The organism is Actinomadura mexicana (assembly GCF_900188105.1).
GTDB lineage: Bacteria > Actinomycetota > Actinomycetes > Streptosporangiales > Streptosporangiaceae > Spirillospora > Spirillospora mexicana.
In genome coordinates this window covers 1-225,062 of sequence record NZ_FZNP01000010.1, presented here as the reverse complement: position 1 = coordinate 225,062, position 225,062 = coordinate 1, and the positions used below count along the sequence as shown (strand labels likewise).

Here is a 225,062-nt window from a genome sequence, read left to right as displayed (position 1 = left end):
GATGTGTTCGGCTATGGCCAGGGAGGACGTCGCCGCCGGGGAGGGGGCGTTGCGGATGGTGGTGATCGGGCCCAGGCGTCCTATGCGGAAGTCGTCCACCAGCGAGCCGTCGGGGTCCACCGCCTGGGCGCGGACGCCGGCGGGGGCCGGGACGACGTCGGCGGTCGTCAGCTCGGGGACGAATCGGCGCGCCTCGGCGACGAACGCCCGCTTGACCGCCGAGCCGTACAGCTCCCGCGCGCCCGTCCGCCAGTGCCGCCGCGCCAGGCGGCGGAAGCCGGGCCAGCGGGCCGCCTCCCACAGGTCCGCCGGACGGACGTCGCGCCGCCGGTAGCCCTCCCTGGCGAGGGCCAGGACGGCGTTCGGGCCGATGTCCACGCCGCCGTCCACGCGCCGGGTGAAGTGCACGCCGAGGAACGGGTAGCGGGGGTCCGGCACGGGATAGATGAGGCCGCGCACGAGTTCCGTCCGGGACGGGACGAGGCGGTGGTACTCGCCGCGGAACGGAACGATCGCCGGGGCGGGGGAGTCGCCCGCCAGTCGCGCCACCCGGTCGGACTGGAGGCCCGCGCAGACCACGAGCCGGTCGAAGGTCAGCTCCTCGTGCGGGGAGGCGACCGTGACGCGGTCGCCCGCCCGGCCGATCCGCACGACCTCGAAGCCGAGCCTGACCTCGCCGCCGCCGGCCGCCACGTCCGCCGCGAACGCGCGGGCCACCGCCGGGAAGTCGACGATCGCCGTCGTCGGGGAGTGCAGGGCCGCCACGCCCGCGGCGTGCGGCTCGATCCCGGTCAGCTCGCCGCCGGTCAGCCGCCGCAGCCCCGGGACGCCGTTGGCGGCCGCGCGGCGCTCGATCTCCTCCAGCGCGGCCGTTTCCGACGCATCGCGGGCGACGACGAGCTTGCCGCATTCCTCGTACGGCAGGTTCCGGTCCGTGCAGAACTCTTTGAGCATGCCGATGCCGCGCCTGCACAAGGTCGCCTTCAGCGACCCCGGCGCGTAGTAGAGGCCCGCGTGGGCGACGCCGCTGTTGTGGCCCGTCTGGTGGGCCGCGACACGGTCCTCCTTGTCCAGGACCGTCACCTCCAGCCCCGGACGCTCCAGCGTCAGCCTGCGCGCGATCGCAAGACCGACGATGCCCGCGCCGACGACGCCGACCCGTGTCTCCGCCACACCCGCACCCTAGCGGGGGCGGGGCTCACCGCCTCGGGGGACTCAGCTCCCGAGGCGCTTGCGCCCCTGCGCCCGCACCCGCTTGCGCTGGGACGTGTCGAGCATCATGTACCCCACGAGCGGCGCGCCGAGGACGCCGAGGATGATCAGCGCGCTCAGCCACCACGGGAAGACGAACAGGGTCAGGAAGCCGACGACGACTCCGCCGATCACTAGCTTGGTCTGGGTCGACATCTCGCACCTCCGTTGACGGACCGCCCACTTGTAGAACGGCCGGCGGGCGACCGCTGTTCCACGATATGTCGCGAGTCTGTCGAGCGCCATGGCGGATGCGCCCCGGTCGGATGCGCCCCGGTCAGATGTGCCCCGGTCAGATGCGCAGGGAGAGCTGGCCGCCGCCGAGGGTGCGGAGGACCTCCGCGTGCAGCCTGCCGTTCGTGCACACGACGCTGCCGCCGTCCGGGCCGGGCACGCCCGACAGGTCGGTGAACATGCCGCCGGCCTCCTCCACGATGACCTGGAGGGCGGCGAGGTCCCACAGGGACACCTCGGGCTCGGTGGAGATGTCGATCGCGCCCTCGGCGACCATCATGTGCGACCAGAAGTCGCCGAACGCCCGCGTCCGCCACACCGAGCGGGTCAGTTCGAGGAACCGGGGCAGCCGGTCCTGCTCCTCCCAGCCGCTCAGGCTGGAGAACGACAGCGACGCGTCCGACAGCCCGCTCACCGACGAGACGCTCATGCGGGTCGCGCGGGTGAGGCCGCGGCCCGTCCAGGCGCCGCCGCCGCGCGCCGCCCACCAGCGGCGGTTCAGCGCGGGCGCCGACACCACCCCGACGACGATCTCGTCGTTCTCCATCAGCGCGATCAGCGTGGCCCACACCGGGACGCCGCGCACGAAGTTCTTGGTCGCGTCGATCGGGTCGATGATCCAGCAGCGGTTGCCGTACCCGGTCCTGCCGTACTCCTCGCCGAGCACCGCGTCGCGCGGGCGGGCCCGCTTCAGCGTGCCGCGGATCTGCTCCTCCACGCTGCGGTCGGCGTCGCTGACCGGCGTCAGGTCCGGCTTGGTCTCGACGTCGAGGTCGAGGGCGCGGAAACGCTTGGTCGTGATGTCGTCGGCCCCGTCCGCCAGCACATGCGCGAGACGCAGGTCATCGGAATAGCCCGCCACGGCGAGCCACGCTACCCTGACCACCGCCCATCCAGACACACCGAACCCGGGCCTTTCCGGCGTTTCGGGCAGCCGGGTCCGGCGCGCCGGGTGCGATGTCCCGCTTCCGGGCGCGGGTGGTGGCAGCATGGGGCCATGGCGCACGATCTCCCCGAGTGGGTGGCCGAGCTGACCGATCCACGCCGGGCCGAAACGCTCGACGAGCTCGCCGACCGCCTCGTCCCCCTGGCCGAGCACGCCATCGACGTCTCCCGTCGGTTGCAGGCGCAGCTCAACGAGCTCAACGACCCGTTCAAGCGCGAGGCGCTGTACGGGCGGGTGGAACGCCTCAAGGCCCGCGTCGGCGAGGCCATGGAGGAGATCACCACGGAGATCGCCGCGTCCGGGGAGGAGCGCATCGAGCGGGTCTGGGCCGACTGGACGGACCGCGCGGGTCCCGCCGGGGGCGGCGCCCAGGGGCGGGAGATGCGGCGCCGGCTCGACCGCGACGTCGTCCCGGCGCTGTCCCGGCAGCAGCAGGACGCCGCCGAACGCGTCGCCGAGCGCTCCTCCAAGGCCCTGGAGGAGGCGACGCAGCTGCTGCTCACCCGGGTGGAGCAGCTGGCCAAGGCGGTCACCGACCTGATTCACGACGTGCTCCCGCTGGCCCGCGAGGGCCTGACGCTCGCCAGCCGGATCTCGGCCCTGTCCGGCCACGCCCGCAAGGCGGGCCGGGGCCTGGTCCCGGACGAGCTGAAGGACGCCGGAGCCGAGACGTCCCGGGCGTTCGACGAGGCCGTCGCGCGGCTGGAGCTGGAGTGGTCGGCGCTCGGCGCCCGTGCCGCGACCGTCCGGGCCGCGCTGCGGGGCGCGGAGGAGGCCGCGTTCAGCCAGGTCACCGAGGAGATGACCCGGTGCGTGGAGGAGCTCGCTCCCCGGCACGTGCAGGCGCTGAACGAGGCCGAGGCCAAGGCGCGCAGCCTGTTCGAGGAGTCGCGCGGCTAGACGGCCTGGGGGAAGCGGAACAGCCGTCCGGGGTCGTGGGCCGCCTTCACCCTCCTGAGCCGGTCCAGGTTGGGGCCGTAGTAGGCGTGCGCCCAGTCCTTCAGGTCGGCGTCGGTGTAGTTCACGTAGGCGGCGCCGCCCAGATGGGGCTCCATCGCGGTGTGCGTCGCCGACAGCCAGGCGTCGTCGGGCGCGAGGTACTGGACGCAGAACAGCCCCTCGCGGTGCGGGAAGGCGGTGTCGCCCGGCCCTGCCCGCGCGATCGCGGCGCCCATCGCGTCCATGAGCACCGACCGGTTCTGGACGTCGTTGCCCTTGTCGAACCGGTCGAGCAGAGCACTGATCGCGTCGTCGGGCAGCGGCCTGTAGGCGATGTGCGATTTGCCCGAGTACTCCGTGCGGGGGAAGGCGCCGCCGGGACGCTGCCCGGGCAGGGCGCCCTGCCCGTGGCACTGCTCGACCGACTGCCCGGCGCAGCCGCCCATGAACGTCATCGCGTCCAGGTAGGGCCGGCTCTGGGCGGTGGTCGAGACGGGGTCCGTACCGATCGCGGCCGTCAGGCGCCCCATGTGGCCGTCGGCGCCGGCGAGCGCGAGGCCCGTCACCTCGATGCCGGGAGTGCCCTGGTCGGGGTCGGTGTCGAGGTGCAGGCTCGTCCAGACCTCGCCGGGCGCCTCCGGGGCCCAGCGCTGCCAGCCGCGCACCACGCCGGCCGCCTTCCGCCAGGGCCAGCGCATGCTGAACGGGGTCACGTCCCCGGTCTCGTGGGTCCGGAACGTGAACGACACCGCCACGCCGAAGTTGCCGCCGCCTCCGCCCCGGCACGCCCAGAACAGATCCGGGTTCCGCTGAGCGTCGCAGGTCAGGACCCGTCCGTCCGCCGTGACGACCTGGACCGCCTCCAGGGCGTCGCACGACAGGCCGTAGGCGCGGGACGTCACGCCCAGCCCGCCGCCCAGCGTCAGCCCCGCCACGCCGACCGTGGGGCAGCTCCCGGACGGGACGCTCACACCGTCGCCGGCGAGCTTGTCGTACAGGTCGATCAACCGGGTCCCGGCCCCGACGGCCGCGCGGTCGCCGTCGCGTTCCACGGCGTCCATGGGGGAGACGTCGATCACGAGGCCCGGGCCCGTCGACCAGCCCGCGTAGCTGTGCCCGCCGCATCGCACCGCCACCGGCACCCGCTTCACCGCGGCGAACGCCACGCATTCCGCGACGTCCTGCGGGGTCTCGCAGTAGGCGACCCCTGCGGGGCGGACCCGGTCGTAGCGCGGGATGTAGAGGCGCCTCGCCTCCTTGTAGGACGCGTCGGACGGGCGCACCAGCTTCCCGTCCAGGCCGCGTTCCAGCGCGTTCCAGTCGGCGGGTCCGGTCGGCTTCGGCGGCGAGGGCCGGCGCGTCCGCGGGGGCGGTCGCTCCTCGGAGCACCCGGCGACGCCGAGCCCGCCGAGCCCCCCGAGTCCGCCGAGGGCCGCCGCCTTGAGCATCGCTCGCCGCTCCATGCGGCCATTGTCGCGCTTGATCACCTTATGGCGGGCGGAATCCGCGGTGTCGCGGACTATTCGGGCTCGCCCTCGCGGGCGGCGAGGAGGCGGCGCAGGGAGTCCAGCCGCGCCCGGCTGGCGCGGCCCTCCTCGACCCAGGCGTCCAGGCCGCAGTCGTCCTGGAGGTGGTCGCAGCGGGGCGGGCAGCGTTCGGCGGCGCCCTCGGCGAGGTCGTCGAACGCGCCGAGCACGTTCTCCGGGTCGACGTGCGCGAGCCCGAAGCTGCGCACGCCCGGGGTGTCGATGATCCAGCCGTCGCCGCCGGGCAGTTCCAGCGCGAGCGCCGAGGAGGAGGTGTGCCGGCCCCGGCCGGTGACGGCGTTGACGTGGCTCACCGCGCGTTCGGCGTCGGGGACCAGGGCGTTCACCAGCGTCGACTTGCCGACGCCGGAGTGGCCGACGAGCACGCTCGTGCGGCCGGTGAGACGGCCGCGCAGCTCGCCGAGGTCGCCGCCGCGCTCGGTCACGACATAGGGGACGCCGAGCGGCGCGTACTCGGCGACCAGGGTGTCGGGGGAGGCGAGGTCGGCCTTGGTGAGGCAGAGCAGGGGGGCCATGCCGGCGTCGTAGGCGGCGACGAGCTGCCGGTCGATCATGCGGGGCCGCGGCTCGGGATCGGCCAGCGCCGTCACGATCACGAGGTTGTCGGCGTTCGCGACGATGATCCGCTCGAACGGGTCGGTGTCGTCGGCGGTGCGGCGCAGCGCGGAGGTGCGCGGCTCGACCCGCACGATCCGGGCCAGGGTGTCCTGGCCGCCGGTCACGTCCCCGACGAGCGCGACGCGGTCGCCCACGACGACGCCCTTGCGGCCGAGCTCGCGGGCCCGCATCGCGGTGACGGCGCGCTCGTCGGCGGTGCCGGGGTCGGCCAGGCACCGGTACCTGCCGCGGTCCACCGCGGTCACGATCCCGGGCGAGGCGTCCTCGTGCGCGGGACGGCGGCGGGTGCGCGGCCGCGATCCGCGCCCGGGCCGCACCCGGACGTCGTCCTCGTCGTAGTCGTGTTTCCGTGCCAGTGGTCCGGTCCCTGCTGTCAGGCGGGCGCCAGCATCGACGCCCACTGCCGGGTGAAGTTCGGAAGAGTCTTGCCGACGGTGCCCGGATTCTCCACTTCGATGCCGGGAACGGCCAATCCGAGCAGCGCCGCCGCCATCACCATCCGGTGGTCGTCGTAGGTGCGGAAGACGCCGCCGCGCAGCGGGCGCGGGCGGATCTCCAGCCCGTCGGGCAGTTCCCGGGCGTCGCCGCCCAGGCCGTTGATCTCGGCGACCAGCGCGGCGAGCCGGTCGGTCTCGTGGCCGCGCAGGTGCGCGATGCCCGTCAGCCGGGACGGCGAGCCGGCCAGCGCCGCGAGGGCCGCGAGCACCGGCGTCAGCTCCCCGACCTCGTGCAGGTCGGCGTCCAGTCCGCCGAACCCGTCCCCGCCGCGCACGGTCAGGCCGTCCGGCCCGCGGGTCACCTCGGCGCCCATCGCGGCGAGCAGCCCGCGCAGCGCGTCGCCGGGCTGGGCCGTCTCGGCCGGCCAGTCCGGGACGGTGACGCGGCCCCCGGTGACCAGCGCCGCGCCGAGGAACTGCGCCGCGTTCGACAGGTCCGGCTCGATCACCACCTCGCCGCCGCGCAGCGGGCCGGGCGCCACGCGCCAGACGTCGTGCCGCGTCTCGACCTCGGCGCCCGCCGCGCGCAGCATCTGGACGGTCATCGCCAGGTGCGGCGCCGACGGCACCGGCGGCCCCTCGTGCCGGACCTCCACGCCCTTGTCGAACCGCGGCGCGGACAGCAGCAGCCCCGACACCAGCTGGGACGACGCCGACGCGTCGATCGTCACCCCGCCCCCGGCCACCGAGCCCGAGCCCCGGACGGTGAAGGGGAGCGCGTCGCGGCCTCCGTCGTCGATCTCGGCGCCGAGGGCCCGCAGCGCCGCGATGATGGGGCCCATCGGCCGCTCGCGGGCGCGCGGGTCGCCGTCGACGGACACCTCACCGGACGCCAGGGCGGCGACCGGCGGCAGGAACCGCATCACCGTCCCGGCCAGCCCCACGTCGACCCGCGCCGGGCCCGCCAGGCGCTGCGGCAGCACCTGCCAGTCGGCGGCGTCCTCCCCGATGCCCGATCCGAGCGCGCGGAGGGCGTCGGCCATCAGCTCGGTGTCGCGGCTGTGGAGGGGCCGGGTGATGCAGGTGGGCGCCTCCGCGAGCGCGGCCAGGATGAGCGCCCGGTTGGTCATCGACTTCGAGCCGGGCAGCGGCACGGTGGCGTCCACCGGGGCATGGGCGACCGGGGCGGACCAGCGCGGAGAGGACATGCCCCAAGGTTATCGGGCCGCCGGCGGCGGGCGCGGGACGAATGAGGCGCCCTCCGGTGTCAGAGCGGGATCTTCAAAAGCGTGCCGCCGTCGTCCAGGCGGACCTCGAAGTGGCCGATCTGCTGGCGGCCGAGCCCCGTTCCGCCCTGCATGACGAGGGGCTTGGGCTGGCCTGGGACGCCGTAGCCCTTGTCGGGCACGCTCCACCCCGCGACGACGCTGCGCTCGCCGGTCCGCGACACCGCCTCCAGGTGGCACTTCAGCGGCCCCCGGATGCCGCGCAGCTCCAGCCCGACCTGCGTGCCCCAGCCCTTGTCGACCAGCGCGACGGTGCCGGACGCGCCCGTGCCCGCGTTCGCCGCGTGGAACCTCTCGCCGGTGAGGGGCTGCGCCACGGGCGGCTTCGGAGCCGGGGCCTCGTCGTTCACGGCCGCGCCGATGCCGATGCCCGCGGCCAGCGCCGCGGCCGCGGCGGCCGTGCCGGCGAGGTACGCGCCGCGCCGGAACCGCTGATCGGCCCGCCGCCTGCGCCGCATCATGTCGATCACCGGCGCCGGGGGCGCGGACGGCACGCCGCCGCCCTCCCGGCCGGCTCCGTCCGGCACCGGCCCGGCCGCGCGCGACAGCCCGGACAGGGCGCCGGCCGCCCCGGACAGCTCCCCCAGCTCGGTCTGGCACGACCCGCATCCCCGCAGATGCGCCTCGAACGCCAGCCGGTCGCCCTCCTCGAGAAGGCCCAGCGCGTACGCGCCGACATCGGTGTGCTCGACCTGGGAACTCATGACGTCACCCCCCTCTCCTCCAAGGCGACCCGCAAGGCGCGCAACGCGTAGTACACGCGGGACTTGACCGTGCCCACCGGGATGCCGAGGTGCTCGGCCGCCTGGTTCACCGTCCGGTCGCGCAGCACCGTCTCCGTCAGCGCCTGCCGGTGCGCGGGGGAGAGCGACTCCAGCGCCTCGGTCACCACGACCTTGCGCAGCAGCGCGTCCATCTCGTCCGCCATCGGGAGGTTCTCCAGGGGGCCGTCGCCGACCTCCGGCGGCCGGACCTCGCGCTGCCGCCGGTTGTCGATCACGATACGCCGGGAGACCGTGGCCAGCCACGGCATCAGCGAGGAGGTCCGGTCGTCGAGCCGGTCCGCGCTGCGCCATGCCCGGATCATGGTCTCCTGCACCACGTCCTCGGCCCACGGGCGGTCGCCGCCCGTCAGCCGCAGGACGAACGCGAGGAGGGGCCGATGGTACTCGCGGTACAGCTCGGCCGCCATCTCCTCGTCGGCCGCGTCCTGCGCGGCCCGCGCCGCGCCGGGGCGGCGGAGCAGGCTCCGCAGGCCGCCGCCGGGGCGGCCGGTCGATCCGGGAACTGCCATGGCCGGGGCGTCTCCGTCATGATGGAAGGGCGGTCATCTGGCAGTACGGGACCGCCCCGGCCCCCGGTTCAAGGTTCTTGAGACTCTTTTAAGGTTCTCTTCGGGAAGTCAGCGTTTGACCGCGTGCAGGGCCTTGCCGGCCTGCGCGGCGGTCCCCGCCTTGACCGTCCGGCCCGCCTTGGCGGCCTTCGCCGCCTGAGTCGCGGTCCCGGCCTTGACGGCCTGGCCCGCCCGCGCGGCCCTGCTCGGCTTGGCGGCGCGGCCGAACCTGAACGCGCTCCCCGCCGCTATGGCGCCCTTGAGCGTGCCGCCGGCCCTGCCACCCGCCTTGCCTCGGGCCCTGCCGGCCTTTTCGGCGGCCTTCCCGGCCATGAGGGCGCCGCCCGCGCCGGCGCTCTTGAGCGCGCCGCCGGCCTTGCGGGCCGCCTTGCCGCCGGCCTTGCCGCCCGCCTTTCCTGCCTTGAGCGCGCCGCCCGCGGCCCCGGCGGTCGTGAGGGCACCGCCGGTCCTGCCGCCCGCCTTGCCCAGCCGGAACATGCCGCCGGACTTGGCGGTCTTGGCGCGCCGGCTCGCCTTGGCGGCCTGCTTGGCGGCCTTGCGCCCGCCCTCTGCGCGGGCGACGCGCACCTGGCGGGACGCCTCCCGGCGCGCCTCCCGCAGCGTCGCGGCGGCCTCGCGGCGCATCGCCTTGGCCTCCGCGCCGCTCCTGATCTGCGTCTCCCGCACCGCGCGGCGCAGCTCGGCCGTGCGCGGCGCGCGGCGGGGCTCGGCCGCCACCATCAGCAGCGCGCCGAACATGCCGGCGTTCTTCAGCAGGTGGGAGCGCTCGTTGGCGCGGCGCTCGGGGTCGTCCTCGGTCCAGTAGCGGTGCTCGGTCGCCAGCGCGGGGACGAGCTGGGCGGCGAGCACCAGCGTCGTGAGCCGCCGGAACCTCCCGGTCAGCAGCAGCGCGCCGGTGCCGAGGCTGAGCGCGCCCTGCATGCGGACGAGGGTCTCGGGGTCCTTCGGCAGCCAGTCGATCCGGTCGGCGACCGGTTTGACGGCCGGGCCCACCCGCTCGGCGCGTTCGCGGGGATCGCGGAGGGCCTCCAGGCCGGTCATGATGTACGGCGCCGCCACGAACGGGCGGGCCAGGGTCGTGAAGGGTCGCATGACCCGCTACATGCCCAGCGCGCGGCGCCTCAAGCACGGCAGGATGGGACCCATGTGCGGACGCTACGCCACCACCCGCGCGCGGCAGGAGCTGCTGGACGAGTTCCAGGTGCAGCTTGACGCGGTCGACGGGGACATCCAGGCCGACTACAACGTCGCCCCCACCAAGCAGGTCCCGGTCGTGCTCGACCGGCGGCCGAAGGACGAGCCCGGCGATGCGCCCGCGGTGCGCCAGTTGCGGACGGTGCGGTGGGGCCTCGTGCCGTCCTGGGCCAAGGACCTGTCCATCGGCTCGCGCATGATCAACGCGCGGGTCGAGACGGCGCACGAGAAGCCGTCCTACCGCCGGGCGTTCGCCAGGCGGCGCTGCCTGCTGCCCGCCGACGGCTACTTCGAGTGGTACACGCTCCAGGACCAGGGCGATGGGCCCGACCCGGCCGAGGGCGAGAAGAAGGCGAAGAGGAAGCCGCAGAAGCAGCCGTACTTCATCCGTCCCAAGGACGGCGCCGTCATGGCGATGGCGGGCCTCTACGAATTGTGGAGGTCGCCCGAGGACGAGTGGGTGTGGACCTGCACCGTCATCACTACGGAGGCGCCGGACGACCTCGGCCGCATCCACGACCGGATGCCGATGGTCGTCGAACCGGACCGGTGGGACGCCTGGCTCGACCCCTCGCTCACCGATACCGAGCAGGTGCGCGGTCTTCTCGTTCCCGCCATGGCCGGGACAATGGACGCCTACCCGGTGTCGAAGGCCGTCAACAGCGTGCGGAACAACGGCCCGGAACTGATAGAGCCGGCGAGTTCGGGGGATGGTTCCGGCGACCATTCCGAAGGGCTGTTCTGAGCCGGGGGCTCCACCGGATGGGCCGTCGCCATTCTGTCCGGGGAGAGCCCGGTCACGACATTTCCGCCGCGGGCGGCGGGCGGCGGGCGGCGTCAGCGCCGCCGGGCGCTGGCCAGCAGGTGGATGCCGAGCGACTCGTCGGTCTGGCGGGCGCCCATCTCCGTGCGGACGAGGCGCTGCAGCGCCCGCGGGGACTCGCCGAGGACGTGCTCGACCGTCGAGGGGGACAGCACCGTGCGGGGCCGGATCCACTCGACCTCCAGGCCGGCGTCGGAGAGCAGTTCGCGGAGCTGGTGGGAGGAGAACGAGCGGGTGATCGTGCCGTCCGGCCAGGGCACGAGGACGACCTCGGCGCTCGGGACGTCCGACAGGTGCGCCCAGTAGTTGCGCTCGGCCAGCAGCGCCATGCCGAGGGTGAGGGAGTCGACGCACAGCAGGACCCGGCCGCCGGGGCGCAGCACGCGGGCGATCTCGGTGACGGTGGCCTCGGTGGCCAGGTGCCGCGACAGCACGCGGTTCTCGGCGATCACGGCGTCCACGCAGGCGTCGGCGAGGTAGGACAGGGTGCCCGAGTCGGCGACCAGCGGGACCGTGCGGGCGGAACGCCCCGCGCCGCCGGGGCGCCCCGGCGCCGGACGTCCCGGGCGTTCGGGGTCGCGCACCTCCAGCACCGTGTGCCCCGCCGCGGCGGCGCGGGCGGCGCTGTGTCCGTGGCCTCCCGAGATGTCGAGCACGCGGGACGGCCTGCGCGGCAGCCACCGGGTGAGCTGGGCGTCCGCCACCGCCTCGTAGAAGGTCCAGTAGCGCGCCAGGGATTCCCCTGACCCGTCACCGGAGGTGCCCCGCAGGCTGGCGATGGTGGGCTCGGAAGGTCGCGCCGAAGGCACCGAGTGCACCAATTGCTCCTGTTCTAGCCGTGTATGTCACATCTTTCCCCGTCCGGGCCCGGTCATCACCCTGAGTGAGGGACGGGACCCGGCGGCCCGGTTGCGGCGCGCCCGCCCCCGCCCGGGAATCGGCGGGGGCGTTCCGGTGTTGCACCCTCTCACAGCCCAGCGAAAGCGGAGGTGCGAGCCGGATGACCACAGCCGTCGCCGATCAGGAGCAGAGAACCGGCACGGCGGCGTCCCGCGGAGACGCGCGGGCCCCCGCCCGCGTCGGCAGGCCGCGCGGACCGATATCGTTCGTGGGGTCGATATCGTCTGAGGGGTACGGCGCCGCCCGGCCGGTCCAGGCCACGGGCGCCAGAGCCGAGGGGGTGGGTCAGGTACCGGGCACCGCGGAGACCGTGGAGCAGCGCCAGGAGCGCTTCCAGCGCGACGTGCTCCCGTTCTTGGACCAGCTGTATTCGGCCGCGCTGCGCATGACGCGCAACCCGGCCGACGCCGAGGACCTCGTCCAGGAGACGTTCGCCAAGGCGTTCGCCTCCTTCCACCAGTTCAGGGAGGGGACGAACCTCAAGGCCTGGCTCTACCGCATCCTGACCAACACGTTCATCAACTCCTACCGCAAGCGGCAGCGCCAGCCGCAGCAGGCGGCCACCGACGACATCGAGGACTGGCAGATCGCGCGTGCCGAGTCGCACACGTCGAGCGGCCTGAAGTCGGCCGAGGCCGAGGCGCTGGAGCACCTGCCCGACTCCGACGTCAAGCGGGCGCTGCAGGAGCTTCCGGAGGAGTTCCGCATCGCCGTCTACCTCGCCGACGTCGAGGGGTTCGCCTACAAGGAGATCGCCGAGATCATGGGCACGCCCATCGGCACGGTGATGTCCCGGTTGCACCGCGGCCGGCGCCAGTTGCGCGGCATGCTTGAGGACTACGCCGACGAGCGCGGGCTCACCCGCGCGAGCAGGGGGTCGACATGAGCTGCGGCAACCACCACGAGACGCCCTGCGACGAGGTGCTCGCCCGCGTGTACACCTACCTCGACGGCGAACTCGACCAGGGCGGCTGCGGAGAGGTGCGCGAGCACCTCGACGAGTGCGGTCCGTGCCTGCGCGAGTACGGCCTCGAAGAGGCCGTCAAGAAGCTCGTGAGCAAGTCGTGCGGGTGCGAGCAGGCCCCGACCGACCTGCGCGCCAAGGTGCTCGGCCGCATCGAGGAGATCTGCGGCGAGATCCAGGCGTCCGGAGGCGCCGGGAAGCCGGAGAGCGCCTGACCACCGGTATGTTTCCGGTGTGCTGACACTCGTCACCGGCGCGGCCGGGTTCATCGGGTCCCATCTCGTCGACAGGCTCCTCGCGGACGGCCACGAGGTCGTCGGCGTGGACGACATGTCGTCGGGCGCGAACGTCCGGTCCGGAGTCGAGTTCTGGGAGATGGACGTCGCCGACCCGGCGCTCGGCGAGCGTGCGGCGGTCCGCCGCCCCGAGGTGGTCTTCCACCTCGCCGCGCAGGTGAGCGTGCGGGTCAGCGTGGGCGACCCGCTGGGCGACGCCCGCACCAACGTGGCCGGGACGGCCAACGTCCTGGAGGCCGCGCGGGCGGGGGGCGCGCGCAAGGTCGTGTTCACCTCCAGCTGCGCGGTGTACGGGGTCCCGGACGCGCTGCCCGTCCCGCCGGACGCCGAGCTGCGCCCCGCGTCGCCGTACGCGGCCTCGAAGGTCGCCGGCGAGGTGTACGCCGGGATGTACCGGCGGCTGCACGGGATCGACTTCACGACGCTGACGCTGGCGAACGTCTACGGGCCGCGGCAGACGCCGGAGGGCGAGGCGGGGGTCGTCTCGATCTTCACGGACGCGCTGCTGTCGGGCCGCCCCACCCGGGTCTTCGGCGACGGCGCCCAGACGCGCGACTACGTCTACGTGGGGGACGTGGTCGACGCGTTCGCCCGCGCCGCGGGGGAGGCGGGCGGCGGGCTGCGCCTCAACGTGGGCACCGGCCTGCAGACGACCGACCGCGAGCTGCACGCGCTCGTCGCCGAGGCGGCGGGCGCCCCGGACGCCCCGGAGTTCGCGCCGCCCCGGCTGGGCGACCTTCCGGCGATGGCGATCGAGCCGCGGCGGACGCGGGAGGCACTCGGCTGGGAGCCGGCGGTCAGCCTGCCCGAAGGGCTTGCGGAGACGGTCGCCTGGGCGCGGGAACGGAACGCCGCGCGACGCTGATTGGTCCAATTTTTTAAAAGCTCCGGGGCCGCGTTGGCCGACCTTTACCGAATGACGCGGATGCATTTGCGGATGCACGTGCATTCAGATTGTGCAGCGAGATTGTGCAGCCGGTTTGTGCGGGCCGGATTGTGCTTCGATGATTGGCTTTTCAACCAGGACAATTGATCACCTAAGGTGACGATTGGTTCACGCTTTGCTCACGTTTTCCTGCACGCCTGTGTGACCTGGGCAGTCCGCGTTAGGCTTATGCCGAAATCAGTGACGGAGCGCGTGCACTCCGAGGAATTCGGGGCACGTGCTCGCCCGGGAGACTTGGACCGCACCGGTCCCGGTGGCCGGCCGCGAGGCCGGTCGGCCCGGCTCGGCTGGGGGGAGGCAAGGAGCCATGCTCAAGCGCGTGACACCGGATGGACACGGGCGGCGCCCGAGCGTCCCGTCGTCGTCGTCGTTGATGATGACCAAGGGCGTGTCCTGGGTCTAGGTGCCGGCAGGCACATGTGAGCCCGGTGGCGGCCTGCCAACTCGTCACTCCCCGAGGGGCGGCAATGCGTGGACTACCTCTCGCTGCCTGGGCGTACGTCTGCGGTGTGGTCGCGCTCGCGGCGGGCCTCATCGCGACGTCGTCCTTCACGGATCTCGACTGGTCGAAGCTCGCCGTCCTGGCGCTGCTGTTCCTCATCTGCGACTCCGCGCCCGCGCGGCTGAACATCACGCGGGCCAGGGTGTCGCTCAGCTTCGCCGCCAGCCTGGCGTCGGTGGTGCTGCTCGGCCCGGTCGGCGCCGCGCTGCTCGGCCTCTGCGCCCTGGTCACCGGGCAGCGGATCTTCGCGCCGGTCAAGCGGCTCTTCAACGGCGCGCAGTTCGCGCTCAGCGGCTTCATGGCCGGGACGGTGTTCGACCTCCTGGACGGTGACCGGTTCCATCCCGAGAAGGCCCGCTGGGTCGAGAACGTCATCGGGCCGTTCCTCGGCGCGCTGGTCGCGTTCGTCCTGGTGAACCTGGCGCTGATGGCCGGGGTGCTGCTGCTCAGCCGGCAGGCCACGCCGCGCGAGCTGCTGCACGAGAGCGGCCAGATCGCCGTCGGATGCCTCGGCTACGGCATGGTCGGCCTGCTGATCGCCGGGCTGTGGCCGCGGGTCGGGTTCTTCGCGGCCGTGCTCGTCCTGCTCCCCCTGTTCATCGCCCGCTGGGCCATGGACCAGGCGTACGCGCAGCAGCAGGCGCACGCCGCGACGCTCGCCGCGCTCTGCCAGGCGGTCGAGACCAAGGACTTCTACACCCGCGGTCATTCCGAGCGCGTCTCCCGCGGCTCGGTGATGATCGCCCAGGAGATCGGGATGCGCGCGGACCGGGTCGAGGCCATCCGGTACGCGGGGATGCTGCACGACGTCGGCAAGCTCGGCGTCCCGACCAAGGTGCTGCAGAAGTCCGGCTCGCTCACCGAGGAGGAGCTCGCCGCGATCCAGCTGCACCCGATGCGCGGGCTGGAGATCGTCCGCGAGATCGGCTTCCTGGACGAGGCGCTCGCCGGCATCATGCACCACCACGAGAAGATGGACGGCCGCGGCTACCCGATGGGCCTCGCGGGCGACGAGATCCCCGAGTTCGCCCGGGTCATCTCCGTCGCGGACGCGTTCGACTCGATGACCTCGACCCGCTCCTACCGCGCCGCCCGCACCAGGGAGGAGGCGGTCGAGGAGCTGCGCCGCGGGATGGGCGACCACTTCGACCCCGCGATGGTGGAGGCGTTCCTGCGGGCGCTGGAGCGGGAGGGCTGGGAGCCGCCGCGGCCGGTCGTGCTGCCCGACGACGACGTCGTCGAGACCACCCAGCAGGACCACGACGACCCGAGCGCGCCGCTGCGCGTCGCCGGCGGCGACGGGGTCCGCCAGTGACGGAGCGTCCATGAGCGGGGAGGCGCGCGCCCGCGACCGGGCCGCGTGGCAGACCATCGACTCCGGCCAGCTCCTGCTGATCGCCACCGCCGGGCTGTTCGTGATCGTCGCGATCGCCGAGGTCGCGGCGGTCGGGCTGCGCCAGCCCGACGTGGCGATCATCTTCGGCGTGCTGATCGCGCTCGGCGAGCTATTCCGCATGGTGATGCCGGGCAACCGGGAGGTCGCGCCGATCGCCGGCGCCGGCGCGATGGGGTACGCGATGCTGGTCGGCCTCGGCCCGGAGGGCGCCCCGCCGGGCGCGCCGCTCGGCGTCGTGGCCGCCGGGCACTCCGCGCTCCAGGTCGTCGCCGTCACCGCGGCCGGGATGCTGGTCGGCTCGCTGCCGCACGTCGCGGTCGGCCGGTCGCCGCGGCCCGACGCGATGGCGCGGCGGTTGTTCACCGTCGCGGTCGTCGCGCTGTGCTTCCGGCCGCTGCTGTCCCTGCGGCTGCCCTGGCAGCTGCTGCTGGCCGTCATGTGCTTCGTGATGGTGCTGTCCTGCTTCACCGACATGCTGATCGCCGCGATGATCCGCGCGGAGGCCGTCCGGGCGCGGTTCGGCATCGCGCTGCGCGACGAGTTCGACGCGAAGATGGCGCTGTGCGCGGCGACCAGCGCCACCGCCATGCTCATCGCGGTCGCCACGACGGCGATGGGCGAGGCCGCGCTGCTGATCTTCACGGTGCCGATCCTGGTGACTCAGTTCGCGTTCCGCCGCTATGCCGGGATCCGCGCCACCTACCTGCAGACCGTCCGGGCGCTGTCGCGCGTCACCGAGGTCGGCGGCTACGTGGAGGCGGGGCACTCGCACCGGGTGTCCAAGCTCGCGGTGGCGATGGGGCGCGAGCTCGGGATGTCGGAGGAGGAGCTGCTCGAACTGGAGTACGCCGCCCTCATGCACGACATCGGGCAGCTGTCGCTCGGCGACCCGATCCCGGGCGGTGCGACGGTGCTGGCGTCCCCAGCCGAGCAGCGCCGCATCGCCGAGCTCGGCGCCGAGGTGATCAAGCAGACCGGGGTCCTCGACCGGGTCGCGCACATCGTCCACCTGTCGTCGCACCCCTACCGGACGGGACGCGAGCCGTCCGGTGACGCCGGGGAGCGGCCGATCCCGCCGCCGCTCGCCGGCCGCATCATCAAGGTCGCCAACGCCTACGACGACCTGGTCGGCGACTCCGCCGACCGCGACCGGGGCGCCGCGGTGCTGGAGCGGCTGCGGCTGGACTCGGCCTCCGAGTACGACCCGACGGTGGTGGAGGCGCTCAGCCGGGTGGTGGACCGGGGGCTCCGCCGGTAGCGCCCGCGGGCGGCCGCGGCGGCGAGCGTGACGGCGGCGGCCGCCGTCCAGAGCAGCAGGGCGCCGAGGTGCTGGTCGTCCAGCGGTGACGCGCCCCAGCGGCGGCCGAGGTGCTCGTACCAGCCGCCGAGGACGGTCCCGTCCCGCATCAGGGCGGTCCCGGCGATGGCGTGGAGCGGCAGGAGTGCGAACGGCATCAGCGTCCCGGCCGTCCCGTGGAAGTAGGCGAGCCCGACGGCCAGGAAGGCGACCAGCGCCAGCGAGTGCAGGGCGTGGTTGGCGAGGGACGCCTCGAACAGCGGCGACCTGGAGAACGCGTAGAGGCTGAGCAGGAGCAGCGCGGACGCGGCGGCCGGGTCCGTGAGCACCCGGACTCCCCGGCTCCCGGCAGCGGCGGCGAGCAACGTCCTGCCCTCACCGCGCATCGCCTCCAGCGCCAGCCGCAGAGGCGCCCCGTACAGCAGCAGGACCGGCGCCACCAGGCCGACCAGGACGTGCTGGACGGCATGGACGCTGAACAGGACCATGCTGTACCGGGAGATCCCGCCGCAGGTGGCGAGCAGCACGACGAACAGCCCGGCGGTCCAGGACAGGCTCCGCCGCCGGGGCCAGTCGCGGACCCGCGCGACGCCCGTCCCGTAGAGGACGGCGCCGGCGACGGCGAGCACGAGGAACAGCGGGTCGATCCACCAGTCGAGCAGGAGCGGCCCGGCCCCGGCGGGACCGGGCAGCGGGAACCCGAGCCGCAGCGCGACGACGTCCAGCGTGCCCGGCGCGACCTCCGGCGGCGGCGTGCGGGACAGTCCGGTCGCCAGCGCCATCGTCGCGGCCATCACGAGGATCTCGACGGCGCCGAGCCGCAGGAAGGGCCGCGCGCCCCTCCCGCCGCGCAGGGCGGGGAGGGTGGCGCGGCGGTGCCACCAGCCGATCGCGCCGAGGACGGCGAGCGCGGCGGCCTTCGCGACGACCAGCGCCCCGTACCGCGACCCGAGGTGGAGGCCGCCGAGCCGCACCCACGCGTTCACGGCGCCGCTGGCGGCGACGACGGCGAACGACACCAGCGCCAGTCCGCTGTAGCGGTCGGCGACGCGGGGGAGCCGGTCGCCGACGGCCGGGGCGAGCGTGACCAGGGCGACCAGGCCGCCGGTCCACAGCGCGACGCCCGCGATGTGGGCGAGGAGGCTGTAGACGGCGAGGGAATGGTTCGCGCCGCTCGCGGCGTGCCCGGTGAACAGCGGCGGCAGCATCCCGGCCAGCGCGCCCGCCAGCAGGTACCCGGCCCCGGCCGCGGCGCGCGGGAGGCTCGCCGCGACCGCCACGGCGACCGTGGCGGCGAGGACGAGGAACAGGGCCCGCCCCTGCGGCAGCTCGACGAGGAACGTCCGCATCATGTCGCCGGTGACCTTGGTGGCGCCCACCCCGAACAGGTCCAGGACGGTGAACACGATCAGCGCCAGCGTGCACGCCGCCCAGGCCGTCGCGGTGAGCGACGCGGCGCGCAGGCACTTGCGCGCCGTATGCGTGCCGGGCACGAACACGGCCGCGACCAGCAGCCACCCGACCGTCAGGACGGCGGCGACGTTGCCGCCCAGCCGCGCCGTCACCAGGCCGGCCTTGGTCAGTGCCCCCGCCTGGGAGAGCCCCGGCGCCGCGGTCTCGCTGAACGCGCCCCCGAGCCGCACGACGAGCGCGAGGACGACGAGCGCGACCGCCGCCGCCCCGATCGCGAGCATCGGTGTGTCCGTCCGGGCCGCTTCCCGCCGTTCCCCTTCGCGCGTCGCCGTCGCCTCGTGTGTCGCCACAGCCGCAAATACGCACGCATCCAAGCAAAAGGTTCATTAATGTATCGGCCACACCGAATTCGGGAGCGAGATGAGCGCCTCAGACCAGGGCAACAGTTATCTGGACAAGGTCGTCGCACAGCAGGCGGTGCTGGAGGACGATCTGAAGGCCAGGCGCTCCCCGCCACCGCCTCCCGGCGCGCCCGGCGCGGCCCCGGCGCCGGGGCCGCTGGCCAAGCGCGACCGCGCGCTCGGCGCCGCGGCGCCCGCCGACCGTCCGGGCCCGGGGCCCGTGGACGTGCGGATCAGCGGGTTCTGGCGGTGGAAGAACGTGCTCGTCCCGCCGAACGCGTTCGTCGTGCACACCCGGCGGGGGCGCGACGAGCCGCTGCACATCGGCCTCGGGGTGTCGTTCCGGTTCAACCCGTCCACCGACTCCTTCCTCGTGGTGCCGGGCGCGACGCAGACCATCCTGATCAACGCGTACTGCATCTGCCGGGAGCTGCAGGGCGTGCTCGTCCAGGGCTACGTGCAGTGGATCGTCCAGGACTTCGGCACCGCCTACCGCAAGCTCGACTTCGGCGGCGACGACCCGATGCGGCTGGTGAACCTCCAGCTCCGCGAGCAGGCCGAGGCGGCGATCAAGGACAAGGTCGCCACGATGGGGGTGCGCGACGTCCTCAGCGACAAGCAGCCGATCATCGAGGAGCTGACCGCCCGGCTGCGCGCGGTCGCCGAGGGCGAGGACAACAGCGACCAGGGGCTCGGCCTGCGGATCGTCACGGTGCAGATCAAGGAGGCCGTGGTCAGCTCGTCGCGGCTCTGGGAGAACCTGCAGAAGCCCTACCGGGCCGAGCAGGGGCAGATCGCGCGGCTGGCGGAGCTGGAGGCCGAGGAGGCCGTCGCGCAGCGGGAGATGACCGCCGCGCGGATCAAGGAGACGCAGCGGCTGGAGCACGAGCGCGAGCTCGCCGAACTGCGCGCCCGCAACGAGTCGCAGCTGTTCGACACCGAGGCGGCCGAGAAGCTGCGCCGCACCCGGCGCGAGCACGACGACTCCCGCGAGTTCGCCGAGCTCCAGACCGAGACCACGCGGCACGCGCTGCGGATGGAGCGCGAGCGGCACGAGGAGGAGGCCGAGACGGGGCGGCTGCGCATCGAGCGCGACCACGAGCTGGCCCGGCTGCGCACCGAGGGCGAGCTGTCCCTCGCCGACCTGCGGGCCCGGTCGCGGCACGAGCAGGCGCTGCTCGACCTGGAGCGGGAGGCCGCCCGCGCCGCGCTGGAGAACGAGCGGACGCCCGCGGCCGTCCAGGCGCGGCTGATCGCGGCGCTGCCGGAGATCATGGCCAAGCTGCCCAAGCCGGACGAGCTGCGCACCGTCACCGTCAACGGCGGCGACCAGACCGGCGTGGCCGGCCTGGTCGCGCAGCTCGCCGCCGTCGCCGGCGCGCTGCGCGCGGCTACCGAAGGGCCTGGTCCGGCGGGAAGGTGACCGGGAGGACGGTGAGGGCCCGGTGGAACGGGCCCGGCCGCCATTCCAGGTGCTCCGCGGGGACGGCCAGCTCCACGTCGGGGATCCGGTCGAGGAGCTTCTCGATCGCGACGGACGCGATGAGCCGGGAGTGGCCCCTCGCCGGGCAGGTGTGCGGGCCGCCCGCGTAGGACAGGTGGGCGCGGTTGCCCCGGCGGTCGGCGGTCCCCCGCGACGGGTCGGTGTTCGCGGCGGCGTAGCTGACCAGGACGGGCTGGTGGGCGGGCAGGCGGTAGCCGTGGAAGTCGATGTCCTGGCGGGGGAACGTCGTCCCGTAGTTGGCCATCGGCGGGTCGGTCCAGAGGATCTCGTCGAGCGCGTCCTCGACGGGCAGGGCGCCGCCGGACAGATCGCCGCCGAACCGGTCGTCGGAGAGCAGCAGCAGGATGCCGTTGGCGATGAGGTTCTGCTCCGGCTCGGTGCCGGCCCCCCACAGCAGCGTGATCTGGTGGGCCATCTCCAGGTCGTCGAGCCCGGCGGGGTGGCTCATCATCCAGGACGTCACGTCCGGACCCGGCCTGGCGCGCTTGCTCGCCACCAGCTCGCCGGTCGCCTCCGCGAGCAGCGCGTTGCCCTCCTCGGCCGAGACGGTGTCGAAGATGGCGCTCATACCGCGCACGAGCTTGTCGCCGGTCTCGGGAGGGCAGCCGAACATCTCGTTGAACACCAGCAGCGGCAGCGTGCGGGCGTACTGGGTCATGAGGTCGGCCTTGCCGTCCCCGGTGAACCGGTCGATGAGGACGTCGGCGCTGCGCTCGACGTTGTCGCGCAGCGACACCGGGTCGACCCGGTCCAGGCTGTCGACGATCACCGACCGCAGGCGGGCGTGCACCGTTCCGTTGGTGAACAGCGCGTTGGGCCGCGACATCATCATCGGCAGCACCGGGCACTCGGGGCCGACGGCCTCCTCCCACACCTCGCTGCAGCGCGGGAACGTGGCCGGATCGCGCAGGATCTCCAGGGCGGCGTCGTAGCCGAGGACGAGCGTCGCCGGCACGCCCGGCGCCAGCTCGACGGGCGCGAGGTCGCCGTGCTCGCGCATCCGCGCGTAGGCGCCCTGCGGGTCCTTGGCGAACTCCGGGCCGTACAGCGCGACGCGCTGGGGCGCGTTGCGGTCGATGGTCATGGCTGCTCCCCGTCCAGGGTGAGGAGGTGGTCGACGAGCGAGATGAGCGCCTCGGTGGACGAGGTGCGGTCGCGGGCGTCGCAGTTGACGAGCGGCGTCGACGGCGAGAGGTCGAGGGCCTCGCGCACCTCGGCTTCGGGGAACCGCGGCGAGCCCTCGAAGTGGTTGACGGCGACCGCGTACGGGAGGCCCTGCTTCTCCACGATGTCCATGACGGCGAACGACTCCTGGAGGCGGGCGGTGTCCACCAGGATCAGCGCGCCGAGGGCGCCGCGCGCGAGGTCGTCCCACAGCCGGGTGAAGCGCTGCTGCCCCGGTGCCCCGAACAGGTACAAGACGAGGTCGTCGCTGAGGGTGAGGCGGCCGAAGTCCATCGCGACGGTCGTGGTCGTCTTGTCCTTGATGCCGGCGAGGTCGTCCACGGCCGCCCCGGCCTGCGTCATCCGCTCCTCGGTGCGCAGCGGGCGGATCTCCGAGAGCGTCCCGACGTAGGTGGTCTTGCCGACGGCGAAGTGCCCCACGATGAGGACCTTGACGGCGGTCCGGACGCTCTCGCGCAGGTAGGGGGTGTCAGAGGCGAGCGCGGAGTCCATCGAGCACCTCCTGAAGGAGCCGGGCCTTGGACTGCTGGGCGGCGGGCGCGGCGGCCCGGGTGGTGAGGTGCCCGCTGTCGACGAGGTCGGACAGCAGCACCTTGGTGAGCCCGACGGGCAGGCTCAGGTGGCCGGAGATCTCGACGACCGACAGCGCGCCGCCGCGGCACAGCTCGACGATGCGCGCCTTCTCCGGGGACAGGCCGGTGCGCGGCAGGTCGCCGGTCGCGGTCACGAGGGTGACGAGGTCGAACACGTTGCGGGTGGGGTGGGCCCGCCCGCCGGTGACGACGTGCGGGCGGACCAGGGCCCGCCTGCTGCGGCGCGGGGTCATGCGGGACGGCCCGCGCCCGGCCGCGGCGGGGTGGTCAACTCCTTGCCCAGCCGCTGCACGAGTTCCTGGAGCCGGAACGACACGGTCTCCATGTCGACGTGCTGCGTCGCCGACACCGCGAGGTAGGCGCCGGGCCCGGCGGCGACGAGGAAGACGTACCCGTCGTCGAACTCGTTCACCGTCTGCCGCCAGGTCGTGCCGGAGTCCCCGCAGAACTCGGCGGTGCTGCGGGCGAGCGACTGCAGGCCCGCCATGCCCGCGGCCTGCCGCTCCGCCTCGTCCCGGTTGATCCGCTCGGAGTGCGCCATGAGCAGCCCGTCGGCCGACAGCAGGATCGCGTAGCGCGTCTCCGGCATCCGCAGCGCGTCGTCCAGCATCCAGCCGAGCCGGTTCGTACCGTCGTCCATCGCGCCGTTCCATCCCTCGTTCATGGCCGCAGGTCCTTGCTCTCGATACCGGGGCCCTCGCCGTCGGACGGCGTCGCGGCGCGGCCGGACCGCGTCCCGCGCTGCCAGGCGCCGAGGCCCGCGGCGGTCTCCCGGGCCGGCCTGAGCGGCGGCGGCTGCGCCCCCGCGCCCTGCACGGGGGGCGGCTCCGCGTCCTCGGCGGGACGTTCGGCGACCGCGACGCGGGTGCGCTTCGGCAGCCCGCCGGGGGTGGCGGGGACGCCGGTCCAGGCGGCGGGCGCGGGGCTCTCCGCGGCCGGACGGGACGCGGCTGACGGGTCGGGCGCCCGCTCACCCGGGACGTCGGTGAGCAGCGCGGACGGCACGAACACGACGGCCCGCACGCCGCCGTAGGGGGAGCGCGTGTCGACCGACACCCGGAAGCCGTACCGTGCGGCGAGGACGCCCGCCACCGCGAACCCGACGCGGGGCGGGTCGCCGAGCCGGTGGATGTCGACCGAGGCGTCGCCGGACAGCAGGTCGGCGGCGCGCTGCAGCTCCTCGGCGTCCATCGCGACCCCGGCGTCGTCGATCATGATCGCGACGCCGTTGTGCGTGGACTGGAAGTTGACCTCGACGGTGGTGTCGGGGCGCGAGTGCCGTGCCGCGTTGTCCAGCAGCTCGGCCAGGGTCAGCACGATCGGCTCCACGGCCCGGCTGGTCACCGCGGTGTTCACCGGCCCCTGCATGTTGACCCGCAGGTAGTCGCGGATGCGGGAGGTCGCGCCGCGCACCACGTCGCTCAACGACGACGCCGAGCGCTGCTGGCCCGGCCACGACCCGCACAGCACGGCGGTGGCCTGGGCGCGCCGGCCGAGCTGGGCGTTCATGTGGTCGACGCGGAGCAGTCCCTCCAGCACGTCCGGGTCGTCGTGGCGCTCCTGCATGTCGGAGATGGCGAGCTGCTGCTCGTTGGCGAGGCTCTGCACGGCGCGCATCATCGCCCGCAGCGTCGACTTGGCCGACAGGTCGGCCCGCTCCCGGACGCGCGCGGCGGACCCGGCGAACAGCTCGGTGACGGTCCGCAGCGCCTGCCCGTAGGCGGGCGCCTCGCGGTCCAGGTCGTGCAGCGGGCCGGTGACGCGCACACCGGGGTTGTGCAGGGACTCCATGAGCTCGGGAAGCCGGACGTCCGCGAGGTGCCGAAGCTCCTTCTCGCGCAGGTCGAGCCCGCGGGCCAGGACGGCGTTCTGCGCGCGCAGGTCGCCGGTCTCCCGCCGCTGGCGTACCAGCAGGGCGGCGGCCGCGATGCCGGCGCCCGCCACGACGACGAGCGCCGCCGCCAAGAGGAATTGCTCCATCAGATCCTCGGTGCAGGGTCTTCGGCGAGGTGGTCCGGGCCGGTGTGCTCGGGCACCCGGCGGACCGCCTCATGGCTGGTGGGGGACGGCGCGGATACGCCGCGGTTTCGGCACCGTAGGACGGGCGAGCGGGGGCGCGCTTGTGCTCGCGCGCAGAGAACTTGCCGCCGGGCGCATTGCAAGATCACCCACCGTCTGAATCACGTTACTTTCCGATGGAATCGCCTGATTCGCTGGTGTCGGCCGTACTACGCTCGCCCGCAAGTGATCTAGGGCGGTGGGGGCGGAGGAGCCTGCGGTGGACGACGTGCTCGGCGGGCCGCGCGGCGCCGAGTACCGGCTCGTGCTGTACCTGTCGGACCGGGCGGACTACGTCCGCACCCCGGGGCAGGCGCGCCGCGACCGCGGCTACCGGTTCCTGCTCCCGCTGCACGGCGAGATGCTCATGGTGCAGGACGGCCGCGAGGCGCGGCTGCGTCCGGGCACCGGCGGCCTCATCGCGCCCGCGGCGCCGTTCCGGGTCCTCCAGCCGCGCCCGGCCCGCGCGCTCGTCATGGCCATCCCGGCCCGCGAGATGGAAGGCCGGCTGTGCGGCCCGGCCCTCCCGGTGACCGGCCTCGACCTGTCCGCCGGCCTCGGCCGCGTCGTCGCCGACATGGTGCGGGCCGTCGGCGAGGAGCGGCGCAGCCTCAGCGGGCCGCAGTTCGACGCCGCCTGCGACCGGATCACCGAGCTGCTGTGCCTGCTGCTCGCCGGGGACGAACGCCCGCCCGCGCCCGGCCACCTCGCCGAGGTGGAGGCGGTCGTGCGCCGCTACGTCCGCGAGCACGCCACCGATCCCGGGCTCACCGGCGCCGCGATGGCGCAGGACCTCGGCTGGTCGCTGCGGCAGGTGCAGCTCGCGCTGCAGCGCGCCGGGACCACGCCTCGCGAGCTGATCCGGGAGGAGCGGCTCCGCCTCGTCCGCGACCGGCTGCGCAACCCCCTGGACCGGCACGTCACCATCACCGACCTCGCGCACGCCACCGGGTTCTCCTCCGCCAGCGCCCTCAGCCACGCGTTCCGGGAGCGCTTCGGCGTCAGCCCGCGCGAGCTGCGCAGGCACGGCGCGTCCCGCTGACCGCGCGCCCGAGTGGCGGGGTGCAGGCGATCCGGCACGGAATCCCTCTCGGCCCGGACCGATCGCCCACGTCTAGGCCCGGGCGGCGAGCGGGCCGGGGTGGCGCTCCGGCTCCGGCTCCGTTTCCGCGGACGGGAGGGCGACGGTGACGGTGAGGCCGCCTTCCCGGCGGGGCCGGGCGGTCACGGTGCCGTTGTGGGCGCGGACGATGGACTGGACGATGGAGAGGCCGAGACCGGCGCCCTTGGCGGTGACGACGCGGTCGCTGTCGAGCCGGCGGAAGGGCTCGAAGAGGGCCGGGATCTCGTAGGGCGGGACGGCGGGGCCGGAGTTGGCGACCTCCAGGACGGCCCGGCCGCCCTCGGTGCGGCAGGAGACGGTGACCCACCCGGAGTCGGTGTTGTGGCGCAGGCCGTTCTCCAGCAGGTTCTGCACGACGCGTTCCAGCAGGAGCGCGTCGCCCGCCGTCATGGCCTCGGCGGTGTCGGTCTCGACGGTGACGCCGGAGCCCTCGGCTTCGAGCGCCGTCTGGTCGGCGACGTGCGCGACGACGTCCGCCAGGTCCACCGGCGCCCGGGTGGTGATCTCGTTCTCTGAGCGGGCGAGCAGCAGCAGGCCGGTGATGAGGCGCTCGTGCCGCGCGTTGATCTGCAGGAGGGTCTCGCCGAGCTGCCGGACGTCCGGGGACGCCGACTCGCGGTGCATCGCCACCTCGACCAGGGCGCGGCCGACGGTGAGCGGGGTGCGCAGCTCGTGGGAGGCGCTCGCGACGAAGCGGCGCTGGCCGTCGAAGGAGCGGTCGAGGCGCTCGACCATCGCGTCGAAGGTGTCGGCGAGCTCCTTGACCTCGTCGCGCGGGCCCCGCAGGGCGATGCGCTCGTGCAGGCCGCGGTCGGCGGCGGGGGAGCCGGCGATGCGGCGGGCCGTCTCGGTGACGCGGTGCAGCGGGGACAGGACCTGGCCCGCGATGAGCCAGCCGAAGCCCGCCGCGGCGCCCCCGACGACCAGCAGCGCGATCGACCCCTGGGTGACCAGCGAGGTGACGGCGGCGTCGTGCAGCTCCTCGCGCTGCTCGCGCATCCAGCGGTCGGCGTCGGCCATCACCCTGGCCTCCTGCGTGGTCTCCCGCGCGGCCCCGGCCGGCGGCGCGGTGCCGGGTGCCGGGGCCAGCCGGGTCGCCAGCACCTTCGTGCCGGACCGCGAGAGCTGCTGGTCGAACAGGGCGTAGGTCGCGCCGAGCAGCACCACCCCGGCGACCAGGAACAGGCCGCCGTAGGTGAGGGTGAGCCGGGCGCGCAGCGACAGCCTCATGGGATCCGGTACCCCGCTCCCTTGACGGTCTCGACGACGGGCGGGTCGGCGAGCTTGCGGCGCAGCTTGAGGACGGTCAGGCGGACGGCGCCGGTGAACGGGTCGGCGTGCTCGTCCCACGCCTTCTCCAGGAGCTGCTCGGCGGACACCACGGCGCCATCGGCGCGCAGCAGCTCGGCGAGGACGGCGAACTCCTTGCGCGCGAGCGGCACGTAGCGGCCGTCCCGGAACACCTCGCGGCGCGCCGGGTCCAGGGTGATGCCGGCGCGGTGCAGCGTCGGCGGCGCGGCCGGGCGGCAGCGGCGGCCGAGCGCGTGGACGCGGGCGGCGAGCTCGGGGAACGCGAACGGCTTGGTCAGGTAGTCGTCGGCGCCGAGGCCGAGCCCGTCGACGCGGTCGGTGACCTCCGCGGCGGCGGTGAGCATCAGGACCCTGGCCGTGCTCCCGCCCCGGACGATCTCGCGGCACACGTCGTCGCCGTGGACGAGGGGCAGGTCGCGGTCCAGCACGACCACGTCGTAGTCGTTGACGGTGACCCGCTCCAGAGCGGCCGCGCCGTCGTGGGCCAGGTCGACGGCGTGCGCGCCGTCCCGCAGCCATTCGGCGATCGCGTCGGCCAGGAGCCGCTCGTCCTCTGCCACCAGCACTCTCATGAAGCCTCCTCCGAACGCCGATGGTGCCGCAGGCCCTGTTTCGTTTCCGTTAGTGATCATTTCCGGCGCGAGACGCCCGGGGGCGGAAACACGGGGGAAACGTCCCGCCGGGTTGCATCGCTCCTCGCCGGCCGGAACCGCTCCGGCCGCGGACTGAGGAGAAGACATGCGACTGCGGATCCTGGCCGTGCTGCCGCTCGCGCTGGCGCTGACCCTGACCGGGTGCGGCTCGGACGACAAGGGCGACGGCGTGGCCTCGGCGAACGGGGGCGCGAAGCAGGGCGGGGCCGAGCAGGGCGGCAAGCAGCTCGGCCCGGAGGAGCGCGGCGTCAAGTTCGCCCAGTGCATGCGCGAGCACGGCGTCGACATGGAGGACCCGAAGCCCGGCGGGGGCATCCGGATCCAGGCCAACGGCGACAAGGGCGCCATGGACAAGGCCATGGAGGCGTGCCGGCAGTACAACCCCATGGCCGACCGCACGGGCGCGCCCGACCCGAAGATGCAGGAGCGGGCGCGCGAGTTCGCCGCGTGCATGCGCAAGAACGGCGTGGAGAAGTTCCCGGACCCCGACCCGAACCAGCCCGGCATCCGGATCGACAAGAACACGGTCGGCGACGACCCGGACCTGGAGACCGCGCAGCGGGCGTGCGACAAGATCCTGCAGGGCGGCGGGAAGTGATGGGGGAGACCATCGCGGAACGCGCGCCGGCCGAGCGGGAGGGCCGCCGCGCCCGCCGCCGCCGGCCGCGCCTGAGGATCGCGCTGGCCGTCGCCGCCGTCGTCGCGGCGGGCGGCGGCGCGACCGTGGCGGCGCTGGCCGCCGGCGGGGACGGCGGCGGCGGGCGGGCCGCGAACCTGCCGCCCGGCACGGCGAAGGTGGCGCGGGAGACGCTGAGCGACACCCAGTCCGAGGACGGGCGGCTCGGCTACGGCCCGACCCTGACCGCGACCAACCAGGCCAGGGGCACGATCACCTGGCTGCCCGAGAGCGGTGACGAGATCGACCGCGGGCGTCGGCTGTACGAGCTCGACGGCGACCCCGTCGTGCTGATGTACGGGTCCGAGCCGTCCTACCGGCCGCTGCGGACCGGGACCGAGGGGTCCGATGTGAAGCGGTTCGAGACGAACCTCGCCGCACTCGGCTACGACGGCTTCACCGTGGACGACGAGTACACCTCGGGCACCGCCGAGGCCGTCCGGGAGTGGCAGGACGACATCGGCGCGCCGGAAACCGGGACCGTCGAGGTCGGGCGGGTCGCGTACGCCGGCGGGCCCGTCCGGGTCGAGACCGTCGAGGCCGACCCGGGCGAGCCCGCCGCGCCCGGCAAGAAGATCCTCGGCTACACCGGGACGACGCAGGCCGTCACGGTCGAGCTGGACACCGCCGACCAGCGGCTGGCGAGGAAGGGCGCCGAGGTCGAGGTGACCCTGCCGGAGGGCCGGCCGGTCACGGCCGAGATCGACGAGGTCACCACCGTGATCGAGCCGGGCGAGCAGGGCGAGGACCCGGCGACGAAGGTGGAGGTCACCATCTGGCTCGACTCCGCCGCCGCCAGGAAGGCCGCGGCCCGCTACGCGCTCGCCTCCGCCGACGTCCGGTTCACCGCGGGCAGGCGCGAGAACGTCCTGACGGTGCCGGTGTCCGCGCTGGTCGCGCTGCGGGAGGGCGGCTTCGGCGTGGAGGTCGTCAAGGGCGGGGCGTCGTCCTACGTCCCGGTCGAGACCGGGCTGTTCGCCGACGGGAAGGTGGAGGTCTCCGGGCAGGGGATCGCCGAGGGCGCGCTCGTGGGGGTACCGAAATGATCACCTTGCGGGACGTCAGGAAATCCTATCCGGGCGGCGTGCACGCGCTCGCCGGGGTGTCGCTGCACGTCGGCGCGGGCGAGCTGGTCGCGATCGTCGGCCCCTCCGGGTCCGGCAAGACGACCATGCTCAACATGCTCGGCACCCTGGACCGCCCCACCTCGGGCGAGATCCGCATCGACGGGCACGACGTGGGGCGGCTCGCGGACGCGCGGCTGTCGGCGCTGCGCGCGAGCCGCATCGGGTTCGTCTTCCAGCACTTCCACCTGGCGGCCGGGACCCGGGCGATCGACAACGTCGCGGACGGCCTGCTGTACTCCGGGCTGCGCCCGGCGGCGCGGCGGCGGCGGGCCGCGGCGGCGCTGCAACGGGTCGGGCTCGGCCACCGGCTGGACCACGAGCCGCACGAGCTGTCCGGCGGCGAGCGGCAGCGGGTCGCGATCGCGCGGGCGGTCGCCGGGGAGCCCGCACTGCTGCTCGCGGACGAGCCGACCGGCGCGCTGGACTCGGTGTCCGGCGACGGGGTGATGGCGCTGCTGCGCGAGCTGCACGCCGCCGGCACCACCGTCGTGATCATCACGCACGACCGGGAGATCGCGGCGGCCCTGCCCCGCCGCATCCGGATGCGCGACGGCCTCGTGGTGGACGACTCCGTGGTGGACGACTCCGTGGTGGACGACTCCGTGGTGGACGACTCCGCGGGCGAAGGCCCGCACCTGGCGGAGGCGGCGCGATGACGGCCGGGACGCTGCAGCCGGCCCGGCTGTGGCCGGGCGACGTGCTCAGGGTCGGCGCGGTCGGCCTGCGCACCCGGCCGATGCGGGCGTTCCTGTCCGCGCTCGGCATCGCGATCGGGATCGCCGCGATGGTCGCGGTCGTCGGGGTGTCCTCCTCCACCCGCGCCGACCTCGACCGTGCCCTCGCGGCGCTCGGCACCAACCTGCTGACCGTCTCGTCCGGCAGCACCCTGACCGGAGAGAAGGCACAGCTTCCCCTGGAGTCGGAGGCCATGGTGGCCCGGATCGCCCCGGTCCGGGAGGTCTCGGCGACCGGCCTGCTGGACGGTGCGAAGGTCTACCGCACCGGCAAGATCCCCGAGACGGAGACCAACGGGATCTCGGCGTACGCGGTCCGCACCGACCTGCGCGCCGCGACGGGGGCGAGGCTGCGCGGCGGCGTGTGGCTGAACGCCGCGACCGGCGGCTTCCCGGCGACGGTCCTCGGCTCGACCGCCGCGCGGCGGCTCGGAATCGGGCACGCGGCCCCGGACGCCCAGGTGCTGATCGGCGGCCGCTGGTTCACCGTGATCGGCATCCTGGAGCCCGCGGCGCTGGCCCCCGAACTGGACAGCGCCGCGCTGGTCGGCTGGGCCGCGGCGCAGTCCCGGCTCGGCTTCGACGGCCATCCGACGACGATCTACACCCGGTCGGCGGAGGCGAGCGTCGAGGACGTCCGGGACGTGCTGGCCGCGACCGCCGCCCCGGAGGCGCCGAACGAGGTCGAGGTGTCGCGGCCCTCGGACGCCCTGGCGGCCAAGAAGGCGGCGGGCGAGGCGTTCACCGGACTCCTGCTTGGCCTCGGCGCGGTCGCGCTGCTGGTCGGCGGCGTGGGGGTCGCCAACACCATGGTCATCTCGGTCCTGGAGCGGCGGTCGGAGATCGGGCTGCGCCGCTCCCTCGGCGCGACCCGCGGGCAGATCCGCACGCAGTTCCTCGCCGAGTCGCTGCTGCTGTCGGCGCTCGGCGGGGTCGGCGGGGCGGCCGTCGGCGCGCTGGTCACCGCCGTCTACGCCGTCTCCCGGGGATGGCCGGTGGTCATCCCCGCGTGGGCGGTGCTCGGCGGCGTCGCCGCGACCCTGCTCATCGGAGCGGCCGCCGGCCTGTACCCGGCGATCCGGGCGTCCCGCCTCAGCCCCACCGAGGCGCTCGCCGCGACCTGAGCGGGACGGATGCGCATGGACCGGAGGGGACCGATGCGCATGGACCGGAGGGGACCGATGCGCATGGACCGGAGGGGACGGATGCGCATGGACCGGAGGGGACCGATGCGCATGGACCGGGCGGGACGGGTGAGATCTCAGCCATGGCTTCCACGGAGACCGAGCCCGTCACGATCGTGTTCACCTGGGACGTCAAGCCGGGCCGGGAACGCGACTTCGAGGAGTGGGCGGAGGGGCTGCACGAGGTCGCGACCCGGTACTCCGGCCACCAGGGCGCCACCTGGCTGCGCGCGGAGGGGTCGCGGCACCGCTACTACACGGTCGTGAACTTCGCCGACCAGGAGCGGCTCGACCGGTGGCTGAACTCCGGCGAGCGCGCGGACTGGATCGAGCGGGTGAGCGGGATCGCCGACGAGCGCCGGCAGGACACCACCGGGCTGGAGACGTGGTTCAACCTGCCCGGCGAGTCCGTGCCGCCGCCCTCCAAGCTCAAGATGATCGTCATCACCTTCTGCGCGGTGTACCCGCTCAGCCTGCTGCTGCAGACGTTCGTCACGCCGCTGACGCAGGCGTGGCCGCTGCCGGTGCGGGCGCTGACGTTCCCCGTCATCGTGATCCCGCTGCTCACCCTGTTCGTGATGCCCGGGCTCAGCCGCGCGTTCCGGCGCTGGCTCTACCCGATCGGGCGGACGCACCGGCCGGCCAGACCCGGGAGGTGATCACGCCAGCAGGTCCCGCAGCTCGCGGACCGCCTCCCGGAGCCGCTCGGCGAACTCCAGCATCGCGTCCGCGACCGGCCGCGGGGTGCTCAGGTAGACGTTGAAGCGGTCCGGCAGCAGGACGTAGGCGACGCCGATGCACTGCTCGCTCGTCGAGCCGAACCCGAAGTACCGGATGTTGACCGACGGAGCGGAGCTGGTGCTCAGGTAGTCGTCCCGCATCACGAGCCACCCGGGGGACTCGAACAGGGGGAGCGGCTCGGTGACGCCCAGCTCGGCGCCGCGCCGCCTCTGGATGAGCTGGAGCTCCCAGAGGTGCTGCTCGGGCGCCTGCCCCGCCTGGCATGCGCGGGCCCGCCGGACGTGGGCGTCGGCGGCGGCGCGGAAGGCGTCCCGGCGCGGCGCGGTCCCGGCCGCCGGGTCGTCCATGGCCTCGACGAAGCGGAGCACCTCGGGGGTGACGACGCGCATCGCTTCGGTGCGCCCGTTCCGGTACTGGCGGGTGGCGATCGACTCGTAGGTGGCGCCGACGCGGCCCTTCGCGCGCTGGTGGGCGAGCTGGTAGGCCATCTGGACGAACGCGTCCGGCGACATCTTCAGCCGCTTGACGTGGTCGGTGCCGAAGTCGTCGAACGCCACGGTCGCGGTGGCCGTGGCCGCCCCGTAGGCGGCGAACGCCGCCGCGGCGGCGTCGATGTCGCGCCGCAGGGCGTCGTCCAGGGTGAACTCGATCGCCTCGACGACCGGGAGCCCCTGCGACCGGGCGCCCGACCGCTGCGACGACGTCTCGGGGGGTTCGCTCAGCAGGGCGTCGACGAAGCTGAGGACCGTGGTGCCGTCCAGGCCGCAGTGCTCCACGTTGATGCCCGCGGTGCCGTCCCCGAACACGACGAAGGAGACGGCCTTGTCGAACCAGCGGTTGGCGCTGTCGCCGTGGAGCAGGTGGTCGCAGGCGTCGAGGGTGTTCGCGGGGACGAAGTCCTCCAGGCAGACGCAGAACAGCGCGGTCTCGACGTCGTCGAGCGCCTTGGTGTTGCCGAGGGCCAGCAGCGCCTCCCGGCTCGCCGCCCACTCGGCGCGGGCCTTGGTGGTGAGGTGCCCGGCGGACGGCTCCGGCGCGGCCTCCGCCTTCATGACGGCGGCCAGGCCCGCCCGCAGCTCCTCCAGCGTGTGGGGGTGGCCGTCGGGACCCAGCACGTCCATCCGGATGATGTTGCCGCGGAAGAGCACCACGATGTGGCGGGCGTCCGACGGCCCCGGCCACTCGGCGGTGTAGGGGGCGCGGACGGTGTCCTGCTCGGCGCCCGGGATGCGGGTCGTGGAGAACAGGTACCGGTTCTGCGCCATCGACAGCGGCCGGCCGCGCTGCACGACGGGCGGGACCTCCTCCCGGTCGAGCCGCAGCTTGTAGTCCAGCGCCCCGGCGATGATCCCGGCCGCGCGCTCGACCTGCCCCTCCGGCGACTCCTTGAACAGGAAGAAGAAGTTGGCGTTCAGCGCGATCCGGTCGCGGCGGCCGAGGTAGCGGTAGGGCCAGAACGTGTCCAGCCAGCTTTCCACGCCCTCGCTCGCGTCGTAGCGCTCCAGCGCCGCGTGCAGCGTGCGGCCCGGCCCGTCCGGGCGGGCGAACGAGGCCAGCGCCGACTCCGTCCGGGCCCGCTCGTCCGCGGTCAGCAGCGGCCCGCACCACTCGAGGAACCGCTCGCAGGTCGCGTCGAGCGTGGGCAGCGGCACCCGCGGCAGGCGCTCCTCGTTGCCGAAGGTGCGGGACGACAGTTCTTCGCCGGCGTTCACATCGATCCTCTTGTTCTGTTCGTTCCCTGGGCGTCAGGTGTCCGTGCCCAGTCGGAAGGGTCAGTCGCGTGGACGGGAGACGTAGAGCTGCGCGTAGAACCAGCCCTCGGCCTCCAGCCCGCCCGGGTCGGCGCCGACCTCGGCGAGCCGGTCCAGGACGAGCGCCTGCTCCTGCGGCGTCGCGAACCGCCGCTGCCGGAACAGGCCGTCGTGGCGGACGGTGGTGTACCCGGCGTCCGCGAGCACCTCGGCGATCGGGTCGAACGGGAACATGCGCAGCACGAAGTGCGCCATCCACGGTCTGCGCTCCCCGTGCGCCTCCACGACGCGGGAGAGGGTGCGCTCGGTGACGTATCCGAGGCACCCCGTCGAGACGACCAGGTCCGTTCCGGCGAGCTGGGCGCGCTGCTCGGCGGTCGGCTCGCCGCTCTCCAGATCCGCGTGCACGGCGCCGTCGAGGAAGCCGGCTTCGAGCGCGTAGGAAAGGGCGTTCTCCGAGGCGTCCAGGCCGAGGAAACGAAGGCGGCTCGTCGCTTCACGGGAACGGACCAACTCCCGGTCTCGGGCCAGCAGCCTGGCGCGTGTGTGTCCGAGGGCGTCGGGACCGCCGTAGCGATCGTACAGCTCCGCCATCGTCACGCCGTATTTCAGCAGAGCCGCGTTGATGCCGTAGGAACAGCCGATATCGAGAACGGTGGGGACCGGGACGCCGCGCGCCTCCTGGTATTCGGCGATGAGGCGTTGGAAGTGTGGTTTGGCCAGTTCCGGGATGTCGTAGTGCAGTTCGCGCAGCGTGCCGAAGTAGGCGCGGGGATCGGGGCTGGTGTAGATGTGGTCGAGCGAGATCTTCCCTGTCGCGTCCGTGCGCACGGGCGGGTGCCTCCTAGTCCAGCAGCCGGTCGACCCGGACGGCGCGTCCCTCCGCCGCCAGGTGCTCGGGCAGGACGCGGCCGAAGAGCTGCTTCGTGCGCGCGACGCTGCCGATGACCCCCGGGCGCTCGCTGTAGGCGAGGATCGCCGTGTGCCGCGCCGTCTCCCCGCGGACCACGGCGACCCGGTGAAGCGAGTACCTTCCTTTGAACAGTTGCAGGTCACCAGGGCGAAGCGTGAGCCGGCGGACGAGGTCGCCGCCGCGCCCGGACAGCACGCGGCGCACGTCGCCGAAGTTCTCCGCCTCCGCCGACCTGATGTTCGGGCAGTACTCGAAGACGCCCCCGTCCTCGGGCTCCCGCGTCAGCAGGCTGACCGTGAACTCGTTGGTGTCGAAGTGCCAGGGGTGCTCCATTCCCGGGTTGACGACGTTGAGGACGAGTCCCGACAGCGGGTCGGCCAGCTCGTGCACCCGGGGCAGCCCGAAGCAGGCCGCCACGAACCGCTGGAAGAGCCCGCTCGCGTAGAGCCGGTGGACCACGGAGTCCGCGGGGATGTGGTCGCGGGCGACGAACGCGTTGCCCCGCTCGACCGTGATGCGCCCCGGATGGCCCTCCGGCAAAGGCGTGCTCACGTCGATGTTGTAGGCGTTCACCGTTTCGACGTCGTAATGCGCGTGCGGTGCGATCGCCTCGCATTCCGCGCGCAGCGCCTCCCGCAATGCCGGGCGAATGAAGTCGGGCAGCACGCAGCAGCCCGTTTCCGCGAGTTCGTCCCTGGTCCGGGAAACGAGCACGTCCCATCCCGCGCCGCCCGGCGCGGCCAGCGGATAGCGCTCCGTGTCGACGACCCGCGCGAGAGCCTCCGCTGCGCCCATGAAGATCCTTTCGCGGTCGGCGAACCCCAACGGGTTGTAGCACATTCCTTCCGCGAATTCCCGGCCGCGCTTTTCCTCTGCGCTTTGTCATGGAATGATAAGCGCGGCCCGTGACCTGTGGCTACGAACGCTCCCGGGCCCGGGTGCGCGCGGCGGGCGGTGTGTCCCATCTCACCGGGCCGCCCCCGGGGCTCACCCGGCTCCCGGATGTGGCGCTCGTGCGGACTTTCCGCGAACCTTTCCTCACGCGGTGGCGTCACCGTCCTGGGAAGCATGATCCGAAGAACGGCGGGAGCGCGGGATGGACTGGCGGCTGACGGGGTTCACCGAGGAGCGCGAACTGGGACGCGGTGCGCAGGGACGAGTCGTCCTGGCCCGCCACCCGGGGTCCGGGACCCCGGTCGCGATCAAGTACCTGGCCGGCGGGGACCCCGGCGCGGTCGACGCGCTGCGGTCCGAGGCGCAGATGCTGGGGCGCCTGACGAGCCCGTACGTGGCCCGCCTCTACCAGTTCGTGGAGGGCGAGCACGGCGCGGCGATCGTGATGGAGGCGGTGAACGGCGCGTCCCTGAAGGAGGTGCTGCGCGAGCACGGGGCCCTCGCTCCGGAGGCCGCGCTGCTCGTGCTGAAGGGCTCGCTGCTCGGGCTCGCGGCCGCCCACGCCGTCGGGGTCGTGCACCGCGACTACAAGCCGGCGAACGTCGTGGTGCAGGGCGACGGCCTCAGCAAGCTCGTGGACTTCGGCATCGCCGTCCTGGCGGGCGGCGGCTCGTTCGCGGGGACGCCGGTCTACATGGCGCCGGAGCAGTGGCGCGGTGATCCCGCCAGCCCCGCCACCGACGTCTACTCCGCGACGTGCGTGTTCGTGGAGTGCGTCACCGGGCGGCGCCCCTTCGCGACCGCCGAGCGGGCGGCCCTGATGAACCAGCACCTCACCGCGCAGGTCGACGTGCGGGACGTGCCCGGGCCGCTGCGCCAGCTCGTCCTGCAGGGGATGGCGAAGGACCCGGGGCAGCGGCCGCCGGGCGCGGCGGAGTTCGTCACGCGGCTGGACACCGCCGCCGTCGCCGCGTACGGGGGTGACTGGGAGCAGCGGGGCGTGCGCGCCCTGGCCGCCGCCGCGGTCGCGCTGGCCGCGCTGTTCCCGCTCGGCGCCCTCGCGGTCGCGCCGGGCGCGACCGCCGCGGCCGGGGCGACCGCGGGCGCGGCCGGCGCGGCCGGCGGCGGCGCGGGCGGCGCGGGCGGCGCGGGCGGCGTGGGCACCACGGGGGCGGCCGTGAGCAAGGGCTTCCTCGCCACCGCGGCCGGCAAGGGCGCGATGGCCGCCGCGGGCGCCGCCGTGGTCGCGGGGACGGCGGGCGGCGTCGTCTACGCGGTGCAGGACCACAAGCCCCGGCCGCCCGCGGCCGCGTCCGCCGCCGTCGTCACCCTGGTCGCCGACAACCGCCGGCTCACCGGCCCGGCGATCGAGGTCCAGAACGCGCGGTACCCCAAGGTCACCGGGCTGAAGGACCCCGCACTGGAGCGCCGCGTCAACACCGAGCTCCGCGGGCCGGTGGACCGGCTCGTCGCGTCGGCGAGGAGGATGGCCTCCTCGATCGACTGCAAGGGAAAGCCCGTGAAGCTGGGCACCGAGACGAGGCTCGGGCTGCGCGGCCCCCGCCTGGTGTCGGTCCGCTACTACATGCTGTCGGACAACTGCCAGCAGGCGGACGGCTCCCCGGGCGGGGAGGTCGTCACGGTCGACCTGCGCACCGGCCGCCGGCTCACCGCCGCCGACGTCTTCCAGCCCGCGACGCTCACCCCGGACGGCGTGCGCCGACTGGGGTCGCTCGTACCGCAGAAGCCGGCCCTGCACGAGCGCCGGTGGCAGGACTGCAGCTCCGACGGGCCGTTCGAGCTCGCCGACCTGTCCCCCCACCAGGATTCGGGCGCGCCGGAAAGGACCTTGCCGCCGGTCCTGAGCCCGTTCTTCACCCCTGCGGGATTCGAGCTCTCCTTCCTGGCGGGCGGCAGCGACGGCTGCGGCAACCTGAACTTCGGCACGTCCTACGCGAACGTCCGCGGCCTGCTGAAGCCCGGGATCGCCGCGCTGCTGCCCTCCGGTCCCGCACCGTCCCGGACCTGACCCGCGGGCGCCCCGGGGTCAGGTCCCGCACCGTCCCGGAGCTGACCCCGGGGCGCCCGCGGCGCTTGCCCGCCGATCCCTGGGTAGGTATGCCGGGGCGGGCGTACCCGAGGGGGCCATGTGCAGACCTTTCTGCCGTGCGCGGACTTCACGGCCACGGCCGGGGTCCTCGACCGGCGGCGGCTCGGCAAGCAGCGCGTCGAGACCATCCAGGTCCTGCGGGCGCTCACCGTGCCCGGCTACGGCTGGCGGCGCCACCCGGCGGCGCTCATGTGGACGGGCTACGAGGAGGCGCTCGTCCGGTACGGCCTGGAGATCTGCGGACGCTGGTGCGGTCTCGGCCACGGCGACACCTGCGCGGCGACGCTGACGGCCGAGCTCGCCGAGGTGCGGGGCGTCCGGCGCCCGCGCGGGCAGGAGCGGCTCGCCGCGGCGGGGGAGCTGCCGCCCTGGCTCGGCGACCCGGCCTTCCACCTCAGCCACCGCTCGGCGCTCGTCCGCAAGGACCCCGGCTTCTACCGGCCCCTGTTCCCCGGCGTGCCGGACGATCTCCCGTACGTCTGGCCCGCCTCGGACCGGATGCCGCACGGACCCGACATGGGCAGGTAGAGTCCGGTAAAGGGGGAAGTGGTCCTGGAACACGGTGGTCCGCCTGCGGGACGGTGAAGTGCAGGAGTCCCGTGATACCGAGCATGCAGGGCGGCGAATCGATGCTGAGAGAGCTGCTGGCGGCCAGCCATCTGATGTCGATGGAGCAGATGCCGGGCGCGGTGGCGCGGCACGCCGCCGACCACGGCCTGCATGACGTGCTCATCTACGTCGTGGACCTCCAGCAGACGGTGCTGCGCCTGCTGACCGGGAAGGGGCCGGACGCCGGCCGGGGCTACGGAGCCGAGTCCCCCGAACTGAGGATCGAGGGGACGGTCGCGGGCCGGGCCTTCCAGACGATGGAGACGGCCGCCGGGCAGGCCCAGGACGGCGGGAACTGCCAGTACTGGGTGCCGATCCTCGACGGGGCGGAGCGGCTCGGCGTGATGCGCGTGACCGCCGGCCGCGACGACACCCGGTTCCTGAGGGAGGCCGAGGCCCTGGCGGGCCTGGTCGCGTTGATCATCGTGAGCAAGGGCCCGTACAGCGACTCCTTCTCCCGGCTGGTGCGGACCAGGGACATGACGGTGTCGGCGGAGATGCAGTGGCGGCTGCTGCCCCCGATGACCTTCGCCAACGACCAGGTCGTCATCGGCGCCGCGCTGGAACCGGCCTACATGCTGGGCGGCGACACCTTCGACTACGCGCTCGCGGGCGAGACCGTCCATCTCACGATCTTCGACGCCATGGGCCACGACACCGCCGCCGGGCTCACCTCCAACCTCGCCGTCGCGGCCTGCCGCAACGCCCGCATCCAAGGGGTCGGGCTCGTCGAGACGGCGCAGGCGATCGAGGCGGCGCTGCTCGAACAGGACCCGAGCGGGCGCTTCGTCACGGGTGTGCTGGCCGAGCTCGACCTGCCGTCGGGACGGCTGTCGTGGATCTCGCACGGGCACCCTCCCCCCGTCGTCATTCGCGGGTCGCGGTGGGTCACCACGCTGGAATGCCCGCCCGGCACGCCGCTCGGCACCGGCCTCGGCGTGCGGCCGGGACTGTGCAGCGAGCAGTTGGAGCCGGGCGACCGGATCCTGTTCTACAGCGACGGGATCGTGGAGGCCCGCGACCCGGACAAGCAGGAATTCGGACTCGACCGGTTCGTCGACTTCATCATCCGGCGCGAGGCCGACGGGCTCTCGGTCCCCGAGACGCTGCGGCGCCTCGTCCACAGCATCCTGGAGCACCACTCGGGGCGCCTGGACGACGACGCCACCGTCCTTCTCCTCGAATGGCACGGGCCGCTCGGCGCGAGGGACGCCTCGGAGCGGCTCAAGAACGACTGAGTCCGGAGCAGGGGCCGAGCCCGAGGGCGTCCAAGAGCATCGGGTACGCCTCGTGCAGGTCGCGCTGCCAGTAGGGCCAGTCGTGCTGCCCGTCGAAGAAGCGGGCGGTCACCGGGACGCCGAGCGCTCGCAACCGGTCGACGAACGCGTGCGCGTGGTCGTTCGCGCCGGCCTCCACCGGGTCGGTGAACGGCAGCCCGCCGAGCGGCCCGGCCCTGCCGTTCCCGCTCGCCACCCAGAGCCGGACGCCGCGCAGCCGCGCCGCGAGGTCGGCCGGGTTGTGGGCGTGCCAGATCGCGGCCTGGTCGTCGGGGTCGCCCCACACCCGCCGCCAGTCGGTGCCGGGGCAGGCCAGGGACGGCCCCCAGCCGGTCGATTCGTCGCCCGGCTCGTGGCCGTGCAGGGTGTCCAGGTAGCCGCTGAACGCCGCCGCCGCCGCGAACGCGCCGGGGAACCGGGCCGCGTACAGCATCGCGCCGAGGCCGCCCATGGAATTGCCGGCGATCACGCGCCGCGTCCCCGCGCGGTAGTCCCGTTCGAGAATGCCGCGCAGTTCGGTCATGTGGAACGCCTCCCAGCGCGGCGGGCCGCCGTTCCCGTAGTTCCACCAGTCGGAGTAATTGCCGCAGCGGCCGCCGTTCGGCATGACGACGATGACGCCGGTTCCGGCGGTGAGCTCCGCGACGTCGGTGTCGCGCGTCCAGGCGGTCTGGTCGTCGACGCCGCCGTGCAGCAGCCACAGTGCGGGCCAGGTGCGCTCCGCGTCCCGCGACCAGCCCGGCGGGAGCAGGAGCCGTACCTTCTGGCGGCCGTCCATCGCGGGAGAGGCGATGGTCAGGTCCAGGGTGCGGGGCGCGACGGCCGTCTCGGCGACGACCTCCGCGCGGGCCGGGGCGGCCGCCAGGGACGGGTCCGCGAGCACGAGGGGCAGGAGGAGCGCGAAGGCCCCCAGCCATGCGGCGGGGGTGGGGCGACGGAGCAACGCGGGGCCTTCCGGAAACACCGGCCGTGAGGATGTGCCGGCCTTGGGAAAGGGATGAGATCCTTTGTGCGGAGTTTCTCTCCCGTGCCCCGGGGATTCCCGGGCCGCCGCGCTGCGAAGCGCGAACCGAAAAGCTTATAAAATGCATTTCCTGGGAACGCAAAAAAACGCGCCGGGTGCCCCCCTGGCGGCACCCGGCGCGTTGGCGAGAGGGGCTCAGGTGCTGGAGGCCGCCTTGGCCACGGGAGCGTTCACGTAGCGGACGGCCCACCGCACCAGCCCGCGGACCATGCTGTACAGGATGAACCCGACGCCGATCAGCGGCAGGACCAGCAAAACGATCTGGAGCCCGGAGGTGAGCAGCGTGAGGGGGCCCGCCCCGTCGGCGGCGGCGGACGCGAGCCTGCGCACCATCGCCCAGTCCTTGGCCACCAGCCCGGGGACCTGGGTGACGATCAGCGCGATCTGGAACGCCAGCATGGGGATCACCGTCAGCACCCACACCGTGACGAAGATCTGGGGCCAGCGCTTGAGGTCGTCGAGGCGGGCGTCGGCGGGGCGCCGCAGGAGCGTCCGGCGCAGGATCGGCCCGATGTACCGGAACAGGTCGGGGATGCCGATGAGGTCGGACATGATGTAGTACCCGTCGAACCGGAGCGTCGGCAGCAGCTGCTGCACGATCTCCAGGTTGACGTACATGATGGCGACGATCAGCGGCGCGAACCCCGTCTGCGCGTACAGCAGGGTCAGCCCGATGATGAAGATGGCGTTGAAGTAGACGCCGGCGAGGTCGGCGCGGAGCCGGCCGGCGCGGCCGAGCCGGTACGACTCGGTGATGTCGGTGTAGAAGGCGGGCCACACCAGGTAGATGCCGCAGCCCATGACGCCGGGGCGGACGCCGCCGTACCGGCAGGCCGAGGCGTGCCCGATCTCGTGGAACGCGCAGGAGGCGATCCCGAGCGCGATCACCAGCAGGATGCTGACCGGCTTGAGGATCGCCATCGACAGCGCGTCGGCGATCGACTTGGACGTGAGCACCCAGACCTCGCCGGCCAGGAAGGCGGCCAGCACGGGCGCCATCACCCAGGGGCGGAACAGCCAGGCGAACAGGCCGCCGATGAACCAGGTGACCGACTCCGGGAACACCGCGATCTTGAACTTGAGCGCCAGGAACGGGTCGGACCGCGCGAACTGCGGCACGGTGCCGTCGCTGAAGGTGGTGACGCCGAGCGGGGCGAGCTTGCGGTCCACCAGGTAGACGATCTGCTCGGCGGACAGCCGCGCGCCCGCCTCCCGGCTGACCGAGTCGGCCACCGTGGCGAGCGAGGCGACCACGTCGCCCTCGCCCGCCAGGTGGCGGTGCTCGTGCAGTGCCCTGGCGACCAGGAACAGCAGCGGGGGCAGCCGGACGAGCTGCCGGTTCGGCAGGCGGACCAGCTGCGGCGCCTCCCGGTACCCGGAGTTCTTGAACTCGCCGACGAGTTCGGCGCCGTCCACCAGCGCGGGCAGGGTGAGGGCGGCGGGCGTGCTCATGGCTTGTCGTGCACCACGACGGCGGGTACGCAGGTCACCGTGGAGGTCGGGGCCTCGGCGAGCAGGCCGGTGCCGAGCAGGCCGGACGTGCCGGCGGACTGGGTGGCCTGGCAGGCGTAGAACACCTCGGTGTCGCCCTCGCCGCCGCCGGTCCTGGTGGACAGCGCGAGCCGCCGCGGCAGGACCTCCCCGGACAACCGGTCCAGTTCCGCGTAGGTGAGCTGCTGAGGGTTGGAAGGGCTCATGGGATCGCTTTCGCTTCGCTGTGGGAAGGGGGAAGGGCTGGCGGAAGCCGCCAGCCCTTCCGAGTGCGAGCCGAAGCCCGCGTTACGCACGCTCGGCTCAGTGGCCGGAGATCGCGGTGCCCGGCAGGCAGGTCATCGAGCTCGCGTCGTTCTGCGCGTGCAGGCCGACCAGCTGCAGCAGGCCGCTGTCGGGGCGGGTCTGCTGGCTCTGGCAGGCGTTCACGACCGCGGTCGTGCCGCCGTCGCCACCGCCGTGGTTGAGGTTGACGTTCTCGTTCTCGCCGCCCCCGACGAGAAGGGTGGACAGCACGGCGCGCTCCGGCAGGACCTCACCGGCGAGCTTGTCGAGCTCGGTGTAGCTGAAGGACTTCATGTGGTTCCTTTTCTCCCTTGTCACGCCCGGATCTCAAGGTGGATACCGGATGTCCCTTCCCTCGCCCCAGGTCGGAACGAGGTAGCTCTACGTATAGCAGATGTGACGTACGGTGGCCAAGTAACCCTCCGGGCGGCAGGTTCCTCGCGTCGGTGCCCAGGCATGAGCAGCCCCTGCCGGGTAGGGGAGTCCACATCCGTGCTGATCAGGAGGAGTGCATGGCCGAGAGCAGCTTCAGCATCGACGTCGCGGCGATCCGGGAACGCGCCCGCGAGAAGATGACGGACGGCCCGGTGACCGCGGGTTACGGCCGCAGCGCCGAGGAGGTCATCGGCGTCCTCAACGACGTCCTCGCCACCGAGATCGTGTGCTGGATGCGCTACGCGCAGCACGCGATCAGCGCGACGGGGATCGACCGGGCGCAGGTGTCGGCGGAGTTCAGCGAGCACGCCGGCGAGGAGCGCGACCACGCGATGCGCGCCGCGGAGCGGATCAGCCAGCTCGGCGGGCAGCCGGACTTCGATCCGCGGACGCTCGCCGAGCGCTCCCACACCACCTACAAGACCTTCGACGAGAACGACCTGAAGAGCATGCTGGAGGAGAACCTCGTCGCCGAGCGGATCGTCATCGAGTCCTACCAGGAGATCATCCGCTGGCTCGGCGACGGCGACGTGACCACCCGGCGGCTGATGGAGCACATCCTCGCCGCGGAGGAAGAGCACGCCGACGACCTGACGGACCTGCTGGGGATCTGAGATGGAATTCGGATACACACTGCTCTGCGAGCAGACGCCGCCCAAGCAGCTCGTCACCGACCTCGTGGAGGCCGAGGAGGCGGGATTCGCCTACTCGGTGATCTCCGACCACTACTTCCCGTGGCTGGAGAGCCAGGGCCACTCCGCCTACGCCTGGTCGGTGCTCGGCGCGCTCGCCCAGGCCACCCACCACATCCCGCTGATGACGTTCGTGACCTGCCCGATCATGCGCTACCACCCGGCCGTGGTGGCGCAGAAGGCCGCGACGATGGGCGTGCTGTCCGACGGCCGGTTCACGCTCGGCCTCGGGGCGGGGGAGAACCTCAACGAGCACGTCGTCGGGCGCGGCTGGCCGTCGGTGGACGTCCGGCACGAGATGTTCGCGGAGGCCGTGGAGATCATCCGGGCGCTGTTCGGCGGCGACTACGTCAACTACCGGGGCCGTCACTTCACCGTCGACTCCGCGAAGCTGTACGACCTGCCCGACGAGCCCGTCCGGATCGGCATGGCGGCCTTCGGCCCGCGGGCCGGCCGGCTCGCCGCCGAGCACGCGGACCTGCTCATCTCCGACCAGCCCGTGCCGGAGGTCGTCGAGCTCTTCCACAACGAGAGCGGTGGCGGCAGGCCCGTCTACGGGCAGATCCCGGTGGCCTTCGGTCACGACCATGAGGAGTGCAGGCAGCGCGCCCACAGGACGTGGAAGTTCTCCGCCCCGGCGTGGAAGGTGATGGCCGAGCTGCCGGGCCCGGTGAACTTCGAGGCCGCCACGAAGACCGTCCGTCCGGAGGACGTCGCGGAGTCCGTCCCCTGCGGCGACGATGTGGACGACTACGTCGAGGCCGTCCGGAAGTGGGCCGACGCGGGCTTCACCCACATCTCGTTCTGCCAGTCCGGGCCCGACCACCAGAAGGACTTCCGGACCTGGGCGGAGGCCGACCTCCTGCCGGCTCTGCGCGAACGCTTCGGCTGACCTGCGCGAACGCCTCGGCTGACACGCCGGCCCGGTCCGTTGCGGGCCGCACCGGACCGGCGTGCGGGCCGTACTAGGCGCAGTACTGGCCCTGCTTGCCGATGGCCCGGTAGGGGCAGTCGGCATAGTCGGTCAGCCGCAGCAGGGCCTCGCGGCTGCGCTGGACCTCACCGGCGATCGCGGACGGCGGCGGGTAGAAGCTGCCTCCGGCCAGTTCGAAGGTGAACGAGAAGATGCGCTGCTGTCCCCACGTGTAGTCGTCCGTGGTCCCGTCGGTGATGTAGAGGTCGCTGGACTGCTCGGGCGCGAAGCCGTTCGTCGAGGCCAGTTCCCGGCCGATGGTGCGGTGGGCGGCCTCCTCGTCCGCGGACATCGAGCCCGGGACGGTGTTGTTGTAGGTGTAGCCGAACGGCCACAGCACCAGTTCCGCGTCCGAGTGGATGTCGAGGAACATCCCGAGCTGCTGCGCGCCGCCCACGACCCGGCTCCGCACGAAGCCGGCGAGGACCTTCGTCTCGACGGCGGACTCGGGGCCGGTGCCCCGGTAGGTCTCGCTGGAGCCGTTGCCGGACGAGCCGCCGCAGCAGCCCCACTTGTAGGCGAAGTTGCGGTTCAGGTCCGTGCCCGTGGACGTGGAGTTGGGCTGGCGGTTCTTGCGCCACATCCGGCCCGGCTGGGTGTCGCTGGTCATGTCGTAGACCTGGCCGTCCGGGTTGACCATCGGCATGACGTAGATCTCGCGCGCGTTCACCAGGTTCGTGATCCGGCTGTTGGACCCGTAGCCGGTGGTGAGCTGCCCGATGTAGTCGAGCGCCTGCTCGGCGGTGAGCCGCTCGCGCGCGTGGATGTTGGCGATGATCAGTACTTCGGGCTCGGCCTCGTCGGTCGCCACGTTGTCGCTGATCTTCACGCCGACGATGTCGCGGCCCTGGTAGGACTTGCCGACGACGAACTGGCGGGCGATCTGCGGGTGGGCGGCGACGACGGAGTCGACCTCCTGCCGCATCTCGGCGAACGTGTGGTAGGAGGTCGCCGCGGTGCTCGGGGCCGCGCTCGGGTCCGCGGTCCGGACGGGAGCCGGCCGGACGGTGAAGCCGAGCCTCCGGATCGCCCTGACCTCCGACGGGACGGCGCTGACCTCCAGCCCGCCCGCCCGGACGGCGTTGATCGCCGCTCCGGTCCGGGCGACCTGGCCGCGCTGCTGGCCGGTCCGCGGACCGGTCACGACGTACTGCCCGGCGGTCTCGGGGCCGGGCGCCGACGCCGCGGACGGCGCCGCGAGCCCGGCCAGGGCCAGGGCCAGCGCCCACGGGACGGCGAGCAGGGAACGCAATCGGCGGGAGCTTCTCATGACGGGGTACCTGCCGTTCGGCTCTACGCGCCCGCTCGTCGCGCGGCGGGGTCTCCTGCGGACGCTCACGGACGCTCGCGGTCCCGTCACGATGGACCGGAACCGCCCGCCTGACAATGGTCGGTGGCGGATCGACCCGATGGCACGGAAATCCGGACCCGCGGAGAATCGCCAGATCAGAGATAGCGGCCCGCCCGAGTGCGAAGCGGGTTTTCGACGCCGATCAGAGTGGATGTGAAATTTCACAGCCGATCGGCCACCCGTCGTAACCCCCGGCGTACTGCGCGCTCTGTGTAACCGGTTCTCACGTGTTTTGCCCCAACGTTCGACGCCGTTGCCGAAGAGGGCGGGGCTGAGGGGGCCGCACGAGCTTGCTGGCTGTGAATATTTCTGTACCCTGCATAGATGGCTACTTACGGACGCTCGAAACGAACCTTTATGATCGGTGTCATCCCGAGATAACGGGAGAGTCGCGTTCGGGTATTGACCGCTCTATAACCTTTGTCTATGGTCTAAGTTAGAACGCGTTCTACTCCGGTCGGAACCCATGTCGAAGGGGACAGGGCGGTTCCCCGGCTCCGGTCCCTGAATCACGGCGACTTCCCCCACCGGCCATGGGCGGAGCCGCGCATGGATCAGCGGACCTCCCACCCCACCCCTCGGGTGCAGGCGCGACGCCCACCGTTCGAAATGAGGCCCCCTTGTCTCGCACCACGAAGATCGCCGCGATCGCCGCGGCCGCGGTCGCGGCCACCGGCACCGTCGCCCTGACGGCCTCCCCCGCCCTCGCCGTCAACACCGGCTCGTTCACCGCCACCCTCAACGGCACCATGGTGATCGACGCGGGCATCCAGGCCAGCTGCACCAGCTCCGTGCTGAAGGGCACCGTCCTTGCGGGCGGCGTCAACGCGTCCTACACGTCCGCCAACGCCGGCGGCTGCGGTGTCACCGTCACCCCCGGGAACCTGCCCTGGAGCGGCACCTTCAGCGGCACCACCGTCAAGATCAACAACTTCTCGATGAGCGCGATCGGCTGCACCTACGGCGGGAACCTGACCGGCTCCATGTCGGCCTCGAACTTCCCGTTCACCGCGACCTTCACCAACCAGGTCGTCCCCAAGACGAGCGGCAGCTTCATCTGCCCGCCCTCGGCCAAGATCACGGCCAAGTACGACTACAAGCAGCCCTGATCCCCGGCGGGGCGGAGTCCGGTCCTGACGTCAACCGAACCCCGCCCCCCGCACCGTGACCCCCGCACCGTGACCCCCGCACCGTGACCCCGCACCGTGACCCCGGCACCGTGACCGCGGCGCTACCGCCGGGGTCACGGCGCTCGGTCGCACCGGTCGTCAGCGCAGTTCGTAGGCGCGGACGGTCTCCTGGGTGATCGCGCTGCCCCGGGCGTCCTCGGCCGTGACGCGGAGGGACACCGTCCCCTTCCCGTGAAGGCGGGCGACCCCGTTCCGCAGCGGGACGTCCGTCCAGGTCGCGCCGTCGTCGAACGAAGTCTGGAGGGACAGGCGGCGCAGCGGCGTGGACGAGCCGTCCTGGTGGCCAACGGTCAGCCGCAGCGTCTTCGAGCGGGTCCGGTCGCGCAGGTCGAGCGCCGCGTCGTAGCCGACCTGGAGCAGCGGGAGGACGGTCACGTCGGTCGTGTGCGCGGAGCGGAACGCCCAGGACGTCCTGGTCCGCGTGGACAGCCGCGTCCCCGGGGCGTTGTTGGCGAAGTCGTACTCCACCCGGTATTCGGCATCGTCCGGTGTCGTCGTCAGCACCCCGCTCGCCTTGTAGGCGGTCTGTGCGACGAGTTCACCGTCCCGGTAGACGCGGAAGTCGGTGGCGAAACCCTTCGGGAAGGAGCTGGAATAGGCGTCGGAGAAATTGCGCGCGGCGTCCGCCATGCCGACGCGCAGACGGATCTGGTCTCCGGCGCGGACGATCGGTGACTGCGCGCTGATGCCACCGGTGAGCGGTGCCTCACCCCAGCTGTGCGCGCCACGCTGCCCTGCTCCGTACGCCTTCCATTTCGTTTCCCCGAGCACGAGGTGGGGTGTTTCCGGGCCGGGGAAAGCGTTGTTGTACGGCTGCTCCGGAGTGATGGCCATCGCGGACCACTGCGTTTCCGGATCGGCCGAGACGTATTCCGAACGCGTTCGCGGAGTCCCGGTGATCGGGTGGCTGTAGGCGAGGGCGAAGTCCTCCCAGGGGCGCTTGCCGTAGCGCGCGGCGGTCATGGAGCCGCTGCCGTGGTAGGCGTTGTCGATTCTCGCCAGATCCCGCGTGCGCGCGACATAATCCAAGTTCTTTGAGATCTGCCCCTTTTCAGGAAACAGCAGGTCGTACAGGTACGGGCTGTCAACGTTTCCCTTGGCCACCACAGTTGCCTGTCCCCGCAGTGCAGCCAGTCCTTCCTCATGGGACAGGCGGACGGTCGGGACCGCCAACCGGCTCCCGTAGCCCCCCGGATCGTCGTTCACCCCCGGCCGGTCGTTGTAGACGGCGACCATGCGCGCCCCCGCCTCGGCGGCCGTCTCGACCTGCTCGGCGACGGGCACGCCGTCCTTCCGCCGGACCAGGGCGAGCCGTCCGCGCAGGTCGGCGCCGGGCCTGTCCCCGTCCGCGACCCGCAGGCGCGCGCTGCCGTCCAGACGCGGGAACTGGTCCGAGGTGTCGCTGAAGTAGGCCGCCGGATAGTACTCGGGATGCAGCGACCGGTTCCCCGCCCGCATCGTGATCGCGGGCGCCTCCAGCCGCCACCGCGTGTAGGCCTCGAACGTCCCGGTGCGCACCCGCCCGGTCGGCTGGAGGAACACCCGCTGCTCCAGCGTCGCGCCGTCGCCCATGTAGACGCCCTCGTCCACGGCCGGCCCGTTCGCGGGCCCGCGCGTCCACATGAGGTGACTGATCGCCCCCGGCCCGGGCGCGGTGGCGTGCTCGGGCGTGCGGACCGTCACCTCCTGCGCCCTGCGCGCGTCCAGAACGATCTCGGTGTCCCCGGTGATCTCGATCTCGGGGTAGCCGACGAGGCTGTAGTTGAGCGGCTTGCCGGGACCGGTGCTCGGCGCCCACGACGGCATCGTCTTCACGACGCCCATGACGGAGTACGTCCCCGGCACCAGCCGCACGCAGTTCGAGTCGTTCCAGCGCTCGTCGGTGCAGGGCGCCTCCGGGTCGCCGGGCAGCGGACGGTGCGCGTTGCCGATCGAGGCGTCCTTCACGTTCAGGAAGCCGGCCGTGCCGAGGCCGGGCCGCCCGTCCCGCGCGATGCCCTTCACCCGCACGGTGACCAGCCCGCCTGACGCCTTCGGCTCCGGCGCGGCAGGCCGCCGCCGCTCGTGCAGCGCCGTCACGTTGTACCGCTCCGGGTCGTCGGCGAGCCGGTCGTCCGGGACGACGTACAGGTCACCGCCGCTGTGCCGGACGGAGAACGCGGAGGTGCGTCCCGCCGCGGGCGCCACGGTCGTGCCCTCCTTGCCGACGTGCACCGTGTCGCCGGTGGGCAGCGTGACGTCGTAGGCTCCGGCCTCCGCCCGCAGAGCGGACGCGGGCCCGGGGTCCGCCGCCGCGGGCGCCGCGAACGCCAGCGCGCCGAACGACCCCAGGGCCGCCGCGGTCCTCAACCACATGGCCATCCCTCCCTAAATTGGATCTTGATTGTCGGGCCGGCCGGCGCGGCCGATCCAGGGGAGGCGCTGGCGGCTTCCGCCATGGCGGGAACCCGACAAACGGACCGGGAAGCCGTAGGTTTAGGACGTGTCCGATTCGCCGCTCCTGGAGGGACTCGGGGTGACCGCCGCCGAGGAGGCGGCGTACCGCGCCCTGCTGCGGGAAGGCCCGTCCACCCTCGCCGACCTCGCGGCGCGCCACGGCGCGTCCGTCGCGGCCCTGCGCCGCCTCCTGCCGCGCCTGGAGGACCTCGGGCTCGTGACGCGCCTGGCCGGACGCCCGCTGCGCCTCCTCGCCACCCCTCCGCACGTCGCGGTGGAGGCCCTCGTCGCCAGCCGCCAGGAGGAGATCGCCCGCAGCCGTGCCGCCATCGGCCCGCTCCTGGCCGAGGCCGCCCCGCACCCGGAGGAGCTCGTCGAGGTCGTCAGCGGCCGGACGGCCGTGTCCCGCCGCTACCTGCAACTCCTGAACGGCGCCCGCGACGAGCTGCTCGTCCTCGTCCAGCCGCCGTTCGCGACCGACGCCGCCGTATCGAGCGACGAGCAGGAACGCACCATGCGCCGCGGCATCACGGTGCGCGGCATCTACGGCCCGGAGGCGCTCGACGAGCCGCACGCCCTGGAGTACGTCCGCCGCGCCGCCGCGTCCGGTGAGCAGGCCCGCCTCGGCGCCGTCCCCATCAAGCTCGCCGTCGCCGACCGCCGCACGGCGATGCTGCCGCTCACCTCGCAGCACGCCAGCTCGGTCGACAGCTCCCTGATCGTTCACCCGTCCGCCCTGCTGGACGCGCTGGTCTCCCTCTTCGAGGCCCTGTGGCGCTCCGCCGTCCCGCTCCCCGGCGAGGACGCCCCGGACGACGCCGTCCTCGCCCTCCTCGCCGCGGGCCTGACCGACGACGCCATCGCGCGCCGCCTCTCCATCAGCACCCGCACCGTCCAGCGCCGCGTGCGCGACCTCTGCGACCGCCTCGGCGCCCGCACCCGCTTCCAGGCCGGCGCCCTCTACACCCGCCACCTGGACCGCTGAGGCGACTCGGCCCAGGTCGAGCGCCGGAGCAGATGGCGGGTCCGGCTGACGGCCCGGTGCCGCGGCCGCATCCTGGAGCGTGACGCGGGTCGCCCACTGTGAGGCCATGGCCCGGTTCGCCGCGCTATTTCCTAGTTTATCGACCGGTCTAGTTGATAAATCGGGACGTTCCCGCACGGTCCCTCTTGCCGGTTCGCGGAACCGGTGGCCGAACGCATCCGATGCACAGGCCACCGGTTCGTGGAACCGGTGGCCTGTCGCTCGCGGAGCGCTCGGCCTCTCACAACCTAGAGGGGCACGCCATGTCCTTTTCGCTCGATCTCCGCCGGCGGCTCGCCGGCAGAGCTTTCCTCGTGGCCAGCCTGCTGTCGGCAGGCATCGGCTACGCCTTCACCACGGGCTTCTCCGCGCTGGAGGTGGCGGCACCGATGCAAGCGGCCGGTGCCATCGGCCTCTGCGCGCTGATGCTCTTCACAGGACGGTCTCCGTTCAGGCGGTATCAGCGACCCATGTGGAGGTTGATCGGCCGCCTCGCCGGAGGCAACGCCGTCGTCGCGGTCCTCTACCCCTTCGCGGTGCGGCGCCTGACCCTGGGCACCGTCGCCGCCGTCGTGGTACTGGGCTACCTCTCGGTGGGCTTCAAGAAGGTCTGGCACATGAGGACCACCGCATGGGGACTCCAGCACATGTGCGGGCGCCTGCTCGTGCTGGGTGGGATCATCATGCTCAACTGGCCCCTGCAGGGCGAGATCGTGGGACTGCTGTGCGCGCTGGTCAGCGCAGCGTGCGTCTGGAACACGATCACCGTGCTGGGGAAGATGAAACACCACGGACTGGAGGACCAGGGCGCCGCGATCGCCAACCTGCTGTCGGCGCCGCTGCTCTTCGCGGCGGTGTTCCTGCTGCGGGGCGGTGTTCACTGGATGTCCAGCGACCTGGTCTCCTGGGGCGCGCTGGCAGGTCTGCTCACGCTGATGCTGCCGGTCCTGCTGACCAACGCCGCGCTCCGCCGTATCTCGGAGCTCGACGTGGGGGTGATGCAGTCGCTCTCGACGCCGGTCCACGCCATGGTGGCGCTGGTCGGCGCCGCACTGGGGTGGCTCGCCTCCGACCAGCGGCTCGCCTTCTTCCCGGGGTGGGCCGCGATCCTCCTGATCGCCGGTGCCGCCGTCGGAGTCTCCTCTCTCAAGGAGCCTTCCGCCGACGTGCTCCGTGTCGGGACGCAACCCAGCGGCGGCTGACGGCGCCGCTGACCCGCAACGGCGGAAAGGGCACCCTTTCCGCCGTTGCACCTGTTCTGCCGCGCGCCACCTGCCCGGAAGGCAGACCGGCCAGGCCAGGCCGTGCCCTGGAGATGGCGGGGCGTTGAAACTCTCCATTCCGACTCGTGGTTGCGTAGGCTCGATCCGTCGCCGTGAGGTCGTGCCCGGGAGGGGGATGCGGGGGATGGGGCTGCCACGGGTTCCGGAGGGGATGTTCTCGTTCACCACCACTGAGCGCGCCGACCTGCACACGGCGGTCATGTACGCGTTCGGAGAGGCCAACGAGCGGCTGGAGACGTCGCTGACGTTCGGCGAGGTGCGGGAATGGCTGCGCACGGTCAAGTTCTATGCGCCCGTGGACGACGCATCGCTCACGCGCACGCTGGAGCAGCTCGTGAAATGGAAGCTGCTGGACGTCGTGCAGAACCATGCGGGCAGTTATGCGACGGCCGAAGAATACGAACGCAAGAACCTCCAGTACTCGCTGACGCAGCGGGGGGAGGCGGCGTTCGCCGGGGTGCAGCACGCGCTGGCCGTGCTCAGCTCCTCGGGGGCCTTGCAGACGGCCGTGCTGGACGCGATCGCCGACCGGCTCGGGGAGCTCGGCGAACTGCTCAAGGACGGCGACCCGGCCGTCGACCGGCGCATCTTCACCACCCTCCAGGAACTGGAGGGCCATCTCGACGCGCTCAGGAACAACACCAGGTCCTTCAACGGCGAGCTGCAACGGCTGATGAGGGCCGAAGGTGCCGACCTCGCGACGTTCAACGACGTCAAGAGCGCGACGGTCGCCTACCTCCAGGAGTTCGTCACCAACCTGGAGACGCGGGCCGACGCCGTCCACACCGCCCTCGGGGAAGTGGAGGAGCGGGGCGTCAGCGTCCTGCACGGCCGGGCGTTGAGGGGAGCGGAGCTGCCGCCGGCACCCGGCGCCGACCCGGCGATCGCCTGGCTGGCCGCGCGCAGGGCGAAATGGGAGGGGCTGCTGGCGTGGTTCCGGCCCGGGGAGGGGACCCCGCGCGTCCGGCAACTGCACGACGTGGCGCGCAGGGCGATCGTGTCGCTGCTGCAGGTGCTCGACCGGATCACCGAGTCGCGGCGGCGCTCCTCCAGCGCCGCCGCCGACTTCCGGACGCTCGCGCGATGGTTCGCCAACGCCCCCACCGAGGAGGACGCGCACCGGCTGTGGGGGACCGCGTTCGGGTTGACGCCCGCCCGGCACGCGCACCTGGCCCACGCGGACGCGGAGCCGATCCCCACGGCGGCCGGCTGGGCGGAGACGCCGCCGGTGGAGGTGTCGGTACTGCTGCGCACCAGCGGACGCACCGAACGCATCGGGCGGACCGCCAAGGTGCGCGACGTCGGAGCCCTGCGCGAGGAGCGCCGGGAACGCGCGCGGCGGGAGCGGATGGAACTGGAGGCGGCCTGGCAGTGGCTCGCCACCGACGGCCCGGTGCGGCTCTCGTCCTTCGGGCGCGTCGAGCACGGCACCTTGCGGCGGCTGCTGGACCTGATCGGCCGGGCCCTCGCCGTACGCCCCGGCAGCGACGGGCTGCGGCGGGCCCGCACCACCGACGGCCGGATCGAGGTCCGGCTGTGGCCGCCCCCGGACGGGCGCGTCGCGGAACTGCGGACTCCGCGCGGCCGGTTCCGCGGCCCGGACTACACGGTGGACGTCCGGTTCATCGCCGCCGGCCCGGCCCGGAAGGCGTCCGGCGCGTGAGCACGCTGGCGAACCAGCTCGTCCGGGCGGAGAAAGAGGAGCTGGCACGGGGGGTCCGGCTGCTGCTGGGGCGGCCCCTGATCTCGCTGCACACCGAGCCCGACGGTTTCGACCTGGTCCGGCGGCGCCACCACGCGCTCGCACGGTGGTTCGACTACTACTGCGGCTGGCGGCTGTTCATGGAACCGCGCCTCGGCTACGCCCGGCTGGTCAAGATCCGGGGCACCGCCGATCCGTCGCGTCCGGCAAGGCGGAGGCGCTCGACGAAGGCGCCGCTGGACCGGCGGAGGTACACGCTGCTGTGCCTGGTCGCGGCCGAGGCGCTCGCGGCGCCGGTGACGACGATCGGGATGCTCGCGCAGAGAGTCGTCCAGGCCGCGGGCGCCGACGACCGGGTCCCCGCCTTCGATCCCGTGCGCGGGGATGAGCGCGCCGCCTTCGCGGACGCGCTGAGACTGCTGGAGCACTACGGCGCGGTGACGGCCGTCGACGGGGCGACCGACGCCTACCTGGACAGCGCCGACGCCAAGGTGCTGTACCGGGTGGACACGACCCGGGTGATGCGGCTGCTGTCCGCGCCCGTCGCCCCCTCGCGGCTTCCGGAGACGGACTGGCCCGACCTGGGGGAGCTGACCGTCGAACGCAGGTACGGGTCCGACGAAGCGACGGAGACGCAGAAGAACCTGTGGGCCCGGCACTCCCTGCTGCGGAGGCTGCTGGACGACCCGGTCGTCCACCGGGCGGAGCTGTCCCCGGCCGAGGCCGCCTACGCGGCCTCGCCCACCGGACGGCAGATCCTCCGCCGCGCGGCGGAGGAGGCCGGGCTCGAACTCGAAGAGCGCGCCGAGGGCTACCTGCTGGTCGACACCGACGCCCTCGCCACCGACTCCAAGTTCCCCGACGACGGAAGCCACGCCAAGGTCGCGGCCCTGCTCCTCCTCGACCGGCTCCTGAAGGGCGGTCCGGCGCCTCACGGGGGCCTCGTGGAGGAGTCCGGGCGGCTTCTGGCGCGCCGTCCGCGCTGGGCGATGGCCTACCGGACCGAGGAAGGCGCCGCGCGTCTCGCCGATGACGCCCTCGCCGTCCTGTCCGGTTTCGGGCTCGTGAAAGAGCGGGACGGGCTCGTGCACGCGACGCCCGCGGCACACCGGTACGGCGTCCGTGAGGAGGCGAGCCCGTGACCGTCGCAGAACTCGTGCCGGTGGAGGCGACCGAGACGACTCCGCGCTGGAGGCCCACCCGAGCGGGCATCCTCAACATCTGGCGCTACTACGACGAAATCTTCGAGTTCCACAAGGGGAGGCTCCTGCTGCGCGGCCCCAACGGCAGCGGCAAGAGCAAGGTCCTGGAACTGCTGCTGCCCTACCTGCTGGACGCCAGCCTCAAGCCGAGCCGGCTGTCGACGTTCGGCGGCAGCGAACGCACCATGCACTGGAACCTGATGGGCGACGGCCATACGGGCAAGACCCGGGTCGGTTACGCCTGGCTCGAATTCGCCGACGGCCCGCGCTGGTTCACGTGCGGAGCCCGGTTGCAGGCCACCTCCAACACCAGGAACGTCACCGCCGCCTACTTCACCACCGCGCAGCGCGTCGGCGTACCCGGGGGGCTGGGCCTGACCGGCGACGGCGGGCAACCGCTCACCCGTGCGCACCTCGCCGAGGCGATCGGCCCCCACGGCCACGTCCATGAATCGGCGGACGCGTACCGCACCACCGTCCGGCGGACCCTCTACCCCGGGCTGACCGAGCAGCGGTACGACTCGCTCCTTACCGCGTTGCGGCAGCTCCGCACGCCCAAGCTGTCCGAACGGCTCGACCCCGGCCTGCTCTCGGACCTGCTGTCCAGCGCGCTCCCGCCGCTCGGCGAAGGGGAGATCCACGAGATCGCCGAGGGGTTCGAGCGGCTCGACCGGCAGCGTGAGGAACTGCGGAGGCTGGACGAGCACGTCCAGGAGGCCGACCGCCTCGCCGTACGGCAGCGCACCTACGCCCAGCGCGTCCTGCGCGCCGCGGCCGCGCGCGTCGTCTCGGCCACCAGCACGATGGACGGGCTCACGACCAAGGCCAGGACCGGCAGGGAAAGGCATGGGAAGGCGTCCGCGGAGCGCGACGAGACCGCGCGGCGGCTCGACGGGGAAGAAGCCCGGGGGCGCACCCTCGACGCGCGGATCGACGGGCTCAAGGACAGCGAGGCCTACCGTGCGGGGCACCGGCTGGCCGAACTCCAGGAACGGGTCCGCCGGCTCAGGAAGGCGGCGGAGCAGGCACGGCAGGCTTCGGAGAAGGACGCGGAGAAGGCGCGGCGGCGCCGGGACGACGCCGAACGGCTGCGGGCGGACGCGGTGACGCAACGCTCCCTCACCGGCCGGGCCCTCGCCGATGTGCGGCGTGCGGCCGACCGCGCGGGCCTCGCCGCCGTCCACCAGGAGGCCGCCGCGGCCACGGGCGAGGAGACCGCGGAGGGACTCCAGCGTGCGCACGGCCTGCTGCGGGCCGCGGTGCGGAACCGCGAGGAGCAGATCGGTGCGCTGCACAACGCGATCCGGCACCACCGCCACACCGTGGAACGCCGCGACGAGGCGGTGACCGAACGCGACGAGACCCGCGCTCGGCTGGGCGAGGCGACCGCGCTGCGCGACGAGGTCCGCGAACGGCGCCGGCGCGAACGGGACGCCCTGTCCGATGCGCTCGAATCGTGGACGCGCGGTTGCGTCCAGCTGTCATCGCTGGACGGCGAGGCGCTCGCCGGAGCGGTGGACGACGAACGCGAATGCGACGAACTCGTCTTCGCCGCACGCAAGGACGCCGTCGACCGGTACGCCTCCGAGGAGGCGGGTTTGCGGGCGCGGAGCGACGCGGTCGCCAAGGCGCTGACCGCCGTGCGGGAACAGCGCAACCGGCTCGCGGGCGAGGAGGACGTGCCACCGGACGGCCAGGTCACGCGTCCCGCCGACCGCGGGGGGAGGCCGGGCGGGCCGCTCTGGCGGCTGGTCGCGTTCGCCGGGCACGTCGCGCCGGACGCGCAGGCCGGGCTGGAGGCCGCACTCCAGGCGGCCGGTCTCCTGGACGCCTGGATCCTGCCCGACGGGGGCCTCCTGCGCGACGAGCACGACGCCTTCGCCACGAGCCTGTTCGCCCGGCCCGCCCCCGGCGCGAGCCTCGCCGGGGTGCTCGTCGCCGAGCCCGACGCCCCGGTCTCGCCGGAGGTGCTGCACGCCGTGCTGTCCGGCGTGGCCTTCGCACCGAGCGCGCTGGAGATCGATCACCCCGCGGTGGCCGGGGCGGACGGCTCCTGGCGGCTCGGCACCATGACGGGCCGCTGGACCAAACCGGAACCCGTCTTCATCGGCGCCACCGCCAGGGAACGCGCCCGGCGCCGCCGCATCGCCCGGCTCGATGAGGAGATCGGGGTCCTGGAACAGGAGCGGGCCGAGTGCGACGAAGGGCTCGGGCGGCTCCGGGCCGCTCGCGACACCCTCGAGAGCGAGCTGGGAGACCGCCCGTCCCACCGGCCTCTCGCCGCCGCGTCGGAGGCGCTGGACGCCGCGGAGCAGACGGTGGCGCAGCGGGCCGACGAACTGGAGCGCGACGGCAGGCGGCTGCGGGATCGCGAGACGGCCGCGTCCGCCGCGCTGCGGGCGCTGACCGTCCTGGGCGCCGAGCATGGACTGCCCGTCAGCGAACCCGCACTGGAGTCCCTGGCCGGCGCCGTGCGGGACTTCCGGGAGAACGGGGCCGTGTGGCTCCGGCACACCGAGGCGCTCCGGTCCGCCGAATCCCGCGCCGCCTCCGCGGAGCAGACGGCCGAGGAGTACGGCACGACCGCGGCGGAATCCGCCGGACGTGCCCGGGATGCGGCCGAGGAGGCCGCCGAGGCCGACGAGAGGCGTGCGGCCATCGACGCCTCGATCGGCGTGGAGCATCAGCAGGTACTGGAGAATCTGCGAGCGGCCAGAGCCGAGGCCGAGCAGTCCCGGAACCGGTGCGGATCGCTCCGCGGGGCGCTGCTCGAACTGGCGAGTCGGATCGGGAGCCTGGAGGAGGCCGTCCGGAGCGCGGAGAAGGCGCGGGACGACGCGGTCGCCGCGCGGGACCAGGCGGCGGCCCGGTTCCGGCACCTGGTCACCGGGCACCTCACGGCCGACGCCGGGCTCGACGCGCCGCTCGGCCCGGACGGCGGCGTCAAGGCCACGCTGGAATGCGCGCGCTCCGTCAGCGCGTCCCTGGAGCGGACGCCGCACGAGCCGAGGAACGTCCGGGACGCCGAGCACCGGCTCTCCGAGGCGATGCACCACGCGCGCGACCGCCTCGCCGACCAGGCCGACCTCGAACTCGTCCAGGACGAGGACGTCCAGATCCTCACGGCGACCATGAACGGGATGCGCGTCGGGGCGGCGGAGCTGAGCGGCGCGCTGCGCGCCGAGCGCGACCAGCGGCGCCAGGACATCACCGACAAGGAGCGCGACCTGTTCGACCGGACGCTCGCGGGCGACACCCGCAGGCATCTCGCCGACCGCATCCGGCAGGCCACGGAGTTGGTGGACGGCATGAACCGCCGTCTCGAACGGGTGCGGACGGCGTCGCGGGTGGCGGTACGGCTGGTCTGGCAGGTCGATCCGCAGCAGAGCCACGGTATCCGCGCCGCCCGCGAACTGCTCCTGCGCGATCCGGCGCGGCTGGGCGGCGCCGACCGTGAGGCGCTCTACCGGTTCTTCCGCGACCGCGTGGAGGAGGCGCGGGCCGCGAACACCGCGGCGAGCTGGGAGGAGCAGCTCATGGAGGTGCTCGACTACACCGCCTGGCACCGCTTCACCGTCCGCCTCGAACGCGGCGACGGGAAGGGCTGGCAGGACCTCACCCGCAAGCTGCACGGCGCCCTGTCCGGCGGCGAGAAGGCGATCGCGCTGCACCTGCCGCTGTTCGCCGCGGTCGCCGCGCACTACCAGACGGACCCGCGCTGCCCGCGCTTCATCCTGCTGGACGAGGTGTTCGTCGGCGTGGACACCGCCAACCGCGGCCAGGTCTTCGACCTCCTGGTGAGGCTCGGACTCGACATGGTCCTCACGTCCGACCACGAGTGGTGCGACTACCAGGAACTCGACGGCATCGCCATCCACCAGCTCATCACCGGCGCCGACGGCGACGGCGACGACGCCGTGACGACGGCGCGGTTCGTCTGGGACGGCCACCGGACCGAGGCGGGAGAAGCGGGGGTGCCCGGATGACGGTCCCGGCTCGCCTGCGCGCCGCCGATCTGAAGCCGTTGTGGACGGTGCTGCACAAGCGTTTCTCCACGGGCGCCGCGGTCAGCCGGATCACGGTCCGTGGGCTGGACGGCGACCAGCGCGCGGCGATCGCCGATCTGCTCGGGATGGACCGCTACCCGCCATCGACGGTGACGCTCGCCCTGGCCCGCCTGGACACGGTCCTCCGTGAGCTGACGGGCCTCGATACGCGGACGGTCACGGAGGCGATATGCGGGCCGATCGGCGACGAAGCGCGTGACAGAAGGCGGCAGGAAGGCGAACGGGCCGCCCTGTGGGAATGGCTCGGAGGGCACCAGGTCGTCGTCGCGGAGCCCGCCCTGGCCGGATGGGTCTCGGATGTGCGGCGCCATGGCCTTGTCAATGGATCCGTGACGTCCACGCGCGGTCTGCTGGAGCGTGCGATCGAAGTGCTCAGGGCACTGCCGTCCGACGGGCGGCCCTTGCAGGCGTTCGCGACCGACCATTTCGGCGACTCGCATGCGCTGGACGACGGCAAGCGCCTCTCCGCCCTCGTCCTGCGCGCCTTGGCCTATCTGTACGGCGCCGCGCCGCCGAAGGACGCACAGGAGCGCAGGGCGCTTTGGGAACGTGCGGGCGTGGAGTGCGACGCCCTGTCCACGGCCGTTCTCGTCGCGGGCCTGCGGCCGGCGGGCGGCGGCGTCCTCGCGCGGACGCTTCGGATGTGGGCCGAGGCGGGCCACGCGGCCGTGGTGACGCTCCAGCAGTTGCGGGACTCGCCGGATCCCAGGGTGGACGCCGCCCACGTGTGGGTCACCGAGAACCCGACCGTCCTCGCCCTGGCCCTGCGGCGGTTCGGCGACCGCTGCCCGCCCATGGTGTGCTCGTCGGGCTGGCCGAACAGCGCGGCCATCCGTCTCCTCCACGCGCTCGCCGAGGAGGCGGCCCTGCACTACCACGGCGACCTGGACGGCGAGGGCGTCCGGATCGCCGCGCATGTCATGGCGAAGACGGGGGCGCTGCCGTGGCGCATGTCGTCAGGCGACTATCTCGCGGCCCTGCGGAGGGCGGAGGGCGACCTTCCAGGCCCCGGTCGGGTCAGTGAGGCGCCCTGGGACCCGGAGCTGGCATCGCACCTCCGGGCCCGGGGTGTCGCCGTCCTTGAGGAGATGGTCGCGGAGACGCTGCTCGGAGACCTGGCGAATATGCTGACGGTTCGTTACTGACCGACTACTTCGCGACATGGCGGGGAAGGGGTGCTCGCATCCCTTTCGCTGCTACGAGGACTTCGTCTGCGGCTCCGACGTGCGGGTTCGGGCTGCTGTCGCGGCAGCACGGCCTCACCGTCGGACTTCACCAAGGACGAGTTCGCCGCGCTGCTGGGGACGTTCGGGGAGTACTTCCGCGACCACCAGGACCCGTCCACGGCGGCCGGGAAGCTCTTCGCGATGCTGAAGCTCAACCACGTCGGCAACGGCCAGATCGGGCTGCTGGCCCAGGTGGACGTCGACGACCCCGACGGGCCGCGGGCGATGACCGACTTCATCGTGGCCCTCGACGGGCGGATCGGCCCGGCAACAGATCGACGCGATGTGGGCCTATCTCGGCAAGGAGAAGTACACCGACTACGTGAACAAGCAGGCGCTCATCCAGGTCGACTCGTACGGCAGCGCCATCAACAGGCCGCTGCACAAGACGGCGGCGCGGCAGCGCGATTCCATTATGAAACTGCAGTACCAGGTGTACTGGACACAAAACGACGCCTATGAGGACACGCACATCGCGTGGATCCGCGACATCTGCAAGGCGACGTTCGCCGCGACCGGCGGCGTCCCCGTCGCGGACGGCGAGACCACGGACGGCTGCTACATCGGCTATCCCGACGCGGATCTGAACGACGGGCCCTGGAACGAGTCGTCCCAGACGTGGGAGACGCTCTACTACAAGGACGCCTACGCGAAACTCCAGGAGGTCAAACGGCACTGGGATCCGGGAAACGTGTTCCGGCACGCCCAGTCCATCCGCCCAGGGGAGCCGGAGTAGCGGCACGGGCCCGGTAGCGCAGCGTCACGGATCATCTCGCCTTTATTGCATCCGCTGCCAATACTTGCGGCTGTGACGGCGGGGACAGTAGTTTCGTCGGGCGAGCGGAGCGTCGGGCCGGGCGTGGTCCGAGCGGCTGGGGAGTCATGAAGAAGCGTACCGACAGGAAAATCGCCGTCGCGGGCACCGCGGCGGCGGCCGTGCTGCTGCCCACCGTCATGGTCGGCCTCGCGCAGGCGGGCGTGGGGATTCCGAAGGGCAGGTCGGAGGCCAGCGGGAACTCCAAGCCGATTCCCTCGTTCGGCCCCGCGACGCAGCCGTCGGTCCCCGGCGGCGCGGCCGCTTCGCCGACGAAGTCCCCGGGCGCGGCGAAGCTGCCCAGCGTTCCGCTGAACAGCAACCCGTTCCGCACCGGCGGAGGGTCGCCGAGCCCCACCGACCCCGACAGCAACACCGGCAACCGCGGCAAGAAGCCGCAGATGCCGTCCGGCGCCACGTCGGGCAAGTACGCCAAGGCCCCTGACGGGGCCGCCATCACGGGCGTCAAGAAGATCAGCTCGCGGATCTTCGACGTCACGATCGCCTCGCCGGCGCTGGGCGCCGCCGTGAAGACCCGCGTGATGGTCCCCAAGGGCTGGAAGGCCGGCACCACCAGGTCGTGGCCGGTCGTGTACGCCTACCACGGCGGCAACAACAACTACCAGTCCTGGACCAAGGACTCCGACATCGAGCACGTCATCGGCGCCTACGACGCGATGGTCGTGATGCCCGAGGGCGGCTGGAACGGGTCCTACACCAACTGGTACAACGGCGGGAAGGGCGGCATCCCCGAGTGGGAGACCTTCCACATCGGCGAGGTCATCCCGCTGATGGAGCGCAACTTCCACGCCGGGTCGCTGCGCGCCGCGATCGGCCTGTCGTCGGGCGGCCAGGGCGCCATCACCTACGCCGAGCGGCACCGCATGTTCAAGTACGCCGCCTCCTACAGCGGCGCCCTCAACATCACCGCGCCCGGCATGCCGGTCATCCTGACGTCCATGAACCGGGACGCGGGCACCGCCATCTGGGGCGACCCGATCACCGCGCGGGCGAACTGGCGGGCGCACGACGCGACCGTCATGGTGTCCAGGCTGAAGGGCGTCGGCGTCTACGTCTCGTCCGGCAACGGGCAGCCCGGCCCCCACGACAAGGCCGACACCCCGCCCCACGACGCGGGACGGATCGGCGAGCAGTTGGCCGGCACGATGAACGACAACTTCGTCGCCGCCGCGAGGAAGGCGGGCGTGCCGGTCACCTCCCACCTGTACGGGCCCGGCATGCACAACTGGAAGTACTGGCGCATCGAGCTGTCCCGCAGCTGGCCGGCGATCGCCAGGTCGATCGGCGCCCGCAAGTCCTGACCGCCCGCCCGGCGGCCCGGGGACCGGCGCGGTGAAGGGGTTCGCCCGGCGCGAGTTCCAGCTCGTCCTGCTGCGGCGCATGGCCGACTACCAGCCGGGCCTCGTCGAGGACGCGATCCGGTCGCTCGGCGCGTCTCGCACGGAGATGCGCGAGGTCAACGCCCGGTGGCAGCGCATCCTGCGGTCCCGGACGTTCCCGCGCGGCCGCCGCCGCTACGAGACGGTCCTCGGCCCGCCCGCCGCGGTCGGGGAGCGCCCGATCGGCGACGTCGCCTGCGAGGTGGCGTGGTGGCCGCCCTTCACCCTGTGGCCCGGCCTGCGCTTCGAGATCATGACGGGCCCGGACGGCACGGTCGTGCAGGAGTGGCTCGTCCGGGAGGACGGTGTGCCCGTCCCGCCGCTGGCGACCGTGGACGACCTCGTCCCCTGGTGCTGCGTCGTCGGCGACATGGACGCGCGCTTCGGCGCGGTCGCGCACCAGGACGGCGAGGTTCCGAGCCGCTGGCACGCCACGCTCGCGGGCCCGGACGGCACCGCCTTCGTCGCGCACTTCGTCTGGGGGCTCCTCCAGAGCGTCGAGAGCATCTGAAACGATCCAAAATCCGACAAATCGCCATCATTAGGGTGATCTTGGCGTTCCGTCTCCCGGGAGATTGCGTACCCGTCCTTAGGTTGAGGAGATCCGAGCTTGAAGGGACGGCGATGCCCGAGGTAACCGCTTACGCCCCTGGATATCCCGTCTGGGCCGAACTTGTCAGTCCGGACGTCGGCGCATCCAAGCGGTTCTACTGCGAGCTGTTCGGCTGGTACGCCTACACGCTGGCGGGCGACCTCGACGACTACTCCATCTTCACCCTGGGCGGCGTCCAGGGGCCGGAGGTCGCCGGCATGCAGCCGCTGGCGGACGACTCGATGGAGCCGACGTGGACGTGCTACTTCCGGACCGACGACATCCCGGCCACGCTCGACACCGTGCGCGCCATGGGCGGGCAGGAGCTGAGCGAGCCCACCGACCTCGCCAACCTCGGGCGGATGGCCCACTGCGCCGACCCCGAGGGCGCCGACTTCGCGCTGTGGACCCCCTACGACTTCGAGGGCGCGGGCGTCATGGACGAGCCGTCCGCGATGTGCTGGATGGAGCTGGCCTCCCGTGACACCGAGGGCGCCCGCCGCTTCTACGGGGAGGTCTTCGGCTGGACGGCCGTCGACCGCTCCTACTTCACGCCCGGCTACACCAACTGGAAGGTCGGCGAGTGGTCCGTGGCGGGCCTGGTGCCGCTGGGGGAGTGGTGGCCGGCCCACTTCGAGCCCCACTGGATCCCCTACTTCTGGGTCTCCGACTGCGACGCCACCGCGGCGCGTGCGGCCGAGCTCGGGGCCGTCGTCCACCTGCCGCCGGCCGACATCAAGCCGGGCCGCCTCGCCGTCATGACCGACCCGTGCGGGGCGCGCCTGGCCCTCCTCACCCCGGCCGCCGGTTCGCGCCTCACCTATCGTCCGCACGGATGACCGTGGCCCGCCCGACGTCCGGAGACGCGAAGATTGGGGTGATCTTGGGGATTCGCGTCAGCACGGATTGCGCGGGCGCTCCTAGGCTGGAGTCATGCGCGCCGCACTGGGCGCGGCGATGCCGGAGGTGACCTGATGCCCGAGGCGACCGCGTTCGCCCCCGGTCACTGGTCGTGGGCCGAGCTCGCGAGCCCGGACCCGGAGTTGTCCAAGCGGTTCTACCGCACCCTGTTCGGCTGGGGCTCCTACACGCTGACCGTGGGCGACCTGGGCGATTACGAGATCTTCACCCTGGACGGCGTCCAGGGCCCCGAGGTCGCCGGGATGCAGGCGCTCGCCGACGACTCCGAGACGGCCTCCTGGACGTGCTACTTCCGGACCGACGACATCCCGGCCACGCTCGCCGCCGTGCGCGCTGCGGGGGGCATGGAGACGGTGGAGCCCACCGACATCGCCAATCTGGGCCGGATGGCCCTGTGCACCGACCCCGAGGGCGCCGACTTCGCGCTCTGGTACCCCTACCACCTCAAGGGCGCGGGCGTCATCGACGAGCCGTCCGCGATGGTCTGGGTGGAGCTGGCCGCCCGCGACACCGAGCGCGCCCGCCGCTTCTACGGTGAGGTCTTCGGCTGGAAGGCCGTCGCCCGTCACTACCACGGATCCGTCTACACCCACTGGAAGGCCGGCGACCTGGCGGTGGCCGGCCTGATCTTCATGGACGAGACCTGGCCGTCCGGCGACCCGTCGCACTGGACCCCGTTCGTCTGGGTCGCCGACTGCGATGCGTCCGCGGACCTGGCCGTCGAGCTCGGCGCCCAGGTCCGCACCCCGCCGACCCAACGCGAGCCCGGCCGGTACTCCGTCGTCATCGATCCGACCGGCGCCCGCCTGGGCCTGTTCACGCCCTCGGTGGACCTCCATGCCGAGCGCACACGCCCCTGACCCCGCCCGACCGGTCAGCGGCCGAGGGGCCCGGGGCCGAGGGCGGCGGGTCCGGGCGCGGGGAGGGCGTCCTGCGAGTGCAGGCGGCCGAGGAGCATCAGCACGAGCTCGTCGATGACCTCGTCGAGGGTCGCGTCGACCCAGCCCGCGGTCCAGTCGTGCAGGAGGCCGTTGATGCTGCCGATGAAGGCGGTCGCGGCGATCCGGTAGTCGCGGTCGGTGATCTCACCGCGGTCGGCCGCGGCGGCGGCCTCGGCGCAGAGGAACTCGACCCAGCGGGCGCGGCGGGTGAGGCGCTGGCGGTCCAGCCGGGGGCTGACGCCGATGATCTCGACGAACGCGATCCGGATGCGGGCCCGGTCGGCGGTGATGCTGGCGGCGTAGGCGCGGAACAGGTGGGCCGTGCGCTCGGCGAGCCCGAGGCCCGCGACGGACGGCAGCGCGGCCACGACGTCCCGCTCGGCCGCGTCGTTGACCTCCAGGTGCAGTTCGGCGAGGAGGTCCTCCAGCGTGCTGAACTCCTCGTAGAACTGCCGGGTGGACAGCCCGGCCGCCTCGCTGAGCGCCGCGACCGTGGTGCCGCGGTAGCCGGGGCCGCGGCCGAACATCTCCAGCCCGGCGTCGAGGAACCGGCGGCGCCGCTCGGCACGCCGCTCGGCCGCGGACCGGCCGCCGTACCTGCCGGTCGGTGTCGCGCGCCTGCCCGCCACGTGGCTCCCTCCGTCCGCCCGGACGGCATTTTCTCGCAAACCGGTCTTGTGTCGCACCCCCACTGTGGTCTTGCTAACCGGGACCGCCCGCGTCCAGGAGCAGGCGCGGTACGCGCCCCGGCCTGCCGGGGGCCGTCAGCCGGACAGGCGCTGCAGCAGGTCGCGGCTTGCGGCGGCCATCGCCGGGGGGACGTCCAGCTCCTCCAGCATGGCCGCCGCGGCCTCCATCTCGGCGGCGCGGCGGGCGGCGTGCCGGTACGTCCCGGCGACGAGGCGGTCCACGGTGTGCTCTCCGGCCGCCGCCAGCTCGGCGTCGATGTTCCCGCGCAGCCAGTCCTCGCAGCCGGCCGCCCGCGCCGCCTCCAGCGCCTCGACCACCGATCCGGCCAGCCCCTTGAAGAACACGCTGCGCAGCAGCTTGCGGCCGGCCGCCGCGCCCGCCTCCGCGTCCATCACCTCGATCTCCGCGCCGAGCGGGACGAGGAGCGCGGCGACGTCCCCGGCGCCCTGCGCGCAGGCCAGCATCGGCGTGCGGAGCCCGCGGCCGGGCACCGGCGCCATGATCGCCACATCGGCGAACCGGACGCCGGCCCGCCGCGCGAGCGATTCCAGCTCCCGCTTCAACCCGGGCGACCCGGTGTTGAGGTCGGCCCACACGGCGTCCCGCGCGGCGCCGGCCCCCGCCCTGAGCGCCGCGACCGCGTCGTGCGCGCTGTTGACGCTCAGCACGAGCTCGGCGCCGGCGGCGGCGTCGGCCTCGCTCCCGGCCTGGACGATCCCGCCGGACGCCGCGACGGCCGGGTCGTAGCCGCGCACCACCGCCCCCGCGGTCACCAGGTCGCGCGCGATCGCGCCGCCCGCCTCACCGAGTCCGAGTACGGCGATCACCGTCATGCGTCCTCCTCCGCGGCGGGACGGTCCCGCGAACCGCTACTCTAGGTCACAACAAAATTGGCGACAATTCCGGAGACCCCGTGAGCGACGTGACGGCATCGATCCGCGAGGCGATCCTCGGCGGCGAGTTCGTGCCGAACCAGCGGCTGGTCGAGGCCGACCTGTCGGAGCAGTTCGCGGCGAGCCGCGCCGGCGTCCGCGCGGCCCTCGCCGTACTCGCCGGCGAGGGCCTGGTCGAGCGCGTCCAGAACCGGGGCGCCCGCGTGCGCGCGGTCTCCCTGGCGGAGGCCGTCGAGATCACCGAGGTCCGGATGGTGATCGAGGGGCTGTGCGCGGCCAAGGCCGCCGAGCGCGCCGCCCCCGCCGAGGTCTCCGATCTGCGGGCGATCGGCGAGGAGATGCGCGCCGCCGTCGCGTCCGGCGACGTGCTCGGCTACTCCCGGCTGAACGAGCGCCTCCACCGCCGCGTCCGCGAGATCAGCGGGCAGCGGACCGCCTCGGGCGTCCTGGAACGCCTGCGCGCCCAGGGCGTCCGGCACCAGTTCAAGCTGGCCATGCACCCGGGCCGCCCCCAGGCGTCCCTCCCGCAGCACCTCGCCATCATCGACGCGATCGCCGCCCACGACCCGGCCGCGGCCGAGCAGGCCGCCCGCGCGCACCTGCGCAGCGTCATCGAGACCCTCGGCGAGATCGCCTCCTAGCCGGAAAACCCTTCGCGCCGGCCCTCCCGCGGCCGTTACGGTCGGCCTGCCGCACGGCACGATCTTGTCCGGCGGCGGTCGTCATCAGAGAGAACCGGGAGGATTCCCGATGACAACAACCACAGCCCTTGCTCTGACCAAGGTTCGCAACATCGGGATCATGGCGCACATCGACGCCGGCAAGACGACGACCGCCGAGCGGATCCTCTTCTACACCGGTGTGTCGCACCGGATCGGCGAGGTGCACGACGGCAACACCGCGCTGGACTACACCAAGCAGGAACGCGACCGGGGCATCACCATCACCTCGGCGGCGACGACCTGCCGCTGGAGCGTCGAGGACGCCCGCGGCGCGGCCGGCGCCGAGCACACGATCAACCTGATCGACACGCCGGGCCACGTCGACTTCACGATCGAGGTCGAACGGTGCCTGCGCGTCCTCGACGGCGCCGTGGCCGTGTTCGACGGCGTGGCGGGCGTCGAGCCGCAGTCGGAGACGGTGTGGCGCCAGGCCGACCGCTACGGCGTGCCGCGGATCTGCTTCGTCAACAAGCTCGACCGCGCCGGCGCCGACTTCCGGCGCTGCGTCGACATGATCCGCGAGCGGCTCGGCGCCGTCCCGCTGGTCGTGCAGTTGCCGATCGGCGCGGAGTCCGGGTTCGCGGGCGTCGTCGACCTCGTCTCCGGACGGGCGCACGTCTGGCCGGACGACGGGCACGCCGTCGTGGACGTCCCCTCCGGCATGGCCGAGGACGTCCGCCGATGGCGCGGCAGGCTCGTCGAGACGGTCGCCGAGCGCGACGAGGAGGTCATGGAGCTGTACGTGGGCGGTGCGGAGCCGTCGCCGGAGCAGCTGCACGCGGCGATCCGCCGGCTCACGGTCGCCTCCGAGGCCACCCCGGTGCTGTGCGGCAGCGCGTTCCGCAACAAGGGCGTCGAGCCCCTGCTGGACGCGGTGGTGCGGTACCTGCCGTCGCCGCCCGACGTCGCGCCGCCGGAGATCGGGGACGCCCTGGAGCAGACCCCGCTCTCCGCGCTCGCGTTCAAGATCGTTAGTGACCGGCACCTGGGCCGGCTCACCTTCGTCCGGATTTACACCGGGCGGCTGGTGGCGGGCGCGAGCGTGCTCAACAGCGTCAAGGGGCGCAAGGAGCGGATCGGCAAGATCTACCGCATGCACGCCGACACGCGCGAGGAGATCGCGTCGGCGGGCGCGGGCGACATCGTCGCGGTGATGGGGCTCAAGCAGACCACCACCGGCGAGACGCTCTGCGACGACGCGCGCCCGGTGGTCCTGGAGTCCATGGACTTCCCGGCGCCGGTCATCGAGGTCGCGATCGAGCCGCGGTCCAAGGCCGACCGGGAGAAGCTGGGCGCCGCGATCCAGCGGCTCTCGGAGGAGGACCCGTCCTTCCAGGTCCACGACGAGGAGGGGCAGACCGTCATCGGCGGCATGGGCGAACTCCACCTGGAGATCCTCATCGACCGCATGCGGGAGGAGTTCGACGTCGAGGCGGGCGTCGGCCGGCCGCGCGTGGCCTACCGCGAGACGATCCGCAGGGCCGTGGACCGGGTCGACCTCACGCACCGCAAGCAGACGGGAGGCAAGGGCCAGTACGCGAAGGTGCAGATCGCCGTCGAACCCGTCGAGGACGGGTACGAGTTCGTCAACCGGGTCACCGGCGGACGGATCCCGAAGGAGTTCATCCCCTCGGTGGACGCGGGCTGCCAGGAGGCGATGCGCTTCGGCGTCCTCGCCGGGCACGAGATGACGGGCGTGCGGGTCACGCTGCTGGACGGCGACTTCCATCCCGTCGACTCGTCCGAGCTCGCCTTCAAGATCGCCGGTTCGCTGGCGTTCGGGGAGGCGGTGCGGCGCGCGTCGCCCGTGCTGCTCGAACCGGTGATGACCGTCGAGGTCACCGCCCCCGAGGAGCACCTGGGCGCGGTGATCGGCGACCTCAACGCCCGCCGCGGCAGGATCGAGGGGACCGACGAGCGCGCGGGCGCCCGGGTCGTGCACGCCCTGGTCCCGCTGTCGGAGATGTTCGGCTACGTCGGGCACCTGCGCGGCATGACGTCGGGCCGCGGGGTGTTCACCATGCGGTTCGCGTCCTACGCGGAGGTCCCGGCCGCGGTCGCCCGGACCCTCGTCCCGGGCTGACGTGAAGGGGGCCCGGCTCTGGCCGGGCCCCCTTTTCGCGCGCCGGGCCAGGAACTGGACGGCGCCGCCTGAAGGAAGGGACTCCGCTGCGCCGACGCCCTCCCCGAGACATGCGCCACACGGGGTGTACCGGGCGGTGACCCGGGAATCGTCGGTCGCGGAGCCACCGGCCCACTAGTCTCTGCCGGGGCGGGACGCCGGGTCCCGCCGGTCCGCGAGGAGGAGCCCCCAGGTGTTCGAGTCGGTGCTCGTGGCCAACCGCGGCGAGATCGCCGGGCGGATCGTGCACACCGCCCGCGCGATGGGGCTCAAGACGATCGCGGTGTACTCCGCGGCCGACGAGGGCCTGCCCTTCGTCGCCGAGGCGGACGAGGCCGTCCTGATCGGGCCCGCCGAGGCGGCCGGCAGCTACCTCAACGCCGCCGCGATCCTGGAGGCCGCGCACCGGACCAACGCGCAGGCCGTCCACCCCGGCCACGGGTTCCTCGCCGAGAGCGCCGCGTTCGCCCGGCAGGTCGCCGGCCGCGGCCTGGTCTGGGTCGGTCCGCCGCCGCTCGCCATCGCCCGGATGGGCGACAAGATCAACGCCCGGAACCTGATGAAGGAGGCGGGCGTCCCCGTCGCCCCCGGGGTCTGGGAGCCCGTGCCCGACGCGGCGACGGCGGCCGAGGAGGCCGAGCGCATCGGCTACCCCGTCATGGTGAAGCCCGCCGCGGGCGGCGGGGGCATCGGCCTTGCCGCCGTCCACGACGAGGCGTCGCTGCGCAGGGCGTTCGAGGAGGCCCGCGCCGCCGGCGAGCAGATCTTCGGCAGGGGCGACGTCCTGCTGGAGCGCTACGTCGAGGGCGCCCGGCACGTCGAGGTCCAGATCCTCGGCCTGGCCGACGGCACCGTGGTCGCGCTGGGCGAGCGCGACTGCTCCGTCCAGCGCCGGTACCAGAAGGTCGTGGAGGAGTCCCCGTCCCCCGGCATCACTCCGGCGCTGCGCGTGCGGATGCTGGCCGCCGCCGTCCGCGCGGGCGAGGCCGTCGGCTACCGGGGCGCCGGCACCGTCGAGTGCCTGGTCGACCCCGCCGCGCAGGAGTTCTCCTTCCTGGAGATGGACACCCGCCTCCAGATCGAGCACCCGGTGACCGAACTGGTCACCGGCATCGACCTCGTCGAGCAGCAGTTCCGCATCGCCGCCGGCGAACCGGTCTCGTTCACCGGCACCGCCCCGCGCGGGCACGCCATCGAGTTCCGCGTCCTGGCCGAGGACCCGCAGCGCTTCCTGCCCGGCACGGGCGAGATCACGGTGTGGGAGGAGCCCGTCGGCGACGGCATCCGCATCGACGCGGGCTACGCCGAGGGCACCACCGTCACCCGCCACTACGACCCGCTGCTGGCCAAGCTGTGCGTCCACGGCGACGACCGCGCCCACGCCCTGGCCCGCGCCCGCGCCGCCCTGGAGGCGTTCCACATCGAGGGCCCGCCGACGAACCTGCCCTTCCTGCGCGAGCTGCTCGACCGCCCGGAGTTCGCCGCCGGAACCTACGACACCGGGCTGGTCGGGCGCATGCGCCGCCCCCAGGCCACCTGAGCGCGGCCCCCGCGCCCGTCGTAGAGTGACGCCGTGTACTGCGACCGCTGCGGCGAGCCCGCCGAGGGCGACCACACCCCCTGCCGGACCGCCCGCCGGATGGAACCGCCCCGCTACTGCCCCCACTGCCGCCGCCGCCTGATAGTCCAGGTCACTCCGACGGCCTGGACGGCCGAATGCTCCCAGCACGGCCCCCTCGAACCCGAGGGTCAAGCCCCGTAGTGGTAACGGCAAGCGGCGATGCGAATCTCGTTTTCGCCTAGTTTGTAGACCAAGCGATGCTCGTCGGTGATCCGACGCGACCAGTAACCGTGGAATCCATGCTTCAAGGGTTCTGGCTTGCCGATCCCGTCATTACCGTTGCGCTGAACATTCTTGAGCAGGTTGTTGATCCGCTTGAGGACCTTGCGGTCCTCGGTCTGCCACCAAACGTAGTCGTCCCAGGCGCTCTCGTCCCAGACCAGTTTCATTCGGCGAGAGGCCGCTCGACTCCGGCTCCGTGCTCCAGGCGGTCAATGGAAGCCAGCAGTCGCCGGGCGTTCTCCGGGCTCTTGAGCAGGTAGGCGGTCTCCTTCAGTGACTCGTAATCGTCGAGTGCCACTATGACCACAGGCTCGTGCCCGGCACGGGTGATGATCACTTCCTCGCGATCATCGACGACCGCATTGAGAGTCTCGGCGTAATGCGCACGGGACTCCGAGTAGGTCATCGTCTTCATGTCACCACCTCCGCAAGTACAAGAAATTGTACGTCAGGGCAGGATGGTTCGGCAACTGGTCACTTGACGTCCTGGCAGGAGGACTCGGCGGGGAGCAGGGGACGCAGGCGGACCGAGTAGGTCTGGCCGCCGCTGCGCCATGCGGTGTCCGGGTTCGTGGCGGGAACCTTCTCGGCCGGAGCCACCGTGCAGACCGCCCCGGCCACCGGGACGCCCTTGCCGAGCGGTGCCAGCGGCCACGTCTTGACGGTGGCGCTCCCGGTGGCAGGCCCGGCGAGGACGGCGGTCTTCTCCGGCTTGTACGGTCCGGGACTCCCGGCGAGGTCGGACGCGGGCCAGGCGGCCGGATCGAGGCGCTTGAGGAAGCGTCCCTCCGGGCCCGCCTGCGCCTCGGGCTGGACGATCCGGGTCGTCGCCCCGTCCATCGTGACCACGATCGTGATCGCGTCCGCGACGCCGCCGGGCCCGACCGTGTGGGAGCGGGCGAGGCCGGCCGCGCGGGCCTCGTCCAGGAGGCGCCGCAGGGCTTCGGGCTTCAGGCGGTACCCGGTCGGCCCGCCCTGGACCGTGGCCACCGCGCGGCCCGTGGAGTAGAGCGAGAAGTCGGGAAGGCTTCCGGGCCCGCCGAGACCGGCGATGCCGCCGGTCCTGCGCCACCGCAGGACGAGCTTCTCGCCCGCGGGGGTGTCGTCGACGGGGGACGAGCTCGTGGCGGGTGCGGGGGAGGAGGGCCCGGCGGTGCCGGAGCCGTCGCCGCAGCCGGCCAGCGCCGCGCAGGCGGCCAGGGCGGCGCAGGCGACTGCCGGCACCCGGCGGGAGCGTGTGTACGGACCGGCCATGACGGTTGGACGCTCGGCGCCCCCGCCCCGGTTCCGTCGATTCGGGGAGAACCCGGCGACGGGCCGATTCCGGGCCCGCGCTAGTGTGCCGATCTGTGAGTGTGCTCGTTGTGACCGGGACCTGCACGGGTGTGGGGAAGACCGTCGTCACCGCGGCGCTGGCCGCGGTCGCCGCCGCGCGCGGCGCGTCGGTCGCCGTCGTCAAACCCGGTCAGACCGGTGTCGGCGGCGGGGAGCCGGGCGACCTCGACGAGGTCCGCCGGCTCGCCGGGATCGACGACGTGCACGAGTTCGCTCGGTTCCCCGACCCCCTGTCCCCGGCCGCGGCGGCCCGCCGCGCGGGGATGCCGCCCGTCCGGCTGCCGGACGTCGCCGAGCGCGTCCGGGACCTGGCGTCCGGTCGGCGGCTGGTGCTGGTCGAGGGGGCGGGCGGGCTCCTCGTCCGCTACGACGAGGAGGGCGGCACGATCGCCGACCTCGCGCGCCGGCTCGGCGCCGCCGTCGTGGTGGTGGCCCGGCCGGACCTCGGCACGCTCAACCACACCGCGCTCACCCTGGAGGCGATGGCGCACCGCGGGGTGCAGCTCGCCGGGGTGGTGATCGGCGCGTGGCCGGACGACCCCGACCTCGCCATGCGCAGCAACATCCGCGACCTGGAGACCATCGCGGCCCGCCCGCTGTCGGGCGCGCTGCCCGCCGGCGCCGGGGCCCTGGACCCGGCGGAGTTCCTCGTGGCCGCGCACCGCGGCCTGGCCCCCTCGTTCGGCGGCGGATTCGACGCCGCCGCCTTCCGCGCCGCCTTCGGCCCCGACAAGGAGAACATGTGACGGACATTCTCGACATCGCGCTCCGCCAGGTCCTGGACGAGGGCGAGGGCCTGTCGCAGGGGCAGGTGCTGGAGGTCCTGAACCTGCCGGACGACCGGCTCCAGGACCTGCTCGCGCTTGCCCACGACGTCCGGATGCGGTGGTGCGGGCCGGAGGTCGAGGTCGAGGGGATCGTGTCGCTGAAGACCGGCGGCTGCCCGGAGGACTGCCACTTCTGCTCGCAGTCCGGCAAGTTCGAGTCGCCCGTCCGGTCGGTGTGGCTGAACATCCCCGAGCTGGTCGAGGCGGCGAAGGAGACCGCCGCGACCGGCGCCACCGAGTTCTGCATCGTCGCCGCCGTGCGGGGACCGGACGAGCGGCTGATGTCGCAGGTCCGCGACGGCGTCAAGGTTATCAACGACGCCGTCGAGATCAACATCGCGTGCTCGCTCGGCATGCTCACCCAGGCGCAGGTGGACGAGCTGGCCGCGATGGGCGTCCACCGCTACAACCACAACCTGGAGACGGCCCGCTCCCACTTCCCGAACGTGGTCACCACGCACTCGTGGGAGGAGCGCTGGGACACCCTCCGCATGGTCAAGGACGCCGGCATGGAGGTCTGCTGCGGCGGCATCGTCGGGATGGGCGAGAGCGTCGAGCAGCGCGCCGAGTTCGCCGGGCAGCTCGCGGAGCTGGAGCCCGACGAGGTCCCGCTGAACTTCCTCGCGCCGCGTCCCGGCACCCCGTTCGCCGACTACCCGCTGGTCGAGGGCACCGAGGCACTGAAGACGATCGCCGCGTTCCGGCTCGCGCTGCCCCGCACGATCCTGCGCTACGCCGGCGGCCGCGAGCTCACCCTCGGCGACCTCGGCACCCGCGAGGGCATGCTCGGCGGCATCAACGCCGTGATCGTCGGCAACTACCTCACCACCCTCGGCCGCCCCGCGCGGCAGGACCTGGAACTGCTCACCGAGCTGCAGATGCCGATCAAGGCCCTCGGCCGGACGCTCTGAACGCCGCGCGGCGGGTCAGCGGCTGAGCCGGGTGATGAACTTGTAGCGGTCGCCCCGGTACAGGGACTGGGCCCACTCGACCGGCTGGCCCGTCGTGTCGAAGGCGTGGCGGGACAGCAGCAGCATCGGCAGGCCGACGTCCACGCCCAGGAGCTGGGCGTCGTGCGGGGTGGCGAGGACGGTCTCGATCGTCTCCTCGGCCTCGGTGAGGTGGACGTCGTAGGCGGTCGCGAGCGTCTCGTACAGGGAGTGGTGGCGCGGCAGCTCGCGGCGCAGGCCGGGGAAGCGGCGGGCCGGGAGGTGGGAGGTGTCGATCGACATCGGTTCGCCGTCGGCCAGCCGGAGCCGGTGGATCCGCAGCACCCGGCCCCCGGGGCGGATGCACAGGAGGGTGGCGAGGCGCTCGTCGGCGCTGACGTAGCCGGCCTCCAGGATGCGGGTCTCGGGGCGCAGCCCGTGGTGCCGCATGTCCTCGGTGTAGCTGACGAGCTGGAGCTCCTGGGCGACCTTCGGCTTGGCGACGAAGGTTCCCTTGCCCTGGATGCGCTGGAGCCGCCCCTCCACGACCAGCTCGGCGAGGGCCTGCCGGACGGTGGTGCGGGACGTCTCGTACTTCTCGGCGAGGGTCCGCTCGGGCGGCAGCGGGCTGCCCGCGGGAAGCGACTGGATCAGCTCGACCAGCAGTTCCTTGAGCTTGTAGTACTTGGGGATCCGGGGCGCCTGGTTCGGGTGGCGCTTACCGATGTCGCCGAGCGGGACCCGGTCGAACCCGTGCTCGATCCCGCCCCCGTGCCGGGGCCCGCCCCTGACCTCCGTCACGGCGTCTCCTCACGTTCATCACCGGTTTCCCCGATGTTATGGGTGAAGACTACGGCTGGTAGAGGACGCGATTTCCGCCAGGGCCGCCCGCAATCGTGTGAGGTCGGACTCGTCCAGCGTGGCACGTGCGGTGAGGCGCAGGCACGCCCGGCCCTTGGGAACCGACGGCGGACGGAAGCAGCCGACGCGCAGACCGTGCTCAGCGCTGATCTCGGCGGCCCGCACCGCGGCCTGCGGCTCGCCCAGGAACACGGGGACCACCGCCGCCGCGGGCCTGGCCGTTTCCAGGCCGGAACCGGCCGCCAGGTTTGAGATCGCCAGCGCCCGCTCGCGGGCCCGGCCGGGCAGCCCGGGGTCGGATCCGAGCACGTCCAGCGCGGCGAGGGCGGCGCCGGCGGCCGGCGGGTTCAGACCGGTGTCGAAGATGAACGAGCGCCCCGTGTCGACCAGCGCGTCGATCACCTCGGGGGCCCCGAGGACCGCCCCGCCCTGCGACGCCAGCGACTTCGACAGCGTGAGAGTGAGGACCACGTCGGGTTCGCCCGCGAGGCCGGCGGCGTGCGCGGCGCCCCGGCCCCCGTCGCCGACGACGCCGAGCGCGTGCGCCTCGTCGACGACCAGCAGCGCCCCGTGCGCCCGGACGGCGGCGTGCAGCGCGCCCAGCGGCGCGAGGTCGCCGTCCACGGAGAACACCGCGTCGGTGACGACGATGGCGTGGTCCTCCTCGCGCTCGGCGAGGGCCCGCTCCGCGGCGGCGGCGTCCCGGTGCGCGACGATCACGACGCGGGACCGCGACAGCCGGCACGCGTCCACGATGGAGGCGTGGTTGACCCGGTCGGACACCACGAGGGTGTCGGGCCCGGCGAGCGCCGTGACGGCGCCGAGGTTGGCGAGGAAGCCGGAGGAGAACACCAGGCCGGCGGCGCTGCCGGTGAACGCGGCGAGCCGCCGGTCCAGCTCGGTGTGCAGCTCCGTCGTCCCGGTGACGAGGCGCGAGCCGGTGGAGCCGGTGCCCCACTCGCGCGCGGCGGCGACGGCGCCCTCGACGAGCCGCGGGTCGCCGGACAGCCCGAGGTAGTCGTTGGACGCCAGATCGGTGAGCCCGTCGGGCCGGGGGCGCAGCGACCGGCGCAGCCCGGCGGCGGCGCGCCGCCCGGCCGCGTCCCGGAGCCTGGCCAGGGGGTCTCGTCCTGCGGTCATGCCGGGCATCCTGCCAGGTGGCCCCGGAGGCGGAGCCACCTGCCCCGGGACGGAAGACCATCGGCGATGATGGTCGCGTGCCTACCTTGACCGATCTGGTCCGAGCCCACACCGACCTCACCGACACCGATCTGGAGTGGCTCCACGCGCTGGTCTCGGACTGGCAGCTCCTGGCCGACCTGTCGTTCGCGGACCTGCTGCTGTGGGTGCCGCTGCAGTCGGCGGTCGCGCTGCCCGCCGACGGGCCGGCCCGCGCGGACCGGGGCAGGCCGGGCGCGCTCGACACCGGCGCGACCGTCCCCGGCTGGGTCGCGATCGCGCAGATGCGGCCGACGACCGGGCCGACCGCCTACCCGGAGGACCTCGTCGGCAAGGTCGTCCGGACGGGGCGGCGCGGGCTGATCGACGTGGCGTGGCGGGAGCGCCGGATCGTCCGCGAGGGCGACCCGGAGTGGGGCAGCGGCATCCCCGTCCGCGAGGAGTCCATCCCGGTGCGCCGCGGCGCCAAGATCCTCGGAGTGATCCAGCGCAGCACGAACCTCAGCTCCGCGCGCACCCCGTCCCGGCTGGAGCTGACCTACCTGCAGAGCGCCAGCGACCTCGCCACGATGATCTCCGAGGGCCGGTTTCCGGTGCCCGGCGAGGAGCCGAACATGGTCCGCTCGCCGCGGGTCGGCGACGGCCTGATGCGGCTGGACCGCGCCGGCAAGGTCACCTACGCCAGCCCCAACGCCCAGTCGGCCTACCGGCGGCTCGGCTACCCGACGGACCTGGTCGGCGAGGCGCTCGGGCAGGTCACCGCGAACCTGTGCGACACCGGCGAGCCGAGGGAGGAGGCGCTGAGCGTCGTGCTGTCGGGCCGCGCGCCCCGCGAGGTCGAGGTCGAGTCACGCGGGTCGATCATGCAGCTGCGCACGATCCCCCTCGTCGTCGGCGGGACGCGGATCGGCGCCGTCGTGCTGTGCCGGGACGTGACCGAGCTGCGCTGGCGCGACCGGGAGCTGATGACCAAGGACGCCACCATCCGGGAGATCCACCACCGGGTGAAGAACAACCTGCAGACGGTCGCGGCGCTGCTGCGGCTCCAGGCGCGGCGGCTGCGGATCCCGGAGGGCCGGGCCGCGCTGGACGAGGCCGTCCGGCGCGTCGGGTCGATCGCGATCGTGCACGAGACGCTGTCGCACACCCCGGACGAGCTGATCGACTTCGACGACATCGCCGACCGGGTGATCACGATGGCGGGGGAGGTGTCCACCCCGGAGACCAAGGTCACCCCCAAGCGGACCGGGAGCTTCGGCGTCCTGCCCGCCGAGATCGCGACGCCGCTGGCGATGGCGCTCACCGAGCTGCTGCAGAACGCCCTGGAGCACGGCCTGGCGAACCGTTTCGGGACTCTGGAGGTCGTGGCGCACCGCTACGGGGAGGGGGAGGTCGCGGATCCGGGGGGCGCCTCGTTCTGGGGCGAGTGGAAGGCGCCCGGCGCGGACGAGCCCCGCGCCCCGGGCGCCGAGGCCGACCACCCGTCCGGCCGCCGCCTCGTCACGGTCGTCGCGGACGACGGCGTCGGCCTGCCCGCCGGCTTCGACATGGAGAGCACCGAGAGCCTGGGCCTGCAGATCGTCCGCACCCTCATCGTGGGCGAGCTGGGCGGCCACCTGGACTTCCGCCCCCGCGAAGGCGGAGGCACCGAGGTAGTGGTGGACATCCCCCTGGACCACCACCACGGCCCCAGCCACACCTGAACACCGCCGCTCGACATGTCACGGGGTTCGACGAACGCCCCGTGGCGGTGGGAGGGGCGGCCGTCAGCCGGCGGCGTTCAGGACCTCGCGCAGCTTGCGTGCGAAGGCCTCGGGCTGCCCGGCATAGCCGAACTCACCGCCGAGGAAGCCTCCGTGATGGCTCGGGAACACCGTCGCCGACTGACAGAGCAGCTCGGCCATCGCCACCGAGGTGCGTCCGGTGAAGGTTCCCAGAGACTCCTCACCCACCGCGATCACGATCCGCGTCGGTGCCGCGGTGAGCGCCTCCAGATCGGGCCGGTAGCCGCTGACCGCCGACGACCGGTCGGACAGCAGCGGATCGTCACGGGACCCGTCATCGCCGCCCGGCATCCCGAACGCGGCAGGGTCCGGCGCGGGCCGGGCGAAGTAGTCGCCGGTGAAGTCGCCCTGCCAGGACGTCATAGCGATGAACGCCGCCATACCGGCCCCGGCTCCCCCGCCGTCGTAGGCGTCCCGGACGCGGGCCCAGGCGCGCTCGGCGGCCGGGGCGTCGGGGAGCACCCGAATGAGCGGCGGCTCGTGCGCCACCAGGATCGTCACGTCGTCGGGGTGCGCCGTCACGAGGGCGAGCGCGGTCACCGCACCGCCGCTGCTGGCGAACATCTCGACCGGGCCCGCGCCGAGCGCCTCGATGACCGCGTGCACGTCGGCGGCCTGGGTCTCGGGCGCATGGTCGACCCGGCCGTCCCTGCGGGTGCTGCGGCCGATGCCGCGCGGATCGTAGGTGATCACGGTGCGCTCGGGGAAGTGCGACGCCAACGTGCCGAAGCCGCCGGCGTCCATGGGCTGGCCGACCATGAACAGCGGCGGGCGTCCGCCTTTGGCCGGCGGCGGGCCGTGGACGTCGTAGACGAGGTCGACCTCGGGCGTCTGGAGCATCTGTTCGGTCATAACCGTATTGACCGCTTCAGCGTCGGAAGTTCATCGGTCCGAGCGCCTCCGATGGCGCCACCGGCCGCCACGCGCTCGCACCGCCGTCGGCCCGACCCGCACAAGCCGGAGCGATGCCCGGCGATCGCAGCCGTGCCCGCAAGGAAGGCGCTCTAGCGCCTGACGCTGAGGGCGCGGCGATGAGACCTGCGCAGGGCGCGGCGTTCGTCCTCGCCCATGCCGCCCCAGACGCCGGATTCCTGGCCGGATTCCAGTGCCCAGCGCAGGCAGGCGTCACTGACGTCGCAGCGGCGGCAGACCTGCTTGGCCTCTTCGATCTGCAGGATGGCGGGGCCGGTGTTGCCGATGGGGAAGAAGAGCTCGGGGTCCACGTCACGGCAGGCTGCGCGGTGGCGCCAGTCCATGCGGTCCACTCCTTCGTCAGGTGGTGGAGTTGCTCCACTCTTGTGAACGGGTTCACATGTCGCGAACGCCCGGGGTGGCTGTGGCCAGGTCCAGGGGTTGTTGTTCGGCGGCGCCGCGAGCAGGTGACCGGCGGCGTTGGGGTCCCTGTCGGCTGGCGCACTTTGAGCGTTTCAGGAGGGTGCGGGCAGACGCAAGACCTTTGAGAAAGGATTCTCAAAGTATGGGTGTCGCATGTGTCACACCCATCGGTCGGGCGTGTTACTTGGCTCTCACATGCGGGCTCGCGCGGCTCAAATGACGATGCGGATCGCCTTCGGCACGGAGCGGAACGTGACCGTCCGGTGCTCGCCCAGGTAGTCGCCGTCCAGCTGGAACGCCACGGGCCGGTCCGCGCTCACCGTGACCTCGGCCTCGTCGTGCAGATTCAGGACGTGCCGCCCCTGAACGGGGTACGCCCGCGGGGCCAGCATCCGGGCCAGCGCCCCCAGCGTCGCGCCGAGTCCGAGGGAACGTATCGCGAACACGTCCAGACCGCGCGTGAAGTTCGCCTTCGGGCTCGGATTCATCGGCACCCGGCCCATGAAAGTCCACGGAGACGTATTGGAGATGAACGCCAGGAACAGCCCCGCTTTCGGCGGCCGTCCGGGCTGTTCCAAAGTGAGGGCCGGATGGCGCCGATCAGTGCCGGAGAAGAAATGCCGTATCGCGGTCCGCACATACAGCGACGGGTCCGCCCGCAGACCCGCCTCGCGGCGCCGCTCCACCTCGCGCACGACCTCCGCGTCCAGCCCCACGCCCGCACAGAACGTGAAGTACCGCTCGGGGGCGCCCGGACGGGAGGCCGTGCCGAGCCCGACCGTCCGGTACCGGCCCGCCCGCAGCGCCTCCAGGACCGACCGCGTCGCGCCGATCGGGTCGTCCGGAAGGCCGAGCGCGCGGGCGAACACGTTCGCGCTCCCGCACGGCAGCACCGCCAGCGCGGGCAGATCGGGGGACGGGCCTTCCGCCAGCAGCCCGTTGACGGCCTCGTTCACCGTCCCGTCCCCGCCGAGGGCGATCACGACGTCGTAGCCCTCGACGGCGGCCTGCCGGGCCAGCTCGGTCGCGTGGCCGCGGTGGCCGGTCTCGGCGAGGACCAGGTCGAGATCACCGGTGAAGGCCCGCACGAGGATGTCGCGGGCTCGCCGGGAGGTGGAGGTCGCCTTGGGGTTGGCGATGAGCATGGCGCGCACGGCGTCAGGGTATCGATCGTTCCGGATGCGTTCGCCCGCCGTTTCCCCTGGAGGCGGGCCGCCGCACGGGGCGAGTAGGGTTTCGGGGTGTGACCAAGCGTCCCTTCACCGTGCAGGCCGCCGCCGCCCTCCAGGCCGCGGAGGGCGCCGCCGCCGTCGGGTTCGGCGTCTTCACCGGCGTCGAGACGGCCGCCGGCGCCGCCGTCGACCCGGCCAGCGCGATCGGGGTCACCGTCCTGGCCCTCGCCGGCGGCCTCGGCATGCTCGGCTGCGCGCGCGGGCTCCTGCGCGCCGCCCAGTGGAGCCGCGCCCCCACGGTCCTGACCCAGCTGTTCGCCCTGCCGATCGCCTGGTCGCTGTGGCAGAGCGACCGGCTCGCGATCGCCGTCCCGCTGGGCGTGGTCGCGGTCCTCGCGCTGATCGCCGTCCTCAGCCCCCCGAGCACCGCCTGGCTCATCGAGGACCACGACGAGGACGACGAGGACTCGCCGAACGACCCCGAACCCGCCGAGCCGGCCGGCGCCCCGCCGGCCGGGGAACCCCGCTCCCTCGGCCGGCGCCTCAAAGACCGCCTGAACGAACAGCCCACCAAGAACGCCAAAGGCTGACCGGACGCCGAAAGGGCCCTGAGGACTCGTCCTCGGGGCCCTTTCGGCTCTGCGTCACTACTCGTCGGCGGTCAGGCCGTCGCGGAGCTGCGCGAGCGTCCGCGCCAGCAGCCGGGACACGTGCATCTGGGAGATGCCGAGCTCCGCCGCGATCTGCGACTGCGTCATGTTGCCGAAGAAGCGCAGCAGAAGGATCTTCTTCTCGCGCGCCGGGAGCTTCTCCAGCAGCGGCTTGAGGGACTCGCGGTACTCCACGCCCTCCAGCGACTCGTCCACCATGCCGAGCGAGTCCGCCACCGCAGGGGCGTCCTCGTCGCCGGAGTCGGGCGCGTCGAGGGACACCGTGGAATAGGCGTTCGCCGACTCCAGCCCCTCCAGCACCTCCTCCTCGCTCATCTGCAGGTGCGCCGCGAGCTCGCTCACGGTCGGGGCGCGCCCCTCCCGCTGGGCGAGCTCACTGATCGCCTTCGTCAGCGACAGCTTCAGCTCCTGCAGACGGCGCGGCACGCGCACCGCCCAGCCCTTGTCGCGGAAGTGCCGCTTGATCTCACCGACGATCGTCGGCGTGGCGTAGGTGGAGAACTCCACCCCGCGCTCCAGGTCGAACCGGTCGATCGACTTGATCAGACCGATCGTGGCGACCTGGATCAGGTCGTCCAGCCACTCCCCGCGGTTGCGGAAGCGCCGGGCGAGATACTCCACCAGCGGCAGATGCAGCTCCACGAGCTGGTCGCGGATGCGCTGACGCTCCGGGTCGCCCTCCGGCAGCTGGGTCAGACGCTCGAACAGCGCGCGCGCCCGAGCCCGGTCCGGGACGGCGCTGTCCGAACGCTCGGTGCTCGTGCCGGCGACCGTCGTCTGCTCCGTCGTCGTCTTCTCCGTCACGGGGCCCCCGCCGCACCGCGCCGCTTCTGCAGCGTCACGGTGACCCGGTCGTCGGAGCCCACCCGAGCGTCCACCTCACCCGCCAAGGACGACAGCACCGTCCAGGCGAACGTGTCGCGGCTCGGCTCCTCACCGTCCACCGTAAGGACCGACACGGAGATGCGCATCGCCTCCCCGGTCAACTCGAACTCGCACGTCAGGTCGGTACCGGGCACCGCCTGAGCGAGCAGCATCGCGCACGCCTCGTCCACGGCTATGCGCAGGTCTTCTATCTCGTCCAGCGTGAAGTCCAACCTGGCCGCCAGCCCCGCGGTCGCGGTCCGCAGCACGGACAGGTAGGCGCTCGCGGCAGGCAGCTTCACCGTGACCACGTCACGGACGGACAACTTCGTACTGGCCGGCATTGCAGCGGTTTCCTTGGTCACGTCACTCCCTCGCAGGATGGTCCCGCTGCCTTCGAAACTACCGCCTACGAGCCGTGCATCGAGACTTCGGCGCGCTGTGTTTATTTGCGTTGCGTTGGGTTGGGGCGCCTGGGGGCGCCCCAACCCAACGCAACGCGTGCGATCGCTGCATCGCTTCGACTCGCCTTGCGGCTCGCTGCGCGATCAGTTTCTTGCTTCGCTCGAAACTGCCTTCGGACGCGATCGCGACAGTGACCCTTGGTCCGGGGTGCTGTGGTGGCGGGTGATATGTGCGGAGCGGGGGGTTTCGGTGGGGCGTGGACGCGGGGGTCTAGTGCGGGTTGTGGGGGGTTGCTGTGGCGCTGCGTCTCGCCTTGCGGCTCGCTTCGCGGGTGGTTCTCGCTTCGCTCGCACCGTTCGGGGGGTGCGTGCGGGTTGTGGGGGGGTTGGGGGCGCTTCGACTCGCCTTGCGGCTCGCTTCGCGGGTGGTTCTCGCTTCGCTCGCACCGTGCGGGGGGTGCGTGCGGGTTGTGGGGGGTTGCTGGGCGGCCAGGGTGGTGGCGGTTTCGGCTGCTCGCTCGGGGGGTGCGCTGGTCAGGCGGGTGGACAGGTAGGCGCCGATGAAGGCTGGCCGCCGGGGACGATGCGGGTGTGGTCGGAGGCCACGCCGTGAGCGGTCCAGGATTCGCGCATCCGGGTGCTGTAGGGGTCGTCGCCGATGAGGGTGACGAACTGGACGTCGGCCGTGCCGGGGGCGGCGGTGCGGGCCAGGTAGGCGGCGACGTTGAAGGTGTCGCCGGCGTAGCCGACGGCCGGCGGTCGGGGGCGAGATGGCTCAGTTCGATCATGCGTTCGCCGATCAGGGCGATCCGGTTCCGCATGGCGGGCACGATACATCTAGACAACAAGTGATCTGATGACTAAGACTTCGGGTGTCGCGCTTCATCGAGAAGGGACGCCCATGAACGACGATCCGCTGCGAGGTTACGACGAGGACGGGTACGCGATCTTCCGGAACGTGCTGGATCCGGGGCTCGTGGCCGAGGCGGACGCGCATGTCCGCTGGCTGGAGGCCCGCTATCCCGACCGGACCGGCGAGGAGCTCTCCACCGAGCTGGTCGCCAAGGATCCCTTCTGGGTGCGGTTGGTCTCCGACGAGCGGCTCCTCGATGTCGCCGAGCGGTTCATCGGGCCTGACATCGCCCTGTTCGCGTCCGCCTACATCTCCAAGCCGCCCTTCACCGGCAAGGCGGTGCTGTGGCACCAGGACGGGGCGTTCTGGCCGCTCGAACCGATGCGTGTGGTGACGCTGTGGCTCGCCATCGACCGGTCGACGCCCGAGAACGGGTGTCTCCGGGTGATCCCCGGGAGTCACAAGGAGGTCCTGCACGAGGTGCGGGAGCGGGAGGACGCGGAGGCCGTCTTCGGGGTGGAGAGCGCCGTGGGCGTGGACGAGTCGCGCGCCGTGGACCTCGTCCTGGAACCCGGCGACGTCGAGGTCCACCACCCGAACATCATGCACGGCAGCAACGCGAACGAGTCGCCCCACCGGCGGTGCGGGCTGACCATCCGGTACATCCCGACCTCGACGCGGATCACCGAGGAGCCGCTGCCGTTCCCGTCCGCGCTGCTGCTGCGCGGCGACCCGGGCGTGAACGAGTACCAGCCGCGGCCCCGGTACGCGGCGGGGGAGCACTTCGCGTTCAGCGGTGCGGAGAACTGGGGCTGATGCGGCGGCATCGGCCGTCCCGCAACTGGGGCGCCCGGATCCACGAGATCACCTGGGCAGGGGTCGAGGCCGTGGTCCTGGAGAACGAGCTGCTTCGGGTCACCGTCCTCGTGGGCAAGGGCGGTGACGTCGCCGAATTCTGCTACAAGCCGCGCGACACGGACTTCGTGTGGCTTTCGCCCGGCGGGCTGCGTGATCCGCGTGACGTGGCAGGGGGAGCGGGAGACGATGTCGCCCTGTTCCTCGACGGCTATGAGGGCGGTTGGCAGGAGGTTCTGCCCAATGGGGGTGCTCCCAGCACCTACCGGGGGGCGGCGTTCGCGCAGCACGGGGAGGTGGCCGGGCTGCCGTGGGACTCCGAGATCGTGGTCGATGGCGCCGGCGAGGTCGCCGTCCGGCTCACCGTGCGGGGGCGGCGGATGCCGCTGCGGGTCGCCAAGACGCTTCGGCTGAGGGCGGGGGAGGCCGAGCTCGTCATCGAGGAGGAGCTGGTCAACGAGTCAGGGGTGGCGCTGGAGGCGATGTGGGGGCACCACATCGTGTTCGGGGCTCCCTTCCTGCGGCCCGGGCACCGGATCAGGGTGGGCGAGGGTGCCCGGGTGGTTCCGCACGGGACGGCGATCGCTCCCGGCGGGCGGCGGGTGCGGGCCGGCGGGGCGCATGCCTGGCCGCGGGTGCCGGGGGAGGGGGGCGGGTTCGTCGATCTCGATGTGGTGCCCGATGCCGGTGCGCCCAGTGAGATCGTCTACCTCACCGGGCTGGAGGAGGGGCGGTACGAGGTCGTCGACCCGGGCGGTTTCGGGATGCGGGTGCGCTGGGACGTGGACGTCCTGCCGCATCTGTGGCTGTGGCAGGAGTTGGGGGCGACCACCGGGCATCCGTGGTGGGGGCGCGCGTACGTGATGGGCCTGGAGCCGTTCGCCGGGTACCCGACGGACGGGCTGGCCGCCGCCGTCGCGAACGGCACCGCGCTGAGGCTGGAACCGCACGCGCGGCGCAGCCTGTGGCTGCGCGCGGCGGTCATCGAGGAGGGCACGTGAGGGAGTTCGAGGGCAAGGTCGCCGTCGTGACCGGCGGGTCGCTGGGGATCGGCCGGGCCGTGGTGGAGCGGCTCGCGCGCGACGGCGCCGCCGTGGTGTTCTGCGGGATCGGCGAGGACGAGGTCCGGCGGGCGGAGGACGAGCTGCGGGGCGAGGGGCTGGAGGTCGCCGGCGCCGTCGCCGACGTGACCGACGCCGCGCGGATGGACGGGCTGGTAGCGCAGGCCGTGTCCCGGCACGGCGGCCTGGACGTCCTGGTGACGTGCGCGGGCGTGCAGCGGTACGGGACGGTCGAGGAGACGTCCGAGGAGCTGTGGGACGAGGTGCTCGGCGTCAACGTCAAGGGCGTCTTCCTCGCCTGCCGCGCCGCCGTGCCCGAGCTGCGGCGCAGGGGCGGCGGGACGATCGTCACGGTGTCGTCGGTGCAGGCGTTCGTCTCGCAGGACCGGGTCGCCGCCTACAGCGCGAGCAAGGCCGCGATCAACGCGCTGACCCGGGCGGTGGCGCTGGATCACGCGGCGGACGGCATCCGCGCGAACGTGGTGTGCCCGGGGTCGGTCGACACGCCCATGCTGCGCTGGGCGGCCGACCTGTTCCGCGGGGAGCGGGGGCAGGACGCGCAGGTCGCCGAGTGGGGGCGCGCGCACCCGCTCGGCAGGGTCGCGGCGCCCGCGGAGGTCGCCGAGGTCGTGGCGTTCCTCGCCGGGCCCCGCTCGTCGTTCGTGACCGGAGCCGAGCACCGGGTCGACGGCGGGCTGCTGGCCCGCAATCCGGCGGCTCTCCCGGAAATCTCCTGAAAGATCTAGACACCAAGTCATTTGATGACTCAAAATGTGGGGCGCACGAGCAGCGTGTGGATCGTGACCTCGCGGAGGTTTCCATGCAGTCGTCCGTCCCCCCCTCCCCCCTCTCTCCCGATCGGCCCTCATCCGTTCACCGGGGGTGGCGCCGGCGCGCCGGTGTTCTCGCGTCCGCCCTGCTGCTCGTGGCCGCGCCCGCCGTGCCGGCGGGCGCCGACACCCATGGCCACGGACCAGGGAAGGGGCACGGGAAGGCCCACGGCCACGCGGCCGCCGGGCCCACGTGTTCCGGGCACACCGCGCCGGCCTTCGGCACCGCCACGCAGAACGCCGCTCTCAACGGCAGATTCACGTCCTACGGCAACAGCAACACGCTGCTGGACGACTGGACAGGCGCGGACACGACGTACTCGCTGAAGCTCTCGGACGGGCGCATCGTCTACGCCTACTCCGACACCTTCCTCGGCAAGGTCAACGCGGACGGGTCGCGGCCGGTCGTCGTCGAGGAGGGCGGGACGACGCCGTTCATCAACAACTCGTTCGTCGTCCAGGGCACGGGCGGCGGGCTCACCACCGTGCACGGCGGGACGGCCGCGGCCCCGAAGGCGGTCATGCCGCCCGCGCAGCCGGCCCACTGGTACTGGGCGGGCGACCTCACCCAGAGCGGGTCGGAGGTCCAGCAGCTCTACCGCGAGTACTACGATCCCGACCCGGACAACGGCACCGGGTGGGACATGAAGTTCAAGGACAACGTCCTCGCCCGGTTCTCCGGCGGGAACCTCGCCGCGCCGGCCGTCCAGGCGATGCCGTCGGCGTCGGGCGTCCAGTGGGGGTCGGCGCTGCTCAGGGACGGCGGCTACACCTACGTCTACGGCACCGAGGACTACACCGACCCCCAGACGCAGGTGAACACCAAGTACCTGCACATCGCGCGGGTCGGCGGCACGGACCTGCGCGGCGCCTGGGAGTACCGCACGGCGGGCGGCTGGTCGGACACGGAGACGGACTCGGCGCGGCTGATGAGCGGGGTGTCGAACGAGTTCAGCGTCACCAGGCGCGGGTCGCACTACATCATGGTCAACCAGGACGCGAACATCGCGTTCGGCGGTGAGATCGACGTCCTGCTGTCGTGCTCGGCGGCCGGGCCGTTCAGCGGCGAGCAGACCGTCTACAAGACGCCCGAGACCGGGCCCCTCGGCTCCTACGGCGACCCGGACATCTTCACCTACAACGCCCACCAGCACGCGGCGCTCTCGTCCAGCGGCACCCTGGTGATCTCCTACAACGTCAACAGCCTGGACACCACCGATGGCCCGGCCAATGACAACTACCGGGACGTCAGTATCTACCGGGCCCGCTACATCAACCTGCCGGTCACCGGCTAGCCCCCAGCCCGCGGCACCGTCGTCCCGTCCACGGCGGTACCGCTCCCCGCGCCCCCGGGTGACCTCCCGCCCGGGGGCGCGTCCCGTCCGTCCCGCCCGAAGGTGCCGACATGCCTCTTGACGCCGAACTCGCCGCCGCGCTCGACGGGATGCCCTACGTCGGGCTCGCGGACCCCGTCCGGGCCCGCGCCGCCATGGACGACCTGGTCCGCGCCCTCGCCCGGCCCGCGGGCGACGAGGGGGTGGTCGTCGAGGACCGGACCATCCCCGGTGGGGTGCCGGTACGGGTCTACCGGCCGCGCGAGACGCCCGCGCCGGTGCTCGTGTACTTCCACGGCGGCGGGTTCGTGACCGGCGGGCTGGACAACGAGCACGAGCGCTGTCTGGAGTTCGCCGGTGAGGACGGGATCGCGGTCGTCTCGGTCGACTACCGGCTCGCGCCCGAGCATCCCTTTCCGGCCGGGTTCGAGGACTGCTATGCCGCGACCGTGTGGGCCAGTGAGCACGCGGGTGAGTTCGGTGGAGACCCGGAGCGGGTCGCGGTCGGCGGCGGGAGCGCCGGCGGGGCGCTGGCCGCCGCCGTGGCGCTGCGGGCGCGGGACGAGGGCGGGCCGCCGCTGGTGTTCCAGATGCTCCTCTACCCCGTGCTGGACGACCGGATGGCCACGCCGTCGATGAGGACGTTCGCCGAGCCGCCGCTGTTCAACAGCGGCGACGTGCGGCACATGTGGCGCCACTACCTCGGCGGGCGGGCGGACGTCCCCGCCTACGCCGCCCCCGCGCGGGCCGAGGACCTGCGCGGCCTGCCGCGCGCCTACATGCTCGTCCCCGAGCTCGACCCGCTGCGGGACGAGGGGCTCGCCTACGCGCACCGGCTGATCGTCTCCGGGGTTCCCACGGAGCTGCACCATGTGCCGGGCGCCTGCCACGGTTTCGACGGCATCATGTCGGCGCGGCTGGGGCGGCTCGCGTTCGAGGAGGAGCGCGCCATCCTGCGGCGATGTCTCTTCGGGAGGCTGGACACCCCAATCGCTAAGTGATTAGATGACTTTACTTCTTGGGAACGAGGTGGCGATGTCACAGGATGTGGCCCGGCCGAGCCTGGCGGACGCCCTCACGGAGCGCATGCTGGACCTGATCAGGGCCGGCGGCCTGCGCGCCGGCGACCGGCTGCCGTCCGCGCGAGAGCTGTCCCAGCGCTTCGCGGTCACGACGCCGACGCTGCGTGAGGCGCTGCGCCGCCTGGAGGCGACCGGCGCGATCCAGCTCCGGCACGGCTCGGGCATCTACGTGGGCGCCGACCTCGAACGCGTGGTCATCCCCAATCCCAACGTCCGGGAGCTGGAGGCCGACCGGCTGCTCCAGCTGCTGGACGCGCGGCTGCTCATCGAGCCGCCGCTGGCCGGACGGGCGGCGCGGCGGTCGCGGCCCGCCGACATCGAGCTGCTCCGGGCCCTCCTCGACCAGGCGGGCGCGGACCTCGGCTCGGACGCGCAGGAGGCGGAGACCCGGCTGCACAAGGCGAACATGGCCTTCCACCGGGAGGTCGCCGGCGTCGCGGGCAACTCCGTGCTCTGCGAGGTCATCGACTCCCTGCTGTCGGTGCACGCCTCCGAGCAGCGCGCGATACAGCGGATCTTCGACGACCGCGTCCGCGACTTCGACGAGCACACCGCCATCCTCGCCGCCATCGAGGCGGGCGCGGAGCGGGACGCCGAGTCCCTCATGCGGTCCCACCTCGCCGACGTCAAGCACGTGATCGAGCAGCGGCTCGCCTGAGCGGGCCGCCCCTGCGCCGCCGGCGCGAGCGCCGCGCGGCCGGTTCACCCATCTCCGATTCCATCCTTCGACCACCCCGATCGGGCATCGCCGCCCGATGAAGGAGGCTCACCATGGTGCCGTCCAAGCGACTCCAGGTGACCGCGCTCACCGTGGGCGCGCTGCTGCTCGCCGCCGGCTGCGGGTCCGGCGACTCGGGCGGGAGCAAGTCCGAGCTCAAGCTCTACAACGACAAGGGCGCGTGGAAGCCCTTCTTCGAGCAGATGGGCGCCCTCGGCAAGCAGCAGACCGGCCTGGACATGACGCCGGTCGGCTACACCGACGAGCCGACCTACACGGCTTTCATCAAGACCTCGTTCCGCACGAACGTCAAGCCCGACCTGTTCACCTGGACGACCGGCGGGCGCCTGGAAGAGATCGTCAAGCAGAACCAGGTCGCCGAGACCACGAAGATCTGGCAGGACGCCATAGGCGGCGGCGACCTCACCGAGGACCTGAAGAAGTACTACACGGTCGACGGCAAGCAGTACTGCGTCCCGCTGAACACCGCCTACTGGGGCATGTTCTACAACAAGAAGGTCTTCGACAAGTACGACCTGAAGCCGCCCACGACGTGGGCGGAACTGGAGAAGACGGCGCAGACGCTGAAGTCGAAGGGCCAGGTGCCCTTCAACCAGACCACCCCGACGTCGCTGTTCTCCTTCGCCTGGTTCGAGCAGATCCTCGCCGGCACCGACCCCGACCTGTACGAGCGGCTGTCGAAGGGCCAGGCGTCCTACACCGACCCCGGCGTCGTCAAGGCGATGGAGCGCTGGAAGTCGATGATCGACGCCGGGTGGTTCAGCAAGCCCGGCGACAAGGCCGATCCCGCCGACCACTTCAAGTCCGGCGACGCGGCCATGGTCGTCAACGGCACCTGGTTCAACACGAGCATGACCCAGCGCGGCCTCAAGCAGGGGAAGGACTACGGGTTCTTCTTCATCCCGAACGTCGACCCGGCGCTGCCCAAGCGGTCGCTGGTGTTCGAGAGCGGCCCGCTGTGCTCGCTGCGCAAGGCCCCCGACGCGGCGGCCAGCAACAAGTACCTCAAGTGGTGGGTCACCCCCGCCGCGCAGGAGAAGTGGGCGAACGCGCGCGGCGACGTGTCCGGCAACCCGAAGGTCAAGGTCGCCGACCCCGAGCTGGACAAGGTCACCAAGGAGGCCGCCTCGGGCGGCAACCGCCTCGTCCTGCGCTACTTCGAGGCGGCGCCCGCGCCCGTGCTCACCGAGGCGCTGAGCGGCTTCGACAAGTTCCTCAACAAGCCGGAGACCTACATGGACGTGCTCAAGAGCATCCAGAAGGTCAACGAGGCCTACTGGAAGTCGCACTGATCCATGGGCACGCACAAGGCCACCGCCGACCGTCCCGAGCTGACGGTGGTGCCCCCCGCGGGCGGCGGGCGCCGCAAGGCGCCCGGCGCCCGCCCCGGCAAGGGGTTCGCGCTGCACGGCCGGTTCCGGCACGTCTACATATCGCCGGCCGTGCTGTTCGTCGCCGTCCTGCTCTACCTGCCGTTCCTGTGGACGGCGTACCTGAGCTTCACCAGCTACGACGGGCTCGCCTCACCCGAGTTCACCGGCCTGGACAACTACAGGCGGCTGTTCGAGGACGACGCGCTCGTCACCTCGATCCGCAACACGCTGCTGTGGGTCGTCGGCACCGTCGTCCTGCCGGTGGGGCTCGGCCTGCTCGTCGCCGTCCTGTCCTACGACCTCAGGCGCGGCGCGTGGTTCCGGTTGCCGTTCCTGCTCCCGTACGCGATGTCGGGCGCCGGCCTCGGTGTGATCTGGGGGTTCATCCTCCAGCCGGACGGGATGGCGAACCAGATCCTGTCCCTGTTCGGGATGCCGGGCGGCGACACCGCGTTCCTGCAGGACGGCCCCCGCAACACCGTCGCCATGATCGTGGTTTGGACGTGGCAGCAGCTCGGCGTCAACATGCTGCTGTTCGTGGTCGGCCTCCAGTCGATCCCGAAGGGGCCGATCGAGGCCGCCCGCATCGACGGCGCGTCCGGTTGGGCGATGTTCCGGCACGTCATCTGGCCGCTGATGCGCCCGATCACCACCGTGGTGTTCGGTCTCGCGCTCGTCGCCGGCCTGAAGAACTTCGACATCGTGTGGGTGATGACGCAGGGCGGGCCCGGGCGCTCGTCCGAGACCCTCGCCGTGACCATGTACCGGGACGTGTTCGTCGCCAACGAGTACGGCTACGGGTCGGCGGTCGCGGTGCTGCTCACCACCATCACGGGCCTGGCCTCGTACGTCTACCTGCGCCGCCAGGTGAGCAGGGAGGAGATGCCGCGATGAGCGGAGCGGGACTGATCCACGTGCGCCGCGCCGTACTGGCGCTGCTGGGCCTGGTGTGGCTGTTCCCCACCTACCTGATCGTCGCGAACGCGCTGCGGCCCGCCGGGGACTACGACCCGTCGGACGCGGTGCGGCCGCCGTCCTCCATCGGCCTGTTCGACAACATCGCGCAGGCCTGGGACCGGACCGCCGTCGGCGACACGCTGCTCAGCACCCTGCTGTACAGCGTCGTCTCGCCCGCGCTGGCCGTCCTGATGGGCGCGCTCGCCGGGTACGCGATCGTGGTGCTGCGGCTCAGGCACGGCTTCGCCTGGTTCGTGGTCATCTTCGCCGGGACGATCGTGCCGTTCCAGATGCTGCTGGTGCCGCTGTTCGTCGGCTACAGCAAGGTGACGCTCTACGACGACCACCTCGGGCTGATCATCATCTACTCGGCGATCAACGTGCCGCTGGCCGCGCTGGTGATGCGCAACTTCTTCGGCAACGTGGCCGTGTCGATCTTCGAGGCGGCCCGGCTGGACGGCGCGTCCACCTTCCGGATCTTCTGGCGGATCTACCTGCCGCTGTCGGTCGCGGCCCTCGCCGCGGTGTTCATCCTGGAGTTCACCTTCGTCTGGAACGACCTGCTGTTCGGCCTGACGCTCTCCCAGTCGCCGACCGTCCGGCCCGTGTGGGCCGAGCTGTCCGCGCTGACCACCGACGTCTACGCCGGAACGCCCGTACCGATCGCGCTGGCCGCCGGCCTGGTGGTCTCGCTGCCGACCATCGCGATCTTCCTCGCGACCCAGCGCCTGTTCACCCGCGGCCTCACCCTCGCCCAGTTCTAGAAGCTCCCGAAGAGAGATTGACGCATAACGATGACGAGTCGCCTGCTGCAGGCGAGCCTCGGCTCGCCCGACTATGACGGGATCCGCGACGCGCTGCGCCAGGACACCTCGACCGAGGTGCTCGCCGTGCGCGGGCTGTCGGTCCGCGCCGCCGTGCTGCCGCTGTTCAAGCGGGACGAGACCGGCGCGCTCCTCCAGGCCGTCCGGCTGGCACTGTCCGGCGAGCGCCCCGTGAGGGCGGTCCTCAAGGACGGCGACGCCGAGGTCGCGTCCGCGGCGGCGGAGGGCGGGAGCGTCACGCTGCTCGTCCCCGAGGTGGACGCCCCCCGCCGCTTCACCCTGGAGGTGCGCGACTCCGGCGGGCTCGTCGGGGCCGCGCCGCTCGACGTCGCCCCGCAGCGCAAGTGGAACGTCTTCGTCGTCCACCACTCGCACCTCGACATCGGCTACACCGACACGCAGGGCACCGTCCTGCGGCACCACCTCGACTATCTCGACGCGGCCCTGCGGCTGGCGCGGGAGACCGACGGGCGGCCGGACGACGCGCGGTTCCGCTGGTCGGTCGAGTCGTCCATGCCCGCGCTGCGGTGGCTCGCGACCCGCCCCGACGACCAGGTCGCCGAGTTCGCCGAGCGGGCCCGCGCCGGCGACATCGAGGTCACCGCGTTCCCGATGCAGCTGCACACCGAGGCGTGCTCGACCGAGGAGCTGTACCGGCAGCTCCGCTTCGTCGAGCAGCTGCGCCGCGAGCACGGCATCGAGGTCCGGTCGGCGATGCACACCGACATCCCGGGCGCGGTCGTCGGGACGGTGGACGCCCTCAACGCGGCCGGCGTCCGGTACCTCGCCGCCGCGCACAACTGGGCCGGGCGCTCCGTCCCGTACATCACGGGCGGCGACAGGCTCGCCCGCCCGTTCCGGTGGCGCTCGCCGGGCGGCGGCGAGCTGATCGTCTGGTTCACCGACACCCCGCACGGCATGGCCTACATGGAGGGCAACACCGTCGGGCTCGTCGACGGCTACGACCTCGCCGAGGACCTGCTGCCCCGCTACCTCGGCTCCCTCGCCGACCGGCCCTACCCCTACGGGCCCGGGACGTTCGGCTGGTACGCCGCGCCCGGCCAGGTCGGCGCCGCCAAGGACCCCGACTTCCTGGACGCCGTCCACCTGCGCGTCCAGGGCGCGCACGCCGACAACGCCGGGCCGTCGATCGTCCCCGCCGACATCGCCCACCGCTGGAACGAGACCTGGGCGTACCCGCGGCTGCGGATGGCGACCAACGCCGACTTCTTCGAGTACGTCGAGGAGCACCACGGCGACCGGCTCCAGACCCACGAGGGCGACTGGACGGACTGGTGGGCCGACGGCCTCGGCTCCGGCGCCCGGCCGCTCGGTTACGTCCGGCGGGCGCAGAACGTCCTGCGGGCCGCCGAGACGCTGCACGCCCTCGCCGACGAGCGCGGCGGCGAGCGCACCGGCGCGTCCCTGTCGGCCAGCAGGGCGATCGACGAGGCCTACGACCGGGCCGCGCTGTTCGACGAGCACACCTGGGGCGCCGCCAACCCGTGGGAGGACGCCGAGGAGGGCGGCGACTCCGGCGGCCTGCAGTGGACCCGCAAGTCCCAGGTCGGCTACCAGGCCCACGACGACGCCCTCGACCTGCTCCAGGCCGGCGCGCGGCGGATCGGCGCGACGTTCGGGGCCGCGCCGGACGCGCTCGCCTCGTTCCTCGTCGTCAACCCCGGCACGGCCGCACGCACCGACGCGGCCCGCGCGTTCCTGCCCCGCGACGTCGTCGCCGTCGACGTCCCCATCGCACTGGTGGACGCCCGGACCGGCGAACCCGTCCCGCACCGCGAGGAGGAGGTCGACCCGGACGAGTGGCCCACCCGGCCCATCGGCCGCCACCTGGAGGCGGTCGTCCCGGACGTCCCCGGCCACGGGCACGTCCGCGTGGACGTCGTCCGGGCCGACACGGGCGCGCCGGAGCCGGTCGACCTCGGCTTCGAGGGCACGATCGAGAACGAGTTCTACCGGGTCGTCTACGACCTCAGGGAAGGGCACATCGGCTCGGTCTTCGACAAGACCGCCGGCCGGGAGCTGGTGAACGCCGACGCGGTCGCGGGCTTCGGGCAGTACGTCTACGACCGGTACGCGACCGCGCCGCACTTCAACCACATGTCCGGGCACATGCTCGTGCACGACAAGACGATGCTCGGCGACCGGGCCGTCGCCACCCACGCGACCGTCACCGAGTGCAGCCGCACCCCCGCGGGGGAGCGCCTCGTCGTCGAGCTGCACGGCAAGGGCGTCGACTGGCTGCGCACGACGATCGACCTGTACGCGGGCGTGCCGCGGGTGGACGTCCGCTACCAGCTCGGCAAGCAGCCCACCGCGGCCAAGGAGGCGGTCTTCTTCGCGTTCCCGTTCGCCGTGGACGGCCCGCCCGACGCCTGGGAGCTCACCGGCGGCGTCGGCGGCACCGGCGTCCCGAGCGTCCCGGGATCGGCGGAGCACATGCGCCCGATCCGCCACTGGGTCGCCTTCGAGGACCCCGACCTGACCGTCGCGTGGGCGACGCTGGAGGCGCCGCTCGTCCAGTTCGGCTCCATCCACATGCCCTACGCGCCGTTCCCGCCGACGCTCGACAACGAGGACGGCACCGTCTACTCGTGGGCGCTGAACAACATCTGGGACACCAACTTCCCGTCCCAGCAGCAGGGCGAGACCACCTTCCGGTACGCGTTCGCGTCCGGCGCGGCGGGCTCGGGCCGCCGGCTCGGCGCCCGCACGGCCGCCGGGATCACCGACCCGTTCGTCGCCACCCTCGCCACCGGCGACATGCCCGCCGCGGAATCGGGGACCTTCCTGCGCGTGGACGACCCGGACGTGCTCGTCACCTCCGTGGGGCGCGCCCGCGACGGCGACGGGCTGGCCGTCCGGCTCCAGTCGCTCGCCGCGGGCCCGGTGGAGACGGGCCTGCACGTGCCGGGCGCCACCGGCGCCCTGCTGAGCGGCGGTCTGGAGCGTGACCCGGCGGAACTGCCCGTCCGGGACGGCACCATGACGGTGCGGCTGCCCGCCTGCGGCGTCGCCACCGTCACGGTTCGGCGTTGAGTACGGATCGGGGACACATGAAGATCACAGGTATCCGCGCCACCACGGTCACCGTGCCGCTGGAGGCGCCCCTGCTGCACAGCAACGGCGCGCACTGGGGCCGCTTCGTCCGGACGATCGTCGAGGTCGAGGCCGACAACGGGCTGGTCGGGCTCGGCGAGATGGGCGGCGGCGGGCAGAGCGCCGAGGCGGCCTTCCAGGCCCTCGCCCCGCACCTGGAGGGCCACGACCCGTTCGAGCTGGAGGCGCTCCGCTTCAAGATCGCCAACCCGACGGCGAGCCTGTACAACAACCGCACGCAGATGCTCGCCGCCATCGAGTTCGCCTGCCTCGACCTCGTCGGCCAGCACCTCGGCGTCCCGGTGTACGACCTGCTCGGCGGCCGCATCCGCGACTCCGTCCCGTTCGCCTCCTACCTGTTCTACCGCTACCCGGGCGCCGGAGGCTCGCCGGAGGTCCGCACCCCCGAGCAGCTCGTCGAGCACGCCCGCGCGCTCAAGGACGCGCACGGGTTCACCGTCCACAAGCTGAAGGGCGGCGTGTTCCCGCCGGGCCACGAGCTGGAGTGCTACAAGGCGCTCGCCGAGGCGTTCCCCGGCGACCGCTTCCGCTACGACCCGAACTCCGTGCTGAGCCTGGAGGAGGGCCTGCGGTTCGGGAAGGCCATCGAGGACCTGCCCAACGACTACCTGGAGGACCCGGTCCTCGGGCTGGAGGGGCTGCGCCTCGTCCGCGAGCGCGTCAACATCCCGCTCGCCACCAACACCGTCGTCGTGAACTTCGAGCAGCTCGCCGCGAACGTGCTGCGGCGCGGCGCGGACGTCGTCCTGCTCGACACCACGTTCTGGGGCGGCATCCGGGCGTGCGTGAAGGCCGCCGGCGTGTGCGAGACGTTCCAGATCGGCGTCGCCGTCCACTCCTCCGGCGAGCTCGGCATCCAGCTCGCCACCATGCTGCACCTCGGCGCCGTCCTGCCCAACCTCACCTACGCCGCCGACGCGCACTACCACCACCTCGCCGACGACGTCATCGAGGGCGGACCGATGCGGTACTCCGGCGGCAGGATCCCGGTGCCGTCGGGCCCCGGCCTCGGCGTCCGCCTGGACCGTGACAAGGTGGCCGAGTACGCGGAGCTGTACAAGGAGCTCGGCGGCTACCACTACGACCGCGACCCCGGCCGTCCGGGCTGGTACCCGCTCGTCCCCAACGACCGGTGGGCCGATCCCGACGCCGCACTGCCGCCGCTCGATTAGCCTGCCTCGTGTGATTCGTTACGCGACGACCGGCGACGTCCCGGAGATCCTGCGGCTGGTCCGCGAGCTGGCCGAGTACGAGCGCGCCCTCCACGAGGTGAAGGCGACCGAGGACCAGCTGCGGGCCCGGCTGTTCGGCGACGACCCCAAGGTCTTCGCCCACGTCGCCGAGCACGACGGGCGGGTCGTCGGGTTCGCCGTGTGGTTCCTCTCGTTCTCCACCTGGAACGGCACGCACGGCATCTACCTGGAGGACCTGTTCGTCGAGCCGGAGTACCGCGGCCACGGCTACGGCAAGGGGCTGCTCACCGAGCTGGCCCGCGTCGCCGACGACCGCGGCTACGGGCGCGTCGAGTGGTCCGTCCTGGACTGGAACGAGCCGGCGATCGGGTTCTACAAGGCCCTCGGCGCCCGCCCGCAGGACGAGTGGACGGTCCACCGCCTCACCGGCGACGCCCTCACCCGGGCCGCCCGCTCGTCTGGCGGCTGACTTGCGTCCGGTACCGGGGTACGGGCCTACCGTCGGGCCATGGAGATTCAGCGAATGCCGGCCCGGCCGGACGACGACGGATGGGCGCCGCGGGCGTGCACGCTGCCGACGGCCGAGCGGCCGTTGCGGGCGGCCGAGTTCGACGCGCTGTTCGCCGAGGCGGTGACCGCCGTCCGGCCCGCCGGGCCGGGCCGGGTGCGGATGGAACTGCGCCCCGACCCGCGGACGGCCGGGCGGGCCGCCGAGCTCGCCGCCCGGGAGACGGGCTGCTGCTCGTTCTTCACCTTCACCCTCACCGCGACCGGCGGCGCGCTGGCCATGGAGATCAGCACCGGCGACCGGCACACCGACGTCCTGGACGCCCTGACGGCCCGCGCCGCCCGGATGACCGCCCCCTGACGCGCCGCGAGGGCCGTCCGGGAGCGGACGGCCCTCGCGATGAGCTGAACGCGCTCAGCCCTGCTTGGTCTCCCAGAAGATCTTGTCGATCTCGGCGATCTTCGCGAGCAGGTCCTCGGCGGCCTTGCCGTCCATGCTGCCCTTGGTGCCGGAGGCGCCCGCGAGCTTGGTGGCCTCGTTGAACAGCTGGTGCAGCTGCGGGTACTTCTCGAAGTGCGGCGGCTTGAAGTAGTCGGTCCACAGCACCCACAGGTGCTCCTTGACCAGCTGCGAGCGCTGCTCCTTGATCAGGATCGCCCGGGCGCGGAACTCCGGGTCCTCGTTGGCGGCGTACTTCTCAATGATCGCCTTCACGGACTCGGCCTCGATCCGGGCCTGCGCCGGGTCGTAGACCCCGCACGGCAGGTCGCAGTGCGCGGACACCGTGGTCTTCGGGCGCAGAAGCTTGAGCAACACCTGCGAATCCCTTCCCTCGTTACGGATCATGCTCAGGTCACCGACATTACCCTTGTGCACCGGGGCCCGTCCGGGCAGGGCACTCGGTAATTCGGCCTAAGACCCGGGCCTTCCGGCCCGGAACCTCTCCAGCAGTGTTTGTGACCGCCGCCCGCCGAAGTATGCGGGCCGACGAGGAGGACCATGCGGATCCGCACCCCCGGGCCTCCGGTGCTGTGGGGCCTCGCCGGCGCGGCGGCGCTCGCGCTCGCGGCGGCCCGCAGGCCGACGGCCGTGGAGGTCACCGGTGACTCGATGCTCCCGGGCCTGCGCCCGGGGGACTGGCTCGTCGTCCTCCCCGGAGCCCGCCCCGCCCCGGGCGACGTGGTCGTGGCCGAGCACCCGGAGCGCCGCGGGCTGCTCATCGTCAAACGCGTCGCGCACCGCTCCGCGGACGGCTGGTGGCTGGAGAGCGACAACCAGCGCGCCCCGGGCCGCCAGGACAGCTGGACCTTCGGTCCCGTCCCCGACACGCTCCTGAGGGGCCGCGTCATCGCCCGCTACTGGCCGCCGCCGCCCAAACCGCTGCGGCCCGTGCTCCGGACGGGAGCACGGGCCGGCGCTGGTCGGGGCGCGTCGGTCAGATGCGGGCGACGCCCTCTTCACGGGCCTTGGCGGCGACGGCGGCCGTGACGGCCGGGGCGACGCGGTCGTCGAACGGGCCGGGGATGACGTAGTCGGCGGTCAGGTCGTCGCCGACGATGCCGGCGAGGGCGTTCGCCGCCGCCAGCTTCATCCCCTCGGTGATCGTGTGGGCCCGGACGTCCAGCGCGCCGCGGAAGATGCCGGGGAACGCCAGCACGTTGTTGATCTGGTTCGGGTAGTCGCTGCGGCCGGTCGCGACGACCTTGGCGTGCCGGCGGGCAACGTCCGGGTGGACCTCGGGGGTCGGGTTGGAGAGGGCGAAGACGATCGCGCTGTCCGACATCGTGGCGACGCACGACTCGTGGACCGTGCTGCCGGACAGGCCGATGAACACGTCGGCGCCGCGCAGCGCCTCCTCCGTGGAGCCCTTCAGGTGCGAGCGGTTGGTGATCGCGGCGATGCGCTCCTTGACGGGGTTCAGGCCGTCGCGCCCCTCGTGGATGATGCCCTTGCTGTCGGACAGGGCGATGTCGCCGATGCCCGCCTCGATCAGGATCTGCGAGACCGCGATGCCGGACGCGCCCGCGCCCGCCACGACCGCGCGCAGTTCCGACAGCGGCTTGCCGACGAAGCGCGCCGCGTTGGTGAGCGCGGCGAGCGCGACGATCGCGGTGCCGTGCTGGTCGTCGTGGAAGACGGGGATGTCGAGGGCCGCGCGCAGCCGGTCCTCGATCTCGAAGCAGCGGGGCGCGCTGATGTCCTCCAGGTTGATGCCGCCGAAGCTCGGCGCCATCCGGATCACGGTGTCGACGATCTCGTCGACGCCCGTGCAGCTCAGCGCGATCGGCACGGAGTCGACGTCCGCGAACTCCTTGAACAGCAGTGACTTGCCCTCCATGACCGGCATGGACGCCGCCGGGCCGATGTCGCCGAGCCCGAGCACGGCGGTGCCGTCGGTCACGACGGCGACGACCCTGGAGGTCCAGGTGTACTCGTAGGCCAGCTCGGGGTTGTCGGCGATCGCGGTGCACACGCGGGCGACGCCCGGCGTGTAGGCCAGCGAGAGGTCGTCCTTGTTGCGGACGGGAATGGTCGAGCGCATCTCGAGCTTCCCGCCGCGGTGCAGCGGAAAGGCCGGATCGTCGTCCAGTGAGGGCGGTTCGGTGGGAATGGGCTCGGCAGCCACAGCGACCCCTGTCTGTGAAAGTTGGCTTTCTTGAGATGCCGCCGCGGTGGTGGTCTGGTGTGGCCGGTCACCCGGTGGATCTCGCGACGCACGGGGGTCACCCGTTGTCTGATTGTGCCACAGGGGGCCGGACCCGCCCGGAGGCCGGGGTGGGTGGTGAGCGTCACCCGACGCGTCCGCGCGGTGGTGGGTCGGTCGCGTTCCGTAGGGCATACACCCTGAGCGCTGGCTGATCCGGGTTCGCCTCGTTGCGTGATTGTTTCGCACCCTTTATCCAGATCAGGGACGTTGTACGCCAAACTGTGCACCTGACCTTCGGATCTACGCGGATCCGACGAAACCACCTGGAGGGGGACCAGTGATCACCGGTTCTCTGCGCCGCCGCGCCGTCGCGGCGAGCGCGCTCGTACTGACGGGCGCGCTCGCGCTGTCCGCATGCGGCGACAGCAACGACTCGGGCGACTCGGGCTCCGCGGCCTCGAACACGAGCGTGGACAGCAAACTCGCGGCGATGGTCCCGGCCGCGATCAAGAGCGATGGGAAGATCGCGATCGGCACGGACGCCTCGTACCCGCCCAACGAGTCCGTCGACCCCGCCTCACAGAAGATCGTCGGGTGGGACGTCGACCTGTTCAGCGCCGTCGCGGCCAAGCTCGGCCTGAAGACGCAGTACAGCAATGCGGGCTTCGACACGATCATCCCGGGCGTCCAGTCCGGCAAGTACGAGGCGGGCGTCTCCTCCTTCACCGACACCAAGGAGCGCGAGCAGGCCGTCGACTTCATCACCTACTACTCGGCCGGGACGTCCTGGGCCGTGCTCAAGGGCAACCCGAAGGGCGTCAACCCCGACGACGCCTGCGGCAAGTCCATCGGCGTCCAGCAGGGCACCGTGCAGGTCGACGACCTCACCGCGCGCAGCAAGAAGTGCACCGACGCGGGCAAGCCGGCCATCAAGAGCGTCGTCCGCAAGCAGCAGACCGAGGTCAACAACGACCTGGTCGCGGGCAAGGTCGACGGCATGGCCGCCGACTCGCCCATCGTCGGCGACGCGGTGAAGAAGACCGGCGGCAAGCTGGAGATCATCGGCCAGGTCTACGACACCGCGCCCTACGGCTTCGCGGTCGGCAAGAACTCCGGCCAGCTCAAGGACGCCATCCAGGGCGCGCTGAAGGCCCTGATCGCCGACGGCACCTACAAGAAGATCCTCACCGACGCCGGCGTGGAGAGCGGCGCGCTCACCGATCCGAAGATCAACGGGGCGCAGAGCTGATCGCATGACGGTCGACAACGACGCCGGCAAGGGGCGGCCCGAGGCGATCAAGGCCGTTCCCGTCCGGCATCCGGGGCGCTGGCTCGGGGCGGCCGTCGTCCTCGTGCTGGTCGCCATGTTCATCCACTTCCTGCTGACCAGCAAGGCGCTCGACTGGTCGGAGCAGTGGAAGTACCTGTACTCGGATCCGGTGCTCAAGGGCGTCCGGAACACCGTCTGGCTCACCCTGGCCGCCATGGTCGGCGGCGTCGTGCTCGGCATCGCGCTCGCGCTGATGCGGCTGTCGGCCAACCCGCTGCTGAGCGGCGCCGCCTGGGTGTACCTGTGGTTCTTCCGCGGCACGCCGCTCTACACGCAGCTGCTCATCTGGGGCGCGATCGGCACGCTGTTCCCGACGGTCGGGATCGGCATCCCGTTCGGCCCCGAGTTCGAGACGTGGAAGACGCAGGAGCTGGTCAACGCCGCGCTCGCGGCCTCGCTGGGGCTGATCCTCAACGAGGCCGCCTACATGGCCGAGATCGTCCGGGCCGGCATCCTGTCGGTGGACGAGGGCCAGCAGGAGGCCGCGAGCGCGCTCGGCATGTCCCGGATGCAGACGATGCGGCGGATCGTGCTGCCCCAGTCGATGCGCGTCATCGTCCCGCCGACGGGCAACGAGGCGATCTCGATGCTGAAGAACACCTCGCTCGTCGCGGCCATCCCGTACTCGGAGCTGACCTTCACCGCGCAGACCATCTACGCCACCACGTACAAGATCATTCCGATGCTGGTGATGGCCTGCCTGTGGTACCTGCTCATCTCCTCGGTCATGATGATCGGGCAGTACTACCTGGAGCGGCACTACAGCCGCGGCACCAGCAAGGGGGCGGAGGCCAGGCAGCGGCTCCGCTTCCGCGGCGGAGGAGGCGGCCAGTGAGCGGAGGCGAGGACATCGTGGGCGACGCCCCGGAGCCCGCGGCCGCGAGCGGCGGGCTGATGGTCAAGGCCGAGGCCGTGCACAAGTCGTTCGGGCGGCTGGAGGTGCTGAAGGGCATCGACCTGGAGGTCAGGCCCGGCGAGGTGATGTGCGTCGTCGGCCCGTCCGGGTCGGGCAAGTCGACGTTCCTGCGCTGCATCAACCACCTGGAGAAGATCAACGCGGGGCGGCTGTGGGTGAACGGCCACCTCGTCGGCTACCGGGAGTCGGGCGGCAAGCTCTACGAGCTGCGCGACCGGGAGGTCGCCGCCCAGCGCCGCGAGATCGGCATGGTGTTCCAGCGGTTCAACCTCTTCCCGCACATGACGGCGCTGGAGAACGTCATGGAGGCGCCCTGCCGGGTGAAGAGGCAGCCGAAGGCGCAGGTCAGGGAGCGGGCCGTCGCCCTGCTCACGCGGGTCGGGCTCGGGGACAAGGTGAACAGCTACCCGGCGCAGCTGTCCGGCGGGCAGCAGCAGCGGGTCGCGATCGCGCGGGCCCTCGCCATGGAGCCCGCGCTGATGCTGTTCGACGAGCCGACCTCCGCACTCGACCCCGAGCTCGTCGGCGAGGTCCTGGAGGTCATGAAGCAGCTCGCCCTCGACGGCATGACCATGGTCGTGGTCACCCACGAGATGGGCTTCGCCCGCGAGGTCGGCGACTCGCTGGTCTTCATGGACGGCGGCGTCGTGGTCGAGGAGGGCACCCCCAGGGAGGTCCTGGCCAACCCGAAGCACCCCCGGACGCAGGACTTCCTGTCCAAGGTGCTCTGACGCCCGGGCGCGCGGCCCGTCCCCGACACGCCGGGGGCGGGCCGCTCCGCTCGGCGGCCGGCGGTTAGTGTGCGTTCATGTTCGCTGTCACGGCCACACAGATCGACGCAGACCATCCGCTGACCGGCCTCACGCTGGGGGAGCGGCCCGATCCCGAGGTACCGGACGGCTGGACGACCGTCACGGTGAAGGCCGCCGCGCTCAACCACCACGACCTGTGGTCGCTGAAGGGCGTCGCCCTGCCCGCCGACCGGCTCCCCATGATCCTCGGCGGCGACGCGGCCGGGGTGGACGAGGACGGCAACGAGGTCATCGTCCACTCGGTGATCGGCGACCCGGACCGGGGCGGCGGCGACGAGACCCTCGACCCCGAGCGCTCGCTGCTTTCGGAGGTCCACCCCGGGACGCTCGCGGAGAAGGTCGCGGTGCCGCGCCGCAACCTCGTCCCCAAGCCCGCCGAGCTGTCCTTCGAGGAGGCGGCCTGCCTGCCGACGGCGTGGCTCACCGCGTACCGGATGCTGTTCGGCAAGTCCGGGCTCCAGCCCGGCGGGTCCGTGCTGGTGCAGGGCGCGGGCGGGGGCGTCGCGACCGCGGCGATCGCGCTGGCGGCCGCCGCCGGCTACCGCGTCTACGCGACGAGCCGCAGCGAGGCCAAGCGCAGGCGCGCCGAGGAGATCGGGGCGGACGCCGCCTTCGAGACGGGCGCGCGGCTGCCCGAGCGGGTCGACGCCGTGATCGAGACCGTCGGGCAGGCGACCTGGTCGCACTCGCTGAAGTCGCTGCGCCCCGGCGGGCGCGTCGTGGTGTCGGGCGCGACCAGCGGCCAGGTGCCGCCCGCCGAGCTGAACCGCGTGTTCTTCCTCCAGCTCCAGATCGTCGGCTCCACCATGGGGACCCGCGACCAGCTGGAGCGCCTCGCGAGGTTCCTGGTCAAGACCGGCGTGCGGCCGCGGATCGACCGGACGCTGCCGCTCGGCCGGGCGGAGGAGGGCTTCGCCGCGATGGCGGAGGGCGACCTCTTCGGCAAGATCGTCTTCACCCCGTGACGCCCTGATGCCGTGACACCGTGAGGGGACCGCGGCCGGGACGCCCGGTCACGGCCTCCGGCGGAAGACCTCGTCCCGCAGCCGCTCGCGGGTCTCGTCGAGGAGGGCCTGCGCGGCGGCGAGGTCGTCGTCGTCCAGGCGGGCCGTCTTCGCGGCCTTGCGGACGTCCTCGACGAACCCGCGCAGCAGGCGCTCCAGCTTGAGGCGGGCGACGTCCTCGCGGGTCCCGGTCGCCGTCTTCCAGGCGTCGTCCCAGTTCTGCCGCCACTCCTCCTTCCACGCCTGCTTCTGCTCCCGCCAGTGCTCCTTCTGCCGGCGCCACTCGTCCTTCTGGCGCTCGGTGGTCTCCTTCCACGCGTCCTTGGACGTGGCCTTGCCCTGGTCGCGCATCGTCCGGGCGGCCTGCGTCAGCTCCTCGCGCAGCGTCCGGACGGTCTGGCGGACGTCCTCCTGCACCCCGCGCGCGAACTCCTGCGCCGAGGCGGCGATCTCCTCCTCCAGCTCGGCCAGCTCGTCCATCCGGCGCTCCAGCTCCTCGCGTCCCTTGTCGGTCAGCGAGTACACCTTCTTTCCCTTGATCACCTCATGGGTGACCAGGCCCTCGGCCTCCAGCCGGGCCAGCCGCGGGTAGATCGTGCCGGGGGAGGGCGAGTACACCCCGAGGAACCGGTCCTGCAGGAGCCGGATCACCTCGTAGCCGTGCCGCGGGCTCTCCTCCAGCAGCTTGAGCAGGTACAGCCGCAGGCGACCGTGGCCGAAGACGGGGCTCACGTCGTCACTTCTCCATTCGGGGTGTGGTGATCTCCGGGGCGTCGTCGTCGCGGCCGAGGAGGGCGATCGTGCCGGACACCGTGTTGACCGCGACCCGCCCCGAGCCGTCGCCCATCCTGCCGGTGACGGAGCGGGAGACGGCGCGTTCCTGCCGGTCGAACGGGAAGGACGTCTCGATGCGCCCGGCGGCCGAGTTCAGCGTCACCCGCGCGCCCGTGGACGCCGGGACGCGCAGCGCCACCTCGCCCGAGACCGTGTTCACCTCGACGCCGCCGCTGCCGGACAGGTCGACGTCGGCGGCGATGCGGCCGCTGACCGTCCGGGCCGCCAGCCGCTCGACCGACGCGCCGGCCAGGGTCAGGTCGCCGGACACGGACGTGAACGACACCGTCCCGTCCAGGCCCTGCGCCTCGACCGCGCCGGAGACCGTGTTGGCGTCGATCGCGCCCGACACGCCGTCGAGCGTCACCTCGCCCGAGGCGCTCTTGATGGACGTGCGGGCCGTCGTGCCGGTCACCACCGCGTCCGCCGACACCAGGTTGAGGCTGACCGGGCAGTCGTGCGGGACGGTCACGGTGACCGCCGCGCGGACCCTCTGGTTGCGCAGCCAGCCGAGCACGCCCTCCCAGAGCTTCTCGTGGGTGACGGTGAGCATTCCCGCCTCGTGCGTGACCACGAGCGGCGGCCCCTCGACGTCACCGACCATGATGGAGGGACGCTCGTCGGAGGCGAGCACCGACACGCTGCCCGCGATCAGTGTGACCCGCAGCGCGACCACGCCGTCGAAGTCGAGGGTGGTCGGTTCGTCGATCGTCCAGCGCGACATCACGATGTGCCCTTCGTCCGAGAGGCCTGCCGTCAGTAAACACGATATGTCGCGTCTCCTGGAAGTCAAGACATATCGCGTTCACCTTCGGGAGAGGCACCCCTGGTCCTCCGAGGGGCTGACCGGCGCCCTGCACTCCGCCGGCGCTCCGCTCCGGTCACCGGTCAGTCCTCGTCTTCCTCGTCAAGGCGCGCGAGCCAGGTGGCGAGGCGGTCGACGGGGGTCTCGAACTCGGGGTTCAGGTCGACGAACTCGCGCAGCCGGCCCGCCAGCCACTCCAGGCTGACCTCCTCGGCGCCGCGCCGCTCCGCCAGCTCCTCGATGCCGCGGTCGGTGAAGTACATCGCGTCCCTCCCCATGGACGCCGAGGGCCCCGGCGCGGTGCACCGGAGCCCTCGGGTCGATCAGTACCGCTCTAATTCTGCTCGCCGAACAGGCGCGCGAGCAGCGCCTCCTGCTCCGCCTGGTGCAGCTTCGCCGAGCCCACCGCCGGGGACGAGGACGCCGGGCGCGACACCCGCGACATCTTCAGCCCCTCGATGTGGCGCGGCAGCTTCAGCGCCATGAACGGCCAGGCGCCCATGTTGGCGGGCTCGTCCTGCACCCAGACGATCTCGACGTCGGCCGGGTACCTGGCCAGCTCCGCCTTGATCTCGTCGACCGGCGGCGGGTAGAGCCGCTCGACCCGCACGACCGCGGTGTCGTTCGCGCCCGCCGCCTGCCGGGCCTTCACCACGTCGTAGTAGATCTTGCCGGTGGTGAGCAGCACCCGCCGCACGCCCGCCGGGTCGACCGCCGGGTCGCTCTCCGGGATGACCGGCTGGAACGCGCCGCCGGTGATCTCCTCGACCGGGGACGTGGCCGCCTTCAGGCGCAGCAGCGACTTCGGCGTGAACACGACCAGCGGCTTGTGCCGCGCCGACAGCACCTGCCAGCGCAGCAGGTGGAAGTAGTTCGCCGGAGTGGTCGGGTAGACGACGGTCATGTTGTCCTGCGCGCACAGCTGCAGGTACCGCTCGATCCGCGCGGACGAGTGGTCGGGCCCCTGGCCCTCGTAGCCGTGCGGCAGCAGCAGCACGACGCCGGAGTGCTGGCCCCACTTCTGCTCGCCGGAGGAGATGTACTCGTCCACGATCGACTGGGCGCCGTTGGCGAAGTCGCCGAACTGGGCCTCCCAGCACACGAGCGCGTCGGGACGGGTCATCGAGTAGCCGTACTCGAAGCCCATCGCCGCGTACTCGCTGAGCAGCGAGTCGTGGGCGTAGAACTTCGACACGCCCTGCCCGAACTGCTTGAGCGGCGTGTACTCCTCGCCCGTCCTGCGGTCGACGAGCACCGCGTGCCGCTGGCCGAAGGTGCCGCGCCGGGTGTCCTGCCCGACGAGCCGCACCGGGTGGCCGTCGATCAGCAGCGAGCCCATCGCCAGCAGTTCGCCGGTCGCCCAGTCGATCGCGTCGTCCTCGATCATCTGGGCGCGGCGCTGCAGGATCGGCTGGAGCCGCGGGTGCGGGGTGAAGCCCTCCGGCAGGCTGACCTGGGACTCGATGAGCCGCTTCACGGTCTCCCGCGGGATCGCCGAGCCGGCCTTGCCGTGGTCGATCGGAATGCGCTCCTCGACGTCGGGCTTCACGACCGAGCCCGGTTCGAGGGGCTTCTTCACGGCCTCCCGGGTCTCGGTGAAGGCGCGCTCCAGCTGCTCCTGGTAGTCGCGGAGGGCCTGCTCGGCCTCCTCCACCGTGATGTCGCCGCGGCCGATCAGCGCCTCGGTGTAGAGCTTGCGCACGGACCGCTTGGCGTCGATCAGGTCGTACATGAGCGGCTGCGTGAACGAGGGGTTCTCGCCCTCGTTGTGGCCGCGCCGCCGGTAGCAGACCATGTCGATGACGACGTCCTTCTTGAACGTCTGCCGGTACTCGAACGCCAGCCGCGCCACCCGCGCGCACATCTCGGGGTCGTCGCCGTTCACGTGGAAGATCGGCGCCTGGATCATCCGCGCGACGTCGGTGGCGTAGACGCTGGAGCGCGAGTACTCCGGCGCGGTGGTGAAGCCCACCTGGTTGTTGATGATCACGTGCACGCTGCCGCCGGTGCGGTAGCCGCGCAGCTGCGACAGGTTCAGCGTCTCGGCCACCACGCCCTGCCCGGCGAACGCGGCGTCGCCGTGGATCAGGATCGGCAGCACGGTGAAGCCGGCCTCGCCGACGTCCAGCAGGTCCTGCTTGGCGCGGACGACGCCCTCCAGCACCGGGTCGACCGTCTCCAGATGGGAGGGGTTCGCGACCAGCTCGGTGTGGATCTTGGAGCCGTCGCTGCCGACGAAGTCGCCGGACGCCCCGAGGTGGTACTTCACGTCGCCCGAGCCCTGGGCGCTGCGCGGGTCGAGGTTGCCCTCGAACTCGCCGAAGATCTGCCCGTAGGACTTGCCGACGATGTTGGCGAGGACGTTCAGCCGGCCGCGGTGCGCCATGCCGATCACGACCTCGTCCAGGCTGGCCTTGGCCGCCGCCGAGATCACCGAGTCGAGCAGCGGGATGACCGACTCGCCGCCCTCCAGGGAGAACCGCTTCTGCCCGACGAACTTCGTCTGCAGGAACGTCTCGAACGCCTCGGCGCTGTTCAGCCGCCGCAGCACGTGCAGCTGCTCCTCGCGCGAGGGCTTCTCGTGCGGGACCTCGACGCGCTCCTGGATCCAGGCGCGCTCCTCCGGGTCCTGGATGTGCATGTACTCGATGCCGACCGTCCGGCAGTACGCCATCCGCAGCACGCCGAGGATGTCGCGCAGCTTCATCGTCGGCTTGCCGCCGAACCCGCCGGTCGCGAACTCGCGCTCCAGGTCCCACAGGGTGAGGCCGTGCTTGAGGATGTCGAGATCGGGGTGGCGGCGCTGCTTGTACTCCAGCGGGTCGGTGTCGGCCATCAGATGGCCCCGGACCCGGTAGGCGTGGATCAGCTCGTGCACGCGGGCGACCTTGGCGACGTCGTCCTCGTGGGTGGCGGAGATGTCCTTGACCCAGCGCACCGGCTCGTACGGGATGCGCAGCGCCTCGAAGATCTCGTCGTAGAAGCCGTCCTCGCCGAGCAGCAGCTGGTTGATGCGGCGCAGGAAGTCGCCGGACTGCGCGCCCTGGATGATCCGGTGGTCGTAGGTGGAGGTCAGCGTCATCACCTTGCTGATCCCCATGCGGGCCAGGGTGTCGCTGGACGCGCCCGCGAACTCGGCCGGGTACTCCATGGCGCCGACGCCGATGATCGTGCCCTGGCCGGGCATCAGCCGCGGCACCGAGTGGACCGTGCCGATCGTGCCCGGGTTGGTCAGGCTGATCGTGGTGCCCTGGAAGTCCTCCAGGGTGAGCTTGCCGCCGCGGGCCTTGCGGACGATCTCCTCGTAGGAGGCCCAGAACTGGCGGAAGTCCAGCGTCTCGGCGGCCTTGATGCTCGGCACCACCAGCTGGCGCGAGCCGTCGCCCTTCTGCAGGTCGATGGCCAGCCCGAAGTTGACGTGCTCCGGCCTGATCAGCACCGGCTTGCCGTCCACCTCGGTGAACGCGGCGTTCATCTCGGGCATCGCGGCCAGCGCCCGGACGATCGCGTACCCGATCAGGTGCGTGAAGGAGACCTTCCCGCCGCGCCCGCGCTTGAGGTGGTTGTTGATGACGATGCGGTTGTCGATCAGCAGCTTGGCCGGGACGGCGCGCACGCTCGTCGCCGTCGGCACGGCGAGGCTGGCCTCCATGTTGGTGGCCGTCCGGGCGGCGACGCCGCGCAGCCGGACCTCCTCGGCCCCCGCCGGCACCGGCGGGGGCGCCGGCCTGTCCGCCTTCGGGGCCGCGGGCTTGGCCGCCGGCGCGGCCGGGGCCTTCGGCGGCGCGGGCGGTGGCTGCGGTGTCGGCGGAGCGGCCGCCGTGCCGTTGGCGGCCTTCGGGGCCGCGCCGTCGGCCGGGGCCTGGGGGGTGGCGGACACGGGCCGGCTGTCGGGCCGGTAGTCCGCGAAGAAGTTCCACCAGGCTTCGTCAACGGAGTTGGGGTCGTCGAGGTACTTCTGGTACAGCTCGTCGACCAGCCACTCGTTGGCGCCGAAATCGGTCAGCATCGGGTCGGCACTCGTTTGCGACGACTCTGTCGACACGGCGGAGATCGCCCTCTTCCGCAGCTCGCAGGTAAGTTCTGAGACGCAACAAGGCTACTCGCACTTGCCCCCGCACCACGCCAGCGTGTCGTAACCCCGCCCACACCGCCCCGCCATTGGCTGAACCGGCCGAAGGCAGGGCCGCGCCTTCGGCAGGATCTGCCAGGGGTCGTCCGGCTGGGGCTCAGTGCGTGTGCGGTGCGACCGTCGGGCCCTCGCTGGCCTGGATGAGGACGAAGCCTTGGCCCTGGTAGGCGAGCTGCATCGCTTCGCCGCTGCCGCGGCCGATGAGGGCGCTCGCCTTGAAGGTGCGGTTGACGCCGACCTGGAGGCTGGTGCTCCACGCGACGGCGGACTGGCCGTCGGCGAACGTGGGGGCGCGGCCGCAGTCGAGCATCACGGGGGTGCCGTGTGTGGTGAGCGCCACCCAGCCGGTGCCCTGGAGGGTGGTGTTGAACAGGCCGCCCGCGGCGATTCCGGCGCCCTGGACGCGCTGGATGTCGGCCTGCAGGTGCGAGTCGTAGGCGAGGATGTTCTTGCCGTTGACGGTGATGCCCTCGTTCTCCAGGTAGAACAGGTGGATGTCGTCGGCGTCGTTGGCGACGAAGAGCAGGCCCTGGCCCTTGACGCGCATGAGGGGGACGCCCTCGCCGGTCAGGGCCTTCTTCATGAACTTGCCGATGCCGCCCGCGCCTTCGTAGTCGAACTCCATCTGCCCCTGGAAGGCGACCATGGAGCCCTGCCGGGCGAGGACGTCGCCGTTCAGGTGGACCCGGAGCATCTTGGAGTTCTGGAGGGCGAAGTGGCCGGGGAGCTGCTGTCCCTGTTCGAGGTTGCCGAAGAACTGGCTGCGCATGGGGGTCGTGCCTCTCGTGCGGATTACTGGAGGTGCGCCAGCATAACGAGGGAGACGCGGTCAACGTCCCCGGTCGTGCGGCAGGGTCCAGTCCACGAGCGGGCCCTTGGCGACGACGCCGGACGGGTTGATGTTCCGCTGGGTCACGTAGTAGTGCCGCTTGATGTGGTCGAAGTCCGTGGTCTCGCCGAACGCCGGGATCGAGTACAGGTCGCGGGCGTAGCCCCACAGGTTCTCGAAGTCGGCGAGGCGCCGCAGGTTGCACTTGAAGTGGCCGTGGTAGACGGCGTCGAAGCGGGCGAGCGTCGGGTACAGCCGGACGTCCGCCTCGGTGATCTCGTCGCCGAACAGGTAGCGCCGGGTGGACAGCCGCTCCTCCAGCCGGCCGAGGGTGTCGAAGAGGGCGTCGAAGGCCTCCTCGTAGGCGCCCTGCGAGGTGGCGAAGCCGGCCTTGTACACGCCGTTGTTGACGGTCTGGTAGACGAGCTCGTTCAGCTCGTCGATCTCGGGCCGCAGCGCCTCGGGGTACAGGTCGGGCGCGCCGGGGCGGTGGTGGGCGGTGAACTCCGTCTCGAACATCGTGGTGATGGTCGGGAAGTCGTTGGTGACCAGGCGCTCGGTCTCGGTGTCCCAGACGCAGGGCACGGTGTAGCGGCCCTGGAACGCCGGGTCGGTGGACAGGTACAGCTCGGAGAGGAAGACGGCGCCGGTCACCGGGTCGCGGTCGGGGAACCGCCAGCCCCGCTCGTCCCGGATGGGGTCGACGACCCCGACGCCGATCGCGTCCTCCAAGCCGAGGAGCCGGCGCACGATCAGGGTGCGGTGCGCCCACGGGCACGCGTAGGAGACGAAGAGCCGGTACCGCCCGGGCTCGGCGGCGAGGCCGCTCGACCCGTCCGCCGTGATCCGCTCGGTGAACCGGTTCGCCTGCCGGACGAACCGGCCTCCCTCGACCTCCTGCACGCTCATGCCCGTCTCCCTCTGAAGTAGGTGAGGCCGACCGGAGGTTGGCCCTTGCGACCGATCCGGGTACGGGAACCTCGCGGCTACCATAACCGTCGGTATCCAGTGTGAAACGGCCGTGACGGCCGACCGGCGGATCGACGAGGCGGCGGGGGTCCATGCTCGAGCAATTCAACGCCCTGGTGGACGGCCTGCCACCGGCGATGATCTATCTGATCATCGCGGCGCTGGTGTTCGCGGAGGCCGCGCTGTTCGTCGGCTTCGTGTTCCCGGGCGAGACCGCGATCGTGGTCGGCGGCGTCCTCGCCAGCCAGCACGTGCTGTCGCTGCCGCTGCTGCTGGTCGTCGCGGTGGTCGCCGCCGTCGCCGGCGACTCGGTCGGTTATGAGATCGGCCGCAGGTACGGACCGCGGCTGCTGGACGTCAACATGATGCGAAGACACCGGGGGAAGGTCGCGGCCGCGCAGGACCTGATCCGCCGCCGGGGCGCGTTCGCGGTGTTCATCGGACGGTTCACGGCGCTGCTGCGGGCGCTCATGCCGGCGCTCGCGGGCAGTTCGCGGCTGCCGTATCCGAAGTTCCTGCTCTTCAACGTCATCGGCGGCGTCACCTGGGTGGTGACGTTCACGCTCGGCGGCTTCTTCGCGGGCACGGCGTTCGAGCACGCGGCCAAGCTCGCGGGCCGGGGCCTGGCGATCGGCCTCGCGGTCGCGGCCGTCGTCGCGCTGGTGGTGTGGAGCGTCCGCAAGCACCGCCGCGAGGGCCGCGAGGAGGCCGAGGCCCAGGCCGCCGACCACGTCTCCGCGCAGGAGGGCGAGTCGGCGCCGACGCTGCCGTCCTGACGGCGGCGGTCCCTAGAGGTGCATCCGGCCGCTGATCATCGGCAGGTCCAGGTAGGTGCGGATGCCGGGGTCGGCGCCGCACACGGCCGGGACGGAGTTCAGCGCGTGCGCGGACGCGGCGGAGATCGCGTCGGAGACCCACTCCTCGCCGGCCGACAGCGTGAGCGCCGGCCGGCCGTCCACGCGCAGCGAGTACCCGGGCCGCCCCCACTCGTCGGGCATCCGCGCGGCGTCGGCCTTGTGCACGATCTCGATGGTGATCACGGGCCGGCCCGCGGCGAGGCCGCTGAACGTCCAGCGGGCCGCGGCGACCGTGCCGCGCGGGACCGGCCCGGCGGCGGTGGCGAGGTCGGCGCGGGCCAGCCGGTGGTCGACGTCCACGTCGATCTCGTCGAGGTCGACGCCGAGCCCGGCGGCGACCAGGTGCAGGCTCTCGGAGAACAGCGTCCGCATCGCGGCGCGGCTGGGGCGCAGCGCGCGCAGGTACGCCTCCTCGTCCTTGCCGAAGCCGAGCATGTCGTGGACCATCCGCCAGGACGGGTGCCGGGCGAAGTCGGAGCACTCACGGGCGTAGACGTGGGTGATCCGGCGCGAGAGCCGCGACAGCACCAGCGGCATCACGTCGGCCATGAAGCCGTGGCTGACGCCGCTGCCGTGCACCGACACACCGCCCCGCTTGCACGCCTGCTCCAGCTCGTTCACGAAGAGCGGGCCGTGCGCCTGCGGGTAGACCATCCCGGTGAGGGAGACCAGGTTCTTGCCGGACGCCAGCAGCGCGCAGATCGTGTCCAGCTCGGCGAACCGGTCGTGCCTGGGGCTCGGGGCGTAGAGGACGCAGTCGGCCTCCAGATCGAGGATCTCGCCGAGGTCGCCGGTCGCGAGGACGCCGACCGGGTCGCGTCCCGCGAGCGTGCCGGCGTCGGCGCCGACCTTGGCCGGGGTGTGCACCCACGCGCCGGCGAGTTCCATGTCGTCGCGGTCCAGGACGCCGCGGATCGCGCTGCGCCCGAGCGCGCCCGTCGCCCACTGCACCACGCGGTAGCGGCGGCCGGACGCGGGCCCGGTGTCGAGGCTCATCGCACGGGACCTCCGTTGCTCGTCGGGACGTCGACGGGTGAGGAGACTACGCGGCGGGGGCGGGGTGAATTGCGGTGATCGGCGCAACTTCCCCCCGCGTCCCATCGTACGCAGGACTGCCCCGGCGTCCAGCCGGGAAGGAACCCCGGGGGTCGCGGCCGAGCGGGATTCGGTTTAGTGGTACCACTGGGTAACCCCTAGATGGTTACCTGGGGGCGTAGTCGGTGCGATGTGAGGAGACACGAGATGTCGGAACTGCGCTACGACGGCCGCGTGGCGGTCGTGACCGGGGCTGGCCACGGCCTCGGCCGGCAGCACGCGCTGGAGCTCGCCGCGCGCGGCGCCAAGGTCGTCGTCAACGACCTCGGCGGTGACCGGTCCGGTGCCGGCGCCTCCGCCGGCCCCGCCCAGGAGGTCGTGGACGAGATCAAGAAGAACGGCGGCGAGGCCGTCGCGAACCCCGACAACGTCGCCACCCCCGAGGGCGCGCAGGCGATCGTGAAGACCGCGCTGGACGCGTTCGGCAAGGTCGACATCGTCGTCAACAACGCGGGCATCCTGCGCGACAGGTCGTTCAAGAACATGTCGGTCGAGGAGTTCGACTCGGTCATCGCCGTCCACCTGCGCGGCTCGTTCCTGGTCTCCAGCGCCGCCTGGCCGCACCTGCGCGAGCAGGGCTACGGCCGGATCGTGAACACGTCCTCGCCCGCGGGCCTGTTCGGCAACTTCGGCCAGGCCAACTACTCCACGGCCAAGATGGGCCTCGTCGGGTTCACCAAGACCCTCGCCCAGGAGGGCGCCAAGTACAACATCAAGGCCAACGCGATCGCCCCGGTCGCCTGGACCCGGATGACCGAGGACCTGCTGCCCGCCGACTTCGCCGACAAGCTCGGCGTCGAGCAGGTCACCCCGCTCGTGGCCTACCTCGTGCACGACTCCAACGAGGACTCCGGCCAGGTCTACACGGTCGGCGGCGGCCGGATCGCGAAGATCTTCGTGGCGGAGGGCCCCGGCTACGGGCAGAAGGAGACGCTGTCGGTCGAGGACGTCCGGGACAACTGGGCGGCGATCGGGGCGGCCGAGCCGCTGACCGTGTTCGGCAACGTGGGCGAGCAGATGGGCCCGTTGATCCAGCAGCTCACGTCCTGAGCCGTTGACCGGGATCGAGCTCGACCGGCGGGACGGGGTGCTCACGATCACCCTGTCCCGCCCGGAGCGCCTGAACGCGGTCGACGGCGCGCTGACCGAGGAGATGCTGGACGTCCTCAACGGGCTGATGCGCGACCCGTCCATCCGGGTGGTCGTGCTGACCGGCGCGGGCCGCGGCTTCTGCTCGGGCATGGACCTGCAGGGCGGCGACCCGGGCGGCGCGGACGGCGAGGGCCGCGTCCAGCGGCTCTACCGGGGCATCGCGCGGGGCGGCGAGGTCACCGCGCGGCTGCGGGAGATCCCGCAGCCGGTGATCGCGGCGCTGCACGGCCCGGTCGCGGGCATGGGCGTGTCCTGGGCGCTGGCCTGCGACCTGCGGGTCGCCGACCCGACGACCCGCTTCGTCGTGCCGTTCGTCGACCTCGGGCTGTCGGCCGGCGACTGCGGCCTGTCCTGGCTGCTGCCGCGCCTGGTCGGGCCGGCGAAGGCCGCGGAGATCTGCTACCGGGCGCAGCGCCTGGACGCGGCGCGCGCCGACGCTCTCGGCCTGGTCACCGAGACCGCCCCCGAGGGCGGGGACCTGGCCGCCGCGCAGGCCCTCGCCGACGAGCTGCTCGGCAGGTCCCCCTACGGCCTGAGCCGCACGAAGGAACTGCTCAACGCCTCCCTGGACGTCCCCGGCCTGCGCCGGCAGCTCATGGCGGAGACGGCCGTGCAGACCCTGGCCTTCTTCAGCGAGGACCTCGCCGAGGGAATGGCGGCCACGCTGGAGAAGCGCCGCCCCGAATTCAAGAATCGCTGACCGGCGTCCGGAGCGAAGCGGAGGACGACGGTCTGCGGCTCTTGCCGGGGGGTTTGGGGGGTCGCCCCCCCAAAGGGGTGCTGACCGGCGTCCGGAGCGAAGCGGAGGACGACGGTCGGCCGCCCTTGCCGGAGGGGCGCCCCCAAGCGAACGAGACGCCGGGACCGGCCCAAGGGGGTGTCCCCCTTGGGCTAGTCGGCGAGTGCGGTGGAGAGGGCCTCGACGTAGCGGAGGGCGGTCAGGCGGGCCAGGGCCGGGTGGGCGCCCAGGGGCGCGGAGTGGGCGGAGCCCACGGTGGCGGCGGCCGCGGAGATCAGCGCCGCCTCCGGCTCGGGCCCGATCACGTGCGGGGCGACGGCGATGGACGCCGCGCCGGCGGCGCGCAGTTGCTCGTAGGCGGCCTTCACCGACGCCTCGTCGTTCAGCGAGGCGGTGAAGACGGGGGCCGCGAGCCGCGAGGCCAGGAGCACGCCGGTGACCTCGGCCTGCCGGACGGCCGCCGCGTCGCCCGGAGTGGCGACGATCACACCGGACGCGGCCGTCACCATCGTCATCAGCCTGATCCGGTCGGCGCGGGCGAGCCCCGCGTCGGCGAGCCGGTCGTGCAGCGCCTCGGCGATGAGCGGGTGCGGGCCGAGCGGCTCGGCGGCGACGGTGCGCACGGGCGAGGCCGCCACGGCGGCGCGCACGGCGGCGTCAAGCGCCGGGTCGGGCCCGGTGGACAGCGGCACCACCACGGCCGCGAGCTCGTCGCCCTGCTGCCGGATCCCGGCGAGCACGGCGTGCAGGCTCGCCTCGTCGCCCTCCAGGTGCCCGACGTGGGCGGGCTGCCCGGTGTGCTCGAGCTCGACGAGCCGGGCGAGCTCGGTGGCGAGGTCGGTGCCGGCCCGCCGGGCGGGTCCGGGGACGGCGAGGACGAGCGTGGGGGATCCGGGGGGCAGCAGGAAGGACTCGTCGCCACGGTGGCGGCCGCCGCGGGGTGTGCGGCGCCGTCGCGACGGCAATGCCTCGGATGCCTGGCTTTCGGGACTCACGGCGGGCATCGTAACGCCCTCCGGCCCGGGAGCCGTCCTCCCGGCCCGGCCGTCGTCGTTGCCTGTAGGAATCGTGGATCTCCTTCCCGGACCGGTCGCGGCGCGAGCGGTGGTGAAGAAGCAGAGTATGGCGCATTGTCGCGGAGCGACAGGGGGAAATGAAGCAAATTGTCCGGATTTGCCGCTATCCGCTTGCGTCGGGTTCAACAAGATCGTCTTGCCTTCGCACATCGCCGCAGGTGGCAAGGAATTGCGGCAATGCGGCCGAATGCCGTCAAAGGGGTTGCGGGAGCGTCGCGGGCGGCCTTTATGATCCAGGGGCCCTCCGTGCCGGAACGTTCGAGGTCACATGAAATCCCCCCGTAGGCGGTCGATCCGCTCGAAGGTCACCGCGCTGCTGCTCGTGCCGCTGCTCTCGCTCGGCGCGCTCTGGGGATACGCCGCGATCTTCACCGGCCGCGACGCGCTCGCCCAGCGCCGGTACCACACGCTCGACCGCGAGTTCGCGCCGAGCGGCCAGGGCGTCCTGGTGGAGCTGGGCAAGGAGCGGCTGGCCTCGGCGGTGTTCCTCAGCACCCCGCGCAAGAGCGCGGGCGGAACCTCCGCCGCCCTGCTGTCGCAGCGCTCGCGCGCCGACGCGGCCGTCGAGAACTTCCGCCGCAAGGCCACCTCCGCCGCCGCACGCAGCGCGACCAACGCCGAGATGGAGTCCCGCGTCGCCGAGGTCCTGCGGGCGCTCGGCGGGCTGGGCGGGCTGCGCGCGGCGGTCGACGCCCGGTCCGTCGACCGGTTGGCCGCGGTCAACGGATACGGCACGATGGTCGACAACATGCACCGGCTCTACGACAGCCTCGTGGCCATCGACGACTCCGCGCTCTACGACTGGACGCAGTCCACCCGGCACGCCGGCCGCGGCATGGAGCTGCTCCAGCGCGAGAACGCGCTGGTCGCAGGCGCGTTCATCACCAAGGGCCGGATGACGGCGGCCGAGCACCGGCTGTTCGTGGAAATGGTCGGCGAGCAGCGCTGGCAATGGACCAAGCAGCGCTCGCTGCTCGACCCGGTGGTCTACCGGACCGGCACCGCGCAGGTCTTCGCGTCCCCGCAGTACCAGGCGTTCAAGGCGATGGAGGACCGGATCGCCGACGCCGACCCGCGCCGGCCGATCCCCGTCCAGCCCGTGGAGTGGCAGCGGACGGCGCAGCCGCTCGTGCTGTCGGTCAACACGATGGTGCTCGGCAACTCCAGGCGCGCCGGGGAGCACGCCGACGACCTCGGCCGCGAGGCCTACCTCAGGCTCGCCGCCGTCGGCGGCCTCGGCCTGCTGTCCATCCTGCTGTCGGTGCTGCTGTCGCTGCGGTTCGCGCGCGGGTTCGTCCGCGAGCTGGTCGGGCTGCGCGGGTCGGCCGAGGAACTGGCCGAGCAGCGGCTGCCCGGCATCGTCGAGCGGCTCGGCCGCAACGAGAGCGTGGACGTCGCCGCGGAGGCCCCGCCCCTGGACGCCGGCCGCACCGCCGAGGTCGCCCGGCTCGCCGAGGCGTTCGCCAAGGTGCAGCGGACCGCCGTCGACGCCGCCGTCGGCCAGGCCGAGCTGCGCGCGGGCGTCAGCCGCATCTTCCTCAACATCGCCCGCCGCAACCAGTCGCTCCTGCACCGCCAGCTGACGCTGCTGGACGGCCTGGAGAGCCGCGCCGAGGCCGACGACCTGGAAGACCTGTTCCGCATCGACCACCTCACCACCCGCATGCGGCGGCACGCCGAGAGCCTGATCATCCTGTCCGGCGCGACGCCGGGGCGCGGCTGGCGGCGGCCGGTGCGCTTCGCCGACGTGCTGCGCGCCGCCGTCTCGGAGATCGAGGACTACACCCGCGCGACCGTGCTGACCGACTCCGAGGACGGCCTGGTCGGCGCGGCCGTCGCCGACGTGGTGCACCTGCTGGCCGAGCTGATCGAGAACGCGGCGGCGTTCTCCCCGCCCAACACCGAGGTGCGGGTGATGGCCGAGCGGGTCGGCACCGGGTTCGCGGTCGAGGTCGAGGACCGCGGCCTCGGCGTGCGGCCGGAGCAGCTCGCCGAGGCCAACCGGCGGCTCGCCGAGCCGCCCGAGTACGACCTGGTCGACACCGACCAGCTCGGGCTGTTCGTCGTCGCGCGGCTGGCCGCCCGCCACGACGTCACCGTGACGCTCCAGCGGTCCCCGTACGGCGGTGTCACCGCGATCGTCCTCTTCCCGCACGAGCTGGTGGTGCCGGCCGAGGAGATGGCCGCCGGAGTGTCGCCGCCCGCGGACGGGCCGCACGACGAGGCCGCCGCCCTGGCGGGGACCCCCGTCGAGGGCGCCCCGGAGCGGGAGCCGGCGTTCTTGGCCGCGCCGGTTTCCGACGGGGTCGTTCCGCTCCGCGACTCCGCCGCACCCGGAGAGCTCGCCGCCCCTCCCGTGGACGACCCGCACGAGTGGCGGCGGAACGCTCCAGGGCACCTGGAGGGCGCCGGCGGGCGCCTGGAGGCGCCGCCCGCGCTGCCCGCGCTCACCGGACCCGCGGCGCCTCCCGCGAATCCGGTGCCCGCCGCGCCCGCGGGGCCGTGGGGCGTCCCGGACCAGCCGGCGCCCGCCGCGCCGCAGAGTCCCGCCCCGAACCCCTGGTCGGACGACGCCCACGCGCCGGCGGCCGAGGGTCCCGGCGCCGCCCACGAGGACACCCACGAGGACACCCACGAGGACACCCCCGAGGACGCCGGTGAGGACTGGCAGCCCGCGGGGACCCACGCCGGTTTGCCTCGCCGCGTCAGGCAGAGGAACCTGGCCCCGCAACTGCGCAAGAGGCCCCCGTCGCCTCCGCCGGCCGGCGGAACCGCGACCGGGGCCGTTGCACGCTCGCCCGAGGAGGCACGCTCGCTGATGGCGTCGATACAGCAGGGATGGCGGCGCGGACGCGCGTCCGACGCCCGGGATGAGGGGACCCGATGATGCACAACACCGTGACCGGTGAGCTGAACTGGCTGCTCAACGACTTCGCCCAGCGGGTCACGACGGTGCGGCAGGCGGTGATCCTGTCGCGCGACGGGCTGGCCGTGGCCGCCTCCAACGAGCTCGCCCGCGAGGACGCCGAGCACCTGTCGGCGCTGGCGTCCGGCGTGCAGAGCCTCGCCCGCGGCGCCGGGCGGCACTTCGCGGGCGGCAACGTCCGGCAGACCATCATCGAGATGGACGCGCTGCTGCTGTTCGTGACGGCGGCGGGCGACGGCACCTGCCTGGCGGTGCTGGCCGAGGCCGAGGCCGACGCCGGACTGGTCGCCTACGAGATGGCGGTGCTGGTCAAGCGGGTCGGCCAGCACCTGCAGGCGAGCCCGAGGTTCGGGGCGGAGGCCGGCGGCCAGGGCTTCGGAGGCGCCGGGGGGTCCGCGCCGCGGGGCTTCTGAGCGATGACTCCGCCGGGAGAGCGCTGGCTGGACCGCGACGCCGGGCCGCTCGTGCGCCCCTACGCGATGACCCGGGGACGGACCCGTCCCGAGGGCGCGGGCTTCGAGCTGATCACGGTGGTCGCGGCCACCGGCGTCCCCCCGGGCGACCGGCTGCGCTACAGCCCCGACCACGCGCGGGTGCTGCGCGGCTGCGCGCGGCCGGTGACGGTGGTCGACCTCGCGGCCGACCTCGGCCTGCCCCTCGGCGTCGTGCGGGTGCTGCTCGGCGACCTGCGGGACGAGGGCCTGATCGCGGTGGTGGACGAGGCGCGCCCGGCCGAGGGGCGGCGGCCCCCGTCCGGGGTGCTGAGAGAGGTGCTCAATGGACTCCGCGCGCTATGACCGGGCGCCGGGCGGGCAGGGCTCCGCGGCCCGGCCGCTCGTCACCACCAAGATCCTGATCGCGGGCGGGTTCGGCGCGGGCAAGACCACCCTGGTCGGCTCGGTCAGCGAGATCCGGCCGCTGCACACCGAGGAGCCCCTGACCGACCGCGGCTCCGGGGTCGACGACGTGGCCGGCGTCGGCGCGAAGGCGACCACGACCGTCGCCATGGACTTCGGCCGGATCACCCTGTCGGACCAGCTGCTGCTCTACCTGTTCGGCACCCCCGGCCAGGAGCGGTTCTGGTTCATGTGGGACGAGCTGGCGGCGGGCGCGATCGGCGCCGTCGTGCTCGCCGACACGCGCCGGCTGACCGGCAGCTTCCCCGCGATCGACTACTTCGAGCGCCGCGGTGTCCCGTTCGTGGTGGCAGTGAACTGCTTCGACGGCGAGCGGACGCACCGGCCGCGCGACATCGCCATCGCGCTCGACCTGGACCCCGGCGTCCCGGTGGTGCTGTGCGACGCGCGCCGCCGCGAGTCGTCCAAGGAGGTGCTCGTGGCTCTGATGGAGCACGTGCTGAGCTGGCCGGACGAAGAGGAGGAGGCGTCCGGCGGCCGCAAGTCCGATCATCGTGAACCCGCGACGTAGTAGGCTCCCGCACACCCCCGTACTCCATGCATCGGGAGGTTCCCCCGCATGTTCCGCCCCCCAAAGCCGACCGCGACACACGTGAGCAGGGTCCGCCAGCCGTGATGGGCCCCCGTTTCTCCTCCATCCGGGCGAGGATCAGTCTGCTGGTCCTCGTGCCGCTGCTGGCGCTCGCCTCGCTGTGGGTGTTCCTCACGGGCTTCACCTACGGCGACGCGCACCAGTTGCTGCAGAGCCGCGACTTCCAGGAGAAGACCGTGCTGCCCGCGCAGCACCTCATCGACGCGCTGCAGAAGGAGCGGCGGCTGACGATGGCCGAGCTCGGCGGCGCCCGCCCCGACGCCGGCGTGATGCGGACGCAGCGGCAGGCCACCGACGAGGCGGGCGAGAAGGTCCGCGAGGGCGCCCGCGACGGGGGGCTGCGGGGCGCGATCCAGCCCGCGGTGGTCGACCGGCTGGACGCCTTCGTGGAGCGGATCGGGACGCTGCGCGCCGTCCGCCAGAGCGTGGACCAGCGCGTCGCCGAGCGCGAGCGCGTGCTGCGCGAGTACAGCGACGTCATCGACGCGGGCTTCGCCGTCTACAACGCGACCGTGGCGGGGGACGGGTCCATCACCGCGCACGCCCGCACGCTCGCCTCGTTCGGCCGCGCCCGCGAGTTCATGTCGCGCGAGGACGCCCTGCTGACCGGCGCCCTGGCCGCAGGGCACATCACGACCGCCGAGCGCGGCCAGTTCGCGCAGCTCGTCGGCGCCCAGCGGATGCTGTACGCCGACAACGCGCCCAACCTGCCGCACGGAGACCACGAACGCTACGAGCGCCTCGCCGAGTCCCCGCCGTTCGTCCAGCTACGGGCGCTGGAGGACCAGGTCATCCGCGGCGCCGAACCGCCCCGCGCCACCGTGCGCAAGACCCGCGAGTCCGGCGCACAGCCCGCCTCGGGCTCCCGCACCGGGCAGGCCGCCGCGCGCGCACCCCGCACACCGGTCATCGAGCCCGCCATCTGGCGGTCCCTCGCCGACACCACCAACGGCCGGCTGTTCGAGCTGGAGAACAAGGTCCTCGACGACCTCGCCGCCCACGGGCAGCACATCGCGATCGGCGCCTTCACCCGCCTCGGCCTCGCCGGCGGCGTCGGCCTGCTCGCGATCGTGCTGTCGGCGCTGCTCGCGGTCCGGGTGTCGCGGCGGCTGCTGGAGGAGTGCCGCACGCTCGCCTCCGGCGTCGTGGACTTCACCCGCACGCGGCTGCCGCTGCTGGCCGAGCAGGTCCGCGCCGGCGCCCCCGTCGAACCCGAGGCCGCGCCAGAGCGCGACTACCGCATCACCGAGATCCGGCAGATCGCCGACTCGTTCGACCGCGCCCGCGAGGCCGTGCTCCTCGCCGCCGAGGGCGAGGTCGCGGCCCGCCGCGGCATCAGCGAGGTGTTCGTCAACCTCGCGCGCCGCAACCAGGCGCTGCTGCACCGGCAGCTCAGCCTGCTCGACACCATGGAGCGCCGCACCGAGGACCCCTCGGAGCTGTCGGACCTGTTCCGCCTCGACCACCTCGCGACCCGCATGCGCCGGCACGCCGAGGGCCTGGTCATCCTGGCCGGCAAGACCGCCGGGCGCAGCTGGCGCCGTCCCGTCCCGCTGGTGGACGTGGTGCGCGGCGCCGTCGCCGAGGTCGAGGACTACCCGCGCGTGCGGGTGCAGCCGCTGCCGCGCGTCTCGCTGCTCGGCTCCGCCGTCGCCGACGTCATCCACCTGCTCGCCGAGGTGGTGGAGAACGCCACCACGTTCTCGCCGCCGCAGTCGCCGGTGCGGGTCAGCGGCCACGCGGTCGCCAGCGGGTTCGCGATCGAGGTCGAGGACCGCGGCCTCGGGATGACCGAGGAGGCGCTGCGCCGGGCCAACGAGCGGCTCGCCCATCCGCCCGAGTTCGACCCGTCCGACAGTGCCCAGCTCGGGCTGTTCGTCGTCGCCCGGCTGGCCGAGCGGCAGGACATCACCGTCACGCTCCGCCCGTCCCCGTACGGGGGGACGACGGCGATCGCGCTGATCCCGAGCTCGCTCATCGTGGAGAGCGCCGAACCGGAACCCGCCGGCGTGCGCCGCGCCACCGGGCCCATGCAGAAACTGCCGAGCCCGGCCGCGGCGCTCCCCGCGGCCGCCCGCCCGGCGGCCCACTCCGGACGCGGCGATTCCGGCGGGGTCGTCCGGCTCGTCGCCGAGGCCGAGCCCTTCCGGCCCGAGGCGGTACGCCCGGCCCAAGTGCCGGCGCCCGCGGCGCCCGTGCGGGCGGCGTCGCCGCCCGCGCCCGCTCCGGCCGAGGCGCCGCCGCCCGCGCCCGCTCCGGCCGAGGCGCCGCCGGAGCCCGCCCCGCCCCTGCGGGACGGTGAGCTGCCCAAGCGCAGGCGGCAGCAGCACCTGGCGCCCCAGCTCAAGGAACGGGTGGACGCGCACCTCGCCGCGCAGGGCCAGGCTCCGCCGCCCGCCCCGGAACCGGCCGCGCCTCCGGCGCCGCCCGCCCCGGAACCGGCCGGGACGCCGCTCTCCGCGCCCGTCCCCATGGACGCTCCCGCGGGCGGGACCGGCCGCGACGCGGCCGGGACCGTTCCCGCGGGCGAGGACCCGGACGACGGCGGCGCACGCTCGCCCGAGTCGATGCGATCGATGATGTCGGCCATGCAGCGCGGCTGGCAGCGTGGCAGACAGGACGCGGCCGACGCGGAGGCCGCGGGCAACGAAGGTGACCAGGAGGACGACAGCCCATGACACAGCCCCAGCACTCCGGCGCGGAGGTCCCGGGCGGAGCCGGAGGTGAGCTCAACTGGCTCCTGGACAGCCTCGTCCAGCGGGTCGCCCCGGTGCAGAATGCCGTGGTGCTGTCCAGCGACGGGCTGCGGATCGCCGCGTCCAGCGGGCTGGCCCGCGAGGAGTCCGACCACCTGGCCGCCGTCGCCGCCAGCTTCCAGAGCCTCGCGCGCGGGGCCGGGGAGTCCTTCGGCGGCGGGCCCGTCCGGCAGACCATCGTGGAGATGGAGTCGTCGTTCCTGTTCGTCACCGCCGCCGGCCGGGGGGCCTGCCTCGCCGTCCTCGCCGACGCCGAGGCCGACCTCGGGATCATCGCCTACGAGATGGCGATGCTGGTCACCCGGGTCGGCCAGCACCTTTCGGCCAACCCGCGCGTCGCCGCGGCCGAGTCCGGCGGAGTGTGAGGTGGGCGGCACGGCCTGGTACGACGACGAGGCGGGCCCCGTCGTGCGCCCGTACGCGCTCACCCGGGGCCGGACGCACTACGACGGCGTCGAGTTCGACCTGGTCGCGCTGATCGTCGCGGCCGACCCGCCCGAACCCGCGGAGGACGCCCACGCACTCCCGGCGACCCCATGGGCGCCGGAGCCGGAACATGACATGATCCTGGAGCTTTGCCGCACCCCGTTGTCGGTCGCCGAGATAGCGTCGGATCTGGAACTTCCCCTCGGGGTGGTCCGTGTCCTGCTCGGCGACCTGCTCGACCACTCGCTGATACAGGTCCGGCGCCCCGCGCCGGTGGCGCAGTTCCCCAGCGAGCGCGTACTCAAGGAAGTGATCGATGGAATCCGTGCGCTCTGACGCGGGCGCCCAGCAGGGCGACTCGGCGCTGACGGTAAAGATCCTCGTCGCCGGCGGTTTCGGCGTCGGCAAGACCACCCTGGTCAGCGCGGTCAGTGAGATCCGCCCGCTGCGGACCGAGGAGGCGCTGACCGAGAAGAGCATCGGGGTCGACGACACCACCGCCGTCGCGTCCAAGACCACCACGACCGTGGCGATGGACTTCGGGCGCATCACGCTGCCCAACGGCCTGGTGCTGTTCGTGTTCGGCACCCCCGGCCAGGACCGGTTCTGGTTCATGTGGGACGAACTGGCCAAGGGCGCGCTCGGGGCGGTCGTCCTCGTCGACACCCGCCGCCTCGCCGACTGCTTCGCCTCGGTCGACTACTTCGAACGCCGCGGCGTCCCCTTCATCATCGGGGTCAACCGCTTCGACGGCGCCGGGCAGCACTCGGCCGACCAGGTCCGCGACGCCCTCGACCTGTCCCCGGACATTCCCGTGATCTCCTGCGACGTCCGCGACCGCGAGGACGCCAAGCGCGTCCTCATCAGCCTCGTCGAACACATCATGCGAACCATGAGCACCGGCCGACAGACTGTTTCCTATTAGCTTTTCTCTCCTCCTTCGGGCCTGGCGGCCCTCCATCGTCGATAAAAGCGGGCGATCGCCGTCATCGCTCCGGCTCGCCTGGCGGCTCGCTGCGCGATCAGGTTCTCGCAAGCTCGAACCTGCCTCGGACGCGATCGCGGGGGTTGGGGTTGCGGTGGGGGCTGGGGTCGGCGTGTCGGTGGTGTGCGGCCTGGCTTCGGCGGTGGTTCTCGCTTCGCTTGAACCTGCCCTCGGGCGCGATCGCGGTGGGCGGGGGTTGAGGTAGGCGTGTAGGCGGGGTGCGGCCCCGCTCGGTGCGTGTGTGCGCGCTGGGCGGGGCCGTTGTGCGTCTGAGGCGATCGCGGGGGTTGGGGTTGCCGCGAGGGTGCGGTGGGGGTTGAGGTGGGCGTGTAGGTGGGGGGCGGGCTCGCTCGGGGTGCTGTGTGCGCTGGGCGGGGGCGTTGCGTTTCTGTGACTTTGTCCTGTGAGTGGAGAAAGTTGGGGTTATTTAGGGGAAAGGTCTTCTCAAGGCGGCGAAAGCGGGTTACGGTCTCGGCCATGAGACCGGCGTCACACGGCGCCGGGCGCGATCCCGAGAGGACGGCGTGATGCGCATGTCGGCTCGCCCGCAGAACGTGCACCAGGCACGCCTGCTGCGGCTGCTGCGTGACGAGGGGCCGCGCTCGCGCGCCGAGCTGGGCGACGTCGTCCGGCTGTCGCGGTCCAAACTGGCCGTCGAGCTGGACCGGCTCGTCGAGCTCGGCCTGGTGGAGGGGGCGGGGCTGGCGGCCTCGCGGGGCGGGCGGCGGTCGGGGATCGTCCGGCTGTCGCCGCGGCTGCGGTTCGTCGCCTTCGACATCGGGGCGACCTCGATCGACGTGGCGGTGACCGACGGCGCGCTGGAGGTCCTCGGGCACGTCAGCGAGCGGTGCGACGTCCGGCAGGGCGCGACCGTGGTGCTGGAGCGGGCGCTGGACCTGCTCGGCAAGCTGCGCGACGAGGGCCTGATCCCGCAGGTGCACGGGACGGGCATCGGGGTGCCCGGGCCGGTCAGCTTCCGCGACGGCATGCCGGTCGTCCCGCCGATCATGCCGGGCTGGGACCGGTTCCCGGTGCGGGACGCGATCGGCCAGGAGCTCGGCTGCCCGGTGCTCGTCGACAACGACGTGAACCTGATGGCCCTCGGCGAGCTGCACGCCGGGCTCGCCCGGTCGGTGGACGACTTCCTGCTCGTGAAGATCGGCACCGGGATCGGCTGCGGCATCGTGGTGGACGGCGCCATCTACCGCGGCGTGTCCGGCAGCGCCGGGGACATCGGCCACATCCGGGTCGACGACGACGGCCCGACCTGCGCCTGCGGCAACGCCGGGTGCCTGGAGGCGTTCTTCGGCGGCGCGGCGCTCGCGCGGGACGCCGAGGCGGCGGCGCGGTCCGGCCGCTCGCCCGCGCTCGCGGCCCTGCTGGAGACCCACGGGGAGCTGGCGGCCGAGCACGTCGGCGAGGCCGCCGCGGCCGGCGACCCGTCCGCGGTACAGATCATCCGAGAGGGCGGCCGGCACGTCGGCCAGGTCCTCGCCGGGCTGGTCAGCTTCTTCAACCCCGGCCTCGTCATCATCGCGGGGGGCGTCGCGGGCCTCGGCCACGCGCTGCTCGCCGAGATCCGCAGCGTCGTGTACCGGCGGTCAGCGCCGCTCGCGACCGGCAACCTCCCGATCGTGCTGTCCGAGCTCGCCGGCGCCGCCGGCGTGGTCGGCGGCGCCCGGCTCATCAGCGACCACGTCTTCTCCGCGTCCTGACCCCCTCTCCGGCCCCCGAGGAGGCCCGATGGGCTCGCCCGAACCCGAACCGATGCTGCGGATGCGCGGCATCGTCAAGCAGTTCCCCGGCGTCCGCGCCCTGGACGGCGTCGACCTCGACGTCCGCCCCGGGGAGGTGCACTGCCTGCTCGGCCAGAACGGCGCCGGCAAGTCCACGCTCATCAAGGTGCTCGCCGGCGCGCACCAGCCCGACCAGGGTGAGATCCTGTTCGGCGGGGCGCCGGTGCGGCTCGCCGGTCCCACCGCCGCCATGCGAGCCGGGATCGCCACCATCTACCAGGAACTGGACCTGGTGGACGGCCTGTCGGTCGCCGAGAACATCTTCCTCGGCCACGAGAAGGCGCGGCTGGGCTTCACCCGCCGCGGCGAGGCCGAGCGGGCGGCGCGCACGCTGCTCGGACGGCTCGGCCACGGAGAGATCCCGCCGCGCCGCGAGGTCGGGCGGCTGCCGGCGGCGGGCAAGCAGGTCGTCAGCATGGCCCGCGCCCTGTCGCACGACGCGCGCCTCATCGTGATGGACGAGCCGTCCGCCGCGCTCGCCCACGACGAGGTCGCCAACCTGTTCCGCATCATCCGGGAGCTGACCGCGGACGGCGTGGCGGTGGTCTACATCTCCCACCGGCTGGAGGAGATCCGCGAGATCGGCGACCGGGTGACCGTCCTCAAGGACGGCCGGTCGGTCGCGGGCGGCCTGCCCGCGCGGAGCACCTCCACCGACGAGATCGTGTCGCTGATGACCGGCCGCGACGTGGAGTACGTGTTCCCGCCGCGGCCCGAGCCCGAGGACGGCCGCCCCGAGGTGCTGAAGGTCGAGGGGCTCACGCTGCCCGGCGCCTTCGAGGACGTGTCGCTCACCGTCCGCGCGGGCGAGATCGTCGGGCTCGCCGGCCTGGTCGGGTCCGGGCGCTCGGAGATCCTGGAGACCGTCTACGGGGCCCGGCGCGCCGCGCGCGGACGGGTGCTCGTGGACGGCCGCCCCGTCCGCCCCGGCGACACGGGCGCGGCGGTGCGGCGCGGCATGGGCATGGCGCCCGAGGAGCGCAAGAGCCAGGCGCTGCTGCTGAACGAGACCGTCGCCGCGAACGTCAGCGTCGCCTCGCTGGCCCGCTACGCCTCGTTCGGCTGGCTCAGCCGCCGCCGCGAGCTCACCGACGTGCGGCGCCAGATCGCGTCGCTCGACATCCGGCCCCCCGACCCGCGGCGCCCGGTCGTGACGCTGTCGGGCGGCAACCAGCAGAAGGTCGTGCTGGCCCGCTGGCTGCTCGGCACGGCCGGGCTGCGGCTGCTGATCCTCGACGAGCCCACCCGCGGCGTGGACGTCGGCGCCCGCGCCGAGCTGTACGCGGTGATCCGCGAGCTGGCGGGGCGCGGGATCGGGGTGCTGCTGGTGTCCAGCGAGGTACCCGAGGTGCTCGGGCTCGCCGACCGCGTCCTCGTCGTCCGGGAGGGGCGCGTCGTGCACACCGGCGACGCCCGCGACCTCGACGAGGCCGCCGTGCTCAACATGATCATGGAGGGGAGTGCCCTGTGACCGGCACCTTTCACTCCGGAGGGTCGGCCCCCCGGACCGAGGAGAACGCGGGCGAGCGCGGCGGGGTGCCCGCCCGCCCGACCGGCAAGAGCGGGGGCGGGGGGCCGTGGCGGCCGTTCGCGCGGGGCGGCGCCGCGGGGAGCCGCGAGATCCACCACCTCGGGCTCGTCGCCGCGCTGGTGCTGCTGGCGGTCGTCGGCCTGGTGACCGAGCCCGGCAACTTCGCGACGTCGGGCAACGTCGTCGGCATCCTCGCGCTCGCCGCCACCATCGGCGTGATCACCGTCGGCCAGACATTCGTGATCATCGGTGGCGGGATCGACCTGTCCGTCGGGTCGGTGATGGCGCTGGCGTCGGTGTGGGCGACGACCGTGGCGACGCAGTCCTACGGCCCGGTGGTGATGGCGCTGTGCGCGGTCATCGTCGGCACCGGCGCGGGCGTCGTCACCGGGCTGCTGATCTCCTACGGGCGGCTGGTCCCGTTCATCGCCACCCTCGCGATGCTCGTCGCGGCGCGGGGGCTGGCGCAGCGGATGTCGGACCGCAGGACCCAGCTCGTCCGGCCGGAGAACGACGCGATCGAGGCGCTGTCCACCACCAAGGTGCTCGGGCTGCCGCTCGTCGTGTACATCTTCGCCGCGGTCGCCGCCGCCGGGTGGCTGCTGCTCAACCGCACCACGTTCGGCCGCCGGACGTTCGCGGTCGGCGGCAACCCCGAGGCGGCGCGCCTGGCCGGCATCGACGTCCGCCGGCACACCCTGATGCTGTACGCGCTGTCCGGGTTCTGCTGCGGCATCGCCGCGCTCATCATCATGGCCCGCACCACCACCGGCTCCAGCACCCACGGCGACCTGTACGAGCTGGACGCGATCGCCGCCGTCATCATCGGCGGGACGCTGCTCACCGGCGGGCGCGGCACCGTCGCCGGGTCGATCCTCGGCGTGCTGGTGTTCACCCTCATCACCAACCTGTTCATCCTGAACGGCCTGCAGACCAGCGACCAGCTGATCGCCAAGGGCGCGATCATCGTGATCGCCGTGCTGCTGCAGCGCCGCGGGCTCCGCTCGCCCACCTGACCTCCCTCTCGTCACCGCCCGACACCCACCCCAGTCCGGCGCCGCGCGTCCCGGGGAACGCGCGGCGGGGGACGCCCCATCCCTTGATCAGGAGCACGTCATGCGTGATCAGAGCCCCCGTCCCACCCGCAGAGGCGTCCTGTTCGGCGGCGCCGTCGTCGCGGCGGGCAGCCTCGCCGCGGCCTGCACGAGCAACAGCGAGAAGGGCGACCCGAGCCCGGCGGCGCAGGCCGGGTCGCTCGCCGGCGACAACGACAAGCCGGGCAAGCAGGTCACCATCGGGTTCTCCGCGCCCGCCGCGGACCACGGCTGGATCGCGGCGATCGCCAAGAACGCCGAGGGCCAGGCCAAGAAGTACAAGGACGTGACGTTCAAGCCGGTCGAGCCGACCAACGACATCAACCAGCAGATCTCCGCCGTCGAGTCGCTGATCCGCGCGAAGGTCGACGTGCTGGTGATCCTGCCCAACGACGGGGAGCAACTGAACCAGGTCGCCCGCAAGGCGATGGACGCCGGCATCCCGGTCGTCAACCTCGACCGCGTCTTCCCCGACAAGCTGTCGTACCGGACGTGGGTCGGCGGCGACAACTACGGCATGGGCGTCTCCGCCGGCCACTACATCGGCAAGAAGCTGAAGGGCAAGGGCGTCTCGAAACCCGTGATCGTGGAGATCCAGGGCATCGCGACGCTGCCGCTGACGCAGGACCGCAGCAAGGGCTTCGCGGACGCGCTGAAGTCCTACGGCTACACCGTCACCGCGAAGCAGGACGCCAAGTTCACCGTGGAGTCCGGCAACCAGGTCGCCTCCAACCTGCTGCAGGCGCACAAGAAGATCGACGCGTTGTGGAACCACGACGACGACCAGGGCGTCGGCGTGCTCGCCGCGATCAAGCAGTCCGGCCGCAAGGAGTTCTTCATGGTCGGCGGCGCGGGCTCGGCCAACGCGATGCGCGAGATCAAGTCCGGCGGCGGCGTGCTGGAGGCCACCGTCACCTACCCGCCGACGATGGCCGCGTCCGCGATCAAGCTGGGCCGGCTCATCGCGCAGGGCAAGGGCATGGCCGACCTGGTCGAGCTCCAGGTGCCCCAGTCGATCACGCTGGCCTCCGAGACGGTCGCCAAGGACAACGTCGACACGTACATGCCGCTCGGCTTCGAGTCCTGAGCGGCGGGGGCGCCGGCGCACCCGCCCCCCGGCGGGCGGGTGCGCCGGCCCGGGGGCCGGGGCCCGCCCCGGAACACGACACAGAGAGGTGAGCTGAAATGACGACCGTCGGAGTCGGGATGGTCGGGCACGCGTTCATGGGACGCGCCCACTCCCAGGCGTGGCGCAGCGTGGGGCCGTTCTTCGGTCCGCCGCTGACGCCCGTCATGACCGCCCTGGCAGGACGTTCCGCCGAGCGCGCCCGCGCCGCCGCCGACGCGCTCGGCTGGGCGTCGGTGGAGACCGACTGGAAGGAGCTGCTCCGCCGCGACGACGTCCAGCTCGTCGACATCTGCACGCCGGGCGACAGCCACGCCGAGATCGCGGTCGCCGCGCTCGACGCGGGCAAGCACGTGCTGTGCGAGAAGCCCCTCGCCAACTCCGTCGCGGAGGCCGAGGCGATGGCCGCCGCCGCGGAGCGGGCACGCGAGCGCGGCGTCCGTTCGATGGTCGGGTTCAACTACCGGCGCGTCCCCGCCGTCACCCTGGCCCGCAGGCTGGTGGACGAGGGGCGCATCGGCGCCGTCCGGCACGTCCGGGCCCAGTACCTGCAGGACTGGCTGGCCGACCCGCGGGCGCCGTTCACCTGGCGGATGGACCGCGACCGGGCCGGGACGGGCGCGCTCGGCGACATCGGCGCGCACATCATCGACACCGCGCAGTTCATCACCGGGCAGAACCTCGTCGGGGTGTCGGCGCTGCTGGACACCTTCGTCCCGGAACGCCCGGTCCCGGGCGGCGGGACGGCGCGGGTCACGGTGGACGACGCGGCCCTGTTCGTCGGGCGCACCGACGGCGGCGCGCTCGCCTCGTTCGAGGCCACCCGGTTCGCCACCGGCCGCAAGAACGCGCTGCGGATCGAGGTCAGCGGCTCCTCCGGCGCCCTGGCGTTCGACCTGGAGTCGCTGAACGAGCTGTGGTTCTACGACCGCGACGAGGACGACGCGACCGCCGGTTTCCGCAGGATCGTCGTCACCGAGCCCGTCCACCCGTACACCGACCGGTGGTGGCCGCCCGGTCACATGCTGGGCTACGAGCACACGTTCACCCACCAGGCCGCCGACCTGCTCACCGCGATCGCGGACGGCGCCGACCCGCGCCCGTCGTTCGCCGACGGCCTGCAGGTGCAGCGCGTCCTCGCCGCGGTCGCCGGGAGCGCGGAGTCCCGATGCTGGGTCGACGTCGAAGGGAGCGAATCATGACACGACCGGTCACGCTGTTCACCGGCCAGTGGGCGGACCTGCCGTTCGAGGAGGTCTGCCGGCTGGCGTCCGGCTGGGGCTACGAGGGCCTGGAGATCGCCTGCTGGGGCGACCACTTCGAGGTCGACAAGGCCCTCGCGGACGACGGCTACGTCCCGCGCAAGCTGGAGACGCTCGCCGAGCACGGCCTCAAGGTGTGGGCGATCTCCAACCACCTCGTCGGGCAGGCCGTCTGCGACCACCCCGACGAGCGGCACCAGGCGATCCTGCCCGAGCGGATCTGGGGCGACGGGGAGCCCGAGGGCGTCCGCCGGCGCGCCGCCGCCGAGATCATGGACACCGCCCGCGCCGCCGCGCGGCTCGGCGTCGACACGGTGGTCGGGTTCACCGGCTCCTCGATCTGGCACACGGTCGCGATGTTCCCGCCCACCCCCGAGGCGATGGTGGAGCGCGGCTACGCCGACTTCGCCGAGCGCTGGAACCCGATCCTGGACGTGTTCGACGAGGTCGGCGTGCGGTTCGCGCACGAGGTGCACCCGAGCGAGATCGCCTACGACTACTGGACGACCGTCCGGACGCTGGAGGCCATCGGGCACCGCCCCGCCTTCGGGCTGAACTTCGACCCGTCCCACTTCGTGTGGCAGGAACTCGACCCGGTCGGCTTCCTGCTCGACTTCCGCGACCGGATCTACCACGTCGACTGCAAGGACACCAAGGTCCGCACGGGCGACGGCCGCCGCGGGCGCCTGTCGTCCCACCTGCCGTGGGCGGACCTGCGGCGCGGCTGGGACTTCATCTCCACCGGCCGCGGCGACGTCCCGTGGGAGGACGTCTTCCGCGCCCTCAACACGATCGGCTACGCCGGCCCGATCTCGGTCGAGTGGGAGGACGCCGGAATGGACCGCCTCCAAGGCGCCCCCGAAGCCCTGGAGTTCGTCCGCGCCCTCAACACCATGGAACCCCCGACCACCGCCTTCGACGCTGCGTTCACATAGCTTTTCTCTCCTCCTTCGGGCCTGGCGGCCCTGCTGTGTCTATTGCAGTGCCCTCCTCCTTCGGGCCCGGGGGCCCTCCATCGTCGGGCACTGCTGGCGATCGCTGGCATCGCTCCGGCTCGCCTGGCGGCTCGCTGCGCGATCAGATTCTTGCTTCGCTCGAATCTGCCTTCGGACGCGATCGCGGCCCTCAGGTTGTTGCGTGGTTGTGGTGGGGGTTGCTGTGGTGTGTCGTCCTGGCGGGGTTTGCGTCGGGGCGGCGCACCGGTTTCTTCGTGGGGGTGGGGGCGATCGCTGGCATCGCTTCGTCTCGCCTGGCGGCTCGCTGCGCGATCAGATTCTTGCTTCGCTCGAATCTGCCTTCGGACGCGATCGCGGCCCTCAGGTTGTTGCGTGGTTGTGGTGGGGGTTGCTGTGGTGTGTCGTCCTGGCGGGGTTTGCGTCGGGGCGGCGCACCGGTTTCTTCGTGGGGGTGGGGGCGATCGCTGGCATCGCTTCGTCTCGCCTGGCGGCTCGCTGCGCGATCAGATTCTTGCTTCGCTCGAATCTGCCTTCGGACGCGATCGCGGCCCTCAGGTTGTTGCGTGGTCGTGGTGGGGGGTTGCTGAGGCTGCGGTTTGTCGTTGGGGCGGGGGCTCGTGTCGGGTTGTCAGGGGGCTGGGCGGGCGCCCAGTTTGCGTGGGGCGTGGTCGGTCACGAAGCTTTCCAGTTCGGACGCTGTGGCGCCCATGGGCGGGACGATGATGAGCCGGTCCACGCCCAGTTCGGCGTAGTCCCGGACGAAACCGGCGTCCGGGGGGCGGGGCGGGCTGATCGAGACGTGCAGGGGATCGCGGCCCGCCTCGGCGGTGAGGGTCCGCAGCCGTGCGATCGTCTCCGCGGCGGCCCGGCGTCCGAGCATCCACCCGTACCAGCCGTCCGCGTGCCGGGCGGCCCGGCGCAGCGCCGCGGGGCCGTGGCCGCCCGCCACGACGGGGATCGGCCGCTGCACGGGCCGGGGGTGGGCGTCCACCCCCGCGAAGTCGACGTGGCGGCCGTGGAAGGCCGGCTCGTCGTCGTACCAGAGGGACCGCATCGCCGCGAGGTACTCGTCGGCGCGGGCTCCGCGCCCCTCCGGCGGGAGGCCGACCGCGCGCATCTCCGGTTCCAGGTATCCGGCGGCCATGCCGAAGACGAGCCTGCCCCGGCTGAGCACGTCGAGGCTGGCGAGCTGCTTGGCGAGGACCAGCGGGTTGCGCTGCGGCAGGACGACGACCCCGGTGCCGAGCGCGATCCGCCCGGTGCGGCCGGCGAGGTGGGCGAGGGCGACGAGCGGGTCCAGGAACGGCGCGTCCGGCTCGGCGGGGGACGGCGCGACGCGCGGGCGCGGCAGCACGACGTGGTCGCCGGCCCAGACCGAGTCGTAACCGAGGTCCTCGGCCAGGGCGGCGATCCGGGCGGCGACGTGCGGATCGGCGCAGGCGTGCAGGTTGACGGCGAAGAGCCCGAGAGTAGGTGCCATCCGTAGATAATCGAACTTTTCTATGATCGAGTCAATCGATGGTCGAACGGATATACCCTGCTGCCATGGCGGAGGGTTCCATGCGCGACGGGCTGCCGGAGGGGCTCGCGGCCCTGGCGGGCTTCCAGCTGTCCAAGTGCGGGTGGTGGCTGGAGCAGCGGCTGGAGGAGGAGCTGGAACCGCTCGGGATCCGGGTGCGGCACTTCCTGGTGCTGGCGATGCTCAGCACGTCCGAGACGCTGTCGCAGCAGGAGATGGCCGACTACCTGCTGCTCGATCCGACGCTGATGGTCGGGCTCGTGGACGACCTGGAGGCGCGCGGCCTCTGCGAGCGCGCCCGCGACCCCCGCGACCGGCGCCGGTACCGCGTCCGCATCACCGAGGACGGCCGCGCCCTGCACCGGAGGGCCCGCGCCCTGGCCGACGCGGTCGGCGCGGACGTCTTCGGCCCGCTGTCGGACGGCGAGTTGAGCATCGTGGTCCGGGCGATCGGCCGGGTCATGGAGCCGTTCTGGGCCGAGCAGGCGGTGCGTCCGCGCCGCAAGCGGTGAGGCTCCCGCGCGGCCCCGCGATCAGGGGAGGGCGCGGAAGTCGGCGAAGTCGAAGCCGGGGGAGACGACGCAGCTGACCAGGACCTCCTCGTCCCCGGCCGGGCGGGCGGCCTGCCAGGCGCCGGGCGGGACGAGGGCCTGCGGCACCTGCCCGCCCGCCACGTCCGCGCCCAGCGTGACGGGCTCGGGCGCCGGCGACGGCCGGTCGCCGTCCCCGCCGAGCAGCAGCGTCAGCGGGCCCCCGGAGTGCCACAGCCACAGCTCCGCCGACCGGACGGCGTGCCAGATCGACTCCTCGCCGGGCGGCAGCAGGAAGTAGATGGCGGTGGCGGCGGCCCGCTCGCCCGGGTAGCCGTCCGGGATGAAGGCCGCGTCCGCCCGCCACGTCTCGCGGTACCAGCCGCCCTCGGGATGCGGCAGCAGGTCCAGCGCCTCGGCGGTCGCCGGCCGGTCGAGGACCGCGACGTGCCGGCCGTCGGGGCCGCGCCGCAGGTAGCGGACGCGGGACGCGGTCGTGCGGTCGATCACGCCGCGCGCCGGCACCGCGCCGGGGGCCGGATCCAGGGTGACGGCGACGAGTTGGCCGCCGGTGAACTCCCGGTCGGCGACGGCCAGCAGCGCGGGCTCGTCGTCCGGCGCCCACACGGCCCCCGCCTCCCGGAGGGCGAAACGGGGTCCGGGCCGGGCCCGCCAGGCGTCGAGCGTCGTGAGCAGCAGCACGCTCCGAGCCTAGACCGTCAGGACGATCTTGCCGGGGACCCGTCCGGCTAGTCCATCTCGGAGAGGCGCGCCGGGTCGAAGGCGATCGGGTAGGGGCGGTCCAGGGTGACGGTCTCGCCGGAGCGTGCCCTGCCGGCCACCTCGTAGCGGCCGTCCCGGAGCTCCAGGAAGGTGACGGCGGGACGCGGCTCCAGGTCGACGAGCCAGTAGTGCGGGATGCCGGTCGCGGCGTACTCCTCCACCTTGCGGACGCGGTCGATCTGCTCGTTGACCGTGCGCGGCGTGACGACCTCGGCGACCAGGATGAGGTCGGGGCCGTAGTAGGTACGGGTCTGGCGTTCGAGCGCCGCGCGGGCCACGTCGCGGGCGACGACGAAGACGTCGGGCTTGCGCACTCCCGCCGGGGTCGTGACGTCCTGCGGCGCGCCGGCGACGTGCACGTCGGCGTCCGCCTGCCGGGCCGCCTCCTTCAGGGCCGTCTTGAGCTGCTCGGCCGCGTGGTCGTGCCACACGTCGCCGGGCAGCTCGTTGAGCCAGCCGTCGGCGAGCTCGTAGCGGCGGCCCTCCTCGGGGAGCGCGTCCAGGTCGTACAGCGTGTACGGACCGTGCGCGCGGCCGACCGTCCCGCCCATGGACCGTCCCCCCTGACCTCGATGAACGGGCTGATCCGAATGTAGTGGACGGCCGTCCGGAAAGAGCGCAGCCATGATCGCGCGTCGGGATGCGGACGAATGTCTCGAAAGCCGAGCGGCGGCGAGTTAAGATACATCGCGTCTTGACCCTCCAGCCGCTGGAGGGGCCAGGCTGCCGAGGCGAAGACGCCCGAAGGAGAGATGCGATGAGCGTCGAGCAAGACCGGGGCGCGCCCGCCGTGCGCGCCTCGGACCGCGACCGCGAGGAGCTGCTCGTCCGGCTCCACACGGCCTTCGCCGAGGGGCGGCTGAGCGAAGCCGAACTGGACGAGCGCATCAACCTGGCGCTGGCCGCGCGCACCTACGACGACCTGGGCGTGCTGGTCGCCGACCTGCCGTCCGGGAGGGCCGCCCGCGACGAGACAGGCAAGGCGCCCGCCGGCCGGTTCCAGGTCGCCTACAAGGGGTCGGTGACGAAGGCCGGGCGCTGGCGGCTGCCCGAACGCTTCACGACCGTCGTCTACAAGGGGACGGGCCTGCTCGACCTCCGCGAGGCCGACCTGGACGGGGAGGTCACGACCCTGTGGGTGCTCGCCTACAAGTCCACCGTGCAGATCGTCGTTCCGCCGGGAGTGCGCGTGGAGGCGGACGGCGTGGGCGTGTCCGCCGAGGTCTACGGCGCCGCTCCGACCGGGGCTCCGGTCCTGCGCGTCAGGGGCTGCGCCTACAAGGGGGCGATCGAAGCGAAAGATCGGATATCTCGGGCGTGAGGTGATAGAACGCTCCCGCGGCCCCATCGGCCGCCGTTCACGTGGATGTCAGTACAAGGGGCCCCGTGGCGCGATTTGATGGTGACTCGACAGGGACCGTGAAGGAGCGCGTGTGACGGCGAGGACCCCGGAGCAGCACGAGGCCCGGCGGACGGCCGAGGAGGGCCCGGCGGACTCCCGCCACGTGCGGCGGCGCCTCACCTTCGGTGTCGCGGGCGACCTCGCGGACATGCCGGCCGCGCGGTCGCCCTGGCAGCGCGCCTACGAGGCGTGGCGGTCCGCCGGGCTGGACTGGGGCCACGGCGCCCCGTCCGGGGAGGCCGCGCCGCGGCCCGCGAGCCGCGACACCGTCCGCGCGAAGTCCCCGGTGAAGCCGCCCGCGCGGCCGAAGCCGCCCGTTGCGGCGGCGAACACCGCGCCCCCGCGGCCGAAGCCGCCGCGGCCCCCGGCGAAGCCCGATCCGCATGACGTCCTGGTCGCCGGTCCGCCCAGGCCCAAGCCCCGGCCCCGGCCGGCGATGCGGTCCGGGCCGACACGGCGGCTGCGCGCGCGTGCCGCGGTCGCGGCCGGGCTCGCCGCGGTCGCCGGCGGCGCGATCTTCGCGGTGTCGCGGGGCGACGACGGACCGGCCGGGCAGGGCGTTCCCGGGCCGGTCGCGGCGGACCGGCTGTTCGCCCCCGATCCGGCCGCCACGAGCGACGGCCTCGTCCAGGACCTCACGACCATCGCCGCCGCGGGCGGGACCGTCGTCGCGGCGGGCACCGAGGGCGACGGCGTCCCCGGCCGGGAGCGGGCCCGCTTCCTGGTCTCCGCGGACGCGGGGCACGCCTGGTCGCTCGCGGCGGTGCGCACGGCGGACGGCTCCGCCGTCCCTCCCGGCGACACCCCGCACCTCGTCGACGGCGGCGCGGGCCGCTGGGCGGCGCTCGGCCGCTCCTCCGCCGGCGTCGTGACCGCGTGGACGAGCGAGGACGCCGCGACCTGGACGCGCCGCCCGCCCGCCGCGGGCTTCACGCCGTCCGACCAGGTGAACGACCTGGCCCGCACCGGCCAGGGCTTCGTCGCCGTGGGCGCGTCCGGCGGCCGGGCGGTGGCCTGGAGCTCGGCGGACGGGCGCGCGTGGCAGCGCGTCGAGGGCATCCCGGGGGTCATCGCCCTCGACCAGGTGGCGGCGTCCGGGAACGCGGTCGTGGTCCACGGGACGTACGGCAAGAGGGTCACCCAGAAGCGGGGCAAGAAGAAGGTCACGCGGACCGTGCGGACCGACGGCCTCTGGCGGTCCACCGACGGCGGCCGGACGTGGGCGCTCGTCGGCGTCCCGCAGGCACAGGGCTCGTACGGGCCCGCCAAGGGCCTCGCGGTCGGCCCCGGCGGGTTCGCGACCGTCCGCGAGGGCAGGCGGACGACCGGCCGCAAGAAGCATCGCAGGACGGCGCGGTTCGGTGTCCTGTTCACCTCGGCGGACGGCGGCAGGTGGCAGGCCGCGGGCCGGTTCGGCGGCGCCGGCATCGAGCGCTTCGACGGCACACCCTCGGGCCTGGCCGTCATCGTCCAGGGCGCGAAGGGCGCGCGCACCGTGCTGCGCAGCGCGGACGGCCGCACCTGGCAGCCGGGAGGCTCCATCCCCGCGCCGGTGCGCAGCAGCGGCCTGACGGTGGCCAACGGGAAGATCGCCGTCTCCGGGCGGCAGGGCGACGACGGCTACCTGTTCGGCGTGGACCTGCGCACCGTCCCGGGCGCCGTCCACCCGGAGCGCTCGGTCAGGTCGCTGGCCGCGGGGCCGGGCGTCTCCGTCGCGGTGGGCAGCACCAACGGCAACGCCGCGATCTGGACGGCCCCCGACGGCCGCGCGTGGAGGCGCGCCGGGCTCCCCGCCACGGCCGGCCTGCTGTCCGACGCCGTCCGCGGCGGGCGCGGCTGGCTGGCCGTCGGCCGCGTGTCGGGCGCGTCCCCCGGCCCCCTCGCGCTGACCTCGCAGGACGGTCTCACCTGGCAGAAGCCCGAGTTCCCGGCGGGCCCGCCGCCCGTGGCCGCCGCCGCCGGCCCGTCCGGCTACGTCGCGGTCGGGACCGGCGTGGCCTGGCGCTCGGCCGACCTCCGCACCTGGAGCCGCGCGGGCCTCGACGGCGCCCCGGCCGACGTGACCGTCACGAGCAGGGCCTACGCGGCGGTCGGCGGACGCGGCAAGGAGCCCGCGGCCTGGACGTCCCCGGACGGCCTCACATGGACCGCCGCCAGGCTTCCGCCCGGCCTCACCGCTCCGCTCACCCAGGTCGCCGCCAGGGGCGAAACCCTGGTCGCGATCGCCGGCGGCGCGGCCGCGCTGGTGTCCACCGACGCCGGCGCGACGTGGACGCGGCGCGACCTCGGCCCCGCCCTGACCGCCACCGCCATCGCGGCGACGCCCGGCGGCTTCGTCGCGGCGGCCTCCGCGAAGGACGACGCGGCCGTGCTGACGTCACCCGACGGTGTGGGCTGGCGGCGCGTCACCGTCCCCGGCCTCACCGGACCCGGCGACCAGCGCCTCACGGCCCTCACCGCCATGGGCTCCACGATCGTGGCGACCGGCACCGACGCCGACGCCCCGATTCTCTGGCGCGCCCCCGCCCTCAGGTGAGCACGGGGTGCTCGGCGGTCAGCCGTTGCAGCCGCAGGAGCAGCCCTTCGCGCACGAGCATCCGCCGCCATGTCCGCAACTGCAGTCCTTTTTGGTCATGAGCGGAAAGTAACCTTTGCGGCACTTGCGGTCTATGACTGGGCGGCGACGTGCACCTGTCGGCGAGGACACGGGCCGCGGGGCGGACGGGCCGTCCCTCTGCGGGGGAGAGGGACGGCCCGTGCCCGGTTCGGGGGACGCGAGGGCTCAGAAGTTGATGTGGAAGTCCACGCCGAGCAGGACGAGGATCCAGAGGAAGATCGCCAGCACCGCGCTGACGAGCTTCTCGACCAGGCCCTCGTTGATGTAGCCGCGGTCCCAGGCGATGAACACGCCGATGATCAGGTAGATGAGGCCGAGCAGGCTGATGTGCGGCCGATATCGGGTCGCCATGGAAGGCGTCTCCTCCCGGTGGGGGGTTGTGCCGATCGGACGCTGCCCCACCGGTGAGGGGAAAAACCCCGGAGGTATTCCGGACCTAACCGCGACGCTACTTTCGGCATCTCCCAAATTCGGGAACGCTATCGGCCGGTCACCGCGATGCGGACGACCGTGGGATCGCGGGCGCCGGCGCGGTCGGCGAACTCCGCGCGGCGGTGCACCACGTCGAACTCGTGCCGGTTCCGGCGCAGCGCCGGACTCAGCAGGATGTGGTCGAGGTCCTCGGCGTTGCCGCCGGTCACCGCCGTGTAGCGGTCGCCCGCGGGCAGTTCGGCGGGCAGGTCGGCGAGCCCCGCCCCCTCGGCGAGGGTGCGGACCGGGGCGGAGGTCCCGCGGTCGCCGAGGTCGCCCGCCACGATCACGCGGGCCCGCGCGTCCACCTTCCGGACGGAGTTCACGAAGCCCGCGACCACGCGGGCCTGCGCGTCCCGGCGCCACTGGGTGGGCTGCGCCGGCGGCTGGCGGCGCCCGAACAGCGGCTGGTCGTCCCCGGTGCGGGGGAACCACTGGTTCGCGACGACGATGATGCGGCGGCCCCGCCAGGTCAGCTCCCCGGCGATGGGCTTGCGGGCGCCGGCCCACGCGGCGTCGCCCGGCGCGATCCGGCCGGGGCTCAGCGTGAGCCCCGCAGCGCCGCCGCGCGGGACGGCCCTGACCGGCGTGACGGCCGGGTCGGGCCGCTCGGGCGGGGCGTCGGGGACGGGGTCGGCCAGCGACGGGCGGTCGACGAACGAGAGCCCGCGGTCGGTGCGGAACAGGAACCCCACCCGGTCGTTCGCGCCCTTGCGCCCGCCGTCGGCGTTGTCACGGGGGTCGACCGAGCGCCAGTCGTAGGCGGGGCCGCCCGCCGCGCTGATCGCCGTGATCAGCTGCGCGACGCTCTGGTCGTCGGCGACGGTGCCGTCGTCGTCGGCGCCGCTGTTGTCGCCGAGGCCGCTCACCGCGACGAGGTCGGGGGAGCGCAGGCCGTCCACGATGTCGCGCGCCGCGGCGTCGAACCGCGCGGCCGGGGCGTCGGGGCCGAGCCCGTCCAGCCCGGCGGTGGCGACGGCGAGCTCGCCGGGGCGCTGCGCCCGGGTCGCCTCGCGGGCGAGCCCGCCGGGGGCGCGCCGCGGCGTCGCGGTGAGCAGCAGCTTGTAGTCGCCGTAGGAGTAGTCGAGGACCCCGGCGTTCGCGCCGGGCAGCCGGTCGCCGACGTCCATGCCGGGCAGCGGGGCGAGCGCGTCGTCGAGGATGACCCGCTCGGGGTTGGCGTCGCCGTCGCGCAGCAGGATGCCGCCGCGTGCCGTCCGGGGCCGGGCGCCGGCGCCCCCGGAGGGCAGCACGGGCACCTCGCCGTAGCGGGACGGGCCGGCGGCGACGGCGTCGCGGAGTTCGATCCGCATGCCTTCGAGGGCCTCGTAGAAGTCCAGGGCGTCGCGGCGGGTGTCGAACGCGCCGCCGCGCTCCACGTTCCCCAGCCCGTGGTCGACCACGCCCGGCGGCCTGAGCCCGCCCGCGCCGAGCACGAGGGCCCGCGGCGGCGTCCCGTGCGCGTCGACCGTGGTGGCGGTGGCGTCGATCTCCGTCCGGGTCAGCCCGCCGGACGCGCCGCCGTCCGGCCGGAACTCGCTGACCCTGCCGTCCACCCGGACCGCGTCGCCGACCGCCGCCCGCGGCCGGTTCCGGCTGAAGACGAAGACGCCCTCCGACGTCGCGGCGCTCCGGTCGGGCCGCGGGTCCTGCATCCAGAAGCCGTTGGCGGTCACCGCCGTCACGACGCCCGGCACCCGGGCGACCGCGGCCCCGTTCAGGGGCGAGATGTGCGCCGCGCCCTGGACGTCATGAATCCTGACGACCCGGGGCGCGGCGTGCGCCGCGGGAGCCGGGAAGAGGGCGACCGTGACAGATCCCGTGAGCACCACCGAGATCGCCGCCGCGGCCGGGAGCCACCGCAGACCGTGCACCAATCGCGCTCCATGACGACTCGTCCGCCCGACCCGAACAGACCCCGACCCGAACAGACAAGGATCATACGCGCCCGGAACACACCCCCGCCCCGACCACGCGGCAACCCGAGAGCGCGAGCCGAAGCGATGCCGGCGATCGGCTGCCAGGCCCGAAGGAGGAGAGGAAGGCTAGTCGAACAGAACCACCTGGCGGATGACTTCGCCGTTGGTGAGGGCGCGGACGGCGTCGTTCAGGTCCTCGAAGCCGATCCGGCGGGTGATGAGGCTGTCGATGTCGAGCTTCCCGGCCCGCCACAGGTCGACGAACAGCGGGATGTCGCGCTTGAGGTCGCAGCCGCCGTACAGGGACGGCTTCAGGCTCTTGCCGTCGAACAGCAGCGCGAACGCGGTCTGGCTCCAGTCGTCGTCGGCGGCGCCGGCGCCCACGACGATGACGTCACCGCCGCGCCGGGTGGCGTTCCACGCCGTGGTGATCGCCGCGGACTTGCCGACGACCTCGAAGGTGTAGTCGAAGCCCGCGCCGCCGGTGAGCAGCCCCTTGGTGGCCTCGAGGTCGTCCAGCGTCGCGGTGTGGGTCGCGCCGAACTGCTTGGCGATGGGGTGCTTGGCCTCGTTCGGGTCGATCGCCAGGATGGTCGACGCGCCCGCGATCTTGGCGCCCTGGATGACGGAGAGCCCGACGCCGCCCGCGCCGACCACCGCGACCCTGGAGCCCGGTGTGACCCTCGCCGTGTTGATCACGGCGCCGACCCCGGTGGGGATGCCGCAGCCGAGCAGGGCCGCGTACTCGAACGGGATGTCCTCCGCGATCTTGATCACGCCCCGCCCGGGGAGCACGATCTCCTCCGCCCAGGTGCCGGTGCCCGCCATGCCGAACGCGGGGCTGCCGTCGCCGAGCTTGAACCCGGGCTCGGAGAACGACTGCGCGAGGTAGGTCATGCACAGGTACGGCTCGCCGCGCAGGCACTCGCCGCACTCGCCGCAGTCGGGCGTCCAGTTGACGACGACGTGGTCGCCCGGCCGGACGCCGGTCACCCGGTCGCCGACCTCCGCCACGACCCCGGCGCCCTCGTGGCCGACGACCGTCGGCATCGCGGACGGCAGCACGCCGGTCATGGTGGACAGGTCCGAGTGGCAGACCCCGGTCGCCTTGATCTTGACCTTCACCTGGTCGGGACCCGGATCGATCGTCGAGACGTCGTCGCGCAGGTCGAGATCCTTGTCGCCGACCGCATGCAGTACCGCGGCGCGTGCCATGGCTGCCTCCACTGTGCCTGAGGTGTTGCCGGGGGGTCTGGGGTGGTGAACGGGGACCGGGGGCAGCCCTCCGGCTACTCCTCCAGCGCGAGCGCGGCCTTCGGGCACGACCGCACCGCGTGGCGGACGCGGTCCTGCTCCTCGGGCGGGACGGCCGGCCGCAGGACCTGCAGCTCGTCGTCGTCGGTGAGGTCGAAGACCTCGGGTGCGAGCCCGACGCACACGGCGTTCGCCTCGCACACCAGAGGGTCGACTCGTACTCTCATCGCTCTGCTCCGTTCGGGGGACTCACCCGTCAACCTACCGAATATCGTTCGGAAACGGGTGGCTCACCCCGAAAGTAGAACACGTTCCAGTCTGGCTCGGCAAGACTCCGCGTGAGACTCGCGTCTCATCCAGGAGATGTCGGATATGGTGCCCGGACGGAGGAGATCGATGACCCACACGAAGGCGTCCACCGGACCGGGGACGACCAGCCAGGACGCATTGCCGGCGGCAACGCCGATGCCCGCCGAGCTGCTGCGCGCCGCGCGCGGCGCCAGGGGCTTCATGCCGGACGGCGAGGGCCTCGCGCTGTACGAGACGGGCCTGGAGTACGGCGGCCGCCTGGCCGGGACGGGGCCCATGCTGGAGGTCGGCACCTACTGCGGCAAGTCCGCCGTGTACCTGGGGGCCGCCGCACGGAGCGCGGGCACGGTCCTGGTCACCGTCGACCACCACCACGGCTCGGAGGAGAACCAGGCGGGCTGGGAGCACCACGACCCGTCCCTGGTCGACCCGTGCACCGGCCGGATGGACACCCTGCCCAAGTTCCGCACGACGATCGCCGCCGCCGGGCTGGAGGACGAGGTCGTCGCCATCGTCGGGCAGTCCCGGACCGTCTCGGCGTTCTGGCGGACGCCGCTGGCACTGCTGTTCATCGACGGGGGCCACGCCGAGGAGCACGCGCAGGGCGACTACGAGGGCTGGGCGCCGCACGTCGCCGTCGGCGGGGCCCTGGTGATCCACGACGTCTTCCCCGACCCCCGGGACGGCGGGCGGCCGCCCTACCACCTCTACCTGCGGGCGCTGGCGAGCGGCGCCTTCGAGGAGCGCCGGGCGGAGGGCTCGCTGCGCGTCCTGGAACGCGTCGGCGAGACCGACCCGCTCTCGCCCGCCTGACCCGCCCGGCCTGCGCGGGCGCGCCTGACCGGGGGAGCCCGGTCAGGCGCGGTTGGCGGCCGCCACGAGCGCGCAACCGCACGCCAGCGGGTCGGACGCCTCGGACGGCCCGAGCGGCCGTCCCGCGATCTCCTTGAAGAGCCGGGAGCCGGGGGAGGCGTCCGCCAGCGCGTCCGCCGCCAGGACCACCGCGGCCGCCGTGTAGGTGGAACGGTCCCCCGGGAAGTGCCGCTCGTTCTCGAACTGCCAGCCCGTCCAGTACGAGCCGTCCTCGTGCCGGAGGTGCTGGATGGTGGTGAACAGCTCCAGCGCGCGGTCGCGGTCGCCCGCGGCGTCCAGTGCCAGCACCAGCTCGCAGCTCTCCGCCGCCGTCACCCACGGCTGGTCCGAGACGCAGCGGCAGCCGAGGCCGGGCACCACGAAGGTGTCCCATGCCTCGTCGAAGCGGCGCGCCGCGTCCGCACCCCGCACGGGGCCGCCGAGCACCGGGTAGTACCAGTCCATCGACCAGCGGCTCTTGTCGGCGAACGCCTCAGGATGCGCGGCCACCACGTGCCCGAGCTGGTCGGCGGCGAGCTCCCAGTCCGGCTGGTGCTCGCCGAGCCGCTCGGCCAGCGCGACCGCGCAGCGCAGCGACTGGTAGATCGACGAGCAGCCGGTCAGCAGCGCGTGGTCGGACGCCTCGCCGCTGTCGTGCCGGATCCAGATGATCTCGCCGCGCCGGGTCTGCAGCCCGAGCGTGAAGTCGATCGCCCGCCGGACCGCCGGCCACATGTACCGGGCGAAGTCCTCGTCCCCGGTCGTCAGCAGCTCGTGCCAGACGCCGACCGCGACGTAGGCGGCGTGGTTGGACTCCCCGCCCGGCTCGGTGACCTCGCCCAGCACCCACTTCGCGGGCCACGACCCGTCCGGGCGCTGGACGCCGCGCAGCCACTCGTAGGCCCGCCTGGCCTCGGCGCCGAGCCCGGCGACCGACAGCGCCATGGCCGCCTCGACATGGTTCCAGGCGTCCACGTGGCCGGGGACGCCGTGCGTGGGCGAGAACCACGGGATCGCGCCGGAGGCCTCCTGCTGCGCCGCGATGCTCCGTGCCGTGGCGGCGACGTCGCCGGCGGTCAGGACTCCGGGAACCGAGGGCGGGGCGGTCTCAGACCGCATCCGCCGTCTCCCTGGCCGGGGCCGCCGGCGCGTCCGGCGCGGCGGGCTTGGCGAAGTAGACGACGACGCTCTTGCCGATCAGCGGGTTCATGACGCGCTCGGCCAGCCGGGTGGCGAGCGGCCGCTTCATGATGTCCCAGACGAGGATCTGGTGGTAGGCCTTGGCGAGCGGGTTGCCGTCGTTGTCCACCCCCACCGCGCACTTGATCCACCAGTAGGGGGCGTGCAGGCCGTGCGCGTGGTGGTGGCCGCCGACCCGGAAGCCGACCGACTTCAGCTTGGCCTCGAGCTCGGCGCGGGTGTAGATCCGCACGTGCCCGCCGGGGGCGGTGTGGTAGTCCTCGGACAGGGCCCAGCAGACCCGCTCGGGCAGCCAGCTCGGCACCGTCACCGCGAGCTTCCCGCCGGGCCTGAGGACGCGCAGCAGCTCGCGCATCGCCCGCATGTCGTCGGGGATGTGCTCCAGCACCTCCGACGCGACGATCGCGTCGAAGTGGTCGTCCGGGAACGGCAGGTCCAGCGCGTCGCCCCGCACGGTCTCGGCGGTCGCGTTCTCGGGCACCTGGCCTTCGAGGCGCATCGCCCCGAACATCTTGTCCACGCCGGACAGCTCCCCGGCGTCCTGGTCGAAGGCCACGACGTGCGCACCCCGTCGGTACAGCTCGAAGGCGTGCCGTCCGGCGCCGCACCCCATGTCGAGGACGCGGTCTCCAGGGGAGACGCGGAACCGCTGGAAATCCACGGTCAGCAGGGTCGTGCTCCTTCCGATCAGAGGGCGTCCGCGGACGCTCCCTCACTTGCCCTTGCGTGCGGCCAGGCGCCGGTAGTTCTGCTGGGTGACGGCGGCCCGGTAGTGCTCCACGGTGGCCTGCGCCACGGCGGGCCAGGCGAACCGCTCCTGGACGCGCGCGAGGCCGGCGGCTCCCACCCGCGCACGCTCCTCGGCGGAGTCGTGCAGGCGGTGCAGAGTCGCGGCCAGTTCCTCCACGTCGCCCGGCGCGACCAGGATCCCGGCGTCGCCCACGACCTCGGGCAGGGCGCCGGCTCGGCTCGCCACCAGCGGCGTCCCGGACGCCATGTGCTCCACGGCCGGCAGCGAGAACCCCTCGTAGCGCGACGGCACGACGGCGGTCTCGGCGGACGCCAGCAGCTCGCCCAGCTCCCCGTCGCTGATGCCGCTGACGAACCGGACCCGCTCGCCGAGCGCGAGCTCGCGCACGAGCCGCTGGGTCGGGCCGTCCTTCTGCGGCCGGCTGACCACGATCACGTGGACGTCGCGCTCGGTGGCGACCTTGGCGACCGCGCGCAGCAGCACGTCCACGCCCTTGATCGGCGCGTCCGCGCTGGCCATCGCCACGATCCGGCCGGGGACGCGCTCGCCGCGCGGATGGAAGATCCGGGTGTCGACGCCGAGCGGCAGGATCTCGATGTCGCGCGGGTCGACCTTGAAGTCCTTGACGATGTCGACCTTGGAGGACTCCGACACCGTCAGCACCGGCCCGATGCGCCGCGAGACCTGCGACTGCATCCCGACGAACCCGTACCAGCGGCGCTTGCCGAGCTTCTGCTTGAGGCCGCGGGCGGCCTCGATCTCGATCCGCCGGTCGACGCTGATCGGGTGGTGGATGCTCGTCACCAGCGGCAGCCCCAGCCGGGGGATGCCGAGGTTGCCGACGCCGAGGACCTGGTTGTCGTGCACGACGTCGAAGTCGCGGCGGCGCTCCCGCAGCAGCCGCAGGGCGCGCAGGCTGAAGGTCAGCGGCTCGGGAAAGCCGCCGGTCTTCATGTGCGCGAACTCCAGGACGTCCAGCCAGTCGCGGAACTCGCCGAGGGCCGGGGTGCGGAACGGGTCGTCGTCCCGGTACAGGTCCAGGCTCGGCAGCTTGGTGAGGGTGATCTCCTCGCGGTCGAGATCCGGGTACGGCTGGCCGGAGACGACCTCCACGGTGTGCCCGAGGTCGACCAGCTCCCTGGTCAGGTGCCGGAGGTAGACGCCCTGGCCGCCGCAGTGCGGCTTGCTGCGGTACGAGAGCAGGGCCACCCGCAACGGACCGCCGGCCTCGCCTGCCTCACCCACGCCATCCCCTGCCCACGCACCACTCCCGTCAGTCGAGGGACGCCGGACACACCCGTACCGGCATCTCCTTTACACCGTTGATGAAACTAGACCTTAGCCTGCGAACGTTACCGTTGAGTTCAATATTGGGCATGGTGTCCAAGAGTGTCTCGAAAAGCACACTCAGCTCAAGCCGGGCAAGATGGGAGCCCAGGCAGAAGTGCGGACCGCCGCCGCCGAAGCCCAGGTGGGGGTTCGGGTCCCGGCCCACGTCGAAGCGGTACGGGTCGGAGAACACCGCCTCGTCGCGGTTGGCCGAGGAGTAGAACACCACGACCTTGTCGCCCTCGGCGATCGCCCGGCCGCCGATCTCGGTGTCCCGGACGGCCGTGCGCCGGAACATGTTGACCGGGGTGACCCAGCGGACGATCTCGTCCGCCGCCGTCCGGGCAAGGGACGGGTCGGCCTTCATCCGCTCCCACTGCTCCGGATGCTCCAGGAGCGCGAGCATGCCGCCGGACGCCGCGTTGCGGGTCGTCTCGTTCCCGGCGACCGACAGCAGCATCACGAACAGCTCGAACTCGTCCCCGGTCAGCACCTCGCCGCCGGCGTCCGGCTGGAGCAGCCGGGTGACGATGTCCTCGCGCGGGTTCTCCCTCCGGTCGGCGGCGAGCTCGTTGGCGTAGGCGTACAGCTCCGTCGCCGCCTGCTGGCCCTCCTCCGGCGTCCGCTGGAAGTCCGGGTCGTCCCCGCCGATCAGCGTGTTCGACCAGTGGAAGATCTTCTCCCGGTCCTCGGGCGGGGCGCCGAGCAGCTCGCAGATCACATACAGCGGCAGCGGGGCCGCCAGGTCGCGGACGAAGTCGGCCTCCTGCCCGCGCTCGGCGGTCTCGGTCACCAGGCGCCGGCAGATGTCCCGGATGTGCTGCTCCAGCGCGCCGATCGCGCGCGGGGTGAAGCCCCGGTTGACGATGCTCCGCTTGCGCGAGTGCTCCGGCGGGTCCTGGTTGAGCATCATCATCCGCTGCAGGACGATCTGGTCCTCCGGCGACTCGTGGAACAGCGCCAGCCGCTGCCAGGACGAGAAGATCTCCGGGTGCCGCGAGACGTGCACGACGTCCTCGTGCCGGGTGACCGCCCAGAACGGCGGGTGGTCCAGCTCCGGGTCGCCGTGGTGGCGGAACACCGGCTCGTGCTCGCGCAGCCATGCCAGCTGCCCGTGCGGGACGCCGCTGTGCTCGTACGGCCCCGGGTCGACCAGTTCGATGTCGGGGGTGGTGGTCATCGCCTCGAACCTCCTCGTCCGGAGTGATGGGCGCCGTCAACCTCCGAGCGGGGCCGAGGGCGTGAAACGCACCGGAATCTCCTTGTAGCCGTTGACGAAGTTGGACCGCAACCGGCGCGGCTCCCCGGCGAGCCGGATGTCGGGCATGCGATCCAGGATCGTCTCGAAGATGATCCGCAGGTTCATGCGGGCGAGGTGCGTGCCGAGGCAGTAGTGCGGGCCCCCGCCGCCGAAGCCGATGTGCGGGTTCGGGTCGCGCGCCACGTCGAAGGCGAACGGGTTGTCGAAGGCGCGCTCGTCGCGGTTCGCGGAGCCGTAGAACATCACGACCTTGTCGCCGGCCTTGATCTGCTTGCCGCCGATCTCGGTGTCGACCAGGGCCGTCCGGCGGAACTGGTTGATCGGGCTGACCCAGCGGACGATCTCCTCGACCGCCGTCGGCAGCAGGCTCCGGTCCTCCTGCAGCCGGGCCCACTGGTCCGGCCGCTCGAAGAACGCGATCATGCCGCCCGCGGTGGCGGTCCGGGTGGTCTCGTTCCCGGCGATCGACAGCATGATCACGAAGAGCTGGAACTCCTCCAGGCTGATCCTGCCGCCGTCGGCGTCGGGCGTCAGCAGCTTGGTCACGATGTCGTCGCGCGGCGTGGACTCGCGCGCGGCGGCGAGCTGCCCGCCCCACTCGGCGAACTCGGCGGCGCACAGGGTCGACTCCTCGCGTCCCCCGATGAACTCGGGGTCGTTGAACGCGACGAGCTTGTTGGACCAGTGGAAGATCTTCTCCCGGTCCGCCATCGGGGCGCCGAGCAGCTCGCAGATCGTGTACAGCGGCAGCGGCGCGGCGAACCGCTCGACGAAGTCGCACTCGCCGAGCGGCGCCGCCTCGTCGATCAGCTCGTTGCAGATCTTGCGGATGTGCTCCTCCAGCCGCCCGATCATCCGCGGGGTGAAGCCCTTGTTGACCATGGAGCGCAGCCGGGTGTGGCTCGGCGGGTCCTGGAAGAGCATCATCTGCCCGTACATGGCGATGTCGTCGCTGGAGAACTCCTCGAACATCGACGTCCGCTCGTGCGAGGAGTACGGGTCGGCGCGCCGCGACACCGACACCACGTCCTCGTGGCGCGTGATGGCCCAGAACCCCGGCACCCCGTCGTTCGGGTCCTGGTGCCAGTGGACGGGGTCGTTGTCGCGCAGCCACTGGAACTGGCGGTGCGGGATCCCCCCGCGCTCGTAGACGCCCGGATCGATGATGTCGATCTCGGGGGCCCGGAAGGCCCGGGCGGCGGAGAGCGGGGACGTCGCGAGTGCCATGGAAGATCCTTCGTGCCGGGGTGGAGACCACACGAGGCGAGCAGGCCACAGTGAACGCTTGCTTGGTGCACTCACCTAGAACAGGTTCTAACATGAGACTCCAGTCTCATCAAGAGTCCCGCCGGTGAGAGTGATCTGCGTCGCACCCCGATCGGGAGGTCGCGGCCCTCCCCGAGGGTCGTCGGCGGGCAGGCCGACGCCCCCGGCCGGCTCCGGGCGGCGGGACGGGACGGTCAGCGCAGGGCGTAGCGGAGGGGGTCGTCGGCGCCGACGCGGCGGGCGGCGCCGCGGGTCTCCAGGGTGCGCAGGTGCGCGGCGGCCTCGGCGGCGGCCATGCGGCGGGCCTGCTGGGCCATCTCGTCCCACGGGTGCCGCCAGGTGAGGCCGGCGGTGAGGTCCCACAGCGTGACGGGGCTGGAGGACAGCAGCGCCGCCACCTCCGCGAGGCGCTCCTCGTGGTGGGCGATGATCTCGCGGGCGCGGTCCCCGAGGCCGCGGAAGCGGTGCTGGTGGGCGGGCAGGACCTCGCCCACGGTCATGGCGGACACCTTGTCGAGCGAGCCGAGGAAGTCGCTGAGCGGGTCCACGTCCGGGGTGTCGTAGGGGTAGAGGCCGATGTGCGGGGTGATGCGCGGCAGCACGTGGTCGCCGGTGAAGATGCGGTCGCCGTCCTCCAGGTGCAGGCAGATGTGGCCGGGCGTGTGCCCGGGGGTCCAGACGGCCTGGAGCCGGCGGCCGGGGACGTCGACCAGGTCGCCGTCGGACAGTTCGCGGTCCGGGACGGCGGGCGGCGAGACCCGGGTCTGCTGGGTCGGCCCGGTCAGGTCCGACTCGGCCGCGCCCGCGCGGCGCAGTGCGGTGAGCTCGAACGAGCGGCGGCCGCCCTGGCCGACCTCGTGGAACAGCCGGACGATCCCGGCGTCGGAGTGGTGCATGGCGATCCAGGCGCCGGACGTCTCGCGGACGCGCCCGGCGAGGCCCGCGTGGTCGGGGTGGAAGTGGGTGACGACCACGCCGTACACGTCGGCGACGTCGATCCCGAACGTGCCGAGCCCGTCGCGCAGAGCAGTCCAGGCGTCCTCGTGCTGCCAGCCCGCGTCGACCAGGACGGGGCCCCGGGGGCTCTCCACCGCGTACACCAGCGTGTACGACAGGGGGTTGTTCGGGATGGGGACGGGGACGCTCCACAGCCCGCCGCCGAGGTCCTCAGGTTCCGGCTGCACCGAGACCGCCTTTCGCGCCTGTCATGGTCCGAAGGCCCCGGCCGCTGGGGCCGGGGCCGGGGCCCTGTGAGTCCTGCACTTCCAGGATGCCCGCCGGTCAGACCCGTTCGAGGATCGTGGCGGTGGACAGGGCGCCGCCGGCGCACATCGTGACCAGGGCGGTCCCGGCGTCGCGGCGCTCCAGTTCGTGCAGCGCGGTGGTGATCAGCCGAGCCCCGGTGGCGCCGACGGGGTGGCCGAGGGCGATGGCGCCGCCGTTGACGTTGACGCGGTCCATGTCGGGCTTGTGGACCGACGCCCAGGACAGCACGATCGACGCGAACGCCTCGTTGATCTCGGTGACGTCGATGTCGCCCATGGTCATGCCGGAGCGCCGCAGGACGCGCTCGGTCGACTGCACGGGGCCGTCCAGGTGGTAGTACGGCTCGCCGCCGACGAGGGCCTGCGTGCGGATGCGGGCGCGCGGGCGCAGGCCGAGGGCCCGGGCCTTGTCCTCCGACATCAGCAGGACGGCGGCGGCGCCGTCGGAGATCTGGGACGAGGTGCCCGCCGTGTGCAGGGCCTCGGGGCCGAGGACCGGCCTGAGCTTGGCGAGCCCGTCGGCGGTCGTCTCGCGCAGGCCCTGGTCGCGGGTGACCTCGCGGGTCTCGCCGGTGACGCCGCCCTCGGCGTCCAGGACGGGCGCGGTGATCGGGGCGATCTCGCGGTCGAAGCGGCCGTCCGCCCATGCCTTGGCGGCGAGCTGCTGGGAGCGCGCGCCGAACGCGTCGAGGTCGGCGCGGGTGATGCCGCGGCGGGCGGCGATCCGCTCGGCGGCCTCGAACTGGTTCGGCATGTCGAGCGACCAGTCGTCGGGCCGCGGGTCGGCGGGCATGACGTTGCTGCCGAGCGGGGCGCGGCTCATCACCTCGACGCCGCAGCCGATCGCGACGTCCACGACCCCGGCGGCGATCTGGGACGCGGCCAGGTGGACGCCCTGCTGGGAGGAACCGCACTGGGCGTCGATGGTGGTGACGCCCGCCTGCCACGGCAGCCCCGCGTACAGCCAGGAGTAGCGGCCGACGTGCCCGCCCTGCTCCCCGGCCTGCGTGACGCAGCCCGCGAAGACCTGCTCCACCTCGGCGGCGTCGATGCCGGAGCGTTCGACGGCGGCGTTGAGGGCGTGCGCGAGGACGGCCATCGGCTTCAGGCCCGCGAGCCAGCCGCCACGCTTGCCGAGCGGCGTGCGCACCGCCTCGACGATCACCGGGGTACCCATGCGGTCTCCTTCTAGAACACGATTCGCCTTTGACTGTAACGTGTTCTAACTTTGTGGGGGTAGGCCGGTCCCGGTGAGAGGGACCGGGCACCGGGCCGGGCTGGCTCCGATGCGGTGCCGGGCTCGCGTCCCGCCGGGCCCGGAACCGGGCGCCGGGGAGCGTCGGCCGCGTCTACTAGCCTGGGCGCACGACGATCCCCCCGCGCCGGAGAGTCCCATGGCCGCAGATTTCGACGAGCCCGTGTTCGACGAAAACTTCGTCAGGAGCGCCGTCTTCACCGAGCCGTCCGCGCGCGAGCGCGCCCGTCCCCCCTCCCGGCGCGAGCGGCGGCGGTCGCGCCGCGCCGCGCGGCGGGCCGCGGGCGGGCGCTTCGCGCTGCGGCGCCGCGACCGCGAGCCGAGCCACCGGACGGCGGTGCTCCAGGTGGTCGGCGGCGTGCTGGTGCTGCTCGCGATCTCCTTCGCGCTCTGGTGGTGGAACTCCGCGCCCCGCGACGAGCGGCCGGCGCGGCCGGTCGGCCCGACGATCACGCACTCCCCGCCGCCCGCCCCGACCCCGACGGCACCCGAGAAGGGGGCTCCGGGGAAGGACGCCCCGCCGACCGAGATCCCCGAGGTCTAGCGGCGCTGGCCGCCGGCGCCGGCCCTAGGCGGGCCGCACGCGCAGTTCGGCGTACGACGGGACGAGGACGCGGCGGGCCGGGCGGCGGGAGACGACCCGGTACGGGCGGCCGGAGGACAGCAGCGTCTCCAGCATCCGGGCCACCTGGACGCGCGCGACGGCGGCGCCGAGGCACAGGTGGCGCCCGCCGCCGAACCACAGCTGCCGGGTCTCGGGCACGTACGCGCGGCGGACGTCGAACGGCCCGGTGGCGCCCGTCGCCCGGTAGGTCAGCAGCAGGACCCGGTCGCCGGCGCGGAGCCGCCGCCCGCCGACCGCCGCGTCCCGGGAGACGTGCCGCCCGATCACCGGCGCCGGGGCGGCGACGCGCAGCCCCTCGCGCACCGCGTTGCCCATGAGGGACGGGTCGTCCAGCAGCGCCCGCTGCCCTCCGGTGTCGTGCAGCAGGGCCGCGGTGCGGACGGTCCCGGACGCCCCGGTCTCCGTCCCGGCGATCACCAGCAGGGTCGCCAGGCCGCGGGCGAGCGGCAGGCCGAGGCCCATCTCCCGGCAGCGGCCGAGGAGGGTGTCCGGCCCGGCCGTCCGGTAGGCGTGCGGGACGCCGGCGGTGATCTCGTCCACGACGGCGCGGGCCCGCGCGACGACCGCCGGGTCGAGACCGGTGGACGCGGTCGTGCCGAGCGCCAGCCGGGCGAGCCGCTCCCCGGCGGCGAAGAGCGCGCGGTAGGCGGTGTCGGCCCGGTCCGCGGGCAGGCCGAGCAGGTCGGCGACCATGCGTCCGGCCAGGACGCGGGCCGCGTCGGCGACGTCGATGCCCGCCCCGGCGGCGAGGCGGGCGGCGAGCGCGGCGTGGGTCCGTCCCTGGGAACGCTCCACCAACGTCTGCGCTGCGTCCTCGGTGAAGAGGTCCCGGGCGCGGGTGCGGACCTCGGTATGCGTCGCCCCGTCGAAGAACCGCCCCATCTCGTCCCCGAACAGCTGCGTCCAGAGGTGGCCGACGCCGCCCTCGCCGTTCATGCCGAAGGCGGCGTGGTCGTTGAGGACCTGCCGCGCGAGGACGGGGTCGGTCACCACCCACCCGAGCCTCGGCACGCGGGCGATGGGGCCGGTGTGGCGCGCCGCCTCCAGGAGGGCGAACAGGCCGGGGTTCGCCGTCCACAGCAGCCGGGCCTCGTGCCGCGCCGCTCGTTCGGTCTTCATGCTGGTCACCCGCCGATTCTGGCGGTCCGGGACTCCGGACGGAAAGGTGGTATGCCCTAAATCGGGCTAAGCGGCAGTACTCATGCCGAACCGGGTACAACGCCCGGCCCGGGATGCGTAGGGTGCCTCTGACCGGGAGCGCCCGCGGCCGGCGAGGCTGGCCGGACACCGAGCACGAGGAACCGGGGGACCCGAGCCCATGAGAGCCCGCATCACCGCCGCCGCCGCGCACCTGCCGGACCGGACGGTCAGCAGCGCCGAGGTCGAGGCCCGCGTCGCGGCGCAGAGCGCCGGGTACCGGCCGCATCCCACGATCGTGGAGCGGATGACCGGCATCCGCGCCCGGCACGTCATGCGCGACGACGAGCAGGCGTCCGACCTCGCCGTCGCCGCGGCCCGCCGCGCCCTCGCCGACCGCGCGGTCGAGCCGGCCGGCCTGGACCTGCTGGTGTTCGGGTCGGCGTCGCAGGACCTCGTGGAGCCCGCGACCGCGCACATCGTCGCCGCCAAGCTCGGCGCGACCTGCCCGGTCTTCGACGTCAAGAACGCCTGCAACAGCTTCCTCAACGGGCTCCAGATGGCGGACGCGCTGATCCGCACCGGGCAGCACGAGCGCGTCCTGGTCTGCACGGGCGAGAGCCCGTCCCGCGCGATCCGCTGGAACGTGCGCGACCGCGCCCAGTTCGTGGACGCGTTCGCCGGCTACACCCTCTCCGACGGCGGTGCCGCGATGCTCGTGGAGGCCGCCCCGGACGGCGGGATCTTCTACCGCGACTTCGCCGCCGTCTCCAGCGCCTGGCGGGTCGGGACGCTCCCGGGCGGCGGCTCGATGCACCCCCGCGACCCCGAGTTCACCTACTTCAGCGGGGACGGGCGGCGGCTGAAGGACGCCTTCCTGGCGACCGGCCCGGAGATCTTCACCACCGCGCTCGCCAAGACCGGGCTGACCTGGGACGACTTCGCGGTCGTCGGCGTCCACCAGGTCACGCTGCCGTACCTGGAGACGCTGCGCGCGATCCTCGGCGTCCCGCCCGACCGGCTCGTCGTCACGCTGCCCGACCACGGCAACGTCGCGTCCGCGAGCCTCCCGCTGCAGATCGCCACCGCGCTCGCCGAGGGGCGCTGCGGGCCCGGCGACAGGATCGCGCTGATCGGGCTCGCCGGCGGCGTCAGCCTCGGCGTCATGTTCGCGGAGCTCTGACGATGGACCAGGCGGACCCGATGGACCCGGCGGACCCGATGAACCTCTGGATCGTCGTTCCCGCCTACAACGAGGAGCGCTCGATCGGCGCGACGCTGCGCCGCCTCGCCGCGCAGACCGACACCGGCTTCACGCTCGTCGTGGTCGACAACGGCAGCACGGACGCGACCGCCACCGCCGTCAAGGAGTTCGCCGCGGGCGCCGCGGCGTTCGACGTCCGGATCGTCCACGAGCCGCAGAAGGGGACGGGCGCCGCCGCCGACACCGGCGTCCGGCACGCGATCAGCGCGGGGGCCACGCACGTCGCCCGCACCGACGCCGACTGCCTGCCCCATCGCGGCTGGGTCGCGGCGGTGAGGCGGGCGTTCGGCGAGGGGCTGGAGATGGTGTCGGGGCCGCTGCTGCCGCGCACCGACGAGTTCCCCCTGAAGTTCTGGGAGCGCCGCCTGCTGCCCGCCGTCATCGACCTCGCCGCCCTGTTCGGGCGGTTCCGCCCCGGCAACCAGGACCCTTTCTACCTCGGCCCGTACGTGATGATGCCGGGCTGCAACCTCGCGATCACCGCCGACCTGTACGAGCGGGCGGGCGGCTTCCCCCGCACCCGCATCGAGGACGTCCACGAGGACCGCGCGCTGGTCAACCGCGTCCGCTACGTGACCGACGCCTACGGGCTGCGCAAGGACGTCGCCGTGTACGGGTCCGTGCGCAGGCTCCGCGCGTTCGGCCTGGTCAGGACGCTCGGCTGGTACGCCGACCACCGCTACCGGCCCGACGTCGTGGACATCCGATGAAAGCGCGGGACACCCGATGAACTGGGAGAAGCGGCTCTACCTGACCGCGCACCCGCTCGCCTACCCGCTCCTGCGCGGCGTCGCGCGGCGCGGGCCGATCGTGCGCGTGCCCGGGGTGGGGGTGGTCGTGAACGACGCCGCCCTGGCCCGCGGGATCCTCATGGACGGCGAGACCTTCCGCAAGGACGGCCCCGGCTCGCCCGGCGAGCTGTGGACGCCCGTGCTCGGGCCGTCCGTGCTGCTCAACATGGAGGGCGACGCCCACCGCGCCCTCCGCCGCCGCCTGACCGACCTGTTCGCCCCGTCCTACACCGAGGCGCTGTGCGCCCGCGTGCTGGCCGAGCCGCTGGCCGCGCTGTCGGACCGGCTCGGACGCGGCGCGGCCGTCGACCTGGTGGACGCGGCGCGGGTCATGGCCGGGGCCGTGATCGGCGAGGTCATCGGGCTCGAAGGCGGCACCGAGGACGCCTACCGGGACCTGTTCGAGCGGGGCGAGAGGATCGTCTCGATGGTGTCGCTGCGCACGCGGCGGCTCTCCCCGTCCCAGGTCCGGCGCGCCCGCGCCGTGCTCGACCCGCTCGGCGACATCGCGGCGAAGTCCTACCTGGCGGGGGACGAGTCCACGGTCATGGGACGGATGCGGGCCCTCGGCCTGTCGCGGGAGGAGGCGCGCGGCGCCGCCGGCGCGTTCTTCCTGACCGGCACCGAGACCGTCGCCACGCTGCTGCCGCGCCTGATCGCCCTGCTCGCCGACCACGGGCAGCTCGGCCGCGTCGCGGGGGACCCGGCGCTCCTCGACCGGGCCGTCGAGGAGGCGATGCGGGTCGCGACGCCGACGCCGGTCATGCTGCGCAGCGTGCACCGCCCGGCCGTGGTCGGGGGCGCGGCGATCCGCCCCGGCGACCGGGTGCTGATCGCCACGCACAACTGCTGCCGCGCCCACGGCCCGTTCGACCTGGACCGCCCGCACCCGCCCGAGCTGCGCCGCCTGTGGTTCGGCGCCGGGCCCCACTTCTGCATCGGGTACCCGCTGGCGGTGGCGCAGATCCGCCTGGTCGCCCGGACGCTGCTCGCCGCCGCGCCGCTCACGGTCACGCGCCGCGCCGCCGCCCGGAACGTGCTGATCCCGACGTACCGCCGGCTGGTCGTCCGGTCCGCACGATCCCCGGAAGGGAGGGCGGCATGACGCTCGTCCGGCGGCTGCTCGACCAGGCGGCGCGAACGCCCGCCGCCGTCGCCCTGATCTCCGGGGACGGGACGGAGCTGACCTACGGCGACCTGCGGCGGCAGGTGCTCGCCGTCCGGCACGGGCTGCTGTCCGGCGGGCTCGCCCCGGGCGACGGCGTGCTGTTCTCGGTGCGCCCCTCGCCGGAGTCGCTCGTCCTCGCGCTGGGCGTGGTCGCGGCCGGGGGAGTGGTCGTGTTCGCCGACCCGGGGGCCGGGCCGGAGATGTTCACCGCGCGGCTGCGGCTGGCTCGGCCCCGCTGGTCGGCGGCCGAGTCGGTGCTGTACGCGGGGAGCAGGCTCCGGCCCGTCCGGGCGTACGCGCGGCGGCGCGGGCTGCTCCTGCCGAACCTCGCCGACCTGCGGATCCCGGGCGAAGGCCGGATGCGGCACGTCCACGTCGGCCGCCGGCTGCCGGGCGTGCCCCGGGGCGCGCTGTCCTTCGCGCGCCTGGCCCGGGGCGAGGCCCCCGAGCCCGACCGGGAGGCCGATCCGGACGCGCCCGCCGCCGTGATCTTCACGTCGGGGACGACGGCGGACCCCCGTGCGGTCGTCCACACGCAGGCGTCGCTGGCGGCGGCGCTCGACCTGTTCCGGTCCCGGCTGCCGCTCGGGCCGGGGGACGTCGTCCACACCGACCAGCTCATGCTCGGCCTGCCGACGCTGATCGCGGGCGCCCGCTGGTCGATGCCGCCGCTGCTCTGCGCCCCGGCCGACTTCGCACGGCTGATGCGCGAGCGGCGGGCCACGCACACGTTCTGCGTACCGGTCCACCTGGCCGAGATCCTGGACGCGTGCCGCGAGCTGCCGCCGTCCGTCCGGTACGTGCTGCTCGGCGCGGCGCCCGCGCCCGCGGCCGTGCTGCGGCGGGCGGTCGAGGCCGCCCCCCGCGCGGAGGTCCTGTCGGTGTACGCGATGACGGAGATCCTTCCGGTGGCGATCGCCTCGGCGAGGGAGAAGCTCGCGCACGCCGGGCCCGGCGACCTGCTCGGCGCGCCGCTGCCCGGCGTCGGCGCCCGCCTGGACGGCGACGGGGAGCTGCTGCTGTCCGGCCCCAACCTCTGCCGCGGCTACCTCGGCGCGGACCCCGTCGCCGAGCTGCCGACCGGCGACCTCGCGCGCCTGGACGGCGGCCGCCTCGTCCTGACGGGACGCAAGAAGGACATGCTGATCCGCGGCAAGTTCAACCTCTACCCCGGCCTGTACGAACCGTCGATCGCCGCGCTGCCCGGCGTGGCCGAGGCCGCCATCGTGGGGGTGCCGGACCCGCGGACCGGGGACGAGGAGGTCGTCCTGGCGGTGGTCGGCCCCGGCGACCTGCCCGACCGGCTGCGCCGCGCCCTCCCGGACGTCATCGACCACGACGCCCTCCCGGACCGCATCGTCGTCCTGGACGAGCTGCCCCGCTCCGGGCGCACCCGCAAGCTCGACCGGGACCGGCTCCGCGAGCTGGTGACCCATGGGGACCGCGGAACGGTGACGCCATGAGGATCGCGGTGACGGGGGCCTCGGGTTTCGTCGGCGGCGCGGTGTGCCGCGCGCTCGCGTCCGAGGGGACCTCCGTGCTCGCGTTCGGCCGCCGCCCGGCGGTGGCCCCCGGCCATGCGGGCGGCGCGCCCTACCGGTCCTGGGATCTGACGCGGGGCCCGCTCCCGGACGTCCCCGCCGTGGACGCGGTCGTCCACTGCGCGGGCGGCGTCACCGACTGGGGACCCGCCGCCGCCCTCTTCGCCGCCAACCTCACCGGGACCCGCAACGCCCTGGCGAGCTTCCCGGGAGCCCGGTTCGTGCACGTCAGCACGGCCAGCGTGTACGACCCGTTCGCGCCGAGCGTCATGGCGCGCGAGGACGAGGCCCCGGTGCGCCGCTACCTGAACGCCTACGGCGCCTCGAAGGCCGCCGCCGAACGGGCCGCCGCCGGCGCCGGCGCGATCATCCTGCGCCCCCACGCGGTCTACGGGCCCGGGGACACCACGCTCCTGCCGCGCGTCCTGTCGGCCGTGCGGGGCCCCGTCCTGCCCGCCGTCGGGACGGGCCGCCAGCGCGTCAGCCTGACGTCGGTCGGGAACCTCGTCCAGGCCTGCGTCCTGGCCGCGACGGGCCCCGTGTCCTCCGGCGTCTTCAACGTCGCGGACGCCGCACCGGTCGCGATCGACGACGCGTTCCGCGCGATCCTGCGCGAGCGCGGGGTCCGGGCGCGGCCGGTGTACGTCCCCGCCCGTGCCGCCCGCCCGCTCGCCGCCGTGGCCGAGGGTGCGTTCCTGCTGGCCCGCCGTCCCGAACCGCCGCGCCTCACCCGCTACGCGATCAGCCATCTCGCCCTGGAACGCACCCTCGACACCACCGCCGCGAGGGAGTCCCTCGGCTACGACCCCGCCCCGACGTCCTTCGCCGGGGCCGCCGCCTGGTGATCGTCAACTTGAGGTTGACGATCGAGGATCGTCAACCTATGGTTGACGCATGACCGAACCCCAGCGGCCGGCCGTCCAGGTCCGCCTCGACGACCTGATCAACAGCATCAAGAAGGTCCACACCGACACCCTCGAACAGCTGACCAGCGCGGTCCTCGCGGCCGAGCACCTCGGCGAGGTCGCCGACCATCTCATCGGCCACTTCGTCGACCAGGCCCGCCGCTCCGGCGCGTCCTGGACGGAGATCGGCAAGAGCATGGGCGTCAGCAAGCAGGCGGCGCAGAAGCGCTTCGTCCCCAAGGGGGAGAAGCCCGACCTCGACCCCTCGCAGGGCTTCTCCCGCTACACCGAGCGCGCTCGCAGCGTCGTCGTGGCCTCGATGCGCGAGGCCCGCGCCGCCGGCAACACCGAGATCACCCCGGCCCACCTCGTCCTCGCCCTGCTCACCGAGCCCGAGGCGCTCGCCGCCAGGGCGATCCTCGCCCAGGACGTCCTGCTGGACACCGTCCGGCAGGCCGCCACGGCGGCGCTGCCCCCGGAGGCGGGGGAGGAGATCCCCGAGCTCATCCCCTTCGACCAGGACGCCAAGAAGGCCCTCGAACTGACGTTCCGCGAGGCCCTGCGCCTCGGCCACAACTACGTCGGCACCGAGCACATCCTCCTCGCCCTGCTCGAATTCGAGGACGGCACGGGGATCCTCTCCGGCGCGGGCGTCGACAAGGCGGCGGCCGAGGCCAACATCACCGCGGTGCTGGAGGCCATCGCCGCCCGGACGGACACGCCCTGAAGCGATGAGTTCCGGGTCCGCGCGCGGTCCACCCCGTCATGGAGAGAATCATCAAGGCCAACGGGGTGGACCTGTGCGCGGAGACGTTCGGTGATCCGTCCGCCCCGCCGATCCTGCTGATCGGCACCACGATGCTCACGTGGCCGGACGACCTGTGCGAGCGCCTCGCCGCGCTCCGCAGGTTCGCCGTCCGCTACGACCAGCGCGACACGGGGCGGTCCGAGTCCGCCGATCCCGAGGCCCCCCGATACACGCTGCGCGACCTCGTCGCCGACGCCGCCGGCGTCCTCGACGCCTTCGGGCTGCCGTCCGCGCACGTCGCCGGGTTCGGCGTCGGCGGCTGGATCGCCCAGCTCCTCGCCCTGGACCACCCGGCCCGCGTCACCACCCTCACCCTCATCGCCACCAGGCCCACCGCCCCGGGACCGGCCGACGCCGACCTGCCCGAGCACGCCCCGGAGCTGATGGCGGGCTTCATGAAGCCGCCGCGGGTCGACTGGACGGACCGGGAGTCGGTGGTCGCCTTCCAGGTCGAGAACGCCCGCCGCATGTCGGGCCCGTCCTTCGACGAGGCCGAGGCCCGCGCGGGCGTCGAGCGGATCTGGGACCGCACGGTGACCAAGGGGGCCGACCCCGGCAAGGCGCACCGGGCGAACCAGATGGGGACCGTCTTCGCGTCCCTGGACTCCGGCGACCGCTGGCGCGAGCGCCTCCCCGAGATCACCGCCCCGACCCTCGTCGTCCACGGGGAGGACGACCCCTTCTTCCCGCTGGGCAACGGCCGGGCGCTGGCCGCCGAGATCCCGTCCGCCGAGCTCCTCGTCCTGCCCGGCACGGGAAGCGAGCTCCCGCGCCGGACCTGGGACACGGTCGTGCCCGCGCTCCTGCGGCACACCACGGCCTGACAGGGGCCTGACGCGTGTCCGGGGCGACGCGGCTCAGACGAGAAGCGCGAGGAAGAAGTCGACGCGGTCCTCCATCCGGGACAGGTCCCGGCCGGTCAGGTCCTGGATGCGCTGGATGCGGTAGCGGACCGAGTTGACGTGGAGGTGGAGCTCCTCGGCGCAGCGCGTCCAGGAGCCGGAGTTGCGCAGGAACGCCTCCAGCGTCCGGACGAGGTCGGCGCCGTGGGCCTCGTCGTAGGAGTGCAGGGGGTCCAGGAGGCGCACCCGGAACATCCGGCGGACGTCGTCCGGCACGCTGGCGAGCAGCAGCACGTGGGTCGCGAGCTCCTCGTGCCGGACGACGCACACCGGGGAGGGGCGGGTCGCGGCGAGGCGGCGGGCGTGGCGGGCCTCCTCGATGGCGCCGCGCAGGCCGGGGGGCACGGCGGCGCCGCTCACCCCGACGGCCACGCGGGTGCCCGCCAGGCCGGGGGCGAGGAGGCCGAGAGCGTCCTGGACGGCGGCGGCGACGTCCCGCCCGCCGGACGGGACGAGCGCGACGGCCTCCCCGTCCAGCAGCCCGACCACCGGGCGCGGCGCGGGCACGGCCTCGGAGAGGACGGTGCGCAGCTCGCCCGGGCGCAGCGTGCCCTGCGCGGACGCGGCGACGGCCACGACGGGCGAGGCGGGCTCCCGCTGGTCCGGGAGGTCGTCCCCGGCGAAGGCGGCGGTCACGATGTCCTGCGACGAGCGGTCGTCGGCGCGCAGCCGGGCCCGTTCCAGGTCGACGATCGCGGCGAGTTCGCCGGCCATCGTGCGGCGTTCGGGCGGCCAGTCGGCGAAGTCGCCCTCAAGCGCCACGAACCAGTCGGCGACCCGGGACGTGTCGGCGGGGGACACCGGGAGGATCGACATGTCCTGGCCCGGGACGTGGTGCGGCAGCCGGGGCGCGGTGAGGAACGCGGCGGCCAGGGCGGCCGGGTCGGCCGGCGGCGGGCCCGCCACGACGCGCCCGGTCGGGGCGAGGACGTGGCAGTGGCCGACCAGGTCGAGGACGGCGCCGAGCCCGGTCCCCTCGACCAGGCGGCGGTGCCGGTCCAGCAGGGCGGTGAGGTCGGCCGCGCGGGCGCCGGACAGGTGCCGGACGACCTCCTCGGTCACGGTCGCGAACGCCACGTCCTCCGGGACCTCGAACAGCGGCAGCCGGTGTCGGCGGCAGGCCGCCACGAGATCGTCCGGGATGGCGCCGAGCGTGAGGTCCCACGCGGCCAGGCCGGACACGCCCGCGGCGGCGAGGGCCGCGGCGAACGCCTCGGAGTCGGCGGGGCCCGTCCGCCAGACGAGGCCGGTGAGCACGAGTTCGCCGCCGCGCAGGTAGCGGCCCGGGTCGATCAGGTCGGTGGTGACGACCCAGCGGATCGGCCGGTCCAGCTCGTCCTCCCCGGTGACGACCTCCAGCCGCAGTCCGGGCATGGCGAGCAGCGAACGCAGCTTCATATGTAGCAACCTACAAAACACGTCCCCTGACCGGCGCCACAGTTCGGACGTCCTGTCCCTCGACGCGTAGCGGGACGGCCTTGTGTACTGCAGGCGTGGTGGAACCGAGCACCGAGGAACTGGCGGCGTGCTGCGCGTCCCGCCGGTGGATCGCCGCGGTCGCCGGGCGGGTCTACGCCGATCCCGCCGCGCTGCGCGCCGCGTCGAGGCGGGCGCTGGACGAGCTGTCCTGGGCGGACGTCGAGGAGGCGCTCGCGGCGCATCCGCGCATCGGGGAGCGGATGGGCGGCGGCGCGCGGGAGGCCCGCTGGTCGAGAAGGGAGCAGGCCGGGGCGGCGGGTGCGGACGCCGACGTTCAGGACGCCCTGGTTGCGGGAAACCGGGCCTACGAGGAGCGTTTCGGCCACGTGTTCCTGATCCGCGCGTCCGGGCGCTCCGCGCTGGAGATGCTCGCCGCGCTGCGGGAACGGCTCGGCAACGAACCCGGCGCCGAGCGCGACGCCGTCCGCCGGGAACTGGCGGAGATCGTCGACCTGCGGCTGGCCGGGCTGATGGAGGAGGACGCGTGAGCCTTTCGACGCACGTACTGGACGCGGCGAGGGGGGCGCCCGCCGCGGGCGTGGCCGTCCGGCTGGACCGCCGCGACGCCGGCGGCGGCTGGACGACGCTCGCCGAGGCCCGCACCGACGCCGACGGCCGCGTCCGGGAGTGGGGCGCCGAGCCCGGCGAGGGGGTGCACCGGCTGACGTTCGCCACCGAGGGGCTGTCGGACTTCTACCCCGAGGTCACGGTGGCGTTCACGATCGACGACCCGGGCCGGCACCACCACGTCCCGCTCCTGATCAGCCCGTTCGCGTACTCGACGTACCGGGGGAGCTAGTGGCGATCGTTCTCGGCCCCAACCGCTACGGCAAGGCGGAGACGCGCGTCGTGCGCGTGACGCGGGACGGCGGCACCCACCGGATCAAGGACCTGAACGTCAGCGTGGCCCTGTCCGGCGCGATGGACGAGGTCCACCTGACCGGCGACAACGCGGCCGTGCTGCCCACCGACACCCAGAAGAACACCGTGTACGCGTTCGCCGGGAAGCACGGCATCGGCACGATCGAGGACTTCGGGCTCCTGCTCGCGCGGCACTTCGTCGACTCCCGGCAGGCGGTCGCCCACGCCCGGGTGGAGATCCGCGAGTACGGCTGGCGGCGCATCACGGGCGGGCACTCGTTCGTCCGGGACGGCGGCGAGGTGCGCACCGCGCTGGTCCACTGCGGCGCCGGTGCGGAGTCGGTCGTCTCGGGCCTCACCGACCTGGTCGTCCTCAACTCCACCGGAAGCGAGTTCCACGGCTTCGCCCGGGACGAGTACACGACGCTCGAACCGACCGACGACCGGATCCTCGCCACGGCGGTGACCGCCCAGTGGCGGCACCGGAGCACGGCCGGGGCCTGGGACGACTCCTACGCCGCCGCCCGCGACGGCCTGCTGCGCGCGTTCGCCGAGACGCACAGCCTGTCGCTCCAGCAGACGCTCTACCAGATGGGGCGCCGCGTCCTGGACGAGCGGACCGAGATCTGCGAGGTCCGGCTGTCACTGCCCAACAAGCACCACTTCCTGGTGGACCTGGAGCCGTTCGGCATGGACAACGACAACGAGGTCTATCTCGCGGCGGACCGCCCGTACGGGCTCATCGAGGGCACGGTGCTGACCGACGACGCGCCCGCCGCCCCGGCGGCCTTCGACTGAGGCCGCCGCCATGGAGGAATACTGAGATATGGACTTTCTACGACCGGTGACCTGGGAGGACGCGCTCGCCGCCAGGGCCGCGCGGCCGGGCGCCCTGCCCGTCCAGGGCGGCACCGACGTCATGGTCGAGATCAACTTCGACGCGCGGCGGCCCGAGGCGCTGCTCGACCTGACCCGGATCCGCGCCCTCACCGAGTGGGACACGGCGGACGGGCTGCTCCGCGTCGGCGCCGGCGTCCCCTACGCGCGGCTGATCGGCGAGCTGGGCGGGCGGCTGCCCGGCCTCGCCCAGGCGTCCCGCACGGTCGGGTCGCCGCAGATCCGCAACCGCGGCACGGTCGGCGGCAACCTCGGCGCCGCCTCGCCCGCCGGGGACGGCCATCCGCCGCTGCTGGCCGGGGACGCGGTGGTCGAGGCCGAGTCGGCCGAGCGCGGCGTCCGGATGATCCCGGTCGCCGAGTTCTTCACCGGCGTGAAGCGCAACGCGCTCGCGCCGGACGAGCTGATCCGCGCGTTCTGGACGCCGCCCGCGTCCGGCCCGCAGTACTTCTCCAAGATCGGCACCCGGAACGCGATGGTGATCGCGGTCTGCTCGTTCGCGGTCGCGCTGCACCCGGGGGAGCGCCGCGTCGGCACGGGCCTCGGCTCGGCCGCCCCGACCCCGCGCCGCGCGACCGAGGCCGAGGCGTTCATCTCCGGCGAGCTGGACTGGGACGGGCGCCGCCCGCTCGCCGAGCCGGCCGTGCGGCGCTTCGGCGAGCTGGTGCGGGCGGCGGCGTCGCCGATCGACGACGTCCGCGGGACGGGCGAGTACCGCAGGCACGCCCTGGCGGTGCTGGCGCGCCGCACGCTCACCTGGGCCTGGGACGACCACCGCAAGGCGACCGTGGGAAAGGCGGCCTCGTGATGCGCGTGAACCTGACCGTCAACGGGTCCGAGGAGGCCGTGGACGAGGTGTGGGAGGGCGAGAGCCTGCTCTACATGCTCCGCGAGCGGATGGGCCTGCCCGGTTCCAAGAACGCCTGCGAGCAGGGCGAATGCGGCTCGTGCACCGTCTACCTGGACGGTGTGCCGGTGTGCGCCTGCCTGGTCGCGGCGGGGCAGGCGCAGGGCCGCGAGGTCGTCACCGTGGAGGGACTGGCACAGGGGCCGCCGGGCGAGGAGCGGCTCGACCCCGTCCAGGAGGCGTTCGTCGAGGCGGGCGCCGTCCAGTGCGGGTTCTGCACGCCCGGCCTGATCGTCCAGACGCACGACCTGATCGAGCGGAACCCGGCGCCGTCCGACGCGGAGATCCGCGAGGCGCTGGCCGGGAACCTGTGCCGCTGCACCGGCTACGAGAAGATCCTCGACGCGGTGCGCCTCGCGGCCGAGCGCCGGGCGGCCGCCCGATGAGGCGCGTCGTCATCGAGAACGCCCACGTCGCCACCGTGTCCGGGGACGAGTACCCGGGCGGCCACATCGTGGTCGAAGGTGACCGGATCACGTCCGTCGGACCCGGGCCCGCTCCGGAGACAGGCGCGGGCCCGGGCGAGGTCGAACGGATCGACGGCACCGGATGCCTCGCCACCCCCGGTCTGGTCAACTCCCACCACCACCTCTACCAGTGGGCCAGCCAGGGCATGGCCGTCGACGGCACCCTCTTCGAGTGGCTGACGACTCTCTACGAGCCGTGGTCGAAGATGGACGCCGAGGTCGTCGCGGGCGCCGCCGCCGCCGGGCTCGGATGGCTCGCCAAGTCGGGCTGCACGACGTCCACCGACCACCACTACCTGTTCCCCAAGGGGCGCGGCGACCTGTTCGCGGCCGAGATCGAGGCCGCCCGGGAGATCGGCGTCCGGTTCCATCCGTGCCGGGGGTCGATGGACCGGGGCGAGTCGCAGGGCGGGCTCCCCCCGGACGAGGTCGTCGAGGACCTCGACACGATCCTCGCCGAGACCGAGGCCGCGATCGACCGGTACCACGACCCCTCGCCCGGCTCCCTGCTGCGCGTCGCCGTCGCGCCCTGCTCGCCGTTCTCCGTCACGCGGGACCTCCTGGTCGAGTCGGCCCGGCTGGCGCGCGCCAAGGGCGTGCGCCTGCACACCCACCTCGCCGAGACGCTCGACGAGGAGGAGCACACGCGCGAGCAGTTCGGCATGACGCCGGCCGAGTACCTGGACTCGATCGGCTGGCTGGGCCCCGACGTGTGGCTCGCGCACTGCGTCCACCTGCACGACACCGACGTCAAGCGGCTCGCCGAGACCCGCACCGGCACCGCGCACTGCCCGAGTTCCAACGCCCGCCTCGGCGCCGGGATCGCCCGCGTCTCGCACCTGCTGGAGGCGGGCGCGGCGGTCGGCCTCGGCGTGGACGGGGCGGCGTCGGCCGAACTCGTCCCGCTGGCCGGGGAGCTGCGGCAGGCGATCTACATGCAGCGCGCCCGGTACGGGCCGGCCGCGCTGAACGCCCGGCAGGCCCTGGAGATGGCGACGCTCGGCGGCGCCCGCTGCCTCGGCCGCGAGGACGAGATCGGCTCGCTCTCCCCGGGCCGGCTCGCCGACATCGCGCTGTGGCGTGTCGACGGCTTCCGCGCGGCCATCGACGACCCGGTGATCGCGCTGGCCTTCGGGCCGACGCCGCCGCTGGAGCGCCTGCTCGTCGGCGGGCGCACCGTCGTGGACGGCGACACGCTCGTCACCGTCCCGCAGGACGAGGCCGGGCGGCGCGGCGCCGACGCCCACCGCCGCCTGATGCGCCTCGCCGAGGAGGTGCTCTGAATGACGTCCCCGACCAGGAGCCCGGCCCACACGGCCACCCCGGGGATCGGCGGGGTCGGCGAGAGCCCCGTGCGCCCGGACGGCACGCTCAAGGTCACCGGCGAGTTCGCCTACGCCTCCGACCTGTGGCTGGAGGGGATGCTGTGGGGCGCGACGCTCCGCAGCCCGCACCCCCGGGCGCGGATCCGGTCGCTCGACGTCGGGGCCGCCCTCGCGCTGCCCGGCGTCCGCGCCGTCCTCACCCACGAGGACGTGCCCGGCCGCAAGGTGTTCGGCATCGACCACACCGACGACCAGCCCGTCCTCGCCGTCGACCAGGTCCGGCACCAGGGCGAGCCGGTCGCGCTCGTCGCCGCCGACCACCCCGAGACGGCGCGGCGCGCGCTGGACCGGATCGCCGTCGAGTACGCGGTGCTGGAACCGGTCACCGACCCGCGCGCGGTGATCGCCGACCCGGAGGGCCTGAAGGTCCAGGACCGCGGCGGCATCACCCGGCACCAGCCGGTCCGGGTCGGGGACGTGGACGCCGCCAGGGCCGCGGCGGACGTCGTGGTGTCCGGCGAGTACGAGGTCGGCATCCAGGACCAGGCGTTCCTCGGGCCGGAGGCGGGCCTGGCGATCCCGGCCGAGGACGGCGGCGTCGACCTGCACGTCTCCACGCAGTGGATCCACAACGACCTCAAGCAGATCGCGCCCTGCCTCGCGCTGCGCGAGGACCAGGTCCACATGACCCTCGCCGGCGTCGGCGGCGCCTTCGGCGGCCGCGAGGACCTGTCGATGCAGATCCACGCGGCGATGCTGGCGCTGCACACCGGCCGGCCCGTGAAGATGTCCTACAACCGGTACGAGTCGTTCTTCGGGCACGTCCACCGGCATCCCGCGCAGATGCGGTACGAGTACGGCGCCACGCGGGACGGACGGCTCCTCTACGCCGAGGTCGAGATCGTCCTGGACGGCGGCGCGTACACCTCGTCCACCATGAACGTCGTCGGGAACGCCGCCTCGCTGGGCGTCGGCCCCTACGAGATCCCCAACATCCGGATCGACGGGTACGGCGTCTACACCAACAACCCGCCGTGCGGCGCGATGCGCGGGTTCGGCGCCGTCCAGGCGTGCTTCGCCTACGAGTCGATGATGGACAGGCTCGGGGCCGCCTGCGGCCTCGGCCCGGTCGAGATCCGCCGCCGCAACGCCGTCTCGCAGGGGTCCCGGCTCGCGACCGGGCAGGTCATCGAGTCGCCCGCCCCGCTCGCGGAGATGCTGACCCGGCTGGAGGCCGTGCCGATGCCTCCCGAGCCGGACCGCCGCGACCTGCGCGACCTGCGCGACCTGCCGGGCGGCGTCTCCCAGACGACCCACGGGGAGGGCGTCGTGCGGGGCGTCGGCTACGGCGTCGGGATCAAGAACATCTGCTTCTCCGAGGGGTTCGACGACCTGTCCACGGCCCGCGTCCGGCTGGAGGTCATCGGCGGGGAGGCCACCGCCCTCGTGCACACCGCCGCCGCCGAGGTCGGGCAGGGCCTCGTCACGGTCAAGGCGCAGATCGCCCGGACCGAGCTCGGCGTCCAAAAGGTCACGATCGCCCCGGCCGACGACCGGGTCGGCGACGCCGGGTCCTCCAGCGCGTCCCGCCAGTCGTACATGACGGGCGGGGCGGTCAAGGCGGCCTGCGAGGCGGTCCGCGCCGAACTCCTCGCGCGCGCCGCCCGCCGCTTCGGCCGCACCGACCTGGCGGTCGCCGGCGGGAAGATCGTTTCGCTGACCGGGGACGCGCTCGGCACGATCGAGGACGTCCTCGGCGAGACCGCGATCGAGGAGACCCGCGAGTACCACCACCGGCCCACGACCCCCCTGGACCCGGTCACCGGCCAGGGCCGCAGCCACACCCAGCTCGCGCTCTGCGTGCACCGCGCCGTCGTCGACGTGGACGTGGACCTCGGCCTGGTCAAGGTCGTCGAGCTCGCCGCCGTCCAGGACGTCGGCAGGATCCTCAACCGGACGGCGCTGGAGGGGCAGATCCACGGCGGCACCGCGCAGGGGCTCGGCCTGGCGCTGATGGAGGAGATCGTCGTGACCGGCGGCCTGGTCCGCAACCCCTCCTTCACCGACTACCTGATCCCCACCATCCTCGACATGCCGCCGATGCGGCTGGACATCCTGGAGAACCCCGACCCGGAGGCGCCCTACGGGCTGCGCGGCGCGGGGGAGCCGCCCACGCTGTCGTCCACGCCCGCCGTCGTCGCCGCGATCCGGGACGCGACGGGCAGGGCACTGACCCGGGTCCCCGTCCGCCCGGAGCACATCGTGGCCGGTCCATGACCCAGGACGAGGTCGTGATCCGTTCCCGCCGGACCGTCCTGCCCGAGGGGGAGCGACCGGCGGCCGTCTCGGTCCGCGCCGGCCGCATCACCGCGGTCTCGCCCTACGACACCGCCGCCTCGGTGGACCTGGGCGACGTCGCGCTGCTCCCCGGCCTCGTCGACACCCACGTCCACATCAACGAGCCGGGGCGCACCGAATGGGAGGGCTTCGCCACCGCCACCCGCGCCGCGGCGGCGGGCGGCGTCACCACGCTCATCGACATGCCGCTCAACTCGCGGCCCCCGACCGTCGACCCGGCCGCGCTCGCCGCCAAACGCGCCGCCGCCGAAGGCGCCTGCGCCGTGGACGTCGGCTTCTGGGGCGGCGCGGTCCCCGGCAACGCGCCCTCGCTCCGCCCGCTGCACGACCTCGGCGTCTTCGGGTTCAAGTGCTTCACCTCCGACTCGGGCGTCCCGGAGTTCCCGCCCCTCGAACCCGCCGGGATGAGAGCGGCGTTCCGCGAGATCGCCTCCTTCGGCGGCCTGGTCGTCGTGCACGCCGAGGACCCGGCCTCGCTGTCCCCGCCGTCCGGCGGCGACTACGCCGCGTTCCTCGCCTCGCGCCCGCCGTCCGCCGAGCGCCGGGCCGTCGAACAGGTCGTCCGGCTGGCCGAGGAGACAGGCGCGCGCGCCCACATCCTGCACCTCTCGGCGGCCGACTGCCTGGACGTCCTCGCCGAGGCGCAGGCGGACGGCCTGCCGGTGACCGCCGAGACCTGCCCGCACTACCTGACCCTCTGCGACGGCGACGCCGGGACCGCCGCGTTCAAGTGCTGCCCGCCCATCCGCGACGCCGCCAACCGCGACCGGCTCTGGCAGGGGCTCGCCTCCGGCGTGATCTCCTGCGTCGTCACCGACCACTCGCCCTGCACGCCCGACCTGAAACGCGGCGACTTCGCCACCGCCTGGGGCGGCATCTCGTCCCTGCAACTCGGGCTGCCCGCCGTCTGGACGGCCGCCCGCGCCCGCGGCCACGACCTGGCCTCCGTCGTCCGCTGGATGTCCGAGGCCCCCGCCGCGCTCGCCGCCGTCCCCCGCAAGGGCGGCATCGCCCCCGGCAACGACGCCGACCTGGTCGCCTTCGCCCCCGACGAGCCCTTCACCGTCGACCCCGCGTCCCTCCACCACCGCCACCCCGTCACCCCCTACGAGGGCAGAACGCTGACGGGCGTCGTCCAGGCCACCTGGCTGCGCGGCGCGCGCGTCGGCGGCGCCCCGGCCGGCCGCCTGCTCACCCGCCCGGAGGCACGATGACCGACTTCACCTCCCTGCCGGACCTGGCCGTCCGCACGCTCGGCGGGTCGGTCATCGCCGCCAGCGACGAGTCCTTCGCCGAGAAGGAGAACCTGCTCAACCCGTGGAAGCCGGCCTTCCGGCCGGAGACCTTCGGCCCGAAGGGCCAGCTGTACGACGGCTGGGAGACCGCCCGCCGCCGCACCCCCGGCCACGACTGGGCCCTGATCCGCCTGGGCCTCCCGGGCCAGATCCACGGCATCGTCATCGACACCGCCTGGTTCAGGGGCAACTACCCCCCGCACGCCTCGGTGGAGGCGTGCTTCGCCGGGAACCACCCCACCGCCAACGAACTCGAAGCCGCCCACTGGGTGGAGGTCGTCCCGACGGCGCCCCTCGGTGGCGACGCCGCGCACACCTTCGCCGCCACCGACACGACCAGCGTCTTCACCCACGTCCGCCTCAACATGTTCCCGGACGGCGGCATCGCGCGCCTCCGAGTCCACGGCCGCGTCGTCCCCGACCCCGCGTACCTGACGGGCCTGACCGTGGACCTGGCCGCCCTGGAGAACGGCGCGCGCGTCCTCGACTGCTCCGACCGCTTCTACTCGTCCCCCGACAACATGCTGTTCCCCGGCCAGGCCCGAACCCAGGCCGAAGGCTGGGAGACCGCCCGCCGCCGCGACGACGGCAACGACTGGGCCGAGATCGCCCTCGCCGCGCCCGGCACGATCGAGCTGGCCGAACTCGACACCACCAACCTCAAGTTCAACGCCCCCGCCGAAGCCCGACTGACGGCCACCACGGTCGACGGGGGACACGCCGTCATCCTCCCGCGCACCCGCCTGCGACCCGACACCCGCCACCGCTTCCGCCTGAAGACCCCGGAGGTCGCGAAGGTCCGCCTGGACATCTACCCCGACGGCGGCCTGGCCCGCCTCCGCCTCTGGGGCCCCCTGACCCCCAAAGCCGAAAAAGACCTGACAACCAACTGGAACACCCACACCCGCAAATAATGGACTGTGATACACGTCACACCCGTAAGTCATTGGATAGTCACGGTATCTAACAGTGGCGGTCAAGTAACTTGCCGTGCATGGTCACCGTCAAACACGAAGGCCCCATCCAGATAATCCGGGACAACCCGGAAGTCGTCGCCCAATTACTGAAAAGCGCCTTCGGCGTCGAGGTATCGGACGCGGCCACCATCAGGTCCACAAGCGAGACCTGTACCCAGCTGGCCCCCACCGCCTACGTCGCCGACAACGTGGTGGAGATATGCGAAGGAGGGTCCACCGAGCCCACGATCGGTGTCGTCGCCGAGACCCAGCTCGCCAAGGACCCCGACAAGCACGGCAGCTGGCCGGTCTACCTGGCTACGCTGCACGCCAAGCTCATGTGCCCGTGCTACCTCCTGGTCATCTGCCCCAGCCGGCCAGTGGCGGAATGGGCCCGCCAGGCGATCCAGATCGGCCATCCGGGATTCAATCTTGCCCCCTACGTCATCGGCCCCGGCATGGAGCCTCTCGTCACGACCCCCGACCAGGCCGCGCAGATGCCCGAGATGACCGTCCTGGCTGCATTGGCCAACATCATCCCGACCGACGAGGAGTCCCTGAAGATCACCCATGCCGCGCTCGCCACCATCTCGAACGAGAACCAGAAAATCGGCGATCTGTACACTGGCCTGGTGGTGGACGTGCTCTCGAAAACCGCCCTGAAGATCCTGGAGGGGTACGTGGACACCGGAATCGCCGGATACAAGTACAAGAGCAACACGTTCCGCCGCCTGCACGCTGAAGGCAAAGCCGAAGGTGAGGTCAGGGGCGAGGCGGAGTCGGTGCTGAAGGTCCTCGATGCGCGGGGGCTGTCGGTGCCGGACGAGGTGCGGGAGCAGATACTGGCCTGCACCGACCGGGGGCAGCTGGATCGGTGGCTGGTCCGCGCCGCCACGGCCGAGCACGCCGATCATCTGTTCGGCTGAGCCGACTGTGCCTGCGTCAGTGGGAACGCCCCCGGTGGTGACCGGGGGCGTTCTTGTCGTTCACGGGGCCTCGGTGGGGTCTTCCAGGAGGTCGTCGAACTCGCCGTCCTTGACGCCGGCGATGAAGGCGTCCCACTCGGCCTCGGTGAAGTAGAGGATCGGGCCCTCGGGGTTCTTCGCGTCGCGCATGACGACGGCCCGCTCACCGAAGTCCTTGTGCTGGACGGGGACGTCCTTGCCATCGATGAACTCGATGATGACCCCGTCACTGAGGATCGGTTCCTGTCCGGTCACTGGCACCCCTTCTTCGTCCTGGCTCCTGTCGGGTCCAAGGTTAATGGGGAAGGCATGGGCGACATGGGGAAAAGCGGTGACTCTCCGTTCGCTCCCGTGTCGCTCAGTCGATGAGGAGGCGGGAGGCCGTGATCTCCAGGCGGGCCTGGATCTCCTCGGCGGTGGCGTTGCCGCGCAGCATCTCGATCATCTCCATGGTCCAGATGCCGGACAGGGCGCGGGCGACGAGGCGGCGGGGGTCCTCGGCGGGGATGTCCTCCGGTGGGCCGGACGCGGCGCGCAGGAGCAGTTCGCTCATGCGGTCGCCGAAGTCGGTCTTGACGTCGGACAGGAGGAGGGAGCGGATCAGCGCCTCGGCCAGCTCCGGCTCGCGCATCAGGCCGCGGGTGGCGCGCATCAGCACTTCGACGGCGCGCTCCGGGGCGCCGCCGGCGCGGGGCGGGCGGCGCTCGATGCTGCCTTCGAGGAGGTCGAGCTCCTCGCTGACGACGGCGACGACGAGGTCCATCTTGGACGGGAAGTAGCGGTAGAGGGTGCCGAGGGCGACGCCCGCGCGCTCGGACACGGTGCGCATCTGCATGGCCTCGATCCCGCCGCGCGATGCGAGTGCCGCGGCCGCCTGGACGATACGCTTGCGCCGCTGGTGCTGGCTGCGGGAGCGCACGCCCTGGCCGCCCGGCTGACCCCGGGTCTCGTCCCCGGTCACTGTCGGCTCTGCGGTCACGGTCGCCTTCCCTTCTGTGCGGGCCCGGTCGCCCGGCGCGTCCCCCCCAGCGTACCGCTCTCGCGAGAACCTGTTATCTGATCAGTTCTTCGCTCTCTCGTGCCCGGCTGCCCCTACCCGCCCGGTTTCCCGTGACACCCAGGCGAACCGCGCCGTGAACAAGGGAGATCAGCCCTCTGGACACTTAGTAGAATCTGTTCTACTTTTTCGGAGCGCAGTGGCCGCCTGCACCTGCTGGAAGGGAGCGGATGAGTGGACTTCAACCTCGACGAGACCCAGCAAGACATCAAGGGGCTCGCGGCGGACGTGCTCGCGCGGGAGGCGGCGCAGGAGCGGCTGGAGGCGTTCGAGAAGGGCGAGGCGCCCTATGACGACGTGACGTGGAAGGCGCTCGCGCAGGCCGGCCTGCTCGGCGTCGTCCTGCCCGAGGACGCCGGCGGGGCCGGCCTCGGGCCGGTCGAGCTGGCGGTGATCCTCCGAGAGGTCGGCGCCCGCACCGCGCCCGTCCCGGTGTACGCCTCGCTCGCGCTGGCGGCCGTCCCGATCGGGGCGCACGGGACGCCGGAGCAGCGCGCCCTGCTCGCCCCGCTCACCGAGGGCGCGACGGTCCTGACGGGCGCGTACCGCGAGGTCGGCCCGGCCGGCGAGGTCGCCGCGACGGCCCGGGCGGACGGCGACGGCTACGTGCTGGACGGCGTGAAGACGTTCGTCCCGTACGCGCGGGAGGCGTCCCTGATCCTGGTCCCGGCCCGCGTCGGGGGCGGCGGCGTCGGGGTGTTCCTCGTGGAGCCCGCCGCCGTGATGATCACCGAGCAGCCGTCGGCGACGACCGAGCCGCTGTCGCGGGTCGCCCTGGACGGCGTCCGGGTCGGCGCGGACGCCCTGCTCGGCGGGACGGCGGACGGCGCAGCCTGGGACACCCTGCGCCGCTCGGCCGTCGCGGGCGCGGTCGCCGTCGCCTCCGGCGTGATCGAGGGCGCGCTGGAGCTGACCAAGGAGTACACGAAGGCGCGCGAGCAGTTCGGCCGGGCGCTCGCGCAGTTCCAGGCGGTCACGATGCAGATAGGCGACGTCTACATCGCCAAGCGCGTGCTGGACGTGGCCGTGTGGGCGGGCGTGTGGCGCCTCGCGCAGGGCGCGGACGACGCCGAGGAGGTCCTCACCATCGCCGCCTACAACGCGTGCGACCCGGTGGTGAAGGCGCTCTACACCTGCCAGCACCTGCACGGCGGCATCGGCCTGGACATCACCTACCCGCTGCACCGCTACTTCGCCTGGGGCAGGCACTGCGGGCATCTGCTCGGCGGCGGCGAGGACCGTCTCGACGCGCTCGGCGCCCTCATCGCCCAGGAGGCCTGAATGTTCATCGACCTGACCGACGAGCAGAAGCGGCTGCGCGCCGAGTTGCGCGAGTACTTCGAGAACTGCCTGACCGCGGAGCAGCGCGCCGCCATCCGCGCCGACCCGTTCGGCCCGGCCTACCTGGAGCACTGCCGGCGCCTCGGCCGCGACGGGATGCTCGGCGTCGCGCTCCCGAAGGAGTACGGCGGCCGCGGCTACGGCCCGGTCGAGCAGACGATCTTCGCCACCGAGATCGCCCGCGCCGAGGTCACCTACCCGCTGATCACGCTGAACTCCGTGGCGCCGACGATCCTGCAGTACGGGTCGCAGGAGCACAAGGAGCATTTCATCCCGCGCATCCTCGCCGGCGAGTGCCACTTCGCGATCGGCTACAGCGAGCCGGGCGCCGGCACCGACCTCGCGGCGCTGCGCACCACCGCCGTCCGGGACGGCGACCACTACGTCGTCAACGGCCAGAAGATCTTCACCTCCGGCGCGCACCACGCCGACTACGTGTGGCTCGCGGCCCGCACGGACCCGGAGGCCAAGAAGCACAAGGGCATCTCGATGCTCATCGTGGACTGCGCGGACCCGGGCTTCTCCTGGACGCCGATCATCACGATGGACGGCGCGCACCACACGAACTCCACGTACTTCCAGGACGTCCGCGTCCCGGCCGACATGCTGATCGGCGAGGAGAACAAGGGCTGGGACCTCATCGTCAACCAGCTCAACCACGAGCGGGTCACGCTCGGCCCGGCCGGGAACATCGGGCACACCCACGTCCGGTTCGCGCGCTGGGCCCGCACGACCCGGGGACCGGGCGGCCGCCCGCTCATCGAGGAGCCCGCCGTGCGCCGCGCGGTCGCGCAGGTCTACGCCTACCTGCGCGCCAACGAGTTCCTCAACTGGCAGGTCGCGGCGAACCAGGACCTCGGCTGGCTCGGCGCGGCCGACGCGTCCGCCACCAAGATCTACGCTTCGGAGCGGATGCAGGAGGTCGGCCGGATCGTCGGGGACGCCCTGGCCAGGTACGGCGACCCGGGCGACCCGGAGACGGCGGGGTTCATGGAGTCCCTGGACCGGCTCGCCAAGGGCGCGCTCGTGCTGACCTTCGGCGGCGGCGTCAACGAGATCCAGCGCGAGCTGATCGCCATGATCGGCCTCGGGCTGCCCCGGGCGCCGCGCTGACGCCGCGTCGACGCCGCCCTGAGCGTCGGGCCGGTCCCGCCGTCAGACCTGCCGCGCCCGCACCTTCTTCGGTTCGGCGCCGTGGGCGAAGCCGCCGTCCTCCCGCGGGTCGCGGGGGGCGTGCTCGTGGGAGCGCAGCCGGGACGTGACGCGGTGGAGGCCGTCCATGAACAGGTCGGCGAGGTCGTGCCCCAGCCCGTTGCGCACCACGACGCGCAGGACGTCGAGGTCGGTGCGGTTCTCGGGGAAGCTGTAGGCGGGCACGAGCCAGCCGAGCTCGCGCAGTCCGGCGGAGACGTCGTAGACGGTGAAGCCGGCGGCGTCCCCGCGGACCCGGAACACGAACACCGGGAGCTCGTCGCCGCCGGTGAGCAGCTCGTACGGACCGAGCCGGCCGATCTCGGCGGCGAGCCGGGTGGCGACGTCCCGGCACCCCTGCTGGACGCGGCGGTACCCGTCGAAGCCGAGCCGCAGGAAGTTGTAGTACTGGGCGACGACCTGCGCCCCGGGCCGGGAGAAGTTCAGCGCGAACGTCGGCATGTCCCCGCCGAGGTAGTTGACGTGGAAGACGAGGTCGTCCGGCAGCGCGTCCTCGTCCCGCCACAGCGCCCAGCCCACGCCCGGCATGACCAGCCCGTACTTGTGGCCGGAGGTGTTGATGGAGGCGACCCGGGGCAGCCGGAAGTCCCAGAGCAGGTCCGGGTCGAGGAACGGGGCGATCATCGCGCCGGACGCGCCGTCCACGTGGATCGGGACGTCGAGCCCGGTGCGCGCCTGGAGGTCGTCGAGCGCCGCCGCGATGTCGGCCACGGGCTCGTAGCTCCCGTCGAACGTGGAGCCGAGGACGGCGACGACGCCGATGGTGTTCTCGTCGCACAGCTCCACGGCCTCCCGCGCGCCGAGGTGGTGGCGGTCGCCCTCCATCGGCACGTAGCGGGGCTCGACCTCGAAGTAGTTCGCGAACTTCTCCCAGCAGATCTGCACGTTGACGCCCATGACGAGGTTGGGGCGGTCCGCCGGTTCGCCCGCGGTCCGCCGCCGTTCCCGCCAGCGGCGCTTGAGCGCGAGGCCGCCGAGCATCGAGGCCTCGCTCGAACCGGTGGTGGAGCAGCCCACCGCGCGGCGCGGGTCCTCCGCGTTCCACAACCGGGCGAGCATGTGCACGCAGCGCAGCTCCAGCTCGGCCGTGCGCGGGTACTCGTCCTTGTCGATCATGTTCTTGTCGGCGCACTCGGCCATCAGCAGCCGCGCCTCCGGCTCGGCCCACGTGGACACGAACGTCGCCAGGTTCAGCCGCGCGTTGCCGTCGAGCATCAGCTCGTCGTGGACCAGCTGGTAGGCGGTGGAGGGTTCCATCTCTCCGGCGGGCAGCCGGTACCGCGGGACCGTCAGCGGCTCCCGGGTGAAGATCGGGTTGACCTCCAGGTCGCGGTCGCCGCGCCCGGCGCGGGGCGGGTGCTTCGGAGCCATGTCGCCCTCCTGGTCCGTGCGGGGACGGGGCGTCCCCCGTACCGCACGGACAAGTACCCGCGACGCCGCCCGCGCACACACCGCGTGAGCGTGTCGTCGCAGGTCAGTCGCCCGGTGGGGCGGGTCAGTCGCCCGGTGGGGCGGGTCAGGCGTGCGGTGGGGCGGGTCAGGCGTGCGGTGGGGCGGGCTCGTTCAGGCCGTTCTCCAGGATGGCGAAGGCCTGGTCGACGGTCTCCGACAGCATGGTGAACGACCCGCCGAGGCGGCGGGTGGCGTCGGCGGCGGCCTGGAACGCGCAGGTGGTGGCGGCGGCGACGACGTGGGGGCGCAGCTCCGTGGCGGGGTCGAGGCCCATCCGCTCGGCGATGACCTCGGTGAGCAGCGCCTGCTTCTTCTGCGCGTGCTCCAGGCTGCCCGCCATGAGCGTCTGGCTGTCGCTCATCATCGTGAGCACGCACTCGAAGCGGCCGGAGTCGAATCCGAGCTCGCCGGCCTCGCAGGCGCGGGCGATCTCCACCACGGTGTGCCGCAGCGCGGTCATGATCGGCTCGTCCGGGGGGCGTTCGGCGAGCTTGCCCAGCACGGCGCGGGTCTGCTCCTCCTGGAAGGTGAGGGCGACGTCCTCCTTCGAGGCGAAGTAGCGGAAGAACGTGCGGGACGAGACGTCCACGGCGTCGGCGATCTCCTCGACGGTGGTGGCGTCGAACCCCTTCTCGGCGAAGAGGGTGAACGCCGCGTCGACGAGCGCCTCCCGGGTGCGCTGCTTCTTGCGTTCGCGCCTGCCCGGGGGCTGGGAACCGGGGCCGGGCGTACCGGTCTCGGGGGCGGTCGCGGTCATGCGCGCATTGTAATCGCCCGGCGATCGTCCGTCGAGCACTGATTGTCGTGACGTGAAACATGTCGCAAGCACACCAAGGGCAGTTGACGACAAGTGTCATGCCATGACAATTTTGAGCCCTGCCAAGCCGGAGGTCGATGATGACTCAGTCCCATGGCGCCGAGACCCTCGAACCGGGCGCCGTCCACCTGCCGCCGCGCGACCAGGCGCGCGGCCGCCCCGCCAGAGCGGGGCACGGGCATCCCTGGCTCACGCTCATCGCGGTCGCGCTCGGCGTGATGATGGTCGGGCTGGACGCGACCGTCGTGTCCATCGCCAACCCCGCGATCGCCAGGGACCTCGGCGCGAGCCTGTCCGGCCTGCAGTGGGTCACCAACGCCTACCTGCTCGCCCTCGCCGTCACGCTGATCCCGGCCGGGAAGATCGCCGACCGGTTCGGCCGCAAGCGCACGTTCCTCGCGGGCGTCGTCGCGTTCGCCGTGTCGTCGGTGCTGATCGGGCTCTCCGGCGGACTCGGCATGGTGATCTTCTGGCGGGTGGTGCAGGGGTTCGCGGGTGCGCTCCTGCAGCCGGCCAGCCTCGCCCTCCTGCGCAACACGTTCCCGGCCGAGCGGCTGAACGCCGCGATCGGCATCTGGGGGTCCACGGTCGGCATCTCCATCGCCGGCGGCCCGATCGTCGCGGGGCTGCTGGTGGAGAACGTCAACTGGGAGTCGGTGTTCTTCCTGAACGCCCCGCTCGGGCTGGTCGCGCTGCTCGTCGGCCTGTGGGTGATCCGCGAGTCGCGGGACGAGGAGGCCGCCGGCTCGTTCGACCTGCCGGGCGTCGCGCTGCTCAGCGGCGCGCTGTTCGCCCTGGTGTGGGGGCTCATCAAGGCCGGCGAGAACGGGTTCGGCGACGCCGTCCCGCTCGTGTCGTTCGCCGCGTCCGCCGTGCTGTTCGCCGCGTTCGTCTGGAACGAACTGCGGGTGGAGCGCCCGCTGCTGCCGCTCGGGCTGTTCCGGTCGGTGTCGCTGTCGGCGGCGACCGGCCTCATCGTGCTCGGCTTCTTCGGGATGTTCGGGACGATCTTCTTCATCACCCTGTACCTGCAGCAGGTGCACGGCATGAGCCCGGTGGGCGCGGGCGTGCGGATGCTGCCGATGACCGGCGTGTTCATCGTCGCCTCCCCGGTGGCGGGCGCGCTGACCAGCCGGTTCGGGCCGCGGGTCCCGCTCGTCCTCGGGATGGCGTTCACCGCGACCGCGATGTTCGGGCTGTCGCGCATCGGGGTGGACGCCCCGTACGTGCAGCTGTGGCCGTGGTTCGTGCTCGTCGGCCTGGCGTTCGGGATGGTCATCGTCGCCGGCACCGAGGCCATCGTCGGCAACGCGCCCGCCCACCTCGCGGGCGTCGCGGGCGGTCTCCAGCAGACCGCCGCGCAGGTCGGCGGCGTCCTCGGCACGTCGGTGCTGGGCGTGCTGCTGTCGACCAGGGTCGGGGACGTGCTGTTCGGGCGGCTCACCGGCGCGGGCCTTCCCGGCGCGGCGGCGCACCGGCTCGAAGGGCAGGGCGGGCTCGTCTCGCAGGGGGTCGCGCCCATCCCGCCCGGCACGCCGAAGCCGGCGGCCGACGCCATCACGACCGGGAGCCACCTCGCGTTCATGGACGGCTTCCAGACGTCCCTGACCGTCGCGGGCGGCGTCGCGCTCGTCGCGATCCTCGTGGCGCTCCTGGTGCGGCGCGGGACCTCTCCGGTCGAGGGCGCGGCGGCCGCGTAGGTCCGGTCTGGGCTGCCGGTGTGATGGGTTTCGCGAGGCTTCGCCGGCCTCGCGCGTGCTCGGCACGCTCATCAGCCAGGGCATCGCGCCGGTGCGGCTGGAGGCGGGCCTGCTCCCGGACTCCGTCCGCACGATCCCCGACGTCGGGCCGTCCTGCGTGCTCTGCGCGGCGCTCGTCGCGGCCTTCCTGCGGAGGGGCCTGACCCCGGTCAGCCCTCGCCGCCCGGCTGCGGGGCCGGGTTCGAGGTGGGGCTCGGGCTCGGGGTCTCCGGGTCGGACGGCGGATCGGACGGAGTGTCCGTCGGCGGCGGCGTCGTCGGGTCGGTCGATCCGTCGTCCGGCGGGGTCGTCGGATCGGACGGCGTGTCCGGGGGAGTGGTCGGCGTCGTGTCGTCCGGGGGCGTGGAGGGCTGCTCCGGCTTCGCGGGGGTACCGGACGCCGGCGGCCTGCCGCGCGCGGGCTCCTTCGACGGCGACGTCGCGGGCGGCGCCGGCGCCGCACCGCCGGCCGGCGACCCGCCCGCCTGCTGCGGCGGCGAGCCGTACGCGCTGGTCACCGGGTTCTGCGACCCGCCGCCGTCCGCGCGCTCGGAGCCGGTCAGGCCGGGCGCCGGGTCCGGTGGGACACCGTGGCTCGACGTGGACGCCGGGTGCGCCTGCCCCTTGCTCGCCGTCGGGGTGAGCGAGGCGGCGCTGCCGCCCTTGGCCGCCGGCCAGGACACCAGCAGCCCGATGACGGCGGCGGCCGACGCGGCGACGCCCGCGACCGCGCCGAGGCCCTTGGAGGCGACGCCGGAGGCCCCGCGCCTGCGGCGGTCCGCCCGCGCCGGGCCGATCACGACGAGCGGGCTCGGCGAGATGACGCTCGGCAGCGGCCGGGCGGCCTCCTCCTCGCAGGCCGCGAGGACCTGGTCGCGCAGCCAGCCGGGCGCGTGCGCCGGGGTCCGCCGGGCGAGCAGCCGCGGCAGCCGCCCCTTCTCGAACGCGGCGATGAGGTCGAGCCGCGCCTCGGTGGCGCCGCGCATCAGGAGGTCGAGGACGGCCCGCTCCAGCCGCGTCCGCGCCGCGTTGAGCAGCTGCATGACGGTGTCCGGCGCGAGGCCGAGGACGCGCGCGATGTCGTGCGGTTCGAGCCACTCGCCCGCCCACAGCAGCAGCACCTCGCGGTGGTCGGAGCGCAGGCTCCCGGCGGCGCGCAGCAGCGGGTCCGGGTCGGCGAACAGCGGGCCCCGCCCACCGGTGCCGATGGGCCCGCCGGTGAACGCGCCGCGCTCGGCGCACGCCGTCCGGGAGAGCGAGTAGAGCCAGAGCACGCTGTCGCCGCGCGGCGGCTGGTGCACGGCCGCGCTGAAGGTGTCGCCGACGGCCGCCGCCGCGAGCTGGTCGCCCACGAGCGACCAGCAGTAGGCGTACAGGCGGTCGGCGTGCGCGTCGTAGAGCGAGCCCAGGTCTCCGCCCATGTGGCCCCCCGTCTCCGTCCGGTTTCACTTCCGACAAAACGTGCATATCGCTAGCCAGGGGGACTCTAGCGGCTCCGGTCGACGCATGAGAAGCCAGGGATCGGACACCGTGTCGAATAGCACGGAAGGTAGCGGTGAGTGCTGCCGACGGTGACGTTCACGGAGATTTCCGAAAGTTCTTGAAAAACCGCTGATTCCTGATCCGGTTCAGCAGGGAAGGTTCGAACCCGCTATCGAACTACCTGAGGAGTCAATGGTGACCCGGCTCACAGTGGACGACGTCTACCAGCACATTCGCGGCGTCTGCTTCAAGACGGGCCCGCCCGGGACGGTCGGCGCGGAGACCGAGTGGCTCGTCGTCGACGCCGGCGACCCGGCCGCCCACGTGCCCGCCGAACGGGTGCGCGCCCTCATGGACGGGGCCGGTCCGCCGGCCGGCGGGAGCAAGGTGACCTACGAGCCGGGCGGGCAGCTCGAACTCAGCTCCGCCCCGTTCGGGACGCTGGACGACCTGACCGCCTCCCTCGGCCGCGACATCGCGTACGTGCAGGACGTGCTCGCGCCGGACGGGCTCGCGCTCGACGGGCACGGCGTCGATCCCGTCCGCGTGCCCCGGTTCCAGGCCGACCACCCCCGGTACGCGTGCATGCGGGACTACTTCTGCGCGGGCGGCTTCCACGACGCGGGGATGGCGATGATGTGCTCGACCGCGTCGGTCCAGGTGAACCTGGACATCGGCGCCGACGACGCGGACGCGGCCCGCCGCTGGCGGCTCGTGCACGCGCTCGGGCCGATGCTGGTCGCCGCGTTCGCCAACTCGCCGCTGCGGGCCGGCCGCCGCACCGGGATGCGCTCGTCCCGGCAGGGCATCTGGACCGAGCTCGACCCCTGCCGCACGCTGCCGGTGCTGCGGATCGGGGCGGACGGCGACCCCGCCGAGGCGTGGACGCGGTACGCGCTCGACGCCCAGGTCATGCTCGTCCACACCCCGGACGGCGAGTGGGTGCCCGCCCCCGGGATGTCCTTCCTGGAGTGGCTGGCCAAGGGCGAGCCCGGCGAGGACGACCTCGCCTACCACCTGTCCACGCTGTTCCCGCCGGTCCGGCCGCGCGGCTGGCTGGAGCTGCGCATGATCGACGCGCTGCCCGGCCCGTTCTGGCCGGTGCCCGTCGCCGTCGCCACCGCCCTGCTGGACGACCCGGCCGCCTCGCGCGCCGCCGAGGCCGCGGTCGAGCCGGTGGCGCACCGGTGGGCGCAGGCGGCCTGCGACGCCCTGGCGGACCCCGCCCTGGCCAGGGCCGCGCGGGCGTGCTTCGCGGCGGCGCTGGACGCGCTGCCGCGGCTCGGCGCGTCCGGGCTCGTCCCCCTGGTCGAGGAGTACGCCCACCGGTACGTCCTGCGAGGCCGAAGTCCCGCCGACGACTGCCCCGCCGACGACTCCCCGACACGTCCGATGGAGGATCCGACATGAGCCCGCCAGGCCCGTCCGCCGACGAGGCCGCCCTGAAGGAACTGATCGCCGACGAGCTCGGCGCGGTGCGCGACCGCAGCTTCGGGCTCACCACCGAGGTCCTCGCCGAGGACGATCTCACCGCGCAGGTGTCACCGCTGATGTCGCCGCTCGTGTGGGACCTCGCGCACGTCGGAAACTACGAGGAGCTGTGGCTGCTGCGCGCGGCGGCCGGGCGGGAGGCGATGCGCCCCGAGATCGACGACCTGTACGACGCGTTCGAGCATCCGCGGGCGGAGCGGCCGACGCTGCCGCTCCTGAAGCCGCAGGAGGCGCGGTCCTACATCGGCACGGTCCGCTCCAAGGTGCTCGACGCGCTGCCGTCGGTGCGCTTCGACACCCCGGACCCGCTGACGTCGGGCGGTTTCGTGTACGGGATGGTCGTCCAGCACGAGCACATGCACGACGAGACCATGCTGGCCACCCACCAGCTGCGCCGCGGGGCCCCCGCCCTACTCGACCCCAAGGCGGAACCACTCCAGGTCCCTGGCGAGGCGTCCGGCGCCGAAGAGGTGCTCATCGCGGCGGGCCCGTTCCAGATGGGCACGTCGGACGAACCGTGGGCGTACGACAACGAACGTCCCGTGCACCTCGTCGACCTGCCCGCGTACTACATCGACGTGGAACCGGTCACCAACGCGGCCTACATGGACTTCATCGAGGCAGGGGGCTACGACGACCCGCGCTGGTGGGACCCGGCCGGGTGGGAGTGGCGCAACAGCGGCGGTAAACGCGCCCCTGCCTTCTGGGAGCGGGAAGGGGGGCAGTGGTCGCGGCGCCGCTTCGGGCGGTCGGAGCCGGTTCCGCCAGGCGAACCCGTTCAGCACGTGTGCTGGTACGAGGCCGACGCGTACGCGCGGTGGGCCGGGAAGCGGCTGCCGACCGAGGCCGAGTGGGAGAAGGCCGCCCGCTGGGACCCCGCCACGGAACGGTCACGCCGCTACCCGTGGGGCGACGTCTACGAAGAGGGGCGCGCCAACCTCGGACAGCGCGCGCTCCGTCCGTCCGAGACCGGCTCCTACGCGGCCGGAGCGTCCGCGTACGGGGTGAGGCGCCTCCTGGGGGACGTGTGGGAATGGACGTCGTCGGACTTCTACGGATACCCCGGCTTCCGCTCGTTCCCCTACAAGGAGTACTCGGAGGCTTTCTTCGGACCCGACTACAAGGTGCTGAGGGGCGGGTCCTGGGCGACGCACCCGCTCGCCATCCGCGGCTCGTTCCGCAATTGGGACTACCCGATCCGCAGGCAGATCTTCTCCGGGTTCCGCTGTGCCCGTTCGGCGGCGGGGGTGGCGCGCTAGATGTGCCGCCATCTCGGCTACCTGGGGCCCGAGCGGACGCTGCACTCCCTCATCTACGAGGGGGAGCACTCGCTGGAGACCCAGTCGTACGCGCCGCGCATGACGCAGGGCGCCGTCCTCAACGCCGACGGGTACGGCGTCGGCTGGTACCAGGACGGTGCGGCGGTCCGCTTCCGCCGCGCCCAGCCCATCTGGACCGACCAGTCGTTCCGCGAGGTCGCCGGGGCCGTCCGGGCGTCGTGCGCGGTGGCGGCGCTGCGGTCGGCGACCGTGGGGTTCCCCGTGGACGAGTCGTGCGCGCAGCCGTTCCGCGCCGGGCCGTGGCTGTTCAGCCACAACGGGAAGATCGAGGGCTACGGCGGCGTCGAGTCCAGGCTGCGGGAGCTGGCCGGGGACATCGCCGAGGTCCCCGACGCCCGCGCCCCCGTCGACTCCGCCCCGCTGTTCGCCCTCGCCGTCCGGAACTGGCGGGAAGGCGCGCCGCTCGGCGAGGGCCTCGCCGCCGTCGTCACCGCGATCACCGCGCTGGCCCCCGGCCGCTACAACCTGCTCGCCTCGGACGGGACGTCCCTGGCCGCCACGACCTGGGGCGACTCCCTGTTCGTCCGGGAGGGCGGGGACGCGGTCCAGATCGCGTCCGAGCCGCCGGACGGCGACCCCGCGTGGCGCCGCGTCCCCGACCGCTCGCTCGTCACCGCCGGGCTCGCCGCCGGCGTCCGCATCTCCCGGCTCTGAAGATCGTCCAACCTCTGGAGGAGAACCACGTGGACCGGTTCCTGACCGACGACGACCTCGCCAAGACGCTCCGCCGGGACGTCAGGGAGGGGCTCGCCGGCACGCCCAAGACCCTGCCGTCCAAGTGGTTCTACGACGAGCGCGGCAGCGCGCTCTTCGAGGAGATCACGCGGCTGGAGGAGTACTACCCGACCCGGCGGGAGCGGGAGATCCTCGCCGCCCGCGCGGCCGGCATCGCCGCCGCCACCGGCGCCCGGACGCTGCTGGAGCTCGGCGCGGGCTCGGGGGAGAAGACCCGGCTGCTGCTGGACGCGCTGTCCGGCACGCTGCGCACCTACGTGCCGGTGGACGTCAGCGGCGACTTCCTGGAGCAGGCCGCGGCCGGGATCGCCGCCGACCACCCCGGCCTCGCCGTCCGGGCCGTCGCCGCCGACTACGAGCAGCACCTGCCCCTGCTGCCCGGCGGCGAGCGGCGCCTCATCGCCTTCCTCGGCGGGACGATCGGCAACATGCCGCCCGCCGAGCGCATCGGGTTCCTCGGCGGGCTGCGCGCCACCATGGACGAGGGCGACTTCCTCCTGCTCGGCGCCGACCTCGTCAAGGACCCCGGGCGCCTCGTGCGCGCCTACGACGACGCGGCGGGCGTCACCGCCGAGTTCAACCGCAACGTCCTGTCGGTCATCAACCGGGAGCTGGACGCCGACTTCGACATCGGCGCGTTCGAGCACGTCGCGGCCTGGAACGCCGCCGAGGAGCAGATCGAGATGCGGCTGCGGTCGCTGCGCGCCCAGAACGTCCGCGTCGGCGGCCTCGACCTCGACGTGTCGTTCGCGGAGGGGGAGGAGATGCGCACCGAGATCTCCGCCAAGTTCCGGCGGGAGCGGATGGAGGCGGAGCTCGGCGCCGCCGGGATGGAGCTCGCCGAGTTCTGGACGGACGAGGCGGGCGACTTCTCCCTCACCCTCGCCCGGCCCGCGCCCCGCTGACGCTCAGCTCTTGCGGACGGGGTGCGCGAGGCCCACCCGCTTCAGGTCCGCCGCCAGGCGGGTCGCCACGTACAGGTGGCCCGCCGGCGTCGGGTGGGTGCGGTCGCGCTTGATGAGGTGCGGCGCGTTGCCCTGGCCGGTCAGCAGGTCGCCGGTGATCCAGCCCTCGCCCATCGGGTCGACGAACGGGATGCCGAGCTGCCCGGCGAGGTTCTTCAGCGCGTCCCGGACGGCGAGCGCGCCGGGGAGCGGGGTCCCCGTCCCCCAGAGCGGGCCCACCACCACCAGGCGCGTCCCGGGCCAGCGCTGCCGGGCGCGCTCCAGCAGCACGTGCGCCGCCGCCGCGACCTGCGGCGGGGGGATCCGCCAGTCGTTGTGGCCGCCGGACACGACCAGCATGTCGGGCGCCGGGCGCCAGCCGAGCTGGCTCTCGAACTGGCCGAGGAACGCGTGCGGGGCGCGGCCCTTCTGGACGTACCCCGTCCCGGACCGGCCGCCGACGACGACCTGCCAGCCGAGCAGCCGCGCGGTCGCGGAGGCGTAGGTCGACTCCGGCTGGACGCCGCGGTCGCCGACCGTGTAGCTGTCGCCGAGGAACATCACCACGGGCGGGGCCTTGCGCGCCCCGTCGTCCTTCGGGCCGTCCGCCACGGCCTGCTTGTGCACCGACCCCGCGAGCAGGGAACACCCCGCGAGCAGGGTACTTCCGGCGAGCGACAGGACCGCCGCCAGGCTCAGGCACAGCGTCCGGGTCGCCGCGCCGCGTCGGGCGCGGCGAGATGTCATGGAATACCACCAATGAAATCGGGGGACGCATCCGTATCTTACTGACCTGGCGCCGCTCACGCGCGCACTCCGCGACCATGCCGTCACCGTCCCGCGGCCGTGTCGTCACCGGCCGCGGCGGCGAATCGCGTCCTTCCCTACATCCGCCGTTCACCCGGCGGCTCGGACCGGGCCACCTGGCGGCGGGAGGGTTCCGCGGTGACTCGACGGGAACGGCTACGCGAACTCGACCTGCTGCGCTTCGCGGCCGCGCTGGCGGTGGTGCTGTACCACTTCACGGGGTTCGGCGGCGCCGGGGCGTGGCCCGCGCCCTCGCAGGAGGTCTTCCCCGAGATCGCGCCGGTCACCCGGTTCGGCTACCTCGGCGTCGACCTGTTCTTCGTCATCAGCGGGTTCGTGATCCTCATGAGCGCGTGGGGACGCGGCCCAGGGGAGTTCGGCATCTCCCGGCTCGTCCGGCTGATGCCCGCGTACTGGGTGAGCGTGCTGCTGGGCGCCGCCGTCTACGCGCTGTTCCGGACGGGGCACGGCGTCCCCGGCCTGGTCGTCCCGAACCTGACGATGCTGCAGGGCGGGCTCGGCCTGCGGAACGTGGACGCCGTCTACTGGACGCTCTGGGTCGAACTGCACTTCTACGTGCTCGCCGCCGTCCTCGCGGGGATCGGGATCACCTACCGCTCCTGCCTGATCTTCATGGCGGCCTGGATGCTCGGCGGGGTCTTCGCCGACGAGGCCGACAGCAGGGTGCTGCAGGTGATGCTGGTCCCGACCTGGAGCTGCTACTTCATCGCGGGCATGGCGCTGTACATGATCCACCGGTTCGGCCCGACGCTGCTGCTCTGGGGGTACGTCGCCGCTTCCTACCTGGTGGCGCTGCGGTGGGGCGCCTGGCGCGCGGAGAACGTGTTCGGGGGCGCGGACGAGACCGTGGTCGGCGCCGTCATCACGGGGATCTTCGCGGTGATGGTCCTCGTCGCGACCGGGCGGCTGGGCCGGCTGCGCCGGCGGGGCCTGACCGTCCTCGGGGCGCTCACCTACCCCCTCTACCTCGTCCACTCCCAGCTCGCGCTTCCCCTGCTGGACGCGGTGTATCCGGGACTCGACCGCTGGACGGCGCTGGCGGTGGTCATCGGCGCCTCGCTGCTGGCCGCCTACGCCGTGCACCGCCTGGTGGAACGCCCCGGCGCGGCATGGATGAAGGCCCGGCTCATGGCGTCGTTGAAGCCCATGCGGCCGCATGGGGAAGCGTCTACGGTCGCTGCCCGTGGCGATCGGGGTGGACACGGCGGTGCTGACCTCAACGGCGGTGAACCTCGCGATCGCGCCCCGGTGGACGCGGCGCGCACCTGACCTCCTGCCCGCCTCCCGGACACCCACTGCGAGGCGGGCCTGCTGAGGGCCGCCGCCTCCTGATTCGCCGCCGTCATCGCCGTCTGCGCGCTGAGCGACCGTCATTTCGGACGGCGGTGTGACACATTCGAGACCGTCCGCGCTGAGTGAGGTATGTGCGTCCGGCCGTTGCGAGCGGGCTCGACCGGACGTGCCGCCTCTGGCGGGCCCGTCTCCCCCGGACGGGCCCGCCGGGGCACCTCAGGCCGGCTCGTCCGGCGACTGGAGTTCCTCGGTGTAGCTGACCGGCGTCCGGCGCATCACGCCGGACTCGTCGATGGAGTACTGGCCGAGCCGCCACAGCGGCGGCGAGTAGGCGTGGATCGAGACGCTGGCGTCCTCCACCCCCGTGAGCCGGTGGATGTGCTCGGGGCCGAAGCAGAAGGACGCGCCCTCCGGCATGACGGTGCGCAGGGGTTCGCCGCCGATGCGCGGGTTGTTCTCCTCGATGGCGCCGGCGACGACGCGGACGGCCCCCGAGGAGATGTCGTGGTCGTGCCAGCCGGTGTCGTTCTCGGGCGTCCAGCACAGCAGCCAGACGTCGACGTGCTCGTCCCTGTGCAGGGAGACGTAGTGGCGGCGCCCCTCGGGGAACGCGACGTGCGGCCGCCACAGGCCGGGCCGCTCGGCCAGGTCGTCGACCAGCTCCCGCAGTTCCCGCTTGTCAAGGGCGCGGCCGGGCAGGCGCTCCAGGCTGCTGGGACGGGGCAGGACCTCGGAGGACACGGGGTTCGCTCCTCTCCGAAATAGTCGGTGGGTACGGTCCGTCAGGCCCGCGACCCGGCGCGAACCGCCAGGTCGAAGCGTCTGAACCGCATCAGTTAACCGTTTCAGTGAACCGCTTCAGTGACGATCTCGTCAAGGGCGGTGCCGTGTTCTGTCGGTCACGGCCTCTACGCTTGGAGGGGTGTCGGAAAAGCGCAAGCGCGCGACCATCCGGGAAGTGGCACAGGCGACGGGGCTGTCGCCGGCGGCCGTCTCTTACGCGCTGCGCGGCATCCAGACCTCCGAGGAGACGCAGGAGCGCGTCCGCGCCGCGGCGCGCGAGCTCGGCTACGAGGCCCACCCGATCGCGCGTGCGCTGGCGAGCGGGCGCAGCGACCAGGTCGGCCTGCTGTGCGGCTCGCTGGAGGACTACTGGCAGCAGTCCCTCGCGGTCGGCATCGGGCGGGCGCTGCTCGCCCGCGGCCGCTACGCCCTGATCGTGGACGCCGGCGGCGACCCCGAGCGCGAGCTGGCCCTCGCCCGGCGGCTGCGCGACCAGCGGGTGGACGGCCTGATCGTCCAGCCGCTCGACCCGTCCGCCGCGCTGTGGTCGGAGCTGGCGGCCGCGATCCCCGTCGTGTCCATCGGCGACTCCCTGCACGGCGGCCAGGCGCAGGGCGAGGTCGTCTTCGACAACCGGCGGGGCGTGACGCTCGCGCTGGAGCACCTGCGGGCGCTCGGGCACGAGCGCCTCACCGTGTTCACCCCCACCCTCGACAGCACGCCGGACCGCCCGGCCGACGTGCACGTCAACGCCGAGGCCGAGCGGCTCGGCCTGTGCGTCGACGTCGTGGTGGTGCCGCAGTCCCTCGCCGAGTCCACCGAGGTCGCGCTGCGGGTGCTCGGCGGCCCGAACCGCCCCTCGGCCGTCTTCTGCTTCGCCGACTCCATCGCCTACGGCGTCTACGCCGCCACCCGCGAGCTGGGCCTGGACGTCCCCGGCGACGTGGCCGTCTGCGGCTACGACAACCATCCGATGTCGGCGCTGCTGTCCCCGCCGCTCACCAGCGTCGAGTGGGACATCGACGGCATCGTGCACTCCGCCGTCCGGCTGGTCGTCGACGTCATCGACGGCAAGCCGCGCAAGCGCCGCGTCGTCCGCGAGCCGTCGCTGCGCGTCCGCGCCTCGACCGGCCAGAGCACGGCGGGCTGAGGGTCAGGGGTGCAGCCGGGCCAGGTGCGGCAGGAGGTCCGCGGCGGCGGCGATGTCGGCGTCCAGCGGCCGGTCCTCGATCCGCGGGTCGAGGACGGCGCCCGCCATGTCCCACGCCGAGCGCAGCGGCCCGCCGGAGGGCGCCCGCCCCTGCATCCGCAGCGCGCGGACGGCGGCCACCAGCTCGCAGCCGAGCCCGAGCCGGTAGGCGGCGACCGCGTCGGTGGTCGCGCGCGCCGACTGCGTCGAGAAGCCGGCGTGCTCCTCGACGCCGCGCGACAGCACCGCGCTGCCGAGCGCCGCGGGGGTGGCGAGGCGCCGGACGTCGGCCAGGCAGGAGTGCACCACGTACTCCAGGATCATGATCCCGGACGAGGCCTCCGTCTCGCCCTGGAACGGGTAGAGGCCGGTGAACGACGGTTCGGCCAGCGTGCCGAGGCGGGCGGCGGCCAGCGCCATCGTCTGGAACAGCGCCGCGCGGGCGGTGTCCAGGGCGAGCCCGACGTAGGCGGTGTGGAAGTTGCCGTTGTGCCAGACCGTCCGCCCGGGGACGTCCACCAGCGGGTTCTCGGAGGCGGCGTTGATCTCCCGCGTGACGACCTCCTCGGCGTAGCCGGCCGCCTCCAGCGCGGGGCCGTGCACCTGCGGGAACGCCCGGTAGCCGTACGGGTCCTGGATGCGCATCGGCGCGGGCCGGTCGAAGGCGAGCAGCGCGCGCATCGCCGCCGCGGCCTGCCGCTGGCCCGGATGCGGGCACGCGTCCTGCACCGGCTGGGCGAACGGCTCCTCCGAGCCCCGGACGGCGAAGTGCGACAGCGCCGCCACGACCGTCGAGGCGCGCAGCGCCTGCCGCAGGTCGGCGACCGCGAGCGCCGCCTCGCCGAGCGTGGCGGCGTTGGAGCTGATGAACGCCAGCGCGTCGGGGGAGCGGAGCCGGTAGCCGGGGCCGCGCTCCTGCCCGCCGTCCGGGCCCGGCAGCCACGGCCGCTCGCCGAGCAGGCACAGCGCGGTCGACGCCAGCGCCGTCAGGTCGCCGGTTCCGATCGCCCCGTAGACCGGCACCGGGGGGAGCAGGCCCAGGTTGAGCACGTCCGCCAGGGCCTGCAGCACGCCGGGCTCCACGCCCGAGCCGCCCGCCGCGATCTGGTTCAGCCGGACGGCCAGCATCGCCCGGACGATCTCCGGCGCGACCAGCGGCCCGGCTCCGGCCGCGTGGCTGCGCAGCAGCCGCAGCCCGTGGGCGTCGGCGTCCTCCCACTCGACGTCCACGACGCGGTTGGCGCCGACCCCCGTCGTCCGCCCGTACACCGGCTGCGCCTCGGTGACCTCGCGGACGACCCGCCAGGCGTCGCGCGCCCGCTGCACGCCGGCCGCGGCTATGGCGACCGTCACATCCTCCCGGGCCGCGCGCGCCACCTGAGCGCATGTGAGCAAAGTCCCGTCGATAACGATTCGGCTGTTCTCCACCCCGACACGCTACTTTCCCTGCATTACCGGTAGATATGCTTTCATGCTTGACGTTCCGGACATGCCGGGACACTGAGATGACGGTACCCATTGGTTACGGTTGGCTCGTAGTCGGAATTCGATCATCGGCGTCATGCGGGACGCCCGGCGAGGACGTGATTCGTTGATCACCTTTGAGGGCGTCACCAAGCGCTATCCCGGGGGGACCGTCGCGCTCGACGACGTGAGCCTCGAATGCCCCGCGGGCCGCATCACCGTGTTCGTCGGCACCTCCGGCGGCGGCAAGACCACCGCGCTGCGGACCATCAACCGGATGGTCGAGCCGACGTCCGGGCACGTGCTGATCGACGGTGAGGACGTCCGCGAGCGCAAGCCCGCCGAGCTGCGGCGCGGCATCGGCTATGTGATCCAGCACGCCGGGCTCTTCCCGCACCGCACCATCCTCGACAACATCGCCACCGTCCCGTACCTGCTCTCCTGGAACAAGAAGAAGGCGCGGGCGCGGGCGCTGGAGCTGATGGAGCGGGTCGGGCTCGACCCCGCGATGGGCAAGCGGTACCCGTTCCAGCTGTCGGGCGGCCAGCAGCAGCGCGTCGGGGTCGCGCGGGCCCTCGCCGCCGACCCGCCGATCATGCTGATGGACGAGCCGTTCAGCGCCGTCGACCCCGTCGTCCGCGCCGAACTGCAGGACGAGTTCCTCCGCCTCCAGGAGGAGCTGCACAAGACGATCGTGTTCGTCACCCACGACATCGACGAGGCCATCAAGCTCGGCGACCGGATCGCGGTGTTCCAGACCGGCGGCAGGCTCGTCCAGATCGACAGTCCCGAGAACATCCTGGCCCACCCGGCCGACGAGTTCGTCGCCGGTTTCATCGGCCAGAACCGCGGCATCCGCACCCTCTCCTTCGCCGAGACGGGCGGCCTGCGGCTGAGCGGCGACGCGGTCCGCGCGGCGAGCGCGGACGCGGCGCAGTCGGCCGGGGCGGAATGGGTGCTCGTCGTCGACGACGACCGGCGTCCCCTCGGCTGGGCCCGCCCGGCGCAGGCGACCGGGCCGCTCGGCAAGGCCAGGCTCAGCCCGGTCGGCCCCACCTTCCAGGTCGGGGGCGACTCCGTGCGGACCGCGCTGGACGCGGCCGTCCTGTCCCCGTCCGGCCTGGCGGTCGGCGTCGACGAGGCCGGCGCGGTCGTCGGCACCGCGAGCGGGACCGACCTGCTCGCCGTCCCCACCCACGGCCGCGGCGCCGCCGCCGTGCCCGACCGCCCCGAGCAGGCCGGCGAACCCGAGCAGGCCGGCGAACCTGAGCGGCCCGGCGAACCCGAGCGGCCCGCCGATCCGGAGGAGTCCGACGCCGGAGGCGCCGGCTGATGGACATCGACTGGGGCTGGATCGGCGAGCACACCGACACGCTGACCGAGCACGCCCTCATCCACCTGCGGCTCGCGCTGCTGCCGGTGCTGTTCGGCCTGATCATCTCGCTGCCGGTCGGCATGCTGTGCCGCCGCTGGGGCTGGCTCTACCCGCCGGCGCTGACGGTCTCGAACATCTTCTACGCGATCCCGTCGCTCGCGCTGTTCATGGTCTTCATCCAGTACACCGGCCTGACCGCGGCCACGGTCATGATCCCGCTGACCCTGTACAGCCTGTCGGTGCTCGTCCCGAACGTGGTGGACGGGCTGGCGTCGGTGTCCGAGCCCGTCCGGCAGGCGGCCACCGCGATGGGCTTCGGCCCGCTGCGGCGCCTGCTCCAGGTGGAGCTGCCGATCGCGGTGCCCATCGTCATCGCCGGGACGCGCGTCGCCGCCGTCTCCTCCATCAGCCTCGTCGCGGTCGGCCAGCTGATCGGCCAGGGCGGCCTCGGCTACGACATCATCCGCGGCTACCAGCTGCAGTTCCAGACGCAGATCCTGGCCGCCACCGTCCTGATCGTCCTGCTGGCCCTGGTCACCGACGCGATCCTGGTCACCGTCCAACGCCTGCTCACCCCGTGGGCCCGAGCCCGGATGACCTCATGAACGAGCTGTGGAACCAGATCGACCTGTTCTGGACGTGGCTGACCACGTCCTCGCAGTGGCACGGCGGCGACGGCATCCCGCACCGCCTGCTCCAGCACGTCTACTACAGCGGCGTGGCGCTGGTGTGCGCCGCGGTCATCGGCCTCGCGCTCGGCCTGCTCGTCGGGCACACCGGCCGGGGCGGGTTCCTCGCGATCAGCCTGGCGAACGTCGCCCGCGCCGTCCCCACCTTCGGCCTGGTACTGATCGTCGTGGTGATCGAGTACAGCATCACGCCGGTACTGGTCGCGCTCGTCGCCCTCGCCGTCCCGCCGATCCTGGTCAACACCTTCGAGGGCATCCGCGGCGTCGACGCCGACGCCAAGGACGCGGCCAGCGGCATGGGCATGACCGGCTGGAGCGTACTGTGGCGGGTCGAGGTGCCGATGGCGCTTCCCCTCATCCTGCTGGGGCTGCGCACGTCCGCGATCCAGGTCGTCGCCACCGCCACCATCGCCGCCTACCCCGGCTTCGGCGGCCTCGGCCGCTACATCATCGACGGCCTGGCCCGCAACGACTACCAGCTCGTCGTCGGGGGCACCGTCCTGGTGGTGCTGCTCGCGCTGATCGTCCAGGCGGCCTTCGCGGCACTGCGCCGCCTCCTCGTCTCACCGGGCCTGCTCGGCTCCGCCCGATCCTCCTGACACCGAAGGAAGAGCACCATGAACAAACTCATCAGGGGCGCGGTCGTCGGCCTCGTGGCCGCCCTGTCGCTGTCCGCCTGCGGCAGCGGCGACTCCGGCGACGACGGCAACCCGCTCTCGGGGGGCGGCGGGAACGGCACCGTCACCGTCGGAGGCGCGAACTTCCCCGAGAGCAACCTGCTCGGCGAGCTCTACGCGCAGGCGCTGGAGGCCAAGGGCGTCAAGGTCACCCGCAAGTTCAACATCGGCGCCCGCGAGATCTACTACGACCAGGTCGTCAAGGGCGGCATCAGCGTGATGCCCGAGTACAACGGCGCACTGCTCACCACCTCGGTCGACAAGACCAGCACGGCCGCGACCACCGAGGAGATCAACGCCGCGCTCAAGGCCAAGCTGCCCGCCGGCGTGGAGATCCTCGACTCCGCGAAGGCGGAGGACAAGGACTCCGTCACCGTCAACCCGCAGACGGCCGCCAAGTACAGCCTGAAGTCCATCGCCGACCTCAAGCCGGTCGCCAAGGACCTCGTCATCGCAGGGCCCTCGGAGTTCAAGACCCGCCAGCAGGGCCTCGTCGGCCTCAAGAAGGTCTACGGCCTGGACTTCAAGAAGTTCCAGCCGTTCGACGCCGGCGCCCAGGCCACCCTGGTGAAGCTGCTCACCGAGAACAAGGTCCAGGCCGCCGACCTGTTCACCACCGACCCGACGATCCAGCAGAACAAGCTCGTCGTCCTGGAGGACCCGGAGAACGTCTTCTCCGCCCAGAACGTCACGCCGCTGGTCAACACGAAGGCGGTGGACGAGAAGGCCAGGGCGGCGCTGAACGGCGTCTCCGCCAAGCTCACCACCCAGGACCTCCTGGACATGATGAAGCGCGTCGCCATCGACAAGGACGACCAGGAGAAGGTCGCCGAGGAGTGGCTGAAGAAGTCCGGCCTCGCCTGACCCCTCGCACACCGCCGACGGCCGAGTCCCACGGGGCTCGGCCGTTCGCCGTCCCGGGCGGGTCAGTCCCGGAAGGCGAGGCGGGCGACCACGGGGTCGTGGTCGGACGGGTGGACCCCGCCGGCCCGGTACGGGTCGATCTCGGCCCACGTCGTCCTGATCCGGCCCCGCACGAGGATCCAGTCGATCCGCCTGCCGCCCGGTTCCGGAGGCAGCCAGTGGTTCTCGGTGCGGTACTGCGGCCCGTGCCGGTCGGCCGCCGTCCAGGTGTCGCGGAACGCGTCAGGCCCGGTGAGGACCGCGTACGCCGGGGACGCCCCGGCCGTGTCGTTGAAGTCGCCGGTGAGAACGACCGGCGCCCCCGCCTGGAAACCGCGGACGCGGTCGAGGATCAGCCGGGCGCTCTTCACCCGCGAGCCCGCCGACATGTTGTCCAGATGCGTGTTGGCCTGGTAGAACACCGTCCCGGTGCGGCGGTCGCGGAACTTGGCCCACGTCACCATCCGGACGTAGCGGTTGCCCCAGGTGGCCGAGCCGATCACGGAGGGCGTGTCGGACAGCCAGAAGTGGTCGAAGTCGAGCACCTCGAACCGCTGCTCGCGGTAGAAGATCGCCAGGAACTGGTCGCGGGTGCCGCCCTGGCTGCCGAGCCCGATCCAGCCGTACCCTGGCAGCGTCCGGGCGAGGTCCCGCACCTGGTGCCACCGGGCCTCCTGGACCCCGAGCAGATCCGGATCGTGCTCGCGCAGCAGGCGCCTGACCAGCGGCAGCCGGGTCTTCCAGTCGCGCGGCGGCGGATCGTTCACACCGCGCAGGTTGTAGGTCATGACCCGCAGGGACGCGTCCCCGGCCGCCTTGGGCTCGACCAGCACGAACCCGGAGATGAGCAGGATCGCCGCGGCCGCGGCCACCAGCCAGAACCACCGCCGGCGCGGCAGGCGCCCGGCCGTCGAGGCCCTCACCCGCCCGGCGCCGGGACGCGCCGGGACAGGCCGCCTTCCGCCATCGCCATGTCACCACCCGCCCGTCCTGCTCCCCGCTCCGAGCATAGGTCGCGGCCCGCGATCTGGACATGCCGCTGAAGCGCCGCGGAGGCTCAGACCCGTACGGGAAGGGAGACCAGGCCGCGGACGATCGAGCCGTTGCGGTGGTGGCGCAGTTCGGCGGCCGGCACGGCGAGGGCGAGATCGGGGAAGCGGTCCAGCAGGCCGCCGATGGCGATCCGGCCCTCCAGCCGGGCCAGCGGGGCGCCGAGGCAGAAGTGCGGGCCGTGGCCGAAGGCGACGTGCCCCTTGGGAGCGCGGGCCACCTCCAGCCGGTCGGGGGCCTCGAACACCGCGGGATCCCGGTCGGCGGCGCCGAGCGAGACGTGCACCCAGGCGCCCTTGGGGATCGGCGTTCCGGCGATCTCCATGTCCTCCAGGGCGATGCGCTGGCTCGCCCGCTCCACCGGGCCGTCGAACCGCAGCAGCTCCTCGACCGCGGACGGCAGCAGGTCGGGCCGCGCCCGGAGCAGTTCGAGCTGGCCGGGCTCGCGGAGCAGGGCGAGCACCCCGTTGCCGATGAGGTTGACGGTGGTCTCGTGCCCGGCGATGAGCAGCAGCGCGACGGTGCCGAGCATCTGCGCCTCGGTCAGGGCGGCGTCCCCGTCCCGGGCGGTGATCAGCGCGCTGACCATGTCGTCCTCGGGGCGGGCCCGCCGCTCGGCGATGACGCCGAGCAGGTAGCCGTTGAACGCCCGGGCCGCCTCGCGGCGGCGCTCGCGGGCCTCGGCGGTCAGCGCCGGCACGGTCAGCACGGCCGTCCACTCGCGGAACCGGGCCCGGTCGCGTCCCGGTACGCCGAGCAGCTCGCAGATGACCTGGATCGGCAGCGGGACGGCGAAGTCCTCGATCAGGTCGGCCTCGCCGCGGGCCGCGATGCCGTCCAGCAGCCCGTCGGCGATCTCCTGGACGCGGGGGCGCAGCCGCTCCACCCGCCGGGCGGTGAACGCCTTGGCCACGAGCCCGCGCATCCGGGTGTGGCCGGGCGGGTCCATCCCGAGCATCGTGCCGCCGAAGAACAGCTCGGCGTTCACGGGCACGGCGCTGTACGCGGTGTCCTTCGACAGGCGCGGATCGCTCAGGGCCGCGCGGCCGTGCTCGTGGTCGACCACGAGGAAGGCGGCGGCGCCCGGAGGGAAGTCGATCGGATGGACGGGCCCCGACGCCCGCAGCTCGGCGTACACGGCGTACGGGTCCTCGCTGAACGCCCGGCCGAACAGCAGGTTCGTCGGCAGCATCAGATCACCCTTCCCACGCCCGCGAGGAAGCCCGGCCGGGACATGTCGGACGGGGACGGCTCGGCGTCCGCCCGCCAGTCGGCCACCTGGACCAGGCCGGGGCCGACCAGTTCGGTGCCCTCGAAGAACGCCATGACCTCGTCGATCCCGCGCGGAATGATGTCGCCGGCCCCCGTCCTGCCGTACGCGTCCCGGACCTGCTCCTCGACCTGCGTGGTGACCTCGCCGCGGTGGCCGTGCGTGATGGCCACGTGGCTCCCGGGGGCCAGCGGCGCGCGGAGCCTCGCCACGATCTCCGCCGGGCGCGCCTCGTCCGGGATGAAGTGCAGGATGGCCAGTAACAGCAGGCCCACCGGCCGGTCGAAATCGATCCGTGCCTTCACCTCGGGGTCGTCCAGGACGCTCTCCGGTTCGCGCAGGTCGGCCTGGATGACCGTCGTCAGCGGGTTGTCGGCCAGCAGCGCCCGCGCGTGCGTGAGCACGATCGGGTCGTTGTCGACGTAGATGACGGTGGAGCCGGGGGCCGCGCGCTGGGCCACCTGGTGCACGTTCTCCTGCGTCGGAAGCCCGGAGCCGATGTCGAGGAACTGCCGGATGCCGCGGTCGGCCATCATCGTCACGGCCCGCGACAGCAGCCTGCGGTTGGCGCGGGTGAACTCCAGCACGTTCGGCATCGCGGCCACCACCTGGTCGGCGGCCTCGCGATCCGCCGCGAAGTTGTCCTTGCCGCCGAGGTAGTAGTCGTACATCCGAGCAACGCTGGGCGTCTCGGAATCGGCCACCCACTCCGGGTGTTGCTCACCGCTCACGGACGGACCTCCCTGTCCGGGTATCCGAACGCATGATTCTAGGGGTGAAGTTAGGACAATTCTGATCATTTACCTCTTCCGGTACGAAAGGACCGTTCCAAGAGCACCCTCACGGGGGCGGCGCCTCCTTCGCGCCCGACCGTTTCCCGCTTCTGGCACCGGAGGAAACCGCAGGCTCCGACTGGGCGCCGGCGGCGGACGCCTCCACCGCCGAGGGTTTTACAATGACTCGCACGGCCGACACGCGATCTCGTTCGTCGCCGCCCAGAGGTGATCACGCCGCGGCCGTCTCCGTCGGCGACCCGGAGGACTCGGCTCCGTGCAGGTATTTCTCACCACCGACCGGCTGCTGCTGCGACGTTTCACCGAGGACGACCTGGACGACCTCGTCCGGCTCGACGGCGACCCGGAGGTCATGCGGTTCCTCACCGGCGGCAGGCCCACCCCGCGCGCCCACCTGAGGGACCGGACCCTCGCCAAGATCCTCGCCTGGTACGACCGGGGCCCGCTCAGCCGCTGGGCCGCGGTGGAGCGAGCCACCGGCGACTTCATCGGCTGGCTCGCCCTCGAACCGGCCGACGGCCACGACGCCCGGCAGGCCGAACTCGGCTACTGCCTGCGCGCGGCCGGCTGGGGACGGGGATACGCCACCGAAGGATCACGCGCCCTGATCGCCAAGGCGTTCACCGACCTCGGCGTCCACCGCGTCTTCGCCCAGACCATGGCCGTCAACGCCGCCTCCCGCCGCGTCATGGAGAAGTCCGGCCTGACCTACCTGCGCACCTTCCACCGGCACTGGGACGACCCCATCCCCGGCACCGAACACGGCGAAGTCGAATACGAACTTCTCCGCCCCGACTGGACCCGCCGCCAGAAGACCTCGACCTGAGGGTTCGCGGGTGGAACGGGGTGCGGCGAGGCCGACGCAATTCAGTGGTCCGCCGCATGGGCGGGGTGCCGGTCGCCATGAAGGGCGACACGGAGTCCGAGACCGCCTCCGGGCGGCCGCGGCCCGCCGCCCCGGGGCCGCCGCGCATCCCCGGCCGACCGGACGTCTAGGTTGGCGGGATGGAGGAGGCCGCCCTGGACGGGCTGGACAGGGGGATCGTCCATGCGCTGCACGTCGACGGGCGTGCGAGCTTCAGCCGGATCGCGGCCGTGCTGGGAGTGTCGGACCAGACGGTCGCGCGGCGGTACCGCCGGCTGCGCACGACCGGCGCGCTGCGCGTGGTGGGCCGCCCGGTGGCGCAGCGCCTCGGCTGGGTGGAATGGGTGCTGCGCATCCAGGCCCTGCCCGAGGCGGCCAACGCGATCGCGGACGCGCTCGCCCGCAGGGACGACACCCTGTGGGTGAGCCTGACGTCGGGCGGCACGCAGATCGTCTGCGTCGTGCAAGCGCGGGACCGGCGGCGGCGCGACGCGCTGCTGCTCGGGCAGCTCCCCCGGACGCCGCAGGTCACCGGGGTCAGCGCGCACTGCGTCCTGCGGGTGTTCGCCGGGGGCCCTACCGGGTGGCACGGCCGGACCGACGCGCTCACGTCCGCGCAGGTCGCCGCGTTGGCCCCCGGCCCAGGCGATCGGCACGATGAGGCCACCGCCCTGACCCAGGAGGACGAGCGGCTGCTGGAGGTGCTCCTCCAGGACGGGCGGGCGGGGTACGCGGACCTGGCCAAAGCGATCGGAGCCTCGGAGATGACGGCCCGGCGCAGGCTGGACCAGCTGCGCCACACCGGGGCGGTCTTCTTCGACGTGGACATCGACCCGCTGCTGCTGGGCTACGACACGGTGGCCATGCTGTGGCTCACCGTCGAGCCGTCCGCTCTGCGGCGGACGGCCGAGGCTCTGGCCGCGCATCCGGAGGCCGCCTTCGTGGCGGCGACCACGGGGCCCACGAACCTGCTGGTGTTCGCCGCCTGCCGGGACGTGTCGGCCCTGTACGAGTACCTGGAGGCCGGGATCGGCGCGCTTCCGGGCATCCGCCAGGTGGAGAGCGCGCCGATCATCCGCAGCAGCAAGCGGATCGGGGCTTCTAGAGGAAGCGGTGGACCTCGGCCTGATGGCCGTACCGATGCCAGCCCGGTGACCCGCCGTGGATGAAGGCGGTCCACGCTTGCTGGACGCGGTCGACCAGGCGCCGCAGGTCGGCCGGATCGGCCCCGGCCAGCATGGGCGCGTCCCGCCAGGCGTTCAGGCCGCCGAACACGAACGGCAGCTCGATGCAGTGGCACGCCCCGAGGGGGCTCGCGGTGGGGGACCAGTCGAACCGGTAGGCGTAGGAGGCGGTCATGCCCGCGGCGAGTTCCAGGCTGCCGTTCCGGAACAGCCGGTCGGTCTCCTCCGCGGGTGCGCGGGGGAGGAACGCGCGCATCTCGTCGCGGGTGGTCCCGATCAGCATCGGGACCTGCCGCGGCGCCCTGGTCCGGCGGAAGTCCTCGACCAGCTGGAACGGCGGGGTGATCTCTCCCGGCCTCGCGGTGCGCAGGGCGACCTCGCCCTGAGCGGCCAGCATCGACGCGGTGGACGCCGTCATGACGTCGGTTCCCAGCGCCTCCAGGAAGAGATCGGCGATGCGGGCCGCCTTCTCCGCGCCGTGGGGGCGCACCCCGGCGGGCAGACTCTGCAGGACGACCTGGTGGAACAGGTCGTCGCAGGCCTCGTCGCGCAGCATGGCCAGTGCCGAGAGGGCACCGGCGGACTGGCCTGCCAGGGTCACCCGGTCCGGGTCGCCGCCGAAGCGGGCGATGTTCCGCCGCACCCAGCGCAGCGCCAGCGTCTGGTCGAGCAGACCGAGATTCGCCTCGCCGCCGGGCAGGCGGAGATACCCCCAGGCGCCCAGCCGGTAGTTGAGCGTGACGACCACCATGCGGCCGCGCCGGGCGAGCAGCCCGCCGTCGTACCACGCCTCACCGCCCGACCCGCTGGAGAAGCCGCCGCCGTGCAGCCACACCAGGATCGGGAGCCCGGTGCCGCCCGGCGTCCAGACGTTGAGCGACAGGCAGTCCTCGCTCTGCTCCAGGCCGCTGCCCGGCCCCATGACGTGCTCCAGCCGGGACGGCGGCTGGGGCGCGGCCGGGCCGACCCGGTCCCGGCCGCCGCGGCCGGCGTCGCCGAGGTCCGGGACGGCCTGGGGCGCCGCCAGCCGCCCCGCCGTCCCGTACCGGATGCCGAGGTAGGCGCCTGCGGCCGCCATCAGCGCACCTGCTGGAAGGCGAGTGCCGCCCCTCGCGCCTGGGCCGCGCCGACGAAGAAGCCGCCGCCCGGGAGGTCCCGCGTGGCGAAGCCGTTCCTCTCCACCAGCGTGCGCGCGGCGCCGAGGTCGGCGACCGCCACCGTCTGGCTCGCCATGTACGGCAGGGCCGGGATCTCCTCACCGGGCAGGACCTCGCCGAAGGCGGCGGCCGCGACGATCTCCACCTGCCCCAGCGCCAGCCGCAGCACCAGGCGTGGCTCCTCGGCGACGGCGGGCACGCCCAGGATGCGCGCGTACCGGTCCGCGGTGGCGGCGAGCTCGCCGTCGTCGACCACCAGCAGGACGCTCTCCAGGTGGGCCGCGCCGTTGGCGTGCTCCAGGTACCGGGGCTGATGGATCAGTTCCGGCGTCAGGTGGCGGGCCGCGTGCACCAGGCCCTCGGGCGTGAGCGACCGCTCCAGATGGATGGCCTGGAACCGGGCGGTGGCGGAGCCGTCGGGGGTGTGCACGTCGCGCTGGAGCGGCAGCACCCCCGACGAGGACAGCCCTGCCCGGCGCAGCCGCTCCGCGGTGGTCTCCGCGTCCACGCAGCCGAACGAGTAGCCGTGCAGGCCCTCGTACTCGGCGATCAGAGGGCGGATGTTCCAGGGGTCGACGCTCCCGTCGCCGAACAGCCCGAGCAGCTCGAGGTAGTTCTGTCCGAACAGGGCGCAGCGGTTGCCGGCGCCCATCGGCTCGCGCTCGCCGCCGGGACGTGCGGAGCCCATGTGCATCGACAGCGGGCTCAAGGTGAAGCCCAGGGCTGCGTAGGCCGCGGCCGTCGCGTCCATGTCGGTGGTGTAGAGGACTGAGTGGTCGATCCGGTCGATGTCGGTCATGAGTCCAGCCTCCGCGCCGTCCCCTCGCCGCTCCAGCCGGCCGCCTGGAACCGAGGATTCTCGACATCCGAGCGCCCGTTGGTGAGGGAACGGCATGCCCTGTCCGTGGCGGAGAGCACGGGTGACGGCGTGTCCGGCGGACCGGCGGTCCAGTCCTCCAGTGCCGGCGGCACTTCAGTGGACGGGGAGGTTCGTCAGAGTGTTGAGGACCGGGACCAGGTAGTGCTCCTCGCGGTCGAGGTGGGTCAGGAGCTCGACCGCCAGCCGTTCCAGCTCCGCGCGGAAACCGGGGGCGTGAGGAGCCGCGGCGGCCCTGCGGAGGTCGGTGAGGAGGGTGGCCATGATGCGGTGGTCGGACGCGAGGCGGTCCAGTACCTCGGACAGCTCGGGGTGCTCCCGCGACAGGAAGGGGAAGACAGAGCGGTCCTCGGTGGTGTGGTGGTCGTGCAGCGCCTGGCAGAACGTCAGGCAGTGGCTGCGGAGCCGGTCGGGCAGGACGAGCGGGCCGGCGGCGTCGTCGGCGGGGAGCCGGGCCGCCTCCTCCCGCAGGGCGGCGATGTCGCGGCGGAGTTCGTCGTGCAGCGCGATCAGATGATCGCCGAAGGCGGTCAGGCGGGAGTGGTCGGCGGCGGCGGTGTGCGCGTGGTCGGGCATCGGAGGACTCCTCGGTCTTGGTTTCGGGCAGGTGGAACACAACCGGCGGCGCGGGTGGCGTGCCCGGAGCTCAGTCGGAAAGGGCGCGGCGCAGGGCGGCCGAGAGGGCGGCGATCTGCCGCTGCGACACCTCCGCCGACAGGATCGCCTGGGACCCGTGGAAGGTGCCGGGCCACTGGTGCAGCTCTACCGACACGCCCGCCCGCAGCAGGCGGACGGCATAGTCGATGCCCTCGTCGCGGACGGGGTCGAACTCCGCGGTGGCGATGTAGGCGGGGGGCAGGCCGGTGAGGTCGGCGGTCCGTCCCGGGGCCGCGTACGGCGTGGCGGGCGCGCCGCCCAGGTAGTGCCGCCACGCCAGGGCGACCTTGCCGCGGTCGTGCCAGGGCGTGTCCGTGAAGGTGCGCTGCGACCAGGTCTCCTGCCGGTCGTCGAGCCCGGGCTCGTTCAGCAGCTGGAAGCGGATCGGCGGCCCCTGCTCGTCGCGTGCCCGCAGCGCCACCGCGGCCGCCAGCCCCGCGCCGGCGCTGTGCCCGCCGACCGCGATCCGGCCGGGGTCGACGCCGAGCTCGGCCGCGTGCCCGGCGGTCCAGGCCAGCACGGCACAGGCGTCGTCGAGCGCGGCCGGGAAGCGGTTCTCGGGGGACCGCCGGTAGTCCACCGAGATCACCACGGCACCGGAGCCGCGGGCGATGCGAGCGGCCCACGGGTGCTCGGTGTCCAGGTCGCCGAAGACGAACCCTCCGCCGTGCAGCCAGACGACGGCGCCCTGGGCCTCGCGCGGGCGGTAGATCCGCACGGGCACGTCCGGGTCGGCCGGCACCGTTCGGTCCTCGATCCGCATGTCGGCGACGTCCGGCGCGGGCCGCGCGGTGGCGCGCTCGGCGAAGCTCTCGCGCGCGCCGACCGGGTCGGTCAGGTCGGTGTCCGGTAGGAACGGGAGGAACGCTTCCAGTTCGGGATCCATGAGGCCATCCTCATCGTCGCCGCCCGGCGGGCGCATCCGCCACCCGTCGCGCATCCCGCCTGGATCGTGCGCCGACCGGCGCTTATCCTCGTGCCCATGGAGGCCCTGGTCGAACGGCTGTCCGGACTGGATCCGCACGTCGACGGCATGATCCGCGTCGTCATGTTCTACGACACGCTGATGCGGCGGCGGGTCGACCTGCCCGCGCTCGTCCGGGCCTCGGCGGGCCTGGCCGAGTGCGTCGCGGGCGTCCGGCTCCACGGTGCGGGGCGGGTGATCCGCGTCGCCCCCGACGGCGGGACCGCCTCCGGGCCACCGGCGCCCGCGTCCACCGCGGCACCGATCGTCCTCGACGAGGAGGAGATCGGCACGGTCTGGCTGGAACGCCCCGGACCGCCCGGTCCGCTCGACGAGGCGGTCCTGGACCGACTCGCCATCGCCGCCGCCGCGGTCTTCGAGAGGTACGGCCCGGCCCGCACCACCATGGCCGACCCCGCCCTGGTCGAGCTGGTGATCAGTCCCGGCGGCGACGAGGCGGCCAGGGCCCGGGCGCTGCGGCTGCTGGGCTTCGCGGCCGACCTGCCCGTCCGCGTCGCCGCCGTCCGGTCACCGCTTCCCCTCGACCGGATCGGCGCCCTGGTCTGCCCCGGCCGGCCGGTGAGGGCGGCGCCGCTCGCCGGCGTCGGCGTCGTCCTGGCCACCGCCATCGACGCGGCCCGGTTTCCGGCGGGCGCCCGCGCGGGCATCGGCGCCGCGGAACGGCCCGACCACTGCTGGCGCGAGGCCCGTACCGCCCTGCGCTTCACCGGCACGCGCGAACCCGTCGTCCGCTACGAGGATCTGGGCGCGCTGGCACTGCTCGCCGAGGTCCCCCCTGCGGCCGCGCGCGGCAACGCCGACGTGGCCGCGATCGCCCGGCTGGCGGGGACCGGGGACGAGCTGGACACGCTGGAGGCCTACTGCGCCACCGGCTCCCTGCGCCAGGCGGCCGACCACCTCCACCTGCACCACAGCAGCGTGGGCCGCCGACTCGAACAGCTCGCGAAGACGTTGGGCTTCGAGCTCACCGAGCCCGCGGGGCTGACCCGGGCCCGGCTCGCCCTCACCCTGTGGCGGATGCTCGACGGCTGAGCGGGCACGGACCGCGAGGGAGGTAGGGCCCGAGCCTCGGGGGTCGGGGTCCTAGGGCCCTGACTTCGGGATCGGCCTTCTCAAAAGAATGGCTCGTGCGGCCCAAGGGATGGGTCGGGTCATAGTGGGGAGCTCCCGAATGAAGAAGGCAGGGCTGTCGCTCGCCGGTGTGGCCGTTCTGGGCACGGCGGCCGTGGTGGGGACCACGGTGGTGTCCGGCGGGGACGCCGATCCGACCACCAGTGTCGCGGCGAAGAAGGAGCTCGGCGCGCAGCCGGGGACGGTCGGGCAGTCGGCGAAGAACGGCCAGAAGTGCACCGGCAAACGGGTCGCGCGCGGGAAGCGGCGCTTCGCCGGAACCTGGACCCGGTGGGAGAACCGGGACCCGTGGACCGTGTCGGGCCGGGGCCCCGGCACCCTCAACGCCGCCACCTCGTACACGGTGGGGCACGCGGTCACCATCTCCCTCGGCGCCACGGTCGAGAGCGTCGACGCCGTCCTCGGATACCAGGGCGACAAGCAGTGGCAGTGGCGCCTCGGGTACACGTCGACGCTGGCGAAGAAGCAGCTCTACCGGCTCGACATCGGCCGGGTGTACAAGATCTACCAGTTCGACGTGTACGAGCCGACCGGCACGTGGACGGCCGACCCCGCCGGGAGGGGGCGCAGCCAGTGCGTCGGCCTGCATGACGTGAACGTGGGCAAGGGCAAGGCGCTCTGGTTCTGGAAGCTCGACCACCGCCTCCGCGTGACCCCCGAGAAGAAGCGCTGACCCCATTACCCGCGAGCCGCCGACCACACCTGGGGGGTTCGCGCTCGACAAAATAGGTAGACCGGTCTAGTTTCTGGCGGTGCGGGCGGTCGCGGAGGAGGAGGGCGTCCCCCTCACCGCGGTGCATCCGGCGACCGTGATCGGGCACTCGGTCACCGGGGAGGCCGGGCAGTACATCGGGCTCGCCGGGATGGTGCGGGACCTATGGGCCGGGCGCCTGCCCGCGCTGGCCGGGTCGCGGCGCACGTTCGTGCCCGTGGTCACCGTCGATCACCTGGCCCGCTTCATGGCCGCCGTGCCCGAGTACGACGAGGGGCCGTACCGCGCTCACCGGGTCCTGGACGATGCCACACCGCACCTGCCCGAGCTGGTCGGGCTCCTGGCGCGTCACCTCGATGCGCGTCCGCCCCGGGTGACGCTGCCGGTCGGGCTCGTGCGGCGCCTGCCCCGCGCGGTCACCGGGGTCGAGCCCGAGACGCTGTCCTTCCTGTCCGAGGATCGGTACGACACGTCTTCGGCCGACGCGCTGGCCGGGAAGGCGGGGCTGCGCCATCCGCCCGTGGAGGACGCGCTTCGGCGCTGGGCCGACCGGCTGGTCGCGGACCGCTTCGGAGCGTAGCGATCAGGTCGGGGGCCGGCCGGTGAGGCGGGTCGTGAGGGCGGCGGCCGTGCCGCGCACCTGGGCCGCCAGGGCGGGCCGGGCCGGTTCCGGGTGGTCCTCGCGGCGGAAGGTCACCGTGATCGCGGCGGTGGGGTGGCCGGTGTGGTCGAAGGCGCAGGCGGCGATGCTCGCGAAGCCCTCGGTGATGTGGCCGTCCTCGACCGCCCAGCCCCGGCGGGCGTCCCCGGCGAGGGTGCGGCGCAGGTCGTGCAGGGTGGCGGGGCCACGGCCGGTACGGTCCACGAAACGGCCGGGGAACAGGGCCCTGACCTGCGCGGGCGGCAGGTGGGCCAGGATCGAGCGGCCGCTCGCGGTGAGCTGGGCGGGCATCCGGACGCCGACGTCGGTGACCAGCGTGGCGTGCCGGGGCGGCTGCTCCTTCAGCAGGTAGAGCGTCTCGGCGCCGTGCAGGACGCCGAGCTGCGCGATCTCGCCGACACGGTCGACCAGCCGGCGCAGGAGGGGGCGGGCGAGGCGCTCCAGGGGCTCGTGGCGCAGATAGGCGGAGCCGATCTCGAAGGCGGCGACGCCGAGGCCCCAGCGGCGCTCCTCGGGGATGGAGGTGACGAAGCCGTCCTCGGCCATCGCGGTCAGCAGGTGGTACGCGCTGGAGCGGGGCAGGCCGAGGGAGCGGGCGATCGCCGAGGCGGGCAGGGGGCCGGGCGCGCCCGCCAGGAGGCGCAGTACCGCGAGGGCGCGGCGGGCGGCGGGGACCTGGGACATGCCTCAAGTGTCTCGTATACGAGACAAAGAGCGCGGTCCGGGGCTGGGGTCGCGGCCCCGGACGCGCTCCAATGGTGGGTATGGGTTTTGGTATGGGGGACGCAGGGGTCGAGGTCGGGCCGGAACCGCTGGCCTTCGAGCAGGTCGCGGCGGTGGCCCGGGACGGTGCCGAGGTCGCGCTGTCGGACGCGGCGCTGAAGCTCATCGGTGAGGCGCGGGCCCACATCGAGGAGCTGTCGGCGCGCCCGACGCCGGTCTACGGCGTCTCGACGGGCTTCGGGGCGCTCGCCACCCGGCACATCGCGCCCGAGCTGCGGGCGCAGCTCCAGCTGAACATCGTCCGGTCGCACGCGGCGGGGTCGGGGGCCGAGGTCGAGCGGGAGGTGGTCCGGGCGCTGATGCTGCTCCGGCTGCGGACGCTCGCCACGGGACGGACCGGCGTCCAGCCCGTCACCGCCAGGACCCTCGCCGAGCTGCTCAACGCCGGCATCACCCCGCAGGTCTTCGAGTACGGGAGCCTCGGCTGCTCCGGCGACCTGGCGCCGCTCGCCCACGTGGCCCTCGCACTGATCGGGGAGGGGTCGGTCAGGGACGCCGCCGGTGAGCTGAGGCCGGCGGCCGACGCCCTGCGAGACGCCGGCATCGCGCCGGTCGAGCTCGGCGCCAAGGAGGGGCTCGCCCTCCTGAACGGCACGGACGGGATGCTCGGCATGCTCGTCCTGGCCATCTGCGACCTGCGTCGGCTGCTCACCGCCGCCGACCTGGCGGCCGCGATGAGCGTCGAGGCGCTGCTCGGCACCGACCGCGTCTTCGCCGCCGACCTGCAGGACCTGCGGCCCCACCCCGGCCAGGCCGCGTCGGCCGCGAACCTCCGGGCGCTGCTGGCCGACTCGCAGATCATGGAGTCGCACCGGGGGCCCGACTGCACCCGCGTGCAGGACGCGTACTCGCTGCGCTGCGCCCCGCAGGTGAACGGCGCCGCCCGCGACACGCTCGCGCACGCCGAGCTGGTCGCGGGACGGGAACTGGCGTCCGCCGTGGACAACCCCGTCGTCCTCCCGGACGGGCGGGTCGAGTCGAACGGCAACTTCCACGGCGCCCCGGTCGCCTACGTGCTGGACTTCCTCGCCGTGCCCGCGGCCGACGTCGCCTCGATGTCCGAGCGCCGCACCGACCGGATGCTCGACCGGGGACGCTCCGCCGGGCTGCCCGCCTTCCTGGCCGACGATCCGGGCGTCGACTCCGGCCACATGATCGCCCAGTACACGCAGGCCGCCATCGTGTCGGAGCTCAAGCGCCTCGCCGTGCCCGCGAGCGCCGACTCGATCCCAAGCTCGGCCATGCAGGAGGACCACGTCTCGATGGGGTGGAGCGCGGCCCGCAAGCTGCGCCGCGCGGTGGACGGCCTCACCCAGGTGGTCGCCGTCGAGATCCTCACCGCCGCGCGGGCGCTGGAGCTTCGCACCCCGCTGCTTCCCGGCCCGGCCACCGCCGCCGCGGTCGCCAGGCTGCGCGAGGCCGTCCCGCCGCCCGGCCCGGACCGCTACCTCGCCCCCGAGATCGCCGCCGCGACCGCACTGGTCCGGGACGGCTCACTGGTCGCCGCCGCCGAGGCCGTCACCGGCCCGCTCTCCTGAAGGAGTCCCACATGTCCGGTCCCCGTCCCGTCCGCGCGCCGCGCGGCACCTCGCTGACCGCCGCCAAGGGGTGGCCGCAGGAGGCCGCCCTGCGCATGATCCAGAACAACCTCGACCCCGAGGTCGCCGAGCACCCGGACGAGCTGGTCGTCTACGGCGGGTCGGGGAAGGCGGCCCGGAGCTGGGACGCCTTCGACGGCATCATCCGGTCGCTGTCGGACCTGGAGGGGGACGAGACGCTGCTCGTCCAGTCCGGCAAGCCGGTCGGGATCTTCCGGACGCACGAGTGGGCGCCGCGCGTGCTCATCGCGAACTCCAACCTCGTCCCGCAGTGGGGGACGTGGGAGGAGTTCCGCCGCCTGGAGTCGCTCGGCCTGACGATGTTCGGGCAGATGACCGCCGGTTCGTGGATCTACATCGGGACGCAGGGGATCCTGCAGGGCACCTACGAGACGTTCGCCGCCGTCGCCGAGAAGCGGTTCGGCGGCACCCTCGCCGGGACGGTCACGCTCACCGCCGGGCTCGGCGGGATGGGCGGCGCGCAGCCCCTCGCGGTCACGATGAACGGCGGCGTCGCGATCTGCGTCGAGTGCGACCCGTCCCGGATCGAGCGGCGGGTCGCGCACCGGTACTGCGACGTGCGGGCCGGCTCGCTGGACGAGGCGCTGCGGCTCGCCGAGGAGGCCAGGGCCGAGCGCCGGCCGCTGTCGATCGCGGTGCTGGGCAACGCCGCCGACATCGTCCCCGAACTGCTGCGGCGCGGCGCCCCGATCGACATCGTCACCGACCAGACCAGCGCGCACGACCCGCTCGCCTACCTGCCGCAGGGCGTCGCGTTCGAGGACATGGCCGCCGAGCGCGACAAGGACCGCGACGGCTTCATCGCCAGGGCCCGCGCCTCGATGGCCGTCCACGTCGAGGCCATGGTCGGCTTCCAGGACGCGGGCGCCGAGGTGTTCGACTACGGCAACTCCATCCGGGGCGAGGCGCAGCTCGCCGGGTACACGCGCGCGTTCGAGTTCCCCGGGTTCGTGCCCGCCTACATCCGGCCGCTGTTCTGCGAGGGCAAGGGGCCGTTCCGGTGGGCGGCCCTGTCGGGCGACCCGAGGGACATCGCCCGCACCGACCAGGCGATCCTCGACCTGTTCCCGGGCAACGAGCCGCTGACCCGGTGGATCCGGATGGCGAAGGAGAAGGTCCGCTTCCAGGGCCTGCCGTCGCGGATCTGCTGGCTCGGCTACGGCGAGCGCGACAAGGCCGGAGAGGTGTTCAACGACCTGGTCGCGCGCGGCGAGATCAGCGCGCCGATCGTGCTCGGCCGCGACCACCTCGACTGCGGCTCGGTCGCCAGCCCGTACCGCGAGACCGAGGGCATGAAGGACGGGTCGGACGCGATCGCCGACTGGCCCCTGCTGAACGCCATGCTCAACACCTCCTCCGGCGCGACGTGGGTGTCGGTCCACCACGGCGGCGGGGTCGGCATCGGCCGCTCCATCCACGCCGGGCAGGTCTGCGTCGCCGACGGCACGGCCCTCGCCGGGGAGAAGCTCCGGCGCGTCCTGACCAACGACCCCGGCACCGGCGTCATGCGGCACGTCGACGCCGGCTACGAGCGGGCCGCCGAGGTCGCCGACGAGCGCGGGGTGCGCATCCCCATGCGGCCATGAGCTTCGAGGAGATGTGGGCGGAGCTGCTGCCGGTCGGGCGGGACGCGGCGACCGGCGGCTACCACCGGTTCGCGTGGACGCCGCCGGAGCTGGAGTGCCGCGCCTGGTTCGCCGACGAGGCGCGCCGCCGCGACCTCGACGTCGAGCACGACCCCAACGGGAACATGGTCGCCTGGTGGTATCCGGAGGACGGGTCCCGCACCGGTGCGGTCCTGACCGGCAGCCATCTCGACTCCGTGCCCGGCGGGGGAGCGTTCGACGGGCCGCTCGGCATCGTGTCGGCGTTCGCGGCGGTCGACCGGCTCCGCGAGCGCGGCGTCCGGCCGGCGCGCCCGATCGGGATCGGGGCGTTCACCGAGGAGGAGGGCGCGCGGTTCGGGGTGGCGTGCCTCGGCTCCCGCCTGCTGGCCGGGGCGATCGACCCGGCCCGGGCCCGCGGCCTCACCGACGCCGACGGGCACACGTTCGCCGAGGTCGTCCACAACGCCGGGCTCGACCCGCAGGCGATCGGACCGGACGAGGACCTGCTCGGCCGCATCGCCTGCTACGTCGAACTCCACGTCGAGCAGGGCCGGGCACTGGAGGAGCCGGTCGGCGTCGCGAGCGCGATCGTGCCGCACGGCCGGTGGCGGTTCGACTTCGCGGGCGAGGGCAACCACGCCGGGACGACCGGGCTGCCCGACCGGCGCGACCCGATGCTGCCGTTCGCGCACATGGTCATCGCCGCGCGGGAGGCCGCCGAGCGCAACGGGACCGTCGCGACGGTCGGGAAGGTCAGGGTCGAGCCGAACGGCGTCAACGCGATCCCCTCGGCGGTCACCGCCTGGCTGGACGCCCGGGGCCCCGCCGACGACGCCGTCCGCCGGACCGTGCTTGAGGTCGACGAGGCCGCCCGGGTCGCGGCGCGCCCGCACCGGGTGAGCGTCGACCTCGCGGAGGAGTCCTACACCGACATCGTCGACTTCGCCCTGGAGCTGCGCGACCGTGTTCGCGCGGTGCTCGGCGGCGTCCCCGTCCTGCCGACCGGCGCGGGCCACGACGCGGGCGTCCTGTCGGCGCGGCTGCCGACCGCGATGCTGTTCGTGCGGAACCCGACCGGGGTGTCGCACGCGCCCGAGGAGTCCGCCGAGCCGGCCGACTGCCTGGCCGGAGTCGAGGCCCTCGCCGCGGTACTGGACGACCTGGCGCGCGGGTAGGGAGTCCGGTATGCAGTGGCATGCCCAGTTCGCCTGGCTAGGCGACGGCGTCGCGGCCGACGTGCTCATCGAGACCGCCGGCGAGCGGATCGCCGGCATCACCCCCCGGGTCCCGGCGCCGCCCGGCGTCCGGCACCTGCCCGGCCTGACCCTGCCGGGCCTCGCCAACGCCCACTCCCACGCGTTCCACCGCGCCCTGCGCTCCCGCGTCCAGGCGCACTCGGGGACGTTCTGGACGTGGCGCGAGCAGATGTACCAGGTCGCCGACCGGCTCGACCCCGACTCCTACCGCGCGCTCGCGACCGCGGTGTTCGCCGAGATGGCCCTCGCGGGGATCAGCTGCGTCGGCGAGTTCCACTACCTGCACCACCGGCCCGGCGGCGCCCCCTACGGGGACCCGAACGCGATGGGCGAGGCGCTGATCGCCGCCGCGTCCGGCGCGGGCATCCGCATCACCCTCCTCGACACCTGCTACCTGACCGGCGGCATCGGCCGGCCGCTCGCCGGGCCGCAGCTGCGGTTCGGGGACGGCACCGCCGGGAACTGGGCGCGGCGCGTCGACAGCCTGCACGAGCAGACCGGCAAGGCCGAAAGCCGCCACGCCCGCGTCGGCGCCGCGATCCACTCCGTCCGGGCGGTGCCGCGCGAGCAGCTGCGCGCCGTCGCCTCGTGGGCTCGGGAGCACCGCGCGCCGCTGCACGTCCACCTGTCCGAGCAGCCCGCCGAGAACCGCGACTGCCTGGACGCCTACGGCATGACGCCGACCCGGCTGCTGGCCGAGGCCGGGGCGCTCGGCGCGCTCACCACGGCCGTGCACGCGACGCACCTGTCCGAGGAGGACGTCGGCCTGCTCGGGACGACGATGACCGGCGTGTGCATGTGCCCGACCACCGAGCGGGACCTCGCCGACGGCATCGGCCCCGCCCGCGACCTGGCGGACGCCGGCTCCCCGATCTGCCTCGGCTCCGACCAGCACGCCGTCGTCGACCTGTTCGAGGAGGCCCGAGCGGTCGAGCTGGACGAGCGGCTCCGCACCCGCGTCCGGGGCCACTGGACGGCGGGGGAGCTGCTCGCCGCCGCCACCTCCAGCGGCCACTACGGGCTCGGCTGGCCCGAGGCGGGACGGCTGGAGCCCGGCGCCTACGCCGACCTCGTCACCGTCGCCCTCGACTCGGTCCGCACCGCCGGCGCGGCCCCCGGCCACGCCGCCGAGGCCGCCGTGTTCGCCGCCACCGCCGCGGACGTGCGGCACGTCGTCGTCTCCGGCCGCCAGATCGTCGACGACGGCCGGCACCTGCTGGTCGAGGACGTCCCGGCCGCGCTGGCCCGGTCCATCGCCGCCGTCACCGCCGAACCGCCCCCGCCCCGTGAGATCCTGCGCCGATGAGCACGGTCATCACCAACATCGGAGAGCTCGTCACCAACGACCCCGCCGCGGGCGGCGGCCTGGCCGTCGTCCGCGACGCCGCGCTGGTGATCGAGGACGGCGCGGTCGCGTGGACGGGGCCGTCCTCATCCGCCCCCGCCGCCGACGAGTCGTTCGACGCCGCCGGGCGGGCGGTGCTGCCCGGTTTCGTGGACTCCCACGCCCACCTGGTCTTCGCCGGCGAGCGCGCCGAGGAGTTCGCCGCCCGGATGAGCGGCGAGAAGTACGCCGCGGGCGGCATCCGCACGACCGTCGAGCGCACCCGCGCCGCGTCCGACGACGAGCTGCGCGCCAACGTGCGCCGCCTCGTGCACGAGATGGCCCGGCAGGGCGTCACGACGGTCGAGTGCAAGTCCGGCTACGGCCTCACGGTCGACCAGGAGGCGCGCGCCGTCCGCATCGCCGCCGAGTACGCCGACGAGGTCACCTACCTGGGCGCCCACGTCGTCCCCGCCGAGTACGCGGGCGACGCCGCCGGGTATGCCCGCCTCGCCGCCACCGACATGCTCGCCGCCTGCGCGCCGCACGCCCGCTGGGTGGACGTGTTCTGCGAGGAGGGCGCCTTCGACGCCGACCAGGCTCGGGAGGTCCTCACGGCGGGCGTCAAGGCGGGCCTGTCACCGCGCCTCCACGCGAACCAGCTCACTCAGGGACCCGCCGTGCGGCTCGCGGTCGAGCTGGAGGCCGCGTCCGCCGACCACTGCACGTTCCTCGGCGACGCCGACGTGGACGCGCTGGCGTCGTCCCGGACGGTCGCGACGCTCCTGCCCGGCGTCGAGTTCTCCACCCGCCAGCCCTACCCGGACGCCCGCCGCCTCCTGGACGCCGGGGCCACCGTCGCCCTCGCCACCGACTGCAACCCCGGATCCTGCTACAGCTCCAGCATGGCGTTCTGCATCGCCGTGGCCGTCCGCGACATGCGCATGACGCCCGCCGAGGCCGTCTGGTCGGCCACCGCGGGCGGCGCCCGCGCCCTGCGCCGCACCGACGTCGGGCATCTGTCGCCGGGCGCCCGCGCCGACGTCCACGTCCTGGACGCCCCGTCCCACATCCACCTCGCATACCGGCCGGGCGTACCTCAGACGCACGCCGTGTGGAAGCACGGGCGCCGGGTAGAGGGCCTCCTGTAGTCGACTGTGGAGGCCCCTAGATGGCGGAGTTCCTGACGGACATCAAGACCCTGCGCGAACGTGCTCGGCAGGAGATCGACAAAGGCCCGATCACCGAGGCGTACGGCGCGGACGTCGAGCGCGTGATCCAGGTCTGCAACGAGGCCCTGGCCACGGAGATCGTGTGCGTGCTGCGGTACAAGCGGCACTACTACACGGCCACCGGCATCCACGCCGAGACCGTCGCGAGCGAGTTCCTCCAGCACGCGGCCGAGGAGCAGCAGCACGCCGACATGCTGGCCGAGCGGATCGTCCAGCTCGGCGGCGAGCCCGACTTCTCCCCGGACACCCTCACCACCCGCGCGCACGCCGAGTACAACGCCAGCCTCGACCTCGTCGAGATGCTCAAGGAGGACCTGGTGGCGGAGCGGATCGCCATCGCGTCCTACACCGAGATCATCCAGTGGCTCGGCGACGGCGACCCCACCACCAAGCGCGTCTTCGAGCAGATCCTCGCGCAGGAGGAGGAGCACGCCGACGACCTGCGCGGCTTCCTGGAGCGCTTCCCGAAGTCCTAGCCGGGCAGGTAGCGCCGGGCGGCCCTCACCAGGGGGGCCCGCCCGGCGCTCACGTAGTCGGTCGAGACGACCTCGGCGACGAAGAGCGTGTGGTCGCCCGCCTCGACGATCCGGCGGGTCTCGCACTCCAGGGCGGAGACGCCCGTGTCGGGGACGAGGGCACCGGAGTGCTCGCCGCGGTGGTGGGGCTCGCTCGCCAGCAGGATGCGGGCGCTCGGCCGTCCCTCGGCGGCGAACCGGCCGGCCAGGGCGCGCTGGGACGCGGACAGGATCGTCGCGGCCCAGCGCGGGCACCGGCCGAGCACCTCGGTGAGGTAGGACGAGGACGCCACGCTCGCCAGCACCATCGGCGGCTCCAGCGACACCGACATGAACGAGGTGATCGTGGTGCCGAGGTCGTCGCGGCCGTCGCGGACGGTCAGCACGACCACGCCGGTGGCGAAGCCCGCGACGGCCTCGACGAAGTCGGAGCTCAGCGGATCTCCCAGGCTCCGGGCAGGGTGAGCGGGCCCGCGGAGGGCAGGCCGAGACGCGCGGCGACCCCGCCGAGGGAACCCCACCCGTCGAAGCGCGCGGACGCGGCGGTGCGGTCCTCGCTGGACTCCGGCGGGCGCAGCCGCTCCAGCGGCGAGGTGTGCGGGTAGATCCGGACCGGCGCGTCGGAGGCCATGCCCGCCTTCTTCCGGGCGAGGTCCAGGGCCAGGTCGATGCCGCCGAGTTCGTCGACGAGGCCGCGCTCGCGCGCGTCCGCGCCCGTCCAGACCCGGCCCCGGGCCAGCTCGTGGACGCGCTCGCGAGACAGGTCGCGGCCCTCGGCGACCTTCGCGGTGAAGTCGTCGTAGATCCTGTCGAGGGAGGCGTTGACGCGCTCCCACTCGGAGTCGCTGAAGTCCTTGGTGGCGCTGAACATGCGGGCGTGGTCGCCGTCGGCGACCGAGCCGAGGCCGACGCCGACCCGCTCCAGCAGGCCGTTCACCACGGCCTTGCCGACCACGACGCCGATCGAGCCGGTGATGGTGCCGGGCTGCGCGACGATCGTGTCGGCGGCCATCGAGACGTAGTAGCCGCCGGACGCGGCCACGTTGCCCATGGAGACGATCACGGGCTTGCCGGCGCGGCGGGCGAGGACGACCTCGCGCCAGATCGAGTCGGAGGCGACGGCGGAGCCGCCCGGGCTGTTGACGCGGAACACGATCGCCTTGACCCGGTCGTCCTTCACGGCGGCGCGGAACGCGGCGCCGATCGTGTCCGAGCCCATCGCGGGCCCGGAGTTCGGGAGCGGGCCGCCCCGGCCGCTGCGGCCGAGCCGGATCGGGCCCTGCCCGTTGACGAACGCGACGACGTCCTGCCGGCCGGGCTGCGGGAGGCGGTTGGCCAGGCCGTGCGCGCGGTTGTAGCGGGAGACGTAGCGCAGCTGCGCCTCCTCGCCGAACTCCTCGCGCAGGCCGCCGTAGATCTCGTCGCGGTAGGCCAGACCGTCGACGAGGCCCTCCTCCAGTGCCTCGGCGGCCAGCAGCGGACCGCGGTCGGTGAGCTCGCGGACCTTCTCCTCCGCCAGGCCGCGCGAGGCGGCGATCCCGGCGGTGATCTGCTCGCCGAGCGAGGTGACGAGCCGCTGCGACGACTCCTCGTGCTCGGGCGTGTAGGTCTTCTCCATGAACGTGTTCGCCATGGTCTTGTACTCGTAGCGCTTGGCGAACCGCGGCCGGACGCCCGCCTTCTCCAGCGCGCCGGCGAAGAACGGCTCCTCCAGCGCGACGCCGGTGAGCCCCACCTCGCCGGTGGGCTGCAGGTAGACCTTGTCGAACCCGGTGGCCAGGTAGAACGGGACGGTGCCGCGGCCTCCCTCGCCGAACGTCTCCGCCCAGGCGACGGTGTGCTTGCCCGCGTCCCGCAGGCCCTGCACCGCCTCGCGCAGCTCCTGGGCGAGCGCCAGCCCGACGGTGCCGCTGACCTTCACGACGAGGGCGCGCACCCGGCTGTCGGAGCGGGCGCGGCGCAGCCCGTCCAGGACGTCCCGCAGGCCCGGCCGGCGCATGGACAGGAACGCCGAGACGGGGTCGGCCGGCGCGGTCTCGACGATGCCCTCGGTGAGGTCGAGTTCGAGGATCAGCGGGGCCGTCCGCCGGTCGCGGGCCTGTCTGATCACGTTGACGACTGTGCCGGGATCCACCATGGCCCCAGCCTATGCGTTCGCCGCGCAGCGTTCCCGCGCCCCCGGCGGCGCCGTCGGCCGGGCCCGCGCGGGGCGGGGACGGGTCAGCGCGCGAACGCCCTGTTGGGGATCACGCTCGCCGACGCCTGGGCGACCGGGCGGCCGCGCCCGTCGGCGACCACGGCGTTGGAGACCATGCGGGTGCCGCCGGGGTGCACGCACGTCCCGGTCACCTCGTAAGTCTCGCCCGCCCGGACGCCGCGCAGGTAGTCGACGTTCAGGTTGAGCGTGAGCATCGGCATGAAGTGCTCGCAGGTGCTGCTCGCCGCCAGGCAGACCGCGTTGTCGAGGATCATCGCGATGTAGCCGCCGTGCACGGTTCCGCCGGGATTGCAGAGCCGCTCGCCCGGCGTCCACGCGATGCGGACCCGGCCCGGCTCGGCGGAGGCGATGTCCTGCCCGATGTGGTCGTTGATGTCGGAGATCTGCGGAAACCGTCCGTCCGCCATCGCCTGGATCAGCTCGGCGCCCGACAGGGTGTTCCACAGGTCGGCGGCCTCCCGGTGGGCCTCGGCTTCCTGAGGAGCCTCCCGAGGGGCCTGCGGGGTCGCCTCGACGCTCAACTCGCTCTCCCTGATCACGGTGACTCCCGAATGCTATTCGGCGAGGCGGGTGAGGGCACTGTGCCCTTCGTCACGGGCACGCGGCGCTATCGTCGGACCCATGGGAGACGGCGACGGCTGGGCCAGCTGCGGCCTGGGGCACACGCACTGGGGGCGGTTCGGCGCCGCGGGCCTGCTGGCCTACCACCGCGACTCCGCCGGCCAGGTGTGGGTGCTGCTCCAGCAGCGCGCGTGGTGGGGGCTCGGCGGCGGGACGTGGGGCATGTTCGGCGGCGCGCTGCACAGCCATGAGGACGTCGTCACCGGGGCGCTGCGCGAGACGGCCGAGGAATGCACGCTCGACCCGGGAACGGTCAGCGTCCACGGCACGAGCGTGGAGGACCACGGCGGATGGTCGTTCACCTCCGTCGTGGGCTCCTTGCCAGAGCGCGCGCCTGTGCTGCCCGCGTCGAGGGAGACGCGCAGAGCCGAATGGGTGCGCGCGGAAGAAGTCACCGACCGCAAGCTGTTCGAGCCCTTCGCGCGCTGCTGGCCCCGCGTGCGGGACGCGATGCAGGGGCTCGTCCTCATCGTGGACGCGGCGAACGTCGTGGGCGCCCGCGCCGACGGCTGGTGGAAGGACAGGGCGGGCGCGAACGCGCGGCTCCGCGACGACCTGAAACGCCTGGACGGCGGCGTGAACGGCCTGCCGTACGGCCTCTTCCCGTACGACCGCTGCTTCCCGGAGGTCGTCCTCGTCGTCGAGGGCGCGGCGCGGGGCGTCGCCGACGAGCCGGTCGACGGCCTGCGGCTCGTGGCCGCGCCCGGCAGCGGCGACGACACGATCGTCGACCTCGTCCGGCAGGGCGACCCGGGCAAGGCCCACCTGGTGGTGACGGCCGACCGGGAGCTGCGCGCCCGCTGCGAGGAGGCGGGCGCCGCCATCACCGGTCCCCGCTGGCTGCTCGAACGCCTCTAGACCTTCACGCGGGCCGGTTCTCGACGCGGTCAGGTCTCGACGCGGTGGCCGGCGTCGCGCAGCGCCCGCGCCCCCTCCTCCGACCGGTGCTCCGGGACGAGCACGAGGTCGGAGTGGTACGTCGAGGCGACGAAGACGGGCACCCCGGACTCGGCCAGCGGCCCCACGATCGCGGCGAGCACGCCGGGCGTGTCGAGGCCGTGGGCCGAGTCGCCGTAGAAGCCGACCCACCGCTCCGTCTCGGCGAACGGTGAGGCGTCCCGGATCACGGTGAGGCCCTCGGGGGCGCGTATGAGCGCGACCCACTCGTCGTCCTCCGGGAACGTCGCGTGCGGAAGGTGCTCGACCATGAAGTGACCGGGGACGATGTGCAGGAGCATCCCGTCACCCTATTCGGGGACGAGCCACACCGCCCCCAGGGGCGGGACGCGCATCTCCGCGGACGCGGGCAGCCCGTGCCACGGCTCCGGTCCGGCCTCGATCAGGCCGAGGTTGCCGACGCCGCTGCCGCCGTACTCGTAGGCGTCGGTGTTGACGAGCTCGCGCCAGCGGCCCGCGTGCGGCAGGCCCACCCGGTAGTTCTCGTGCGGGTTACCGGCGAAGTTGACCACGCACGCCACGACGGGCGGTTCGCCGCCGTCCGAGGCCGTCCCGTAGCGCAGGTAGGACAGGGTGTTGCCGCCCGCGTCGTTGCCGTCGATCCAGCGGAACCCCTCATGGTCGCTGTCGCGCGTCCACAGTGCGGGCTCGCCCTGGTAGGCGTGGTTCAGGTCGCGGACCAGCTTCTGCAGCCCGAGGTGGTTGGCCCCCTCCGCGGCGTTGTCCAGCAGCCACCAGTCCAGCGGGCGCTCCTCCGCCCATTCGGCGCCCTGCCCGAACTCCTGCCCCATGAACAGCAACTGCTTGCCGGGATGCGACCACATGTAGGCGAGCAGCGCCCGCAGCCCGGCGAACTGCTGCCAGGAGTCGCCCGGCATCTTGCTCAGCAGCGAGCCCTTGCCGTGGACGACCTCGTCGTGCGACAGCGGCAGGACGTAGTTCTCCGAGAACGCGTACACCAGGGAGAACGTGATCTCGTTGTGGTGGTAGTTCCGGAACACCGGCTCGTGGCGCAGGTATTCGAGCGTGTCGTGCATCCAGCCCATGTTCCACTTGAACCCGAACCCGAGCCCGCCGAGATGGGTCGGCCGGGACACCCCGGGCCACGCCGTCGACTCCTCCGCGATCGTCACGATGCCGGGGTTGCGCTTGTAGACCGTCGCGTTCATCTCCTGGAGGAACGAGATGGCCTCCAGGTTCTCCCGCCCGCCGTAGATGTTGGGCGTCCACTCGCCCTCGTCGCGCGAGTAGTCGAGGTACAGCATCGAGGCGACGGCGTCCACGCGCAGCCCGTCGATGTGGAACTCCTCCAGCCAGAACGACGCGTTCGCCACCAGGAAGTTGCGGACCTCGGCGCGGCCGAAGTTGAACACGAGCGTCCCCCAGTCGGGGTGCTCGCCGCGCTTGGGATCGTCGTGCTCGTAGAGGGCGGTGCCGTCGAACCGGGCCAGCGCCCACTCGTCCTTGGGGAAGTGGGCGGGAACCCAGTCCATGATGACGCCGATACCGGCCTGGTGGAGGCGGTCGACGAGGTACCGGAAGTCGTCTGGGTCGCCGAACCGCGCCGTGGGCGCGTAGTAGGACGTCACCTGGTAGCCCCAGGACGGGCCGTAGGGGTGCTCGGCGACCGGCAGCAGCTCCACGTGCGTGAAGCCCATGTCGCTGACGTACCGCGTCAGCTCCTCCGCCAGCTCCCTGTAGCCGAGCCCGGGGCGCCAAGACCCCAGGTGCACCTCGTAGGCGCACATGGGCTCGTGCAGCCAGTCGTGCTCCTTGCGCGAGTCCATCCACGCGCCGTCCTCCCACTCGTAGGAGGAGGTGAAGACGCGGGACGCCGTCGCGGGCGGGCACTCGGTGGCCTGCGCCATCGGGTCGGCCTTGGCGCGCCACACGCCGTCGGCCCCGAGGATCTCGTACTTGTAGCGCGCGCCGTCGCCGACGCCCGGGACGAACAGCTCCCAGATGCCGGTGGAGCCGAGCGACCGCATCGGGTACGCGCGGCCGTCCCAGTGGTTGAAGTCGCCGATCACCCGCACGCCCCGCGCCGTCGGCGCCCACACCGCGAAGCCCGTCCCGGTCACGGTGCCGAGCGCGGAAGCGTAGGAGCGGACGCGGGCGCCGAGCGCGCGCCACAGCTCCTCGTGCCGCCCCTCGCCGATCAGGTGCAGGTCGAGCTCGCCGAGCGTCGGCAGGTGGCGGTAGGGGTCGTCCTGGATCGTCTCGACCCCGTCCCCGTAGGTGACGGCGAGCCGGTAGTCGGGGACGGCGAGGGGCGCCCGGTCCTTCCCGGTGCCCGCCAGCGACGACCCGGCGGGCAGCGCCCCGGCGAACAGCCCCTGGTGGAAGTGCCGGAGCGGGTGCCGGTCACCGTTCGGCAGGACGACCTCGACCTTCTCGGCGAGCGGGCGCAGCGCCCGGACCGTCACCCCGTCCCGGCCGGGATGCGCTCCGAGGACGCCGTGCGGATCATGGTGGTCGCCGCCGACGAGTCGATCGATCTCCGCGCGCGTCACCCGTGCCATGGCGTCATGGTCTCCCGTCACTGAGCCGTTCACCCCATGAGGTTGCCCCGAGATCCGGCGCTCTCACATGGCGGGCCGACCTGTTTTCGCGAAACCGGCATTCCGGTACAGGTGTTGCGGCCGCACGGCCGGCACGACTCTTCGTCGTGGGGTCGCGTCGAATGTGCCGACCGTGCGGCCACGCCTACCTCGCCCCAGGGGTGACACCGACCCCACCGCCCTGGGCTCCATTCCTGTGTCACCTCAGCGCCACAGGTACCTTCCGTACCGGAATGTCCCAGCCCGGCCCGCCCCCGCATGCGGACCGGGCCGCCCCGATTCCCCTGCCTCCCGTCATCGGTCCCCGTGCTCCCCGCGCGTCTGCTCGAACAGCATCCGCCGGAGCCCCTCCGAGTCGTCCGCGGCCACCGTCATCGCACATCCCGCCTGGAGTTGGGCATCGGTGAGGTCGCCGCTGCGGGTCGCGTACCAGCGTCCCGCGTCGCTGCGCCACACCTGCCAACCCGGAAACCCGCCCTCGATGGCCGCCTTCAGATCCTCGAAGTCGCCCATCAAGGTCGTCCCTTCCCCGAGGCCGCTCTTCTGTATACAAAAGTCTTACTCGGCCTGAGAGGTGTCAAGCTGTCCGTAAGCGGACCGTGCCCCCGCGGATAGCGCCTGGAAGGTATGGATGACTGGAGGGGCGAGCAGGATCGAACGCGGCGTCGAACGCTGTTCGAACACGGCCGCGGGCAGGAGGCCGGGGGGCGCGCCCGAGGAGAGGGAGGTGACGCCGGTGCCGGACCGTCCCGCCTACCTGCGCATCGCCGACACCCTGCGAGAAGAGATCCGGGACGGCAGCCTCCCGCCGGGGACGCGGCTGCCGACCCTCGCCGAGCTGTGCGGCCTCCACGGCGTCTCCGAGATCGTCGTGCGGCAGGCCGTCGCGCTGCTGCGCGGCGAGGGCCTGGTCGAGACCCGCCGCGGCGGCGGCACGCTCGTCCGGGTCGTCCCGCCGGCGCGCCGCGTGGCGATGGAGCGCTACCGCGCGGTGGCCGAGCCGACGGCGGTCCCCGAGACCACGTTCACCCGCGACCAGAAGATCACGTGGGAGGAGTACCGGCTGGACCGGGAGTTCTCCCGCGTCCGGGCCGACGACGACCTCGGCGCGCTGTTCGAGCTGCCGCCCGGCACCGAGCTGCTGCGCCGCCGGTTCGTCTTCCACGCGCGCGGGGAGCCGCAGCAGATCTCCGTCAACTACCTGCCGTGGGACGTGGTCGGCGACACGCCCGTCGCCGACCCGGCGCGCGAGCCCTGGCCCGGCGGGACGCTCGCGCAGCTGACCTACCTCGGGTACCCGCCGATCCGCGTCGAGGAGGCCGTCCGGTCCCGGATGCCGACGCCCGAGGAGGCCGAGACCCTGAACATGGCGGGCGGGGTGCCGGTGCTCGCCATCACCCGCCGCATGCTGTCGCGCGCCGGCGTCATGGAGGTCTGCCGCGAGATCGTGCTGCCCGCCGACCGGGTCGTCCTCGACTACGCCATCGACCTGTGACGCGACCGCCGGAAGGACGGCCGGTGCGGGGAGGGCCGGTGCGGGGAGGCCGGTGCGGTCCCGGCCCGGTCAGCCCGCGAGCCGGGCCAGCGACCGCAGCGGGACGGGCAGCCATGACGGCCGGTTCCGCGCCTCGTAGCGGATCTCGTAGACGGCCTTGTCGAACTCGAACGCCCGCACCAGCGTCGCGTGCGCCGCCGGGTCGGGCCCGCCCGCGGCCGCGTAGCCGGCGCAGAACGCCGCCCGGTTCCGTTCGGCCCACGCCTGGGCGTGCAGTTCCAGCGCGTCCGCCGTCTGCGGCGGGACGTCGCCCTCCCGGGCCAGCAGGAACCGCGCGGCGTACTCGAACGAGCGGAGCATTCCGGCGACGTCGCGCAGCGGGTGCGCGGAGGCCCGGCGCTCGGCGGGCGTGCGGGCCGGCTCGCCCTCGAAGTCCAGCAGCGTCCAGCCGGAGTCGGTGCGCAGGACCTGGCCGAGGTGGTAGTCGCCGTGCACGCGCTGGAACGGCAGCGGCGCCGCCTCGGCGGCGACCCGGTCGAACACCTCGCGGATCGCGGGCGCGTAGGGGCGCAGCTCCGGCACGGCGGCGCTGACCTGGTCGAGCTGCTCGTGCATCGCGAAGACGATCTCCCGCAGGAGCTCGGGCGGCGCCTGCGTCACCCCGAACGCGGCGGCGAGGTCGCGGTGCACCTCGGCGGTGGCCGCGCCGAGCCGTTCGGCCTCGGCGGCGAAGTCGCCTCCGGCGGCCCCGGCGTCGCGGGCGGTCGCGGCATCGCCGGCGGTGGAGGCGGACGGCGCTCCCGGCGTCGCGGGCTGGGCGAACCAGTCGCGGACGCTGGTGAGCGCGAGCTGCCAGCCGTCCGTCGCGGTGCGCAGGAACTCCGACAGCAGCGCGAGCGTGACCGGCTCGTCCCCACCGGAGTCCGGGCCGCTCGAAGGCATCCCCAGCGCGCCCGGTTCCAGCTCGATCCAGCCGTGCACGCTCGGGACGTGCTCGCAGCCCCGCCGGGAGAGCGCGAGATTGACCTCCAGGTCGGGGCCGACGCCGGGGGACAGGCGGCGGAACAGCTTGCAGATGTAGGCGTCGCCGAAGACCAGCGAGGTGTTGCTCTGCTCGCCCGGGATCGGCATGCCGTCCAGGTCCGTGCGGATGCCGGTGCCGGGCGCCCGGCGGAACGTCAGCGGTCCGACCGTCCGCTCGTCCGCCATCAGCCCCAGCAGCGGGCGCGTCAGCTCCGCGTCGTGGGCGGCGTCGTAGACGTACCCGGTGATGCCCTGCTCCGGGCCCTCCAGCCGCCCGATCGCGACCGGCGCCAGGTGCTCGGGCAGGTCGCGGCGGGCGCCGAGGAGGAGCTGGTAGTGGTCGGTGGTGCCGTCCTGGCGGACGTCGAGGACGAGGTGGTGCAGGGCGGGGTCGCCGTGCCGGAGTTCGGTGGCGGTGCCGATGGTGATGTCGTGGATGGGGCCGTCCTTGCCGCCGAACCACCGCTGCCGCGGCAGCCACCCGGCCAGGAGCCGGACGAGCGAGGTGTCGGTCGGCGGAGCGGACGGCGCCACGGTCACATCACTCCCTCTCCCGGCTCCTGCCCGCCCGGCGGCGGCGGGAGCAGGAACCAGTAGAAGCCGTGCCCGGGAAGGGTCAGCAGGTAGGGCAGGTCGCCGATGGCCGGGAACTGGACGCCGCCCATGCACTCGATCGGGAACGAGCCCCGGAAGCGCCGCAGGTCCAGCTCGACCGGCTGGGGGAACCGGGACAGGTTGTTCACGCACAGGACCGTGTTCGCGCCGCCCCACTGGTTGGCGTCCCCGCCGTTGATCTCGCGGGTGAAGGCGAGGACGGAGGGGTTGGAGGCGGACAGTTCGACGTAGGAGCCGACGCCGAAGACGGGGTGGCGCTGGCGGATCTCG

The 225,062-nt window shown here is 73.1% G+C and carries 211 protein-coding genes and 2 pseudogenes (1 of these 213 running past the window's edge); 123 read left to right on the top strand and 90 right to left on the bottom strand.

All coding sequences use genetic code 11. The features are described from left to right. The 3 genes from lhgO to hisN all read right to left on the bottom strand — a co-directional run. On the bottom strand, window positions 1-1,173 hold the 5' portion of the coding sequence (gene lhgO / locus CHC11_RS25860) for an L-2-hydroxyglutarate oxidase (protein WP_089314402.1). 18 nt of this gene lie to the left of the window's left edge; the window shows 1,173 of its 1,191 coding nt (coding positions 1-1,173); its start codon is at window positions 1,171-1,173; its stop codon lies off the left edge, out of view. A gap of 42 nt (window positions 1,174-1,215) precedes the next feature. Then, window positions 1,216-1,407 carry a hypothetical protein gene (locus CHC11_RS25855; protein WP_089314401.1) on the bottom strand — a complete coding sequence of 64 codons (192 nt, stop codon included), beginning with the start codon at window positions 1,405-1,407 and terminating at the stop codon, window positions 1,216-1,218. A 136-nt stretch (window positions 1,408-1,543) separates the two neighbouring features. Beyond that, complete coding sequence (hisN, locus tag CHC11_RS25850; RefSeq protein WP_089314530.1) at window positions 1,544-2,347, bottom strand: histidinol-phosphatase; 804 nt, start codon at window positions 2,345-2,347, stop codon at window positions 1,544-1,546. Between the two features lie 135 nt (window positions 2,348-2,482). Between hisN and CHC11_RS25845 the strand changes: the two genes are divergently transcribed. Continuing rightward, a complete protein-coding gene (locus tag CHC11_RS25845) occupies window positions 2,483-3,331 on the top strand; it encodes a hypothetical protein (protein ID WP_089314400.1) in 849 nt (282 codons plus the stop codon). On the opposite strand, the gene CHC11_RS25840 is transcribed toward CHC11_RS25845, so the two are convergent. From CHC11_RS25840 to CHC11_RS41590, 6 genes are all read right to left on the bottom strand, one after another. Continuing rightward, window positions 3,328-4,833, bottom strand: a complete 1,506-nt coding sequence (locus CHC11_RS25840) for an FAD-binding oxidoreductase (RefSeq protein ID WP_089314399.1) — start codon at window positions 4,831-4,833, stop codon at window positions 3,328-3,330. The genes CHC11_RS25845 and CHC11_RS25840 overlap by 4 nt on opposite strands. A 56-nt stretch (window positions 4,834-4,889) precedes the next feature. Then, a complete protein-coding gene (gene rsgA, locus CHC11_RS25835; protein WP_089314529.1) occupies window positions 4,890-5,891 on the bottom strand; it encodes a ribosome small subunit-dependent GTPase A in 1,002 nt (333 codons plus the stop codon). 17 nt (window positions 5,892-5,908) lie between these two features. After that, a complete protein-coding gene (gene aroA / locus CHC11_RS25830; protein WP_089314398.1) occupies window positions 5,909-7,180 on the bottom strand; it encodes a 3-phosphoshikimate 1-carboxyvinyltransferase in 1,272 nt (423 codons plus the stop codon). A 59-nt stretch (window positions 7,181-7,239) separates the two neighbouring features. Beyond that, entirely contained in the window at window positions 7,240-7,962 is a 723-nt protein-coding gene (locus CHC11_RS25825) for an anti-sigma factor family protein (RefSeq protein ID WP_089314397.1), read from the bottom strand. Beyond that, complete coding sequence (locus CHC11_RS25820; RefSeq protein WP_218826252.1) at window positions 7,959-8,450, bottom strand: sigma-70 family RNA polymerase sigma factor; 492 nt, start codon at window positions 8,448-8,450, stop codon at window positions 7,959-7,961. The genes CHC11_RS25825 and CHC11_RS25820 overlap by 4 nt, the downstream gene beginning before the upstream one ends. A 210-nt stretch (window positions 8,451-8,660) precedes the next feature. Beyond that, window positions 8,661-9,704 carry a DoxX family protein gene (locus CHC11_RS41590; protein WP_089314395.1) on the bottom strand — a complete coding sequence of 348 codons (1,044 nt, stop codon included), beginning with the start codon at window positions 9,702-9,704 and terminating at the stop codon, window positions 8,661-8,663. Here CHC11_RS41590 and CHC11_RS25810 point away from each other — a divergent pair. After that, a complete protein-coding gene (locus CHC11_RS25810; RefSeq protein ID WP_245919761.1) occupies window positions 9,703-10,551 on the top strand; it encodes an SOS response-associated peptidase in 849 nt (282 codons plus the stop codon). The two genes, CHC11_RS41590 and CHC11_RS25810, sit on opposite strands and share 2 nt — an antisense overlap. 92 nt (window positions 10,552-10,643) lie before the next feature. Here CHC11_RS25810 and CHC11_RS25805 read toward each other — a convergent pair whose 3' ends face one another. After that, complete coding sequence (locus CHC11_RS25805) at window positions 10,644-11,447, bottom strand: class I SAM-dependent methyltransferase (RefSeq protein WP_342750004.1); 804 nt, start codon at window positions 11,445-11,447, stop codon at window positions 10,644-10,646. A 362-nt stretch (window positions 11,448-11,809) separates the two neighbouring features. On the opposite strand from CHC11_RS25805, the gene CHC11_RS25800 reads away from it, so the two are divergent. The 5 genes from CHC11_RS25800 to CHC11_RS42885 all read left to right on the top strand — a co-directional run bounded on the left by CHC11_RS25800 (window position 11,810) and on the right by CHC11_RS42885 (window position 16,891). After that, window positions 11,810-12,415 carry a sigma-70 family RNA polymerase sigma factor gene (locus CHC11_RS25800; protein WP_089314526.1) on the top strand — a complete coding sequence of 202 codons (606 nt, stop codon included), beginning with the start codon at window positions 11,810-11,812 and terminating at the stop codon, window positions 12,413-12,415. Continuing rightward, on the top strand, window positions 12,412-12,708 hold the full coding sequence (gene rsrA / locus CHC11_RS25795; protein WP_089314394.1) for a mycothiol system anti-sigma-R factor: 297 nt from the start codon (window positions 12,412-12,414) through the stop codon (window positions 12,706-12,708). Before CHC11_RS25800 ends, rsrA begins: the two co-directional genes overlap by 4 nt. 19 nt (window positions 12,709-12,727) lie before the next feature. Next, window positions 12,728-13,654 (top strand): NAD-dependent epimerase/dehydratase family protein, encoded by a 927-nt coding sequence (locus tag CHC11_RS25790; protein WP_089314393.1) that lies wholly within the window; start codon window positions 12,728-12,730, stop codon window positions 13,652-13,654. 548 nt (window positions 13,655-14,202) lie between these two features. Further along, the gene (locus CHC11_RS25785; protein ID WP_089314392.1) at window positions 14,203-15,552 is read left to right on the top strand and encodes an HD-GYP domain-containing protein; all 1,350 of its coding nucleotides are present in this window, start codon (window positions 14,203-14,205) and stop codon (window positions 15,550-15,552) included. A 10-nt stretch (window positions 15,553-15,562) separates the two neighbouring features. Further along, the gene (locus CHC11_RS42885) at window positions 15,563-16,891 is read left to right on the top strand and encodes an HD-GYP domain-containing protein (protein WP_089314391.1); all 1,329 of its coding nucleotides are present in this window, start codon (window positions 15,563-15,565) and stop codon (window positions 16,889-16,891) included. A gap of 20 nt (window positions 16,892-16,911) precedes the next feature. Here CHC11_RS42885 and CHC11_RS42880 read toward each other — a convergent pair. Further along, window positions 16,912-18,138, bottom strand: a pseudogene (locus tag CHC11_RS42880) (bifunctional copper resistance protein CopD/cytochrome c oxidase assembly protein); the annotation flags it as partial. A 625-nt stretch (window positions 18,139-18,763) separates the two neighbouring features. On the opposite strand from CHC11_RS42880, the gene CHC11_RS25770 reads away from it, so the two are divergent. Beyond that, window positions 18,764-20,167, top strand: coding sequence for an SPFH domain-containing protein (locus CHC11_RS25770; RefSeq protein ID WP_089314389.1), 1,404 nt, complete (start codon window positions 18,764-18,766; stop codon window positions 20,165-20,167). On the opposite strand, the gene CHC11_RS25765 is transcribed toward CHC11_RS25770, so the two are convergent. Genes CHC11_RS25765 through CHC11_RS25745 form a run of 5 tightly spaced genes read right to left on the bottom strand, consistent with a single transcriptional unit; the run spans window position 20,136 to window position 24,006 of the window. Further along, a complete protein-coding gene (locus CHC11_RS25765; RefSeq protein WP_089314388.1) occupies window positions 20,136-21,332 on the bottom strand; it encodes a cytochrome P450 in 1,197 nt (398 codons plus the stop codon). The two genes, CHC11_RS25770 and CHC11_RS25765, sit on opposite strands and share 32 nt — an antisense overlap. Beyond that, complete coding sequence (locus CHC11_RS25760) at window positions 21,329-21,925, bottom strand: GTP-binding protein (protein WP_089314387.1); 597 nt, start codon at window positions 21,923-21,925, stop codon at window positions 21,329-21,331. Before CHC11_RS25760 ends, CHC11_RS25765 begins: the two co-directional genes overlap by 4 nt. Continuing rightward, window positions 21,903-22,259 (bottom strand): DUF742 domain-containing protein, encoded by a 357-nt coding sequence (locus tag CHC11_RS25755; RefSeq protein ID WP_089314386.1) that lies wholly within the window; start codon window positions 22,257-22,259, stop codon window positions 21,903-21,905. Before CHC11_RS25755 ends, CHC11_RS25760 begins: the two co-directional genes overlap by 23 nt. Further along, window positions 22,256-22,690, bottom strand: a complete 435-nt coding sequence (locus CHC11_RS25750; protein WP_230298745.1) for a roadblock/LC7 domain-containing protein — start codon at window positions 22,688-22,690, stop codon at window positions 22,256-22,258. Before CHC11_RS25750 ends, CHC11_RS25755 begins: the two co-directional genes overlap by 4 nt. Next, window positions 22,687-24,006, bottom strand: a complete 1,320-nt coding sequence (locus CHC11_RS25745) for an ATP-binding protein (RefSeq protein WP_089314385.1) — start codon at window positions 24,004-24,006, stop codon at window positions 22,687-22,689. Before CHC11_RS25745 ends, CHC11_RS25750 begins: the two co-directional genes overlap by 4 nt. 298 nt (window positions 24,007-24,304) lie before the next feature. Between CHC11_RS25745 and CHC11_RS25740 the strand changes: the two genes are divergently transcribed. Continuing rightward, window positions 24,305-25,126: a helix-turn-helix domain-containing protein gene (locus CHC11_RS25740; RefSeq protein WP_245919759.1), complete on the top strand. Its 822-nt coding sequence runs from the start codon at window positions 24,305-24,307 to the stop codon at window positions 25,124-25,126. A gap of 72 nt (window positions 25,127-25,198) precedes the next feature. Here CHC11_RS25740 and CHC11_RS25735 read toward each other — a convergent pair whose 3' ends face one another. Continuing rightward, the gene (locus tag CHC11_RS25735; RefSeq protein ID WP_089314383.1) at window positions 25,199-26,437 is read right to left on the bottom strand and encodes a sensor histidine kinase; all 1,239 of its coding nucleotides are present in this window, start codon (window positions 26,435-26,437) and stop codon (window positions 25,199-25,201) included. Beyond that, complete coding sequence (locus tag CHC11_RS25730) at window positions 26,434-27,090, bottom strand: response regulator transcription factor (protein ID WP_089314382.1); 657 nt, start codon at window positions 27,088-27,090, stop codon at window positions 26,434-26,436. The genes CHC11_RS25735 and CHC11_RS25730 overlap by 4 nt, the downstream gene beginning before the upstream one ends. A gap of 166 nt (window positions 27,091-27,256) precedes the next feature. On the opposite strand from CHC11_RS25730, the gene CHC11_RS25725 reads away from it, so the two are divergent. From CHC11_RS25725 to CHC11_RS25705, 5 genes are all read left to right on the top strand, one after another. Next, window positions 27,257-27,769, top strand: coding sequence for a hypothetical protein (locus tag CHC11_RS25725; protein ID WP_089314381.1), 513 nt, complete (start codon window positions 27,257-27,259; stop codon window positions 27,767-27,769). Continuing rightward, the gene (locus CHC11_RS25720; RefSeq protein WP_089314380.1) at window positions 27,769-28,893 is read left to right on the top strand and encodes a peptidoglycan-binding domain-containing protein; all 1,125 of its coding nucleotides are present in this window, start codon (window positions 27,769-27,771) and stop codon (window positions 28,891-28,893) included. The genes CHC11_RS25725 and CHC11_RS25720 overlap by 1 nt, the downstream gene beginning before the upstream one ends. Next, the gene (locus tag CHC11_RS25715; protein WP_089314379.1) at window positions 28,890-29,630 is read left to right on the top strand and encodes an ABC transporter ATP-binding protein; all 741 of its coding nucleotides are present in this window, start codon (window positions 28,890-28,892) and stop codon (window positions 29,628-29,630) included. Before CHC11_RS25720 ends, CHC11_RS25715 begins: the two co-directional genes overlap by 4 nt. Continuing rightward, complete coding sequence (locus tag CHC11_RS25710) at window positions 29,627-30,832, top strand: ABC transporter permease (protein ID WP_089314378.1); 1,206 nt, start codon at window positions 29,627-29,629, stop codon at window positions 30,830-30,832. Before CHC11_RS25715 ends, CHC11_RS25710 begins: the two co-directional genes overlap by 4 nt. Window positions 30,833-30,975: 143 nt before the next feature. Next, window positions 30,976-31,551 carry an antibiotic biosynthesis monooxygenase gene (locus tag CHC11_RS25705; protein WP_089314377.1) on the top strand — a complete coding sequence of 192 codons (576 nt, stop codon included), beginning with the start codon at window positions 30,976-30,978 and terminating at the stop codon, window positions 31,549-31,551. Here CHC11_RS25705 and CHC11_RS25700 read toward each other — a convergent pair whose 3' ends face one another. From CHC11_RS25700 to CHC11_RS25690, 3 genes are read right to left on the bottom strand one after another with little or no spacing between them, the layout of a single operon-like run. Then, complete coding sequence (locus CHC11_RS25700) at window positions 31,552-33,345, bottom strand: choline/carnitine O-acyltransferase (RefSeq protein ID WP_218826244.1); 1,794 nt, start codon at window positions 33,343-33,345, stop codon at window positions 31,552-31,554. Between the two features lie 60 nt (window positions 33,346-33,405). Beyond that, window positions 33,406-34,215: a methyltransferase type 12 gene (locus tag CHC11_RS25695; RefSeq protein ID WP_089314375.1), complete on the bottom strand. Its 810-nt coding sequence runs from the start codon at window positions 34,213-34,215 to the stop codon at window positions 33,406-33,408. 13 nt (window positions 34,216-34,228) lie between these two features. Further along, window positions 34,229-35,092: a HalD/BesD family halogenase gene (locus CHC11_RS25690; protein ID WP_089314524.1), complete on the bottom strand. Its 864-nt coding sequence runs from the start codon at window positions 35,090-35,092 to the stop codon at window positions 34,229-34,231. 301 nt (window positions 35,093-35,393) lie between these two features. Here CHC11_RS25690 and CHC11_RS42175 point away from each other — a divergent pair, with 301 nt between their 5' ends. The 3 genes from CHC11_RS42175 (at window position 35,394) to CHC11_RS25675 (ending at window position 39,148) form a co-directional block, all read left to right on the top strand. Continuing rightward, complete coding sequence (locus CHC11_RS42175) at window positions 35,394-37,220, top strand: serine/threonine-protein kinase (protein ID WP_218826243.1); 1,827 nt, start codon at window positions 35,394-35,396, stop codon at window positions 37,218-37,220. Window positions 37,221-37,340: 120 nt separating this feature from the next. After that, complete coding sequence (locus tag CHC11_RS25680) at window positions 37,341-37,829, top strand: MSMEG_6728 family protein (protein WP_089314374.1); 489 nt, start codon at window positions 37,341-37,343, stop codon at window positions 37,827-37,829. Between the two features lie 83 nt (window positions 37,830-37,912). After that, window positions 37,913-39,148, top strand: a complete 1,236-nt coding sequence (locus CHC11_RS25675) for a PP2C family protein-serine/threonine phosphatase (protein ID WP_218826242.1) — start codon at window positions 37,913-37,915, stop codon at window positions 39,146-39,148. Here the strand turns inward: CHC11_RS25675 and CHC11_RS25670 are convergent. The 4 genes from CHC11_RS25670 to CHC11_RS25655 form a co-directional block, all read right to left on the bottom strand. After that, window positions 39,135-40,130 carry an alpha/beta hydrolase gene (locus CHC11_RS25670; protein WP_245919757.1) on the bottom strand — a complete coding sequence of 332 codons (996 nt, stop codon included), beginning with the start codon at window positions 40,128-40,130 and terminating at the stop codon, window positions 39,135-39,137. The genes CHC11_RS25675 and CHC11_RS25670 overlap by 14 nt on opposite strands. Before the next feature lie 216 nt (window positions 40,131-40,346). Next, window positions 40,347-41,663: a hypothetical protein gene (locus CHC11_RS25665; RefSeq protein WP_089314373.1), complete on the bottom strand. Its 1,317-nt coding sequence runs from the start codon at window positions 41,661-41,663 to the stop codon at window positions 40,347-40,349. Further along, window positions 41,660-41,908: a hypothetical protein gene (locus CHC11_RS25660; protein ID WP_089314372.1), complete on the bottom strand. Its 249-nt coding sequence runs from the start codon at window positions 41,906-41,908 to the stop codon at window positions 41,660-41,662. The genes CHC11_RS25665 and CHC11_RS25660 overlap by 4 nt, the downstream gene beginning before the upstream one ends. Window positions 41,909-42,005: 97 nt before the next feature. Next, window positions 42,006-42,281, bottom strand: coding sequence for a hypothetical protein (locus CHC11_RS25655; RefSeq protein ID WP_089314371.1), 276 nt, complete (start codon window positions 42,279-42,281; stop codon window positions 42,006-42,008). 218 nt (window positions 42,282-42,499) lie between these two features. Here CHC11_RS25655 and CHC11_RS25650 point away from each other — a divergent pair, with 218 nt between their 5' ends. After that, entirely contained in the window at window positions 42,500-43,036 is a 537-nt protein-coding gene (locus tag CHC11_RS25650; protein ID WP_089314370.1) for a ferritin-like domain-containing protein, read from the top strand. Between the two features lies 1 nt (window position 43,037). After that, on the top strand, window positions 43,038-44,006 hold the full coding sequence (locus tag CHC11_RS25645) for a TIGR03557 family F420-dependent LLM class oxidoreductase (protein WP_089314369.1): 969 nt from the start codon (window positions 43,038-43,040) through the stop codon (window positions 44,004-44,006). Window positions 44,007-44,079: 73 nt separating this feature from the next. Here CHC11_RS25645 and CHC11_RS25640 read toward each other — a convergent pair whose 3' ends face one another. Next, a complete protein-coding gene (locus CHC11_RS25640; protein ID WP_089314368.1) occupies window positions 44,080-45,357 on the bottom strand; it encodes a M14 family metallopeptidase in 1,278 nt (425 codons plus the stop codon). Between the two features lie 701 nt (window positions 45,358-46,058). Between CHC11_RS25640 and CHC11_RS25635 the strand changes: the two genes are divergently transcribed. Continuing rightward, the gene (locus CHC11_RS25635; protein WP_089314367.1) at window positions 46,059-46,547 is read left to right on the top strand and encodes a hypothetical protein; all 489 of its coding nucleotides are present in this window, start codon (window positions 46,059-46,061) and stop codon (window positions 46,545-46,547) included. A 159-nt stretch (window positions 46,548-46,706) separates the two neighbouring features. On the opposite strand, the gene CHC11_RS25630 is transcribed toward CHC11_RS25635, so the two are convergent. After that, window positions 46,707-48,983, bottom strand: a complete 2,277-nt coding sequence (locus CHC11_RS25630) for a PA domain-containing protein (protein ID WP_143227321.1) — start codon at window positions 48,981-48,983, stop codon at window positions 46,707-46,709. 127 nt (window positions 48,984-49,110) lie between these two features. Here CHC11_RS25630 and CHC11_RS25625 point away from each other — a divergent pair, with 127 nt between their 5' ends. The 11 genes from CHC11_RS25625 (at window position 49,111) to CHC11_RS25575 (ending at window position 64,155) form a co-directional block, all read left to right on the top strand. After that, entirely contained in the window at window positions 49,111-50,049 is a 939-nt protein-coding gene (locus tag CHC11_RS25625) for a helix-turn-helix domain-containing protein (RefSeq protein ID WP_089314365.1), read from the top strand. A gap of 302 nt (window positions 50,050-50,351) precedes the next feature. Then, entirely contained in the window at window positions 50,352-51,290 is a 939-nt protein-coding gene (locus tag CHC11_RS25620) for a DMT family transporter (RefSeq protein WP_089314364.1), read from the top strand. Between the two features lie 205 nt (window positions 51,291-51,495). Then, entirely contained in the window at window positions 51,496-53,034 is a 1,539-nt protein-coding gene (locus CHC11_RS25615) for a TIGR02677 family protein (protein ID WP_218826241.1), read from the top strand. Next, on the top strand, window positions 53,031-54,215 hold the full coding sequence (locus CHC11_RS25610; RefSeq protein ID WP_089314363.1) for a TIGR02678 family protein: 1,185 nt from the start codon (window positions 53,031-53,033) through the stop codon (window positions 54,213-54,215). The genes CHC11_RS25615 and CHC11_RS25610 overlap by 4 nt, the downstream gene beginning before the upstream one ends. Further along, complete coding sequence (locus tag CHC11_RS25605) at window positions 54,212-58,261, top strand: TIGR02680 family protein (RefSeq protein ID WP_089314362.1); 4,050 nt, start codon at window positions 54,212-54,214, stop codon at window positions 58,259-58,261. The genes CHC11_RS25610 and CHC11_RS25605 overlap by 4 nt, the downstream gene beginning before the upstream one ends. Beyond that, window positions 58,258-59,487 carry a TIGR02679 family protein gene (locus CHC11_RS25600; RefSeq protein ID WP_089314361.1) on the top strand — a complete coding sequence of 410 codons (1,230 nt, stop codon included), beginning with the start codon at window positions 58,258-58,260 and terminating at the stop codon, window positions 59,485-59,487. The genes CHC11_RS25605 and CHC11_RS25600 overlap by 4 nt, the downstream gene beginning before the upstream one ends. A gap of 364 nt (window positions 59,488-59,851) precedes the next feature. After that, complete coding sequence (locus CHC11_RS42875; protein ID WP_245919754.1) at window positions 59,852-60,304, top strand: BBE domain-containing protein; 453 nt, start codon at window positions 59,852-59,854, stop codon at window positions 60,302-60,304. Window positions 60,305-60,450: 146 nt separating this feature from the next. After that, the gene (locus CHC11_RS25590) at window positions 60,451-61,704 is read left to right on the top strand and encodes an alpha/beta hydrolase (protein WP_089314360.1); all 1,254 of its coding nucleotides are present in this window, start codon (window positions 60,451-60,453) and stop codon (window positions 61,702-61,704) included. A gap of 31 nt (window positions 61,705-61,735) precedes the next feature. Then, window positions 61,736-62,293: a hypothetical protein gene (locus CHC11_RS25585; protein WP_179278994.1), complete on the top strand. Its 558-nt coding sequence runs from the start codon at window positions 61,736-61,738 to the stop codon at window positions 62,291-62,293. A gap of 113 nt (window positions 62,294-62,406) precedes the next feature. Then, on the top strand, window positions 62,407-63,213 hold the full coding sequence (locus CHC11_RS25580; RefSeq protein WP_089314359.1) for a VOC family protein: 807 nt from the start codon (window positions 62,407-62,409) through the stop codon (window positions 63,211-63,213). 135 nt (window positions 63,214-63,348) lie between these two features. Continuing rightward, the gene (locus CHC11_RS25575; RefSeq protein ID WP_089314358.1) at window positions 63,349-64,155 is read left to right on the top strand and encodes a VOC family protein; all 807 of its coding nucleotides are present in this window, start codon (window positions 63,349-63,351) and stop codon (window positions 64,153-64,155) included. Between the two features lie 14 nt (window positions 64,156-64,169). Here the strand turns inward: CHC11_RS25575 and CHC11_RS25570 are convergent, their stop codons facing one another. Then, window positions 64,170-64,865: a TetR/AcrR family transcriptional regulator gene (locus CHC11_RS25570; RefSeq protein WP_089314357.1), complete on the bottom strand. Its 696-nt coding sequence runs from the start codon at window positions 64,863-64,865 to the stop codon at window positions 64,170-64,172. A 135-nt stretch (window positions 64,866-65,000) separates the two neighbouring features. Next, complete coding sequence (locus tag CHC11_RS25565) at window positions 65,001-65,759, bottom strand: DUF1932 domain-containing protein (protein ID WP_089314356.1); 759 nt, start codon at window positions 65,757-65,759, stop codon at window positions 65,001-65,003. A gap of 80 nt (window positions 65,760-65,839) precedes the next feature. Here CHC11_RS25565 and CHC11_RS25560 point away from each other — a divergent pair, with 80 nt between their 5' ends. From CHC11_RS25560 to bsaP, 4 genes are all read left to right on the top strand, one after another. Then, the gene (locus tag CHC11_RS25560; protein ID WP_245919752.1) at window positions 65,840-66,460 is read left to right on the top strand and encodes a GntR family transcriptional regulator; all 621 of its coding nucleotides are present in this window, start codon (window positions 65,840-65,842) and stop codon (window positions 66,458-66,460) included. A 109-nt stretch (window positions 66,461-66,569) separates the two neighbouring features. After that, the gene (fusA, locus tag CHC11_RS25555) at window positions 66,570-68,624 is read left to right on the top strand and encodes an elongation factor G (RefSeq protein ID WP_089314355.1); all 2,055 of its coding nucleotides are present in this window, start codon (window positions 66,570-66,572) and stop codon (window positions 68,622-68,624) included. 232 nt (window positions 68,625-68,856) lie between these two features. Beyond that, the gene (locus CHC11_RS25550) at window positions 68,857-70,203 is read left to right on the top strand and encodes an acetyl-CoA carboxylase biotin carboxylase subunit (protein WP_089314354.1); all 1,347 of its coding nucleotides are present in this window, start codon (window positions 68,857-68,859) and stop codon (window positions 70,201-70,203) included. A 33-nt stretch (window positions 70,204-70,236) separates the two neighbouring features. Further along, window positions 70,237-70,425 carry a biotin synthase auxiliary protein BsaP gene (gene bsaP, locus CHC11_RS25545; RefSeq protein ID WP_089314353.1) on the top strand — a complete coding sequence of 63 codons (189 nt, stop codon included), beginning with the start codon at window positions 70,237-70,239 and terminating at the stop codon, window positions 70,423-70,425. Here bsaP and CHC11_RS25540 read toward each other — a convergent pair. The 3 genes from CHC11_RS25540 to CHC11_RS25530 are packed head-to-tail and all read right to left on the bottom strand — an operon-like array spanning window position 70,413 to window position 71,730. Continuing rightward, window positions 70,413-70,673, bottom strand: coding sequence for a Txe/YoeB family addiction module toxin (locus tag CHC11_RS25540; RefSeq protein ID WP_089314352.1), 261 nt, complete (start codon window positions 70,671-70,673; stop codon window positions 70,413-70,415). The genes bsaP and CHC11_RS25540 overlap by 13 nt on opposite strands. Beyond that, window positions 70,670-70,921 (bottom strand): type II toxin-antitoxin system Phd/YefM family antitoxin, encoded by a 252-nt coding sequence (locus CHC11_RS25535; RefSeq protein ID WP_089314351.1) that lies wholly within the window; start codon window positions 70,919-70,921, stop codon window positions 70,670-70,672. The genes CHC11_RS25540 and CHC11_RS25535 overlap by 4 nt, the downstream gene beginning before the upstream one ends. Window positions 70,922-70,980: 59 nt before the next feature. Then, window positions 70,981-71,730, bottom strand: coding sequence for a hypothetical protein (locus tag CHC11_RS25530; protein ID WP_143227320.1), 750 nt, complete (start codon window positions 71,728-71,730; stop codon window positions 70,981-70,983). A 125-nt stretch (window positions 71,731-71,855) separates the two neighbouring features. Here CHC11_RS25530 and bioD point away from each other — a divergent pair, with 125 nt between their 5' ends. Both bioD and bioB read left to right on the top strand, forming a co-directional pair. After that, window positions 71,856-72,587: a dethiobiotin synthase gene (gene bioD / locus CHC11_RS25525; protein WP_089314349.1), complete on the top strand. Its 732-nt coding sequence runs from the start codon at window positions 71,856-71,858 to the stop codon at window positions 72,585-72,587. Continuing rightward, window positions 72,584-73,579 (top strand): biotin synthase BioB, encoded by a 996-nt coding sequence (gene bioB / locus CHC11_RS25520; RefSeq protein WP_089314348.1) that lies wholly within the window; start codon window positions 72,584-72,586, stop codon window positions 73,577-73,579. Before bioD ends, bioB begins: the two co-directional genes overlap by 4 nt. A gap of 15 nt (window positions 73,580-73,594) precedes the next feature. Here bioB and CHC11_RS25515 read toward each other — a convergent pair whose 3' ends face one another. Together CHC11_RS25515 and CHC11_RS25510 are read right to left on the bottom strand one after the other, a co-directional pair. After that, window positions 73,595-74,398: a GntR family transcriptional regulator gene (locus CHC11_RS25515; protein WP_245919749.1), complete on the bottom strand. Its 804-nt coding sequence runs from the start codon at window positions 74,396-74,398 to the stop codon at window positions 73,595-73,597. 36 nt (window positions 74,399-74,434) lie between these two features. Then, entirely contained in the window at window positions 74,435-75,607 is a 1,173-nt protein-coding gene (locus CHC11_RS25510; RefSeq protein ID WP_425427340.1) for an 8-amino-7-oxononanoate synthase, read from the bottom strand. Window positions 75,608-75,675: 68 nt separating this feature from the next. On the opposite strand from CHC11_RS25510, the gene CHC11_RS25505 reads away from it, so the two are divergent. After that, complete coding sequence (locus tag CHC11_RS25505) at window positions 75,676-77,340, top strand: sensor histidine kinase (protein ID WP_089314346.1); 1,665 nt, start codon at window positions 75,676-75,678, stop codon at window positions 77,338-77,340. 63 nt (window positions 77,341-77,403) lie between these two features. Here CHC11_RS25505 and CHC11_RS25500 read toward each other — a convergent pair whose 3' ends face one another. The 3 genes from CHC11_RS25500 to CHC11_RS25490 all read right to left on the bottom strand — a co-directional run bounded on the left by CHC11_RS25500 (window position 77,404) and on the right by CHC11_RS25490 (window position 79,910). Further along, on the bottom strand, window positions 77,404-78,273 hold the full coding sequence (locus CHC11_RS25500) for an alpha/beta fold hydrolase (RefSeq protein WP_089314345.1): 870 nt from the start codon (window positions 78,271-78,273) through the stop codon (window positions 77,404-77,406). Between the two features lie 152 nt (window positions 78,274-78,425). Further along, window positions 78,426-78,677 (bottom strand): WhiB family transcriptional regulator, encoded by a 252-nt coding sequence (locus tag CHC11_RS25495; RefSeq protein WP_089314516.1) that lies wholly within the window; start codon window positions 78,675-78,677, stop codon window positions 78,426-78,428. A gap of 291 nt (window positions 78,678-78,968) precedes the next feature. Next, window positions 78,969-79,910, bottom strand: coding sequence for a diacylglycerol/lipid kinase family protein (locus CHC11_RS25490; protein WP_089314344.1), 942 nt, complete (start codon window positions 79,908-79,910; stop codon window positions 78,969-78,971). A gap of 89 nt (window positions 79,911-79,999) precedes the next feature. Here CHC11_RS25490 and CHC11_RS25485 point away from each other — a divergent pair, with 89 nt between their 5' ends. Next, entirely contained in the window at window positions 80,000-80,518 is a 519-nt protein-coding gene (locus tag CHC11_RS25485) for a hypothetical protein (protein ID WP_179278993.1), read from the top strand. Between the two features lie 57 nt (window positions 80,519-80,575). On the opposite strand, the gene CHC11_RS25480 is transcribed toward CHC11_RS25485, so the two are convergent. From CHC11_RS25480 to CHC11_RS25470, 3 genes are all read right to left on the bottom strand, one after another. Then, window positions 80,576-81,307, bottom strand: a complete 732-nt coding sequence (locus CHC11_RS25480) for an RNA polymerase sigma factor SigF (RefSeq protein WP_089314515.1) — start codon at window positions 81,305-81,307, stop codon at window positions 80,576-80,578. 92 nt (window positions 81,308-81,399) lie between these two features. Next, entirely contained in the window at window positions 81,400-81,828 is a 429-nt protein-coding gene (locus CHC11_RS25475; RefSeq protein WP_089314343.1) for an ATP-binding protein, read from the bottom strand. A 573-nt stretch (window positions 81,829-82,401) separates the two neighbouring features. Continuing rightward, entirely contained in the window at window positions 82,402-82,704 is a 303-nt protein-coding gene (locus CHC11_RS25470; protein ID WP_089314342.1) for a PfkB family carbohydrate kinase, read from the bottom strand. Between the two features lie 64 nt (window positions 82,705-82,768). On the opposite strand from CHC11_RS25470, the gene CHC11_RS25465 reads away from it, so the two are divergent. The 13 genes from CHC11_RS25465 to CHC11_RS25405 all read left to right on the top strand — a co-directional run bounded on the left by CHC11_RS25465 (window position 82,769) and on the right by CHC11_RS25405 (window position 96,974). Next, the gene (locus tag CHC11_RS25465; RefSeq protein ID WP_089314341.1) at window positions 82,769-83,536 is read left to right on the top strand and encodes a phytanoyl-CoA dioxygenase family protein; all 768 of its coding nucleotides are present in this window, start codon (window positions 82,769-82,771) and stop codon (window positions 83,534-83,536) included. Beyond that, a complete protein-coding gene (locus CHC11_RS25460) occupies window positions 83,536-84,576 on the top strand; it encodes a DUF4432 family protein (RefSeq protein ID WP_089314340.1) in 1,041 nt (346 codons plus the stop codon). The genes CHC11_RS25465 and CHC11_RS25460 overlap by 1 nt, the downstream gene beginning before the upstream one ends. Beyond that, window positions 84,573-85,373: an SDR family NAD(P)-dependent oxidoreductase gene (locus tag CHC11_RS25455; protein WP_089314339.1), complete on the top strand. Its 801-nt coding sequence runs from the start codon at window positions 84,573-84,575 to the stop codon at window positions 85,371-85,373. The genes CHC11_RS25460 and CHC11_RS25455 overlap by 4 nt, the downstream gene beginning before the upstream one ends. Before the next feature lie 188 nt (window positions 85,374-85,561). Beyond that, on the top strand, window positions 85,562-86,761 hold the full coding sequence (locus tag CHC11_RS25450; RefSeq protein ID WP_245919747.1) for a glycoside hydrolase family 183 protein: 1,200 nt from the start codon (window positions 85,562-85,564) through the stop codon (window positions 86,759-86,761). 110 nt (window positions 86,762-86,871) lie between these two features. Further along, a complete protein-coding gene (locus CHC11_RS25445; RefSeq protein WP_089314338.1) occupies window positions 86,872-87,801 on the top strand; it encodes an alpha/beta hydrolase in 930 nt (309 codons plus the stop codon). A gap of 34 nt (window positions 87,802-87,835) precedes the next feature. Further along, window positions 87,836-88,540, top strand: a complete 705-nt coding sequence (locus CHC11_RS25440) for a FadR/GntR family transcriptional regulator (RefSeq protein ID WP_089314337.1) — start codon at window positions 87,836-87,838, stop codon at window positions 88,538-88,540. A 113-nt stretch (window positions 88,541-88,653) separates the two neighbouring features. Continuing rightward, window positions 88,654-89,913 (top strand): ABC transporter substrate-binding protein, encoded by a 1,260-nt coding sequence (locus tag CHC11_RS25435; RefSeq protein WP_089314336.1) that lies wholly within the window; start codon window positions 88,654-88,656, stop codon window positions 89,911-89,913. Window positions 89,914-89,916: 3 nt separating this feature from the next. Continuing rightward, a complete protein-coding gene (locus CHC11_RS25430) occupies window positions 89,917-90,888 on the top strand; it encodes a carbohydrate ABC transporter permease (protein ID WP_089314335.1) in 972 nt (323 codons plus the stop codon). Further along, window positions 90,885-91,715 (top strand): carbohydrate ABC transporter permease, encoded by an 831-nt coding sequence (locus tag CHC11_RS25425; protein ID WP_089314334.1) that lies wholly within the window; start codon window positions 90,885-90,887, stop codon window positions 91,713-91,715. Before CHC11_RS25430 ends, CHC11_RS25425 begins: the two co-directional genes overlap by 4 nt. A 30-nt stretch (window positions 91,716-91,745) precedes the next feature. Further along, a complete protein-coding gene (locus tag CHC11_RS25420) occupies window positions 91,746-94,832 on the top strand; it encodes a glycoside hydrolase family 38 N-terminal domain-containing protein (protein WP_089314333.1) in 3,087 nt (1,028 codons plus the stop codon). A 17-nt stretch (window positions 94,833-94,849) separates the two neighbouring features. Beyond that, the gene (locus tag CHC11_RS25415; protein ID WP_089314332.1) at window positions 94,850-96,085 is read left to right on the top strand and encodes an enolase C-terminal domain-like protein; all 1,236 of its coding nucleotides are present in this window, start codon (window positions 94,850-94,852) and stop codon (window positions 96,083-96,085) included. A gap of 10 nt (window positions 96,086-96,095) precedes the next feature. Continuing rightward, window positions 96,096-96,575, top strand: a complete 480-nt coding sequence (locus CHC11_RS25410; protein ID WP_089314331.1) for a GNAT family N-acetyltransferase — start codon at window positions 96,096-96,098, stop codon at window positions 96,573-96,575. 39 nt (window positions 96,576-96,614) lie between these two features. Beyond that, the gene (locus CHC11_RS25405) at window positions 96,615-96,974 is read left to right on the top strand and encodes a hypothetical protein (RefSeq protein ID WP_245919745.1); all 360 of its coding nucleotides are present in this window, start codon (window positions 96,615-96,617) and stop codon (window positions 96,972-96,974) included. A 54-nt stretch (window positions 96,975-97,028) separates the two neighbouring features. Here CHC11_RS25405 and sodN read toward each other — a convergent pair whose 3' ends face one another. Next, a complete protein-coding gene (sodN, locus tag CHC11_RS25400) occupies window positions 97,029-97,430 on the bottom strand; it encodes a superoxide dismutase, Ni (RefSeq protein ID WP_218826240.1) in 402 nt (133 codons plus the stop codon). A 183-nt stretch (window positions 97,431-97,613) separates the two neighbouring features. Between sodN and sodX the strand changes: the two genes are divergently transcribed. Beyond that, window positions 97,614-98,102 (top strand): nickel-type superoxide dismutase maturation protease, encoded by a 489-nt coding sequence (gene sodX, locus CHC11_RS25395; protein ID WP_089314328.1) that lies wholly within the window; start codon window positions 97,614-97,616, stop codon window positions 98,100-98,102. On the opposite strand, the gene CHC11_RS25390 is transcribed toward sodX, so the two are convergent. Further along, window positions 98,050-99,240: an NAD(P)-dependent malic enzyme gene (locus CHC11_RS25390; RefSeq protein WP_089314327.1), complete on the bottom strand. Its 1,191-nt coding sequence runs from the start codon at window positions 99,238-99,240 to the stop codon at window positions 98,050-98,052. The genes sodX and CHC11_RS25390 overlap by 53 nt on opposite strands. Before the next feature lie 358 nt (window positions 99,241-99,598). Between CHC11_RS25390 and CHC11_RS25385 the strand changes: the two genes are divergently transcribed. The 4 genes from CHC11_RS25385 to CHC11_RS25370 all read left to right on the top strand — a co-directional run bounded on the left by CHC11_RS25385 (window position 99,599) and on the right by CHC11_RS25370 (window position 103,284). Further along, complete coding sequence (locus CHC11_RS25385) at window positions 99,599-100,510, top strand: ABC transporter substrate-binding protein (RefSeq protein WP_089314326.1); 912 nt, start codon at window positions 99,599-99,601, stop codon at window positions 100,508-100,510. A gap of 4 nt (window positions 100,511-100,514) precedes the next feature. Beyond that, window positions 100,515-101,426 (top strand): amino acid ABC transporter permease, encoded by a 912-nt coding sequence (locus tag CHC11_RS25380; RefSeq protein WP_089314325.1) that lies wholly within the window; start codon window positions 100,515-100,517, stop codon window positions 101,424-101,426. 59 nt (window positions 101,427-101,485) lie between these two features. After that, window positions 101,486-102,238, top strand: coding sequence for an amino acid ABC transporter ATP-binding protein (locus CHC11_RS25375; RefSeq protein ID WP_089314513.1), 753 nt, complete (start codon window positions 101,486-101,488; stop codon window positions 102,236-102,238). Window positions 102,239-102,315: 77 nt separating this feature from the next. Beyond that, the gene (locus CHC11_RS25370) at window positions 102,316-103,284 is read left to right on the top strand and encodes a zinc-binding dehydrogenase (protein ID WP_089314324.1); all 969 of its coding nucleotides are present in this window, start codon (window positions 102,316-102,318) and stop codon (window positions 103,282-103,284) included. A gap of 48 nt (window positions 103,285-103,332) precedes the next feature. On the opposite strand, the gene CHC11_RS25365 is transcribed toward CHC11_RS25370, so the two are convergent. From CHC11_RS25365 to CHC11_RS25340, 6 genes are all read right to left on the bottom strand, one after another. Further along, on the bottom strand, window positions 103,333-104,055 hold the full coding sequence (locus CHC11_RS25365; protein ID WP_089314323.1) for a PadR family transcriptional regulator: 723 nt from the start codon (window positions 104,053-104,055) through the stop codon (window positions 103,333-103,335). 4 nt (window positions 104,056-104,059) lie between these two features. Then, window positions 104,060-104,881, bottom strand: a complete 822-nt coding sequence (locus CHC11_RS25360) for a DUF4097 family beta strand repeat-containing protein (protein WP_089314322.1) — start codon at window positions 104,879-104,881, stop codon at window positions 104,060-104,062. Between the two features lie 164 nt (window positions 104,882-105,045). Further along, on the bottom strand, window positions 105,046-105,225 hold the full coding sequence (locus tag CHC11_RS25355) for a DUF6104 family protein (RefSeq protein ID WP_089314321.1): 180 nt from the start codon (window positions 105,223-105,225) through the stop codon (window positions 105,046-105,048). Window positions 105,226-105,296: 71 nt separating this feature from the next. Further along, entirely contained in the window at window positions 105,297-109,007 is a 3,711-nt protein-coding gene (locus tag CHC11_RS25350) for a multifunctional oxoglutarate decarboxylase/oxoglutarate dehydrogenase thiamine pyrophosphate-binding subunit/dihydrolipoyllysine-residue succinyltransferase subunit (RefSeq protein WP_089314320.1), read from the bottom strand. A 184-nt stretch (window positions 109,008-109,191) separates the two neighbouring features. Continuing rightward, window positions 109,192-109,863 carry an AIM24 family protein gene (locus CHC11_RS25345; RefSeq protein ID WP_089314319.1) on the bottom strand — a complete coding sequence of 224 codons (672 nt, stop codon included), beginning with the start codon at window positions 109,861-109,863 and terminating at the stop codon, window positions 109,192-109,194. A 60-nt stretch (window positions 109,864-109,923) separates the two neighbouring features. Next, the gene (locus tag CHC11_RS25340; protein WP_089314318.1) at window positions 109,924-110,832 is read right to left on the bottom strand and encodes a glutathione S-transferase family protein; all 909 of its coding nucleotides are present in this window, start codon (window positions 110,830-110,832) and stop codon (window positions 109,924-109,926) included. 152 nt (window positions 110,833-110,984) lie between these two features. On the opposite strand from CHC11_RS25340, the gene CHC11_RS25335 reads away from it, so the two are divergent. Further along, window positions 110,985-111,668, top strand: a complete 684-nt coding sequence (locus CHC11_RS25335; protein WP_089314317.1) for a DedA family protein — start codon at window positions 110,985-110,987, stop codon at window positions 111,666-111,668. Between the two features lie 12 nt (window positions 111,669-111,680). Here CHC11_RS25335 and CHC11_RS25330 read toward each other — a convergent pair whose 3' ends face one another. Continuing rightward, entirely contained in the window at window positions 111,681-112,745 is a 1,065-nt protein-coding gene (locus CHC11_RS25330) for an NAD(P)H-dependent amine dehydrogenase family protein (protein WP_089314316.1), read from the bottom strand. 246 nt (window positions 112,746-112,991) lie between these two features. On the opposite strand from CHC11_RS25330, the gene CHC11_RS25325 reads away from it, so the two are divergent. Both CHC11_RS25325 and CHC11_RS25320 read left to right on the top strand, forming a co-directional pair. Continuing rightward, window positions 112,992-113,894, top strand: a complete 903-nt coding sequence (locus tag CHC11_RS25325; protein WP_089314315.1) for an SDR family oxidoreductase — start codon at window positions 112,992-112,994, stop codon at window positions 113,892-113,894. A 4-nt stretch (window positions 113,895-113,898) separates the two neighbouring features. Next, complete coding sequence (locus CHC11_RS25320; RefSeq protein ID WP_089314314.1) at window positions 113,899-114,696, top strand: enoyl-CoA hydratase/isomerase family protein; 798 nt, start codon at window positions 113,899-113,901, stop codon at window positions 114,694-114,696. A 191-nt stretch (window positions 114,697-114,887) separates the two neighbouring features. Here the strand turns inward: CHC11_RS25320 and CHC11_RS25315 are convergent, their stop codons facing one another. Next, window positions 114,888-115,730, bottom strand: a complete 843-nt coding sequence (locus CHC11_RS25315; RefSeq protein ID WP_089314512.1) for a sirohydrochlorin chelatase — start codon at window positions 115,728-115,730, stop codon at window positions 114,888-114,890. A gap of 349 nt (window positions 115,731-116,079) precedes the next feature. Between CHC11_RS25315 and CHC11_RS25310 the strand changes: the two genes are divergently transcribed. The 14 genes from CHC11_RS25310 to CHC11_RS25245 all read left to right on the top strand — a co-directional run bounded on the left by CHC11_RS25310 (window position 116,080) and on the right by CHC11_RS25245 (window position 132,157). Beyond that, the gene (locus CHC11_RS25310; protein ID WP_089314313.1) at window positions 116,080-118,698 is read left to right on the top strand and encodes a sensor histidine kinase; all 2,619 of its coding nucleotides are present in this window, start codon (window positions 116,080-116,082) and stop codon (window positions 118,696-118,698) included. Next, the gene (locus CHC11_RS25305) at window positions 118,695-119,150 is read left to right on the top strand and encodes a roadblock/LC7 domain-containing protein (RefSeq protein ID WP_378188546.1); all 456 of its coding nucleotides are present in this window, start codon (window positions 118,695-118,697) and stop codon (window positions 119,148-119,150) included. The genes CHC11_RS25310 and CHC11_RS25305 overlap by 4 nt, the downstream gene beginning before the upstream one ends. A gap of 3 nt (window positions 119,151-119,153) precedes the next feature. Continuing rightward, the gene (locus CHC11_RS25300; protein WP_089314312.1) at window positions 119,154-119,534 is read left to right on the top strand and encodes a DUF742 domain-containing protein; all 381 of its coding nucleotides are present in this window, start codon (window positions 119,154-119,156) and stop codon (window positions 119,532-119,534) included. Next, the gene (locus CHC11_RS25295) at window positions 119,515-120,165 is read left to right on the top strand and encodes a GTP-binding protein (RefSeq protein WP_089314311.1); all 651 of its coding nucleotides are present in this window, start codon (window positions 119,515-119,517) and stop codon (window positions 120,163-120,165) included. Before CHC11_RS25300 ends, CHC11_RS25295 begins: the two co-directional genes overlap by 20 nt. A gap of 104 nt (window positions 120,166-120,269) precedes the next feature. After that, window positions 120,270-122,924 carry a sensor histidine kinase gene (locus CHC11_RS43545; protein WP_089314310.1) on the top strand — a complete coding sequence of 885 codons (2,655 nt, stop codon included), beginning with the start codon at window positions 120,270-120,272 and terminating at the stop codon, window positions 122,922-122,924. Beyond that, on the top strand, window positions 122,921-123,367 hold the full coding sequence (locus CHC11_RS25285) for a roadblock/LC7 domain-containing protein (protein WP_089314309.1): 447 nt from the start codon (window positions 122,921-122,923) through the stop codon (window positions 123,365-123,367). The genes CHC11_RS43545 and CHC11_RS25285 overlap by 4 nt, the downstream gene beginning before the upstream one ends. A 1-nt stretch (window position 123,368) precedes the next feature. Then, the gene (locus CHC11_RS25280) at window positions 123,369-123,764 is read left to right on the top strand and encodes a DUF742 domain-containing protein (RefSeq protein WP_089314308.1); all 396 of its coding nucleotides are present in this window, start codon (window positions 123,369-123,371) and stop codon (window positions 123,762-123,764) included. After that, a complete protein-coding gene (locus CHC11_RS25275) occupies window positions 123,745-124,353 on the top strand; it encodes a GTP-binding protein (RefSeq protein WP_089314307.1) in 609 nt (202 codons plus the stop codon). Before CHC11_RS25280 ends, CHC11_RS25275 begins: the two co-directional genes overlap by 20 nt. Before the next feature lie 587 nt (window positions 124,354-124,940). Further along, complete coding sequence (locus CHC11_RS25270) at window positions 124,941-126,128, top strand: ROK family transcriptional regulator (RefSeq protein WP_218826239.1); 1,188 nt, start codon at window positions 124,941-124,943, stop codon at window positions 126,126-126,128. Between the two features lie 28 nt (window positions 126,129-126,156). Next, window positions 126,157-127,680 (top strand): sugar ABC transporter ATP-binding protein, encoded by a 1,524-nt coding sequence (locus CHC11_RS25265; RefSeq protein ID WP_089314306.1) that lies wholly within the window; start codon window positions 126,157-126,159, stop codon window positions 127,678-127,680. Further along, window positions 127,677-128,756: an ABC transporter permease gene (locus CHC11_RS25260; protein WP_245919743.1), complete on the top strand. Its 1,080-nt coding sequence runs from the start codon at window positions 127,677-127,679 to the stop codon at window positions 128,754-128,756. Before CHC11_RS25265 ends, CHC11_RS25260 begins: the two co-directional genes overlap by 4 nt. A gap of 100 nt (window positions 128,757-128,856) precedes the next feature. Further along, entirely contained in the window at window positions 128,857-129,921 is a 1,065-nt protein-coding gene (locus CHC11_RS25255) for an ABC transporter substrate-binding protein (protein WP_089314305.1), read from the top strand. A gap of 98 nt (window positions 129,922-130,019) precedes the next feature. Beyond that, entirely contained in the window at window positions 130,020-131,162 is a 1,143-nt protein-coding gene (locus tag CHC11_RS25250; RefSeq protein WP_089314304.1) for a Gfo/Idh/MocA family protein, read from the top strand. Continuing rightward, window positions 131,159-132,157 carry a sugar phosphate isomerase/epimerase family protein gene (locus tag CHC11_RS25245; protein WP_089314303.1) on the top strand — a complete coding sequence of 333 codons (999 nt, stop codon included), beginning with the start codon at window positions 131,159-131,161 and terminating at the stop codon, window positions 132,155-132,157. Before CHC11_RS25250 ends, CHC11_RS25245 begins: the two co-directional genes overlap by 4 nt. A gap of 649 nt (window positions 132,158-132,806) precedes the next feature. Here the strand turns inward: CHC11_RS25245 and CHC11_RS25240 are convergent. Beyond that, entirely contained in the window at window positions 132,807-133,658 is an 852-nt protein-coding gene (locus CHC11_RS25240) for an LLM class F420-dependent oxidoreductase (RefSeq protein WP_089314302.1), read from the bottom strand. A 65-nt stretch (window positions 133,659-133,723) separates the two neighbouring features. Between CHC11_RS25240 and CHC11_RS25235 the strand changes: the two genes are divergently transcribed. Further along, window positions 133,724-134,209, top strand: a complete 486-nt coding sequence (locus CHC11_RS25235) for a MarR family winged helix-turn-helix transcriptional regulator (RefSeq protein WP_179278991.1) — start codon at window positions 133,724-133,726, stop codon at window positions 134,207-134,209. A 21-nt stretch (window positions 134,210-134,230) separates the two neighbouring features. On the opposite strand, the gene CHC11_RS25230 is transcribed toward CHC11_RS25235, so the two are convergent. Then, the gene (locus CHC11_RS25230; protein ID WP_245919741.1) at window positions 134,231-134,929 is read right to left on the bottom strand and encodes a cupin domain-containing protein; all 699 of its coding nucleotides are present in this window, start codon (window positions 134,927-134,929) and stop codon (window positions 134,231-134,233) included. 47 nt (window positions 134,930-134,976) lie between these two features. Continuing rightward, the gene (locus tag CHC11_RS25225; protein WP_089314300.1) at window positions 134,977-135,561 is read right to left on the bottom strand and encodes a Uma2 family endonuclease; all 585 of its coding nucleotides are present in this window, start codon (window positions 135,559-135,561) and stop codon (window positions 134,977-134,979) included. A 206-nt stretch (window positions 135,562-135,767) separates the two neighbouring features. Here CHC11_RS25225 and CHC11_RS25220 point away from each other — a divergent pair, with 206 nt between their 5' ends. After that, the gene (locus CHC11_RS25220) at window positions 135,768-136,331 is read left to right on the top strand and encodes a DUF1707 SHOCT-like domain-containing protein (protein WP_089314299.1); all 564 of its coding nucleotides are present in this window, start codon (window positions 135,768-135,770) and stop codon (window positions 136,329-136,331) included. 112 nt (window positions 136,332-136,443) lie between these two features. Continuing rightward, window positions 136,444-138,948 carry a hypothetical protein gene (locus CHC11_RS25215; protein WP_089314298.1) on the top strand — a complete coding sequence of 835 codons (2,505 nt, stop codon included), beginning with the start codon at window positions 136,444-136,446 and terminating at the stop codon, window positions 138,946-138,948. A gap of 246 nt (window positions 138,949-139,194) precedes the next feature. On the opposite strand, the gene CHC11_RS25210 is transcribed toward CHC11_RS25215, so the two are convergent. The 4 genes from CHC11_RS25210 to CHC11_RS25195 form a co-directional block, all read right to left on the bottom strand. Beyond that, window positions 139,195-139,380, bottom strand: a complete 186-nt coding sequence (locus CHC11_RS25210) for a hypothetical protein (protein ID WP_089314297.1) — start codon at window positions 139,378-139,380, stop codon at window positions 139,195-139,197. A 128-nt stretch (window positions 139,381-139,508) separates the two neighbouring features. After that, entirely contained in the window at window positions 139,509-141,374 is a 1,866-nt protein-coding gene (locus tag CHC11_RS25205; protein WP_245919739.1) for an endonuclease/exonuclease/phosphatase, read from the bottom strand. A gap of 171 nt (window positions 141,375-141,545) precedes the next feature. Next, complete coding sequence (locus CHC11_RS25200) at window positions 141,546-142,634, bottom strand: alcohol dehydrogenase catalytic domain-containing protein (RefSeq protein WP_089314296.1); 1,089 nt, start codon at window positions 142,632-142,634, stop codon at window positions 141,546-141,548. 74 nt (window positions 142,635-142,708) lie between these two features. Further along, complete coding sequence (locus tag CHC11_RS25195; protein WP_089314295.1) at window positions 142,709-142,900, bottom strand: ferredoxin; 192 nt, start codon at window positions 142,898-142,900, stop codon at window positions 142,709-142,711. A 238-nt stretch (window positions 142,901-143,138) separates the two neighbouring features. Between CHC11_RS25195 and CHC11_RS25190 the strand changes: the two genes are divergently transcribed. Further along, entirely contained in the window at window positions 143,139-143,795 is a 657-nt protein-coding gene (locus CHC11_RS25190) for a class I SAM-dependent methyltransferase (RefSeq protein WP_089314294.1), read from the top strand. A gap of 42 nt (window positions 143,796-143,837) precedes the next feature. Here the strand turns inward: CHC11_RS25190 and CHC11_RS25185 are convergent, their stop codons facing one another. The 7 genes from CHC11_RS25185 to CHC11_RS25155 form a co-directional block, all read right to left on the bottom strand. After that, on the bottom strand, window positions 143,838-144,953 hold the full coding sequence (locus tag CHC11_RS25185) for a prenyltransferase (protein ID WP_089314293.1): 1,116 nt from the start codon (window positions 144,951-144,953) through the stop codon (window positions 143,838-143,840). Next, entirely contained in the window at window positions 144,943-145,704 is a 762-nt protein-coding gene (locus CHC11_RS25180) for a class I SAM-dependent methyltransferase (protein WP_179279001.1), read from the bottom strand. The genes CHC11_RS25185 and CHC11_RS25180 overlap by 11 nt, the downstream gene beginning before the upstream one ends. Window positions 145,705-145,746: 42 nt before the next feature. Then, window positions 145,747-147,030, bottom strand: a complete 1,284-nt coding sequence (locus CHC11_RS25175; RefSeq protein ID WP_089314291.1) for a glycosyltransferase family 4 protein — start codon at window positions 147,028-147,030, stop codon at window positions 145,747-145,749. A 28-nt stretch (window positions 147,031-147,058) separates the two neighbouring features. Beyond that, a complete protein-coding gene (locus CHC11_RS25170) occupies window positions 147,059-148,294 on the bottom strand; it encodes a cytochrome P450 (RefSeq protein ID WP_089314290.1) in 1,236 nt (411 codons plus the stop codon). Between the two features lie 36 nt (window positions 148,295-148,330). Continuing rightward, window positions 148,331-149,602 (bottom strand): cytochrome P450, encoded by a 1,272-nt coding sequence (locus tag CHC11_RS25165; protein ID WP_089314289.1) that lies wholly within the window; start codon window positions 149,600-149,602, stop codon window positions 148,331-148,333. 233 nt (window positions 149,603-149,835) lie between these two features. Next, complete coding sequence (locus CHC11_RS25160) at window positions 149,836-150,825, bottom strand: MBL fold metallo-hydrolase (protein ID WP_089314288.1); 990 nt, start codon at window positions 150,823-150,825, stop codon at window positions 149,836-149,838. 97 nt (window positions 150,826-150,922) lie between these two features. Continuing rightward, window positions 150,923-152,083, bottom strand: coding sequence for a steroid 3-ketoacyl-CoA thiolase (locus tag CHC11_RS25155; RefSeq protein WP_089314287.1), 1,161 nt, complete (start codon window positions 152,081-152,083; stop codon window positions 150,923-150,925). A 217-nt stretch (window positions 152,084-152,300) separates the two neighbouring features. On the opposite strand from CHC11_RS25155, the gene CHC11_RS25150 reads away from it, so the two are divergent. Further along, window positions 152,301-152,705, top strand: coding sequence for an SCO2583/SCO2584 N-terminal domain-containing protein (locus CHC11_RS25150; RefSeq protein WP_089314286.1), 405 nt, complete (start codon window positions 152,301-152,303; stop codon window positions 152,703-152,705). Window positions 152,706-152,729: 24 nt separating this feature from the next. Here the strand turns inward: CHC11_RS25150 and CHC11_RS25145 are convergent, their stop codons facing one another. After that, window positions 152,730-153,905 (bottom strand): cytochrome P450, encoded by a 1,176-nt coding sequence (locus CHC11_RS25145; RefSeq protein WP_089314506.1) that lies wholly within the window; start codon window positions 153,903-153,905, stop codon window positions 152,730-152,732. A gap of 199 nt (window positions 153,906-154,104) precedes the next feature. Here CHC11_RS25145 and CHC11_RS25140 point away from each other — a divergent pair, with 199 nt between their 5' ends. Genes CHC11_RS25140 through CHC11_RS25110 form a run of 7 tightly spaced genes read left to right on the top strand, consistent with a single transcriptional unit; the run spans window position 154,105 to window position 161,224 of the window. Continuing rightward, on the top strand, window positions 154,105-155,106 hold the full coding sequence (locus tag CHC11_RS25140) for a 3-oxoacyl-ACP synthase III family protein (protein WP_089314285.1): 1,002 nt from the start codon (window positions 154,105-154,107) through the stop codon (window positions 155,104-155,106). Window positions 155,107-155,108: 2 nt separating this feature from the next. Further along, entirely contained in the window at window positions 155,109-155,897 is a 789-nt protein-coding gene (locus tag CHC11_RS25135) for a glycosyltransferase family 2 protein (protein WP_245919736.1), read from the top strand. A gap of 16 nt (window positions 155,898-155,913) precedes the next feature. Further along, entirely contained in the window at window positions 155,914-157,083 is a 1,170-nt protein-coding gene (locus CHC11_RS25130) for a cytochrome P450 (protein WP_089314284.1), read from the top strand. After that, window positions 157,080-158,609 (top strand): class I adenylate-forming enzyme family protein, encoded by a 1,530-nt coding sequence (locus tag CHC11_RS25125; protein ID WP_089314283.1) that lies wholly within the window; start codon window positions 157,080-157,082, stop codon window positions 158,607-158,609. The genes CHC11_RS25130 and CHC11_RS25125 overlap by 4 nt, the downstream gene beginning before the upstream one ends. Next, a complete protein-coding gene (locus CHC11_RS25120) occupies window positions 158,606-159,532 on the top strand; it encodes an NAD-dependent epimerase/dehydratase family protein (RefSeq protein WP_089314282.1) in 927 nt (308 codons plus the stop codon). Before CHC11_RS25125 ends, CHC11_RS25120 begins: the two co-directional genes overlap by 4 nt. Before the next feature lie 49 nt (window positions 159,533-159,581). Then, on the top strand, window positions 159,582-160,319 hold the full coding sequence (locus tag CHC11_RS25115) for a Clp protease N-terminal domain-containing protein (protein WP_089314281.1): 738 nt from the start codon (window positions 159,582-159,584) through the stop codon (window positions 160,317-160,319). 38 nt (window positions 160,320-160,357) lie between these two features. Further along, on the top strand, window positions 160,358-161,224 hold the full coding sequence (locus CHC11_RS25110; RefSeq protein WP_089314280.1) for an alpha/beta fold hydrolase: 867 nt from the start codon (window positions 160,358-160,360) through the stop codon (window positions 161,222-161,224). A 33-nt stretch (window positions 161,225-161,257) separates the two neighbouring features. Here CHC11_RS25110 and CHC11_RS25105 read toward each other — a convergent pair whose 3' ends face one another. Then, a complete protein-coding gene (locus tag CHC11_RS25105; protein ID WP_089314279.1) occupies window positions 161,258-162,700 on the bottom strand; it encodes a PucR family transcriptional regulator in 1,443 nt (480 codons plus the stop codon). Between the two features lie 95 nt (window positions 162,701-162,795). On the opposite strand from CHC11_RS25105, the gene uraD reads away from it, so the two are divergent. From uraD to CHC11_RS25055, 10 genes are all read left to right on the top strand, one after another. Beyond that, window positions 162,796-163,269, top strand: coding sequence for a 2-oxo-4-hydroxy-4-carboxy-5-ureidoimidazoline decarboxylase (gene uraD, locus CHC11_RS25100; protein WP_245919734.1), 474 nt, complete (start codon window positions 162,796-162,798; stop codon window positions 163,267-163,269). Beyond that, window positions 163,266-163,580, top strand: coding sequence for a hydroxyisourate hydrolase (gene uraH, locus CHC11_RS25095; protein ID WP_089314277.1), 315 nt, complete (start codon window positions 163,266-163,268; stop codon window positions 163,578-163,580). The genes uraD and uraH overlap by 4 nt, the downstream gene beginning before the upstream one ends. Further along, window positions 163,580-164,440, top strand: a complete 861-nt coding sequence (gene pucL, locus CHC11_RS25090) for a factor-independent urate hydroxylase (protein ID WP_089314276.1) — start codon at window positions 163,580-163,582, stop codon at window positions 164,438-164,440. Before uraH ends, pucL begins: the two co-directional genes overlap by 1 nt. A gap of 28 nt (window positions 164,441-164,468) precedes the next feature. After that, window positions 164,469-165,347, top strand: coding sequence for an FAD binding domain-containing protein (locus CHC11_RS25085; protein ID WP_089314275.1), 879 nt, complete (start codon window positions 164,469-164,471; stop codon window positions 165,345-165,347). Continuing rightward, window positions 165,347-165,832 carry a (2Fe-2S)-binding protein gene (locus CHC11_RS25080; RefSeq protein WP_089314504.1) on the top strand — a complete coding sequence of 162 codons (486 nt, stop codon included), beginning with the start codon at window positions 165,347-165,349 and terminating at the stop codon, window positions 165,830-165,832. Before CHC11_RS25085 ends, CHC11_RS25080 begins: the two co-directional genes overlap by 1 nt. Continuing rightward, a complete protein-coding gene (locus CHC11_RS25075) occupies window positions 165,829-167,196 on the top strand; it encodes an 8-oxoguanine deaminase (protein WP_089314274.1) in 1,368 nt (455 codons plus the stop codon). The genes CHC11_RS25080 and CHC11_RS25075 overlap by 4 nt, the downstream gene beginning before the upstream one ends. After that, window positions 167,197-169,515, top strand: a complete 2,319-nt coding sequence (pucD, locus tag CHC11_RS25070) for a xanthine dehydrogenase subunit D (protein ID WP_179278990.1) — start codon at window positions 167,197-167,199, stop codon at window positions 169,513-169,515. Continuing rightward, window positions 169,512-170,810, top strand: coding sequence for an allantoinase AllB (gene allB / locus CHC11_RS25065; RefSeq protein WP_089314273.1), 1,299 nt, complete (start codon window positions 169,512-169,514; stop codon window positions 170,808-170,810). The genes pucD and allB overlap by 4 nt, the downstream gene beginning before the upstream one ends. Further along, window positions 170,807-171,805, top strand: a complete 999-nt coding sequence (alc, locus tag CHC11_RS25060; protein WP_089314272.1) for an allantoicase — start codon at window positions 170,807-170,809, stop codon at window positions 171,803-171,805. Before allB ends, alc begins: the two co-directional genes overlap by 4 nt. 80 nt (window positions 171,806-171,885) lie before the next feature. After that, window positions 171,886-172,773 (top strand): hypothetical protein, encoded by an 888-nt coding sequence (locus tag CHC11_RS25055; RefSeq protein WP_143227318.1) that lies wholly within the window; start codon window positions 171,886-171,888, stop codon window positions 172,771-172,773. A 60-nt stretch (window positions 172,774-172,833) separates the two neighbouring features. Here the strand turns inward: CHC11_RS25055 and CHC11_RS25050 are convergent, their stop codons facing one another. After that, entirely contained in the window at window positions 172,834-173,067 is a 234-nt protein-coding gene (locus CHC11_RS25050) for a DUF397 domain-containing protein (RefSeq protein ID WP_089314270.1), read from the bottom strand. A 103-nt stretch (window positions 173,068-173,170) separates the two neighbouring features. Continuing rightward, window positions 173,171-173,791 carry a TetR family transcriptional regulator gene (locus tag CHC11_RS25045; protein WP_089314269.1) on the bottom strand — a complete coding sequence of 207 codons (621 nt, stop codon included), beginning with the start codon at window positions 173,789-173,791 and terminating at the stop codon, window positions 173,171-173,173. Between the two features lie 252 nt (window positions 173,792-174,043). Between CHC11_RS25045 and CHC11_RS25040 the strand changes: the two genes are divergently transcribed. Both CHC11_RS25040 and CHC11_RS25035 read left to right on the top strand, forming a co-directional pair. Beyond that, the gene (locus tag CHC11_RS25040; RefSeq protein WP_089314268.1) at window positions 174,044-175,150 is read left to right on the top strand and encodes an acyl-CoA dehydrogenase family protein; all 1,107 of its coding nucleotides are present in this window, start codon (window positions 174,044-174,046) and stop codon (window positions 175,148-175,150) included. Beyond that, complete coding sequence (locus tag CHC11_RS25035; RefSeq protein WP_089314267.1) at window positions 175,151-176,323, top strand: acyl-CoA dehydrogenase family protein; 1,173 nt, start codon at window positions 175,151-175,153, stop codon at window positions 176,321-176,323. Between the two features lie 42 nt (window positions 176,324-176,365). Here CHC11_RS25035 and gad read toward each other — a convergent pair whose 3' ends face one another. Both gad and CHC11_RS25025 read right to left on the bottom strand, forming a co-directional pair. Continuing rightward, window positions 176,366-177,793 carry a glutamate decarboxylase gene (gene gad / locus CHC11_RS25030; protein ID WP_089314266.1) on the bottom strand — a complete coding sequence of 476 codons (1,428 nt, stop codon included), beginning with the start codon at window positions 177,791-177,793 and terminating at the stop codon, window positions 176,366-176,368. A 166-nt stretch (window positions 177,794-177,959) separates the two neighbouring features. Further along, complete coding sequence (locus CHC11_RS25025) at window positions 177,960-178,631, bottom strand: TetR family transcriptional regulator (protein ID WP_089314265.1); 672 nt, start codon at window positions 178,629-178,631, stop codon at window positions 177,960-177,962. A gap of 137 nt (window positions 178,632-178,768) precedes the next feature. Here CHC11_RS25025 and CHC11_RS25020 point away from each other — a divergent pair, with 137 nt between their 5' ends. Further along, window positions 178,769-180,391, top strand: coding sequence for an MFS transporter (locus CHC11_RS25020; protein WP_245919732.1), 1,623 nt, complete (start codon window positions 178,769-178,771; stop codon window positions 180,389-180,391). Window positions 180,392-180,600: 209 nt separating this feature from the next. Here the strand turns inward: CHC11_RS25020 and CHC11_RS25015 are convergent, their stop codons facing one another. Continuing rightward, window positions 180,601-181,851, bottom strand: a complete 1,251-nt coding sequence (locus tag CHC11_RS25015) for an RNA polymerase sigma factor (RefSeq protein ID WP_089314264.1) — start codon at window positions 181,849-181,851, stop codon at window positions 180,601-180,603. A 256-nt stretch (window positions 181,852-182,107) separates the two neighbouring features. Here CHC11_RS25015 and egtA point away from each other — a divergent pair, with 256 nt between their 5' ends. Genes egtA through egtD form a run of 4 tightly spaced genes read left to right on the top strand, consistent with a single transcriptional unit; the run spans window position 182,108 to window position 186,383 of the window. Further along, window positions 182,108-183,322, top strand: coding sequence for an ergothioneine biosynthesis glutamate--cysteine ligase EgtA (egtA, locus tag CHC11_RS25010; protein WP_089314501.1), 1,215 nt, complete (start codon window positions 182,108-182,110; stop codon window positions 183,320-183,322). Further along, entirely contained in the window at window positions 183,319-184,662 is a 1,344-nt protein-coding gene (egtB, locus tag CHC11_RS25005) for an ergothioneine biosynthesis protein EgtB (protein WP_089314263.1), read from the top strand. The genes egtA and egtB overlap by 4 nt, the downstream gene beginning before the upstream one ends. Beyond that, complete coding sequence (gene egtC / locus CHC11_RS25000) at window positions 184,663-185,397, top strand: ergothioneine biosynthesis protein EgtC (protein ID WP_089314262.1); 735 nt, start codon at window positions 184,663-184,665, stop codon at window positions 185,395-185,397. A 29-nt stretch (window positions 185,398-185,426) separates the two neighbouring features. Further along, window positions 185,427-186,383: an L-histidine N(alpha)-methyltransferase gene (egtD, locus tag CHC11_RS24995; RefSeq protein ID WP_089314261.1), complete on the top strand. Its 957-nt coding sequence runs from the start codon at window positions 185,427-185,429 to the stop codon at window positions 186,381-186,383. A 3-nt stretch (window positions 186,384-186,386) separates the two neighbouring features. Here the strand turns inward: egtD and CHC11_RS24990 are convergent, their stop codons facing one another. Next, window positions 186,387-187,169, bottom strand: coding sequence for an SGNH/GDSL hydrolase family protein (locus CHC11_RS24990; RefSeq protein ID WP_089314260.1), 783 nt, complete (start codon window positions 187,167-187,169; stop codon window positions 186,387-186,389). Between the two features lie 198 nt (window positions 187,170-187,367). Between CHC11_RS24990 and CHC11_RS24985 the strand changes: the two genes are divergently transcribed. Continuing rightward, window positions 187,368-188,519 (top strand): acyltransferase family protein, encoded by a 1,152-nt coding sequence (locus CHC11_RS24985; RefSeq protein WP_179278989.1) that lies wholly within the window; start codon window positions 187,368-187,370, stop codon window positions 188,517-188,519. 240 nt (window positions 188,520-188,759) lie between these two features. Here the strand turns inward: CHC11_RS24985 and CHC11_RS24980 are convergent, their stop codons facing one another. Beyond that, complete coding sequence (locus CHC11_RS24980) at window positions 188,760-189,284, bottom strand: cysteine dioxygenase (RefSeq protein WP_089314258.1); 525 nt, start codon at window positions 189,282-189,284, stop codon at window positions 188,760-188,762. Between the two features lie 217 nt (window positions 189,285-189,501). On the opposite strand from CHC11_RS24980, the gene CHC11_RS24975 reads away from it, so the two are divergent. Continuing rightward, entirely contained in the window at window positions 189,502-190,476 is a 975-nt protein-coding gene (locus CHC11_RS24975) for a LacI family DNA-binding transcriptional regulator (RefSeq protein WP_245919730.1), read from the top strand. Window positions 190,477-190,479: 3 nt separating this feature from the next. Here the strand turns inward: CHC11_RS24975 and CHC11_RS24970 are convergent, their stop codons facing one another. Beyond that, window positions 190,480-191,943, bottom strand: coding sequence for an aromatic amino acid ammonia-lyase (locus CHC11_RS24970; protein ID WP_089314256.1), 1,464 nt, complete (start codon window positions 191,941-191,943; stop codon window positions 190,480-190,482). A 163-nt stretch (window positions 191,944-192,106) separates the two neighbouring features. Here CHC11_RS24970 and CHC11_RS24965 point away from each other — a divergent pair, with 163 nt between their 5' ends. Genes CHC11_RS24965 through CHC11_RS24950 form a run of 4 tightly spaced genes read left to right on the top strand, consistent with a single transcriptional unit; the run spans window position 192,107 to window position 195,584 of the window. Continuing rightward, on the top strand, window positions 192,107-193,312 hold the full coding sequence (locus CHC11_RS24965) for an ABC transporter ATP-binding protein (RefSeq protein WP_089314255.1): 1,206 nt from the start codon (window positions 192,107-192,109) through the stop codon (window positions 193,310-193,312). Continuing rightward, window positions 193,312-193,959 carry an ABC transporter permease gene (locus CHC11_RS24960; RefSeq protein ID WP_089314254.1) on the top strand — a complete coding sequence of 216 codons (648 nt, stop codon included), beginning with the start codon at window positions 193,312-193,314 and terminating at the stop codon, window positions 193,957-193,959. The genes CHC11_RS24965 and CHC11_RS24960 overlap by 1 nt, the downstream gene beginning before the upstream one ends. Further along, on the top strand, window positions 193,956-194,642 hold the full coding sequence (locus tag CHC11_RS24955; RefSeq protein WP_089314253.1) for an ABC transporter permease: 687 nt from the start codon (window positions 193,956-193,958) through the stop codon (window positions 194,640-194,642). Before CHC11_RS24960 ends, CHC11_RS24955 begins: the two co-directional genes overlap by 4 nt. Before the next feature lie 18 nt (window positions 194,643-194,660). Continuing rightward, entirely contained in the window at window positions 194,661-195,584 is a 924-nt protein-coding gene (locus CHC11_RS24950) for an ABC transporter substrate-binding protein (RefSeq protein WP_089314252.1), read from the top strand. 62 nt (window positions 195,585-195,646) lie between these two features. Here CHC11_RS24950 and CHC11_RS24945 read toward each other — a convergent pair whose 3' ends face one another. The 3 genes from CHC11_RS24945 to CHC11_RS24935 form a co-directional block, all read right to left on the bottom strand. Continuing rightward, the gene (locus tag CHC11_RS24945) at window positions 195,647-196,546 is read right to left on the bottom strand and encodes an endonuclease/exonuclease/phosphatase family protein (protein ID WP_089314251.1); all 900 of its coding nucleotides are present in this window, start codon (window positions 196,544-196,546) and stop codon (window positions 195,647-195,649) included. A 134-nt stretch (window positions 196,547-196,680) separates the two neighbouring features. Further along, window positions 196,681-197,865, bottom strand: a complete 1,185-nt coding sequence (locus CHC11_RS24940; protein WP_089314250.1) for a cytochrome P450 family protein — start codon at window positions 197,863-197,865, stop codon at window positions 196,681-196,683. After that, complete coding sequence (locus tag CHC11_RS24935) at window positions 197,865-198,674, bottom strand: SAM-dependent methyltransferase (RefSeq protein ID WP_245919726.1); 810 nt, start codon at window positions 198,672-198,674, stop codon at window positions 197,865-197,867. Before CHC11_RS24935 ends, CHC11_RS24940 begins: the two co-directional genes overlap by 1 nt. Before the next feature lie 319 nt (window positions 198,675-198,993). On the opposite strand from CHC11_RS24935, the gene CHC11_RS24930 reads away from it, so the two are divergent. Both CHC11_RS24930 and CHC11_RS24925 read left to right on the top strand, forming a co-directional pair. Then, the gene (locus CHC11_RS24930; RefSeq protein ID WP_089314248.1) at window positions 198,994-199,563 is read left to right on the top strand and encodes a GNAT family N-acetyltransferase; all 570 of its coding nucleotides are present in this window, start codon (window positions 198,994-198,996) and stop codon (window positions 199,561-199,563) included. 179 nt (window positions 199,564-199,742) lie between these two features. Further along, window positions 199,743-200,771 carry an Lrp/AsnC family transcriptional regulator gene (locus CHC11_RS24925; protein ID WP_089314247.1) on the top strand — a complete coding sequence of 343 codons (1,029 nt, stop codon included), beginning with the start codon at window positions 199,743-199,745 and terminating at the stop codon, window positions 200,769-200,771. On the opposite strand, the gene CHC11_RS24920 is transcribed toward CHC11_RS24925, so the two are convergent. The 4 genes from CHC11_RS24920 to CHC11_RS24905 all read right to left on the bottom strand — a co-directional run bounded on the left by CHC11_RS24920 (window position 200,704) and on the right by CHC11_RS24905 (window position 204,363). Next, window positions 200,704-201,864 carry a carboxylesterase family protein gene (locus CHC11_RS24920; protein ID WP_089314246.1) on the bottom strand — a complete coding sequence of 387 codons (1,161 nt, stop codon included), beginning with the start codon at window positions 201,862-201,864 and terminating at the stop codon, window positions 200,704-200,706. The genes CHC11_RS24925 and CHC11_RS24920 overlap by 68 nt on opposite strands. Beyond that, window positions 201,864-202,742 (bottom strand): VOC family protein, encoded by an 879-nt coding sequence (locus CHC11_RS24915; protein ID WP_179278988.1) that lies wholly within the window; start codon window positions 202,740-202,742, stop codon window positions 201,864-201,866. Before CHC11_RS24915 ends, CHC11_RS24920 begins: the two co-directional genes overlap by 1 nt. A 174-nt stretch (window positions 202,743-202,916) precedes the next feature. Further along, complete coding sequence (locus CHC11_RS24910) at window positions 202,917-203,396, bottom strand: hemerythrin domain-containing protein (protein ID WP_089314244.1); 480 nt, start codon at window positions 203,394-203,396, stop codon at window positions 202,917-202,919. A 70-nt stretch (window positions 203,397-203,466) separates the two neighbouring features. Continuing rightward, window positions 203,467-204,363, bottom strand: a complete 897-nt coding sequence (locus tag CHC11_RS24905) for an alpha/beta hydrolase (protein WP_089314500.1) — start codon at window positions 204,361-204,363, stop codon at window positions 203,467-203,469. 96 nt (window positions 204,364-204,459) lie between these two features. Between CHC11_RS24905 and CHC11_RS24900 the strand changes: the two genes are divergently transcribed. The 3 genes from CHC11_RS24900 to CHC11_RS24890 all read left to right on the top strand — a co-directional run bounded on the left by CHC11_RS24900 (window position 204,460) and on the right by CHC11_RS24890 (window position 206,885). Beyond that, the gene (locus CHC11_RS24900) at window positions 204,460-205,494 is read left to right on the top strand and encodes a helix-turn-helix domain-containing protein (RefSeq protein ID WP_089314243.1); all 1,035 of its coding nucleotides are present in this window, start codon (window positions 204,460-204,462) and stop codon (window positions 205,492-205,494) included. A 139-nt stretch (window positions 205,495-205,633) separates the two neighbouring features. Beyond that, the gene (locus tag CHC11_RS24895) at window positions 205,634-206,266 is read left to right on the top strand and encodes a hypothetical protein (protein WP_089314242.1); all 633 of its coding nucleotides are present in this window, start codon (window positions 205,634-205,636) and stop codon (window positions 206,264-206,266) included. Between the two features lie 79 nt (window positions 206,267-206,345). Continuing rightward, a complete protein-coding gene (locus tag CHC11_RS24890) occupies window positions 206,346-206,885 on the top strand; it encodes a Rossmann-fold NAD(P)-binding domain-containing protein (protein WP_089314241.1) in 540 nt (179 codons plus the stop codon). 3 nt (window positions 206,886-206,888) lie between these two features. Here the strand turns inward: CHC11_RS24890 and CHC11_RS24885 are convergent, their stop codons facing one another. Continuing rightward, the gene (locus CHC11_RS24885; RefSeq protein WP_089314240.1) at window positions 206,889-207,650 is read right to left on the bottom strand and encodes an IclR family transcriptional regulator; all 762 of its coding nucleotides are present in this window, start codon (window positions 207,648-207,650) and stop codon (window positions 206,889-206,891) included. A gap of 92 nt (window positions 207,651-207,742) precedes the next feature. On the opposite strand from CHC11_RS24885, the gene hutH reads away from it, so the two are divergent. From hutH to CHC11_RS24855, 6 genes are read left to right on the top strand one after another with little or no spacing between them, the layout of a single operon-like run. Next, on the top strand, window positions 207,743-209,287 hold the full coding sequence (gene hutH / locus CHC11_RS24880; protein WP_089314239.1) for a histidine ammonia-lyase: 1,545 nt from the start codon (window positions 207,743-207,745) through the stop codon (window positions 209,285-209,287). A gap of 11 nt (window positions 209,288-209,298) precedes the next feature. Then, window positions 209,299-210,954: a urocanate hydratase gene (gene hutU / locus CHC11_RS24875; RefSeq protein ID WP_089314238.1), complete on the top strand. Its 1,656-nt coding sequence runs from the start codon at window positions 209,299-209,301 to the stop codon at window positions 210,952-210,954. After that, window positions 210,951-212,150 carry an allantoate amidohydrolase gene (locus tag CHC11_RS24870; RefSeq protein WP_089314237.1) on the top strand — a complete coding sequence of 400 codons (1,200 nt, stop codon included), beginning with the start codon at window positions 210,951-210,953 and terminating at the stop codon, window positions 212,148-212,150. The genes hutU and CHC11_RS24870 overlap by 4 nt, the downstream gene beginning before the upstream one ends. 10 nt (window positions 212,151-212,160) lie before the next feature. Then, window positions 212,161-213,537 (top strand): formimidoylglutamate deiminase, encoded by a 1,377-nt coding sequence (locus CHC11_RS24865; protein WP_089314236.1) that lies wholly within the window; start codon window positions 212,161-212,163, stop codon window positions 213,535-213,537. Next, window positions 213,534-214,706: an imidazolonepropionase gene (hutI, locus tag CHC11_RS24860; RefSeq protein WP_089314235.1), complete on the top strand. Its 1,173-nt coding sequence runs from the start codon at window positions 213,534-213,536 to the stop codon at window positions 214,704-214,706. Before CHC11_RS24865 ends, hutI begins: the two co-directional genes overlap by 4 nt. A gap of 20 nt (window positions 214,707-214,726) precedes the next feature. Then, window positions 214,727-215,263 (top strand): ferritin-like domain-containing protein, encoded by a 537-nt coding sequence (locus tag CHC11_RS24855; protein ID WP_089314234.1) that lies wholly within the window; start codon window positions 214,727-214,729, stop codon window positions 215,261-215,263. On the opposite strand, the gene CHC11_RS24850 is transcribed toward CHC11_RS24855, so the two are convergent. The 3 genes from CHC11_RS24850 to CHC11_RS24840 all read right to left on the bottom strand — a co-directional run bounded on the left by CHC11_RS24850 (window position 215,260) and on the right by CHC11_RS24840 (window position 218,059). Continuing rightward, window positions 215,260-215,751: a flavin reductase family protein gene (locus CHC11_RS24850; protein ID WP_089314499.1), complete on the bottom strand. Its 492-nt coding sequence runs from the start codon at window positions 215,749-215,751 to the stop codon at window positions 215,260-215,262. The two genes, CHC11_RS24855 and CHC11_RS24850, sit on opposite strands and share 4 nt — an antisense overlap. Further along, on the bottom strand, window positions 215,736-217,439 hold the full coding sequence (sppA, locus tag CHC11_RS24845) for a signal peptide peptidase SppA (protein ID WP_089314233.1): 1,704 nt from the start codon (window positions 217,437-217,439) through the stop codon (window positions 215,736-215,738). Before sppA ends, CHC11_RS24850 begins: the two co-directional genes overlap by 16 nt. Before the next feature lie 83 nt (window positions 217,440-217,522). Further along, window positions 217,523-218,059: a PaaI family thioesterase gene (locus tag CHC11_RS24840; protein WP_245919722.1), complete on the bottom strand. Its 537-nt coding sequence runs from the start codon at window positions 218,057-218,059 to the stop codon at window positions 217,523-217,525. An 82-nt stretch (window positions 218,060-218,141) separates the two neighbouring features. Here CHC11_RS24840 and CHC11_RS24835 point away from each other — a divergent pair, with 82 nt between their 5' ends. Beyond that, window positions 218,142-218,999, top strand: coding sequence for an NUDIX domain-containing protein (locus CHC11_RS24835; protein WP_089314232.1), 858 nt, complete (start codon window positions 218,142-218,144; stop codon window positions 218,997-218,999). Window positions 219,000-219,028: 29 nt separating this feature from the next. Here the strand turns inward: CHC11_RS24835 and CHC11_RS24830 are convergent, their stop codons facing one another. The 3 genes from CHC11_RS24830 to CHC11_RS24820 form a co-directional block, all read right to left on the bottom strand. Further along, window positions 219,029-219,379 carry an ACT domain-containing protein gene (locus tag CHC11_RS24830; RefSeq protein WP_089314231.1) on the bottom strand — a complete coding sequence of 117 codons (351 nt, stop codon included), beginning with the start codon at window positions 219,377-219,379 and terminating at the stop codon, window positions 219,029-219,031. Window positions 219,380-219,388: 9 nt separating this feature from the next. Beyond that, window positions 219,389-221,620, bottom strand: coding sequence for a 1,4-alpha-glucan branching protein GlgB (glgB, locus tag CHC11_RS24825; protein ID WP_089314230.1), 2,232 nt, complete (start codon window positions 221,618-221,620; stop codon window positions 219,389-219,391). A gap of 333 nt (window positions 221,621-221,953) precedes the next feature. Continuing rightward, on the bottom strand, window positions 221,954-222,172 hold the full coding sequence (locus tag CHC11_RS24820) for a hypothetical protein (RefSeq protein ID WP_089314229.1): 219 nt from the start codon (window positions 222,170-222,172) through the stop codon (window positions 221,954-221,956). Between the two features lie 214 nt (window positions 222,173-222,386). Between CHC11_RS24820 and CHC11_RS24815 the strand changes: the two genes are divergently transcribed. Both CHC11_RS24815 and CHC11_RS44065 read left to right on the top strand, forming a co-directional pair. Next, window positions 222,387-223,154 (top strand): GntR family transcriptional regulator, encoded by a 768-nt coding sequence (locus CHC11_RS24815; protein WP_245919720.1) that lies wholly within the window; start codon window positions 222,387-222,389, stop codon window positions 223,152-223,154. A gap of 12 nt (window positions 223,155-223,166) precedes the next feature. After that, a pseudogene (locus CHC11_RS44065) lies at window positions 223,167-223,271 on the top strand (HvfA family oxazolone/thioamide-modified RiPP metallophore); the annotation flags it as partial. On the opposite strand, the gene CHC11_RS24810 reads toward CHC11_RS44065, so the two are convergent. Both CHC11_RS24810 and CHC11_RS24805 read right to left on the bottom strand, forming a co-directional pair. Then, a complete protein-coding gene (locus CHC11_RS24810; protein ID WP_143227317.1) occupies window positions 223,224-224,717 on the bottom strand; it encodes a maltokinase N-terminal cap-like domain-containing protein in 1,494 nt (497 codons plus the stop codon). The pseudogene CHC11_RS44065 and the gene CHC11_RS24810 overlap by 48 nt on opposite strands. Beyond that, the coding region (locus CHC11_RS24805) for an alpha-glucosidase C-terminal domain-containing protein (protein ID WP_179278987.1) at window positions 224,714-225,062 on the bottom strand (349 nt) is incomplete at its 5' end. The genes CHC11_RS24805 and CHC11_RS24810, both read right to left, overlap by 4 nt.

Bases quoted from the DNA above. Each gene is read 5' to 3' on its own strand.
- hutI (WP_089314235.1), top strand. From the start codon at position 213,534: ATGAGCACGGTCATCACCAACATCGGAGAGCTCGTCACCAACGACCCC.
- CHC11_RS24830 (WP_089314231.1), bottom strand. From the start codon at position 219,379: ATGCTCCTGCACATCGTCCCCGGTCACTTCATGGTCGAGCACCTTCCG.
- CHC11_RS25210 (WP_089314297.1), bottom strand. From the start codon at position 139,380: ATGGCGACCCGATATCGGCCGCACATCAGCCTGCTCGGCCTCATCTAC.
- rsrA (WP_089314394.1), top strand. From the start codon at position 12,412: ATGAGCTGCGGCAACCACCACGAGACGCCCTGCGACGAGGTGCTCGCC.
- CHC11_RS25380 (WP_089314325.1), top strand. From the start codon at position 100,515: ATGACGGTCGACAACGACGCCGGCAAGGGGCGGCCCGAGGCGATCAAG.
- CHC11_RS24960 (WP_089314254.1), top strand. From the start codon at position 193,312: ATGGACATCGACTGGGGCTGGATCGGCGAGCACACCGACACGCTGACC.
- hutU (WP_089314238.1), top strand. From the start codon at position 209,299: ATGTCCGGTCCCCGTCCCGTCCGCGCGCCGCGCGGCACCTCGCTGACC.
- CHC11_RS25540 (WP_089314352.1), bottom strand. From the start codon at position 70,673: ATGAAACTGGTCTGGGACGAGAGCGCCTGGGACGACTACGTTTGGTGG.
- CHC11_RS25445 (WP_089314338.1), top strand. From the start codon at position 86,872: ATGCCTCTTGACGCCGAACTCGCCGCCGCGCTCGACGGGATGCCCTAC.
- CHC11_RS25665 (WP_089314373.1), bottom strand. From the start codon at position 41,663: ATGAGCACGCCCGCCGCCCTCACCCTGCCCGCGCTGGTGGACGGCGCC.
- CHC11_RS41590 (WP_089314395.1), bottom strand. From the start codon at position 9,704: ATGCGACCCTTCACGACCCTGGCCCGCCCGTTCGTGGCGGCGCCGTAC.
- alc (WP_089314272.1), top strand. From the start codon at position 170,807: ATGACCGACTTCACCTCCCTGCCGGACCTGGCCGTCCGCACGCTCGGC.
- CHC11_RS25250 (WP_089314304.1), top strand. From the start codon at position 130,020: ATGACGACCGTCGGAGTCGGGATGGTCGGGCACGCGTTCATGGGACGC.
- CHC11_RS25580 (WP_089314359.1), top strand. From the start codon at position 62,407: ATGCCCGAGGTAACCGCTTACGCCCCTGGATATCCCGTCTGGGCCGAA.
- CHC11_RS25335 (WP_089314317.1), top strand. From the start codon at position 110,985: ATGCTCGAGCAATTCAACGCCCTGGTGGACGGCCTGCCACCGGCGATG.
- CHC11_RS25115 (WP_089314281.1), top strand. From the start codon at position 159,582: ATGACCGAACCCCAGCGGCCGGCCGTCCAGGTCCGCCTCGACGACCTG.
- CHC11_RS24895 (WP_089314242.1), top strand. From the start codon at position 205,634: ATGAAGAAGGCAGGGCTGTCGCTCGCCGGTGTGGCCGTTCTGGGCACG.
- CHC11_RS25055 (WP_143227318.1), top strand. From the start codon at position 171,886: ATGGTCACCGTCAAACACGAAGGCCCCATCCAGATAATCCGGGACAAC.
- aroA (WP_089314398.1), bottom strand. From the start codon at position 7,180: ATGTCCTCTCCGCGCTGGTCCGCCCCGGTCGCCCATGCCCCGGTGGAC.
- CHC11_RS25345 (WP_089314319.1), bottom strand. From the start codon at position 109,863: ATGCGCAGCCAGTTCTTCGGCAACCTCGAACAGGGACAGCAGCTCCCC.
- CHC11_RS25785 (WP_089314392.1), top strand. From the start codon at position 14,203: ATGCGTGGACTACCTCTCGCTGCCTGGGCGTACGTCTGCGGTGTGGTC.
- CHC11_RS25500 (WP_089314345.1), bottom strand. From the start codon at position 78,273: ATGACCGAACAGATGCTCCAGACGCCCGAGGTCGACCTCGTCTACGAC.
- egtC (WP_089314262.1), top strand. From the start codon at position 184,663: ATGTGCCGCCATCTCGGCTACCTGGGGCCCGAGCGGACGCTGCACTCC.
- CHC11_RS25845 (WP_089314400.1), top strand. From the start codon at position 2,483: ATGGCGCACGATCTCCCCGAGTGGGTGGCCGAGCTGACCGATCCACGC.
- CHC11_RS25710 (WP_089314378.1), top strand. From the start codon at position 29,627: ATGACGGCCGGGACGCTGCAGCCGGCCCGGCTGTGGCCGGGCGACGTG.
- CHC11_RS25440 (WP_089314337.1), top strand. From the start codon at position 87,836: ATGTCACAGGATGTGGCCCGGCCGAGCCTGGCGGACGCCCTCACGGAG.
- CHC11_RS25170 (WP_089314290.1), bottom strand. From the start codon at position 148,294: ATGACCACCACCCCCGACATCGAACTGGTCGACCCGGGGCCGTACGAG.
- CHC11_RS25840 (WP_089314399.1), bottom strand. From the start codon at position 4,833: ATGGAGCGGCGAGCGATGCTCAAGGCGGCGGCCCTCGGCGGACTCGGG.
- CHC11_RS25760 (WP_089314387.1), bottom strand. From the start codon at position 21,925: ATGGACTCCGCGCTCGCCTCTGACACCCCCTACCTGCGCGAGAGCGTC.
- CHC11_RS25340 (WP_089314318.1), bottom strand. From the start codon at position 110,832: ATGAGCGTGCAGGAGGTCGAGGGAGGCCGGTTCGTCCGGCAGGCGAAC.
- CHC11_RS25235 (WP_179278991.1), top strand. From the start codon at position 133,724: ATGGCGGAGGGTTCCATGCGCGACGGGCTGCCGGAGGGGCTCGCGGCC.
- CHC11_RS25015 (WP_089314264.1), bottom strand. From the start codon at position 181,851: ATGGGCGGAGACCTGGGCTCGCTCTACGACGCGCACGCCGACCGCCTG.
- CHC11_RS25130 (WP_089314284.1), top strand. From the start codon at position 155,914: ATGAACTGGGAGAAGCGGCTCTACCTGACCGCGCACCCGCTCGCCTAC.
- CHC11_RS24820 (WP_089314229.1), bottom strand. From the start codon at position 222,172: ATGGGCGACTTCGAGGATCTGAAGGCGGCCATCGAGGGCGGGTTTCCG.
- CHC11_RS25660 (WP_089314372.1), bottom strand. From the start codon at position 41,908: ATGAGCCCTTCCAACCCTCAGCAGCTCACCTACGCGGAACTGGACCGG.
- CHC11_RS25125 (WP_089314283.1), top strand. From the start codon at position 157,080: ATGACGCTCGTCCGGCGGCTGCTCGACCAGGCGGCGCGAACGCCCGCC.
- CHC11_RS25195 (WP_089314295.1), bottom strand. From the start codon at position 142,900: ATGAGAGTACGAGTCGACCCTCTGGTGTGCGAGGCGAACGCCGTGTGC.
- CHC11_RS25690 (WP_089314524.1), bottom strand. From the start codon at position 35,092: ATGGGCGCAGCGGAGGCTCTCGCGCGGGTCGTCGACACGGAGCGCTAT.
- CHC11_RS25075 (WP_089314274.1), top strand. From the start codon at position 165,829: ATGAGGCGCGTCGTCATCGAGAACGCCCACGTCGCCACCGTGTCCGGG.
- CHC11_RS25355 (WP_089314321.1), bottom strand. From the start codon at position 105,225: ATGTACTTCACCGACCGCGGCATCGAGGAGCTGGCGGAGCGGCGCGGC.
- CHC11_RS25135 (WP_245919736.1), top strand. From the start codon at position 155,109: ATGGACCAGGCGGACCCGATGGACCCGGCGGACCCGATGAACCTCTGG.
- pucD (WP_179278990.1), top strand. From the start codon at position 167,197: ATGACGTCCCCGACCAGGAGCCCGGCCCACACGGCCACCCCGGGGATC.
- CHC11_RS25220 (WP_089314299.1), top strand. From the start codon at position 135,768: ATGAGCGTCGAGCAAGACCGGGGCGCGCCCGCCGTGCGCGCCTCGGAC.
- CHC11_RS24925 (WP_089314247.1), top strand. From the start codon at position 199,743: ATGGAGGAGGCCGCCCTGGACGGGCTGGACAGGGGGATCGTCCATGCG.
- CHC11_RS25650 (WP_089314370.1), top strand. From the start codon at position 42,500: ATGGCCGAGAGCAGCTTCAGCATCGACGTCGCGGCGATCCGGGAACGC.
- CHC11_RS25435 (WP_089314336.1), top strand. From the start codon at position 88,654: ATGGTGCCGTCCAAGCGACTCCAGGTGACCGCGCTCACCGTGGGCGCG.
- CHC11_RS24835 (WP_089314232.1), top strand. From the start codon at position 218,142: ATGGGAGACGGCGACGGCTGGGCCAGCTGCGGCCTGGGGCACACGCAC.
- CHC11_RS25120 (WP_089314282.1), top strand. From the start codon at position 158,606: ATGAGGATCGCGGTGACGGGGGCCTCGGGTTTCGTCGGCGGCGCGGTG.
- CHC11_RS25405 (WP_245919745.1), top strand. From the start codon at position 96,615: ATGGAGATTCAGCGAATGCCGGCCCGGCCGGACGACGACGGATGGGCG.
- CHC11_RS25735 (WP_089314383.1), bottom strand. From the start codon at position 26,437: ATGAGGCTGTCGCTGCGCGCCCGGCTCACCCTCACCTACGGCGGCCTG.
- CHC11_RS25330 (WP_089314316.1), bottom strand. From the start codon at position 112,745: ATGAGCCTCGACACCGGGCCCGCGTCCGGCCGCCGCTACCGCGTGGTG.
- CHC11_RS25810 (WP_245919761.1), top strand. From the start codon at position 9,703: ATGACCCGCTACATGCCCAGCGCGCGGCGCCTCAAGCACGGCAGGATG.
- CHC11_RS25750 (WP_230298745.1), bottom strand. From the start codon at position 22,690: ATGAACGAGGGATGGAACGGCGCGATGGACGACGGTACGAACCGGCTC.
- CHC11_RS25620 (WP_089314364.1), top strand. From the start codon at position 50,352: ATGTCCTTTTCGCTCGATCTCCGCCGGCGGCTCGCCGGCAGAGCTTTC.
- allB (WP_089314273.1), top strand. From the start codon at position 169,512: ATGACCCAGGACGAGGTCGTGATCCGTTCCCGCCGGACCGTCCTGCCC.
- CHC11_RS24940 (WP_089314250.1), bottom strand. From the start codon at position 197,865: ATGCTGCCGACGAACCTGCTGTTCGGCCGGGCGTTCAGCGAGGACCCG.
- CHC11_RS43545 (WP_089314310.1), top strand. From the start codon at position 120,270: ATGGGCCCCCGTTTCTCCTCCATCCGGGCGAGGATCAGTCTGCTGGTC.
- CHC11_RS25705 (WP_089314377.1), top strand. From the start codon at position 30,976: ATGGCTTCCACGGAGACCGAGCCCGTCACGATCGTGTTCACCTGGGAC.
- CHC11_RS25150 (WP_089314286.1), top strand. From the start codon at position 152,301: ATGGCCGCAGATTTCGACGAGCCCGTGTTCGACGAAAACTTCGTCAGG.
- CHC11_RS25765 (WP_089314388.1), bottom strand. From the start codon at position 21,332: ATGACCATCGACCGCAACGCGCCCCAGCGCGTCGCGCTGTACGGCCCG.
- CHC11_RS25085 (WP_089314275.1), top strand. From the start codon at position 164,469: ATGGACTTTCTACGACCGGTGACCTGGGAGGACGCGCTCGCCGCCAGG.
- CHC11_RS25105 (WP_089314279.1), bottom strand. From the start codon at position 162,700: ATGAAGCTGCGTTCGCTGCTCGCCATGCCCGGACTGCGGCTGGAGGTC.
- CHC11_RS25025 (WP_089314265.1), bottom strand. From the start codon at position 178,631: ATGACCGCGACCGCCCCCGAGACCGGTACGCCCGGCCCCGGTTCCCAG.
- CHC11_RS25615 (WP_218826241.1), top strand. From the start codon at position 51,496: ATGGGGCTGCCACGGGTTCCGGAGGGGATGTTCTCGTTCACCACCACT.
- CHC11_RS25200 (WP_089314296.1), bottom strand. From the start codon at position 142,634: ATGGCACGCGCCGCGGTACTGCATGCGGTCGGCGACAAGGATCTCGAC.
- CHC11_RS25575 (WP_089314358.1), top strand. From the start codon at position 63,349: ATGCCCGAGGCGACCGCGTTCGCCCCCGGTCACTGGTCGTGGGCCGAG.
- CHC11_RS24990 (WP_089314260.1), bottom strand. From the start codon at position 187,169: ATGACATCTCGCCGCGCCCGACGCGGCGCGGCGACCCGGACGCTGTGC.
- CHC11_RS25855 (WP_089314401.1), bottom strand. From the start codon at position 1,407: ATGTCGACCCAGACCAAGCTAGTGATCGGCGGAGTCGTCGTCGGCTTC.
- CHC11_RS25020 (WP_245919732.1), top strand. From the start codon at position 178,769: ATGATGACTCAGTCCCATGGCGCCGAGACCCTCGAACCGGGCGCCGTC.
- CHC11_RS25720 (WP_089314380.1), top strand. From the start codon at position 27,769: ATGGGGGAGACCATCGCGGAACGCGCGCCGGCCGAGCGGGAGGGCCGC.
- CHC11_RS24920 (WP_089314246.1), bottom strand. From the start codon at position 201,864: ATGGCGGCCGCAGGCGCCTACCTCGGCATCCGGTACGGGACGGCGGGG.
- CHC11_RS25725 (WP_089314381.1), top strand. From the start codon at position 27,257: ATGCGACTGCGGATCCTGGCCGTGCTGCCGCTCGCGCTGGCGCTGACC.
- CHC11_RS25770 (WP_089314389.1), top strand. From the start codon at position 18,764: ATGAGCGCCTCAGACCAGGGCAACAGTTATCTGGACAAGGTCGTCGCA.
- CHC11_RS25640 (WP_089314368.1), bottom strand. From the start codon at position 45,357: ATGAGAAGCTCCCGCCGATTGCGTTCCCTGCTCGCCGTCCCGTGGGCG.
- CHC11_RS24915 (WP_179278988.1), bottom strand. From the start codon at position 202,742: ATGACCGACATCGACCGGATCGACCACTCAGTCCTCTACACCACCGAC.
- glgB (WP_089314230.1), bottom strand. From the start codon at position 221,620: ATGGCACGGGTGACGCGCGCGGAGATCGATCGACTCGTCGGCGGCGAC.
- CHC11_RS25080 (WP_089314504.1), top strand. From the start codon at position 165,347: ATGCGCGTGAACCTGACCGTCAACGGGTCCGAGGAGGCCGTGGACGAG.
- CHC11_RS24905 (WP_089314500.1), bottom strand. From the start codon at position 204,363: ATGGATCCCGAACTGGAAGCGTTCCTCCCGTTCCTACCGGACACCGAC.
- CHC11_RS25165 (WP_089314289.1), bottom strand. From the start codon at position 149,602: ATGGCACTCGCGACGTCCCCGCTCTCCGCCGCCCGGGCCTTCCGGGCC.
- CHC11_RS25655 (WP_089314371.1), bottom strand. From the start codon at position 42,281: ATGAAGTCCTTCAGCTACACCGAGCTCGACAAGCTCGCCGGTGAGGTC.
- CHC11_RS25145 (WP_089314506.1), bottom strand. From the start codon at position 153,905: ATGAAGACCGAACGAGCGGCGCGGCACGAGGCCCGGCTGCTGTGGACG.
- sodX (WP_089314328.1), top strand. From the start codon at position 97,614: ATGCGGATCCGCACCCCCGGGCCTCCGGTGCTGTGGGGCCTCGCCGGC.
- CHC11_RS25270 (WP_218826239.1), top strand. From the start codon at position 124,941: ATGCGCATGTCGGCTCGCCCGCAGAACGTGCACCAGGCACGCCTGCTG.
- CHC11_RS25565 (WP_089314356.1), bottom strand. From the start codon at position 65,759: ATGACGGTGATCGCCGTACTCGGACTCGGTGAGGCGGGCGGCGCGATC.
- CHC11_RS25745 (WP_089314385.1), bottom strand. From the start codon at position 24,006: ATGGAGCAATTCCTCTTGGCGGCGGCGCTCGTCGTCGTGGCGGGCGCC.
- CHC11_RS25715 (WP_089314379.1), top strand. From the start codon at position 28,890: ATGATCACCTTGCGGGACGTCAGGAAATCCTATCCGGGCGGCGTGCAC.
- CHC11_RS25190 (WP_089314294.1), top strand. From the start codon at position 143,139: ATGCCCGCCGAGCTGCTGCGCGCCGCGCGCGGCGCCAGGGGCTTCATG.
- CHC11_RS25035 (WP_089314267.1), top strand. From the start codon at position 175,151: ATGTTCATCGACCTGACCGACGAGCAGAAGCGGCTGCGCGCCGAGTTG.
- egtB (WP_089314263.1), top strand. From the start codon at position 183,319: ATGAGCCCGCCAGGCCCGTCCGCCGACGAGGCCGCCCTGAAGGAACTG.
- CHC11_RS25285 (WP_089314309.1), top strand. From the start codon at position 122,921: ATGACACAGCCCCAGCACTCCGGCGCGGAGGTCCCGGGCGGAGCCGGA.
- CHC11_RS24865 (WP_089314236.1), top strand. From the start codon at position 212,161: ATGCAGTGGCATGCCCAGTTCGCCTGGCTAGGCGACGGCGTCGCGGCC.
- CHC11_RS25370 (WP_089314324.1), top strand. From the start codon at position 102,316: ATGTTCGCTGTCACGGCCACACAGATCGACGCAGACCATCCGCTGACC.
- CHC11_RS25755 (WP_089314386.1), bottom strand. From the start codon at position 22,259: ATGACCCCGCGCCGCAGCAGGCGGGCCCTGGTCCGCCCGCACGTCGTC.
- CHC11_RS24950 (WP_089314252.1), top strand. From the start codon at position 194,661: ATGAACAAACTCATCAGGGGCGCGGTCGTCGGCCTCGTGGCCGCCCTG.
- CHC11_RS25495 (WP_089314516.1), bottom strand. From the start codon at position 78,677: ATGGACTGGCGCCACCGCGCAGCCTGCCGTGACGTGGACCCCGAGCTC.
- CHC11_RS25275 (WP_089314307.1), top strand. From the start codon at position 123,745: ATGGAATCCGTGCGCTCTGACGCGGGCGCCCAGCAGGGCGACTCGGCG.
- CHC11_RS25430 (WP_089314335.1), top strand. From the start codon at position 89,917: ATGGGCACGCACAAGGCCACCGCCGACCGTCCCGAGCTGACGGTGGTG.
- CHC11_RS24870 (WP_089314237.1), top strand. From the start codon at position 210,951: ATGAGCTTCGAGGAGATGTGGGCGGAGCTGCTGCCGGTCGGGCGGGAC.
- CHC11_RS25820 (WP_218826252.1), bottom strand. From the start codon at position 8,450: ATGGCGGCCGAGCTGTACCGCGAGTACCATCGGCCCCTCCTCGCGTTC.
- CHC11_RS42885 (WP_089314391.1), top strand. From the start codon at position 15,563: ATGAGCGGGGAGGCGCGCGCCCGCGACCGGGCCGCGTGGCAGACCATC.
- CHC11_RS25305 (WP_378188546.1), top strand. From the start codon at position 118,695: ATGATGCACAACACCGTGACCGGTGAGCTGAACTGGCTGCTCAACGAC.
- CHC11_RS24910 (WP_089314244.1), bottom strand. From the start codon at position 203,396: ATGCCCGACCACGCGCACACCGCCGCCGCCGACCACTCCCGCCTGACC.
- CHC11_RS25185 (WP_089314293.1), bottom strand. From the start codon at position 144,953: ATGCGGTCTGAGACCGCCCCGCCCTCGGTTCCCGGAGTCCTGACCGCC.
- CHC11_RS25470 (WP_089314342.1), bottom strand. From the start codon at position 82,704: ATGTATCGTGCCCGCCATGCGGAACCGGATCGCCCTGATCGGCGAACG.
- sppA (WP_089314233.1), bottom strand. From the start codon at position 217,439: ATGGTGGATCCCGGCACAGTCGTCAACGTGATCAGACAGGCCCGCGAC.
- gad (WP_089314266.1), bottom strand. From the start codon at position 177,793: ATGGCTCCGAAGCACCCGCCCCGCGCCGGGCGCGGCGACCGCGACCTG.
- CHC11_RS42875 (WP_245919754.1), top strand. From the start codon at position 59,852: ATGTGGGCCTATCTCGGCAAGGAGAAGTACACCGACTACGTGAACAAG.
- CHC11_RS25730 (WP_089314382.1), bottom strand. From the start codon at position 27,090: ATGAGAGTGCTGGTGGCAGAGGACGAGCGGCTCCTGGCCGACGCGATC.
- CHC11_RS25420 (WP_089314333.1), top strand. From the start codon at position 91,746: ATGACGAGTCGCCTGCTGCAGGCGAGCCTCGGCTCGCCCGACTATGAC.
- CHC11_RS25325 (WP_089314315.1), top strand. From the start codon at position 112,992: ATGTCGGAACTGCGCTACGACGGCCGCGTGGCGGTCGTGACCGGGGCT.
- CHC11_RS25425 (WP_089314334.1), top strand. From the start codon at position 90,885: ATGAGCGGAGCGGGACTGATCCACGTGCGCCGCGCCGTACTGGCGCTG.
- CHC11_RS24900 (WP_089314243.1), top strand. From the start codon at position 204,460: ATGGAGGCCCTGGTCGAACGGCTGTCCGGACTGGATCCGCACGTCGAC.
- CHC11_RS25535 (WP_089314351.1), bottom strand. From the start codon at position 70,921: ATGAAGACGATGACCTACTCGGAGTCCCGTGCGCATTACGCCGAGACT.
- CHC11_RS25295 (WP_089314311.1), top strand. From the start codon at position 119,515: ATGGACTCCGCGCGCTATGACCGGGCGCCGGGCGGGCAGGGCTCCGCG.
- CHC11_RS25675 (WP_218826242.1), top strand. From the start codon at position 37,913: ATGCAGGGCGGCGAATCGATGCTGAGAGAGCTGCTGGCGGCCAGCCAT.
- CHC11_RS25360 (WP_089314322.1), bottom strand. From the start codon at position 104,881: ATGTCGCGCTGGACGATCGACGAACCGACCACCCTCGACTTCGACGGC.
- CHC11_RS25140 (WP_089314285.1), top strand. From the start codon at position 154,105: ATGAGAGCCCGCATCACCGCCGCCGCCGCGCACCTGCCGGACCGGACG.
- CHC11_RS25240 (WP_089314302.1), bottom strand. From the start codon at position 133,658: ATGGCACCTACTCTCGGGCTCTTCGCCGTCAACCTGCACGCCTGCGCC.
- CHC11_RS25645 (WP_089314369.1), top strand. From the start codon at position 43,038: ATGGAATTCGGATACACACTGCTCTGCGAGCAGACGCCGCCCAAGCAG.
- CHC11_RS25825 (WP_089314397.1), bottom strand. From the start codon at position 7,962: ATGAGTTCCCAGGTCGAGCACACCGATGTCGGCGCGTACGCGCTGGGC.
- CHC11_RS25590 (WP_089314360.1), top strand. From the start codon at position 60,451: ATGAAGAAGCGTACCGACAGGAAAATCGCCGTCGCGGGCACCGCGGCG.
- CHC11_RS25245 (WP_089314303.1), top strand. From the start codon at position 131,159: ATGACACGACCGGTCACGCTGTTCACCGGCCAGTGGGCGGACCTGCCG.
- CHC11_RS25460 (WP_089314340.1), top strand. From the start codon at position 83,536: ATGCGGCGGCATCGGCCGTCCCGCAACTGGGGCGCCCGGATCCACGAG.
- CHC11_RS25375 (WP_089314513.1), top strand. From the start codon at position 101,486: ATGGTCAAGGCCGAGGCCGTGCACAAGTCGTTCGGGCGGCTGGAGGTG.
- fusA (WP_089314355.1), top strand. From the start codon at position 66,570: ATGACAACAACCACAGCCCTTGCTCTGACCAAGGTTCGCAACATCGGG.
- CHC11_RS42175 (WP_218826243.1), top strand. From the start codon at position 35,394: ATGGACTGGCGGCTGACGGGGTTCACCGAGGAGCGCGAACTGGGACGC.
- CHC11_RS25630 (WP_143227321.1), bottom strand. From the start codon at position 48,983: ATGTGGTTGAGGACCGCGGCGGCCCTGGGGTCGTTCGGCGCGCTGGCG.
- CHC11_RS25310 (WP_089314313.1), top strand. From the start codon at position 116,080: ATGAAATCCCCCCGTAGGCGGTCGATCCGCTCGAAGGTCACCGCGCTG.
- CHC11_RS24885 (WP_089314240.1), bottom strand. From the start codon at position 207,650: ATGTCCCAGGTCCCCGCCGCCCGCCGCGCCCTCGCGGTACTGCGCCTC.
- CHC11_RS25110 (WP_089314280.1), top strand. From the start codon at position 160,358: ATGGAGAGAATCATCAAGGCCAACGGGGTGGACCTGTGCGCGGAGACG.
- CHC11_RS24855 (WP_089314234.1), top strand. From the start codon at position 214,727: ATGGCGGAGTTCCTGACGGACATCAAGACCCTGCGCGAACGTGCTCGG.
- CHC11_RS25415 (WP_089314332.1), top strand. From the start codon at position 94,850: ATGAAGATCACAGGTATCCGCGCCACCACGGTCACCGTGCCGCTGGAG.
- CHC11_RS24955 (WP_089314253.1), top strand. From the start codon at position 193,956: ATGAACGAGCTGTGGAACCAGATCGACCTGTTCTGGACGTGGCTGACC.
- CHC11_RS25225 (WP_089314300.1), bottom strand. From the start codon at position 135,561: ATGGGCGGGACGGTCGGCCGCGCGCACGGTCCGTACACGCTGTACGAC.
- CHC11_RS25155 (WP_089314287.1), bottom strand. From the start codon at position 152,083: ATGGGTACCCCGGTGATCGTCGAGGCGGTGCGCACGCCGCTCGGCAAG.
- CHC11_RS25300 (WP_089314312.1), top strand. From the start codon at position 119,154: ATGACTCCGCCGGGAGAGCGCTGGCTGGACCGCGACGCCGGGCCGCTC.
- CHC11_RS25465 (WP_089314341.1), top strand. From the start codon at position 82,769: ATGAACGACGATCCGCTGCGAGGTTACGACGAGGACGGGTACGCGATC.
- CHC11_RS25600 (WP_089314361.1), top strand. From the start codon at position 58,258: ATGACGGTCCCGGCTCGCCTGCGCGCCGCCGATCTGAAGCCGTTGTGG.
- hutH (WP_089314239.1), top strand. From the start codon at position 207,743: ATGGGGGACGCAGGGGTCGAGGTCGGGCCGGAACCGCTGGCCTTCGAG.
- CHC11_RS25265 (WP_089314306.1), top strand. From the start codon at position 126,157: ATGGGCTCGCCCGAACCCGAACCGATGCTGCGGATGCGCGGCATCGTC.
- CHC11_RS25255 (WP_089314305.1), top strand. From the start codon at position 128,857: ATGCGTGATCAGAGCCCCCGTCCCACCCGCAGAGGCGTCCTGTTCGGC.
- CHC11_RS25510 (WP_425427340.1), bottom strand. From the start codon at position 75,607: ATGCCCGGCATGACCGCAGGACGAGACCCCCTGGCCAGGCTCCGGGAC.